This is a genomic window from Pseudomonas sp. DWP2-2 (assembly GCF_049897065.1).
Lineage (GTDB): Bacteria > Pseudomonadota > Gammaproteobacteria > Pseudomonadales > Pseudomonadaceae > Aquipseudomonas > Aquipseudomonas paracarnis.
On sequence record NZ_JAFCVN010000011.1, the window covers coordinates 1 to 180,035 of the forward strand.

148 protein-coding genes and 1 pseudogene are annotated in these 180,035 nt (G+C 60.2%); 68 read left to right on the forward strand and 81 right to left on the reverse strand.

The window, feature by feature from the left end:
- Nucleotides 1-154 precede the first annotated feature (154 nt).
- Together ACP7CZ_RS21035 and ACP7CZ_RS21040 are read right to left on the reverse strand one after the other, a co-directional pair.
- Entirely contained in the window at nucleotides 155-715 is a 561-nt protein-coding gene (locus ACP7CZ_RS21035) for a type 1 glutamine amidotransferase domain-containing protein (protein ID WP_003191729.1), read from the reverse strand.
- A 30-nt stretch (nucleotides 716-745) separates the two neighbouring features.
- Entirely contained in the window at nucleotides 746-1,249 is a 504-nt protein-coding gene (locus tag ACP7CZ_RS21040; protein WP_020303039.1) for a DUF4142 domain-containing protein, read from the reverse strand.
- Nucleotides 1,250-1,445: 196 nt separating this feature from the next.
- Here ACP7CZ_RS21040 and ACP7CZ_RS21045 point away from each other — a divergent pair, with 196 nt between their 5' ends.
- Both ACP7CZ_RS21045 and ACP7CZ_RS21050 read left to right on the forward strand, forming a co-directional pair.
- On the forward strand, nucleotides 1,446-1,655 hold the full coding sequence (locus ACP7CZ_RS21045; RefSeq protein WP_057977469.1) for a hypothetical protein: 210 nt from the start codon (nucleotides 1,446-1,448) through the stop codon (nucleotides 1,653-1,655).
- 177 nt (nucleotides 1,656-1,832) lie between these two features.
- Nucleotides 1,833-2,627 carry a class II aldolase/adducin family protein gene (locus ACP7CZ_RS21050; RefSeq protein ID WP_072447767.1) on the forward strand — a complete coding sequence of 265 codons (795 nt, stop codon included), beginning with the start codon at nucleotides 1,833-1,835 and terminating at the stop codon, nucleotides 2,625-2,627.
- A 124-nt stretch (nucleotides 2,628-2,751) separates the two neighbouring features.
- Here ACP7CZ_RS21050 and ACP7CZ_RS21055 read toward each other — a convergent pair whose 3' ends face one another.
- Complete coding sequence (locus ACP7CZ_RS21055) at nucleotides 2,752-3,597, reverse strand: AraC family transcriptional regulator (RefSeq protein ID WP_054897762.1); 846 nt, start codon at nucleotides 3,595-3,597, stop codon at nucleotides 2,752-2,754.
- 109 nt (nucleotides 3,598-3,706) lie between these two features.
- On the opposite strand from ACP7CZ_RS21055, the gene ACP7CZ_RS21060 reads away from it, so the two are divergent.
- The 3 genes from ACP7CZ_RS21060 (at nucleotide 3,707) to glsB (ending at nucleotide 5,499) form a co-directional block, all read left to right on the forward strand.
- Nucleotides 3,707-4,117, forward strand: a complete 411-nt coding sequence (locus ACP7CZ_RS21060) for a hypothetical protein (RefSeq protein ID WP_034125714.1) — start codon at nucleotides 3,707-3,709, stop codon at nucleotides 4,115-4,117.
- Between the two features lie 73 nt (nucleotides 4,118-4,190).
- A complete protein-coding gene (locus ACP7CZ_RS21065; protein ID WP_089042573.1) occupies nucleotides 4,191-4,535 on the forward strand; it encodes a hypothetical protein in 345 nt (114 codons plus the stop codon).
- A 55-nt stretch (nucleotides 4,536-4,590) separates the two neighbouring features.
- Nucleotides 4,591-5,499, forward strand: coding sequence for a glutaminase B (glsB, locus tag ACP7CZ_RS21070; protein ID WP_014718789.1), 909 nt, complete (start codon nucleotides 4,591-4,593; stop codon nucleotides 5,497-5,499).
- Between the two features lie 215 nt (nucleotides 5,500-5,714).
- Here the strand turns inward: glsB and ACP7CZ_RS21075 are convergent, their stop codons facing one another.
- The 5 genes from ACP7CZ_RS21075 to ACP7CZ_RS21095 all read right to left on the reverse strand — a co-directional run bounded on the left by ACP7CZ_RS21075 (nucleotide 5,715) and on the right by ACP7CZ_RS21095 (nucleotide 11,431).
- Entirely contained in the window at nucleotides 5,715-5,954 is a 240-nt protein-coding gene (locus ACP7CZ_RS21075) for a DUF6124 family protein (protein ID WP_054918539.1), read from the reverse strand.
- A gap of 675 nt (nucleotides 5,955-6,629) precedes the next feature.
- The gene (locus tag ACP7CZ_RS21080; protein ID WP_089042574.1) at nucleotides 6,630-7,439 is read right to left on the reverse strand and encodes a PDZ domain-containing protein; all 810 of its coding nucleotides are present in this window, start codon (nucleotides 7,437-7,439) and stop codon (nucleotides 6,630-6,632) included.
- A gap of 401 nt (nucleotides 7,440-7,840) precedes the next feature.
- On the reverse strand, nucleotides 7,841-8,608 hold the full coding sequence (mddA, locus tag ACP7CZ_RS21085; RefSeq protein WP_054918535.1) for a methanethiol S-methyltransferase: 768 nt from the start codon (nucleotides 8,606-8,608) through the stop codon (nucleotides 7,841-7,843).
- A 449-nt stretch (nucleotides 8,609-9,057) separates the two neighbouring features.
- A complete protein-coding gene (locus tag ACP7CZ_RS21090; RefSeq protein ID WP_294157022.1) occupies nucleotides 9,058-10,305 on the reverse strand; it encodes a saccharopine dehydrogenase family protein in 1,248 nt (415 codons plus the stop codon).
- Between the two features lie 28 nt (nucleotides 10,306-10,333).
- Nucleotides 10,334-11,431, reverse strand: a complete 1,098-nt coding sequence (locus ACP7CZ_RS21095) for a carboxynorspermidine decarboxylase (RefSeq protein WP_005787689.1) — start codon at nucleotides 11,429-11,431, stop codon at nucleotides 10,334-10,336.
- Nucleotides 11,432-11,775: 344 nt separating this feature from the next.
- Here ACP7CZ_RS21095 and metE point away from each other — a divergent pair, with 344 nt between their 5' ends.
- On the forward strand, nucleotides 11,776-14,118 hold the full coding sequence (metE, locus tag ACP7CZ_RS21100; RefSeq protein WP_089042575.1) for a 5-methyltetrahydropteroyltriglutamate--homocysteine S-methyltransferase: 2,343 nt from the start codon (nucleotides 11,776-11,778) through the stop codon (nucleotides 14,116-14,118).
- 77 nt (nucleotides 14,119-14,195) lie between these two features.
- Here the strand turns inward: metE and ACP7CZ_RS21105 are convergent, their stop codons facing one another.
- Nucleotides 14,196-15,350, reverse strand: a complete 1,155-nt coding sequence (locus ACP7CZ_RS21105) for a DUF1624 domain-containing protein (protein ID WP_072447773.1) — start codon at nucleotides 15,348-15,350, stop codon at nucleotides 14,196-14,198.
- A gap of 71 nt (nucleotides 15,351-15,421) precedes the next feature.
- Here ACP7CZ_RS21105 and ACP7CZ_RS21110 point away from each other — a divergent pair, with 71 nt between their 5' ends.
- A complete protein-coding gene (locus tag ACP7CZ_RS21110) occupies nucleotides 15,422-15,964 on the forward strand; it encodes a DUF924 family protein (RefSeq protein WP_054897772.1) in 543 nt (180 codons plus the stop codon).
- Here ACP7CZ_RS21110 and ACP7CZ_RS21115 read toward each other — a convergent pair.
- Nucleotides 15,961-17,400, reverse strand: a complete 1,440-nt coding sequence (locus ACP7CZ_RS21115; protein WP_034125709.1) for a hypothetical protein — start codon at nucleotides 17,398-17,400, stop codon at nucleotides 15,961-15,963. The two genes, ACP7CZ_RS21110 and ACP7CZ_RS21115, sit on opposite strands and share 4 nt — an antisense overlap.
- Before the next feature lie 146 nt (nucleotides 17,401-17,546).
- On the opposite strand from ACP7CZ_RS21115, the gene yfcF reads away from it, so the two are divergent.
- Complete coding sequence (gene yfcF, locus ACP7CZ_RS21120; protein ID WP_054918525.1) at nucleotides 17,547-18,179, forward strand: glutathione transferase; 633 nt, start codon at nucleotides 17,547-17,549, stop codon at nucleotides 18,177-18,179.
- Here the strand turns inward: yfcF and ACP7CZ_RS21125 are convergent.
- Complete coding sequence (locus tag ACP7CZ_RS21125; protein ID WP_034125707.1) at nucleotides 18,138-18,422, reverse strand: hypothetical protein; 285 nt, start codon at nucleotides 18,420-18,422, stop codon at nucleotides 18,138-18,140. The two genes, yfcF and ACP7CZ_RS21125, sit on opposite strands and share 42 nt — an antisense overlap.
- Nucleotides 18,423-18,559: 137 nt before the next feature.
- Here ACP7CZ_RS21125 and ACP7CZ_RS21130 point away from each other — a divergent pair, with 137 nt between their 5' ends.
- Both ACP7CZ_RS21130 and ACP7CZ_RS21135 read left to right on the forward strand, forming a co-directional pair.
- Nucleotides 18,560-19,204, forward strand: coding sequence for a hypothetical protein (locus ACP7CZ_RS21130; protein WP_054897774.1), 645 nt, complete (start codon nucleotides 18,560-18,562; stop codon nucleotides 19,202-19,204).
- Between the two features lie 46 nt (nucleotides 19,205-19,250).
- Entirely contained in the window at nucleotides 19,251-19,592 is a 342-nt protein-coding gene (locus ACP7CZ_RS21135) for a hypothetical protein (protein WP_034125705.1), read from the forward strand.
- A 171-nt stretch (nucleotides 19,593-19,763) separates the two neighbouring features.
- Here the strand turns inward: ACP7CZ_RS21135 and ACP7CZ_RS21140 are convergent, their stop codons facing one another.
- A complete protein-coding gene (locus tag ACP7CZ_RS21140; protein WP_020301789.1) occupies nucleotides 19,764-20,510 on the reverse strand; it encodes a creatininase family protein in 747 nt (248 codons plus the stop codon).
- 30 nt (nucleotides 20,511-20,540) lie between these two features.
- On the reverse strand, nucleotides 20,541-21,269 hold the full coding sequence (locus ACP7CZ_RS21145; protein ID WP_019817186.1) for a murein L,D-transpeptidase catalytic domain family protein: 729 nt from the start codon (nucleotides 21,267-21,269) through the stop codon (nucleotides 20,541-20,543).
- 39 nt (nucleotides 21,270-21,308) lie between these two features.
- Between ACP7CZ_RS21145 and ACP7CZ_RS21150 the strand changes: the two genes are divergently transcribed.
- Nucleotides 21,309-22,910 carry a L,D-transpeptidase family protein gene (locus tag ACP7CZ_RS21150; protein ID WP_294157060.1) on the forward strand — a complete coding sequence of 534 codons (1,602 nt, stop codon included), beginning with the start codon at nucleotides 21,309-21,311 and terminating at the stop codon, nucleotides 22,908-22,910.
- 123 nt (nucleotides 22,911-23,033) lie between these two features.
- Here the strand turns inward: ACP7CZ_RS21150 and ACP7CZ_RS21155 are convergent, their stop codons facing one another.
- Nucleotides 23,034-24,425, reverse strand: a complete 1,392-nt coding sequence (locus ACP7CZ_RS21155; protein WP_200649429.1) for a sensor histidine kinase — start codon at nucleotides 24,423-24,425, stop codon at nucleotides 23,034-23,036.
- Complete coding sequence (locus tag ACP7CZ_RS21160; protein WP_003191687.1) at nucleotides 24,403-25,086, reverse strand: response regulator transcription factor; 684 nt, start codon at nucleotides 25,084-25,086, stop codon at nucleotides 24,403-24,405. The genes ACP7CZ_RS21155 and ACP7CZ_RS21160 overlap by 23 nt, the downstream gene beginning before the upstream one ends.
- A gap of 375 nt (nucleotides 25,087-25,461) precedes the next feature.
- On the opposite strand from ACP7CZ_RS21160, the gene ACP7CZ_RS21165 reads away from it, so the two are divergent.
- On the forward strand, nucleotides 25,462-26,367 hold the full coding sequence (locus ACP7CZ_RS21165; RefSeq protein ID WP_054897777.1) for a hypothetical protein: 906 nt from the start codon (nucleotides 25,462-25,464) through the stop codon (nucleotides 26,365-26,367).
- 199 nt (nucleotides 26,368-26,566) lie between these two features.
- On the opposite strand, the gene ACP7CZ_RS21170 is transcribed toward ACP7CZ_RS21165, so the two are convergent.
- Entirely contained in the window at nucleotides 26,567-27,475 is a 909-nt protein-coding gene (locus tag ACP7CZ_RS21170) for a MurR/RpiR family transcriptional regulator (protein WP_005787722.1), read from the reverse strand.
- A gap of 284 nt (nucleotides 27,476-27,759) precedes the next feature.
- Between ACP7CZ_RS21170 and ACP7CZ_RS21175 the strand changes: the two genes are divergently transcribed.
- The 13 genes from ACP7CZ_RS21175 (at nucleotide 27,760) to ACP7CZ_RS21235 (ending at nucleotide 41,817) form a co-directional block, all read left to right on the forward strand.
- A complete protein-coding gene (locus tag ACP7CZ_RS21175; RefSeq protein WP_294157125.1) occupies nucleotides 27,760-29,697 on the forward strand; it encodes a bifunctional 5-dehydro-2-deoxygluconokinase/5-dehydro-2-deoxyphosphogluconate aldolase in 1,938 nt (645 codons plus the stop codon).
- 148 nt (nucleotides 29,698-29,845) lie between these two features.
- Nucleotides 29,846-30,733 carry a myo-inosose-2 dehydratase gene (iolE, locus tag ACP7CZ_RS21180; RefSeq protein WP_236454854.1) on the forward strand — a complete coding sequence of 296 codons (888 nt, stop codon included), beginning with the start codon at nucleotides 29,846-29,848 and terminating at the stop codon, nucleotides 30,731-30,733.
- A gap of 3 nt (nucleotides 30,734-30,736) precedes the next feature.
- Nucleotides 30,737-31,525: a 5-deoxy-glucuronate isomerase gene (iolB, locus tag ACP7CZ_RS21185; RefSeq protein WP_057977494.1), complete on the forward strand. Its 789-nt coding sequence runs from the start codon at nucleotides 30,737-30,739 to the stop codon at nucleotides 31,523-31,525.
- Nucleotides 31,526-31,551: 26 nt separating this feature from the next.
- A complete protein-coding gene (locus ACP7CZ_RS21190) occupies nucleotides 31,552-32,373 on the forward strand; it encodes a TIM barrel protein (RefSeq protein ID WP_294157138.1) in 822 nt (273 codons plus the stop codon).
- Between the two features lie 149 nt (nucleotides 32,374-32,522).
- Nucleotides 32,523-34,454, forward strand: a complete 1,932-nt coding sequence (gene iolD / locus ACP7CZ_RS21195) for a 3D-(3,5/4)-trihydroxycyclohexane-1,2-dione acylhydrolase (decyclizing) (protein WP_294157141.1) — start codon at nucleotides 32,523-32,525, stop codon at nucleotides 34,452-34,454.
- Nucleotides 34,455-34,473: 19 nt separating this feature from the next.
- Nucleotides 34,474-35,484, forward strand: a complete 1,011-nt coding sequence (locus ACP7CZ_RS21200; RefSeq protein ID WP_072447792.1) for a Gfo/Idh/MocA family protein — start codon at nucleotides 34,474-34,476, stop codon at nucleotides 35,482-35,484.
- A 150-nt stretch (nucleotides 35,485-35,634) separates the two neighbouring features.
- A complete protein-coding gene (locus ACP7CZ_RS21205) occupies nucleotides 35,635-36,663 on the forward strand; it encodes a Gfo/Idh/MocA family protein (RefSeq protein ID WP_054897784.1) in 1,029 nt (342 codons plus the stop codon).
- A 126-nt stretch (nucleotides 36,664-36,789) separates the two neighbouring features.
- Nucleotides 36,790-36,966, forward strand: coding sequence for a hypothetical protein (locus tag ACP7CZ_RS21210; protein WP_003191673.1), 177 nt, complete (start codon nucleotides 36,790-36,792; stop codon nucleotides 36,964-36,966).
- Between the two features lie 49 nt (nucleotides 36,967-37,015).
- Nucleotides 37,016-37,951: a sugar ABC transporter substrate-binding protein gene (locus ACP7CZ_RS21215; protein ID WP_294157148.1), complete on the forward strand. Its 936-nt coding sequence runs from the start codon at nucleotides 37,016-37,018 to the stop codon at nucleotides 37,949-37,951.
- Between the two features lie 64 nt (nucleotides 37,952-38,015).
- The gene (locus ACP7CZ_RS21220) at nucleotides 38,016-39,569 is read left to right on the forward strand and encodes a sugar ABC transporter ATP-binding protein (RefSeq protein ID WP_034125691.1); all 1,554 of its coding nucleotides are present in this window, start codon (nucleotides 38,016-38,018) and stop codon (nucleotides 39,567-39,569) included.
- A 26-nt stretch (nucleotides 39,570-39,595) separates the two neighbouring features.
- Complete coding sequence (locus ACP7CZ_RS21225) at nucleotides 39,596-40,618, forward strand: ABC transporter permease (RefSeq protein WP_003191668.1); 1,023 nt, start codon at nucleotides 39,596-39,598, stop codon at nucleotides 40,616-40,618.
- Nucleotides 40,619-41,051: 433 nt separating this feature from the next.
- Nucleotides 41,052-41,456: a TraR/DksA family transcriptional regulator gene (locus ACP7CZ_RS21230; protein WP_003191666.1), complete on the forward strand. Its 405-nt coding sequence runs from the start codon at nucleotides 41,052-41,054 to the stop codon at nucleotides 41,454-41,456.
- 157 nt (nucleotides 41,457-41,613) lie between these two features.
- Complete coding sequence (locus ACP7CZ_RS21235; RefSeq protein ID WP_034125690.1) at nucleotides 41,614-41,817, forward strand: hypothetical protein; 204 nt, start codon at nucleotides 41,614-41,616, stop codon at nucleotides 41,815-41,817.
- On the opposite strand, the gene ACP7CZ_RS21240 is transcribed toward ACP7CZ_RS21235, so the two are convergent.
- The 3 genes from ACP7CZ_RS21240 to ACP7CZ_RS21250 all read right to left on the reverse strand — a co-directional run bounded on the left by ACP7CZ_RS21240 (nucleotide 41,818) and on the right by ACP7CZ_RS21250 (nucleotide 42,745).
- The gene (locus tag ACP7CZ_RS21240; RefSeq protein WP_034125689.1) at nucleotides 41,818-42,060 is read right to left on the reverse strand and encodes a DUF2789 domain-containing protein; all 243 of its coding nucleotides are present in this window, start codon (nucleotides 42,058-42,060) and stop codon (nucleotides 41,818-41,820) included.
- A 68-nt stretch (nucleotides 42,061-42,128) separates the two neighbouring features.
- Complete coding sequence (locus ACP7CZ_RS21245) at nucleotides 42,129-42,359, reverse strand: hypothetical protein (RefSeq protein ID WP_034125688.1); 231 nt, start codon at nucleotides 42,357-42,359, stop codon at nucleotides 42,129-42,131.
- A gap of 110 nt (nucleotides 42,360-42,469) precedes the next feature.
- Nucleotides 42,470-42,745 (reverse strand): hypothetical protein, encoded by a 276-nt coding sequence (locus ACP7CZ_RS21250; RefSeq protein WP_032872432.1) that lies wholly within the window; start codon nucleotides 42,743-42,745, stop codon nucleotides 42,470-42,472.
- A gap of 394 nt (nucleotides 42,746-43,139) precedes the next feature.
- Between ACP7CZ_RS21250 and ACP7CZ_RS21255 the strand changes: the two genes are divergently transcribed.
- Both ACP7CZ_RS21255 and ACP7CZ_RS21260 read left to right on the forward strand, forming a co-directional pair.
- Nucleotides 43,140-43,589: a hypothetical protein gene (locus ACP7CZ_RS21255; RefSeq protein WP_052199932.1), complete on the forward strand. Its 450-nt coding sequence runs from the start codon at nucleotides 43,140-43,142 to the stop codon at nucleotides 43,587-43,589.
- 131 nt (nucleotides 43,590-43,720) lie between these two features.
- Entirely contained in the window at nucleotides 43,721-44,728 is a 1,008-nt protein-coding gene (locus ACP7CZ_RS21260; RefSeq protein ID WP_054918511.1) for an ABC transporter substrate-binding protein, read from the forward strand.
- 156 nt (nucleotides 44,729-44,884) lie between these two features.
- Here the strand turns inward: ACP7CZ_RS21260 and ACP7CZ_RS21265 are convergent, their stop codons facing one another.
- On the reverse strand, nucleotides 44,885-47,011 hold the full coding sequence (locus ACP7CZ_RS21265; RefSeq protein ID WP_294157420.1) for a TonB-dependent receptor: 2,127 nt from the start codon (nucleotides 47,009-47,011) through the stop codon (nucleotides 44,885-44,887).
- A 91-nt stretch (nucleotides 47,012-47,102) separates the two neighbouring features.
- Complete coding sequence (locus tag ACP7CZ_RS21270; protein WP_060763661.1) at nucleotides 47,103-47,492, reverse strand: DUF2946 domain-containing protein; 390 nt, start codon at nucleotides 47,490-47,492, stop codon at nucleotides 47,103-47,105.
- 93 nt (nucleotides 47,493-47,585) lie between these two features.
- Between ACP7CZ_RS21270 and ACP7CZ_RS21275 the strand changes: the two genes are divergently transcribed.
- The 6 genes from ACP7CZ_RS21275 (at nucleotide 47,586) to ACP7CZ_RS21300 (ending at nucleotide 56,474) form a co-directional block, all read left to right on the forward strand.
- Nucleotides 47,586-48,023: a DUF3995 domain-containing protein gene (locus ACP7CZ_RS21275; RefSeq protein ID WP_034125683.1), complete on the forward strand. Its 438-nt coding sequence runs from the start codon at nucleotides 47,586-47,588 to the stop codon at nucleotides 48,021-48,023.
- Between the two features lie 317 nt (nucleotides 48,024-48,340).
- Entirely contained in the window at nucleotides 48,341-49,507 is a 1,167-nt protein-coding gene (locus tag ACP7CZ_RS21280) for an efflux RND transporter periplasmic adaptor subunit (RefSeq protein WP_198791065.1), read from the forward strand.
- On the forward strand, nucleotides 49,504-52,680 hold the full coding sequence (locus ACP7CZ_RS21285; RefSeq protein WP_034125681.1) for an efflux RND transporter permease subunit: 3,177 nt from the start codon (nucleotides 49,504-49,506) through the stop codon (nucleotides 52,678-52,680). Before ACP7CZ_RS21280 ends, ACP7CZ_RS21285 begins: the two co-directional genes overlap by 4 nt.
- A complete protein-coding gene (locus ACP7CZ_RS21290; RefSeq protein ID WP_032901662.1) occupies nucleotides 52,677-54,128 on the forward strand; it encodes an efflux transporter outer membrane subunit in 1,452 nt (483 codons plus the stop codon). Before ACP7CZ_RS21285 ends, ACP7CZ_RS21290 begins: the two co-directional genes overlap by 4 nt.
- 582 nt (nucleotides 54,129-54,710) lie before the next feature.
- The gene (zapE, locus tag ACP7CZ_RS21295) at nucleotides 54,711-55,817 is read left to right on the forward strand and encodes a cell division protein ZapE (protein ID WP_054897794.1); all 1,107 of its coding nucleotides are present in this window, start codon (nucleotides 54,711-54,713) and stop codon (nucleotides 55,815-55,817) included.
- 165 nt (nucleotides 55,818-55,982) lie between these two features.
- Nucleotides 55,983-56,474, forward strand: a complete 492-nt coding sequence (locus tag ACP7CZ_RS21300) for a GNAT family N-acetyltransferase (protein ID WP_034127723.1) — start codon at nucleotides 55,983-55,985, stop codon at nucleotides 56,472-56,474.
- Nucleotides 56,475-56,575: 101 nt separating this feature from the next.
- Here the strand turns inward: ACP7CZ_RS21300 and ACP7CZ_RS21305 are convergent, their stop codons facing one another.
- From ACP7CZ_RS21305 to ACP7CZ_RS21320, 4 genes are all read right to left on the reverse strand, one after another.
- On the reverse strand, nucleotides 56,576-56,788 hold the full coding sequence (locus ACP7CZ_RS21305) for a hypothetical protein (protein WP_034127722.1): 213 nt from the start codon (nucleotides 56,786-56,788) through the stop codon (nucleotides 56,576-56,578).
- A 140-nt stretch (nucleotides 56,789-56,928) separates the two neighbouring features.
- Complete coding sequence (locus ACP7CZ_RS21310) at nucleotides 56,929-59,166, reverse strand: TonB-dependent siderophore receptor (protein WP_054897792.1); 2,238 nt, start codon at nucleotides 59,164-59,166, stop codon at nucleotides 56,929-56,931.
- Between the two features lie 128 nt (nucleotides 59,167-59,294).
- Entirely contained in the window at nucleotides 59,295-61,037 is a 1,743-nt protein-coding gene (locus ACP7CZ_RS21315; RefSeq protein ID WP_032892095.1) for a phosphoethanolamine transferase CptA, read from the reverse strand.
- Between the two features lie 157 nt (nucleotides 61,038-61,194).
- Nucleotides 61,195-61,371: a DUF6026 family protein gene (locus ACP7CZ_RS21320; protein ID WP_254914296.1), complete on the reverse strand. Its 177-nt coding sequence runs from the start codon at nucleotides 61,369-61,371 to the stop codon at nucleotides 61,195-61,197.
- A gap of 259 nt (nucleotides 61,372-61,630) precedes the next feature.
- On the opposite strand from ACP7CZ_RS21320, the gene gnd reads away from it, so the two are divergent.
- From gnd to ACP7CZ_RS21335, 3 genes are read left to right on the forward strand one after another with little or no spacing between them, the layout of a single operon-like run.
- Nucleotides 61,631-62,614 carry a phosphogluconate dehydrogenase (NAD(+)-dependent, decarboxylating) gene (gnd, locus tag ACP7CZ_RS21325; RefSeq protein WP_019817573.1) on the forward strand — a complete coding sequence of 328 codons (984 nt, stop codon included), beginning with the start codon at nucleotides 61,631-61,633 and terminating at the stop codon, nucleotides 62,612-62,614.
- Entirely contained in the window at nucleotides 62,611-64,134 is a 1,524-nt protein-coding gene (gene zwf / locus ACP7CZ_RS21330) for a glucose-6-phosphate dehydrogenase (RefSeq protein ID WP_034127720.1), read from the forward strand. Before gnd ends, zwf begins: the two co-directional genes overlap by 4 nt.
- Entirely contained in the window at nucleotides 64,131-64,955 is an 825-nt protein-coding gene (locus ACP7CZ_RS21335; RefSeq protein WP_034127719.1) for a Cof-type HAD-IIB family hydrolase, read from the forward strand. Before zwf ends, ACP7CZ_RS21335 begins: the two co-directional genes overlap by 4 nt.
- Before the next feature lie 66 nt (nucleotides 64,956-65,021).
- Here the strand turns inward: ACP7CZ_RS21335 and ACP7CZ_RS21340 are convergent, their stop codons facing one another.
- Complete coding sequence (locus tag ACP7CZ_RS21340; protein WP_034127718.1) at nucleotides 65,022-65,282, reverse strand: hypothetical protein; 261 nt, start codon at nucleotides 65,280-65,282, stop codon at nucleotides 65,022-65,024.
- A gap of 344 nt (nucleotides 65,283-65,626) precedes the next feature.
- Here ACP7CZ_RS21340 and ACP7CZ_RS21345 point away from each other — a divergent pair, with 344 nt between their 5' ends.
- Nucleotides 65,627-66,949, forward strand: a complete 1,323-nt coding sequence (locus tag ACP7CZ_RS21345; RefSeq protein WP_034127717.1) for a sigma-54 dependent transcriptional regulator — start codon at nucleotides 65,627-65,629, stop codon at nucleotides 66,947-66,949.
- An 898-nt stretch (nucleotides 66,950-67,847) separates the two neighbouring features.
- Here ACP7CZ_RS21345 and ACP7CZ_RS21350 read toward each other — a convergent pair.
- The 7 genes from ACP7CZ_RS21350 to ACP7CZ_RS21380 all read right to left on the reverse strand — a co-directional run bounded on the left by ACP7CZ_RS21350 (nucleotide 67,848) and on the right by ACP7CZ_RS21380 (nucleotide 73,852).
- Complete coding sequence (locus tag ACP7CZ_RS21350; RefSeq protein WP_034127716.1) at nucleotides 67,848-69,155, reverse strand: hypothetical protein; 1,308 nt, start codon at nucleotides 69,153-69,155, stop codon at nucleotides 67,848-67,850.
- A 49-nt stretch (nucleotides 69,156-69,204) separates the two neighbouring features.
- The gene (locus ACP7CZ_RS21355) at nucleotides 69,205-69,948 is read right to left on the reverse strand and encodes a hypothetical protein (RefSeq protein ID WP_034127715.1); all 744 of its coding nucleotides are present in this window, start codon (nucleotides 69,946-69,948) and stop codon (nucleotides 69,205-69,207) included.
- Between the two features lie 37 nt (nucleotides 69,949-69,985).
- The gene (locus ACP7CZ_RS21360; protein ID WP_019817800.1) at nucleotides 69,986-70,666 is read right to left on the reverse strand and encodes a C39 family peptidase; all 681 of its coding nucleotides are present in this window, start codon (nucleotides 70,664-70,666) and stop codon (nucleotides 69,986-69,988) included.
- Between the two features lie 60 nt (nucleotides 70,667-70,726).
- Complete coding sequence (locus ACP7CZ_RS21365; protein ID WP_003190893.1) at nucleotides 70,727-71,461, reverse strand: hypothetical protein; 735 nt, start codon at nucleotides 71,459-71,461, stop codon at nucleotides 70,727-70,729.
- Nucleotides 71,462-71,529: 68 nt separating this feature from the next.
- Complete coding sequence (locus tag ACP7CZ_RS21370) at nucleotides 71,530-72,081, reverse strand: hypothetical protein (RefSeq protein WP_054897483.1); 552 nt, start codon at nucleotides 72,079-72,081, stop codon at nucleotides 71,530-71,532.
- Nucleotides 72,081-72,539 carry a hypothetical protein gene (locus tag ACP7CZ_RS21375; protein ID WP_054897482.1) on the reverse strand — a complete coding sequence of 153 codons (459 nt, stop codon included), beginning with the start codon at nucleotides 72,537-72,539 and terminating at the stop codon, nucleotides 72,081-72,083. Before ACP7CZ_RS21375 ends, ACP7CZ_RS21370 begins: the two co-directional genes overlap by 1 nt.
- Before the next feature lie 314 nt (nucleotides 72,540-72,853).
- Entirely contained in the window at nucleotides 72,854-73,852 is a 999-nt protein-coding gene (locus ACP7CZ_RS21380) for a FecR family protein (protein ID WP_236455599.1), read from the reverse strand.
- A gap of 148 nt (nucleotides 73,853-74,000) precedes the next feature.
- On the opposite strand from ACP7CZ_RS21380, the gene ACP7CZ_RS21385 reads away from it, so the two are divergent.
- The gene (locus ACP7CZ_RS21385; protein ID WP_014718736.1) at nucleotides 74,001-74,270 is read left to right on the forward strand and encodes a PepSY domain-containing protein; all 270 of its coding nucleotides are present in this window, start codon (nucleotides 74,001-74,003) and stop codon (nucleotides 74,268-74,270) included.
- A 19-nt stretch (nucleotides 74,271-74,289) separates the two neighbouring features.
- Here ACP7CZ_RS21385 and ACP7CZ_RS21390 read toward each other — a convergent pair whose 3' ends face one another.
- A complete protein-coding gene (locus tag ACP7CZ_RS21390; RefSeq protein ID WP_365691831.1) occupies nucleotides 74,290-79,254 on the reverse strand; it encodes a dermonecrotic toxin domain-containing protein in 4,965 nt (1,654 codons plus the stop codon).
- Between the two features lie 352 nt (nucleotides 79,255-79,606).
- On the opposite strand from ACP7CZ_RS21390, the gene ACP7CZ_RS21395 reads away from it, so the two are divergent.
- Nucleotides 79,607-80,641, forward strand: coding sequence for an Ldh family oxidoreductase (locus ACP7CZ_RS21395; protein ID WP_054897479.1), 1,035 nt, complete (start codon nucleotides 79,607-79,609; stop codon nucleotides 80,639-80,641).
- A gap of 31 nt (nucleotides 80,642-80,672) precedes the next feature.
- Here ACP7CZ_RS21395 and ACP7CZ_RS21400 read toward each other — a convergent pair whose 3' ends face one another.
- Nucleotides 80,673-80,993 carry a DUF883 family protein gene (locus ACP7CZ_RS21400; protein ID WP_019817806.1) on the reverse strand — a complete coding sequence of 107 codons (321 nt, stop codon included), beginning with the start codon at nucleotides 80,991-80,993 and terminating at the stop codon, nucleotides 80,673-80,675.
- A gap of 164 nt (nucleotides 80,994-81,157) precedes the next feature.
- Between ACP7CZ_RS21400 and ACP7CZ_RS21405 the strand changes: the two genes are divergently transcribed.
- Nucleotides 81,158-81,412, forward strand: a complete 255-nt coding sequence (locus ACP7CZ_RS21405; RefSeq protein WP_003190904.1) for a hypothetical protein — start codon at nucleotides 81,158-81,160, stop codon at nucleotides 81,410-81,412.
- On the opposite strand, the gene ACP7CZ_RS21410 is transcribed toward ACP7CZ_RS21405, so the two are convergent.
- Nucleotides 81,384-82,304: a LysR family transcriptional regulator gene (locus tag ACP7CZ_RS21410; RefSeq protein ID WP_294157598.1), complete on the reverse strand. Its 921-nt coding sequence runs from the start codon at nucleotides 82,302-82,304 to the stop codon at nucleotides 81,384-81,386. The genes ACP7CZ_RS21405 and ACP7CZ_RS21410 overlap by 29 nt on opposite strands.
- Nucleotides 82,305-82,395: 91 nt before the next feature.
- On the opposite strand from ACP7CZ_RS21410, the gene ACP7CZ_RS21415 reads away from it, so the two are divergent.
- Nucleotides 82,396-83,322 (forward strand): carbon-nitrogen hydrolase family protein, encoded by a 927-nt coding sequence (locus tag ACP7CZ_RS21415; RefSeq protein ID WP_057977527.1) that lies wholly within the window; start codon nucleotides 82,396-82,398, stop codon nucleotides 83,320-83,322.
- Between the two features lie 117 nt (nucleotides 83,323-83,439).
- Here the strand turns inward: ACP7CZ_RS21415 and ACP7CZ_RS21420 are convergent, their stop codons facing one another.
- Together ACP7CZ_RS21420 and ACP7CZ_RS21425 are read right to left on the reverse strand one after the other, a co-directional pair.
- On the reverse strand, nucleotides 83,440-83,907 hold the full coding sequence (locus ACP7CZ_RS21420; RefSeq protein ID WP_294157607.1) for an LEA type 2 family protein: 468 nt from the start codon (nucleotides 83,905-83,907) through the stop codon (nucleotides 83,440-83,442).
- 12 nt (nucleotides 83,908-83,919) lie between these two features.
- Nucleotides 83,920-85,350: a nucleobase:cation symporter-2 family protein gene (locus ACP7CZ_RS21425; protein WP_032901653.1), complete on the reverse strand. Its 1,431-nt coding sequence runs from the start codon at nucleotides 85,348-85,350 to the stop codon at nucleotides 83,920-83,922.
- A 233-nt stretch (nucleotides 85,351-85,583) separates the two neighbouring features.
- Here ACP7CZ_RS21425 and ACP7CZ_RS21430 point away from each other — a divergent pair, with 233 nt between their 5' ends.
- Complete coding sequence (locus ACP7CZ_RS21430; RefSeq protein ID WP_034127704.1) at nucleotides 85,584-87,209, forward strand: methyl-accepting chemotaxis protein; 1,626 nt, start codon at nucleotides 85,584-85,586, stop codon at nucleotides 87,207-87,209.
- A 646-nt stretch (nucleotides 87,210-87,855) separates the two neighbouring features.
- Here ACP7CZ_RS21430 and ACP7CZ_RS21435 read toward each other — a convergent pair.
- The 5 genes from ACP7CZ_RS21435 to ACP7CZ_RS21455 all read right to left on the reverse strand — a co-directional run bounded on the left by ACP7CZ_RS21435 (nucleotide 87,856) and on the right by ACP7CZ_RS21455 (nucleotide 93,059).
- Complete coding sequence (locus ACP7CZ_RS21435) at nucleotides 87,856-88,833, reverse strand: 2-hydroxyacid dehydrogenase (protein WP_252950923.1); 978 nt, start codon at nucleotides 88,831-88,833, stop codon at nucleotides 87,856-87,858.
- Nucleotides 88,830-90,122: an MFS transporter gene (locus ACP7CZ_RS21440; RefSeq protein WP_054897474.1), complete on the reverse strand. Its 1,293-nt coding sequence runs from the start codon at nucleotides 90,120-90,122 to the stop codon at nucleotides 88,830-88,832. Before ACP7CZ_RS21440 ends, ACP7CZ_RS21435 begins: the two co-directional genes overlap by 4 nt.
- A gap of 45 nt (nucleotides 90,123-90,167) precedes the next feature.
- A complete protein-coding gene (locus ACP7CZ_RS21445) occupies nucleotides 90,168-91,109 on the reverse strand; it encodes a sugar kinase (protein ID WP_054897473.1) in 942 nt (313 codons plus the stop codon).
- Nucleotides 91,102-91,884, reverse strand: coding sequence for a sugar phosphate isomerase/epimerase family protein (locus tag ACP7CZ_RS21450; RefSeq protein ID WP_054897472.1), 783 nt, complete (start codon nucleotides 91,882-91,884; stop codon nucleotides 91,102-91,104). Before ACP7CZ_RS21450 ends, ACP7CZ_RS21445 begins: the two co-directional genes overlap by 8 nt.
- Nucleotides 91,885-91,979: 95 nt before the next feature.
- The gene (locus ACP7CZ_RS21455; RefSeq protein WP_275668964.1) at nucleotides 91,980-93,059 is read right to left on the reverse strand and encodes a LacI family DNA-binding transcriptional regulator; all 1,080 of its coding nucleotides are present in this window, start codon (nucleotides 93,057-93,059) and stop codon (nucleotides 91,980-91,982) included.
- A 248-nt stretch (nucleotides 93,060-93,307) separates the two neighbouring features.
- On the opposite strand from ACP7CZ_RS21455, the gene ACP7CZ_RS21460 reads away from it, so the two are divergent.
- The 3 genes from ACP7CZ_RS21460 (at nucleotide 93,308) to ACP7CZ_RS21470 (ending at nucleotide 99,884) form a co-directional block, all read left to right on the forward strand.
- A complete protein-coding gene (locus ACP7CZ_RS21460; RefSeq protein ID WP_054897471.1) occupies nucleotides 93,308-95,257 on the forward strand; it encodes a hypothetical protein in 1,950 nt (649 codons plus the stop codon).
- Between the two features lie 154 nt (nucleotides 95,258-95,411).
- On the forward strand, nucleotides 95,412-97,406 hold the full coding sequence (locus ACP7CZ_RS21465) for a hypothetical protein (RefSeq protein ID WP_200582857.1): 1,995 nt from the start codon (nucleotides 95,412-95,414) through the stop codon (nucleotides 97,404-97,406).
- Nucleotides 97,407-97,628: 222 nt separating this feature from the next.
- On the forward strand, nucleotides 97,629-99,884 hold the full coding sequence (locus ACP7CZ_RS21470) for an autotransporter outer membrane beta-barrel domain-containing protein (RefSeq protein WP_306664369.1): 2,256 nt from the start codon (nucleotides 97,629-97,631) through the stop codon (nucleotides 99,882-99,884).
- 75 nt (nucleotides 99,885-99,959) lie between these two features.
- Here ACP7CZ_RS21470 and ACP7CZ_RS21475 read toward each other — a convergent pair whose 3' ends face one another.
- The 4 genes from ACP7CZ_RS21475 to ACP7CZ_RS21490 all read right to left on the reverse strand — a co-directional run bounded on the left by ACP7CZ_RS21475 (nucleotide 99,960) and on the right by ACP7CZ_RS21490 (nucleotide 106,499).
- Nucleotides 99,960-101,303, reverse strand: coding sequence for a hypothetical protein (locus ACP7CZ_RS21475; protein ID WP_252950920.1), 1,344 nt, complete (start codon nucleotides 101,301-101,303; stop codon nucleotides 99,960-99,962).
- 138 nt (nucleotides 101,304-101,441) lie between these two features.
- Nucleotides 101,442-102,083, reverse strand: coding sequence for a DUF1345 domain-containing protein (locus ACP7CZ_RS21480; protein ID WP_054897468.1), 642 nt, complete (start codon nucleotides 102,081-102,083; stop codon nucleotides 101,442-101,444).
- 168 nt (nucleotides 102,084-102,251) lie between these two features.
- Nucleotides 102,252-105,350: an efflux RND transporter permease subunit gene (locus tag ACP7CZ_RS21485; RefSeq protein WP_252950919.1), complete on the reverse strand. Its 3,099-nt coding sequence runs from the start codon at nucleotides 105,348-105,350 to the stop codon at nucleotides 102,252-102,254.
- 6 nt (nucleotides 105,351-105,356) lie between these two features.
- Nucleotides 105,357-106,499, reverse strand: coding sequence for an efflux RND transporter periplasmic adaptor subunit (locus ACP7CZ_RS21490; protein WP_054897466.1), 1,143 nt, complete (start codon nucleotides 106,497-106,499; stop codon nucleotides 105,357-105,359).
- A 171-nt stretch (nucleotides 106,500-106,670) separates the two neighbouring features.
- Here ACP7CZ_RS21490 and ACP7CZ_RS21495 point away from each other — a divergent pair, with 171 nt between their 5' ends.
- Together ACP7CZ_RS21495 and ACP7CZ_RS21500 are read left to right on the forward strand one after the other, a co-directional pair.
- On the forward strand, nucleotides 106,671-107,372 hold the full coding sequence (locus ACP7CZ_RS21495) for a response regulator transcription factor (RefSeq protein WP_054897465.1): 702 nt from the start codon (nucleotides 106,671-106,673) through the stop codon (nucleotides 107,370-107,372).
- 3 nt (nucleotides 107,373-107,375) lie between these two features.
- Nucleotides 107,376-108,677 (forward strand): ATP-binding protein, encoded by a 1,302-nt coding sequence (locus ACP7CZ_RS21500; RefSeq protein ID WP_054921468.1) that lies wholly within the window; start codon nucleotides 107,376-107,378, stop codon nucleotides 108,675-108,677.
- On the opposite strand, the gene ACP7CZ_RS21505 is transcribed toward ACP7CZ_RS21500, so the two are convergent.
- The 3 genes from ACP7CZ_RS21505 to ACP7CZ_RS21515 form a co-directional block, all read right to left on the reverse strand.
- Nucleotides 108,678-109,352, reverse strand: a complete 675-nt coding sequence (locus tag ACP7CZ_RS21505) for an anti-sigma factor (protein ID WP_252950917.1) — start codon at nucleotides 109,350-109,352, stop codon at nucleotides 108,678-108,680.
- On the reverse strand, nucleotides 109,349-109,879 hold the full coding sequence (locus tag ACP7CZ_RS21510; RefSeq protein ID WP_034127671.1) for a sigma-70 family RNA polymerase sigma factor: 531 nt from the start codon (nucleotides 109,877-109,879) through the stop codon (nucleotides 109,349-109,351). The genes ACP7CZ_RS21505 and ACP7CZ_RS21510 overlap by 4 nt, the downstream gene beginning before the upstream one ends.
- Before the next feature lie 86 nt (nucleotides 109,880-109,965).
- A complete protein-coding gene (locus tag ACP7CZ_RS21515) occupies nucleotides 109,966-110,487 on the reverse strand; it encodes a DUF3455 domain-containing protein (protein WP_054921463.1) in 522 nt (173 codons plus the stop codon).
- A gap of 193 nt (nucleotides 110,488-110,680) precedes the next feature.
- Between ACP7CZ_RS21515 and ACP7CZ_RS21520 the strand changes: the two genes are divergently transcribed.
- Both ACP7CZ_RS21520 and sfnG read left to right on the forward strand, forming a co-directional pair.
- Nucleotides 110,681-111,466 (forward strand): sulfite exporter TauE/SafE family protein, encoded by a 786-nt coding sequence (locus ACP7CZ_RS21520; protein WP_054897461.1) that lies wholly within the window; start codon nucleotides 110,681-110,683, stop codon nucleotides 111,464-111,466.
- A gap of 600 nt (nucleotides 111,467-112,066) precedes the next feature.
- Nucleotides 112,067-113,191: a dimethylsulfone monooxygenase SfnG gene (sfnG, locus tag ACP7CZ_RS21525; protein ID WP_089042603.1), complete on the forward strand. Its 1,125-nt coding sequence runs from the start codon at nucleotides 112,067-112,069 to the stop codon at nucleotides 113,189-113,191.
- Between the two features lie 47 nt (nucleotides 113,192-113,238).
- Here sfnG and ACP7CZ_RS21530 read toward each other — a convergent pair.
- A pseudogene (locus tag ACP7CZ_RS21530) lies at nucleotides 113,239-113,682 on the reverse strand (GNAT family N-acetyltransferase); the annotation flags it as partial.
- A gap of 94 nt (nucleotides 113,683-113,776) precedes the next feature.
- Between ACP7CZ_RS21530 and ACP7CZ_RS21535 the strand changes: the two are divergent.
- A complete protein-coding gene (locus tag ACP7CZ_RS21535; protein WP_232241733.1) occupies nucleotides 113,777-115,363 on the forward strand; it encodes a RimK family protein in 1,587 nt (528 codons plus the stop codon).
- Between the two features lie 12 nt (nucleotides 115,364-115,375).
- Here the strand turns inward: ACP7CZ_RS21535 and map are convergent, their stop codons facing one another.
- Nucleotides 115,376-116,131 carry a type I methionyl aminopeptidase gene (gene map, locus ACP7CZ_RS21540; protein ID WP_089042606.1) on the reverse strand — a complete coding sequence of 252 codons (756 nt, stop codon included), beginning with the start codon at nucleotides 116,129-116,131 and terminating at the stop codon, nucleotides 115,376-115,378.
- Nucleotides 116,131-116,331: a ParD-like family protein gene (locus ACP7CZ_RS21545; RefSeq protein WP_003190946.1), complete on the reverse strand. Its 201-nt coding sequence runs from the start codon at nucleotides 116,329-116,331 to the stop codon at nucleotides 116,131-116,133. Before ACP7CZ_RS21545 ends, map begins: the two co-directional genes overlap by 1 nt.
- A gap of 369 nt (nucleotides 116,332-116,700) precedes the next feature.
- Between ACP7CZ_RS21545 and ACP7CZ_RS21550 the strand changes: the two genes are divergently transcribed.
- On the forward strand, nucleotides 116,701-116,970 hold the full coding sequence (locus ACP7CZ_RS21550) for a DUF1652 domain-containing protein (RefSeq protein ID WP_054897458.1): 270 nt from the start codon (nucleotides 116,701-116,703) through the stop codon (nucleotides 116,968-116,970).
- A gap of 70 nt (nucleotides 116,971-117,040) precedes the next feature.
- On the opposite strand, the gene ACP7CZ_RS21555 is transcribed toward ACP7CZ_RS21550, so the two are convergent.
- From ACP7CZ_RS21555 to ACP7CZ_RS21610, 12 genes are all read right to left on the reverse strand, one after another.
- On the reverse strand, nucleotides 117,041-119,641 hold the full coding sequence (locus ACP7CZ_RS21555; RefSeq protein ID WP_294157691.1) for an autotransporter outer membrane beta-barrel domain-containing protein: 2,601 nt from the start codon (nucleotides 119,639-119,641) through the stop codon (nucleotides 117,041-117,043).
- 143 nt (nucleotides 119,642-119,784) lie between these two features.
- Nucleotides 119,785-120,723: a carbohydrate kinase family protein gene (locus ACP7CZ_RS21560; protein ID WP_252950914.1), complete on the reverse strand. Its 939-nt coding sequence runs from the start codon at nucleotides 120,721-120,723 to the stop codon at nucleotides 119,785-119,787.
- 12 nt (nucleotides 120,724-120,735) lie between these two features.
- The gene (gene xylB / locus ACP7CZ_RS21565) at nucleotides 120,736-122,217 is read right to left on the reverse strand and encodes a xylulokinase (RefSeq protein ID WP_186526813.1); all 1,482 of its coding nucleotides are present in this window, start codon (nucleotides 122,215-122,217) and stop codon (nucleotides 120,736-120,738) included.
- 138 nt (nucleotides 122,218-122,355) lie between these two features.
- A complete protein-coding gene (locus ACP7CZ_RS21570) occupies nucleotides 122,356-123,837 on the reverse strand; it encodes a mannitol dehydrogenase family protein (protein WP_294157696.1) in 1,482 nt (493 codons plus the stop codon).
- Between the two features lie 18 nt (nucleotides 123,838-123,855).
- Nucleotides 123,856-124,959 carry an ABC transporter ATP-binding protein gene (locus ACP7CZ_RS21575; RefSeq protein ID WP_057977216.1) on the reverse strand — a complete coding sequence of 368 codons (1,104 nt, stop codon included), beginning with the start codon at nucleotides 124,957-124,959 and terminating at the stop codon, nucleotides 123,856-123,858.
- Between the two features lie 22 nt (nucleotides 124,960-124,981).
- Complete coding sequence (locus ACP7CZ_RS21580) at nucleotides 124,982-125,812, reverse strand: carbohydrate ABC transporter permease (RefSeq protein WP_005788583.1); 831 nt, start codon at nucleotides 125,810-125,812, stop codon at nucleotides 124,982-124,984.
- A 10-nt stretch (nucleotides 125,813-125,822) separates the two neighbouring features.
- Entirely contained in the window at nucleotides 125,823-126,713 is an 891-nt protein-coding gene (locus ACP7CZ_RS21585) for a carbohydrate ABC transporter permease (RefSeq protein ID WP_034127650.1), read from the reverse strand.
- Between the two features lie 176 nt (nucleotides 126,714-126,889).
- Nucleotides 126,890-128,212, reverse strand: coding sequence for an ABC transporter substrate-binding protein (locus ACP7CZ_RS21590; RefSeq protein ID WP_054897451.1), 1,323 nt, complete (start codon nucleotides 128,210-128,212; stop codon nucleotides 126,890-126,892).
- Nucleotides 128,213-128,646: 434 nt separating this feature from the next.
- The gene (locus ACP7CZ_RS21595; protein WP_294157741.1) at nucleotides 128,647-129,081 is read right to left on the reverse strand and encodes a hypothetical protein; all 435 of its coding nucleotides are present in this window, start codon (nucleotides 129,079-129,081) and stop codon (nucleotides 128,647-128,649) included.
- Between the two features lie 146 nt (nucleotides 129,082-129,227).
- On the reverse strand, nucleotides 129,228-133,406 hold the full coding sequence (locus ACP7CZ_RS21600; RefSeq protein ID WP_294157743.1) for a dermonecrotic toxin domain-containing protein: 4,179 nt from the start codon (nucleotides 133,404-133,406) through the stop codon (nucleotides 129,228-129,230).
- Between the two features lie 343 nt (nucleotides 133,407-133,749).
- Nucleotides 133,750-134,679, reverse strand: a complete 930-nt coding sequence (locus ACP7CZ_RS21605) for an AraC family transcriptional regulator (RefSeq protein ID WP_034127646.1) — start codon at nucleotides 134,677-134,679, stop codon at nucleotides 133,750-133,752.
- A 72-nt stretch (nucleotides 134,680-134,751) separates the two neighbouring features.
- On the reverse strand, nucleotides 134,752-136,041 hold the full coding sequence (locus tag ACP7CZ_RS21610; protein ID WP_181125110.1) for a glycosyltransferase: 1,290 nt from the start codon (nucleotides 136,039-136,041) through the stop codon (nucleotides 134,752-134,754).
- Between the two features lie 159 nt (nucleotides 136,042-136,200).
- Here ACP7CZ_RS21610 and tpx point away from each other — a divergent pair, with 159 nt between their 5' ends.
- The 7 genes from tpx (at nucleotide 136,201) to ACP7CZ_RS21645 (ending at nucleotide 149,276) form a co-directional block, all read left to right on the forward strand.
- Complete coding sequence (gene tpx / locus ACP7CZ_RS21615) at nucleotides 136,201-136,701, forward strand: thiol peroxidase (RefSeq protein ID WP_003190967.1); 501 nt, start codon at nucleotides 136,201-136,203, stop codon at nucleotides 136,699-136,701.
- Nucleotides 136,702-136,932: 231 nt separating this feature from the next.
- Nucleotides 136,933-138,231: an MdtA/MuxA family multidrug efflux RND transporter periplasmic adaptor subunit gene (locus ACP7CZ_RS21620; protein ID WP_106118030.1), complete on the forward strand. Its 1,299-nt coding sequence runs from the start codon at nucleotides 136,933-136,935 to the stop codon at nucleotides 138,229-138,231.
- A complete protein-coding gene (locus ACP7CZ_RS21625) occupies nucleotides 138,228-141,329 on the forward strand; it encodes an MdtB/MuxB family multidrug efflux RND transporter permease subunit (RefSeq protein WP_014718694.1) in 3,102 nt (1,033 codons plus the stop codon). Before ACP7CZ_RS21620 ends, ACP7CZ_RS21625 begins: the two co-directional genes overlap by 4 nt.
- Entirely contained in the window at nucleotides 141,326-144,433 is a 3,108-nt protein-coding gene (locus ACP7CZ_RS21630; protein ID WP_054921435.1) for an efflux RND transporter permease subunit, read from the forward strand. Before ACP7CZ_RS21625 ends, ACP7CZ_RS21630 begins: the two co-directional genes overlap by 4 nt.
- Before the next feature lie 152 nt (nucleotides 144,434-144,585).
- Complete coding sequence (locus ACP7CZ_RS21635; RefSeq protein ID WP_057977224.1) at nucleotides 144,586-146,013, forward strand: efflux transporter outer membrane subunit; 1,428 nt, start codon at nucleotides 144,586-144,588, stop codon at nucleotides 146,011-146,013.
- Between the two features lie 368 nt (nucleotides 146,014-146,381).
- On the forward strand, nucleotides 146,382-148,475 hold the full coding sequence (locus ACP7CZ_RS21640; protein WP_054898711.1) for a putative bifunctional diguanylate cyclase/phosphodiesterase: 2,094 nt from the start codon (nucleotides 146,382-146,384) through the stop codon (nucleotides 148,473-148,475).
- 54 nt (nucleotides 148,476-148,529) lie between these two features.
- Nucleotides 148,530-149,276, forward strand: coding sequence for an SDR family oxidoreductase (locus tag ACP7CZ_RS21645; RefSeq protein WP_034127640.1), 747 nt, complete (start codon nucleotides 148,530-148,532; stop codon nucleotides 149,274-149,276).
- On the opposite strand, the gene mapR is transcribed toward ACP7CZ_RS21645, so the two are convergent.
- From mapR to ACP7CZ_RS21660, 3 genes are all read right to left on the reverse strand, one after another.
- A complete protein-coding gene (gene mapR, locus ACP7CZ_RS21650; protein WP_054898710.1) occupies nucleotides 149,273-150,682 on the reverse strand; it encodes a GntR family transcriptional regulator MpaR in 1,410 nt (469 codons plus the stop codon). The two genes, ACP7CZ_RS21645 and mapR, sit on opposite strands and share 4 nt — an antisense overlap.
- A gap of 159 nt (nucleotides 150,683-150,841) precedes the next feature.
- Nucleotides 150,842-152,251 (reverse strand): cytochrome c oxidase accessory protein CcoG, encoded by a 1,410-nt coding sequence (ccoG, locus tag ACP7CZ_RS21655; protein ID WP_034127668.1) that lies wholly within the window; start codon nucleotides 152,249-152,251, stop codon nucleotides 150,842-150,844.
- A 184-nt stretch (nucleotides 152,252-152,435) separates the two neighbouring features.
- Nucleotides 152,436-152,675, reverse strand: a complete 240-nt coding sequence (locus ACP7CZ_RS21660) for a DUF3203 family protein (RefSeq protein WP_054898709.1) — start codon at nucleotides 152,673-152,675, stop codon at nucleotides 152,436-152,438.
- Nucleotides 152,676-152,798: 123 nt separating this feature from the next.
- Here ACP7CZ_RS21660 and ACP7CZ_RS21665 point away from each other — a divergent pair, with 123 nt between their 5' ends.
- The gene (locus ACP7CZ_RS21665) at nucleotides 152,799-153,296 is read left to right on the forward strand and encodes an MgtC/SapB family protein (protein WP_034127637.1); all 498 of its coding nucleotides are present in this window, start codon (nucleotides 152,799-152,801) and stop codon (nucleotides 153,294-153,296) included.
- A 6-nt stretch (nucleotides 153,297-153,302) separates the two neighbouring features.
- Here the strand turns inward: ACP7CZ_RS21665 and ACP7CZ_RS21670 are convergent, their stop codons facing one another.
- The gene (locus ACP7CZ_RS21670) at nucleotides 153,303-154,340 is read right to left on the reverse strand and encodes a M10 family metallopeptidase C-terminal domain-containing protein (RefSeq protein WP_252950909.1); all 1,038 of its coding nucleotides are present in this window, start codon (nucleotides 154,338-154,340) and stop codon (nucleotides 153,303-153,305) included.
- Nucleotides 154,341-154,888: 548 nt separating this feature from the next.
- On the opposite strand from ACP7CZ_RS21670, the gene ACP7CZ_RS21675 reads away from it, so the two are divergent.
- The 4 genes from ACP7CZ_RS21675 (at nucleotide 154,889) to ACP7CZ_RS21690 (ending at nucleotide 163,864) form a co-directional block, all read left to right on the forward strand.
- Nucleotides 154,889-156,877: an alpha-1,4-glucan--maltose-1-phosphate maltosyltransferase gene (locus ACP7CZ_RS21675; protein ID WP_127881362.1), complete on the forward strand. Its 1,989-nt coding sequence runs from the start codon at nucleotides 154,889-154,891 to the stop codon at nucleotides 156,875-156,877.
- Nucleotides 156,878-157,070: 193 nt separating this feature from the next.
- Complete coding sequence (gene treS, locus ACP7CZ_RS21680; RefSeq protein WP_236455824.1) at nucleotides 157,071-160,418, forward strand: maltose alpha-D-glucosyltransferase; 3,348 nt, start codon at nucleotides 157,071-157,073, stop codon at nucleotides 160,416-160,418.
- On the forward strand, nucleotides 160,415-162,661 hold the full coding sequence (gene glgB / locus ACP7CZ_RS21685) for a 1,4-alpha-glucan branching protein GlgB (protein ID WP_057977237.1): 2,247 nt from the start codon (nucleotides 160,415-160,417) through the stop codon (nucleotides 162,659-162,661). Before treS ends, glgB begins: the two co-directional genes overlap by 4 nt.
- A 42-nt stretch (nucleotides 162,662-162,703) precedes the next feature.
- The gene (locus ACP7CZ_RS21690; protein WP_057977238.1) at nucleotides 162,704-163,864 is read left to right on the forward strand and encodes a GGDEF domain-containing protein; all 1,161 of its coding nucleotides are present in this window, start codon (nucleotides 162,704-162,706) and stop codon (nucleotides 163,862-163,864) included.
- On the opposite strand, the gene ACP7CZ_RS21695 is transcribed toward ACP7CZ_RS21690, so the two are convergent.
- From ACP7CZ_RS21695 to ACP7CZ_RS21705, 3 genes are all read right to left on the reverse strand, one after another.
- Nucleotides 163,843-166,047, reverse strand: a complete 2,205-nt coding sequence (locus tag ACP7CZ_RS21695; protein ID WP_294157792.1) for an ATP-binding protein — start codon at nucleotides 166,045-166,047, stop codon at nucleotides 163,843-163,845. The genes ACP7CZ_RS21690 and ACP7CZ_RS21695 overlap by 22 nt on opposite strands.
- Before the next feature lie 172 nt (nucleotides 166,048-166,219).
- A complete protein-coding gene (locus ACP7CZ_RS21700) occupies nucleotides 166,220-167,071 on the reverse strand; it encodes a CAP domain-containing protein (protein ID WP_054921410.1) in 852 nt (283 codons plus the stop codon).
- A gap of 81 nt (nucleotides 167,072-167,152) precedes the next feature.
- Complete coding sequence (locus ACP7CZ_RS21705; protein WP_236455839.1) at nucleotides 167,153-168,373, reverse strand: MFS transporter; 1,221 nt, start codon at nucleotides 168,371-168,373, stop codon at nucleotides 167,153-167,155.
- Between the two features lie 113 nt (nucleotides 168,374-168,486).
- On the opposite strand from ACP7CZ_RS21705, the gene ACP7CZ_RS21710 reads away from it, so the two are divergent.
- Together ACP7CZ_RS21710 and ACP7CZ_RS21715 are read left to right on the forward strand one after the other, a co-directional pair.
- Nucleotides 168,487-169,371, forward strand: a complete 885-nt coding sequence (locus tag ACP7CZ_RS21710; protein ID WP_054898699.1) for a LysR family transcriptional regulator — start codon at nucleotides 168,487-168,489, stop codon at nucleotides 169,369-169,371.
- A 56-nt stretch (nucleotides 169,372-169,427) separates the two neighbouring features.
- On the forward strand, nucleotides 169,428-170,105 hold the full coding sequence (locus ACP7CZ_RS21715) for a GNAT family N-acetyltransferase (protein WP_054898698.1): 678 nt from the start codon (nucleotides 169,428-169,430) through the stop codon (nucleotides 170,103-170,105).
- Here ACP7CZ_RS21715 and ACP7CZ_RS21720 read toward each other — a convergent pair.
- Complete coding sequence (locus ACP7CZ_RS21720) at nucleotides 170,095-170,697, reverse strand: TetR/AcrR family transcriptional regulator (protein ID WP_054898697.1); 603 nt, start codon at nucleotides 170,695-170,697, stop codon at nucleotides 170,095-170,097. The genes ACP7CZ_RS21715 and ACP7CZ_RS21720 overlap by 11 nt on opposite strands.
- Nucleotides 170,698-170,769: 72 nt before the next feature.
- Here ACP7CZ_RS21720 and ACP7CZ_RS21725 point away from each other — a divergent pair, with 72 nt between their 5' ends.
- Nucleotides 170,770-171,369 (forward strand): NAD(P)H-dependent oxidoreductase, encoded by a 600-nt coding sequence (locus ACP7CZ_RS21725; protein WP_060764632.1) that lies wholly within the window; start codon nucleotides 170,770-170,772, stop codon nucleotides 171,367-171,369.
- A gap of 1 nt (nucleotide 171,370) precedes the next feature.
- Here ACP7CZ_RS21725 and ACP7CZ_RS21730 read toward each other — a convergent pair whose 3' ends face one another.
- The 3 genes from ACP7CZ_RS21730 to ACP7CZ_RS21740 all read right to left on the reverse strand — a co-directional run bounded on the left by ACP7CZ_RS21730 (nucleotide 171,371) and on the right by ACP7CZ_RS21740 (nucleotide 173,941).
- Complete coding sequence (locus ACP7CZ_RS21730) at nucleotides 171,371-171,760, reverse strand: hypothetical protein (protein WP_034127625.1); 390 nt, start codon at nucleotides 171,758-171,760, stop codon at nucleotides 171,371-171,373.
- A gap of 133 nt (nucleotides 171,761-171,893) precedes the next feature.
- A complete protein-coding gene (locus tag ACP7CZ_RS21735; RefSeq protein WP_197882264.1) occupies nucleotides 171,894-173,150 on the reverse strand; it encodes a 3-phosphoshikimate 1-carboxyvinyltransferase in 1,257 nt (418 codons plus the stop codon).
- A gap of 236 nt (nucleotides 173,151-173,386) precedes the next feature.
- Entirely contained in the window at nucleotides 173,387-173,941 is a 555-nt protein-coding gene (locus ACP7CZ_RS21740) for a UPF0149 family protein (protein WP_197882266.1), read from the reverse strand.
- 184 nt (nucleotides 173,942-174,125) lie between these two features.
- On the opposite strand from ACP7CZ_RS21740, the gene ACP7CZ_RS21745 reads away from it, so the two are divergent.
- Both ACP7CZ_RS21745 and nudC read left to right on the forward strand, forming a co-directional pair.
- Nucleotides 174,126-174,938 (forward strand): crotonase/enoyl-CoA hydratase family protein, encoded by an 813-nt coding sequence (locus ACP7CZ_RS21745; protein WP_200582833.1) that lies wholly within the window; start codon nucleotides 174,126-174,128, stop codon nucleotides 174,936-174,938.
- 5 nt (nucleotides 174,939-174,943) lie between these two features.
- Complete coding sequence (gene nudC / locus ACP7CZ_RS21750; RefSeq protein ID WP_019816887.1) at nucleotides 174,944-175,777, forward strand: NAD(+) diphosphatase; 834 nt, start codon at nucleotides 174,944-174,946, stop codon at nucleotides 175,775-175,777.
- Here nudC and ACP7CZ_RS21755 read toward each other — a convergent pair.
- The 5 genes from ACP7CZ_RS21755 to ACP7CZ_RS21775 form a co-directional block, all read right to left on the reverse strand.
- Complete coding sequence (locus ACP7CZ_RS21755; RefSeq protein WP_003191011.1) at nucleotides 175,745-176,524, reverse strand: TSUP family transporter; 780 nt, start codon at nucleotides 176,522-176,524, stop codon at nucleotides 175,745-175,747. The two genes, nudC and ACP7CZ_RS21755, sit on opposite strands and share 33 nt — an antisense overlap.
- Nucleotides 176,525-176,634: 110 nt before the next feature.
- Nucleotides 176,635-177,351 (reverse strand): phosphatidylcholine synthase, encoded by a 717-nt coding sequence (gene pcsA / locus ACP7CZ_RS21760; protein WP_003191017.1) that lies wholly within the window; start codon nucleotides 177,349-177,351, stop codon nucleotides 176,635-176,637.
- Nucleotides 177,352-177,499: 148 nt separating this feature from the next.
- Nucleotides 177,500-178,420: a class I SAM-dependent methyltransferase gene (locus ACP7CZ_RS21765; protein WP_057977259.1), complete on the reverse strand. Its 921-nt coding sequence runs from the start codon at nucleotides 178,418-178,420 to the stop codon at nucleotides 177,500-177,502.
- Between the two features lie 213 nt (nucleotides 178,421-178,633).
- Nucleotides 178,634-179,122, reverse strand: a complete 489-nt coding sequence (locus ACP7CZ_RS21770) for a DUF1289 domain-containing protein (protein WP_054895944.1) — start codon at nucleotides 179,120-179,122, stop codon at nucleotides 178,634-178,636.
- A 148-nt stretch (nucleotides 179,123-179,270) separates the two neighbouring features.
- The coding region (locus ACP7CZ_RS21775; protein ID WP_426175093.1) for a ribonucleotide-diphosphate reductase subunit beta at nucleotides 179,271-180,035 on the reverse strand (765 nt) is incomplete at its 5' end.

Consider the following 180,035-nt stretch of genomic DNA (forward strand, 5'->3'; position numbering starts at 1 on the left):
GCTCCCGCTGGGGCGCGAAGCGGCCCCAAAAATGGGACTGCTACGCAGTCCAGCGGGAGCAAGCTCCCTCGCCACAAGTCACTGGTTGTCTGCTCGAGCTCTTAACTGACTGGCATTAGCCCATGGGGCGCCTGTTTTCATTGCGGTCAACCGATCAGCCGCCGACGGCCTTGGCAATCGCCTCATTGAACGCCGGTAGATCGTCCGGCGTGCGCGAGGTGATCAAGGTCCAGCCATTGGCCTGGCACTCTTTAACCTCGGCATCCACCACGCCGGCAGCGCCGGCGTTTTCAAGGTCGATGCGCACGCTTTTATAGGCGGTCAGGGTTTTGCCCTTGACCACGCCAGCGTCGATCAGGGTCCATGGCCCGTGGCAGATCGCCGCGATGGTCTTGCCGGCCTGCACGAACTCATTGATCAAGCGCAGCGCGGCGGCATCCTGGCGCAGTGTATCGGCGTTCACTGTACCGCCCGGGATGACCAGCGCATCGAAGTCGGCGCTGACAACATCCGACAGTTGCACGTCTGATTCCACGGTCTGGTCTTTTTCCGTGTCGCCGACAAATGTCTGGGTTGTGCCGCCTTTGCTGGAGGCGTGCGTCACGGTCGCGCCGTAGCCACGCAGTGTCTCCAGAGGCTTGAGCAACTCGTCGCGCTCGATGCCGGTGTTGGAGGTGATGACGAGGATGTGCTTGCCGTTGAGTTGCGAGCTCATGGTCGAGTGTCTCCTTGGGTCATGGATGGATTAATGGGCGTATTTGGTTTGCAGTTCCTTGGCCATTTTCAGGTGGGCTTCAAGGGTGGGCAGGGTCTTGGTGGCGAAGGCTTTCAGCTCGGGATTGTCCGAGGAGGCCGCTTCTTTCTTGAACAGTTCGACGGTTTTTTCATGGGCCGCTACCTGGTTGTTGGCATAGGCCTTGTCGAAGGATTCATCGCGCATTTCCAGGATGGCTTTCTTCGCCTGGTCGGTGAGCGCAGCGTCATCGGGTACTTCGATATCGAGTTTTTTCGCCAGGGCCATCAGTTCCTGATTGGCCTTGGTGTGGTCTGTGACCATATGCTGGGCGAAGGTCTTTACGTCCGCCGAGCTGCTTTTTTCCAGGGCCAGTTTGCCCGCTTCCACCTCGGTGATACCGCCCTCGGCGGCGTTGTCGACAAAGTCGTTGGAGGTCGCCGCCATCGCGGTGGAAATCGAGCCTGCAATCAGCATGAAGGTAAGGCCCATCGGTTTCATCAGTCGAGTTTTCATGGTGTCTCTCCTTGGAAATGGCGGGATGCCGTTACCTGACTGTTGAATCGAGAGGCGGGTAAAAGGTTTAAATTTTTTTGCGCTTTTTTGCCCAGTGGTGTGGCGAGGCAATTGACTTGAACCAATCCGGATTCGCAGGGTTCTGCTGCATAGGGCCGCCATCTCAGGGGCCTGCCACTGCCAGGAGGATTGCACTGTGACTGATCGTAAAACCGCCGATAAAACCCCCGACCCCGTCAGCTCTGAAGATGCGCAAAAAGGTAATGCCCAGGCCACCAAAGGGCAGACGCTTGAACCTGCGAACCCCAAGACTGACACCATCGACAAAGTCGTGACGCCGACCTCGATCAAGGACATTGAACGGCAAACGGATGCAATCAACGAGAAACTCAACAACGGGCGTTGAACCTGCTGAGTTGATCGGTGGAAAAGGAACGAGATCCTGTGGCGGCCTGAAAGCTGCCACTGCTATTTTTTATAAAAAAATATAATAATTAGCTTAGATTAAAATGTGCTTTTTATTATTTATGACCATCCCCTAGTCTTGCCTGGAAGTCCCTTAGGTCATCCAGGAAGATTTGCCATGAGTAGCGTCACGCCGATTTCCAGTGTCTTGAGCAATGTGCGCCAGCGGGTCACACCGCAAGAGTGGGAGGTGCGGGTCAAGTTGGCCGCGGCCTACCGACTGGCGGCGTTGTACAAGTGGACCGATCATATCTACACGCATTTCTCAGCGCGGGTGCCAGGGGCCGAGGAGCATTTCCTGATCAATGCTTTCGGGCTGTTGTTCGACGAAATCAGCGCCTCCAACCTGGTCAAGGTCGATCTGGACGGCACCCTTGTCGATGACCCTACGGGCCTGGGGATCAACTACGCCGGCTATGTGATCCACAGCGCCATCCACGGCGCACGCCATGATTTGCAAGCGGTGCTGCACACCCACACCCGCGACGGTATTGCGGTGTCGGCGCAGAAGCAGGGGTTGTTGCCGATCTCCCAGCACGCTATAGCATTCTCGGGGCGTGTGGCTTACCACGGTTACGAAGGCGTGGCGCTGGACCTGGACGAGCGTGAACGGCTGGTGGCGGATTTGGGCGACAAGAGTGTGATGATCCTGCGTAACCACGGCTTGTTGACGGGCGGCGTCAGCGTCGAGCATGCCTTCCAGCAACTACAAAGCCTGGAGCGGGCCTGCAACATCCAGATTGCGGCACAGGCAGCGGGGAATGCCGAGTTGATCTTCCCACCGGCTGACGTGGTGGCCAAGGTCGAGCAGCAGGCCAAGGTGTTCAGCAATGGCGAAGGCCCGGGCGTGGCGCGGCATTGGAATGCGCTGGTGCGCCAGCTTGAGCGTACCGATACCGACTACAAGAACTGAGTCGGGTGGAGTGTTCCCACGCTCTGCGTGGGAACACAGCCCAGGACGCTCTGCGTCCCTAAGCGTGACGCGGAGCGGCACACGAGGCATTCCCACGCAGAGCGTGGGAACGATCATCAAAACCTCACGTCAAGGCGATAGTTGACACGTTGCTGTGCGGCCCGACGGTACTGGCTCGGTCTGCCAGGTAACGCGCCGGCGGTTGGCCCATGGCCTTGCGGAACATGGTGATAAACCCGCTGGCATTTTCATAACCCAGGTCCAGCGCCACGCTCTGCACACTCTCGCCGTTGGCCAGGCGCTGCAGTGAAAGGATTACATGCAACTGCCGGCGCCAGCGACCGAAGCTCAGGCCGATCTCTTCCAGCAGCAGGCGGGTCATGCTGCGTTCGCTCATGCCGATGCGCACGGCCCATTCGCCCAGGGTCGATTTGTCGCCGGGGTTGGCCAATAAGCTGGTGGCCAGCCGATGCAAGCGAGGGTCCTGGGGCATGGGCAAATGCAGGGCCTCGAGGGGGGCCAAGGCCAACTCGTCGAGTAACGTCGCCACCAGCCGGCCCGGGGCGCCGTCTTCGTCGTAGAGCTGCGGGAAGCTGACCGCCTTGCCGATCAATTCGTGCAGCAATGGCGACACCGACAGCGTGCAACATTGCCGGGGCAGGGCGCTGGCGGCGTCCGGGCTGATCAACAGGCAATATACATCTGCTTCGCCAGCGCCACGGGCCGCGTGGGTCACACCGCCGGGAATCCACAATGCGCATTGCGGCGGCACGATCCAGATACCCGCCTCGATCACACAATGCACCACGCCGCGCAAGGTGTAGATCAATTGCCCGTGTTGATGGTGGTGAGGGATATGTTCCCAGCGTTCGGACGTACTCGAGGCGCCCACTGCAACAATCGAGCGAGGGATCGCGGCGGCGTCCCGGACCCGGCAGGGGTCGTATTGGTCGAGGCGGTGATGAACCATGCTGATAACTGCCTTGGCTGGATTGCGAAATATTCTGGCTATTCTATGCAATGCTGTCCAGCGTCATGCGCCCTATGATGAGAACCAATCTCATCAAAGGAGCTTTGCCATGCGACTCGACAGTTCAACTTTCCCGGTGGTGAAAATCTTTTTCGACGCGCCTAGCGAGGGAGCGCCGGAAGACGCCTTCCTGACATTCGAACGTCTGCTGGCGCGTGAGCAGCCCTTCTTGCTGCTGCACGAAAAGGCCGTGGATGAGAACAATCACGAACACGCCCACGAAGAGCGCAAGCGCGCTTCTATCTGGATGAAGAAAAACAAGGCTGCCTTGCGCGCTTACGTCAAAGGCATGATCCAGGTGGAGCCCAGCGCTGCCAAGCGCCTGGCCCTCAAGCCCTTTGCCGTGACGTTCGGCAAGGCCTGGGGTTACCCGCTGCTGGTGGTGGAGTCCAAGGATCGCGCCTGGGCGTTGGCCCAGGATGTGCTGGATGCAGAAGTGTCGGATGTGGCGTATTTCTGAGCCTGGCCAAAGCTCGACAGCGTCCACAATTGAACTACCTTGATTGACGAGCCTTCCCACTCGGTACTCAAGCATGCGCACTTTATGGACGCGGTACCTGGCGTTGCTGGAAAACGACCTGAGCACGCAGATTTTCGACAATGTTAAAAACCTGTTGGTCTGCGCGTTGTTGTTTGCGGCGGGGACCAACGCGCTGGTGGGACCACGCGAGTTGCTGATCGGTATCTTCGCCTCCAGCGTCGCGGGCTGGGGCTTGATTGTGCTGTCCACGGTGCTGATGCTGTTGAACGTCAGCGACGGCATCCGCCGCCTGGCCAAGTTGCGTTATCACTTGGCGTTGCAACTGTGGTTGATCCTGATCTACGTGGTGATTGCCGAGCGGGTGGTAGAGATTGTGTGGGTGTTGCGCGCCCATTGACGTATCCTCCGCGCCTCGTTTACCACTGATTCGAACAAAGATGACAGGACAAGCTATGCAGGCGCTGCTGGAGTCGATCCTCGACGAAGTGCGCCCCTTGATCGGCCTCGGCAAAGTCGCCGATTACATTCCCGCGCTGGCCGACGTGCCCGCCAACCAACTCGGCATCGCGGTATACGGCAACGACGGCACGGCCTACTGCGCTGGAGATGCAGACACGCTGTTTTCGGTGCAAAGCATTTCCAAGGTCTTCAGCCTGGTGCAGGCCATCGACCATGGCGGCGAATCCATCTGGGAGCGCTTGGGCCACGAGCCCTCGGGGCAGCCGTTCAACTCCATGGTGCAGCTGGAATTCGAGCGTGGCCGCCCGCGCAACCCCTTTATCAACGCTGGCGCGCTGGTGATCTGCGACATCAACCAGTCACGCTTCGCCGTGCCGATTCTGTCGATGCGCGACTTTGTACGGCGCCTGTCGGGCAATCCGCAGATCCTGGTCAACAGCGTCGTGGCCGAATCTGAAGCCCAGCATGGTGCGCGCAATGCGGCCATGGCCTACCTGATGAAGTCGTTCGGCAACTTTCATAACGATGTGGACGCGGTGCTGCACAGCTACTTCAACTATTGCGCGTTGCAGATGAGCTGCCTGGACCTGGCCCGAGCGTTCAGCTTCCTGGCCAATGAAGGCGTGAGTGCCCACAGTGGCGAGCAGGTGCTGACGGCGCGCCAGACCAAGCAAGTGAACTCGATCATGGCCACCAGCGGGCTGTATGACGAGGCGGGCAATTTTGCATACCGCGTGGGCCTGCCGGGCAAGAGCGGGGTCGGCGGCGGGATCGTCGCGGTGGTGCCGGGGCAGTTTACGGTGTGCGTATGGTCGCCGGAGTTGAACGCAGCGGGCAACTCGCTGGCGGGGATGAAGGCGTTGGAATTGTTGAGTGAGCGGATTGGGTGGTCGGTGTTTTGAACTCGGTCCCCCTGTGGGAGCTGGCTTGCCTGCGATAGCGGTTTTTCAGTGCTGGATGTGCTGGCTGACACAGCGCCATCGATCACTGTAGGAGCGAGCTTGCTCGCGAAAAACGCCCAGGCTCTGCGGTCATCCAGGTTGCCCGCGTCATCGTTGACGATCTTCGCGAGCAAGCTCGCTCCTACAGTGGTTAAGGGCGCGGCGCGAGCATCAGGTCAAGTGGCTGGGTGGGTGTCATCCCGAGCCTTGTCCACGAGCAACTGCACACCTTCGAGCATGCGGCAGATGCCCAGCGCTACGTTGCGTTGGGTACCGTCGATTTCAAAGGCAAGATGAGTAGCGATGTCATTGATGGAGGCTAGATCCTGGGAGGCGTTGATCAGCAGGGTTTCGGTGCCTAGGCCGGGGCGCACGTTGAAGAGTTGTTCTGGTGGGTTGGGGCTGTCTTTGATCATGGTGAAACTCCAAGGGATATGGAGCTGCCACGGTTCGCGGTCAAACGAATTAGGGTGGCAGCTATACGCGGGTTGACCGACCGGTCCCAAGGAGCCCGGCATACCCGGAGGTATCCCGCGTACAGCTGCCGCGACACGATACAGCAGGCGTAAAGAAAACGCCTGATTCGATGTGGCACAGATGCAGTTGGGAGTCGGACGGTCAAATCCGGCCGCTGAATTGGCAGCGACGGCCCAGAGGTTAGTCAGTGAAGTTCCGAGCGACAACCTGAAACAGCTGTGGGAAATATCCTAACGCCGCAAATCCTCTGTGGGGGCTGGCTTGCCGGCGATAGCGGTTTTTCAGCGCCGCATATGCTGGCTGACACAGCGCCATCGCAGGCAAGCGAGCTCCCACATTTGATCTCTATTGTTCGTTGAACTGTAGGAGCGAGCTTGCTCGCGAAAAAAGCCCAGGCCCTGCGGTCATCCAGGTTATCTGCGTTATCGTTGATGATCTTAACGAACAAGCTAAGGTTGGCTATGGGCTTGTTCAGCCGCGGCACAGTCGTTCTACCGATAGCGTTCACCATAGCGCCACGCCTTGCGGGGCGCACTTTCTGGTGCCAATGCAGAGCTTGGAAGTGATCACTGCCTAGGCCGATGGGTAGGCGCTATCTGACTGGTGATCAAGCGTCAATTGTTGAGTTGGATTGATTTCTCGAAAGCCTTACCTTTGCGGGTTAGGGACAAATTGATGACTTGACCTTTCTTCGCATTAATCAAGCTCGATAGATGAGCCGCACTGCTGATGCGCTGGCCATCAAGCTTCTCTATAGTATCTCCGATCAGTAAGTCGGCTTTGAAAGCGGGTGAGTCATCGGAAACCATCGTGATTTTCACGCCATAGTTCGTCTGACGAGACTGACGTTCTGCTTCATCCAGTTCAATAGTGGCTGCGCCAAGGATGATATGTGCTTTGACAAAGTAGAGTGCGCCATAGGCTACTTGCTTCTGGGTAATCGGCACGTAATCCGTTGTAGTACCGTATGTCGAGGTGGTTGCCGAACCGTTCAGTTTGCCTGCCGTGACTGACGTAACAGAAGTGCTGGATGTAGGTCTGGATACTTTCGTCGTGGTAGTCGTGGTGCCTTGGTATTGCGGTTCGATAATGATTACTAGATCAGCCTTAATGGCCTTTGCCTGATCAATAGCTTGTTGTTCAGGAATCGGCATGGACGAATTGAATTCGGATTTACCAACAGCTGCGTATCCACGACGGAACCAAGTTCTTGCGACGTTTTCGTAGGTGCTTAGTGTGGCATGGTCGATTATCGGCACAGTGGGGGGCGGCCCTGAGCGCTCTGCCGCGATGATTTCTGGCGTGAATCCATTTGCCGACTGGTAATACTGCGTATAGCCATTAAGAGGTGGCGCCATTTTACAGCCTGCTAAACCTATAAAAAGAGCAGCAAGCGCCAGGGGCTTGAATGGGCGAGGAGTCATTTATCAACATCCTTGTTTATGTGGTGGGTTGATGGCGAATATCCGATGATACCAAAATAGTATCTCGGATTATCAAATCGCTTTTTTTACCTTCGTTGATTTCGAGGTCGATGCTCGCCCAAACTAAAAGTGTGCCCCTTCAGATGCATTTTTTGCTCTGTCAGCTATCGCTTGTAGGCGATTGCATCCTAAGCCCGATCGCCATTTCTGTTTCTACTTCGAGTCAGCAAGCCCGTCACATCCAGCGTTGGGAGGAGTGGCTCGGCCAGCAGCTCCTTGACGTTGGACATGTACTTCGTGTTCCACTCGTTACACGCAACCAGCAGCGCAGCAGCTACCGATGAAATATATGCCCTGGATTTGAGTGCATTCCCACGCAGAGCGTGCGACACACTCGAGCGCTAACGACGGGGCCTGTTGAGGCGTGGCACGATCATGCCCACCTCACGCTGATAGCGCCGATACCGCTCACCAAACAGCGCCACCAAATCCCGTTCTTCGAAACGGGCGCCGATGAAGAGATACACCGACATCCCCAGGGCAAACAGCAGATGCCCTACGGTCATATGCGGCGTTGCCCAAAAGGCGATCAGGAAGCCCAGGTACAGCGGATGACGCACGACTTTGTAGAGCAGCGGCGTCCTGAATGTCAGGCCTGAGGGTGGGGCGTTGCGCCAACGATCAATGGCCTGCTTCAGCCCGAACAACTCGAAGTGACTGATCAAACAGGTTGCCAGCACCACAATGCCCCAGCCCAGCCAGAACAGGCCGCTCAGCAATGCCTTGGCCCAGGCGGCGTCAACTTCCCAAACGGTGTGCGTAATAGGCCGCCACTGCCAGAACAGCAGCGCGAGCATCAGGCTGGAGAGCAACACATAGGTGGAACGCTCCACCGCTGCCAGGGCGAAGACTGCCAGCCAGCGCTTGAAGCGTTTACGCGCCATGGTGCTGTGCCGGACGCCAAACACAATGATCAGTGACGCATTGATCATGAGTGCCAGCGCCCAGTCGATGCGTGCGCCGGACTCGATGTGTTTGGGTACGACCACAGCCCCCACGAAGCCCATCATGTACAGCAGGGTGAATAAGAACACCAGGTAGCAGCAGGTGCTATAGACCAGGCCAGCCAAGCGTGCCGTGAGGGTGTTTGAAGAGGTTTGCCGTTTCATGGACGATTCCTTTCGCACATGGTGAATGGGTGAGCCAATCTATGACGGGCTCGCTCAGACTAACGGCATTCCCCTAGGCGGTAACCTGTTGGAATTGACAGTTGCAAGAGCGATTGGCGATCTAACGGACCTTCAACCTATCCAACAAGCTATACCAGGCCACGCCTGCGCCAATATGAGCCCCCGTGCTGTGGCAGTGCTCAAGGGCGCGGAATAATTCGGCGCGGAACCTGGAGTGAGCCGAAGCCCCGGATACACCGGCGACTCATTGTGGGAGCTGGCTTGCCTGCGATGGCGGTGGTTCAGTGGAAAAATCATTGACTGACAAACCGCCTTCGCAGGCAAGCCCGCTCCCACATTTTGAATCTGTATTGTTCTTTGAGCTGTGGGTGAGCCCAAACAAAAAATGCGCCCCTTGGGGCGCATTCTTTTGCTCGGTCAGCTATGGCCTATGAGGCCGTCGCATCCCAGGCCCGATCACCGTTTTCGTCTTTGATCCGAGTCGGTAAGCCCATCACATCCAGCGCCTTGAGGAACGGCTCGGCCGGTAGTTCCTCGACGTTGGCCATATGCTTCACATCCCACTCGCCACGCGCCACCAGCAGCGCAGCGGCTACCGGTGGTACGCCTGCGGTGTAGGAGATGCCCTGGCTGTCGGTCTCGGCATAGGCCTCTTCGTGATCAGCCACGTTGTAGATGAACATCTCACGCGGTTGGCCATCCTTGGTGCCTTTGACCAGGTCACCGATGCAGGTCTTGCCGGTGTAGCCCGGGGCGAGCGAAGACGGGTCGGGCAGCACGGCCTTGACCACTTTCAACGGCACCACTTCCAGGCCTTCGGCGGTCTTGACCGGCTGTTCGGAAAGCAGGCCGAGGTTTTTCAGCACGGTGAACACGTTGATGTAGTGTTCGCCGAAGCTCATCCAGAAACGCACGTTGGGCACGTCGAGGTTTTTCGACAGCGAGTGCACTTCATCGTGGCCGGTGAGGTAGAGGTTCTGCGAACCGACTACCGGCAGGTCGTCGGTGCGTTTGACTTCGAACATGGTGTTGCTGGTCCACTGGCTGTTCTGCCAGCTCCACACCTGCCCGGTGAATTCGCGGAAGTTGATTTCCGGATCGAAATTGGTGGCGAAGTATTTGCCATGGGAGCCGGCATTGACGTCGAGAATGTCGATCGAATCAATGCGGTCGAAATGCTGTTGCTGCGCCAGCGCGGCATACGCGTTGACGACACCTGGGTCGAAGCCCACGCCAAGGATGGCGGTGATGTTCTTCTGTTTGCACTCTTGCAGGTGGTTCCACTCGTAGTTGCCGTACCACGGCGGGGTCTCGCAGACCTTGCCCGGCTCTTCGTGGATGGCGGTGTCGAGGTAAGCCACGCCCGTGTCGATGCAGGCACGCAGTACCGACATGTTGAGGAAGGCGGAGCCGACGTTGATGACGATCTGCGAATCAGTCTCGCGGATCAGGGTCTTGGTCGCTTCCACGTCCAGGGCGTTCAGCGCGAAGGCTTGGATATCGGCGGGAACCTTGAGGCTACCCTTGGCCTTGACGCTGTCGATGATGGCCTGGCATTTGGAGATGTTGCGCGACGCGATAGCAATACGACCGAGTTCGTCGTTGTGCTGCGCGCACTTGTGGGCCACCACCTTGGCGACACCTCCTGCACCAATGATAAGAACGTTCTTTTTCAATTGCTTTATCTCTCCTTTATCCGCCAGCTCAGGACAGGCTGGACAGGTAGTCGTCGTAACCAAATTCACGAACCACCTCGACTGTACCGTCGAGTTGTTTCACTACGATGGACGGCATTTTCAGGCCGTTGAACCAGTTTTTCTTGACCATGGTGTAGCCTGCGGTGTCGATGAACGACAGCCGATCGCCGATGGCCAGCGGACGATCAAATTGATACTCGCCGAAGATGTCCCCGGCCAGGCAGGATTTGCCGCACACCATGTAGGTGTGTTCACCCTCGCTCGGCGCCAGTTTGGCGTTGAGGCGGTAGATCAGCAGGTCCAGCAGGTGGGCTTCGATGGAGCTGTCGACCACGGCGAGATTCTTGCCGTTGTAGAGAGTGTCGAGCACGGTGACTTCCAGGGAGGCGCTGTTGGTGATCGCCGCTTCGCCGGGTTCCAGGTAGACCTGCACGCCGTACTTCTCGGAGAACGCTTTGAGCCGTGCGCAGAATGCATCCAGTGCATAGCCTTCGCCGGTGAAATGGATGCCGCCGCCGAGGCTGACCCACTTGACCTTGTGCAGCAGTTCACCGAAGCGTTCCTCGATGGTGCCGAGCATCTTGTCGAACAGGCTGAAGTCACCGTTCTCGCAGTTGTTGTGGAACATGAAACCGGAGATCTGATCGATCACGCCATCGATCTTCACCGGGTCCCACTCGCCCAGGCGGCTGAACGGGCGCGCCGGGTCGGCCAGCAGGTAGTCAGAGCTGCTCACCTGCGGGTTCACACGCAGGCCGCGGGTCTTGCCTTCGCTGCGTTCGGCAAAACGCTGCAGCTGGCTGATGGAGTTGAAGATGATCTTGTCGCAGTTCTCCAGCATCTCTTCGATTTCATCGTCGGCCCAGGCCACGCTGTAGGCGTGCGCTTCGCCTTCGAACTTCTGGCGACCGAGCTTGAGCTCATACAGCGACGACGAGGTGGTGCCGTCCATGTATTGCTGCATCAAGTCGAATACCGACCAGGTGGCAAAGCACTTGAGCGCCAGCAGAGCCTTGGCGCCGGACTGTTCGCGCACGTAGGCAATCTTCTGCATGTTGACCAGAAGCTTCTGTTTATCGATGAGGTAGTACGGCGTTTTGATCATTTTTGAGAGCCTGCGGCGGTGCCTGCCAAAAAAGGACACGCATTGTGCCCGCACTTGGAACAGATCGAAAGGTTAGCCGGCGGATTTTGCGCGCCACGTTAAGCATAGGGCGTAAGTATGACCGTTCATAAGAATCATGCCGCCTCCTGTGGGAGCGCTCGAGCCTCAGCGAGGCCGCGATGACGGCCGTCCTGGCACCCCACACATCAACAATAGCGCCGCGAATATCCTGCTTACCTGAACATGAGTAAATCTTGTGATGATCTAGAACAGAATGAGTTTGTCTCAAGACACCCCTCTGTCGACAATGACCGCCATCAATCACACCATCGGAGTTGTAAGTCATGGCAGTCGCTCATTCCCTCGGGTTTCCACGCATTGGACGCGATCGTGAACTGAAAAAAGCGCAGGAAGCGTTCTGGAAGGGTGAGCTCGACGAAGCCGGCCTGCGCGCCGTTGGCCGTGATTTGCGCAGCACCCACTGGGCGCTGCAACAGCAAGCCGGTATCGACCTGTTGCCGGTCGGTGATTTCGCCTGGTACGACCAGGTGCTGACCCATTCGTTGATGTTCGGTGTGGTCCCTGAGCGGTTCCGCCCGGCGGATGGCCAGGCCACGTTGCATACCTTGTTCGCCATGGCCCGTGGCGTCAGTGACAGCTGCTGCGGCGGTGCCCATGCCCAGGAGATGACCAAGTGGTTCGACACCAACTATCACTACCTGGTGCCGGAGTTCAGCGTCGATCAGCAATTCCACCTGGCGTGGGACCAACTCTTCGAAGAGGTCCAGGAAGCCCTCGACCTGGGGCACAGCGTCAAGCCCGTGGTGATCGGCCCGCTGACCTATTTGTGGCTGGGCAAGGCCAAGGGCGCTGACTTCGACAAGCTCGACCTGCTCGAGCGACTGCTGCCGCTGTATGGCCAGATATTCCAGCGCCTGGCCGAATTGGGCGTTGAGTGGGTGCAGATCGACGAGCCAATCCTGGCGCTCGATCTGCCTCAGGATTGGAAGAACGCTTTCGAGCGCGCCTATAACCTGATCCAGCGCGACCCGCTGAAAAAATTGGTGGCCACTTACTTCGGCGGCCTGGAAGAAAACCTTGGCCTGGCTGCCAACCTTCCGGTGGATGGCCTGCATATCGACCTGGTGCGTGCGCCGGACCAGTACCCGACCATTCTCGACCGCCTGCCAGCGTACAAGGTGCTGTCCCTGGGCGTGGTCAACAGCCGAAACGTGTGGCGTTGCGACCTGGAAAAAGCCCTGGCCACCTTGCAGCATGCCCATGAGAAGTTGGGCGATCGCCTGTGGGTCGCGCCGTCCTGCTCGCTGCTGCACAGCCCGGTGGACCTGGAGCGGGAAGATCAGTTGGGTGCCGAACTGAAAAGCTGGCTGGCCTTCGCCGTGCAGAAGTGCGCGGAAGTGGCGCTACTGGCCAAGGCCGTCGATCAGCCCGAAGCCCCTGGCGTACTCACCGCCCTGGCTGCGAGCCGCGCGGTGCAGGCAGCTCGTGCTGCATCGCCACGCATTCACAAGCCTGCCGTTCAAGCTCGTGTAGCGGCCATCACTGCACGGGACAGCCAGCGCCAGTCGCCGTTTGCCCAGCGCATCGAAAAGCAACGGGCCGGCCTTAACTTGCCGCTGTTCCCGACCACCACCATCGGCTCGTTCCCACAGACTGCGTCGATCCGCCTGGCGCGTCAGTCGTACAGGGCGGGCAAGTTGAGCCACGCCGAATACGTCGAAGCCATGCACAGTGAGATCAAGCACGCTGTCGAGGTGCAGGAAAATCTCGGCCTGGATGTGTTGGTGCACGGTGAAGCCGAGCGTAACGACATGGTCGAGTACTTCGCCGAACAACTGGATGGCTACGCGTTCACCCGGTTCGGCTGGGTGCAGAGCTATGGTTCGCGCTGTGTGAAACCCGCAGTGATTGTCGGTGACCTGAGCCGCCCGAACGCCATGACCGTGGAGTGGATTCGCTATGCCCAAGGCCTCACCGACAAGGTGATGAAGGGCATGCTCACAGGCCCGGTGACCATGTTGATGTGGTCGTTCCCACGGGAAGACCTGAGCCGCGAAGTGCAGGCCCGGCAACTGGCCCTGGCGATTCGTGACGAAGTGGTGGACCTGGAAGCGGCCGGCATCAAGATCGTGCAGATCGACGAAGCGGCTTTTCGTGAGGGCTTGCCGTTGCGCCAGGCGCAGTGGCAGCACTACCTGGACTGGGCGACTGAGGTGTTTCGTTTGTGCGCGAGTGGCGTGGGCGATGAAACCCAGATCCACACCCACATGTGCTACAGCGAGTTCAACGATGTGATCGAGTCCATCGCCGCCATGGATGCCGACGTGATCACCATCGAAACCTCCCGCTCGGACATGGAGCTGCTCGACGCGTTCGAAGCCTTCGCCTACCCGAATGAGATCGGCCCGGGGGTCTACGACATTCACTCGCCGCGGGTGCCGGATGCCTCGGAAATGGCCAATTTGCTGCGCAAGGCCGCCAAGCGGATTCCGGCAGAGCGCTTATGGGTGAACCCCGATTGCGGCTTGAAGACGCGGGGCTGGCCGGAGACCGAGGCGGCGCTCATTCATATGGTCACCGCCGCTCGGCAACTGCGTGCTGAGTCAAACTGTAGGAGCGAGCTTGCTCGCGAAAAACGCCAACGATTACGCGTAGCTTCTGAATGAACGTGGCGCCTGTGAGTTTTTCGCGAGCAAGCTCGCTCCTACAAGGGGAGGGGGCAATATTCGCCCCCTGCATCAGGTCAGAGGTATTTGAGCCACGCCAGGTCCCGCCGCCGTGCTTTCAGGCCGGCGAACCAACGCACGGGCAAGTACAGGGCAATCGGCAACAGCAGCGCTGCCAGCCACACCGCACCGATATCGTCGAAGCCAAAGTAAGTGCCATGGTTGAGGCCAAACAGCGCAACGCAGGCCACATAGAGGATTTTCAATACATAGAGGTGCAACAGATAAAAGAACATCGGCGCCGCGCCGAACACTGCCAGCACGCCGATCCAGCGCTTATGCCCGGCGCGTTCAAACGCCAGCAGCAACAGCAAGCCAATCCCCAGAGTCAACGCCAGGAACAACAGCGAAGGCGGGTACTTGGTGATATTGAAAAAGCTCATCAGCGTCAGCACGCTGCTGTCATACGCCTGCCAAGGCTGCTCGCCATAGCCGTTGAGCGCTCGCAACAACCCAAAGCCCACCAACGCGCCCACCCCCGCGACCAGTAAATAACGCTGACGCACAGCCGGCAGCGTGGCATTGGCAAACCATGGCCCGAGGCCGTAACCCAGGGCAATCACACCGATCCATGGCAGCACCGGGTAGGTGGTGCGCAGGCGCAGGTTTTCAGAGACTTCAATCCAGTTGCGTTCATGCAGGATCGTCCACGGCACATGCAACATCGAACCCGGTGCGAAGTGCAGCCCATCGAGCAGGTTGTGCCCGGCGATAATCACCAGCGCCAAGCCGATCAGCCAGGCACGCGGTAGCCAGACCAACGCGGCGAGGGCGATCATGCTGATGCCGATGGCCCAGATCACTTGCATGTAGATCACGCTGGGCGGCAGTTGGAAGGTCCACGCGAAGTTGACCAGGGTGAATTCCAGCACCACCAGGAACAGCCCGCGCTTGAACAAGAATGCCGACACGTCGCGACGACCCTGATATTTCTGACCGTACAGCCAAGCCGACAATCCGGTGAGCAGCACAAACACCGGCGCACACAAGTGAGCCAGGGTGCGGCTGAAAAACAACGCAGGCTCGGTGCTGTCTATGCTCATGGGGTCGCTGACCTGGCGGTGCAGCAGGAAGGTTTCACGCACGTGGTCCAGCAACATGAACAGGATCACCAGGCCGCGCAGGGCGTCGATGGATAGCAGGCGTTTGCGTAAAGTCATAGCGTCAGTCATAAGTTAAGGATCACACGCAGGCAAAATATTGACGTTATTCTATAACATTAAGCGAGGCGCTGATGACAAGCATGACCCCACACTCGGCCGAAGCTGTAATCGCGTTCTGGAAACAGGCGGGGCCCAAGCGTTGGTTCGCCAAGGACGAGGGGTTCGATAGGGACTTTCGCGATAGATTCAACGCGGCTCATATGCAGGCTGCACGGCGTGAACTCGAAGGTTGGTTGACCACGGCGGATGGCGCGCTGGCGTTATTGATTCTGCTGGATCAGTACCCGCGCAACGCCTTTCGCGGCACGGCGCATATGTTCGCCACCGACCCGCTGGCGCGGTTTTATGCGCGAAAGATGGTGGACGCGGGATTGGATCAACAGGTTGAACCTCAGTTGCGCGCGTTCTGCTATTTGCCTTTTGAACATTCGGAAGACCCGCAGGACCAGCAACGCTCCCTGGCCCTGAACCAGCAGTTGGATGCCAGCACCTACCACTGGGCCAAGGAGCATGCCGACATCATCGAGCGGTTCGGGCGGTTTCCCCATCGTAATGGGGTGTTGGGCAGGGCGAGCACCGATGAAGAACTCGCCTTCCTCAAGGCCGGTGGCTTCGCCGGTTAGGCGTGTTCTGGCGCCAGGCTCTGCTGGGTGGCGACACGGCGAAACCGCCGCACGCCCTTGAGGTCTATCGCCCACCGCAACGCTTCAGTGGCTGAAGGACGCGGGCCTTGGGTGATCGCCTGTTCATCCTGGCCCAGTGCGTCGAGGTAACCCTGGGCACCGCCGCGTTCGCTCCAATAGTGAGTATGGCTGAGCCAGGACTTGGCCAGCCAGCCTTTGCCGTTGCCCACGGTCACCGGCAAGTCCAGCACGCCGCCGCCCATCACGGGCTTGACCGGGCCGCTGACGATGTCGCCGAACAGGCCGAAGGGGGCAGGGAAGTACAGGTTGGTCCAGCGCGTGACGGCAAAGGCTGCGGCGTGGTGCAGGTAGTGCGGGGTGAAGGGCTTTTGGCCGAGCATCAGCGGTTGGCGGGCGTTGTAGCCGTAGCCTTGGGTGTCTTCGGTCGGCGGGCAGGCCGGGGCTTCGCGGCGTCCCATGCGCTGTTTGAAGTCACTGACGCTGCGGCCCAGCAACAGGCTGGCGTGGGCCATCGGGCTGCCGACCGTGACTAGGTCGGTGATGCGCCAGGGGTTGCCCAGGCCGCGCTGTTCGGCAAAAGCTTCGGTCTGTTGCTGACGAAAATTCAACAGGCTGCTTAGGCTGCCGTCCAGCAAGGCGCCGGCTGCGGGCAGGGCCTCCTTGACCACCGGTTGCAGCGGTTCGCGGTTGGCATAACGGGCTGCCAGCTCACGGTTGCTGGGGGTCAGTTGGGTCAGTTTGTCGTGGTACTCATGCCAGAGGTAGCCGACGATGTCATAGGCAATCACGCTGCCCAAACTGTGGCCCACGACGATGATGCGCTCGTAGTCACCCTGATTGTGCAGAGCGCGCAGCAGGTCGACACCATCAGCACGGATCTGCTCGCGCACCATCACGTTTTGCGGGTTGGGGCTGAGGTAGCGTGCGGCGTCTCCCAGGTAGGCCAGCGCCGAATAGCGCAGCGCCAGTCCCATGGCCGCGAGCAGCAGGGGGATCAGCGCGAAGGGGTTGTCGCTGGGGGGCAATTGGCCCCAGGCCGTGGCCAATGTACCGCTGGCAACCAGCAGCAATAACACCAGCACCGTCCAGCGCGTGCTGCGCCAGATCGGCACGATGGCCTCGGGAATGTCGCGACGCGGGCGCTTGAAGATGTCCCACAGCCAGCCCAGCAGATGGCCGAACTTGGTGCCCTGCATCTTGTGGGCCCAGTAGTACTCATAGAAATCCGTCGAGGTACGGCCCGAGGCCTTCAGTACGCGCAGGTCGAAGTTGCGCGACAGCCGATCCGGCTTGCTCCAGTACAGAGGTGTGCCATCGGGGGTGTCCGTGGGGATCATCGCCTCGACAAAGCCGCGCAAGGTGTCCATTGGGCGCTGTTCGCCGATGCCGTGGATAACCACAACTGCTTGTTTCATGTGCTGTTCCTTCCTTGAAAATCAGCGTGAGCCATAATATTGCCACTAGCCGCGCTATTCCTGCCAGGAATGCCCCCATAAAAACCCTGCATTGTCTTTATCGGCCCTGATCTCGTAGCGTGATGCCTCACACCAGGAGATTGTCCATGAGCCAAGGCCCGCTGCACCTCTACGTTGATTCGCTGTTCACCAGCCCCTATGCCATGTCGGTGTTTGTCGCCTTGCGCGAAAAAGGCCTGGCGTTCGAGACCCTCACCCTGGACCTCGATGCCGGGCAGAACCAGGCGGCAGATTACGTCCAACGCTCCCTGACCCAGCGAGTGCCGACCCTGGTAGACGGTGATTTTGCGCTGTCGGAGTCTTCGGCCATCACCGAGTACCTGGACCAGGCCTACCCTGAGACCCGCGTGTACCCGGCGGATGTGCAGCAGCGGGCGAGGGCGCGACAGGTTCAAGCGTGGTTGCGCAGCGACCTGCTGCCGATTCGCCAGGAGCGCTCGACGCTGGTGGTGTTCTGCGGGCAGAAGAGGCCGCCGTTGTCAGCAGAGGCTCAAGCCGCCGCGACCAAGTTGATCACCGCGGCGCAAGCCTTGCTGGCGGATAACCGCGAGTACCTGTGCGGCCAGTGGTCGATTGCCGATGTGGACCTGGCGGTGATGCTCAATCGTCTGATCCTCAACGGTGACGCCATGCCAGCGCAGCTGGTGGCCTACGCGCAACGCCAGTGGCAGCGGCCGTCAGTGCGCGAGTGGGTCGAGCTGCGACGGCCCGCGCTCTAGCTCTGCCTGCTGGGCAACGCGCCGGTCGAGGTCTTCCCAATCGGCCATGCCCAACACGCGCATGGTGTTCAAACCACGCAAGTAGCCGCGCAGTTGCTCGGCGCTGGCGCTGCCTTTTGCGGCGTCGGCGTGTGAGTCCAGCAGCACGGTTTCGTACTCGACCAGGTAGTCGGCGACTCGCTCGCGAAACTCTGGCAGGACTGCCTCGCGAATACGATCGAAGATTTTCTGGTAGGGCTTCATGGCGGGTCCTTATAGATTTTATGGGCGGCCTGACACTATCGGTTCAAATGATAGTCACCATCAAGGATCACAAGTTCTGTTTTTTCGCCAAACGCGCAGAATCTGCACATCGAGACGCAGCTCAAGGAAAATGCGCGATGAGGACGATTATCCAGTTGGCTTTGATGGCCCTGATGCTGGGCACCGCGGTCATGACCACCCCGGCGATGGCCGATGACGTGCGTACAGGCCATTTGCTGCCACTGGTGGGTAGCGTAGACTCTCTGCAGCGTGCCCAGTCGGTGGGGGTGTTGTTCAGCGAAAACACCCGCGACAACCTCAGCTACCTTGAACGCTACCACGCCATGGCGCTGAACGGCGCCAAGGATGCCTTGGATGGGCGGATTCGCGAGGCGTTCGTCAACAGCTCCGACCCGGAACTGGCGATCGACTGGTTGATGCACTCGTTGCAGGGCACTTTTTTCTCGGTGACGGTTTATAGCAGCCTGGATGCCCTGGTGCAGGCGCACCCGGATGTGGTGGTGGTGCTCGATACCCATAACCAATTGCTGACCCAGCGTAATGACCGGGTCGAAGCACGCTTTGTCGCACGCTTCTACGACGCGAACCTGCAGTTTATCGCCAAGGCCGAAGGCTCGGTGGACAAGCACGTGCCGTCAGTGTGGGTGCACGACAAGGCGGCGCCGGAGATTGCTGCACTGATCGAGCAACAACGCGATGTACAGCAAGATGCCCTGAAGCAGTTCGATGCGTCGCTCAAGGCCCTGGTTCGCGCAGGTTGACCCGCGAATGGTTGTGAACCCTATTTGGTTATTTTCAGGAATGTTTATGCGCTCTTTCTTCGCCCCGGCCCTGGCTTGTGCTTCGTTATTGTTGACCGGCTGTATCACGGCGCCAAATGCCCCATCACTGACCCTGCAAACCAACAAGACCCCCGACGGCTATGTGCAATGCGTGTTGCCCAAGCTGGAAAAGCACGGCATCACCTCGACCGTCACCCAGAACTCGCGCCACGCCAAGGTGCTGTTGACCAGCAAGATTGCCGCCGATGATGTGCTGGAGGCCTACAAGTCCCAGGACGGCACCAAGGTCTTCCTGTACGAGCGCAAGCCGCTGGCTTCGGCGATCAAGCCATCGCGGCTGGAGCAGGCCGCACAGGATTGCAGATAAACCCAGGCACAACGCAAATCCAAAGGTGGGCGGGGGCAACCTTTGACACCCTGTAGGAGCGAGCTTGCTCGCGAAAGACGTCAACGGTAACGCGCGCTCCCTGAATAAACGCGGCGCCTATGATTTTTTCGCGAGCAAGCTCGCTCCTACAGGGTATTGGCCCCATTTGGATCAGGGCTTGGCTTCGTTGCTGAAGCTGTCGACAGTCTTGACCAATCCCTGCGCCGCCAACGCCACCAACTCACCGCCTTTCTCCACAGTAGCCAACGCCGGGTCCGAGCCCATGCGGCCGTCAGGGAAGCGCGCCCGGAAGTCCAGGGCCTCGCGGATCGGGCCGGTGTTGGCGATTCGTGGTGAGTAGTCGGCAGACTTGATCGCGTCCGGATACGCCCACTGCGTCACGGCAATTTCCGACGGCGTGGCGTGGCTGCCATGCCCGACCGGGAATTGACGCTGGGCCAGGTCAGTGACGCCTTCCAGGTCCCACCAGTTCACCAGCTTCAGCGCGAACCCGGCCGGGCGGCGGGCGAAGCTGGCTTCGGCGTACAGCTCGGAGAACGCCGCTTCAATCGTGGCGATGTTGCCGCCGTGGCCGTTCAGGAACAGGATCTTTTCGAAACCATGCCCGGCCAACGAGCGCACCCAGTCGCCAATTGCGGCGATAAAGGTGGAAGGGCGCAGGGAGATGGTGCCGGGAAAGCCCAGGTGGTGTTGGGCCATACCGATATTGAAGGTCGGGCCGACCAGGATATCGGCGTGCTTCTGGGCGTGGTGGGCGATGATTTCCGGGCACATCCAGTCCGTGCCCAGCAGGCCGGTGGGACCATGTTGCTCGTTGGAACCGATGGGAATCACCACCGTGCGGCTGCGTTCCAGGAACTGCCCGATTTCGATCCAGGTGGAGGTGTGTAGAAGCATGCGACGCTCTCTTTTATCTATGGGGACAGGCTATCCGCCACGGATTGTACGACTACTCGCCACCTGTTGGGGTTTGCAATTGAGGTAGGTCGACGACTTCAGCCAGCGCTGGTCGGGGTACCACGAAAACATGAACTGCCCGTCCTTGAGCTTGTCCACAACTTGACGGGCAACTTGCGGGCGCACGGCCGGGCAACCCTGGCTGCGGCCGATGCGGCCTTCGCGCTTGCTCCATAAGGGGCTGACGTAGTCGGCGGCATGAATCACGATGGCGCGGTCGCGGGCCTGGTCATTGAAACCGGGTTCCAGACCGTCCATGCGCAGCGAGTAGCCATGGGCGCCCAGGTAGCTTTCCTGGGTGCGGAACAACCCCAGGCTCGACTGGTGGCTGCCCTCGAGGTTGGAGAACTGGGTAGCGAAGTTTTCCCCGGACTTGGCGCCGTGGGCCACCAGGTCGCGCAATACCAGGGTCTTTTTGCGCAGGTCGAAGATCCACAGGCGACGGGCGGTCGAGGGCTGTGAGTAGTCAATAACCGCTAGGCGATCGGAACGTTCCTCGCCGTTATTGACCGCGCACTGTACGGCGCTCAGGGCGCTTTTCAGCACGGTGGGATTGAGTTCTGGAGCCGAGCGCGCCAGGCTGCTATACAGGGAAGGAGAGGTGCCATTGGCGGCGAGCGCAACATTGCTCAATAAAGCCAGGCACCCAGTGATCAAGCCCAGGCTGGTTAGCCTGAGCAGGCGTATAAAAGTCAGCATCTACAGTCGAGTCCCCGCTGTGGAGTGGAGCTAAGTCAATTGTTCAAAAAACACGCATGTTACTTGAGCATTTGCCTGCTCGTTGCACCATTGGTCGCTACAGCCGAAACGCTGCCGGTGGAGCCATTGCCCGTCACCACCCCTGCACCGGTCGCGCTGGCGCCACTGCAACAGGCGTTGGCCCAGTTGACCAGTGTCTGCCCGCACCTTGCGCCGCGTATCGATGCCGCCGCGTTGGTGCGCCTGCAAGCCTTTTACCTGCAGCAGGGCGATGCCCCGCTATGGTCGGCTGACGAACGCCGGCAAGCCTTGCACAGCCAGTTGCTGATGCTTGCCGACGATGGCCTGGACCCCACCCACTATAGCTTGCCTGCGGCGGATGCCACGGCCAACGTGCTGTGCAGCGATATCGCCAACAGCCAGCAGTACCTGCAAGCCCTGCAGGATTTGCATTACGGGCGCCTGCAGCAATCGCGCTTTGAGCCTCTATGGCATTCACAGCCGCCCAGTGGCGATCCTAATGCCGAGGTACTGGCGTTCGCCGCCACCGGCCTGCAAGACATGGCCCAAGCCTTCGATCAGGCGCGGCCCAGCGCTGATTTGTATCGCAGCCTGCGCAATGCCTACGCCGGCGTGCGTCAGCAACCGCTGCCCCATTGGGACCCGGTCGCCGAGGGCGCGTTGTTGCGCCCGGGCATGAACGACCCCCGCGTGCCGGAACTGGCGCGGCGCCTGCACAGCGGTGGCTACCTGGCCCAGTTGCCCAGCGGCAACGGCAAGCAATACCAGGGCGAACTGGTCAAAGCGGTGAAAGCCTTCCAGCTCAGCCACTCGTTGCAGGCCGACGGTGTGATCGGCGCCGGCACCGTGGCCGAACTCAATATCAGCCCGGCGGTGCGTCGTGAACAGCTGCGCATCAACCTGGAGCGCTTCCGCTGGCTGGCCCAGGACCTGGAGCCTGAAGGCGTCGTGGTCAATGTGGCCGCCGCGCAGCTGAGCGTGTATCAGAGCGGCATCCCGGTGTGGCAAACCCGCCTTCAAGTGGGCCGGGCCGAACGCCAGACGCCATTGCTCAAGTCGCGCATCACCCGGCTGACCCTCAACCCCACCTGGACTATCCCGCCGACCATCATGCGCGAGGACAAACTGCCCGCCATCCGCCTCAACCCTGAATACCTGCGCCAGCAAAACCTGCAAGTGCTCGACGCCGAAGGTCACCCATTGACCCCCGACCAAGTCGACTGGGCACGCCCCGGCAATATCCTGCTGCGCCAGCAGGCCGGCCCGCGTAACCCGCTGGGCAAGATTGTGATGCGCTTTCCCAATCCGTATTCGGTGTACCTGCATGACACCCCCAGCCAGCCCTTGTTCACCAAGGGCCCACGGGCGTTCAGTTCGGGGTGCGTGCGGGTCGAGCAACCGTTGTTATTGCGCGATCTGCTCGTAACACCCGCCGAACGCACCCGCACCGATGAGCTGCTGGCGACCGGTGAAACCCATGAATTCAGGCTGGCTACGCCGGTACCGGTGCTGTTGGGGTATTGGACGGTAGAAGTGGATCGCCAGGGCGAGTTGGTGTACGCGCCGGATATTTATGCGCGTGACCCGGTGTTGATCAAGGCCATGGGCAGCGTGTTATAGCGTCAGATGGCTTGATATGAATGTAGGAGCGAGCTTGCTCGCGAAAAACGCCAACGATAACGCGTGCTTCCTGAATGAACGCGGTGTCTGTGAGTTTTTCGCGAGCAAGCTCGCTCCTACGTTCTATTCCGGCATCAGTTGCTGGCGGCATTCCAGCACCAGGCGGGCGCCGCCCAACTCACTGGTGCCGACCTCCAGCTTGAAGCCATGCAAGTTGATGATCGCCGCCACAATCGACAGGCCCAGCCCAAAGCCGCCTTGCTGATCACTCTCATCGACCCGATAGAAACGTTGGAACACCGACGCGCGCTCGGCAGCTGGAATGCCTGGCCCGGAGTCGAGCACTTCGATGCGCGTACTCCCAAGGTCGTTGACTGCTCGCAGGATCACCTTGCCATTGGGCGGGGTGAACTTGATCGAGTTACTCAGCAGATTGGCCAGGGCTTCAAACAACAGCGCACGGTCACCGGTAACCCACGGCAGTGAATCAGGCGCCTGCAGCACCAACTCCAGTTCGCCTTCTTCGGCCAGGGGCAGGTAGAAATCATGCAGTTCGCGCAGCAACGGCAGCGGGTCCAGCACCAGGAAGCCTGAGCGACGCTGGTGGTCTTCCAGTTCCGAGATGCGCAGCAGCCCGCGAAAACGCGCCATCAGCGTGTCGGTTTCGGCGATGGCGTCATCGAGTTTTACCGCGTGGGCCGAGTCTTCCTCGGCTTGTTGCTTGATGCGGTAAAGCTGGGCGCGCAAGCGGGTGAGCGGGGTGCGCAGGTCGTGGGCGATGTTGTCGCACACGCCCTTGACCTCGTTCATCAGTTTTTCGATGCGGTCGAGCATGGCATTGACGATGGCGGCAAGCATGTCCAGCTCGTCGCGCCGGTTGGACAGCGGCAACCGGTGCGTGAGGTCGCCGGCGACGATGGCCTCGGCGCTGGCCTGGATCCCGCGAATACGCCGCAACGGGCGACGGCGCAGCAGGTGCCAGCCGGCAGCGCCAGGAATGATGGTCAAGGACAGCGCCCACAGCAGGGCGTGCCAGATAATCCGCGTTACCCCGAACAACGAGCCGTTGGCGCGTACCAACACCAGCCAGCGGCCGTCTTCGGTGTGGGTGGCCACGGCATCGCAGCTGTCCTTGGGCAGTTTGGGGTCATCGGATTGCACGCAATTGGTCAGGGCGTAGATCTTGCCATCCAGCGGCAGGTCCGGTGGCACGGCACGGATCGGCCCGCTCAAGGGGCGAAATTGCTCATCGAACAGGCCGTAGGCGTCCACGCCCTTCATGTCGAAGGTCATGCTGGTGGTCAGCGCTTCCACCAGTTCTTCGCCGTCGAAACGCTGGAAAAGATGCTGGCGCTGCAACAGGGAATGGCGCGACAAGTCGCTGAGGTAGCCTGAGACCTCGTAGTACAGCACCCCCATGAGGATGCAACTCCACGCCACGAACAACGAACTGTACAGCGCCAGCAAGCGGCTGCTGGAAGAGCGCCAGCCTTTAGAGGGGTTCAGCAATGACATAGCCCGAGCCTCGTACCGTGCGGATCAGCGGCGTGAGGCCCGGTGGGTCGATTTTCTTGCGCAGACGGCCGATGTGCACGTCGATCAGGTTGGTGCCGGGGTCGAAGTGATAGCCCCAGACTTCCTCGAAAATCATCATCCGCGACAGGATCTGCCCGGTGTTGCGCATCAGGAATTCCAGCAGTTTGTATTCAGTGGGCAGCAGCGTCAGCGGCTGGTCGGCCCGGCTGGCTTCGCGGCTGATCAGGTTCAGTTCCAGGTCGGCCACGCGCAGAGCGGTTTCGAATTCCTGAACGGTGCTTTTACGCCGCAGCAGCACCTCGACACGGGCGGCCATTTCATCCGAGGCGAACGGCTTGGTCAGGTAGTCATCACCGCCGGCACGCAGGCCGCGCACGCGCTCGTCGACATCGGAGAGGGCGCTGATCATCAGGATCGGCGTAGACACCCCAATGGTGCGCAACGTGGTGACGATGGCCAGGCCATCCAGCTCGGGCAGCATGCGGTCGAGGGTGATCAGGTCGTAATCCCCACTCACGGCACGGACCAGGCCCTCGCGGCCGTTGTCCACCCAATCTACGTCCAGTCCATGGCTACTCAGCTCGGCGACAATCTCGCGGGCCGTTACGGCGTCATCCTCGATGGTCAAAATGCGGGTCATAGGATTACCTGGTGAGCGTTCACACTAGAAGTGACGACATTTTGCCAAGAAGTTGCTGAATGTTTCCTAAATAAAACTTCATCTTCTTCAAACCGACATCGCCCTGTGGGAGCTGGCTTGCCTGCGATGGCGGCTTACCTGCTGGCATATTCGTTGGCGGTCATGCCGCTATCGCAGGCAAGCCAGCTCCCACAGGGGAGTGCATTACGCCCGCCTAATATCGCCGTTTATTGCAACCTGCATGATCTGGCTAAGTTCAATTTAAATAAATCATTGAAATTAAAGGAATTTAATTTTAATCGCCGCTGGCACGCTGCCTGCACTGTCCGTTTTGAGACTTGTAACATCATTTTTCGTGCCTGGAGCAAAACAACAATGATCACATCCTCAACCACGCTGCAAGAGTCAAGCACGCTCTCCGGGGTTTCCTGGGGGGCGATTTTCGCCGGTGCCGCTGCGGCGGCTGCACTGTCATTGATCTTGGTATTGCTGGGCTTCGGCCTGGGCTTTTCGGCGGTGTCGCCTTGGGCTGACAGCGGTATCAGCGCCAAGGGCCTTGGCATTTCCACAATTGTCTGGCTAGCGTTCACCCAGATCGTTGCTTCGGGCCTGGGCGGTTACATCGCCGGTCGTTTGCGGGTGAAGTGGGCCAATATGCACGGGGACGAGGTGTACTTTCGCGACACCGCCCATGGCTTCCTGGCGTGGGCAGTGGCCACATTGATCACGGCGATGCTGGTGGTCGGCTCGGTCAGCAGTGTGGTCAGCGGCGGCGTGAAAGCTGGCGCCAGCGTGGCATCGGGCGCCGCCAGCGGCCTCACCCAAGCTGCTGGCAGCGCGGCAAAAGGTGCCGACAGTGGTGACTTCGGTTATTACGTCGACAGCCTGTTCCGCGATGATCGCCCAGCGGCGGTCAGCGATGATGCAGCCCACGCCGTGGTCGGTCGTATCCTGACGCGTACGTTGAGCAACGACGGCCAACTGGCAGCGGAAGATCGCGCCTACCTGGCCCAACTGATCAGCCAGCGCACCAACCTTAGCCAGGCCGATGCCGAAGCCCGTATCGACAAGGTCTATGGCGACGCGCGCAAGGCCGTTGAAGACGCCAAGCTCAAAGCCAAACAAGCCGCTGACACCGCTGCGAAAGTAGCGGCCTACACCTCGCTGTGGACCTTCGTGGCCCTGCTCATCGGTGCGTTCTTCGCCAGCTTCGCCGCCACCTTCGGCGGTCGCCGCCGGGATGCCGTGGTGTATGTCGAAACCGAAAACTACGTTCGTTAATTCAAGGAGAACATGATGCGCTCATTACTGCTGTGGTTCCTCGGCGTGCCGATTCCGGTGATCATCCTGATCGCGATTTTCATGCACTAATTGTAGGAGCGAGCTTGCTCGCGAAGAACTGCTGGGCGCCGCGTTCATTCAAAATGGCCGCGGCGTTCTTGCGTTTTTCGCGAGCAAGCTCGCTCCTACAGTTGGAGGTTCAGTCGTCGAACCCGACCTGTTCGTGAATCTCATCCACCTTGAGTTCCAACCGATACGCCACCGCAATAAACAGCGCCTGGCACAGGCACAGCGTGGCGCTCAGCGAGCGGAAAGCAAACGAGGAACCTTCATTGACCAACAACACCGCATTCGCCCGCTTGGCCAGGGGCGACAGGTTGCTGTCGGTGATGATCAGGGTCTTGGCCTGGTGATGCTGCGCGATGCGCAGGCAGTGCTGGGTCTCTTTGCCGTAGGGCGTGAAGCTGATGGCTATCACCAGGTCATTGGCGCGCACGCTGCGCATCTGCTCGCGATAACTGCCGCCTAGCCCCGAGATCAGGTGGATGCGCTTGTTGGTGTGCTGCAGGTTGTAGACCAGGTAGTCGGCCACCGCAAAGGAGCGGCGCACGCCGACCACGTAGATGTTGTCGGCATTGACTACCAGGTCCACGGCTTTCTCGAAGGCAGCGTCGTCCAACTCCAGCCCCAAGCGTTCGATGCCCGACAGGGTGGCGTTGACGCACTCGCGCGCCAGGTCGCCGCCGCTGGCCTTCTGGGACTTGTTGGCGATCATGCTGCGAATGCGCTGCTGGTAGTTTTGCACCGGCGTAGTCTTGTGCGTATACGCCTCGCGAAACAGCGCCTGCATCTCACTGAACCCGCTGAAACCGAAGCGCTGGGAAAACCGCACGATGGCCGAAGGGTGCACTTCGCATTCCCGGGCGATGTCGCTGATCCGGTCGACCATGATCCGGTCACTCTGCTGACTCATGTAGCTGGCGATACGCTTGAGCTGGCGCGGCAGGCTCTCGTATTCGTCGGTGATCAGCTGCAACAGGCGTTCGGCATTGATCGGAGGGCTGGCGACAGTTTCTTCCAGGGTGGTCTCGGGATCGGTGCGGGACATGGGCAATCCTTCTGGCGTGTTCGTCTGATGCGCTGATAGGTGGCGCAAGTCTACAGGGTAGGCGCAAAAAAATACCCCGGCATCACGGCCCGCGTGGCCTGCTGAAACGATGCATGGGCGCTGGAGTGCCGCTATCCTGAGGTATTGGAAAAAATATTCCACTAAAAATAATTATGGAATAAATATTGATTGCTGCCAGCGGACGTTCTAGTCTGCTCCCACCAAGAGCGTTTGCCGTCGCCACGGCGGCACAACGCAGGCTGATAAAAATAACAGGAGCCAGCATGGGCCAGACTCGTTTTGCCAGTGGGCGTCAATTGGATCTGATTTGCCTCGGGCGCCTGGGCGTCGATCTCTATGCGCAGCAAGTCGGTGCGCGGCTTGAGGATGTGTCCAGCTTCGCCAAGTATCTGGGCGGATCTTCCGCCAACATCGCTTTCGGCACCGCCAGGCTGGGGCTGAAGTCGGCGATGCTGAGCCGGGTCGGCGATGACCACATGGGCCGTTTCCTGGTGGAATCCCTGGCCCGCGAAGGCTGTGATGTCAGTGGCATCAAGGTCGACCCTGAGCGCCTCACCGCCCTGGTCCTGCTGGGCCTCAAGGACCGCGAAACCTTCCCCCTGGTGTTCTACCGCGAAAACTGCGCCGACATGGCCTTGCGCGCCGAAGACATCAGCGAAGCCTTTATCGCCTCCAGCAAAGCGTTGTTGATCACCGGTACGCATTTCTCCACCGACGGCGTGTACAAGGCCAGCCTCCAGGCCCTGGATTACGCCGCCAGGCACAACGTCAAGCGCGTGCTGGACATCGACTACCGCCCCGTGTTGTGGGGCCTGGCCGGCAAGGCCGATGGCGAAACCCGTTTCGTCGCCGACCAGAATGTCAGCCAGCATGTGCAGAAGATCCTGCCGCGTTTCGACCTGATCGTCGGCACCGAAGAGGAATTCCTGATTGCCGGCGGCGGTGAAGACCTGCTCACCGCCCTGCGCACCGTGCGTGAACTGACCCCGGCCACCCTGGTGGTCAAGCTCGGCCCCCAGGGCTGCACGGTGATCCACGGCGCAATCCCGGCGCGCCTGGAAGACGGGGCCATCTATCCTGGCGTGCGGGTTGAAGTGCTCAACGTGCTGGGCGCAGGCGATGCTTTTATGTCGGGCTTTCTCAGCGGCTGGATCAATGACGCCAGCGATGAGCGTTGCAGCCAGTTGGCCAATGCCTGTGGCGGCCTGGTGGTATCGCGCCACGCCTGTGCGCCAGCGATGCCGACCCCCGCCGAACTCGATTACCTGTTCAACAGCCCCGTGCCCATCACCCGGCCGGACCAGGACGTGACCCTGCAACGCCTGCACCGTGTCACGGTGCCGCGCAAGGCCTGGAAGCAACTGTTCGTCTTTGCCTTCGACCACCGCTGGCAATTGGTGGAGCTGGCGCAAAAAGGTGGCCAGGCCCCTGAGCGTATCAGCGACATCAAGCAGTTGTTTATCCAGGCCATCGAACGCGTGGAGCGCAACCTCAGCGAGCAGGGCGTCGAGGCGGATGTGGGCCTGCTCGCCGACCAACGCTTTGGCCAGGATGCACTCAACGCCGCCAGCGGTCGCGGCTGGTGGATCGCTCGCCCGGTGGAAGTGCAGAACTCGCGGCCCCTGGCGTTCGAGCACGGGCGTTCGATCGGCAGCAACCTGATTGCCTGGCCCCAGGAACACATCATCAAGTGCCTGGTGCAGTTTCACCCCGATGACGAGCCGATGCTGCGCCTGGAACAGGAAGCGCAACTCAAGGCGGTGTACGAGGCGTCGCTGGTCAGTGGCCACGAACTGCTGCTGGAAGTCATCCCACCCAAGGATCACCCGTCCACCTACCCGGACGTGCTCTACCGCAGCCTTAAACGCCTGTACAACCTTGGCATTTACCCGGCCTGGTGGAAGATCGAAACCCAATCGGCCGAAGACTGGAAAAAGCTCGACGAACTGATCCAGGAACGCGACCCCTACTGCCGTGGCGTGGTGTTGCTGGGCCTGAATGCTTCCCCCGAGTTTCTCGCCGATGGCTTCAAGCAAGCCAGCCAGAGCAGCACCTGCCGTGGGTTTGCCGTGGGCCGCACGATCTTCCACGAGCCGAGCCGGGCGTGGATGGCGGGGGAGATTGATGATGAAACGCTGATCCAGCAGGTGCAGGCGACCTTCGAACAGCTCATCAATGCCTGGCTCAGCGCCCGACAGTAAATACGATCAAATGTGGGAGCTGGCTTGCCTGCGATAGCAATCTATCCGTTGCAAATGTATTGCCTGACACACTGCTATCGCAGGCAAGCCAGCTCCCACACAAAGCAGATCCCAGTGAATTCTGAAGATAAAAACAAAAGGTGCAGCCATGCCCGCAATCCGAATTGGCATCAACCCGATCTCCTGGAGCAACGACGACCTCCCGGCCCTCGGCGGTGAGACCCCGCTGAGCACGGCCCTGAGCGAAGGCAAGGACATCGGCTACGAAGGTTTTGAACTCAACGGCAAATTCCCCAAGGATGCCAAGGGCGTCGCTGACGTGCTGCGTCCTTATGACCTGGCGCTGGTGTCCGGTTGGTACTCCAGCCGTCTGGCCCACCGTTCGGTGGCTGAAGAAATCGAGGCGATTGCCGCCCATGTCGAACTGCTCAAACACAACGGCGCCTCGGTACTGGTATACGGCGAAGTGGCTGACTCGATCCAGGGCTCGCGCATTCGCCTGATCGAGCGCCCGCGTTTTCACAGTGAACAGGCCTGGCAGGCTTACGCCGACAAGCTTACCGAGCTGGCGCGCTTCACCTTGTCCCAGGGCGTGCGCCTGGCCTATCACCACCATATGGGCGCGTACGTCGAATCCCCCGAGGACATCGACCAGTTGATGAAACGCACGGGCCCGGAAGTCGGCTTGCTGTTCGATTCGGGCCACTGCTACATGGGCGGCGGCGAACCCATCGAGGTGCTGCGCAAGCATATCGAGCGCGTCTGCCATGTGCATTTCAAGGATGTACGCAAACCCGTGGTGCAACTGGCGCGTAACCAGATGTGGAGCTTCCCGGACTGCATCGTCAACGGCACCTTTACCGTGCCCGGCGATGGTGATATCGACTTCGCACCGTTGCTGGATGTGTTGCTCGCGGCGAACTACAAGGGCTGGCTGGTGGTGGAAGCCGAGCAGGACCCGGCCGTGGCGCCCAGCTATATCTACGCGAAGAAGGGTTACGACACCCTGCGTGCGCTTCTCAACCAGAGGACTTGAGTGATGAGCTTGTTGGTCAAAAGCAGCAAACGCGGGCAAACCATGGTTGCCCTGGAGGCGGGTCGCCTGGAGTACGTAGGCTTTGCCGCGTACCGCCTGAGTCTGGGTGAAACCCTGCCGGTCAGTGCGGGCGATCAGGAACTGTGCCTGGTGCTGCTCAGCGGTCGGGTGAATATTGAAGGCGAAGGCTTCAATTGGCAGAACCTGGGGGATCGCCAGTCGGTGTTCGAAGACAAGTCACCGTTCGCCGCCTATTTGCCGCCGGGCACTGGCGCCCGAGTCACGGCCCTGAGCGATGTGCAAATTGCCGTCTGTGCAGCGCCGGGTGCTACGGGTTTTGCCCCGCGCTTGATCCGCCCCGAGCAGTGCAAGCGCAGTGTGCGCGGCAAAGGCGCCAACACTCGCTACGTCTGCGACATCCTGCCTGACAGCGAGCCGGCCCATTCGCTGCTGGTGGTGGAAGTGCGCACGCCGTCGGGGCATTCCTCCAGCTACCCGCCGCACAAGCACGACACCGACGACCTGCCGCACCAGAGCTTTCTGGAAGAGACCTACTACCACCAGGTCAACCCGCCCCAGGGCTTCGTGTTCCAGCGCGTGTACACCGATGATCGCAGCATCGACCAGGCCATGGCCGTGGAAAACAGTGACCTGGTGGTGGTGCCCAAGGGCTATCACCCGGTCAGCGTGCCGTATGGCTACGAGTCTTATTACCTGAACGTGATGGCCGGCCCCAAGCGCGCCTGGCATTTCCATAACGACCCGCAGCACAGCTGGCTGCTGGACCTGTAAACGGTGTTGGACGGAGAACAAAAACAATGAAGTCGCCGCTACGTTTTGCCCTCAACCGCATGGTCGCCCCCAACCTGTCCCTGCCGGATTTCATCCAGTTGGCGGCGGCTCTCAACTGCGAGGCCATTGAGATCCGCAACGACCTCAAAAACCGTGAAATCGAATACGGCACACCCGCCAGCCGCGTGCGTGAATTGTGCGCAGCGCAGGGCATCAAGGTGCTGTCGATCAACGCGCTGTACCCCTTTGATGTGTGGAATGACCAACGCCGTGCCCAGGCAATCGAACTGGCCACCTACGCCCGTGAGTGCGGGGCCGAAGGCTTGGTGATGTGCCCGTTCAATCAGCCTGGCGATACGCGCAACGACGCGCAGCGCGCGGCTGGTTTGCGCACGGCGTTGAGCGAGCTGGCGTTGATCCTGCGCGAGTACGGGATTCTGGGGTTCATCGAGCCCCTGGGCTTCACCGTATCCGCCCTGCGCCGCAAGCGCGTGGCAGTGGATGCAATCAAGGCCATCGGCGGCCTGGATGTATTCCGGGTGGTGCACGACACCTTTCACCATCACCTGGCCGGCGAGCATGAGTTCTTCCCGGAACTGACCGGGCTGGTGCACATCTCCGGGGTGGAAGACCGCGAGGCGCCGCTGGAGTCGATCCGCGACGGCCACCGCGTGCTGGTGGGCGAGGACGATATCCTCGGGAATGCGGCGCAGATCGACACCTTGCTGAGCACCGGCTACAGCGGCTATCTGTCGTTCGAACCGTTTGCCGAAAGCGTGCACGGGTTGGCGAATATCCGGCAGGCGTTGGGCAGCAGCATGGCGTATTTGCAAAAGCCCTTGCCATAACGCGATCAAAAATGTGGGAGCTGGCTTGCCTGCGATAGCGGTGTGTCAGGCAATACCTGTGCAACTGATAGACCGCTATCGCAGGCAAGCCAGCTCCCACAGTGGATCGGTGTTGAACATTCCAATTGCATTCATACAAGGTGCAAGTGATGACCACAACAAGATTGACCATGGCCCAGGCCCTGGTGAAGTTCCTGGACAACCAATACATCGAAGTCGATGGCGTACAGAGCAAGTTTGTCGCCGGGGTGTTCACTATTTTCGGGCATGGCAATGTGTTGGGCCTTGGCCAGGCCTTGGAGCAGGGCAGCGGCGACCTGGTGGTGCATCAGGGCCGCAATGAGCAAGGCATGGCCCACGCCGCCATCGGGTTCGCCAAGCAGCACCTGCGCCGCAAGATCTATGCGTGCACGGCCTCGGTCGGGCCGGGCGCGGCCAATATGCTCACCGCCGCAGCGACTGCCACCGCCAACCGCATCCCGTTGCTGCTCTTGCCCGGCGATGTCTATGCCAGCCGTCAGCCCGACCCGGTTTTGCAGCAGATCGAGCAGTTCCACGACCTGAGCATCAGCACCAACGATGCCTTCCGCTCCGTGAGCAAATACTGGGACCGCATCAACCGCCCCGAGCAACTGATGACCGCGGCGATCCATGCCATGCGCGTGCTGACCGACCCGGCTGAAACCGGCGCGGTGACCCTGGCCTTGCCCCAGGATGTACAAGCCGAAGCCTGGGACTACCCCGACTATTTTCTGCAAAAACGCGTGCACCGCATCGACCGACGCCCGGCCACCAGCGCCATGATCGGTGACGCGCTGGCTGCGTTTCGCGGCAAGCGCAAGCCGCTGATCATTTGCGGCGGCGGGGTCAAATACTCCGGCGCCAACCAGGCACTGCAAGCCTTTGCCGAGCGTTTCGATATTCCTTTCGCGGAAACCCAGGCGGGCAAGAGCGCCGTGGTGTCCAGCCATCCGCTGAACGTCGGCGGCATCGGCGAAACCGGCTGCCTGGCGGCTAACCTGCTGGCGCCTGAGGCGGACTTGATCATCGGTGTCGGCACCCGTTATACCGACTTCACCACCTCCTCAAAATCGCTGTTCAAGCACCCCGAGGTGAAGTTTCTCAACCTCAATATAAGCCCCTGCGATGCGTTGAAGCTGGACGGCGTGCAAGTGCTGGCCGATGCAAAAGTCGCCCTTGAAGCACTGGCCGATGCCCTGGGCGATTACCGTTCGGGCTGGGGCGAGCAGATCGCCGACGCCAAGGCGCAACTCGACGCTGAAGTGGACCGCGTGCATCAGGTGCACTACCAGGGCGATGAGTTTGTCCCCGAAGTCGACGACCACCTGGACCGTGCCGTGCTGCGGGAATTCATCGAGCTGACCGGTTCGTGCCTGACCCAGAGCGCTGTGCTCGGCGTGCTCAATGCACGCCTGGCCGATGACGCAATCATCGTGGCCGCCGCTGGCAGCCTGCCCGGCGATTTGCAGCGTGCCTGGCGCAGCAAGGGCGTCAACACCTACCACGTCGAGTATGGCTATTCATGCATGGGCTACGAGATCAATGCCGCCCTGGGCGTGAAGCTGGCCGAGCCGAGCAAGGAGGTGTACGCCCTGGTCGGCGATGGCTCCTACATGATGCTGCACTCGGAGCTGGCCACTTCGATCCAGGAGCGCCGCAAGATCAACGTGGTGCTGTTGGACAACATGGCGTTCGGTTGCATCAACAACCTGCAGATTGGCAATGGCATGGACAGCTTCGGCACCGAGTTCCGCTACCGCAACCCCGAGAGCGGCAAGCTCGACGGTGGCCTGGTGCCAGTGGACTTCGCCATGAGCGCAGCGGCCTACGGTTGCAAGACCTACAAGGTCAGCACGCTGGAACAGCTGGAAGCGGCGTTGGCGGATGCCCGCACGCAAAGCGTCTCCACGTTGATCGATATCAAGGTGCTGCCCAAGACCATGATCCACGGCTACCTGTCGTGGTGGCGGGTGGGTGTGGCGCAAGTGTCCACCAGTGAACGTACGAATGCAGCGGCAAAAAAACTCAATGAACACCTGGCCCAGGCCCGGCAGTACTAACAACAAGAGGAGTGTTTGCATGTCTTTGAAACTTGGAGTGATTGGTACGGGCGCCATTGGCCGGGACCATATTCGTCGTTGCAGCCAGGCCTTGCTCAACAGCCAGGTGGTGGCCGTCACCGATATCAACCTTGAGCAGGCGGCCCAGGTGGTGGCGGACTTGAAGCTGGACGCCGAGGTGTACCCGGACGGCCATGCATTGATCAACGCGCCAGAGGTCGAAGCGGTACTGGTGACGTCCTGGGGGCCGAGCCACGAAGAGTTTGTGCTGGCCGCGATTGCTGCCGGCAAACCGGTGTTCTGTGAAAAACCGCTGGCGGTGACGGCCGAGGGCTGCCGCAACATTGTCGAGGCCGAAGTGGCACACGGTAAGCGCCTGGTCCAGGTGGGTTTCATGCGCCCGTACGACCAAGGCTATCGTGCCCTCAAGTCGGTGATCGACAGCGGCCAGATTGGCGAGCCGTTAATGCTGCACTGCGCGCACCGTAACCCCACGGTGGGCGAGAACTACAACACCGGCATGGCGATCACCGACACCCTGATCCATGAGTTGGACGTGCTGCGTTGGCTGCTCAACGACGACTACGTGTCCGTGCAGGTGGTGTTCCCGCGCAAGACCAGCAAGGCGCTGGCGCACCTGCGCGACCCGCAGATCGTGCTGCTGGAAACTGCCAAAGGCACGCGTATCGACGTGGAAGTGTTTGTGAACTGCCAATACGGCTACGACATCCAGTGCGAAGTGGTAGGGGAGAGCGGCATCGCCAGGTTGCCGGAACCATCTCAGGTGCAACTGCGCAGCGACGCGAAGCTGTCCAACGCAATCCTGATGGATTGGAAGGATAGGTTTATCGGTGCCTATGACGTGGAGTTGCAGGCGTTTATCGACAGCGTGCTGGCCGGGCAGGTCGGCGGGCCGTCGGCCTGGGATGGGTTTGCGGCGGCGGTGGCGGCGGATGCGTGTATTGAAGCCCAGGGCAGTGGGCAGATTGTGAAAGTCAGCCTGCCGGATCGCCCGCGCTTCTACGGCTAACTCACTGCAGAAAAGTGGTTGACACTGTGGGAGCTGGCTTGCCTGCGATAGCGGTCTATCAGTGACAGATTGATTGCCTGACTCACTGCTATCGCAGGCAAGCCAGCTCCCACAGTTGATTGGGTTTCCAAATCAATTCTGGAGTTGAACATGCGAATCGGACTAGTGGGCTACGGCCACGGCGGACGCTTTTTTCATGCGCCGTTGATCGCCACCCTGCCTGGCGCCACCTTTGTCGGCGTGGTGACGCGTTCACCCGAACGTCGCAAGCAACTGAGTACTGACCTTCCGGGTGTCAAAGCCTTCGACTCCATCGGCCAGATCGTCGAAGCCGGCGTCGATGCCCTGGTGATTTCCACCACCCTCAAAGGTCGCCCGGCCCTGGTGCTGGAAGCCATCGAGCACGGGGTGGCGGTGGTCAGCGATAAACCCTTTGCCGCCAACGCCGAACAAGCCCAGGCCCTGATTACCGCTGCCGAACGTCAGGGCTCGTTGCTCAGTGTTTATCAGAATCGGCGCTGGGATTCGGATTACCTGACCCTGCGCAAACTGATCGACGCTGGCGCCCTGGGCACCATCACCCGCTTTGAATCCCGTGTGGAACGTTACAGTCCGCAGGCCGTGGGCAATGCCAGCGGTGGAGGATGGCTGCGTGACCTGGGCAGCCATCTGGTGGACCAGGCGTTGCAACTGTTCGGCCCGGTGGAGCGGGTGTTCGCTCAATTGCACTACACACCAGAACATCCCACGGTGGACCACGGCTTCTTTGTCTCCCTCACCCATGCCAATGGCGTGATTTCGCACCTGTGGGGCAACGCGTTGCAGAACAGCCAGGCGCCGCGATTTCGCGTCAGTGGCAGCCTGGGCTGCTACACCGTCGACGGATTGGATGGCCAGGAAGAAGCGCTGCTGGCCGGCAAGTCACCGAAAACCGAAGGTGAACACTGGGGCGCCGAGGAGCATCGGCGCTGGGGCTGGTTTGAGCAAGGGCCGGAGCGTGAGCGGGTGCCGTCGGAGAAGGGCTGCTGGCCCCAATTCTATCGGCAGTTGCAAGCGGCCGTGGTGGGGCAGGGACCGCTGCCGGTCAATGCCTATGACGCCCTGGAAACCACCCGTATATTGGACGCCGCGCGCCTGAGTGCCGAGCGTCAGCAGGTGGTTTCGACGAAAATAGAATAAAATTCTAAAACAGGTTGATATGGAAATTATTTTCTAATACAGTCTTTTCCAGGTTGCATAAAGTACGTCCCGGAACCTACGGGCGACTCAACAAAAACAAGATCAAAAACAACCAGGTACCGTCAGATGAAAATCTTCAACGCTGTACTGCGAGTTTTACGCCCCCTCCAAGCGCCACGCGGACTGCCCCGCGCCCGGCCGTTCTACTTCTCCTTCCTGAATGTGCTGTGCGTCGAAAACCAGGGCGCGCTGGTGTGCTGCATTCCAGGCGCGCCGGTGGTGCGACTGACAGCCGAGTCCTGATCAACGCAACGTCGAAAAAAACCAACAAGAAAGTGGAGACAGACCGTTCATGAAGACCCCGATTCGTTTTACCGCCCTGGCCTTGTCCATGCTGCTGGCCAGCGGTGTGGCCTGCGCCGCCGATCTCAAGGTGGGCGTGACGATGTCCGCGTTCGATGACACCTTCCTCACCTACCTGCGCGAGGACATGGACAAGCAAGCCAAGTCCTATCCAAAAGGTGATGGCGTGCAACTGCAATTCGAAGATGCCCGCGCCGATGTGGTCAAGCAATTGAGCCAGGTCGAGAACTTCATCAGCCAGAAGGTCGACGCGATTATCGTCAACCCGGTCGATACCGCGTCGACCAAGAACATCATCAGTGCCGCCACCAAGGCGGGTATACCGCTGGTGTTCGTCAACCGCCGCCCCGACCAGAAAGACTTGCCCAAGGACGTGGTGGCCGTGACCTCCGATGACGTCGAGGCCGGCCGCCTGCAAATGCAATACATCGCCGAAAAACTCGGCGGGAAGGGCAAGATCGTGATCCTTTTGGGTGACCTGGCGAACAACTCCACCACCAATCGCACCAAGGGCGTGAAGGAAGTGCTGGCCAAGTACCCGGACATCAAGATCGAGCAGGAACAGACCGGCATTTGGTTGCGTGACAGGGGCATGACCCTGGTCAACGACTGGCTGACCCAGGGCCGGGAGTTCAATGCGGTGCTGGCCAACAACGATGAGATGGCGATCGGGGCGTCCATGGCCCTGAGATCGGCCGGCAAGGAAAAAGGCAGCGTGTTGATTGCCGGTGTCGACGGCACGCCCGATGGCTTGAACGCGATCACCAAGGGCGACATGACCGTGTCGGCCTTCCAGGACGCCAAGGGCCAGGCGGTAGGTTCGGTGGAGGCAGCGCGCAAGATGGCCAAGAAGGAGCCGGTCGAGCAGAACGTGGTGATCCCGTTCCAGTTGATCACCCCGGACAACGTCAAAGACTTCAAGTAGCCCCAACACAACAACAAAAGCTGGCAGGGCGGTCACGGCCGCCCTGCAGATGGAGTACCTCCCTATGCTTGCTCAAGCCGCCACGTCTCAGCCCGCCGCCCACCCGGCGCTGGCGCTGGACGAACCCTACCTGCTGGAAATCCTCAACATCAGCAAAGGCTTTCCCGGTGTCGTGGCCCTGGACGATGTGCAGCTGCGGGTGCGCCCCGGCACGGTGCTGGCGTTGATGGGCGAGAACGGTGCGGGCAAGTCGACGCTGATGAAGATCATCGCCGGCATCTACCAGCCCGACGCCGGCGAAATTCGCCTGCGTGGCAAGCCGATCACCTTTGAAACGCCGCTGGCCGCGCAAAAGGCCGGGATCGCGATGATCCACCAGGAACTCAACCTGATGCCCCATATGAGCATCGCCGAGAACATCTGGATAGGCCGCGAACAGCTCAACAGCCTGCACATGGTCAACCACCGCGAAATGCACCGCTGCACCGCCGAGTTGCTGGCGCGCCTGCGCATCAACCTCGACCCCGAAGAACAGGTCGGCAACCTGAGCATTGCCGAACGGCAGATGGTCGAGATTGCCAAGGCAGTGTCCTACGACTCCGACATCCTGATCATGGATGAACCCACCTCGGCCATTACCGACAAGGAAGTGGCCCACCTGTTTTCGATCATTGCCGACCTCAAGTCCCAGGGCAAAGGCATCGTCTATATCACCCACAAGATGAACGAAGTGTTCGCCATCGCCGATGAAGTGGCGGTGTTCCGCGACGGCCAATACATCGGCTTGCAACGGGCCGACAGCATGAACAGCGACAGCCTCATCTCGATGATGGTCGGGCGTGAATTGAGCCAGCTGTTCCCGGTGCGCGAAACGCCTATTGGTGAGCTGTTACTGTCGGTGCGCGACCTGAGCCTGGACGGCGTATTCAAGGATGTATCGTTCGACCTGCACGCCGGCGAGATCCTCGGTATCGCCGGGCTGATGGGCTCCGGGCGCACCAACGTGGCGGAAACCATTTTTGGTATCACCCCAAGTTCCAGCGGGCAAATCACCCTGGACGGCAAGGCGGTGCGCATTACCGACCCGCATATGGCCATTGAGAAAGGCTTTGCGCTGTTGACCGAGGACCGCAAGCTCAGCGGCCTGTTCCCGTGCCTGTCGGTGCTGGAGAACATGGAGATGGCGGTGTTGCCGCACTATTCGGGCAACGGTTTTATCCAGCAGAAAGCCTTGCGTGCCCTGTGTGAAGACATGTGCAAGAAGCTGCGGGTGAAAACCCCGTCACTGGAGCAATGCATCGACACCTTGTCCGGCGGTAATCAGCAAAAGGCCTTGCTGGCGCGCTGGCTGATGACCAACCCACGCTTGCTGATCCTGGATGAGCCGACGCGTGGTATCGATGTGGGCGCCAAGGCTGAGATCTATCGCTTGATCGCCTTCCTCGCCAGCGAGGGCATGGCGGTGATCATGATTTCTTCCGAACTGCCCGAAGTGCTCGGCATGAGCGACCGGGTGATGGTGATGCACGAAGGTGAACTGATGGGCACCCTGGATCGCGCCGAGGCGACCCAGGAAAAAGTCATGCAGTTGGCTTCCGGGATGACCGCAGTCCACTGATCTATAGAATAAGAAGGTGATGGGTTATGAACGCAATAACAGACAACAAGCCGGCAACCGCGCCGGTCAAGAACCGTCGACGCATGCCCACCGAGCTGAGTATCTTCCTGGTGCTGATCGGTATCGGCCTGGTGTTTGAATTGTTCGGTTGGATCGTGCGAGACCAGAGCTTTCTGATGAACTCCCAGCGCCTGGTGCTGATGATCCTGCAGGTGTCGATCATCGGCCTGCTGGCCATCGGTGTGACCCAGGTGATCATCACCACGGGCATCGACTTGTCGTCCGGCTCGGTGCTGGCCTTGTCAGCGATGATCGCCGCCAGCCTGGCACAGACCTCCGACTTTTCCCGGGCGGTGTTTCCGTCCCTCACCGACTTGCCGGTGTGGATCCCGGTGGCGATGGGTTTGGGCGTAGGGCTTTTAGCGGGGGCAATCAACGGCAGCATTATCGCGGTCACCGGCATCCCGCCGTTTATCGCAACCCTGGGCATGATGGTCTCGGCCCGTGGCCTGGCACGCTATTACACCGAAGGCCAGCCGGTGAGCATGCTCTCGGACTCCTACACAGCGATCGGCCATGGCGCGATGCCGGTGATTATCTTCCTGGTGGTGGCGGTAATCTTCCACATTGCCCTGCGTTACACCAAGTATGGCAAGTACACCTATGCCATCGGCGGCAATATGCAGGCGGCGCGTACTTCGGGGATTAACGTCAAGCGTCACCTGATCATCGTCTATAGCATCGCCGGTCTCCTGGCGGGCCTGGCCGGCGTGGTGGCCTCGGCACGTGCAGCGACGGGGCAGGCCGGCATGGGTATGTCCTACGAGCTGGACGCGATTGCCGCCGCAGTGATCGGCGGTACCAGCCTGGCCGGTGGAGTAGGGCGCATCACCGGCACGGTGATCGGCGCGCTGATCCTTGGCGTCATGGCCAGCGGGTTTACCTTTGTCGGGGTGGATGCGTATATCCAGGACATCATCAAGGGCCTGATCATCGTGGTGGCGGTGGTGATCGATCAATACCGCAACAAGCGCAAGCTCAAGCGCTGAGTACCTGCCCTTGTAGGAGCGAGCTTGTGTGGCGAGCAAGCTTGCTTGCGGCGGGCGAAGCCCCCCCAAAAAGCCGGAGACTGCTGCGCAGTCGGCGGGAGCAAGCTCCCTCGCCACAGCAAGCTCGCGCCTACAGGGGATCAGGCACTTTCAACCGTTTGTCTTCTATATAGCTCCACAACACTGAATTTCTTGCTATAAACGCACTCCGATGACCGTTCGCCAAGCCCGTCCTGGTGCTTTTGGGGGTTGATCGGGAAAAAATGCCTGTCTTTTCAGTTGCTGCGCCCTCAAGTCGGCCTTAGACTGCCGCCCCTCGTAAATTGAGTGCCGGGTGGCGCTTGGAATGGATGGCGCCCTTCCGAGACCTGCACAGGTCGGCCGGAACGCTCCCTAATTCGCCTTAATGCACGTATTTTTTATAGAGAAATCAATGACAAAGGAAAAGTTGCTGGCCATGCCGGCGGATGACTACATGAATGCCGAACAGCACGCTTTTTTCGAGAAGTTGCTGCAAGACATGAAGGTGGAGCACCACGAGCGCATTGAGCAGAACCGTATCGCCATTGAGAGCCTGGACACCCCGGCCGACCCGGCTGACGCGGCTTCTGTCGAAGAAGAGCGCACCTGGCTGGTAAACGCCATTGACCGCGACCAGCGCATGCTGCCGCAACTTGAGCGTGCTCTGGAACGCATCAAGGAAGATTCCTTTGGCTGGTGTGACGACAGCGGCGAGCCTATCGGCCTCAAGCGCCTGCTGATCAGTCCTACCACCAAGTACTGCATCGAAGCGCAAGAGCGCCACGAGCAGATCGACAAGCACCAGCGTCAAGCCTGATGCGGTGAAGGGGGCGGCTCTCTAGCTGGCCGCCCTGGATCGGCATTGTTGCTGTTTATGCAATGAAGCTATTCCGTGGATAGCTTTTTCCAACTGGAATAAAGCCGTAGCATGGCCAACATTGTTAGCCAGCTAACTAATGCTGCGGAGAAGCTCCATGCAAAACAAAGTCGATGTGGCCGTAATGATCGGCAGTGGCGTACCCCAAACCCTGCGAGCCCTGGGCCAGCGAGCTTGCTGGGTGGTGTTGCTCAACGGTGAGCAGCGCGGCACTGCATTCGCCAGCCGGGACGAGGCGCAGGAATGCCAGGCTGCCTGGCAAGCGCTATTGCGCAGGGAAGCGTCAGACAGCCTGCATTGATCAAGCGCGGGGAGGCTCATGCAGCAACGCATTGAGGTCATCCACTGCGGGAGCCCATTCTGCGTCGACCTGCAATTGTTCCCTGAGGAAGTTCGCCTGCTGTTCGCTCCAGAATGGCGCGTCGATGAGTTTTACATCATCGGGCAGTCGATGTTCGGCGGTAAAACGTTCGATGGCTTCCTGGCTGGAATCCAGCCCCAGTTGTTCGAACAGGGTTTCAAGGGTTGGGGTGGTGGTGTCCATAGCGTTCTCCATGCGGGCTTATCGTCATGCATGTGAGGGGCAGGGCACGCCAGAGTTCTATCGGATTGTCAGGTATTGAGCGCGCCGCAATCCACGGCGGTTTTCAGTGCCTTGGCCGCCTCTTTGCCAGCCACGGCCGCTGCGTCGGCGGTTTTGAACCAGCGGTCTTTCTCCACCTGGTGCGCGGTGACCTTGTTCAGCGGTGGTTTTGCTCGCATGATGATGACCGCTTGAAACTCACCGTCTACTTCCCTCGCATCGCCGTGGATAATAAATTCGCCAATATCAAATTCCGTCACGTATGGCTTTCCCTTCAAGGTAACTGCGTTGATGAAACCTGACCCGCGGGGGGCAAACTTCCATGGACAGGCCAGTATGGCAGTTGTTGAGGGGCAGTGGCGCGGTAAAGTCATCCAGGCGACGAAACGATCCCGCCGCCTGAGGCGTATAGCTTGGCTTCAAGGGACTTGGCCAGTTCGCAGGCTTTGATGTGATCGCTGCGAAACCCCTTGATCTTGCCGCTGGGCACTTCAAGAATATGAAAAAAGTTCTTTCCTGCGGGTACAACTTGGTAAAGCACCGAATTGGAGTACCCATTCAGGTTCAGCAGGCAGTAGTATTGCTGTTCGTCGGGACATGGTGAACGAGTGTGGAAAGACGTAGCGTCGTGTTGACGTCGTTGCATGCTCAGCTCCTGTCGATCGATCCTGATAGCTTGTCTGCGTTGTTTCGGGTGGTTTTCACCCTGGTTGCTGTTCTAGTATTGTCGTCGGTAGTTCGTGACTGGTTCCATGCCCAGATGTTTTTTTGTGTTGGGGTGTCGGAAAACTGCATTTTTAATTGGGTTATTCTCTGAAGTCGGCAGACCCGTATTCTCGGGTCGTTGAACCTGTGATTTGCTGTATCGCGGTTGACTTCCCATGAGGTCCGCCGTTGAGGTTTGTACTAGCCTTACGAGTTCTCTTCAGTTTTTTAATGACTCTGTATCGTGTCGTAACGGCCATTTTTTGTGCTGTTCGCTTTGGCGGTCAGTGCTTTTTTGATGTGGGGGCGTTTCCTTGGCAGTCAGTAATCTGGATATGCACGCGTTATTCGTGCTGGGTGATTTGCGCGCAAAGTTGGTCAAGCAGTTTCAATCTCGGTTTGTCTACGTCACTGAACAGACGCCGGAAGGTATTTATATCGCCGAAATCGATACCGAAACGGCGCTGGTCGTGGACGACAAGCCACGTCTGGAACTCAAAGTAGGTGACCATTTTCGCGCAGCGGTATTACCCAGCCGCGAAGGTGGCAAGTTCGAATTGAGGTTTCGCGATATCAAGTTGACCGTCTACGGCCTCGGCGACTATGCCTTTGTGTCGTCGAACGAAGGCCAGGGTATTGTGTTCAAGGAAGGCCACAGCGTGATGCTGGTATTCGCCGCCCATGAGCAATTGCAGGAAGGGTTGACCAAGACCCTGAAGGCCGTGACTGGCAAAGCCGCCAAATGGCGCAAGGGTGAACTGGTGACCTTCAAGGCCAGCGAGTAGGCGATAAATACGCTGTGCATCTTTGTCTTTTGGAACCTCTACTACAGTTGAGTTGACTTAACTATTCAGAGGCTTCGCGCATTCGCAGCAAAGCCGTTCGCCATGACTGCGAAAACGCGAGGTGCACAGGCATGAAAGGATTGAAGTCACTGCTGGCGGCGGGCCTGACGACCCTGAGTCTGTCATTGCCGGTATCGGCTGCCCAGGCACCGGTGCATTTTGCCGACCTGAACTGGGAAAGCGGCAGCCTGATCACTGAAGTACTGCGTTTTATCGTCGAGAAGGGCTATGACCTGCCCACTGACACCTTGCCTGGTACCACCATTACCCTGGAAACCGCCCTGGCCAAGAATGACATCCAGGTGATCGGCGAGGAATGGGCAGGCCGCAGCCCGGTATGGGTCAAGGCTGAAGCCGAAGGCAAGGTGGCGGGCCTTGGCGATACCGTCAAAGGCGCGACCGAAGGCTGGTGGGTGCCGGAATACGTGGTCAAGGGTGACCCCTCCAAAGGGCTAAAACCCCTGGCTCCAGATCTGAAAAGCGTGCAGGACCTGGCGCGCTACAAGGACGTGTTCAAGGACCCTGAATCTCCGGGCAAGGGGCGTTTTCTGAACAGCCCCATTGGCTGGACCTCCGAAGTGGTCAACAAACAGAAGCTCAAGGCTTATGGCCTGGACGACAGCTATGTGAACTTCCGCAGCGGTTCGGGGGCGGCGCTGGATGCGGAGATTGCCTCGTCGATTCGCCGGGGCAAGCCCGTGCTGTTCTATTACTGGTCGCCGACCCCGTTGATGGGGCGCTATAAATTGATCCAGCTGGAAGAACCGCCATTTGATGCAGATGCGTGGAAGACCCTGACTGACGCAGACAATCCGAACCCGAAGCCGACACGCTCATTGGCTTCCAAGCTGAGCATTGGCGTGTCGACGCCGTTCCAGCAGGAACATCCACAGATTGCCCAGTTCTTCGAGAAGGTCGAGTTTCCCATCGAGCCGCTTAACAAAGCCTTGGCGACGATGAGCGAGCACCACACGCCGCCTCGGGAGGTGGCCCAGGCGTTTCTCAAGGAACATCCGCAGGTGTGGAAGGCATGGTTGACGGAAGATGTGGTGCAGAAGGTCGAGGCGAGCCTCAAGTAACCGGGGTCTTTGTATCGAGTGAAGATCAAGATGTGGGAGCTGGCTTGCCTGCGATGACTGAGTGTCAGACAACATATTTTTATGCTGACCCACCGCTATCGCAGGCAAGCCAGCTCCCACATTCAATTGCATTTCAAGTCAACGGTCGTTGCAGCGTTAGAACTTGGTCTGTACGGCCAGCTCAAAGGTCCTCGGTGATCCCAGATAATACGCCGGCGACACATGGGCAAACTCGGCATACACCTCGTTAGTCAGGTTGCGTACGCGCCCGGTTATCGAGGTATGCGCATCCACCTTATAGCGCAGGAAGGTGCCGAACAGCGTATAGGCCGGTACGGTCTGGGTGTTGGCATTGTCTGCATACACCTGGGCGACATAGCGCGCATCCACCCCACCTTGCCAATTCTCGGCAAAGTCATAGGTCAACCACAGGTTGCCCACGCGCTTGGGCACGTTGGTTGGCGTATTGCCCTTGCGCGACACCACGGCGCCGCTGGCGATTTTCTCGTTGAACTCATCGTACTGCGCGTCCACCCAGGCGAAGTTGCCTTCGGCCAATAGCCTCGGCGTGATGCGCAACGAACTGGCCAGTTCGATGCCCTTGGACGACTGCGCGCCCACCGGGATGCTGCTGGTCGGGTCCAGCGGGTCGGTGACGGCGAAGTCCTTGCGTTCGATCCTGTACGCGGCGACCGTGGCGGAACCGCGGCCCTCCAGGTAATCGAACTTGCTGCCGATTTCCCATTGCTTGCCGGTGGACACGTCGAACACCTGGGTAGTGGTGTTGGGCTGTTCGACGGCGGTGCTGTATTGCACATAGACGTTGGCGGAGGGGATGAACTGATAGGTCAGGCCCACCCGGCCCGTTACCGGCTCCCAACTGCGCTTGAAGTGTCGCGGGTTGGTGGCGGTGATCGTACGATGGTTGGTCACGTCCAGATCGATGGCGTCATAGCGCAGGCCAGTCAGCAGCGAGAGCTTATCCGTCAGTCCCAGACGGTTTTCCACGAACAGTGCCTTGGTCGTCACCTGGTTGGTCTTGTCCTTGACGAAACCTGGCCGGGTACCGGGAATATCATAGAAGTGCCCCGGGTCGTAGTGGTTCGGGTCTACGATACTTTTGCCCGGCACGTTCAACGGGCTGTTAGTGGTGCTGTTGATCTTGTACTCAAAACCGCCGGACCAAGTGGTGGCGAGGCCGAAGACGCTCGTGTCATGGCGCAGTTCGAACTGGTTGCCGTTCTGCTCGCCCTGATGCCGCACCTGATAGGCCGTCGAGCGGTTCACCGCGCTGTTGTCGGCGTTGTATTGGTAGGTCTCCAGGTTGCGGTAGTCGCGCTGGCTGTCGAGGTGGTAGAGGGTATTTTTCAGTGTGGTGCTGTCGTTGATCCGGTAGTCGATGATCGAGCGTGCCCAGATCGTGCGTTGCTCATAACGGCCGTCGGCTACGTTGTAGTTATTGAAGCGGTTGTGCTTGTCGATCTTCAGCTCACCGGCCTTGGGGTTGAGCACCGGCGTGCCCCAGTACGGGCTGTCTTCATGTTCGTCCTGATACTCCAGGGCCAGGGTGTGGGACAGGTTCGGGGTGAGGTCGCTGAGCAGGGAAAACGCCACGCTCCAGGCATCGCGCTGGTCGCGGTCGATGTAGCTGTGATTGGTGTTGCGGCTCACATCCAGCCGGGCGTAGTGCTGCACCTCGGCGCCGGGTTCGGTCAGCGCATGGTTGAGGCCGAACGCCATACCGGCGGTGTCGTAACTGCCATAGCTCAGTTGGCCCTCGATGGCCTGTTCCTCGCGGCTTGCCAGCTTGGTCACGTAGTTCAGCGAGCCACCCACTGAGCCTGCGCCGTTGATCAGGGAGGAGGGGCCGCCTACCAGTTCGACGCGGTCATAGATCCACGCATCCACCGGTCGCGCCAGGCCCGAGGCGACATTGATGCCGTTGAACATCTGGGTGATCTGGCTGCTGGTAAACCCTCGGTAGGAGACAAACCCGCCAAACCCAGGCGGCGCGCTGGCGTTGACGCCGGGCAGGGTATTGGCCGCATCACGGAAGGTCTTGGCGCCGTGGCGCTCGATATCGTTGCGGTTAGCAATGGCCACCGACGCCGGCGTTTCCCGCACGCTCAGGCCCAGGCGCGAGGCCATGCCGCTGGATTGGTCCAGGGCCAGCCCAGGCTCGGCACTTTGCTCGCCGTCAATGGTGGTTGGCGCCAACTCAAGGGCCGAGGCGCAAACAGGCAGGCAGCCGAACAGGCCCGCCAACAGGGGTAAATGTTTCATGGTTGAATCCTGAAAACTTGGCTCGAAAACAACGCACTGCTCCCCGTACTCCTTACGGAAACGAAGCGGTGCAGATCAGAACGCGCAGGGATCAGGCGAAGGCAGGTGGCGCGCGCGGATTAGCCGCAGGCCAGGTGAAGCGGGCGGGAATGTCGGCGGCGAGCACCACCGCTGCGGGCGGCGCATGGGGTTGCGGCAGGACTGCCACATTCAGGTGGGAGTTGAGCGCCGGGCCCATGCCGCCGGTAGAGCAAAGCGGGCAACCAAACGCCTTCGACAGCGTTGGCAGGCTCTCATCCGTAGAATTGCTGGGCAGGGGCGCCTGGGTACGTGGGTCCACCGTACAGAACTGGCCGCTGATGCCGTTGAGCTGCATCCCCACGATTTGCCCATGACCAATGCTGCAGGCGAACACATTGAACAGGACGCAGCAGTAGAGCGTCCAGGCAATGAGTGAGCGGTCGGCACGGGCGAGTTTCATGGGGCGGCACTTTATCATCAGCGACCGACGAAATGCCTGCAAAAAAACTCAGGGCGGCTATCCTCATGCGCACATTTTTGTGGAGCGCCGACCATGAGCTTTGTGATTGCGCGGTGGATCGTCGGGGTATTTACCTTCATCAGCATGGTGCACCTGTATTGGGCTGCGGGTGGCAAGCTCGGCAGCCTGGCCGCTATCCCGCAACTGCCCGGAGAGTTTGCCAGCGGGCCGCGACCGGCGTTCAAGCCGTCGGCTCTGGGTACTTTTCTGGTGGCGATGGGGCTGGTGGCGATTGCCTTGCTCGTGTGTCTGCGCGCCGGGCTGTATTTCTCGCCGGTGTCCCACGGGGCGTTGCAGTGGGGTATCAGCGCGATTGCCGTGCTGATGTTTGCCCGGGCGATTGGGGATTCGGAGCTGGTGGGGTTTTTCAAGAAGGTCGGCGGGTCGAGGTTTGCTCGCCTGGATACCTATTTCTATTCGCCGTTGTGCCTGGTGTTGGGCGCCGGCTTGCTGGTGGTGGCGTGGAGCTGAGCCTGAGCCCACAGATACCTGGCTGACACCGCGCAATCCAAATGTGGGGGCTGGCTTGCCTGCGATGCAGACACCTCGGTCTACCAGCCAAACCGGGTTGATCCCTTCGCAGGCAAGCCAGCTCCCACCTTCAACCACGCTCGACAGGTAAGCCCGAGCGCCACCAAGCCCCTGTGGCCGCCATTTGATTCACCTCCAAGTATTTCCCAGACAAAAACACACCCCCCGGTTTTATAGCGCTTGACCTTCCCAGTATGGCAAGCCGGATAAAAACCCCACGTGTCGGTTTGTCTTGAAAATTCCAAGGAGGGTGAACGATGTGCACCAAACCAGTAAGCCTCATTACCGGGGCGTTGGCCGTAGCATTGATGCTCGGCGGATGCTCGGACAATGCGCCGCCAGCTGCAGCAGCCAAGCCACCCGGCGTGCCGGTCGCCCAGGTGGTGGCGCGTGCGGTGACGCCGTTTGTGGAGTACACCGGTTCGTTGACCGCCATCGACCAGGTTCAATTGCGCCCGCGAGTCAGTGGCTATCTGCAAAGTGTCAGCGTGCCCGAAGGGCAGTTCGTGGCCAAGGGCAGTCCACTGTTTGTGATCGATCCGCGCATGTTCCAGGCGGCAGTGAACGCAGCCAAGGCACGTCTGCGCGAGGCCGAAGCCAATGCGTTGCTGGCCCAGGCCGAGCATGGCCGTGCCGAGCAGTTATATGCCAAGAAGGTGGTGGCACGTGATCGTCTCGACACCGCCGTTGCTTCGTTGAACGCCGGCAGAGCGCAGGTGGAGGCCGCCAGGGCTGCGTTGGATACGGCCCAACTGGACCTGAGTTACACCCGCGTCACCGCGCCTATCAGCGGGCGCATCGACCGCGCATTGGTGACGGAAGGCAACTATGTGACCCGCGGGGAAACACCCCTGACCACGATTGTCTCCATCGACCCCTTGCATGTGTATTTCGATGTGGATGAACGCACCTACCTGCATTCGCTGGCGGCGACGCGGCAGCACGCAGGGTCCAAGGGCGAGCAAGCTGCCAAGGTCATGGTGGCGATGCTCAATGACACCACCTATGCACGGGCAGGGCGCGTGGACTTCCTGGCCAACTCGGCCGACCGCAAGACCGGCACGGTGCGCGTGCGTGCGGTGGTGGAGAACCCGGATGGGCGCTTGACGCCGGGGCTGTTCGCCAAGGTCAAGCTGGATACCGGCTCGGCGCAACCCCGGGTGTTGATTGCCGACCATTCCATCGGCACCGACCAGGGCCGCCGTTATGTGCTGGTTGTCGGTGAGGGCGACAAGACCGAGTACCGCCCGGTGGAACTGGGCCCGGTGGTCGACGGCCTGCGGGTCATCGAACAGGGCCTGCAACCGGGCGAGCGCATTGTCGTCAAAGGCCTGGTGCGCCCCGGCATGCAGGTAACACCACTGGCTGCCAGCATCGAGGGCAAGCCGCTTGAAGCACCGCTGGCGGTGGGGGGCGTGCAATGAGCTTCCCACGCTTTTTCATTGACCGACCGATCTTCGCCATTGTCCTGTCGGTGTTGATGATGATCGGCGGCATCGTGGCCTTCTTCCACCTGCCGTTGAGCGAATACCCGGCCGTCACGCCGCCCACCGTGCAAGTGACTGCGTCGTATCCGGGGGCCAACCCGCAGGTGATTGCCGAGACGGTGGCCGCGCCGCTGGAACAGGTGATCACCGGGGTTGAGGGCATGCTTTACATGACCTCGCAGTCGGCCACCGATGGCCGCATGATCCTGACCGCAACGTTCGCCCAGGGCACCAATGCGGACATGGCGCAAATCCAGGTGCAGAACCGTGTTTCGCGGGCTTTGCCGCGCTTGCCCGAAGAGGTGCAGCGCCTGGGCGTGGTCACGCAGAAAACCTCGCCGGACATCCTCATGGTGGTCCACCTGCTGTCCCCCGACCAACGTTATGACCCGCTCTATATCTCCAACTATGCCTACCTGCAGGTGCGCGATGAGTTGTCGCGCCTGCCGGGGATCAACGATGTGCTGGTGTGGGGCGCGGGTGAATACAGCATGCGCCTGTGGCTCGACCCGGACCTGATCGCCGCCCGTGGCTTGACCGCCGGCGATGTCATCACCGCCGTGCGCGAGCAGAACGTGCAAGTGGCGGCCGGCTCGGTCGGCCAGGCACCGGATTCCACTGCGGCGTTCCAAGTCACGGTCAATACCCTCGGGCGCCTGACGGATGAAGAGCAGTTCGGCGATATCATTATTCGCACCGGCGATAACGGCCAGGTCACGCGCTTGCGCGATGTGGCACGTATCGAGATGGGGGCCGATGCCTACGCGCTGCGCAGCCTGTTGGACGGCGAGCCTGCGGTGGCCTTGCAAATCATCCAGAGCCCGGGGGCAAACGCGCTGGATGTGGCGCAGTCGGTGCGCGATACCATGCAGCGTCTGCAAACCAACTTCCCCGAGGGGTTGGTGTCGCGGATTGCCTATGACCCCACCGTGTTTGTGCGCGCTTCGCTGGAGTCGGTGGCCATCACGCTGATGGAAGCGATCCTGCTGGTGGTGATCGTGGTGGTGGTGTTCCTGCGCAACTGGCGCGCGTCGCTGATTCCCTTGATGGCCGTGCCGGTATCGATCATCGGCACCTTTGCGGTCATGCACCTGATGGGCTTCTCCCTCAATACGTTGTCGCTGTTCGGCCTGGTGTTGTCGATCGGCATCGTGGTCGACGATGCAATCGTGGTGGTGGAGAACGTCGAGCGGCATATCGAGAACGGCGAGGAGCCGATGCAGGCTGCGCGACGGGCGATGAGCGAGGTCACCGGCCCTATCATTGCGATCACCTCGGTGCTGGCGGCCGTGTTCATTCCCACCGCGTTTCTCAGTGGCCTGCAAGGCGAGTTCTATCGGCAGTTTGCGCTGACCATCGCGATTTCCACCATCCTCTCGGCGGTCAACTCGTTGACCCTCAGCCCGGCGCTGGCCGGCCTGTTGCTGCGGCCACGGCATGCCGCTGTGGTGCATGACCCGCGCAGCCTGCGTGGTCGTGCCGCACGGCTGTTGGAGGTACTGGGCCGGCCGTTCCAGCGTGCGCCGCAAGCCTATGGCAACACTGTGCGCAAGGTCGTCGGCCGTCGTGGCGTGGCGCTGTTGGCTTACGGCGGCTTGCTCGCATTGACCTGGTTCGGCTTCAACGCGGTACCGGCCGGCTTCGTGCCGATGCAAGACAAGTACTACCTGGTCGGTATCGCCCAGCTGCCGAACGCGGCCTCGTTGGAGCGTACCGATGCGGTGGTGCGGCAAATGTCGAAAATCGCCCTGGATGAGCCGGGGGTCGAGAGTGTCGTGGCGTTCCCGGGACTGTCGGTCAACGGCTTCGTCAACGTTCCGAATGCGGCGGTGATGTTCGTCATGCTTGATCCGTTCAAAGAGCGCACCTCGCCGGATATGGCGGCGGTCGCCATCGCCGGGCGTCTGCAGGCCAAGTTTGCGAGCATCCCCGACGGCTTCCTCGGCGTGTTCCCGCCGCCACCGGTGCCGGGGCTCGGGGTAACCGGGGGCTTCAAGCTGCAGGTCGAGGACCGTGGCGGCGTCGGGCTGGAGGCGCTGGTGCAGCAGACCCAGGTACTGATGACCAAAGCCACTGAGTCAGGCCAGGTAGCCGGGCTGATGACCAGCCTGGACGTCAATGCGCCGCAACTGAATGTCGACATCGACCGCACCCAGGTCAAGAGCCAGGGCGTGCGCCTGGCGGATGTGTTCGAGTCGCTGCAGGTCTATCTGGGGTCGCTGTACGTCAACGACTTCAACCGGTTTGGCCGCACCTACAAAGTCACGGCCCAGGCCGACGCGGACCATCGCATGCAGGCCGAAGCCATTGGCCGCCTGCAGGTGCGCAATGCCGCCGGGGACATGCTGCCGTTATCAGCGTTTGTCACGGTCACGCCGAGCTCCGGGCCTGACCGGGTGATTCACTACAACGGCTATCCCTCGGCGGATATCTCTGGCGGCGCGATGCCAGGGGTCAGCTCCGGGCAGGCGGTTGCGCTCATGGAGCGCCTGGCCCAGGAGGTACTGCCCGAGGGCGTGACCTATGAATGGACAGATTTGACCTACCAGCAAAAGCTCGCCGGGTCATCGGCCCTGTTTATTTTCCCGCTGTGTGTGCTGCTGGCTTATCTGATCCTTGCCGCGCAGTACAACAGTTGGCTGCTGCCGTTGGCGGTGTTGCTGATCGTGCCCATGTGCCTGCTCAGCGCAATCCTCGGCGTGTGGCTGGTGGAGGGCGACAACAACGTGTTCGTGCAGATCGGGTTGGTGGTGCTGGTGGGCCTGGCTGCGAAGAACGCCATCCTGATCGTCGAGTTTGCCCGCAGCCTTGAAGCCGAAGGCGCCAGCCCATTGGAAGCGGTGATCCACGCCTGCCAATTGCGCCTGCGCCCTATTTTGATGACGTCCCTGGCGTTTATCGCCGGCGTAGTCCCGTTGGTGTTTGCCAGTGGCGCCGGGGCCGAGATGCGCCATGCCATGGGGGTTGCGGTGTTTGCCGGGATGTTGGGCGTGACGCTGTTCGGTCTGTTCCTGACGCCCGTTTTCTATGTGGTGATGCGCAGCCTGGCGCTGCGCGTGCAGCGTCAGGGGGCGAGTCCGACGGTGCAGCTAAAGGAGAGCGCATCATGAAACAGGCGTATCCAGCTTTTCTGTTGTCGTTGACCCTGTTGGCCGGTTGCGGCTCGGTGGGGCCGGATTATTCCGCGCCAGTGCTGCCCGCTGCGCAGCGGGCGACGAGCTTCGGCGCGCCCATCGCCGGGCTTGGTCCGGGCGAGGTCGAAGTGCAGTGGTGGCAAGTGTTTGACGAGCCGGCATTGAGCCAATTGATCCAACAGGCACTGGCGGCCAACCACGACATCGGCATCGCCGCCGCACGCCTGGACGAAGCCAAGGCGCTGTTGCGCGAAAGCCGTCAAGGCTTCCTGCCCAGCGGCGGCGCCGCCCTGGGCTACGAGCACCGCCAGCGCAGCGAGGTCGAGACTCCCTTCGGCGAGCAGCGCTCTATTGAAACCACCCGTGCGGCGGTGGATGCAGCCTGGGAAATCGACTTGTTTGGGCGCGTGCGTCGCTCGGTGGAGGCGGCCCAGGCCCAGGCGGGGTCGCGTCAGGCGTTGCTGCGCAGCGTGCAAGCGAGCGTCGCGGCGACGGTCGCGGCAACCTGGTTCGAGCTACAAGGGATCGAAGCCGAACAGGCGGTGGTCGCGGATATCAGCCAGAGCCAGCGCGACAGCCTGGGCCTGGTGGGGCAGATGGTCAGCGTCGGCGCCGCCACCGAATTCGACCGGCTGCGTGCCGAGGCCTTGTTGCGCAATGTCGAGGCGGTAGCGCCTGACCTGGAGCGACGTCGCGCCAAGTCAACCAACGCGCTGGCGGTGCTGCTGGGGCAAGCGCCCCAGGGGTTCAAGCCACCGCTGGCCCGGCCTGGGCGTGAAACCTTGAACCTGCGCACGTTGCAGGTGGGAGACCCGGCCGGCTTGCTGGCGCGCCGTGCCGATATTGCCGCGGCCGAACGCACGCTGGCGGCTGCGACCGCGCAGATTGGCGTGGAAACCGCTGGCTTGTATCCGGATATCCAGGTGCAGGGTTCCATCGGTTTGCTGGCCGGAAGTCTCAGCGCCCTGGGCGATGCGGGCATGCAGTCGAACTTTATCGCGCCGGTGATTCGCTGGTCGTTGCTGGACACCGGGCGCGTACGAGCGCGGATTGCCGCCAGCGAGGCACGCACCCAGGCGGCATTGATCGCTTATGACCAGACCGTGTTGCGGGCCCTGCAGGAAACCGATGATGCGTTCCAGGCCAACCGTACGGCCGGCAACGCCCTGGGCTTGCGGCTGTTGGAGGCGGCCGCCAACCGTGAGGCAGCCAGCTTTGCGCGCGAGCGGTTTGCGCAAGGCGAGGGTGTGTACCTGGATGTGCTTGAGGCCGAGCGCGCGGACTTCACCAGCCGCCGGGCATTGACGGCGGCGCGCACGGAACAGCGCTTGGCGGTGGTGGGGATCTATAAGGCGCTGGGTGGTGGGTGGGAGATCTGTGAGAGGGCGGGGCAGGCGTGCAAGGGGGCTACGGTGTTGCGCTAATGTGGACCTGTGGGAGCTGGCTTGAACTGCGAAGGCGGCCCGCCAGCCGACGCCTATCTACCCGACACCCCAACGATCCAAATGTGGGAGCTGGCTTGCCTGCGATAGCGGCCTGACAGCCGACACAGGTGTCAGACCGAGTACATATCCATTCCTGCGGTAACGGCCACTTAGGGTTCCGCTCTTACAGCGGGTCACTTTTGGAAAAGAGCCCGGAATGCCGGCCCAGCCAAAAGTAACCAAAAGGGCTCTTGCCCCACCACTCGGCACCTCGCCCAGGCTCGGTGTGCCCGTAATCCGCCAGTGATTTGGGGGGCCGCCGCCACGCGCCATCCATGGCGCGGGGCGGCTAAACCGGCATCCCTGCCGGTTTACCCCCCAAATCCCTGTCGAATTCCGGCCAGCGTGGTTTAACGGGGCGCTTAAGATCAAAAGCAGATCAAGAGCAAGATCAAGAGCGGCTCGCTTCGCATCGTGGTTACCGTCTACCGCTATAGCGTTGTGCAAATACTCATCCTCGCCTCAGGCAAACAGGCCAAGATTTCGCGCCTGGACAGCTCTGCGTCCGTCATACTGGCAAGCATGACTTTCGACTCGCCTCTCGCCGCTTACCAACATGCCATCGCCCAGCCAGGTTTCGTCGCCGACGACGCCCAGCGCCGGGCGGTACAAGCCTTGCAAGCCTGTCACGAGGCCTTGCATCAAGGGCGTTCGTCGATTGCCGGCGTTTACCTGTGGGGCCCGGTGGGGCGTGGCAAGACCTGGTTGATGGACCAGTTCTACCAAAGCTTGCGCGTGCCTGCGCGGCGCCAGCATTTTCACCACTTCATGGCGTGGGTGCACCAGCGCTTATTCCAGCTCACGGGCACCCAGGACCCCTTGCAGGCGTTGGCCAGGGAGCTGAGCCAGGCGGTGCGCGTGCTGTGCTTCGATGAATTGTTTGTGAATGATATCGGTGACGCGATCATTCTCGGCCGCCTGTTCCAAGTGATGTTCGAAGAGGGTGTGGTGATGGTGTGCACGTCCAACCAGCCGCCCGACCAGTTGTATGCCGGTGGCTTCAACCGTGAGCGTTTCCTGCCGGGTATCGACGCGCTCAAGCAGCATATGCAGGTGGTGGCCGTGGACGGTGGCGAAGATCATCGCTTGCATCCCGGCGTGGGCATGCAGCGCTATTGGGTGAATCAGCCCGAGGCACTGGCGGCGGTGTTCCGACAGTTGAGCCAAGGCCAAACCGTGACCAGCGGGGTGGTAAGCGTAGGGTACCGCACCATCATGACGGTGCAGGCCAGTGACACCGTGCTTTGGTGTCGCTATGCCGACCTGTGTGAGCAGCCCCTGGCCGCGATGGATTTCATGCTGTTATGTGATCGCTTCCACGCCATCCTGCTAGGAAACGTCCCCAACCTCAGTGCACAGAAACGCCCGGGCCGGATTGCGCGTGGCACTGAGGACAGCGCCGAGCGCGTAGTAGCCGGGGATCGAGAGTTGCCACAGTTGTCGGTGCATGACGACAGCGTACGGCGTTTTATCGCGTTAGTGGACGAATGCTACGACCGCAAAGTGCCACTCTTTATCGACGCCGAGGTGCCGTTGCACAGCCTGTACACCGAAGGCTACCTGGAGTTTCCTTTCCGCCGCACCCTGAGCCGTCTGCAAGAGATGCAGTTGGAACGCTTCGCCACCTAGGAAAAATCGCCGCTCCAAAGCTCTTTGCACGCTTTGATGCGCGCAACCTTCGCATTTTCTGTCAGCGATTTGTCGCTTATCTCCTTCATCTACTGCCGACTCCACGCTTACAATCGCAGCTCTCAAAGGGAAACGATTCCCTGGTTGTCGCTATCGAGGAAGGAAATGGACACCCCAGACATCCTGGTGCTGCAAGCCAGCTATACCAACGCCGTGCACGCCGACGCCATTGGCCTGTTGCTCAACCATTACGCTGAAGATCCGATGGGCGGCGGCCACAGCCTGCCAGCCGATCTCTTGCAGCAGTTGCCAGCCGAACTGGCCAAGCGCCCACACGCGTTCAGTGTGCTGGCGTTCGTCGGGGGGGAGCCAGCGGGATTGGTCAATTGTTTCGAGGGCTTTTCGACCTTCGCCTGCCGGCCCTTGGTCAATGTCCATGATGTGGTGGTGAAAGAGCAGTTTCGGGGGTTGGGGTTGAGCCAGAAGATGCTGCAAAAGGTCGAGGAAATCGCCCGGCAGCGCGGTTGCTGCAAGATTACCCTCGAAGTGCTGGAAGGCAATACTCTGGCGCAGGCGGCGTACCGCAAGTTTGGTTTTGACGACTCAGTGTTTGATCCGGCCCATGGGCGGATGTTGTTCTGGAATAAACCGTTGTAATAAATAACCGGCAAAAAAAAGGCGCCATTAAATGGCGCCCAATAAACCTTTGCCAACGGAGCAGAATGGCGCAGGGTGCTACGGATTAAGTAAGCATTAACTCAGCTGTTCGGTTGCGCCTGTTCAACCGTGTCGGCCTTGACCGACTTGCCATCGGCGCTGGCAACTTGTTGCTCAGCCTTGCCGTGGGTTTTTTCCTGAATGAAGCTGAAGTTGTTGTAGAACTCCTTGGAGCGCTCTGCGCCGCCCTCTGCAAAGGCAGCGGCAGAGGTCAGGGTCATCAGGCTGGCCAGCATCAAGGTCGAGAGTTTCATAGTGGTATCCCCATTAAAGTGATAGGTGTCTGGTCGCTTCGTGATCAGATCATGGGGCGACTATGGCGTTATCTTATTAAGTGGGAATTAACGGGAGATGCCGTTGAAGTTAACAGTTTTGTTAACTTCAACGTGCGAGGCTATAACTTCCAATCCAACGCCAGCGTGACGGAACGCGGCTCGCCCCAATACACCCCGTTATAAAAACCCACGCGCTCGTAATATTTCTTATCAAAGAGATTATTCACGTTGACCGACGCCGAAACCTGTTCGTCGAACTGGTAGCGCGACATCAGGTTGACCACGGTGTAGCCCTGTTGCGTGATTTTCGCCCGGGTGGTTATTGGCCGGCCTTCGCTGTTGCGCTGCCCGGTCGGGCGGTTGCTGAAGTCGTAGGTTTCGCTCTGCCAGTTCACGGCGCCGCCCACCGTCAGTTTGCGCCAGGCGCCCGGCAGGCGATAGGCGCTGGAGATCTTCACCAGGTTCAAGGGTTGGCTGGTGTTGTTGCGTTTGTCAGAGCCATTGACCGAATGGGTGTAGGTGTAGCCGGCGGACAGGTTCCAGTCCGGCGTGATTTCACCGGCGGCTTCCAGCTCGAAGCCGTTGACCTTGTTACCTTTGCCGCCGGATTTGTAGTACTCCTCTCCCGTGACTGGGTTGGGCGGGACTGAGTCATCCCGCTCGGCGACGTTGTCCTGAGTACTCCAGAAGTACGCGGCGGCCAGGTTCAAACGCTCGTTCAGCACACTGCCCTTGAGGCCCACTTCGTAGTTACTGCCGACCACGGGCTCCAGGTACTTCTTGTTGGCATCACGGTAGTCCTGGGGTTTGAAGATGTCGGTATAGCTGGCGTAGACGGTGTACTGCGGCGTGATGTCGTAGAGCAGGCCGGCGTAGGGCGTCCACATATCATTGTGGGTCTGGCTGGTTTTGCCCGAAGCGGTCAGTTGGTCGTTGGCATCGTATTTGGGCTCTGCGCTTTCCAGCTCCCAACTGCCGTAACGGCTGCCCAGTACGGCGTGCAAGCGGTCCGTGAGGCTCAGCCTTGTGGCCAGGTAACCGGCTTTCTGTTGTTTCTTGCTGTGCTCGCCCTTCAGGTCGGTCACCTGGTCGGTGAACTTGCTGATGCCGCCCATGTGCTTCCAGTCCTGAATGGGGTAGTAGCTGGCTGGCAGGTCGCTGCGCATGAAGGGCGAGACATCCCGTTGTGCGGCTTCGCCATAGCCCATCATCAGCGCGTGTTCGCGGCCCAGCAGCGTGTAGCTGCCGGCCAGGTTGAGGTCGATGGCCTCCATGCGCGAAGTGCCGCGCATATGGCTGGCCCAAGCCGTCATGCCGCTGCGGTCGGGGTTGGGGAAACCGGCGCCGCCGTAATACACCTTGCCATCGGTGTCGCTCTGGCGATGGGTATAGGCGGCCTTCAGGTGCCAGTCGCCGCCGAGCCGATGGTCGAGGGTGGCGAAGGTGGTCTTGTCGGTCAGCGGCCAGGAACTCCAGTGCGCCGCCATGTTGGTGGAGCGGGGTAGCCTGGCCTTGCCGCCCTGGCTGTTCCAGTAGGGCACGGTGCCCCAAGACGTGCCTTGCACCTGTTTGTCCTGGTAATCAAAGCCTGCGGCCAGCACGGTATCGTCGGAAAGGTCAGCCTCGAGAATGCCGTAGCCCACCGCCCGCTGCAGCCCATAGTTGTCACGAAAAGACTTGCTGTCGCGGTAAGCCAGCACGCTACGCCCGCGCAGTTTGCCGTCGAACGCCAGCGGGCCGCCCACGTCAACGTAGCTGTAGTAGTTGTCATGGCTGGCGCCACTGATGCCGGTCTTGGCCTGCCACTGGGCGGTAGGGCGCTTGCGCACCATGTTGACGGTGGCCGAAGGGTCGCCTGCGCCCGTGGTCAGGCCCGTCGCGCCGCGCACTACTTCGATGCGGTCGTAGATGATGGTGTCGGCGTCGGTCTTCATGTAGCCGAAAGTGTTGAGCATCCCGTCAACCTGGAAGTTGCTGATGCCATAGCCTCGGGCGGAGTAGTAGACACGATCGGAGTCGTAATGCTGAACGTTGACGCCCGTGGTCTGGCGCAACACATCCGTCAGGGTATTGAGATTGAAGTCGTCCATCTGCTGGCGTGTGATCACCGAGATCGATTGCGGGGTTTCCTTGACGGAGAGGTTCAGCCGCGTGGCGGTGCTCATCGAGCCAGTAGTGTAGGCGCCGGTGTGCTCGGTGGTGGCGCCCAGGCCGTCGGCGCTGATGGTGGTCGCGCCCAGTTCCAGGGCTTTGGCGGGGGCTGTATCGGGGGCGGGGTCGGCCCGCGAATCCGGGCTCAGCGCCAGGCTGAACAGGCCGAGGGTGAAGGTCATGGAACGGGTGAAGGGCGCAAACATCGCTGCAGACTCCTTGTCGTCTTTGATACCTCCCCAGGCGGGGAGGGCTTGGTTCAAAGACGAAAGGAACTGCGGAACTTTAGGCTCAAACGAGAATGATTGTTATCTTTCTGTTACAAGGCCCTGGCTTACTTGGCCACCACTTCGGCGCCGTCGGCCTTCTTGGGCTTGATCAGGCTGAAGTCGATCAGTGCCTTCTGCTTGGTCTCGTAAGGGTTGCCGATCAACAGGGGGCGTGGCTTGAAGCTGTCGCTCACCAGGCTCTTGCTGTGGTCCAGCTCATCGAAACTCAAGCCTGCCATGTCGGCCCAGGTGTGGATCAACTGCGAACTGCTGTAAGGCCGCTGCAAGTCGCCGGCAAAGCTCCAGTCGTGACTTTCGCGCCATTTTGGCGAGGCGTAGGCCATGAACGGGATGGTGTACATCGGCGCGGTCGGCTTGCCTTCGTTACGGCCCAAAGTGTCGTGGCCGGCCGAGTCGAACACGTCTTCGCCGTGGTCCGAGAGGTACAGCAAAAAGCCGTTGGGGTCGGTCTTTGCGTAGTCCTTGATCAGGCTGGAGACTACGAAGTCGTTGTACAGCACCGCGTTGTCATAGCTGTTATAGGTCGGCAACTGCGCATCGCTGACACCCGCCGGCACGCCCTGGCGGTCGGTGAACTTGTCGAAGGTCTGCGGGTAGCGGTACTGGTAGCTCATGTGGGTGCCCAGCAGGTGCACCACGATGAACTTGCGTTCGGCGGTATCGGCCAGGGCCTTGGAAAACGGCGCCAGTACATCGCCGTCGTACTGACGGGCGTTCTGGTTGCGGTTGTTGTTCAGGTACACCTGCTCGTCGGCCTGTTCGGAAAAGGTCGTGAGCATGGTGTTGCGTTTGGTCATGGTCTGCTGGTTGGTGATCCAGAAGGTCTTGTAGCCAGCCTGTTTCATCACGCTGACAATCGACGGTGTCTTGAGGTACAGGTCCGGGTTTTCTTCGTCAGCGAAGGTCAGCACCTGTTGCAGCGCTTCAATGGTGTAGGGGCGCGGGGTGATGACGTTATCGAACACGGCCAGTTGGTCGCGCAGCTTGTCCAGCTCCGGCGTGGTGTTGCGCGGGTAGCCGTAGAGGCTCATGCGCTGGCGGTTGGTCGACTCGCCGATGACCAAGACAAGTGTGGACGGCTGGCCGGCCATGCTGTCCTTGAGGTTGTTCAAGGGCGGGATCTTGCTTGCACTGGTGAGCATGCCTTGCATGTTGTCCAACTGCTCGGTGTAGCGACGATAGGCGACGATCATCTGCCAAGGCACGGCAGGCTCGATGCGGGTTTCGAAACGATCGATGGCCAATTCCATGGTTTCGCTGGTGGCGATCTGCTTGACCAGTGGGTAGCCCACCACCGCCAGGACGATGGCAATGGCTGCCACGATGGACTGGCCGCGAGGCAGATACACCGGGCGCAAGCGCGTCCACAGGAAGATGGCGAAGGCGGTGTGGGCAATGAACGCCAGCACGATCCACCAGGCAAAGTATTGGGTGGCGTATTCGCCGGCTTCAGAGATGTTCGACTCGAACATGATGAAGATGACGCTCTGGGAGAATTCCTGCTGGTAAATGAAGAAATAACCCAGGCTCGCCATGGAGCAAGCCCACAGCACCACGCCGATCAAGGCGGCGAGCAGGCGCGTACGACGCGGGAACAGCAGCATCGGCGCCAGCCACAGCGCACTCATGAAGAAGGCCTGGCGGAAGCCACTGAAGCCGGAGGTGCCGGTCAGCTGGATAAGAAGTTGGGTAATACCCGAGAAATACCAGAAAAACAGGAATAACCAGCCAAGGCCGGCCCAATCAAAGCCTTTCGCAGTCGTCGTGCTGCGTTTGAACATCGCCATCCAGCGCCCCATCAGAAAAAGATTGTCGCGCGCAGGCGCGCAACATCGGGCCGCCCAGGAAGTGAGCGGCATCGCGGAACGGGAGTATCAAGAGGGGAATGTGAAAACTTTGTGAGTTTTCTGTAGGTATTGCCTTACAACGCGTTCGGCACGGGCATCAGCACAGGGCTGGCTTGGCATCCGACGGCTGATCGAGATGGGCTTGAAGGTGCAAGCGCAGGCGCAGGACTTCCTGTTGCAACTGATCGCGCTCGTCTTTCAACTGGCGCAGTTCATCGCGACGGAGGGTGACGTAGAGGGTCTGTGGCGGACGGGTCATCTGTGCTGTGCTCATTGCTTACCTCGCAAATAGCCGGTAGATCGCGGTGCCAAAACAGGTTTCTGGCAACAGTCGGAAGCAAGTTTGAATTCTTTTTCGCAGCAAGGGAACTTTTTTATTTTTGGTGGTCGTGTGACTTTTGCCGGGGTGATGGTGAAACGATGGCAACTTTTTTGCCATGAAACTACACGGATCCGCTCTGGACTAACCCTCATTAGCCTCATTGCGCTATAAACTATGTCACACATTTTTTAGAAGTTAGGAGCATCAGCACATGCAACTGGGGATTATCGGACTAGGCCGCATGGGCGGTAACATTGCGCGGCGCCTGATGCTCAATGGGCATACCACCGTTGTATACGACCGTAACGAAGCCTTCGTCAAAGCCTTGAGCGAGGAGGGCGCCACCGGCGTCGCCGACTTGAAAGCGCTGGTGGCCGGCCTGCAAAAGCCCCGTGCTGTCTGGGTCATGTTGCCGGCGGGCGCGCCCACTGAAGACACCATCAACGCACTGAGCGAACTGCTGGAAGACGGCGATGTGATCATCGACGGCGGCAACACCAACTACAAGGACGACGTGCGTCGCGGCAAGGCCCTGGCTGAAAAGGGCCTGCACTATGTGGACGTGGGCACCTCGGGCGGCGTCTGGGGCCTGGAGCGTGGCTATTGCATGATGATCGGTGGCGACACCGAGACCGTGAATCGCCTCGACCCGATCTTCAAAAGCCTCGCGCCGGGCCTGGGTAACATTCCGCGCACCAAGGACCGTTCGGCCTCTGCCGACCCACGTGCCGAGCAGGGCTACATTCACGCCGGCCCAGCGGGTTCCGGGCACTTCGTCAAGATGATCCACAACGGCATCGAGTACGGGATGATGCAGGCGTTTGCCGAAGGTTTTGACATCCTCAAGACCAAGAACTCGGAAAACCTGCCGGAAGACCAGCGCTTTGACCTCAACGTTGGCGACATCGCCGAAGTCTGGCGTCGTGGCAGCGTGGTGTCGTCCTGGCTGTTGGACCTGACCGCCGACGCCCTGGCCACCGACCCGAAACTCGACGGCTACTCGGGCTCCGTGGCCGACAGCGGTGAAGGCCGTTGGACCATCGAAGCAGCCATGGAGCAAGCCGTACCGGTTCCGGTGTTGTCGACCTCGCTGTTCGCGCGTTTCCGTTCCCGCCAGCAGAGCACCTACGGTGACAAAATGCTGTCTGCCATGCGCTTCGGCTTTGGCGGCCATGTGGAGACTTCCAAAAAATGACCGCCAACGGCAAGAAACCCAAGGCCGAACCTGCTCCACCCACCACATTGTTTCTGTTTGGCGCCCATGGCGACCTGGTCAAGCGCTTGCTCATGCCGGCGCTGTACAACCTCAGCCGTGACGGGTTGCTCGGTGATGGCCTGCGTATCGTCGGCGTTGATCACAACGCCATCAGCGATGCGGACTTTGCCAAGAAACTCGAGGACTTCATTCGTACCGAAGCCTCCAGCAAAGTCAGGGGCAATGCCGAGAACGCCCTCGACCCCGCGTTGTGGGCGCAACTGGCCAAGGGCATCAGCTACGTCGAGGGCGATTTCCTCGACGACAGCACCTATGCCGATATCGCCAGCAAGATCGCTGACAGCGGCACCGGCAATGCGGTGTTCTATCTCGCCACTGCACCGCGCTTCTTCAGTGAAGTGGTGCAGCGCCTGGGCAGTGCCGGTTTGTTGAATGAAACGGACGAGGGCTTTCGGCGCGTGGTTATCGAGAAGCCGTTCGGCTCCGACCTGGCCACCGCCGAGGCGCTCAACGCCTGCCTGCTCAAAGTGATGAGCGAGAAGCAGATCTACCGCATTGACCATTACCTGGGCAAGGAGACGGTGCAGAACATCCTGGTCAGCCGTTTCTCCAACGTGCTGTTCGAAGCGTTCTGGAACAACCACTACATCGATCACGTGCAAATTACTGCCGCTGAAACCGTCGGCGTTGAAACCCGGGGTAATTTTTTCGAAAAAACCGGCACCTTGCGCGACATGGTGCCCAACCATCTGTTCCAGCTGCTGGCAATGGTCGCCATGGAGCCGCCGGCAGCCTTTGGTGCCGACGCGGTGAGGGGTGAGAAGGCCAAAGTGGTCGGTGCGATCCGCCCCTGGTCGCTGGAGGATGCGCGGGCCAACTCGGTGCGCGGCCAATACACCGCTGGCGAAATCGCTGGCAAGCCATTGCCCGGGTATCGCGAAGAAGCCAACGTCGCGCCGGACAGCAGCACCGAGACGTTCGTCGCGCTCAAAGTGATGATTGATAACTGGCGTTGGGTCGGTGTGCCGTTTTACTTGCGTACCGGCAAGCGCATGAGCATCCGCGACACCGAGATCGTGATCTGCTTCAAGCAGGCGCCTTATGCACAATTTCGCGATACCGAAGTCGATGAACTCAAGCCCACTTACCTGAAAATCCAGATCCAGCCTAACGAAGGCATGTGGTTCGACCTGTTGGCCAAGCAGCCTGGGCCGACCCTGGAGATGGCCAATATCGAATTGGGCTTTGACTACAAGGACTTCTTCGAGATGCAGCCGTCGACGGGTTACGAAACCCTGATCTACGACTGCATGACCGGCGATCAGACCCTGTTCCAGCGCGCCGACAACATCGAGAACGGTTGGCGTGCGGTTCAGCCGTTCCTGGATGCGTGGAAGGAAGATGATGGTATCCAGGCCTACAAGGCCGGTGAAGATGGCCCAGCGGCGGCCGATGCCTTGCTGGCCCGCGATGGCCGCGCCTGGCATAGCCTCGGATGAGTGACGTGACGATTCATCCCATCCGGTTTGTCCTCAGTGATGTGGACGGGACGCTATTGCATCCCGACCACAGCCTCAGCCAACGCACCGCCGATGCCATTCGCGCTATGCGTGAGGCTGGAGTGATTTTCAGCCTGGCCAGCGGGCGTCCGCCCAAGGCCATGCGGCATTTGATCGAGACCTTTGGCATCGATGTGCCGGTGGCTGGCTTTAATGGCGGTACGTTGGTCAACCCGGATGGCAGCATCCTGGTTGCTCATCATCTGCCGGCGGAAGCTGCACTCATCACCCTGGCGCTGTTTTCCGCCGAGCCGGACGTGGAAGTCTGGGTGTTTGCCGATGGCGACTGGCTGCGCCGTGATCCGCCCGGGCCCATGGTGCAGCGCGAAGCCGATGGCTTGGGCTATGGGCCGGTAGTGGTGGAGAGTTTCGAGCCTTACCTGGACAGGGTCGACAAGATCGTCGCCGCCAGCAACAACACCCAGTTATTGGTGGAGCTGGAAGCGCAATTGCAGCCGAAAGTGCAGGGGTTGGCCCAGGTGTCGCGTTCGCAGCCGGTGTATCTGGACGTGACCGCGATGCTGGCCAACAAAGGCGAAGCCTTGAAAACCCTGGCTGAACACCTGGGCGTACCGCTTGCACAAACGGCTGCGATTGGAGACGGTGGCAATGACCCGGCGATGTTTCATGTGGCGGGGTTGTCGATCGCCATGGGCCAGGCCGAAGAAACCGTCAAGCGCCAGGCCAATGTGGTGACCGGCAGCAATGTCGAGGACGGCGCTGCCGAGGCGTTCGAACGCTTTATTCTCGCCGCACGTTAAGCGTGCAAGTATGACTGTACAACTTCCAGCTCAAGTTTTACTTGGGCTGGAAGTTGCTGCATTGCATTACTTTGGCATCGCCCAGTGTTGCAACTGGTGGCCATCTTTATCGAGCTCGGCACGGGCCTGCAATAGCAGGTTTTCAAGTTGGGCCGGGTCGGTATAGGCAGTCGACGGCAACTGTTTGCTGCCGATGCGGGTGTTGGTGCGGTCGATGACGCTCAGGCTGAGGGCGCCAACGCCATCGTGCCAGGCCACGCATTGAAAAGGCTGGAAGGCACGGTCTGCAATCAAAAGAGCTTCGTTGATGCGCAGCGGAGCGTTCATTTGGGTCTTCTCTCTGTATGCCCATTCAAGTGAGTACCGGCGGTTGGGCGGACCGTGCGGTGGGTTACTTGTACTGATGCACGATGGTGGGGTGCGGGTCACATGCTAGGGCAAGAAATTTTAACGTTCCCTGATTGACGTCATGTAAGCGGCTGTTTTGAAAGCGCAATAAACCTTTGACTGGCGAGCAACTTCTGGCGCGCTACGAAACAGGCATGGCTTTTTGCCCACGCTTATAGCGAAAGGGTACAAGGTAAGCGTCAAGATCTTGCTAGGGTTACCAACAGTCGACACAAACTGTTGTTTCTAAATAACTTTAACAATATTGGCGCCAAGGAACAGTCATGGTTGCGACACCCGCCCAACGCCGCTTACTGGTGGTCGACCCCTGTGACGATTGCCACGGGTTATTACCCGGCTTACGCACCGCCGGCTGGGAAGTGGACAGCTGTGCCTTGGAGGCGGTAGGTGAGCGCTCCTGCGATGTGGGCCTGCTGCGTTTGCAACGCGATCACTTGGAACGCCCTGAAGCGGTCAAGGAGTTGATTGGTCGCAGCGGCACCGAGTGGATCGCCGTGCTCAGCCAGGATGTACTGCGTTTGCAGAACGTCGGCGATTTTGTCTGCGAATGGTTTTTCGACTTTCACACCTTGCCCTTCGATGTATCCCGGGTGCAGGTGACCCTGGGCCGTGCGTTCGGCATGGCGCGCCTGCGTGGCAAGGGCTACGCCCCGGTGGATGAGCCCCATGAATTGCTGGGCGAAAGCCGTCCCATCCGAGAGTTGCGCAAATTGTTGTCCAAGTTGGCGCCTACTGAGTCCCCGGTGTTGATCCGCGGTGACAGCGGTACGGGCAAAGAGTTAGTGGCCAAGACTTTGCACCGCCAATCCCAGCGGCACGCCAAGCCGTTTGTCGCGATCAATTGCGGCGCCATCCCTGAACACCTGATCCAGTCCGAGTTGTTCGGCCACGAAAAAGGCGCGTTCACCGGCGCCCACCAGCGCAAGATCGGACGTATTGAAGCGGCCAACGGCGGCACCCTGTTCCTCGATGAAATTGGCGATCTGCCGATGGAGCTGCAAGCCAACCTGTTGCGCTTTCTTCAGGAAAAACACATCGAACGCGTTGGCGGCAGCCAGCCGATCCCGGTGGATGTACGCGTGTTGGCTGCCACCCACGTCAACCTCGAGGCCGCGGTGGAGAAGGGCGCTTTTCGCGAAGACCTGTATTACCGCCTGAATGTGCTGCAAGTGGTCACCGCGCCGTTGCGCGAACGCCATGGCGACGTGGCGATGCTGGCCAACCACTTTTCACGTTTCTACAGCCAGGAAACCGGACGGCGCCCGCGCAGTTTCAGCGAAGAGGCTTTGGTGGCGATGGGGCAACACCCGTGGCCGGGCAATGTGCGTGAACTGGCCAACCGCGTGCGGCGCGGCCTGGTGCTGGCCGAAGGGCGGCAGATCGAAGCGGTTGACCTGGGGCTGCAAGGCCAGCAAGTCATTTCGGCGCCGATGGCGACATTGGAAGACTACAAGCACCGTGCCGAACGTCAGGCGCTGTGCGATGTGCTCAACCGGCACAGCGACAACCTCAGTGTCGCGGCCCGCGTGCTGGGGATTTCCCGGCCGACGTTCTACCGGTTGCTGCACAAACACCAGATCCGCTAGGGCGGGTAAACCTAATGTGGGAACTGGCTTGCCTACGAAAGCGGTGGTTCAGTTAAAGCTTCAGTGACTGACACACCGCTTTCGCGGGCAAGCCCGCTCCCACAGGTGATCTGTGCCAGGCGCTGATTCTGTGGGCAATGCATGGCCAATGTGGGAACTGGCTTGCCTGCGAAAGCGGTGGTTCAGTTAGAGATTCAGTGACTGACACACCGCTTTCGCGGGCAAGCCCGCTCCCACAGGTGATCTGTGCCAGGCGCTGATTCTGTGGGCAATGCATGGCCAATGTGGGAGCTCGCTTGCCTGCGAAAGCGGTGGTTCAGTTAGAGATTCGGTGACTGACACTCTGCCTTCTCGGGCAAGCCCGCTCCCACAGGTGATCTGTGCCAGGCGCTGATTCTGTGGGCAATGCATGGCCAATGTGGGAGCTGGCTTGCCTGCGATAGCGGTGGTTCAGTTAGAGATTCAGTGACTGACACTCCGCCTTCGCGGGCAAGCCCGCTCCCACAGGGGATTTGTGTCAGGCGCTGATTCTGTGGGCAATACAGGGCCAATGTGGGAGCTGGCTTCCCTGCGAAAGCGGTGGTTCAGTTAAAGATTCAGTGACTGACACACCGCTTTCGCGGGCAAGCCCGCTCCCACAGGTGATCTGTGCCAGGCGCTGATTCTGTGGGCAATACAGGGCCAATGTGGGAGCTGGCTTGCCTGCGATAGCGGTGGTTCAGTTAGAGATTCAGTGACTGACACTCCGCCTTCTCGGGCAAGTCCGCTCCCACAGGGGATCTGTGCCAGGCGCTGATTCTGTGGGCAATACAGGGCCAATGTGGGAGCTGGCTTGCCTGCGAAGGCGGTAGTGCAGTCACCGATGCAGCAACTGACACACCGCCCGCAGGCAAACCAATCAGAAGTAATACGGGAATTTCAGGCTGAACGTAAAGTCCGGTGCATCATCGGTCATCCCAATCGCCAGGTTCGGCACGATGGTCAGGTTATCCGAGGCGGCAATCGTCATACCCACGTTGAAGTAGCCCGCGTTGGCATCGCTGGACACCACCGATTGCCAGTCGCCGCCATCCGGCTTGAGCTTGCTCTTGCGCTGCACCAGGTCGGAAACCGAGAACGACATGCTCATCTTCTCGTTCAGGGCAAAGGCGACGCCGACCCCGAATTGGAAGCTGTCGCCCAGGCGCACCTTGCCTCCCACCTTCTGATTGACTTGACTGCTGATGTCATCGAACGAGTCTTCAAAGTTGTGGGTGTACGACAACGAACCGAACAGCACGGCCGGGTCGAAGGTCTTGACCAGGGAAATGCCCGGTGTGACCGACCAGACCCCGTTGCCCGTGGGCAGGCTTTCGGGCACGTAGAGGTTGTCGTTGTTCGGTTGCTGGACCAGTTTGATACCAAAAGGCTCCTTGCCCGTCGGTGCCTTGACGCGCACGGATACCACCGCGTCCGGCAAGGTCGAGGTTTCGTCGAGGAACTTGTACGCCACGCCAAAGTTGACATCGCCGATGGTCGGGTCACGGGTCACGGAACCTTCGGAGGTGGCGGTGGCGTCGTTGCCGGCGCCGCCCGACTGGTAGGTGGACTCGCGGTACACCACCGGCACGTTCAGGTCGAACTGCCAGCGGTTGTCGACGTTGTAGCGCCCGGTAAGGTCCAGGGTCCAGCTGTCGGATTTGATCCGGTCCAGGTTGATGTTGCCGAGGAAAATCGAGTCCAGCGCCAGGAAACCATTGAGCGTCAACTGGCGCGCGTCATAACGGGCATAGGTGATGCCGGTTTCCACGCTGAACTTGCCATTGCCGAAAAAGCCGCTGGCTTCGTTGTACAGGTTGCTCACACTTTGCGCAGGGGCCGAGTCGTCCTTGAGGGACTGGCCGTAGGAGCTGCCACCCCCGCCAGCGCCACCGGATGCCGCGGCTGCGCCCGTACCACTAGCCGCGACAGTGTTAGCGCCGTTCTTGAAGTCAGCCGGTGATTTGGCCAGGCGCCTGGGGGCGGGCGTTGCCGGTTGGTCCTCGACCTGACGCACACGTTGTTCCAGCACAGCCAAGGCTTTTTGCTGCACGTCGTAGCGTTGCTTGAGTTCCAGGAGTTCCTTCTTCAGGGTTTCGATGTCAGCGTCTGGCGCGGCATACAGCACGGATGCGGGCAAGAGCGTACTCAAACAAACCACCGCACGTAGCGATAACGATCGATGCATGAAATAAGCCGTCCTTTTCTAATGCGTAAGTGTCGAGGGTCAGCGTAGTTCAATAACCGAGCGTGCGTAGGCCTTTGAGTTGATCCAGGTTGCAGTTCAACGCGGCGTTGTTCAGCCCGTTATTGTTCATCACCACGTTGATCTGGGTGATGTTTCTGACAAGGTTGCTATCGCCGGTCAATACCGTGCCCTGCAGCACGTTCCCCGCGCCGATCTGCTGCAGGCTGTTGCCCTGGTTGTGATTGGCCTGGATGGCCATCTGCACGCCGCCACTGTTGGCCGATACGCTGACACGGCCCGCGGCGCTGTCCCCGGTCACTGTGCCGCCCGCCACCAGCACCTGGCCGGACTGCAGGTTATTGGCGGGGCTAACCCCATTTTCGACGTTGATGCCCACATTGTTGTAGGCGGCGTTGCCATCGCCGGCGGCGCGTACACTTTGGGTCACGCCCTGGCCGCTGCCGAGGCCGGCACCACCGACCACATTTCCGGTGCCCGTGTTGGGGCGCGTGCCTGTACCGGTCGAGCCGGTGGTTTGCACGTAGAACTGTGGGGTAATGGTGGTCTTGTCGATGTGCATGTTGGCCGTGCCCGTGATGTTGTCACCGACGGCATTGGTCCAGGTGCTGCTCATGACAATGCCAAAGCTGATGATGCGCCCCGGCATCACGTAACGGCCACGCAGCTCGGCCATTTCGGCGTCCTTGAGTTCGATGGGCTTGAACCCCGAGGACGCATAAGCAGGCATTGAGGCGGCCAGACACAAGACCGTCAGCCAACGGGAAGTGTTCATCTGCTGCTCCTGGGGCGTCCTGCCCCTTATTGCGCTTCTAGAAGAAGTCGCTCTGGATAAAACCGAAATCCATCAGCTCGGCATCGCCCACAGGCCGGAACTCATTCATCTGGCTCTTGGCGGTCAGCGGCAGGGGCGGGTCGAGCAAGACGTTGGCCTTGTCGTAACCCTCGCCCAGTACGGCGAAGACAATGCCATTCCAGCCTTTGACGAAATCGTCATGGGAATAGCGCTTGTGGCCCAATACGGGGTCACCGATGTACACCCAGTCCTTGTCGGCCCGTTGCAACACCACGAAGTGCTTGTAGCCGCGGATTTCCAGCAGCACCACCACGGGGATTTTCACGGTCAACAGGGTCTCGGGCGCGATCTTGTAGCCCCGGGCACGCATGCCGATGCTTTCGAGGTAGCGCTTCATATCCAGCATGGAAAAGCCCTGGGTTCGTACCAGGTCCTGGTCGGCAGTGACCAGCATGCCTTTGATGATGTGTGCTTCGTCGACGTCCAGCCAATAGGCCTGGCGCAGGATGGTGGCAAGTGCCGCGGCACCGCAGCTGAAATCGGTTTTCTGTTCCACCAGATTGGCGAACCGGCGCTCGCGAATGCTCTCCACCTTCTTGAAAATCACCGCACCGCCGGGCATGGCGGAGATTGCCATGGTGCCTGCCCAGGTCGTGCCGGTGAGTAACATCAGGAGGGTGAGGGTCGCGATACGCATGATCGAATGACCTGTTGGACACTGGAATAAAAAGGGCCTTGTCGCCAAGGCCCCGTTGGATCAGAAGCGCACGCCGCTGGCGCAGACGCTGCAACCTTGGCCGATCGACAGGCTGTTGCTGCCTTGGTTGCCCGCACCGGATTGCAGGTTGACACCTACGTTGCCGGAGTTGCGGTTAACCGAGTTGTCGAGGCTTGCGTTGTTGGACACGTACTGAGGCTTGCCATAACCATGGCTGCTGGCGGCCGTGTTCAGGTAGCTGTTGTTGAGCGAGTTCTGCTCGGTGTTGGAAGCCGCTGCGATGTTCTTGCCGTCAGCGGTGGTGATGGCCAGGTTGTTTTTACCCTGGTTGCCCTGGCCGGCCTGGCCGTTGTAACCCACGTTGCCGGAGTTGCCGGTGATGGAGCCGTCCAGAGAGGCGTTGTTTTGCGTGCCTTTGTTGACGAAGTTGTTATGCGAGCTGCCTTGGTCGACATCAATCACGGCAAACACGGTGGCGAAGTCGCCTTTGGCACTGGAGATGGCGCCGGCGTTGTCAGCCTGGTTTCCGGAACCTGATTGTGCGTTGACCCCGACATTACCGCTGTTGCTATTTACCGAGTTGTCGGCTGATGCATTGTTCTCGGTGTTGGTGTCATCGAATTTGTTGTGTTCGCTTTTTTGCACATCGGTGACGACAGCGGCCACGGTACCGGTGGGTTGTGGGGTTGGATGCCAGCCACCCGCTTGAGCAGCAGCAGCCATGAGTGCGGCGAGAGCGAAAACCATTGGTTTCAGAGCCATTTGAGGTTTCATGGTGTTTCTCCTTGCTTCTAATTAGTTGGTTAAGTGTTGGTACGGTCTAACGAACGTCTACCAAGCGGTTACTTGATAGTGATGCCCAGGGTGTTAGCCACTCGGTTCCCCACCCCGGCACTCTGGTTCACCTGTGTCACTCCTCGGCTGCCGGTGAAGGCCTGGTCGCTGGTCACGACCTGGCGGCTGCCAGTGGTGGGGGTGAGCCCTGAGTCGGTTGCCAGCGTCGTCGTGTTCTGTTGCAACAGGACGCTGTCATCGATGCTCTGCGGGCCAGGGTTGAGGCTGATCCGCACAGCGTTGATGGATTGGTTATTGGCCCCGGCAGACTGGTTGATGCCCAGCACACCGTTGCCACTGCTGAATGAGTTGCCCTGGATCGCGGCCTTGGCGTTCAGGGACGGGTCGACCTTGCCGTCGACGCGCTGGATGTCGAGGTTGGTGGCCTGGCCACCGAGCGCGATGGCGCGGCTGTTGGACATCTGCTGCCCCGTGCCGGCGGCCTGGTTGATCGACAGCACACCGTCGTACTGCTGGCCGCTGTGGTTGATCACCGCGCTGTTGTCGGCCATTGCCGAGGCGCTGCCCAGCAGGGCGAATATCAACAGGGCGCGCTTCATCACTTGCCCCCCATCATGCTGCCGAGGTTGTTGAGCGGCGCCATGCCACGCTGGACCGAGTCGCTGATCTGCCCGCCCATGCTGCCGCCGCTGCCCGCACCGTGGCCGGCCGCTGCGCCAGCGCCAAGTGTCGACATGCTGTTTTGGGTGGCGCCCAGGCCCGACAAGCTGCCATTGGGCTGAAGGGAGCGGGCGAGGCTGGAACCACTGCTGATGCCGCCGATGTCCCTGTCACTGAGTTCGCCGGTCAGGGCGCTGTTGATCTCTTTGCTGGGGTTGGCGTTGGCGGTATTGGGGTAGGGGTCGGGCAGGGAGGTGCGCCCGTACATGTGGCCCTGCACCGTACGCCCGGTCACGATCACACCGTCACCCGCCTGGCTCGTCAGGCTGACACCTGCACTGAGCACGCAACCGATCAGCAGTACGTTTATCGACGAGGTGTGTGTGAGTGTGTTCACGGCGGCAGTCCTTATTCTTAACGCTGACCCTAAACAGCGTTGTCAGGGAAAGAGCAGAAGGCGTGCCGCTTTTTATTAGATGTTGATATTCAAGGGGTTGGGATTAAGTCGGGGCAAAGTGATGGCAACTCTGTTTCAGCGTTGAAACAGTCCTGAGCGCTTGAGATATGCCTGTGCTCGCCTCACGCCGTCTCAGCCATGTAACACTGCCTGTGACAGAACCATGAATCCGCATACGGCGGGCGATGCAGGTGAGGGAGGTGTTTCAAAAATGGACACCCGCGGCCCAAACGTACCGCTTGGCGCGAGCGGGCTCAGCCCTTGGGGGTTTTACGCGGAATGGAATTGAGCACGGGGTTGCCGTCCTGGTTTTGGGTCAGGTAGACCGGCAACACCTTGGGCAGGGAGGGCACGAGGTTGTTGACCTCGTTGATGTTATAGATACCGCCGACGCGAATCGCACCGGTACTGGCGTCTGCAAGCATCACCGGCTTTTTCAGGTAGCGGTTGATCAGGGGCAAGGCGTCCGTGAGGGTCAGGTTGTCGAGCACCAGCTTGCCCTGGCGCCATGCCAGCGCGGTGTCATCGGGATTGATAGCGGCGACCTGTGGGGTGGCGTCACCCTGGCGGAAACTGGCTTGCATGCCTGGGCTAAGCGGCACACTGGCATGCTCGCCGTCGCTGGAGATCTGCACCGAGCCCTCCAGTAACATCACCCGCACCTGATCTTCATATTCCCAGACATTGAACTGCGTGCCGGTCACTCGCACCTGGCCTTCGCCGGCCCGCACGATAAACGGGTGGTTGCTGTCGTGCGTGACGTTGAAGAACGCTTCGCCCTTTTTCAGGGTGACACGGCGCTGGTCCTTGTAATGGCTGTAGACCAACTCGGTGCCCAGGTTCAACTCTACTTGGCTGCCATCGCCCAGGGTGACTTTCTTCAAGCCATTGGCTGCTTCGAACCGTTCATATGAGCTGGGCAACCAGCCCGCTTCCCAGCCGGTGAAGGCGGCAAGCGGCAATGCCGCCAGGCACACCGCTGCGGCCACCGCGTAGGTGCGCAAGCGGCTGGGCGGCTTCTTGATTGGGACCACCACCGCCTCAGGCTTGTCGCGGGGCAGATGGTCGGCCACGTCCCAGATCTCGAGCATGGCTGCATATTCGAAGGCGTGCAGCGGATGGGCATCGTGCCATTGGGTAAAAGCCTGACGTTCACCCGCCGTGCAATCTGCAGCATGCAGGCGCATGCACCAATGCGCGGCGGCGTCGGTGATGGCGTCATATTCGGTTTCTGAAAGGGGCTTTTCGCTCATTAACTCATCCTGATTTCCCACATTCTAACCTCCCAAGGTGGACGGCGAGAACCGCATCATGGCGATTGCACATCAATTGGAACTTATTCTTGTTTGTGTGCGCCTAAAAAATCAGGAATTAACCTGTCGTCCACTATGGAGTACGAAAATGTTGAAGAAAACCTTGATCGCCCTGTGTGCTACTTCCGCGCTGTTGAGCGCTGGCGCCGCCATGGCCGACAAGCCGGGTGCAGGCTGGATCACCATTGAGAAAGCCATCGAGGTGGCGAAAACCAAGGCCGGCTACATTGAGGTCTACGCCGCTGAAGCGGATGACAATGGCTATTGGGAAGTCAAAGGTCGCAAGTCCGATGGCATCGTGTATGAGGCGCGCATCGACGGCGCTTCCGGTAACGTGCTGCGTGACCAGAAAGACTGATGCACTCGCCGGGGGCCGTTCAGGCCCCCGGCTCCAGCTGGCGGCCAAGATGGGTGATCAGGTACGTCACCGAGTCGGCGTTGGCCAGGATGGTGTCAATACGCTTATCAGGGACTGACATGAAAATGATCCTCGCGTCCTGCAGGGTCTTGGCGCCAGTAGCCTTGAAAATTTTCTTTTCAATTGCAGAACCAGGCTTAAAGTCTTCCCACAATTCGGTGAGGCTGTCTTGAGTCTTGAACAACATCGTTGCAGGCGTCATCGTCGATAACGCGGTGCTGCGCAAATCTTCCAGGGTGGTTTTAAGCACTTCGGCGCCGGGCCTTGCGACATTGATCAAGTCTGGGAAGGGTCGCATGCTGTCCAGGTAGGCAATGTCCACGGTGTCGAGCTTCAAGTGCGATAATTCGTGAATCAGCGTGCTGGCCCTGGCGTGCGTCGATATGTTGAACGCCACATTCTCCAGCAGACGGTTCTGGTAGACGTCCAGATTGGGGTCGAAGAATCGGCTCAGCAGATACAGCTTGCGTTCTCTGTCGGCGGGAATCATGAATGCATAATCCGACGCCGGATCCTGTCGGCTGGTGCCCGCGACAAAGCGCATGGAGTTCGGACCGGTCAAGCTGGGGTCGGTGAGTTCATCGATGATCTCGCCGATTATTTTTGTGACTCTCAAGACCTGGTCCGGGGTCAGTGTGACGACACCAAACATTTCCCCTAAAAATCGCCCAACCCGGCTGTCGGGGTCGCGTTGTACAGCAAATTGCGCAACGTTGCGGCGGCAGTTCAGCGCGTAATAAGTCGCAAAGTTCAACGCTTCAGTGATGGCTTGGGCTTTCCAATAGGTCAACGCGCCAATATCGCGGATACCGACCGCTTCAATGTTGATATCCCGTACTTCATTGCGCCACGTCTTGAGGTACGACTGAGCCCTGCCGAAGCGCGGCTCCTGGCCGCCCAGCTCCAGTACCCATATGCCCTGCGCATTACGGCCGATGTACGGCCCCACCTGCTCGTCGTTGGCGAGGCGCCAGTGTTGTGCGGCTTTCTTGACGCTATACACCTTGCCGGCCAGCGGAACATAGTATTTCGAGTTTTCCTGGTCTTCATACACCTGGCTGAGCGTGCTCTTTTTCAGGTCTTGCAACGCCACATCCTGTGCCTCGAACGGCTGCAGCCGGGTGCGCGAAGGGCAGGTGATATGCCAGGTGGCGAGGGTGGTGGCTGCGGGCAGTGACTCATCTGTCAGCTCGGCCAGCGAGCGCTCCTTTTCAGTGGGTGGGGCAATGGCGGTGCCGTCCAGCGCACTGCGCAGGGCGGCCATTTGCGCCACGCCCCTGACGAAATCCTTGAATGCAGCCTTCCACTGGTGTAGCTGCAAGGCTTCGGCCGAGCGCTTGAACAAGGTGTAGCTGCGCCATACCGCCAGCGGGTAGGCGAGTTTGCCGGCCATGAACTGCACCGCCGTCGGGATGTCCTTGCCGAACAGACGCGTTGCGTGATCCCACAGGGTCTTGGCGCCTTCTTCGAATTGGCTGCCCAGCACCTTGAGCAACATCAATGTGTTTTCACTGAACAGGTAATGCAGCACATTGCCCGTCACTGCCGAAGCGGCCAGGCGGATATCGGGCGGGCTATGCTGGTTGTTTTTCAGCAAGTGGCGGTAAGTGGCCTGATGCGGATCTTCCAGGTGCATAAGCACCCAGTCCTGCAGGGCGCCTGGCCCTTGTATCTCATCCAGTAAGCCCGTTTCATCCGCGTATTCCTTGAACACATGCTGTTCGCTGTACGGCGCGTAGAGCACCCATGGACCCTCGCCGGGAAACTGCGGGCCGATCAGGTACACACCCAGCACCTTGGCGGTACTGGCGCCTTCGGTGGCGATCAGTTCCAGCGGTCGAATCGTCGCCGTGGACCCGCTGAGTGAAGCTCGGGCCACGGCGTCCGGCATATCGAAAATCTGCTGGACCAGGCTCAAGGCTCGCGTGGAAAGCTGCTCCTGCAACCTTTGCTCGTGGGCGTGTTGCAGCGCTTGCCACGGCAACTGACGGCAAAACAGACGCCTGCGTTGGCGTGCATCATCGGTTTGCGCCTCAAGGTGGCTTCGCACCTGTTGCTGATAAGCGCTTTTGAGATCCAGCTGGCGCACCATTTGTATCACGGCACTTGCGTCCAGGGCTTGCGGTAATGGCTTTGCCGTGCGTGAACGCGGGCGGATGTGTTGAACGGTCAGATCTGGCCAGTGCCGCAACGCAAAGTCGGTCAGGTTGTCGACATTCACATCGAGCACTGCATCGGTGGGGATCAGGATGTGATCGGGGTTGAGCGCCTGGCCGGGAAAGCGCGCCTCAAGCAGCGCCATCAGCGTGGTGAAGGCATAAGCACGCAGGGGTTGGATGTCATGCAGGTAGTCGTGTTCATCGTCGGCGTTGTTGCAGTATTGCTCCAGAAGCTCGGCCTGATGGATTTGGTCCTGGACCGGCGCCATCCCCAGCCACAGTGGCAGTGCCTGCTGGTTGACCATGGCATCGGCCAATGTGATTGCCCTGCCAAGGTTAGTGGGCGGAGGCTGTTCGATGACGGCGTCCAACCGGTCCTGCAAGGCACGGGCGCGCAGGCCCATGGATTGCAGGTGATCCACGCCTTCCATGACCGCGTCGTTGTAGCTGTCTACTCGGTCATTCAACAGGTCCTGATCAATACGTTGCAGCGGGCCCTGGCTAAATGCCTGATGGGGCTCGCGCAAGCAGAACGGCAGATTCTCCAGCAGGCTCAAGCTGTTGAGTGGGTGCGCCAGGCGCTGGGTGATTTCATCGCGCAGGGCGTTGATCGAGGCAAAGACTTCGTAGCCCAGGCGCGGGGTCCAGAGCAGCGCCTGGCCCGAGCGCTGCGGGTCGATACCGCCGCGCTCAGTGATCACGAACGTATTGGCCAGCGGTTGTGGCGTATCGACGGCGTTCAAGTCCAACGTCAAGCCATAGGCATCCGGCAAAAATCCGTTAAGGCCATGGCGTGTCAAGCGCGACAGACTGTCGGGCTGAAATAGCGTGTCGAGAATGGCCTGGCTTGTGGGCGCCAGGGTTTTATCCAGCGACCTCAGCTCGGCTTCGCTGCGTAACCCTACCAGCATCGAGTGGGCGTGTTTGGCGTGAGTCTTGACGAGAAACTCATGGGGTTGCTGGCGCATGGCGTGCTTGGAAAACAGCAGCAGGACGCGCTCGATGACGGTGTTGAACGTCTTGAGCGTCATGCTTGGCAATTGCATGAAGACATTGCCTTCGCCCCGTGTATAGAACTTCGTCCTGGACGAGAAGGGCACCGCAGGCGCCTCTTGGGCCAGGCGTTCAATGAAGTGCTCAAGCATGCTCAATGACTGCACTGCCGGACGCTCTTCACGCTCCTGGGCACGCGTGGCGTAGGTATTGATATACACCTCCTCGGCTTTGACTGGCTGTTGCTGCAGTTGCAGTTCAGCGTTGAGCGTGTCAGCGACGATGCTACGTAAGGTCGGGTGATGCGCGCGCTCCATCGCCAGCGCACGCTCAATCGCCCGCAGGTTCTGAAGCTGCAGCCGGGCGCGCTCGGCCTTGACGGTCGAAGGGCGGCCATTACCGCGGGTGACCGGATGCAAGGTCCAGCGCCCGTTGGTCTCCAGTGTGGCCAGTTGATTGTCCAGCAAGGCACGTACGTCCAGGGCACTGTCGAGCAGGGCTGCGAGGTCCACTTGGCCATCGCTGCGCCGGTAGATTTCCAGGGCGTGGTTAAGGTTCTCCGTTTGCTTGCGCGCAATGTCTTGTACCAAGGTCACGAACACATTGCCGGGTATCGGCCTTGCCGCGACGGCGATCGGGTCCAGGCCGAGCAGCGTGTCGCGCTCATCCAATGAGAGGAAGTTGAGCCATTCGTCCTCGTAGCCTTCGGCCTTGAGCATGCTCAATAACAGGTCTTTGAGGTCGTCGAGGTTTTCCAGCACCTGTAACCCGCGCGATTGGGTGTAGAGGTACGCGTGGTGCTCGGTGATCATCAAGGTGCTCGCCGGTTCAACGTAATGTTGATGGGGGGCATAAAGGCGCACCTTTTCCACGCTGAGGTTTTCGGCATGGGCGCTGCGGGCGCTTTGGTCGCTGAGGAGCAGGGCCTGAAATGCGTGGCTTTCCTCGGCGGTAATAATCTCGCCCTGGCGCTTGAGCAACACATCGAGGCGAAACTTCTGCGCCACGACCTGGGCAAAAAAATCCACGCGCGAGGTGCCGCTGTCGATATCTTCATTCCAGTAGGTCTGCAGCAGGCTTTCCAACAGCTTCGAGAAAGTACTGGAGCTTTGTTCGATCAAGGCTTCCCAACGCTGGTGATCTTCTTCCCGTTCGGAGGCAGTGAAGCCAGTGGTGTCATGTTTTGGGTTCGAGTATTCGCGTGTCTGCCCTTTGGGCCACCCATGGCGCACATAAAATTGCAGCAGCGCTTCGCTCAAGGTCAGCGAGTTGACCCAACGTGGCGTTGCTTGCTCAGCTTCGCGGGTGAAGACATTGACCCGTGTGTCCCGTTGATCCAGGTGTTTGAAATGGGGGCGGGCCATGACGCTCAGCAGCGTGTCGAGCATGTCAGGCAAGGTCGGGGTTTTTTGCAGGTGGTCGAGCATGGCCTTGACGTTATCCAGCTGGCAGGCCTGGAGCATGCGTGCTTGCTCCGGCATGACTTCACCCTCGATGAGCTGAGTGGTCAACACCATGGGCGTGTCAGCGCCCAGCGCATTGCGTTGGTCCATCGACAGGTAGCTCAGCAAAGGGGCGCTCTGCAGTGGGTCTTCCAATTGCTCGATCAACTCGCTCAGCAGGGCGGCGTGGCTGTCATAGACCTGTATGCCGTTATCCGGGGTGTAGAGCAACGCCTTGGCGGCGTCGGGTGTCGGGCTGATCGCGAACGCGCCGGCAAGGGGGATGGGGGGCTTGCCGGAAATGTTGATCAGGACCTTTTCAACGCGCATGGGGTGATCGTGCCGGCTTGTGTCCTGCCGAGACGAGACTCGTCGGTAGCCAGGTAAAGGTTGTACAGCCAGTCAAGGTCTTTGGCGGTGAGCCCTAGCGTGCGTTCACGAGCGGTGGGCGAGGCTTTGCCTTGGGGTTTGAGAAACTCAGGGAAGAAATACGGGGGGGTTAAGCGAACCACAGCCTGTCTCCGGCGTGCCAGGAAAAGCACAGGGTAGGCAGGCGCCCGTGGTGCAAGGCGGTAAATATTCAGCGCTGCGCACGTTGACAACGCAGAGCGTGCGTGGTGTTTAATCGAGGGTCTGGATGTCCCATTCGTTGCCCCTTCCAATCATAAAAACGGAGCTTCAAATGTCTGCGCAGTCGACAGTTGCCACCGCTTGTGCCTCGATCCGCTTTGCTGAACTGGTGGAGTTACTTCAACAGGTCTTCGTCCGGCACGGCACATCGCCGCAGGTTGCTGCGATTCTTGCGCACAACTGCGCAAGTGCCGAGCGTGACGGTGCCCACAGTCACGGTATTTTTCGCATCCCCGGTTACCTTTCGACGCTGGCCAGTGGATGGGTCAACGGCACCGCCGTCCCCAGCGTGACCGATGTGGCCTCAGGCTTTGTGCGCGTCGACGCGGGCAATGGTTTTGCCCAGCCGGCCCTGGCAGCGGCGCGCCCGTTGCTGGTGGAGAAGGCACGCAGCGCCGGCATCGCGTTGCTGGCGATCCATAACTCCCATCACTTTGCAGCCCTGTGGCCGGACGTCGAGCCGTTTGCCGAGGACGGGCTGGTGGCACTCAGCGTGGTCAACAGCATGACCTGTGTGGTGCCCCACGGCGCGGATCGCCCGTTGTTCGGCACCAACCCTATCGCGTTTGCGGCACCACGGGCCGACGGTGCGCCGATTGTGTTTGACCTGGCCACCAGCGCCATGGCCCATGGCGACGTGCAAATCGCCGCACGCAAAGGCGAGCGGTTGCCACCGGGCATGGGCGTCGATAGCCTCGGTCAGCCGACCCAGGACCCTAAAGCCATTCTGGAAGGCGGCGCACTGTTGCCATTTGGCGGGCACAAGGGTTCGGCACTGTCGATGATGGTCGAGTTGCTGGCGGCAGCGTTGACGGGCGGCAACTTCTCTTTTGAATTCGATTGGACGGACCACCCAGGCGCGCGTACGCCATGGACAGGCCAGCTTCTGATCGTGATCGACCCGAGTAAAACCGCAGGGCAAAGCTTCGCCCAACGCAGCCAGGAGCTGGTGCGGCAGATGCATGCGGCGGGGTTGCGTCGATTGCCGGGGGACCGACGCCATCGTACGCGGGCGAAGTCGCAGGAAACCGGGATCGAACTGGACGCGCAGGCGTTGCGCGAGTTGAGGGCGTTGGCGACGGGGTGAAACAGGCTGCGCGATGCGCAGCCTAAATGGATCAGTTACGGCGACCCAGCAACAGGCCGACCACCAGGCCAAAGCCTGCGGAAATGGCCACGGTCTGCCATGGGTGCCCACCGATGTAAGTCTCGGTGGCATCCACAACCGGCTTGCTGCGTTCACGCACGTTGGACACCGATTCCAGGGCTTGCTTGAGTTTGATGGCAACCTGCTCGCGCAGGGTTTCACCTTCCTCGCCCACCAGGGATGCGCTGCTTTTAAGCAGTTTGTCCGACTCTTCGATCAATGCGCTCAGTTCGCTGAACGCTTGGTCCTTGATTTGATCTTCGACAGCTTGGGCGGCGGTTTTGCGGGCCATTGAGTGACTCCTTGCAGGTGGATGTGGCAGTGAACAATGGAGTATCGGGCGGTGGCAAAAGTTGCAGTTTTTTTGCCGGCGCGCTCATCCGAGGCAAAATCCGGATCGGGAACTTTGGGCCTACAGTGTAAGATGTCACCTATTTGTGCAGCAGGTAATTCAACATGAGCTTCAATCTCGCCAACAAGACCCTCGCCGAACGCGCCGAGCTGGAAGATGAAAAGTCGCGCCTCTACGACCTGTGGCAAACCAACCTGGGCAAGGCCAAAGGCGAAGCCGCGCGCTTGTTCGGTGAGCGCGCCAAACGCAAGGGCAAGTGGGCCGAATGGGTACGTGCCGAACTCGATGGCATGTCGCCGCCGGAGTTTTCCAACATGGTGCGCAGTGAAGTCAACAAGCTGATGGCGGCGGCAAAGTAAAGCACGCCACAATCGCTTCGCGCACCTTGAGCAGCAACGGGTCCAACTGAGCCTGGGTGCGCCAGCCCAACTCCACCGGGTAATGCGGTAGCGCCAGCGGGCAGGGCAGCACGCGCAGGCCGGTCATTTGCGCAATGGCGTGGGCCGCATGCCCGGGAATGGTTGCTACTGCGGTGCTGCCTTTGAGCAGATACGGCAACGCGGCAAAGTGGCTGGTGGACGCGCACACGTGGCGGCGCAGCCCGTGCGCCGCCAAGCCTTCATCGGTAATGCCGATAAACCCGCCTGACGACACCAATACATGTTCCCGTGTGACAAACCCTTGCAGGTCGATAGTCTCCTCGCCCGGCGCCAGGCTATGGGGGTCTACCAGGCAACGATAGTCACCTTCCCCCAGCACCTGTCGGCTCAGCCTGCGCTCGGTAAAACCGCCGGCGGTAATGGCCAGGTCCAGCGTGCGGTCGAGCAGGGCGGCGGCGACGATCTGGCTGTAGGTCTGGCGAAAGATCACCCGTAGCTTGGGCAGGCGCAGTGCGATGGCCTCCATCAGGCTTCGGCCATAGGCAATCTCGAAGTCATCTGACAGCCCCAGCACCACCGAGCGGCCCTCGTAGTGCAGGTTTTGCGGGCTGATCATCGCCAGGCTCTGGCGGCAGCGATCCAATGCCTCACTGATCACCGGTTTCAACTGGTTGGCACGCAATGTGGGCGCCAGGCCGCGTCCGGTGCGCACGAACAAAGGGTCACCATACAGCTCGCGCAAACGCCGCAAGCCCGCGCTGATCGCCGACTGCGTCACGCTCAAACGCAGCGCCGCACGGCTGGCACTGGACTCGTCGTGCAGGGCTTCGAAGGTTTTGAGCAGGTTCAGGTCAACCTGGGCGATATTCATTTGGCTCATATCATTTAGCACTGAGGTGGGCTTTATTCATGATCGAGTCTGGCCGGAGAATGGGCAACCCCTATCTATCGGAGTGAGCCTGATGCCCGTATCGACTGTCGCAGCCCTGCAAATCGGCGCCTTGCCTGGCGGCAAGGCTGAAACCCTGGCGCAGATCCTGGCCTATGAGGATCAAATCCAGCGCAGTGGCGCGCACTTGGTGGTCATGCCCGAGGCGTTGCTGGGCGGCTATCCCAAGGGCGAAAGCTTTGGCACGCAATTGGGTTATCGCCTGCCCGAGGGCCGGGAAGCCTTTGCACGGTATTTTGCCAATGCCATTGACGTGCCGGGGCCAGAAACCGAGGCGCTGGCCGGGATGTCGGCGCGTACCGGTGCCAGCCTGGTGCTGGGCGTGATCGAACGCAGTGGCAGCACGCTGTACTGCACGGTGTTGTATTTCGAACCCTCGGGCGGCCTGGTGGCCAAGCACCGCAAGCTGATGCCGACCGGCACCGAGCGGCTTATCTGGGGCAAGGGCGACGGCTCGACCCTGCCGGTGATCGACACCGCGGTGGGGCGTATCGGCGGCGCGGTGTGCTGGGAAAACATGATGCCGTTGCTGCGCACCGCGATGTATGCCAAGGGCGTTCAGGTGTGGTGTGCACCCACCGTGGACGAGCGCGACATGTGGCAGGTGAGCATGCGCCATATTGCCCATGAAGGGCGTTGCTTTGTGGTCAGCGCCTGCCAGGTGCAGGCATCGCCCGAGGCCTTGGGTGTGGAGGTTGCCAACTGGCCGGTGGACCGTCCGTTGATTGCCGGCGGCAGCGTGATCGTCGGGCCCATGGGCGATATTTTGGCGGGGCCGTTAGTGGGCGAGGCGGGGTTGTTGACGGCGCAGATCGATACTGACCAGTTGGTGCGGGCCCGCTACGACTACGACGTAGTGGGGCATTACGCCCGGCCGGATATTTTTGAATTAGTGGTGGACGAGCGCGCCAAGCCAGGCGTTCGCTGTATCACTGACTAAACGCAATCAACCTGTGGGAGCTGACTTGCCTGCGATAGCGGTGTGTCATTCAATTCATCAGTTACTGACGCACCGCCATCGCAGGCAAGCCAGCTCCCACATTTGGTTTTCAGCCACTTACCAGGTGGCGGTGTTCGGCAAGTCCAGGGTGCCACGCTCTACAAAGCGCATGGTGCCAAACAGTCCGCCCGCCAGTTTGCCGCGCAGCACGTAGGGCAGGTTGTTCAGGCTTTGGGTCTGGCTCAGGCCCAGGCCCAGGGTCTGGCGCAACACCGAAAACGCCGAAACGCTGACCGGCACCATCAGTACGGTTTCAGAAAAGCGTGGGATGCTGCCAGCCTGATCGCTGACGCCAGAAGCGAGTGGCCGGCCATTGACCTCCAGGTCCAAGGCCACGCCGTTGTAGTCGATTGCCGCTTCATTGGGGTTTTGCACCCGCAGTTTCACGGCAAAGCGCACTTCCAGGTCCTGGCTTTGCAGCGGCTCGATGCCCACCACATTGATGTTCACCGGGTCGCGGTTGGGAAACAGTGCACAGGCGCTCAAGGTCAGCAGCAACAGCGATAGAACCATGAGCTTGCGCATAAAGAAATGCTCCTACTTTTGGGTGACGTCCGGGTCCTGCATGACCTTGAGGGTAGAGGACTCCGGCTCGAATTCATCTTCTTCCAGCTCTATGAACTCTTCGGGCAGGAAAATGTTCAGCAGGATTGCACAGAATGCACCCACGGTGATCGGCGATTCGAAGATGTTGTGCAGCGCCTTGGGCAGCTCGCGCAGCACTTCCGGCACCGCGGCGACGCCCAGGCCCATGCCTAGGGAAATCGCCACGATCAGCACATTGCGCCGGTGCAGGCCCGCTTCAGCGAGGATCTTGATGCCGGCCACGGCCACGGTGCCGAACATGATCAGGGTCGCGCCACCCAATACGGGCTTGGGCATCAGTTGCAGTACCGCGCCGATCATCGGGAACAGCCCCAGCAGCACCAGCAGGCCAGCAATGAAGTACGCCACGTAGCGGCTGGCTACGCCGGTCAATTGGATCACGCCGTTGTTCTGGGCAAAGGTCACCATCGGCAGGCTGTTGAAGGTGGCGGCCATCGCGGAGTTGAGACCGTCGGCCAGCAGGCCGGACTTGATGCGCTTGATGTACAGCGGGCCCTTGACCGGTTGCTGGGAAATCATCGAGTTGGCGGTCAGGTCACCAGCGGCTTCCAGGGGCGAAATCAGGAAAATCACCGCCACCGGGATAAACGCCACCCAGTCGAACGAGAAACCGTACTTGAACGGCACCGGCACGCTGATCAGCGGCACCTGGGGCAGGGCGGCCATGTCGACGCGGCCCAGCAGCCACGCCACTACGAAGCCCAAGGTCAGGCCGATCACGATCGAACCCAGGCGCAGGAACGGGTTGTTGAAGCGGTTGAGTACCACGATGGTCAGCAGCACCAAGGCCGCCAGGCCCATGTTGCCTGCGGCGCCCAGGTCGCTGGCGCCATAGCCGCCAGCCATGTCGGTGACGGCCACCTTGATCAGCGACAAGCCCATCAAGGTAATGATGGTGCCGGTGACCACCGGGGTGATGAGTTTGCGCAGTTTGCCGATGAACTGGCTGAGCACCACTTCGATAAACGCCGCGAAAAAGCAGATGCCAAAGATCGTCGAGAGGATTTCATCGGTGCCGCCGCCCCGGGCCTTGACCATGAACCCAGCGCTCAAAATCACGCTGATAAAGGAAAAACTGGTGCCTTGCAGGCACAACAGCCCTGAACCCACCGGCCCGAAAGTGCGCGCCTGCACAAAGGTGCCAAGCCCCGAGACAAACAGCGCCATGCTCACCAGGTACGGCACTTCGCTTTCCAGCCCCAATACGCCGCCGACGATCAGGGTGGGCGTGATGATGCCGACAAAACTCGCCAACACATGCTGCAACGCGGCAAAAATCGCGGCGGTGAAGTGCGGGCGGTCTTCGAGGCCGTACATGAGGTCAGATTTATAGCGCGGGCGGGGGGCTTGAGCGTCAGACAAAATGATGGCTCGGGTCAGAAAATGGAGGCGCAGGATGCCAGAAAGTGCCAGGCGTCTGAAGTGTAAAAAAATATTTATAAAAACCCTGCGCTAAAGCCGTGGCCCAGCCGATATCAAGCATAGGCCCACACTACAACGACAACAGTGGTGACCAAGGTCTGGGCAGCGCGTTGACGCTGACGGATCGTTTCGCGGCAAGGATGCACGCAAACACTACTTCTGAGAGCAGCCCTATGTCCCTCCGTCACCTGAATATTGCCCCTCGCGCGTTTATCGGTTTTGCCTTCATTGCGGTTCTAGTGGTGCTGTTGGGCGTGTTTGCGGTCAACCGTATGACGCAGATGCGCCAATCCTCCCAGGACATGAGCGCGAACCAGCTGCCCAGCATGACTCACCTGGGTACCATCACCGAAAACGTGCTGCGCATGCGCATCCTGTCGTTTCGCGTGCTGGTCAACCGCGAGCCTGCCGCCCTGCAGGAAGCCGAGACGCGCATTGGCGTGCTGGCTGACAAGGTCAAGACCGCCCAGGCCAAATACGCCACGCTGCCTGCAGGCGCGGAGGAGGCTGCGCTGTACAAAGCCTTCGGCGTCACCCTGGACAACTACCTCAAAGCCCAGGCCGAGATGGTGGCATTGTCCAAGCAGGGCAAGGTCGATGAGATGCGCGCCCTGATCAACAGCCGTATCAAGGACGGCACTGACCAGATGGGCGAGCAACTGAACAAGCTGATCGCCATCAATGCGGCCGACGCCAAGCAGGCCGACGAGGATGCCGGGCAAAGCTACGAGGGCGCGATCACCGGCGTGGTGGCGGTCTCCGTGGTGGCGGCATTGCTCACCGTGCTGCTGGCCTGGTTGTTGACCCGCAGCATCGTGACCCCGCTGCGCAAGGCCGTGGAAGTAGCCGAGACCATCGCCGCCGGCAACCTCAGCAAAACCATCGAGGACGATGGCAAGGACGAACCGGCGCGGTTGCTCAGTGCGCTGTCGACCATGCAAGCCAGCCTGCGCCAGACTATCCAGCACATCGCCGGTTCGGCCACGCAACTGGCTTCGGCGGCGGAAGAGTTGAGCGCGGTCACCGAGGAGGCCTCCCGTGGCCTGCAACAGCAGAACAATGAAATCGACCAGGCCGCCACGGCCGTCAATGAGATGACGGCAGCAGTGGAGGAGGTGGCGCGTAACGCGGTTTCCACCTCCGAGGCGTCCGGGCAGTCCAACCAGGCGGCGCGGGAAGGCCGTGATCGGGTGATGGAAACCGTCGGCGCGATCCAGACCATGACTCAGGACGTGCAGAACACCTCCGCGATGATCGAGGGCCTGGCCGCTCAGGGCCGGGATATCGGCAAGGTGCTGGATGTGATCCGCGCGATTGCCGAGCAAACCAACCTGCTGGCGCTCAACGCAGCGATTGAAGCCGCCCGTGCCGGCGAGGCCGGAAGGGGCTTTGCGGTGGTCGCCGATGAAGTGCGCGCCCTGGCCCATCGCACCGCGCAGTCGACCCAGGAAATCGAGAAAATGGTCGCCGGCATCCAGAACGGTACCGGGGAGGCGGTGCAGTCCATGCAACAGAGCAACCAGCGCAGCCAGAGCACCCTGGAAATGGCACGTGCAGCCGGCGCATCACTGGAGCAGATCACTGCATCCATCAGCCTGATCAACGAACGCAACCTGGTGATTGCCAGCGCTTCGGAAGAACAGGCCCAGGTCTCCCGCGAGGTGGACCGCAACCTGGTCAACATCCGCGACCTGGCCACCCAGTCGGCGGCGGGCGCCAACCAGACCAGCGCGGCCAGCCATGAACTGTCGAGGCTGGCGGTGGATTTGAATGGGATGGTGGCCAGGTTCGTCGTCTAACTGCTGCCACAACACCCTGTGGGAGCTGGCTTGCCTGCGATAGCAATCTTACAGTCGGCACATCATGGGTTGGCTTACCGCTATCGCAGCATAGGGATCTACACAACTTGGGCCGGTGCTGGACCTGTGGCGAGGGCGCTTGCTCCCGTGACGGACTGACAGCCGACGCTGATCTAACTGACGCGCCGCAATCCAAATGTGGGAGCTGGCTTGCCTGCGATGGCGGCCTTACAGCCGACCAGGATGTTGGAACTGACCGCGTACATATCCGTTCCTGCGGTAACGGCCACCGATGGTTCCGCTCTTACAGCGGGGCACTTTTGGAAAGGCCCAAAAGTAACCAAAAGGCCTTCGCCCCACCACTCGGCACCTCGCCTAGGCTCGGTGTGCCCGAACGCAGGCTTGAAGTCGTGGGCCGCCGCCACGCGCCATCCATGGCGCGGGGCGGCTAACCCGGCGTCCTGCCGGGTTGCCCACGACTTCAAGCCTGCGTTCGGCCAGCGTGGTTTGACGGGGCGCTTCAGATCAAAAGCCAGATCAAGAGCGGCTCGCTTCGCATCGTGGTTACCGTCGATCGCTTCAGAGTTGTGTAGATACCTATGGCTATCGCAGGCAAGCCAGCTCCCACCTTTGCTCTTGTGTTGTGTCAGTGCCGCCATGCCCCTGGATTCACCAGGTTTACCGGCTTTTCGCCAGCCAATGCCGCCAGGAGATTCTCCACCGCACACTTGGCCATCGCCTCCCGCGTCTCATGAGTGGCGGAGCCGATATGCGGCGTGGCTACCACATTGTTCAACCGCAACAACGGCGACGCGTGATCCAGCGGCTCCTTCTCAAACACATCCAATCCCGCCGCGCGGATGGTGCGTTGCTGCAACGCCTGCACCAGCGCCGCCTCGTCCACCACCTTGCCTCGGGAGATATTGATAAAAATCGTCTCCGGCCCCATCAGCGCGAATTCTACGGCGCCAATCAACTTCTCGGTCTCAGCGGTCAATGGCAGGGTCAGGCAGACAAAATCAGCCTCTTTGAGCAAGTCCTGCAAGCTGCGGTACTGCGCGCCAAAGCGCGCTTCAACCGCCGGCTTGGGTGAGTGGCTGTGGTAGATCACTGGCATGCCGAAGCCACAATGCCCGCGTTGGGCCAGGGCTTCGCCGATGCGGCCCATGCCGATAATGCCCAGGGTCTTGCCATGTACATCGCTGCCAAAATGCGCCGGGCCGATATTTTTGTTCCATTGGCCGGCGCGCACCATGTCGGCCAGCTCGACCACGCGCCGGGCGGTGGCCAGGATCAGCGCAAAGCCGGTGTCGGCGGTGGTTTCGGTGAGCACGTCTGGAGTGTTGCTGAGCAGGATGCCGCGTTGGGTCAGGTAATCGATATCGTAGTTGTCGACGCCCACCGAGACGCTGGCCACTGCTTCCAGCTTGGGTGCCAGGTCGAGCAACTGGGCATCCAGGCGCAGGCTTGCCCCCAGCAGGCCGTGGGCGTTAGGGAGGGCATCGCGCAGGTTGGCCAGGCCGGTTTCATCCAGAGCGTCAATCAGCGTGACATCGACCTGCTCGTGCAGGCGAGCCATGAGCGGCGTGGACAGTTTTTTGTACAGCACGACAGATTTTTTCATGAGGTTTTTACCTTCAACTCCAGGGTTGGCGTCGGCGAGCGGTCACTGGCGCCGGGCTTGAGGAAAATCGTCAGCACCACGGAAAGCAGCAGCGCTCCGCTCATCAGCAGGTACGAAGCGCCGGGCGAGCCGGTGCTGCTGTTGAGGTAGCCCACCAGGTACGAACCACCGAACGAGCCCAGGGCGCCCATGCTGTTGATCAGCGCCATGGCGCCACCGGCGACGTTGGCCGGGAGGATTTCCGGGACGATGGCGAAAAACGGGCCGTAGGGTGCATACATGCAGGCCCCGGCGATCACCAGCAGGGTGTAGGACCACCAGAAGTGTTCGGCGCCCAGCACGTAGGACGCGTAGAAGGCAATCGACGCAATCAATAGCGGCGGCCAGACAAAACGCTTACGTTTCTGCAGCTTGTCCGAACCCCAGGACACCACGAGCATGCCAATCACCGCCGCCAGATAGGGCAGGGCCGAGAGCCAGCCGGCTTCGACCATGTCCATCTGCAAACCGGCCTTGAGGATTGATGGCAACCACAGCACGAAGCCGTACACGCCAATGCTCCAGCAGAAAAACTGCAACGCGAGAATGATCACCTTGGGCGAACGGAACGCCTCGGCGTAGTTTTTCACGGCCTTGATCCCCACCTGCTCGGCGGCGAGGGCGGTTTCCAGGCTGTGCTTTTCGGCGTCGCTCAGCCACTTGGCATCCTTGGGGCGCTCATCGGCCAGCTTCCACCAGATAAACGCCCACAACACCGCCGGCAGGCCCTCGATGATGAACATCCAGCGCCAGCTGAAATGCTGCACCAGGTAGCCCGACACCACCGACATCCACAGCATGGTGACCGGGTTGCCGAGGATCAGGAACGTGTTGGCCCGTGAGCGTTCGGCACGGGTGAACCAGTGGCACAGGTACACCAGCATGGCCGGCATCACGGCGGCCTCGACCACCCCGAGCATGAAGCGGATGACGATCAGCATGTAGGCGTTGGACACCACGCCAGTCAGCGTCGCCAAGCCGCCCCAGAGGATCAGGCTGACGAAGATCAGTTTCTTGACGCTGCGCTTTTGCGCGTAGATCGCCCCCGGCACCTGGAAGAAAAAGTAGCCAAGGAAAAACAGCGCACCGAGCAGCGAAGACATGCCTGGCGTGATCATCAGGTCTGCGGCCATGCCGGACGCGGCGGCGAAGCCGTAGTTGGCGCGGTCGAGGTAGGCCAGGCTGTAGGTGATAAACACGATAGGCATGATGTACCACCAGCGACGGGTGGCGAGTTTCACGGTTTCCATGGGGTTGCTCCTGAGCTTGTTGTAGTTGTGGCAACAGGTAATGGGTCACGCAACGGATCGGGTGGGTAATTCAGCGCGGGTCGGCAAACCTTCCATATCGCCACGGCTCTGCACGGCGCGGCTGCCGATCCAGTTACCGCGCTGTACGGCCTCGGGGAAGCTCAAGTTTTCCAGCAGGGCGCTGATCATGCCCACGGCAAAGCCATCGCCGGCGCCCACGGTATCCACGACCTTGGCCACCGGTACGGCGGCGACAAAACCCTGGTCCATATGGGTGCGGTAATAGGCGCCCTCGGCGCCGAGCTTGATCGCCACGGCTTCGGCGCCCTGGTCGAGATAGAACGCGGCGATGTCTTCCGGGTCGTCAAAACCGGTCAGCAGGCGACCTTCGCCCAGGCCCGGCAGGACCCAGTCGGCCAAAGCAGCCAGCGCATTGATTTCGCGGATCATCTGCGCCTGGCTGGCCCACAGGGACGGGCGCAGGTTCGGGTCGAACGACACACTGCGTCCGGCCTTGCGCATTTGGGTCATCAGCTCGAACGACAGTGCGCGAGTGGCATCGGACAGCGCTGGCGGAATGCCGGTGGCGTGCAGATGGCGGGCTTGCAGCAGCGTCGGATGGATGGCATCGATGGACAAGTGGCTGGCCGCCGAGCCTCTGCGAAAGTACTCCACTTGAGGGTCGGCGCCGGCCTCTTCCCGGGATTTGAGTTGAAAGCCGGTGGGGTTCAGCGGGTCGACGGCCACATGGTGGCAATCGAGTCCTTCTTTTGTCAGGGTATCGACCACAAAACGCCCGAGGGAGTCGTTACCCACGCGGCTCAGCCAGGCCACGTTGAACCCCAGGCGCGACAGGCCGATGGCGACGTTGCTGTCGGCGCCGGCAATGCGTTTGTGAAACTGCCCGACCTGCGCCAGGTCGCCGGTCTGTTCGGCGACAAACATCGCCATGGTTTCGCCAAACGACAGGATATCGAGCTCAGACATGGGCGTTCTCCACATGGGGTTGGCCAAGGCGGGCCAGGGTCGCGACCTGTTGCGCGGTGACTTCGGTCAGGTCATCGCCCTGCAACGGAAATTCCACTGCCCGGGTAATACCTTGAGTCATGTGTTTAAGCAGTTGTTCCCACAGATGCAGGTCGGTGGCGCCCGGCGGCAAGGCGACGAGCTTGCCATCGGCGCGACGGGCCACGGCCTTGCAGTGCAGGTAATCCACATGCCGGCCCAGCAACCGCGCAGCAGTGAGCGCGGACTGGTCTTGCCACTGCCAGTTACCGATGTCGAAGGTCATTTTCACCGGCAGGCCGAGACGTTCGACTTCAGTGAAAAACCGTTGCATCGGTTCAATGCGCCCGCCGTGCAGGGTCTGGTCGTTTTCCACCAGCAGCTTGACCGGGTGGCGGTTGAGCAGGGCGTGCAGGCTTTCCAAGTCGTTTGTGTCGGTGAAGTAACCGAGGGACACCTTCAGCCAACCCGAGCCAAAGGCCTGGGCGCGGTCCAGGGTAGCGGCCAGCTCGGCATTGGGCTGGGCACGGCCGGCGACCCAGAGTTCCAGGGGCGAGGAAAACACGCTGTCCAGGCCTTGCGCGGCAGCGGCCTGGGCCAGGGTGGCGGGGTGTTCGTCGGTCAGCAGCTCCTCACGCCATTCAATGCGCTGGGCACCGGCAGCGCTAAGCAATGCGACAAAACTCAATTGGCCCTGCTGGCGAACCAGGTCGGCGCCGTAGCTGGAAAGGCTGATGGAGACGGGGTATTTATGCATTGTTGTTTACCTCTGAAACCGGTTTCATTTTTATCGACAAGAACACACTGACTGCTTGTGGCGAGGGAGCTTGCTCCCGTTTGACTGCGCAGCAGTCACCGGCTCTTGGCGGCGCTTCGCACCGCAGCGGGAGCAAGCTCCCTCGCCACAGTAAAGCCAGGGTCATAAGGGGGCGTCGAGCCGCGGATAATCAGCTCGGGTAAAAAATCCAGGGTGCGGGTGGGGGCGGTATCGCCGCGCAGGCGCTTGAGCAAACAGTCGAAGGCGCTGGCGCCAATCGCTTGCGTCGGTTGGGCGAGGGCGGTGATGCCGTTGCCCACCAGCGGGTACCAGTCCAGGTCATCCAGGGCGATCAAGCCCACCTCGCCGAACAGGTCGCAGCCCAGCGCCTTGAGCACCCGGGTGCAGGCCAGTGCGGCCACGCCGTTGGCGCAAAACAGTGCCTTGGGGCCGGGTTTGGCGAGAAAGGCTTGCAGACGCTTTTCCAGGTTGCCATCCAGTTCAACCACGGCGCCTGTCAACGCCGGGCGCTTGGCAATTTCGTGATTGAAACTCTCCAGGCGCTCCAAACGTGAACTGGTGCCGTCGGTGGTCTCGCTTACGAGCAGCACGTCGCGGTAACCCTGCAGCTCCAGGTGTCCCACCGCCATGCGCACCGCCGCCGGGTTATCCAGGCCCACCAGGTCGCTGTGCAGCGGCGCGACCTTGCGGTCCACCAGCACCAGGGGCATTTCCTGTTGCAGCTCCAGCAGTTGGTCGAGGTGATGGCCCAGGGTGTTCACGATCAAGCCTTCGATGTTGTACGAGCGCAGCGCCGCCAGGTGTTGGCGCTCCTGCTCGTCATCACGGTCGGTGTTGCACACCACCAGGCTGTAGCCATGCTGACGGCAGGCGGTTTCGACGCCGTGCATCACGGCGATGGAATAGGGGTTGCGGATATCGGCCACCAGCATGCCGATCAGGCGCGTGCGGCCACGTTTCAAACCACGGGCCATCTGATTGGGGCGGTAGCCAAGCTGTTCGATGGCTTGCTCGATGCGCAGCGCGATCGCGTCGGAGAGCAGGGCGCGGTCATCGCCGATAAAACGCGACACGCTGGCTTTGGACACGCCGGCGCGTTGAGCGACGTCGAGCATGGTGACACGGGTGCGCTGGGCGGCGGAAAAAGGAGTCACGGTCGCGGGCCTTTCTTATTGGAGTTTTCTGGGCCTCAGTCGGGAATACCCAGGCTGAAACCGGTTTCAGGAAACCTCAAGTCAACCGTTTCGTCAAGCATCCGATGTGGGTGGAATCAGCTACCAAGCGACGAATGGCAGTGCCTACCTGTTAGTTCTGACAGTATTCGATACCGCAGATTGCGCGTTTAATTGGTCGCAGGCACGCCTTTGGGGTGTAGGTACAAGCGGTCTGACGGGAGAGTCTGATGAGCGCTCAAAAAACCACTGGAAGTAGACTTTCACGCAACGGCATTTTCCGATTGGTCGATATAGAGGTGCCCATCCTGGATGATGCTAATCCGCCGATTCCTGAGGGTTATATACCTCATCAATATCTTGATACCGATCTTGTTGTGCGCATTCCGCAACTGTGGGATGACGCTGCGCAGGCCGGTGAATTCAATATTGTCGAAATCGTTTGGTCACGCAGCGGAGGCGAAGGTGTCCCTCCTTTCAAGGAGCGGTGGGATGGCCCCATTACCAAGCCTTTCCCTTTTTCCGTCACCGTGCCGCGCGACTATCTGGAAAATGACGGTACCGTCCGGCTGGCTTATCGGATCACCGACGAAACCGGTATACCCACAACCTCGGACTTCCGTACCCTGGTAATTGACCGGACGCCGCCAAACAATAACGTTACGCCGCCAACGCCGGCCTTCCCGGTGGGTACGATAGATGAGGACTACGCGGCCCGGCATCGCACAGTCGATTTGGTATTGTCTGCTTACCTCGGCCGGCGGGCTTATGACAGGGTTTATTATTATATTTCGGACCAAAGTCCTCCACCTGATAGTGCACCGAGTGGCTATGTAGAGTTTCCCGACGAAAATAGCCCACTTGTTATTCCCATTCTTGTGGATTTGTTTCGCCTGTACCGCAACGGAACTCAATACGTTCACCTGCGCCTTCAAGATCGCTCCGGTAATCGAGGCCCCAGGTCCGACCAGTCGCCCGTTGAAGTCCGATTAAAGGAAGCGCCCTCAGACCTCAAACCTCTTGTCATCCCTGCCATGGCAAGTGGCTTGATCAATCGGCACGATGCACGGATTGGTGTGGTGGCCAACGTTCAGTATGACAACTGGAATGCTCGCGATCTTGTCACCATTCGGTGGGGCAGTACCCTGCTTGATGCGCAGGAGGTTACCGAGATGCCGTTCGGCGCCGGTATCCCGTGGTCGAAGTTGATAGCGATGGGCATGGGGTTTGCAGAAGGTTCGGCCACCTACACCATTACACGGTACGGCAGCAATACGCCGACGTTGCCCAGCCCCCCTACGTTAATCCGTTGGGACTTCAGGGTGGCAGGGCAAGACCATATCAACGCCCCCGCGTTGCTTAACCTCGACTTGCCAACAGTGACTGTGTTTGGCGAGGGCTCGAAGACGGACAACCATATTGATATACGTGATAAGGATCAGCGCGTATATGCCAGCGTCCTGCTTTATCACCAGCCTCGTGATGGTGAGGTGTTGGAGTTGTTCTGGGGGGGCTTCCCCAGTATGGATAAGCCGGTGGCAAGTTATATTGTGGATACCGGTAGTGGCGATGCTGAAGGCGTACGCGTGACGTTCAGTGATATTCCCTGGCAGGTGATTGTCGATGCAGGGAATGATGAAAAACTACGAGTGTACTACTCGACATTCAACGGCGTTAATGAGCAGCTTTCCAATTTTACTGAAGTCATGGTCGATGTTGTACCTCCACAGGTATTAAGGCGTGTTGAGTTTCCAAGTGCCAATAGCAATATGTTTATAGGCTGTGACGCTAACCCGGCTATGTGGGATCACATACCTGTCCAGATTCTTCCGGAAACGGTCTTTCGCAAAGATGACGATCTTGTCGTGGAGTGGCAGGGCTATGAAGAGTTTGCGGGAGGGGGACAGGCGATTACATCAACTGCGGATACCCTGACGCATCGGCTGACTGAAGAAGAGGCGAAAAAAGGTTATACCTTCGAACAACGCAACTATGACGAGAAGATTAAACCCATCAAGTCACCAGATCCCCAGAGCCCGGGAAGTTCGGTGTCGGTTATCTATACGTTGTGGCGCAAAAACAGAGTGATAGGTTCCTCAAGATTACGCTATGCAAAAATTGATCGTAAAAGAGTGGGCAATATCTATTGCGGGCCGAATGGTGATGGCCCTGAAGACTAGAGGTATAAGCCGACTTGAGTAGTTGGTCGTCGATGTAAGTTGCAGCGTTTGGCAGTGGCAGCGCAACAGTTGTTCTATTTGAAACGTGTCTTTTTTCGAAGGCATGTGTTTGTTCGATTGTCTTGGTGTTACTCAGTGCAAAAGGAGAATACAGATGGCAACGTTGAGTAAGAAACAAAAGGCCGCCATTGCATCGCGCAAGGCCAATAAAGAACTGCTGTGCCAGCGCAGGGCGGGTGTGCTGGCGATGCCCCTGCCCACGTTTGATGCGTTGAATAATGATGGGTTGATTACCAAGGAGGCGTCGAAGAAACCGCTTACTGTAACCTTCGATATTGGGCAGTTTGCAGATGACGAAGGCATTGACCCGGCAATCACCAGACTCGCAGTGCATATGCGCGGTAAAGGCGCAACGAACTGGGGTGCGCCGATGCACATGGTAGACTTCAATACAGCTTCTCCTGTCCACGAGCCTATTGATCAACCGTTCACCCGTGATATTCCGGCGGCCCGTTTGGTGGAAGGGGAGCATGAGGTCGGCTATGTCATTCATGAAGGTAACTCGCAGACGGGATTGTTAAGAGGTGCTCCCCTGGAGGTCGACCTTACCCCGCCAGAAGACCCCAGGCACCCGGCAGCGCCCTTGTTCCCTGCTTATTTGGAGTCGAAAGGTGAAATTACTGAGCAGGATGTGGAGGATCACCCAGCCGGGATGGAATGTACATTTCGCGACTATCCCATCTCTCGGCGCGCCGGTGATGATATCGAAGTCTTTTTTTCATCGGAATTTTCTTCACAGCTGTCTGAGCCTATTGACACCTTTCCTGTGGACGACTCGTTGAGTTTTACGCTGCCGTGGAACCTGATTACTGGTAATAAAGGAGGGCAGAACTACTTGTTCTACCGCCTGTGGGATCTTGCAGGGAATGTCAGCAAAGACTCGGTACCTGCGCGAATTGAGTTGAACCTGACACCAGCCCCTGATCCGCAGGAAGCCTATGTGCCGTTGGCGCTTCTTCCTGGTGACGGGCTGCTTGATTTACAAGACCTTTATGAGCCGAACGGGGTTTTCATTGCTATTCCAGAATATGAAAATAATTTAACCGACATTGACGTGATCGAATTGACCATCGGCACGCAGGCTCCGGAACGTTTTGACGTTAAGCTTTATCTGCCTTTTCCGTTAATGCTGCCTGTCGGCAGTGATACTCTTTTGGCCCATTATGGTGGAGGTGCTGGCGAGATTCCCATGACCATCGACTATTTTGTTGATCGCAATGGGACATCAACCGATGCGCCTACTCACACTATTGATGTCGATTTTTCTGCGCCTGGCCCTGCTCCGGGTGAAGATCCGGAAAACAGTTTGCTCGCGCGCGTGCGGGTCTTCGGCGTTGACCCGACTAAGGAAAATGAGCTCACAGACGCTGACTTCAATAGGGACGCGACTATCGAGACCGTGCTTTGGAGCACCCCTCTTCCCGCGCCGGGTACGATAATCAAATGGTATTGGGGGGATCTGGCCCACAAGTTTGATGAGTTGACACTGACGAACGAAGGGGGCGGTGACACTCTTACGCGAACGGTGCCTTGGTCAATCATTCGTGAAGTCGGCAATAGAACGCTCCCAGTGTTCTATACGCTGGGATGGCCGACTAATGACAATACCCAGCGCTCACTTGCGCAGAATGTAGTTGTGGCGGCCAACAAAGTCGTATTGGAAGAGCCAAGGTTCGTCAAGGCGACCGCATTTTTGGCGTGTACCGACCTCAATCGAGCGACTCGCGAGGCGACGGTCAGGGTTCCTGGTAATACAGTGTATTTCCAAGAGCACATGGTCGTTCGATGCGAATTCCGCGTATTCAGTGACATTACCGGAGACACTCAGTTGGGCAATACACTGGCCCTAAGCTCGTTGCCGCTGACGCCCGATATGGTTTCCAACGGTTTCGACATAAAGATCCCCTATACGGCCCTTCGGCCAGCGGCGCGCAATTCGGTGGACTTTCACTATTTTGTGCCGATCCCGGGAGAAGGAGAGCAGCCTTCGGTAAGAGCCTGGACCCGTACACGGTTCACCGACTTGAACGGGTTTTTTTGCGAGGAGCAACCACCCACTGCATTGGAAGACGGCCTGGTAGAACAATAGACTGCGGACTGCGGGGTGCTTCGGCACCCTTCGGTTGCACTGCACGCGCTTTGCACTTTCACACAGCTAATCTCCCCATCTCTACCCTTATGTTCGGATTAATCCTACATATTAGGGTAAGCCTGATCTGTAACTTTGCGGCCTTGAATGGCCTGGCTCCACCCCTCTGGAAATAGGCCGAACAGTTCCGTTCTGGAATGCCTGTTAAATGAGTGGTGTCTTGTGAAGATCAATTCGTACTTTAAATTAAAACCCTTGGTTGCAATGATGCAGGTGCCATCTGTTGTGACCTTGTTGCTTCTGGCGCCAAATGCTCATGCTCGGTTGATCGAAAATGGCACCGAAACCATCCGGCACGATGATTATATCGATACCTTTGAATTGCAAAATGCCACGCTTAACGTCATACGGGGCTGGACGCAGGCCATTTATGCTAATGCCTCGAACCTGAATGTCAGCGCGGACAGTACGATCCTGGGGACGGTTGTCGCTCAGAACGGCTCTAATGTGGCTGTCGATAACAGTCGTATCACTGCTTCCGGGGCTTACGAAACTGGCGTAACGCTGCTCAGCAGCGCTGCGCAGATCAACGACAGTATGATTTCCAGTGCCGATTACCATGGTTTACTGGTGAGCAAATTTACAAACTCAACCGATATATCCACCGCGACGGTCAATGGCAGTGTCCTGGTGGGAGCAACCGGTGGTGCAGTTGTTACTGGTGGCAGTGCGTTGGAGTTGGTGCGCAGTCAGTCAATCGGCACGGGCGCCGACAGCTTTGGGTTGAGGTTGGAGAGCTCGGCGGCACGGGCGTCTGGGAGCAATATTTCAGGCGGACGTAACGGTATTGAAATGTCGTTTGACCGGCATGCGCCCGGGCCTAATACCCTTATCCTGGACGATTCTCATGTCACCGGTACCACAGGTGCTGCGTTGCTCGTAGACGGTGCTCGGGGCCAGGGTGCGGTGGCGAATATCGAGGTACGCAACGGTTCGACGCTCACCGGTGGTAATGGCAACTTGCTGGAAGTCAAAGGCGGCTCGACGGCGAATATGAATATCGCCAATAGCCAGCTCAAGGGCGATGTCGTTGTCAGCAGTGGTAGCCAGGCTCACCTTCAGCTCACTGATCTCGCCTCATTGACTGGCCGCCTGGAAAACGTTTCGTCGTTGAGTCTTGGCGAGCAATCCATGTGGGTCATGACCGGCAATAGCCAGGTGGGTGATTTGCGCCTTGCCGATAGCACGGTCAAGTTTGGGGATAGCGATGCGTTCTATCAACTTGACCTCAAGAGCTTGTCGGGCCAAGGCACTTTTGTCATGGGCACTGATTTCGCTCAGGGCCTGACGGACTTCCTGAATATTACGGGTGACGCAACCGGCCATCACGACCTGTTGCTTACCAGCAGCGGTACAGAACCGGTAAACCCAGGTGATGTGCATATCGTTCACACGGGTGGCGGTGACGCACAGTTTGCACTGGTAGGCGGTAATGTGGATGTTGGGGCCTGGTCCTATGGCCTCCGGCAAGACGGTAATGATTGGTTCCTTGACCCGAATAATCGCACTGTCAGCCCAGGCACCCGGTCGGTATTGGCCTTGTTCAACACTGCACCAACCGTGTGGTATGGCGAGATGACATCTTTGCGTAGCCGCATGGGAGAGATTCGGCATAACGGCGCCGCAGCCGGTGGTTGGTTGCGTGCCTATGGCAATAAATATGAGGTCAGTGGTGGTGATGCGGGTGCCTATGAACAAAGCCAGCGCGGGTTCTCCTTGGGGGCGGATACCCCCTTGGGAGAAGGCCAATGGCTGCTGGGGGTAATGGCGGGCCATAGTACTTCTGATCTGGATCTCAGTCGGGGTACTTCGGGTAGTGTGCAGAGTTACTACGCAGGTCTGTATGCCACTTGGTTGGATGAGGAGAGTGGTTACTATTTTGACGGCGTCATCAAAGCCAACCGCTTGAACAATGATTCCACTGTCGGTTTGAGCGACGGCAGGCAAGCGAAGGGCAAATACAGTACAAATGCCTTGGGTGCGTCTGTGGAAGCGGGCCGTCATATCAAGCTGGATAATGATTTCTTTATCGAGCCTTTCGCCCAAGCGTCCGTGGTTACAGTACAAGGCAAGAGCTATAGCCTGGACAATGGTCTCAAAGCCAAGGGTAGCCACACCGACTCCGTGCAGGGCAAGTTGGGGGTGACAGTAGGCCGCGACTTTATGTTGGATGACGGCAGTATGCTTCAGCCTTACTTGCGTGGTGGCGTTGCCCACGAATTTGCCAAGAGCAACAAGGTGTCGGTCAATAACCAGACATTTGACAATAATCTGTCGGGGTCTCGTGTCGAGGTCGGCGTGGGTGTCGCCCTGACACTGTCCCAAAATATGCAATTGCATGCAGACTTTGACTACGGCCAAGGCAAGCACGTGGATCAGCCATGGGGGGCAAATTTCGGCGTGCGATATAGCTGGTAATCAGGCAGTGCCACTGGATTTCAACGATGCTTGAAAACGCCCCGAGGTTCGGGGCGTTGACTTTCATGCCGGGGTTTATCGAGGTTGAACGGTATTGACACGGGTAGGTCTGCGCCGCGTGGTTCTATCGAGGCTGAACAGCATTTGCACACGCAGTTCTTGGTTGTTGACGTCCATAAGATAGACGTCGAGTGCGCCTGTGACCGTATGGTCGTCGGAATTATGAAAGAATTCGACGGTGCCTCGATGTGCTTGATAAGCCGGGAGGGGCGTTTCATTAATGGTCATCAGGATGACGGCTAACTGATGTTCGTCACTGTCTTTCTCCAACTGATAACGGCCGGAGTCCGTGGTAGTGGGGTACTTGAAAATGACCACCTGTCTTGACGTTTCTGTGGGCGGTATCTTCATGGCGCCTTCCGCCAGCCAGAAGTTGTTTTTCAATTCATGTTTGCGAAAGTCCGCCTTGAAGTTTTCGCTTCCGATCGAACCTTGAAAAAAACGTTCTGCGGATTTCTGGCGGGCAGCTTTTCGGGCATTGGCATTGCTCATGGTACGGTTCTCCTGCGATGGGCGGTACGTGTGTGTGCGATGAGGGCGGTTTTGATTAATCGTTGGCACGGGGGCTGATTTCAGGGACAGGTTGTCAACCACGAGGAAGGTGGTGCCTATCACTTCTAAGGTGATTTCAGTCACGCCTGCAGGGATGGTCAGCGACGACGTGTAATTATCCCAGTCGCCACCCCCCCGAAGTTCTATCTGTGGCGTGTTACCGGGTGCAATATGGAACATCGCGAAACCGTGCCCTCCGGTTGGCGTCATGGCATCGATGGAAAAATCATAGGTCTGGCCGGGTGTGACCGCGATCTTTTGTTCGATGGATCCCCCCTGGTTTGCCTGGCACTCGTTGTCGGAAAATGTCACGGAGGAGCCCACTGGCCGGTTGGCTATCCAATGATCGCTGTTGTCGGCGAAATCACCGTTACGGATCAACTCGACAGGGATGACCACGCCGCCGTCTTCCACCAGTTGGAGGCTATCGAACCAGACGTCGCCAGCATCACCCATCAGTTGTAGCGTCAGCCCGGTGGTGCCGGTAGGTGGGCGAAAGGTGCTCACATGATGGGTCCAGCCATGGTTCCCTGTTAGCGTGATTGTTTCAGTCGCCCCCGAGGGCTGCCATACCAGTCGGGCTGACCCGGCGCCGTTATAGGTAATCAACGTGTACAGGCTGAAGGAGTAGGAGGCGGTATCGGAAACCGATATGTCTTGTTCCGCCCGGCCTCGCCCCGTGATCACGCAATGCTGGCGGGAAAAATCAACTCGGCCTGGAGCGGTGGCAGTAACGTTCCAATAGCGTTCACGATGGGCGAAGTTGCCATTGAGCACCAAGTTACTGTTCATTGGTTGTGTTGACATGGATCAGCCCCGTGCCCTTGGATGGGTTGGTTGTGAGCGATTCAATTCAGCGCCATAAGCACGCGCTGCACAACTGTCAGAACTAACAGGTTTGCCGGTCCATTCGTCGGTTTTCTTTACCCATACGCTTAGCCAGGCCTAGCCAAACAACCCTGCCGCAATATTGATTGAGAACCCCAGGATCGCGGTATTGAACAGAAACCCGATCAACGATTGCCCCAGCACCACTTTACGCAAGCTACGGGTGGCAACACCCACGTCCGATGTCTGCACGGCCACGCCGATGGTGAAGGAGAAATACAGGAAGTCCCAATAATTGGGGGTGAGCAAGCCCTCGGCAAAGCGCAGCGCCGGCTCCTTGCCTTGCCAGGTGTAATAGAGCCTGGCGTAGTGCACGCTGAAAATCACCCCGATCAGCAGCCAGGAGCCGATCACTGTCAGCCCGGTAAAAGCGTAATGCAGCAGACGTTCGGAAGTGGCCAGGTCCTTGCTGCCCACCAGTTCGAAGGTGATGGTGGCCAGGCTGGCGATGGCGGCGATGCACACCATGAACAGCACCAGGCCGGCGTTCTCGTCTTCGACTTCGGCGATGCGCTTGACGTCTTCGGCCTTGGCGCGAATGGTCAACCAGAGCATCAGTATCAGGTAGGTCCAGACCCCGGCGTTCCAGCCGATCAGGATTTTGCTGGCAAGGGTGTCGGCCGGCACCAGGAGGCCGACCGCAAGGCCCAGTACGGCGGCGGATGAGAGGCGAGGGTGGGTGCGGGCGAGGAAGGGCATGGTGGCTCACAGATAACTATTTGTGAGCACCATAGCTTATTCGGGTGTACCTGATCATGAATGCAATCAATAACCCTGTGGGAGCTGGCTTGCCTGCGATAACGTTGGTTCAGGCAACACTTATGTCGCCTGTGCCGCGGTCATGGCAGGCAAGCCAGCTCCCACTGATCAGTCTGGTTTATGGCGCTTGCGCACCAGCTTCATCACCACCACGAAGAACACCGGTACAAACACCACCGCCAATGTCGCCGTGATCATTCCGCCAATCACACCGGTGCCAATCGCCTGCTGGCTGGCCGAGCTAGCCCCCGTAGCAATCGCCAATGGCACCACGCCGAGGATGAATGCCAGGGACGTCATGATGATCGGGCGCAGTCGCAACCGTGCCGCTTTCAAGGTGGCGTCGATCAAATCCTCGCCCTGGTCATACAGGTCCTTGGCGAACTCGATGATCAGGATCGCGTTCTTCGCCGACAGGCCGATGATGGTGATCAAGCCGACTTTGAAAAATACGTCGTTGGGCATCCCGCGTAGCGACACGGCCAACACCGCACCCAGTACCCCCAGCGGCACCACCAGCAACACTGAGGTGGGAATCGACCAGCTTTCATACAGCGCGGCCAGACACAGGAACACGATCAGCAGCGACAGGCCCAACAGCAGCGGGGCCTGGGAACCGGACAAGCGCTCCTGCAACGACAAGCCCGTCCATTCCTGGCCCAGCCCGGCGGGCAGTTGGCTGACCAGACGCTGGATTTCGTTCATGGCCTCGCCAGTGCTGTGCCCCGGCGCCGCTTCGCCGCTGATGGCGATGGCCGGGTAGCCGTTGTAACGGGTCAACTGCGTGGGGCCCTGGGTCCACTTGGCTTCGACGAAGGCTGAGAGCGGCACCATCTTCCCGGCGTTGTTGCGCACGTGGATTTTCATCAGGTCGGCCACCTGGCTGCGCTGGTCGCCTTCGGCTTGCACCACCACGCGCTGCATACGGCCCTGGTTGGGGAAGTCGTTGATATACGCCGAACCTATCGCCGACGACAGCACGTTGCCTACGTCGGCAAACGACACACCCAGGGCGTTGGCCTGCTTGCGGTCCACTTCCAGCTGCACTTGTGGTGCTTCAGCCAAGGCGCTTTCACGCACGTTGGCCAGGATCGGGCTTTTCGCTGCAGCGTCCAGCAATTCGGTACGTGCGGCCATCAACCCGGCGTGGCCGACGCCACCGCGGTCCTGCAAACGGAACTCGAAACCACTGGAAGTGCCCAGGCCGTCTACCGGTGGCGGCAGGATTGCATAGGCAATCGCGTCCTTGAGCTCGCTGAAGGCTATGTTCGCGCGATCGGCAATCGAGGAAGCGGAGTCATCGCTGCCACGTTCTGACCAGTCCTTTAGCGTGGTAAACGCCAGCGCGGCGTTTTGCCCGGAACCGGAGAAGCTGAAGCCCATGATCATGGTGGTATCACCCACCCCAGGCTCGCCGGCGTTATGCGCCTCGATCTGTTCGGCCACCTGCACCGTACGGTTCTTGCTGGCGCCCGGCGGCAACTGGATATCAGTGATGGTGTAGCCCTGGTCTTCCACCGGCAGGAACGAGGAGGGCAGGCGGCTGAACAACAGGCCCATGCCCACCAGTAATACCAGGTAGATCAGCAGGTAGCGGCCGCTGCGCTTGAGGGCATAGGCCACCCAACCTTCGTAACGGTTGGTGAGTTGGTCAAAGCGCTGGTTGAACCAGCCGAAGAAACCACCCTTGGCATGGTGCTCGCCCTTGGCAATCGGCTTGAGCAAGGTGGCGCACAGTGCCGGGGTCAAGGTCAGGGCCAGGAAAGCGGAGAACAGGATCGAGGTGGCCATCGACAGTGAGAACTGCTGGTAGATCACGCCCACCGAACCCGGCATGAAGGCCATCGGCAGGAACACCGCCACCAGCACCAGGGTAATACCGATGATGGCCCCGGTGATCTGGCCCATGGCTTTCTTCGTCGCCTCTTTGGGCGACAGGCCTTCGGTGGCCATGATGCGCTCGACGTTTTCCACCACCACGATGGCATCGTCCACCAGGATGCCGATAGCCAATACCATGCCGAACATGGTCAGCACGTTGATCGAGAAGCCCAGCAGCAACATGGTGGCGAAGGTGCCCATCAGCGCGATCGGCACCACCAGCGTGGGAATCAAGGTGTAGCGCACGTTCTGCAGGAACAGGAACATCACCGCGAACACCAGCGCCATCGCCTCCAGCAAGGTGTAGATCACCTTGGTGATCGAGACTTTGACAAAGGGCGAAGTGTCGTAGGGAATCTTGTATTCCACATTGGCAGGGAAGTAGCGCGACAACTCGTCCATTTTCGCCCGCACCAGCGTTGCGGTACTCAATGCATTAGCGCCGGGCGACAATTGCACGCTGACGGCGGTAGACGGCTTGCCGTTCAGGCGGGTGGAGAACTGGTATTCCTGGCTGCCGACTTCCACCCGTGCCACATCGCCGATGCGCACGGTGGAGCCGTCGGGGTTGGCCTTGAGCACGATGTCGGCAAACTCCGCCGGAGTGGACAGTTGCCCCTTGACCAGCACCGCCGCGGTGATCTCCTGGGTGTGGGTGCCCGGCAAGTCACCGATGCTGCCCGCTGAGACCTGGGCGTTCTGGGCGCTGATCGCGGCGTTGACGTCGGCCGGCGTGAGGTTGAAACCGATCAGCTTCTGCGGGTCGATCCAGATACGCATCGCTCGCTCGGCGCCATACAACTGGGCCTTGCCGACCCCGTCCAGGCGCTTGAGCTCGTTCATCACGTTGCGCGCCAGGTAATCACTGAGCGCCACGTCGTCAAGCTTGCCGTCGTTGGACGTCAATGTGACCAACAGCAGGAAACCGGCGGAGACTTTTTCCACCTGCAAGCCTTGCTGAGTCACGGCCTGGGGCAGGCGCGGCTCGACGACCTTGAGGCGGTTCTGCACATCCACCTGGGCCATTTCCGGGTCTGTGCCCGGCTGGAACGTGGCGGTAATGGTCGCCGAGCCCAGGCTGCTCTGGGATTCGAAATACAGCAGGTGGTCGGCGCCGTTGAGCTCTTGCTCGATCAGGCTGACCACGCTCTCATCCAGGGTCTGGGCCGAGGCGCCGGGATACACCGCGTAGATTTCCACCTTGGGTGGCGCGACGTTGGGGTATTGCGCCACCGGCAATTGCGGGATCGCCAGGAAGCCCGCCAGCAGGATAAACAGGGCCACCACCCAGGCGAAGATCGGGCGGTCAATAAAGAACTGCGGCATGACGGGTTATTCCTTTACGAGCGGGCTGTCGTCCACTTCAACTTTTTCACCGGGGCGTGCGTGTTGCAGGCCCTCGACGATGATGCGGTCGCCGGGCTTGAGGCCGCTGGTGACGATCCAGCGGTTGTCGATCACCGCACCCAACTCCACCGGTTGCTGGCTGACGGTCTGTTCGGCGTCCAGCAGCAACACCATCGGGATACCGGCGCTGTCACGGGTGATGGCGCGTTGCGGCACGCTGATACCTTGTTTGTCCACGGCCTGTTCCACGCGCACCCGCACAAAGCTGCCGGGCAACAGGTCGAGGTCCGGGTTGGGGAACTCGCTGCGCAGGATGATCTGCCCGGTGCCCGGGTCGACGCTGATGTCAGCGAAGAGCAATTTGCCTGGCAACGGGTACAGGCTGCCGTCGTCCTGGATCAAGGTGGCCTTGGCCTGGTCCTGGCCGACCTGCTTCAAGCTGCCGGCACGAAAGGCGCGGCGCAGGTCGTTCAGCTCACGGGTGGACTGGGTGAGGTCGGCGTGGATCGGGTCCAGTTGCTGGATAATCGCCAGCGGCGTGGCTTCGTTCTGGCCGACCAGCGCGCCTTCGGTCACCAGGGCGCGGCCAATGCGCCCGGAAATCGGTGCGGTCACGGTGGCATAGCCCAGGTTCAGCCTGGCACGCTCGACGGCGGCCTTGTTGGCGGCCACTTCGGCGTTGGTCTGGCGCAGGGCGGCGCGGGCGTTGTCGTACTCCTGGCCGCTGATGGCGTTGCCTTCGACCAGTTGGCTGTAGCGCTGTTCTTGCAGGCGCGCCTGGAACGCATTGGCCTCGGCCTTGCTCAGGTTGGCCTGGGCACTGTCCAGGTCGGCCTTGAACGGCGCCGGGTCAATACGGAACAACACGTCGCCTTGCTTGACGTCGTGGCCTTCGTTGAACACCCGCTGCATGACCACCCCGGCGACCCGGGCGCGTACTTCGGCGATACGCGGTGCGGCGATGCGCCCGCTCAGTTCGCTGGTAATTGAGAGGGGCTTGGCCTGCAGGGTTTCGATCCGCACTTTGGCCAGGGGCATTTGTGGCGCCTCGTCTGCCGACTGACCACACGCGCTCAGCGCCAGTGTGAGGGCCAACAGGCAAAACGGCGCAAACAGATTCTTCGACATGCTCTTATCCCAATATTGACTGGCGCATCCTAGGGGCACCTGCGCCGTGGTGCTGTGAAGCTGTGTAGCGGGTCTGTGAAGAAGTGTAAGGTACGGCGCGCAGGGCGTCGGGGGCGTATATCCTTGCACAATCCTGCAACACACCAACAAACAGCATTATTTGGAAACACCATGCCCAACATCCTCCTGGTGGAAGACGACGCCGCACTCTCCGAGCTGATTGCCAGCTACCTGGAACGCAATGGCTACCACGTCAGCGTGCTCAGCCGCGGCGATCATGTACGCGAACGTGCACGCCTTAGCCCGCCGGACCTGGTGATCCTCGACCTGATGCTGCCGGGCCTCGACGGCCTGCAGGTATGCCGTTTGCTGCGCGCCGACTCGGCGGGGCTGCCGATCCTGATGCTGACCGCCCGCGATGACAGCCACGATCAGGTTCTGGGGCTTGAGATGGGCGCCGACGACTACGTGACCAAACCCTGCGAGCCGCGCGTATTACTGGCCCGGGTGCGCACATTGCTGCGTCGCAGCAGCCTGTCCGAACCCCAGGTGGCCAGCGACCAGATCGTCATGGGCAACCTCTGCATTGATCTGTCCGAACGCACCGTGACCTGGCGCGAACAGGCGGTCGAGCTGTCCAGTGGTGAATACAACCTGCTGGTGGTGCTGGCCCGGCATGCCGGCGAAGTGCTCAGCCGCGATCAGATCCTGCAACGCCTGCGCGGTATCGAGTTCAACGGTACCGACCGTTCGGTGGACGTGGCTATCTCCAAGCTGCGACGCAAGTTCGACGACCATGCGGGCGAGGCGCGCAAGATCAAGACGGTGTGGGGCAAGGGGTATCTGTTCAGCCGTTCCGAGTGGGAATGCTGAACCATGTTTCGCGTACTGCTGCGCCTCTACCTGATCACCATCGTCACCTACAGTGCGGCGATTTACCTGATTCCCAAGCTGGTGATCCAGCTGTTCGAACACCGCTACATGGACTACAACATCGAACAGTCCCGCGGCCTGCAAAAACTCATGGTCAAGCAGTACCAGCGCGCACCGGTGGAGCGCTGGTCCCAGGTGACCGACCAGTTGAGCCACGATTTTGCACCCTTGAAAGTGCAACTGTTGCTGCGCCAGGACGCCCGCTACACCCCTGAGGAAGAACAGCTGCTGGAGCAAGGCAAGCCAGTGATCCGCCTGGGCGAATGGGGCTGGATGGAGGAAATCAGTTCGCCGATCAACCAGCAGTTCGCGGTCAAGCTGACCGTACCACCAGACCCGTTGGACATGAACCTGCTGTACTGGTCGATGAACGTGCTGGTCGGTGCCGCCTTGCTGGCGTGCCTGCTGGTGTGGCTGCGTCCGCACTGGCGTGACCTGGAGCGTTTGAAAAGTACCGCCGCGTTATTGGGCAAGGGCCATCTGGAGGCGCGTACGGGGCTCGCACCCAGCTCCAGCATCGGCGGCCTGGCGGCGGTATTCGACACCATGGCCGACGATATCGAGCGCCTCTTGAACCAGCAGCGCGATTTGCTCAATGCGGTCTCCCATGAACTGCGCACACCGCTCACCCGCCTGGATTTCGGGCTGGCCCTGGCGCTTTCCGAAGACTTGCCCCCGGCCAGCCGCGAGCGCCTGCAAAGCCTGGTGGCGCATATTCGGGAGCTGGATGAGCTGGTGCTGGAATTGCTGTCTTACAGCCGCCTGCAAAACCCGGCGCAATTGCCCGAGCGGGTAGAGGTGGCGCTCGACGAGTTTATCGACAGCGTGTTGGGCAGCGTCGACGATGAGCTGGAGAACCCCGATATCGTCATCGATGTGGTCCTCGATTGTGCCGTGGAGCGCTTCAGCCTCGACCCGCGCCTGACTGCCAGGGCCTTGCAGAACCTGCTGCGCAATGCGACGCGCTACTGCGACAAACGCATCCAGGTGGGCGTGCGGGTATGCCCCAAAGGCTGTGAAATCTGGGTGGACGACGATGGCATCGGCATACCGGCGGAGCAGCGCGAGCGCATCTTCGAGCCGTTCTACCGCCTGGACCGTAGCCGCGATCGCGCAACCGGTGGCTTTGGCCTGGGCCTGGCGATCAGCCGGCGCGCCCTGGAGGCCCAGGGCGGCACTTTGACGGCCTTGGCGTCTCCCTTGGGCGGGGCGCGGTTTCGTGTGTGGCTACCTAACCTTTCGTGATCAAAGCACTTTGACTGCGCGGCCGATCCCGTGAATCGGCCCGGTGGGTTTGCCGGTGGGCGAGCCATTGGGCCCTTCCAGCGTCAGTTCAAACAACTGGTTCGGCGCCAGTGGCGGCAGCTTGTCCAGCGGCACCGACAAGCTCTGCCCCGGTTTGACCAGCCCCAGGGATACGGGCCCCTGCCAGCCATCGCCCTTGGTCCAGAACTCCAGGGCTTTGTCGGCAGGAATCTCGATCACCCCCAGTGGAATCAACTGGATCTGCTGATTATCACTGGCCTGCACCACCCAGCCCGGTGCCTGGCTTTGTGGCGCCATCAACACCACCACGAAGCTGGGTGCGGGCATGGGCGGGCGCGTCAGTAATAAAGCCGCCAGCACCACGCTTGCCATCAGGCCCGCGGCAGAAAGCCCGCGCCAGAACGCCAGCAGGTTCCACCACGCCACGCTCGTTTCGGGGGCTTTGATTCCGCGTTCAATGCGCCGCCACAGCTGTGCCGAAGGCGGCACCGGTTGTGCCAGCGCGACCAGAGGCAACAGACGCTGCTCCCAGGCATCCACCGCTGCACGCAGTGCCGCATCATGGGCCAGGCGTTGTTGCACCTCTGCGCGCTGTTCGGCGGGCAGTGTCCCCAGCACGTATTCACTGGCCAGTTCATCCAGGCTGTCGTTCATGCCATGCACTCCCGCAAGGCGGCGAGGCTGCGTTTGATCCAGGCTTTGACGGTACCCAGAGGGGTACTGAGTTTTTGCGCAATTTCGCTGTGGGAGTAACCGTCTACATAGGCGTGCAGGATGCAGGTGCGGCGTGTCGGGTCGAGCTGCTCCAGGCACTGGTGGATCTGCCCGGAGCGTGCCGCAAACTCAACGGTCTGGGCAGGCTCTGCCATCGGTTCATACTGGTCGTCCAGTGGCACGTCACGCCCGGCGCTGCGTACAACGTCCAGGGCCAGGTGGCGAGTCACGCTGAACACCCAACCCCGTGCGGAACCTCGCAAGGGGTCGAAACTGCGCGCGCCGTGCCAGATCTTGATAAAGGCGTCATGCACGATGTCCTCGGCCAGTGCCTTGTTGCGGGTAATGCGCAGCGCCACACCGAGCAAGCGGCTGCTGTCCTGCTCATAGAGTTGGTGCAGGGCGCGATGATCGCCGCGGGCGCAGGCTAACAGGCACACTTCATAATCAAAGATGATTTCAGCCAAACCAGAATTCCTGCCACTGAGGAGACGTCTACGCGTGGTAGGCGCGAGGTTGCTCGCGCCTACCTGGCCAGCGTAGCTGAGTTTGCTCAGTTGGCGGCCCAGAAGATGTAGTCCGCCTGGTATTTCACCCCTTCCTTGGCGCCTTTGTTCGCCGTGGTGCATGGCGTAGCGGGAGCGACTCCGCCCTTGAGGGCAACCCGCTGGATATACGCCACGCCACTCATCGCACCTTTGCCCTCGGCCGGGTTGGCCTTGACCAGTTGATAGGGCAGGTTACCGGGGCTCGACGGCGCCACGGCCAATTGCGTGCCGGTGATGGTCGAGCCGTCCTTGGCCTGCCACGTGGCAGGTGGGCCGAAGTAGGTGCCGACCTGCTGGCCATTACGGTCGTTCAACACGGCTTTGGGGCCGACGAAGGTCCACTCGGTCTGGCCGGCAGCGCTGGCCTTGTCGCGGCATTCATAGGTGATTTCGCCGACCCCGGTGGTTTGCATCGCCACCTTGTGGCCATCCGGCACCTTGATGCTGTCCGGCAGGCCCGCCTGGGCAAACGCCGACGGTGCGGCGAGGAGCAAGCTGGACAGGCACAGCAGTGTTTTAGCGTTCATGGTGTTTCTCCATTGGGTAGAACAGCAGGGTTACGTTGATGACTACGGCCCAGGCCCGCCCATTGGATGCAGGGCTTTGCGAAAAAAGTGAAGATTTCCAAAAAAGCATAAACTCAGATCGCATCGGTATAAGTGGTTATAAGAAAAATCGCTATCCTGCGGCCAGAAATTTATAAGGCCTCGGGTAGCTGGAATGGATGTAGGTAATATTGGTTTCGTGGTTGCCGGCCTGATCGTGGGTTTTATCGTGGGCATGACGGGGGTGGGCGGCGGTTCGCTGATGACCCCGATCCTGCTGTGGTTTGGCATCAACCCAGCCACTGCGGTGGGCACCGACCTGCTGTACGCCGCGATCACCAAGTCCGGTGGTGTGCTGGTACACAGCAAGAACAAGAACATCGACTGGACCATCACCGGCTGGCTCACTCTGGGCAGCGTGCCGGCGGTGTTGCTGACGTTATGGTTCCTGGCCAGCCTGCACACCGACCCCAGCGCGATGAACGCGGTGATCAAGCAGGCCCTTGGCGTGGTATTGCTGCTGACGGCCCTGGCGATCCTGTTCAAGAAAAGCCTGTTGGCCTTTGCCCAGCGTCATGCTGGCGACTCCTACCATCTGCGCCCGCGCAATCTGAATGCGCTCACTGTTGTGACAGGTGCGATCCTTGGCACCATGGTGGCCCTGACCTCGATCGGCGCCGGCGCCCTCGGCACGGTGGCGCTGTTTATCCTGTACCCGTTCCTGGCCACGCGGCGCCTGGTTGGCACCGAGATCGCCCATGCCGTGCCCCTGACCTTGGTGGCGGGCCTGGGCCATGCCAGCATGGGGAACATGGACTGGCATCTGCTGGGCTTTTTGCTGATGGGGTCGCTGCCGGGGATCTATGTGGGCAGCCACATGACTGGCAAGATTCCCGACGGGGTACTGCGGCCGTGCCTGGCGGTGATGTTGATGGCGGTGGGTTATAAGTTGGCGTTCTGAGCACGTGGCCTGACACCCCACGCTCCAAATGTGGGAGCTGGCTTGCCTGCGATAGCGGCCTGACAGCCGACACAGGTGTCAGACCGAGTACATATCCATTCCTGCGGTAACGGCCACTTAGGGTTCCGCTCTTACAGCGGGTCACTTTTGGAAAAGAGCCCCAAAAGTAACCAAAAGGGCTCTTGCCCCACCACTCGGCACCTCGCTCAGGCTCGGTGTGCCCGTAATCCGCCAGTGATTTGGGGGGCCGCCGCCACGCGCCATCCATGGCGCGGGGCAGCTAAACCGGCATCCCTGCCGGTTTACCCCCCAAATCCCTGTCGAATTCCGGCCAGCGTGGTTTAACGGGGCGCTTAAGATCAAAAGCAGATCAAGAGCAAGATCAAGAGCGACTCGCTTCGCATCGTGGTTACGCTTGGTGCTGGTCGCAACTGTTGCTCCAGCAACAGCAGATCCACAAACTGCTGCGATCCCAGACACTGGCAAGCCATCGCTTCAATCCCCCTTTTTTTCCGCAACCCCCAGGCTACGGGCATTTGCCTGCCCCTGGCACGCTTGCTGCGTAAGCCCTTGTAAATCCCCTGTACGAGGTACCGTCCGATGAGTCAGCAAGCCGTGAAATTTGCCTATTGGGTGCCCAACGTCAGCGGTGGGTTGGTCGTCAGCAAGATTGAACAACGCACCCACTGGGGTATTGATTACAACCGCAAACTGGCGCAACTGGCGGAGGCGGCGGGCTTTGAATATGGCTTGACGCAAATTCGCTTCACCGCAGGCTACGGCGCCGAGAACCAGCATGAGTCTGTGGCGTTCAGCCATGCGTTGCTGGCGGCGACCACCACCCTCAAGGTCATCGCGGCGATCCTGCCCGGGCCGTGGCAACCGGCGTTGGCGGCCAAGCAATTGGCGACCATCGACCAACTGACCAATGGCCGTATTGCGGTGAATATCGTCAGTGGCTGGTTCAAGGGCGAGTTCCAGGCCATTGGCGAACATTGGTTGGAGCATGATGAGCGCTATCGGCGTTCCGAAGAGTTTATCCGTGCTCTCAAAGGCATCTGGACCCAGGACGATTTCACCTTCAAGGGCGATTTCTATCGGTTCAACCAATACACCCTCAAGCCCAAACCCCTGGGCCAGCCGGAAATCTTCCAGGGTGGCAGTTCGCGGGCGGCTCGGGACATGGCGGCGCGGGTGTCGGATTGGTATTTCACCAATGGCAACACGCCTGAAGGGGTCAAGGCCCAGGTCGATGATATCCGTGCCAAGGCCGCTGCCAACCAGCATTCGGTGAAGGTGGGCGTGAACGCCTTCGTGATCGCCCGCGACACGGAGGAGGAGGCACGTGCGGTGCTGGCGCAGATCATTGACGAAGCCGACCCGGAGGCGGTCAACGCCTTTGGTGACGCGGCCAGGCAAGCGGGCAAGGCGTCACCGGAGGGCGAGGGGAACTGGGCCAAGTCCAGCTTTGAGGACCTGGTGCAATACAACGATGGTTTCAAGACCAACCTGATCGGCACGCCGCAGCAGATCGCCGAGCGCATCGTGGCACTCAAGGCCGTGGGTGTGGACTTGGTGCTGGCAGGCTTTCTGCACTTCCAGGAAGAAGTGGAGTATTTCGGCAAACGTGTATTGCCGCTGGTGCGTGAGTTGGAAGCCAAGGCTGATGTCGGCGTGGGCTTGCGCGTAAATAATCTCAACGAGAAAGTGGGTAGCCTGGTTTAACGCTGTGCCTGGGCATTCTTCGCGAGCAAGCTCGCTCCCGCAGGGGGCAGGGTTTTTTCCAGGCGCAGGGCGTCACTGTGGTCTTGGTAGTAATCGTCGACTACGGCAAAGCGTCGATAGCCGTTGCGCTCATACAGGGCGAGGGCGCCGGGGTTGTCGGTGCGCACTTCCAGGCGCAGGTACGCGCAACCTTTCTCCAGCGCGCGGGTTTCGATATGCGCCAGCAACTGTTTGCCCAGGCCAAGGCCGCGGGCGTGTTCGGCAATGGCCAGGGAATACAAGCGCGCAAACCGGGTGCCGCGTCGAAACAGCACCAGCGCGTAGCCAAGCAGTTGGCCATGCTGTTGCGCCACCCACAATTGGCCGTTGGCCCGGCTGATCATCCAGCGCACACTGCGCGGTGACAGCCGGTCGCTGCTGAAACATTGCTGCTCCAACGCCACCAACTCGGAAATATCGTCAAGGGTTGCAACGCGAAAGAAAAGAGCCATAAGACCGCCGTAAAAGTTGCGTAATGAAACGGGACTTCTCTAAATGATCGTGCTTAATAGAAAAGGTCGAGTTCTCTAAAGCGGATCAATTATTATGTCGGCGGTACAAAGTCATTGGCGTCAAGTATCCGAGCAAACCGTTGCGGCGACAATAACATCCAACGGTTATTTTTCTGCTGCGGCCCAACGTTCGAGCCACGTTGTCATTATTGTCGAACGCAAGGAAGATTGGGCCTCTTACTTTCCCTGTGAACACGTCGTCACCGCCCAGGAGTACTTGGAGCACACGCGGGATAGCGACACGGGCAAGCGTGTCCAGATGATCAACCTGTGCCGCAGCTACAAGTACCTGGGGCACGGCTACTATTGCTCCTTGCTGGCCGAGGCACGCGGGCACAAGGTGATTCCCTCGGTACGCACCATCAGCGAGCTGACCAAAAAAGCCCTGTATGGGTTGGCCCTGGATGACTTGGATAAAACCCTGGAAAAAGCCCTGAACCATCAACTCTATTGCAGTACCGAAGGCTTTACTCTGACACTTTATTTCGGTCGAACGGATATAGAACTCTTGCAGGAATTGGCTCGGCAGTTGTTTGAAACCTTTCCCAGTCCGATCTTGTTAGTTGAGTTTCGTCACCATAACGGCTGGCATATCGGCGGGGTCAAGTGTGGTGTATTGCACAAGTTGCGCGACGATCAGGAAGATCAATTCGCCCACGCCCTCGATAACTTCAGCCGCAAGATCTGGCGTCAGCCACGCTTGCGCCGTCTGGCCCGTTATGACTTGGCGATCCTGCACGATCCTCACGAACAATTACCGCCCTCCAATCCTCGCGCACTGGAAAATTTCGTGCGGGTCGGCAAGGGCCTGGGTATTGATGTGGACTTGATCGAACGCAAGGATTATGCCCGTCTGGCCGAATATGACGCCTTGTTGATCCGCGAAACCACCAGCCTCGACAACCATACCTATCGCTTTGCCAAGAAAGCCGAAAGCGAAGGATTGGTGGTGATGGACGACCCGGCATCGATCCTGCGCTGTACCAACAAGGTATACCTCACCGATCTGCTCAACAGCCACCAATTGGGCATGCCGGCCACCGAGATTCTCTACAAGGAACGACCGCAAGACTTTGAACGCATCGGCGAACGCCTGGGCTTCCCGCTGGTGTTGAAGATCCCCGACGGCTGTTTCTCCCGTGGGGTGATCAAGGTCGAAAGCCAGGCGGCGTTGCTCAAGGCCACGGCTGAGTTGTTCGAGCACTCGGTGCTGTTGCTGGCCCAGGAATTCCTCTACACCGACTACGACTGGCGCATCGGCGTGCTCAATCGCAAGCCGATTTTTGCCTGCCAGTACTTCATGTCCAAGGGCCATTGGCAGATCTACAACCACAAGGCCATCGGTCAGGCTATCAATGGCGAATGCCGCACCCTGGCAGTCCATGAGGCACCCAAGGCGGTGGTGGAGCTGGCGGTGAAAACCGCCAACCTGATCGGCGATGGGCTTTATGGCGTGGACCTCAAACAGTCGGGCGACAGGGTTGTGGTGATCGAGGTCAACGACAACCCCAACCTGGATGCTGGGATCGAAGATGCCTACTTGCAGGACGACCTGTATGGCCTGGTGCTGGAGGAGTTCGTGCGGCGCCTGGAGCTCAAGCGCCGGGGTCAGGTGTGGTAGAGCGTTCTGCCATTAAGCAGTGGCTTGCAAGGTCAACACCTCAAACCCATCCGCCGTCACCGCCACGGTATGTTCCCATTGCGCCGAGAGGCTGTTGTCCTTGGTGACCACCGTCCAGCCGTCTTTCAGGCTACGGGTTTTGGCGCTGCCCTGGTTAAGCATCGGTTCGATGGTAAACACCATGCCTTCGCGCAGTTCCAGGCCGGTGCCAGGCCGGCCGAAGTGCAGAATTTGCGGTTCTTCGTGCATTTGTCGGCCGATGCCGTGGCCGCAGTATTCGCGCACCACGCTGTAGCCGTTGGCTTGCGCATGGCTCTGGATAGCATGGCCGATATCGCCCAGGCGCGCCCCGGGCTTGACCTGGCGTATACCGGCCCACATCGCCTCGAAGGTCATGTCCACCAGGCGCCTGGCCTTGGGCGTCACGTTGCCGATCATGTACATCTTGCTGGAGTCGGCAATGAAGCCGCCTTTTTCCAGGGTGATGTCGATGTTGATGATGTCGCCGTCCTTGAGCAATTGCTTGGCGCTGGGCATGCCGTGGCACACCACTTCGTTGATCGAAGTGTTGATGCAGAAGGGGTAGTCGTACTGCCCAAGGCTGGCAGGGCGGGCCTTGAGGTCATTGCGGATGAAGGCTTCGACGGCGCTGTCCAGCTCCAGGGTAGAGCGGCCGGCGGCGACGAAGCCGTCGAGCATGTCGAAGACTTGCGCCAACAGGCGCCCGGCTTCACGCATTACGACCAACTGTGCGGGAGTCTTGATCATCAGCTGCGCCCTCGGATCAGGTCGGGTTTGTCCAGCAACAGCTTGTTGATCAGCTCGTTGTAGGGCAGGTGCGGGTTGAGTTCGGCGAGCAGGCCGATCTTGATCCAGAACTCGGCCTGGGCGTTGATGGAGCGGTCCATGGCGGCGCTGGCCAGGCGCAGTTGTTCGTGCAGCTGATCGGTGATCTTGACGATGCCCATAAGGTTCACTGTGTTTAATTGATATACGAATCGTATATGTTTCGTATGTTTATCGCAAACCGCCTTCGGCTGAACGGTGATGGGTTGATTGGTTGCGATATGTTGCCGAAAAAAGGATTTCCACATAAACGCCGGTCCCCACGCTGCGGGTTAAACGTTTAATCGATGTAGTTCGACGATGATGCCAAACAGGTTGTCTTCTTTAATATGAGCAAGCGGTTTGCTTATGAGGAAAGGTTACAACCACCACAGTTTTTGCCGAGTAGGCTTACTGATTGAAAGCGTCTTCCAGGGTTGGCAAGACGTGGCAGGCAAGTGCCTGTCGGATACATATAACTGTTGGCAGTCTCAAAAAAGGAGAGGTTAGCCATGCTTTCAGAACTAGAGCTTCGCAGCATCATTGAAGGAAGTTTCCTGCCTAAACGGTGCGAATGCACCAAAGCCGAAGATGCCTCGTTGACGATCAAGGTCTACGACGACCGCGACCGGGACCGGGTGGATTTGGAAGTCAAAGGTATACACCCTGACAAGCTCGACAGCAGTCGAGCGATTTGCAACCTGATCACCGGGTTGCGTGAGGACCTCAAGCAAAGCCACGCACCGGTACTGCAACGAGCCGGCGCGCGCGGTTATTACTAGCGGATGCTTGAGTGTAAGTTGACCCCATGGGCCTGGTAGTTGCCAGGCCCAATGTTGACGTCCTTCCTGTTTACCAGCGCACTCTTACGCCGAGATTGCCACTGACACCCTCAAAGTTGTTGTCGTCCAGTTGGGTGCCATAGTTACCCTCCATATAAACGCTGAACGCGGATGACAATTGAGCTACAACACCGACACCAATATCAGCCGTGGAGGACTTGTGATCGCTCTTGATCCGGTCCACCTTGTCGAACGTCACCGTGTCGCTACCGCCGAAGGTGTGCCAGACATTCGCCCGTAGGTACGGCTCCACGGGTGTGTTGCTGACCAGATAGCGGCCCTTGAGGCGTGCGCCGATGCGGCCGGTCCAATACTCCTGGGAGTCGAAAGAGACCTTGGAAATGCCATCGTGCTGACTGTCCAGATCGATCTTCTGGCCGATGACTTGGGCCTGAGGTTCCATCTCCCAATGCTCGGACAGCCTGAACGGGTAGCCGGCCTCGGCGGATAACGCCAAGGCGTGGCCCTTGGTATCCATCTTCACCCCTCGGTCGGACTTGTTGTCGCCATCCAGGCGGGTACCCATGGCCACCAGGTCGACGTACCAGCCGGTCGGATCGGTGAGTGTCCAGTAAGCGCCGAAGTTGTCGCCGTCGAGTTTGACCCGCCCGGAGCGATGGTTCTGCCAGCCCATTGCAAAGCCCTTCACGTCGCCGCGCAGGCGGCTCTGGCCGATAAAGAGGCCAAGGCGTTGCGTCTGCCCGCCGCTGGTTTCGGCGGCGTAAAGGTCATGGCCAACCTGATAGCCCTTGACCGTGCCGTCAAAATTCGGCGCCACGGTGCCCGACCAGCTTTTGTTGAAATCACTGCCATAGGCGCGGCCCCAACCTGCCGGCACTGCACCGGTCTCGGTCAGCAGGCTTTGCTCGCCCTGGCGTTCATGGAAGGTGCCCAGAGCCTGCAACGTCATCAGTTGCGCAGCGGGGATGTCTACGGAGTAGACCGGAACTTCCAGGCGATACAGTGGAATCGGCGCGGCACCTGCCACGGCGGTAGGAAGCACAGGGTTACTCGCCGCCGATTGCGGCGACGTGGCCGCGGCGACTTGGCTGGGCGGTGGCGCGGCAGGCTCGATCGGGGGCTGCGGTTGCGCAGTGGGCGGCTCCACGGAGGGTTCATCCGAATCCACTACAGGGGGAGTGGCGGGTATCGGCGGCACCGGCACCACCACGGGCGGTGTCGGCGGTACGGGTGGGACCGCAGGCGGTTGTACGGCCACCACCGAGGAACGAAGGAACCAGCTGTTTTCTGTATTGGCGGTGGTGCCGCCCTTGAACAGCAGGTATTCATAAGCTCCGGCGGAGACCGAGCCCTTCAAGGCGAACGCATCGTTGGTGCTGACGGCGCCGTTGATTGCCTGGACCACTTCGACACCGTTGTTCTGGGTCAGCCCGCCGATACCGCCGAGGTTGCTGACGCTCAATTGGGTGTGACCGCTGATGTTGCCGTCGGACACTACCAGCTTGTCGGTGGCAGAGTTTTCGTCGCCCAGTACGGTCTGCAGGTGCAACTGGCCGTTGTTGCCCACGTAGTTGCCATGCACCGTCAATACGCTGGTCGCGCTGTTGTCGGTGGTCATGTCGACAGTGCCGGCGTTGTTGAGCGTCGCCAGTTGTCCGGCGGTGTAGGGGCGGATGCTGCCTTGGGTCACGGCCAGGGCACTGCTGCCGTCGATGTTGAACGTGCCGGTATTGCTGCCACTGTCACCGAGGAAAAAATCCCCGGCCAGGTCCAGGCGTGAGTCGTTGGTGAGGTTGACGGTCTCCCAGCCGATATAGCGGGCCGCAGTGCTGGATGTCGTTGTGTCGAAGGTCAATTGGTCGTTGCCCAGGCCACCATCGACGGAGGGTGTGGTGGCCAGCAGGCTTTCATTCAAGCCGCGCAGCAGGGCGGTGTCGTCACCATCGCCCATCAACACCGAGGACTTGATCTGCCCACCGTCAAGCCACCGGAAAGTGTCGTTGCCGACGCTGGCACGGATCTCACCACTGATCACGCCGCCACTCACGGTAATGCTATCGTCACCACCGCTGGTGCTGATATTGCCGCCGATGCTGCCAGCGGAAATGATGATGGTGTCAGTATCAAAACCGGTGACCAGGTTGCCCAGGATGGCGCCTCCGGACATGTCATAAAGGTTCTTGTCCAGCTTCATATTCACTCGGCCAATGGTGCCACCGCTCTGGTAGGCCACATCGCCGTCCTCAAAGGCATCGACGATGGTGCCTCCCTCCATCCTGAAGGTGTCGAGCCCATCGCCCTGGAACAGCGCCTGTATTTGCCCTCCGAGCATGACGAAGTCATCGATGCCAGCCCCTTGTTGCACCGCGCCGGTGATCTGCCCGGACTCTATGCGCACCGTATCCACGCCAGGGCCAAAGGTGACATTACCGTTGATGGTGCCGGTGCCGCCTGCGGGGAGGGTCAGATGGTTATCCCCGGAAAGGTCGGTAAGGCCGGGACTGCTGCCGCTGTCGCACGTATAGGTATCGTTACCGGTTCCCGGGGTGAGAACGCAGGCGGCATGAGAGGGTTGAGGGATCATGTATTGCAGTGAGATGAGGCCGACAGCTAAAACGGCCCGGGTCGAGAAACCACTGGGCTTTTGCATGGGTGTGTCCTGGGTTTGTTGTAATAACTGCTCCTGTTTTTGGGTTTAGCACAGTTTTCCAGTAGCGCAATTTTTTATGCATGGCGCGCAGGCCACGGAATACGTGGCCTGCGTGATGGCACTTTGAGTTTTGGCCGCTCAGCTCAAGCCAGTTGTTGACGATAGGGCAGGTCTGGGCCGGTCTTGCCGCAGGTCAGTGCGGCAGCCCGAATCGCGAAGCCCAGCATGGCGTCGATCTGCTCGCGACTGAGCCTTTGCAGCCCGTCAACCGAATCCAACTGCTGTTCCGTGAGCCACGCAATCAGCGCCGCCTGGAAGGTATCACCAGCGCCCACCGTATCGGCCATCACCACCTTGACCGCAGGTTGCGACCAGGTGCCATGTTGGCGGCTGAACACCGATGCACCATCGCCACCACGGGTGAGGAACACCAGTTGGCAGCGGTGGTGTAGCCAACCTTGCAGCACGCTTTCCGGTGTCTGGTCGGGGTAGAGCAGGTGCAGGTCTTCGTCGCTGACCTTGATCAGGTCGGCGTGTTGCACCAGCTCTGCGACGCGTGCGCGCCACAGGTGAATATCGGGCTGCGGGTTAAGGCGCACGTTGGGGTCGAGGCTGATCAAGCGCTTGCCGCTTTCACGCTTGACCAGGCTGAGCAGTGTGTCACCAATCGGTTGCACCACCAGCGAAAACGAGCCCACATGCAGCCCGCGGATCTCGTCGCCCAAAGGTGGCAAGTGGGTCAGTTGCAATTGCCGGTCGGCGCACCCTTCGCCGCGAAAGCTGTACTGCGGCGAGCCATTGGCGCCCACGGCTACCATCGCCAGGGTGGTCGGCGCGTCGAACTCAACCAGAAAGCGTTCGCTGATACCTTCGTCTTTCAGTACTTGCTGCAAGCGCCGTCCAAGGTAATCGGTGGACAGGCCGGCGAAGAACCCCGACTCGATCCCCAGGCGGCGCAAACCCACCGCGACGTTGAACGGCGAGCCACCGGCAATCGCCTTGTAATTGAGCTTGGCGGCCTGCCCGCTGGCATCCTCCTCGCTGAAGAAATCAAACAGCGCTTCACCACACACCAGATACATAGTTGCTCGCTCTTAAAGGGTTGCCACGTGCTGTTGATAACGCTGATACGCTTGTTGATAGGCACTGACATTGGCGGCCACGGGTAAGGTGCGGCTGGCCGGGTCAATGCTCACGCATTTGTCGCACAGGCTGGCCAGCGGTTCGCCGCTCTGGCACCACGCCGCCTGGATCGCCGCGCCCAGGGCGGCGGCCTCGCTCTGTTCGGTACACACCACTTCGGTGTGCATGATATCGGCGACCATCTGCCGCCACAGCGGGCTTTTCGAGCCGCCACCGATCAGGCGGATGCTCTGGCTTTGCAGGCCGGTCTGGCGCAGCAGGTCCAGGCCATAACGCAGGCCGAAGGTGGTGCCTTCGACCACCGCGCGGCACAGGTTGGCGCGGGTCAGGTTGGTCATGGTCAGGCCCTGCAGGCTGCCGGTGGCGTGGGGCAGGGCGGGTACGCGTTCGCCGTTGAGAAACGGCAGCATGCTCACGCCATCGGCGCCGATGGGTGCCTGTTCGACCAGGGCGTTGAAGGTGTCGAGGTCCAGTTCGAACAGCTCGCGAATCACCCCGGTGGCGTTAGTCAGGTTCATGGTGCAGATCAGCGGCAGCCAACCGCCGCTGGAGGAGCAGAAGGTCGCCACCGAGGCTTGGGGGCTGATGTTTGGCTGGTCGGCAAAGGCATACACGGTGCCCGACGAGCCCAGGCTCATGGTGATCACGCCGGGGGCGATATTGCCGGTGCCAATGGCGCCCATCATATTGTCGCCGCCACCACTGGACACCACCGCGTCGGGGTTGATGCCCAGGCGCTCGGCAATGGCCGGCAGGATCGTGCCCACCGCTTGGTCGGCCTCGATCAGTGTCGGCAAAGCGGCTTGCAGGCGGCCACTGGGGTCGATGTGCTGGAGCAACGCCACATCCCATTCCCGGCGGCGCACGTTGAAGTAACCGGTACCCGACGCATCGCCATACTCGGCGCAGGCGCGGCCGGTGAGCCAGTAGTTGAGGTAGTCGTGGGGCAGCAGGATATGGGCAATGCGCGCGAAGACTTCCGGGTGCTGTTCACGGGTCCAGAGCAGCTTGGACACCGTGTAGCCTGGTGCGATGGCCACGCCCAGGCGCTCCAGAGAGCCGCGTTCGCCGCCCAGATGGTGCAGCAGCCGGTCGTTCTCTGGCGTGGTTTCGGTGTCGCACCACAGCTTGGCCGGGCGCAGCACTTGGCCTTGATCATCCAGCAACACCAGGCCGTGTTGCTGGCCGGATACGCCGATGCCGAGGATGTCCTGGCCATCCACGCCGGCCTGTTGCAGGGCGCGATGGGTGGCCGCGGTGAAGGCGTCCAGCCATTCCTGGGTGTGTTGTTCACGACGGCCATTGGCGCCGCTGATCAAGGTGTGCGCCGCGGCGCCCAGGCCCAGCACCTTGCCGCTGGACGCATCGAGGACGATGGCCTTGGTGCCCTGGGTGCCGCAGTCGATGCCGAGGTAAAGGTTTTGCTGGGTCATGATGGAGTGCTCAGCAGTCTTATTGTTGGATTGAAAATACGGTCAATGTGGGAGCTGGCTTGCCTGCGATAGCGGTCTGGCAGTCACCGCAGGGTTGACTGGACCACCGCTATCGCAGGCAAGCCAGCTCCCACATGTTTAATCCGGTTTGTTCAGGAGGTTTTGCAGTGTGGCGGTGACGCCTTTGTCGCGCAGGCTTTCGTAGCAACGCTGGAACGCTGCCACAAACGCCGCCGACTTGGGAATAGCCGTGCCAAAAATCTCTTCCACCCCCAGCAACCGCTGGCTGATCAGCGCGTCATCGCTCACCAGCTCCTGGCAGAACGCTGCCCGTGGGTCCGGGATGCTGTAGTGCGCGCCGTTTTCATCCACGCCTTTCAAATACAGCGCCCAGGCCGCCACCACCAGGGCGGCACGGTCCGTGTCGCGGCCGTCGGCAATCAGGCGGTTGATGGTCGGCACGGTGAACTTGGGAAACTTCGATGAACCATCGGAGCATACGCGCTCCAACTGGTCGGCAATCGCCTGGTTGGAAAAGCGATCCACCAGGGTCTGCTTGTATTCGGTCAGGTCGATACCAGGTACCGGCGCCAGGTTCGGCGTGACGTCCAGGTCCATGTAGGCGCGCATATACGCCACGAACAGGGGGTCGTTCATGGTCTCGTGAACGAACCGGTAGCCCTTGAGGAACCCCAGGTACGTGAGGGCCAGGTGGCTGCCGTTGAGCAGGCCGATCTTCATTTCTTCATAAGGCGTGACGTCATCGGTGAACTGCACGCCGACCTTTTCCCAGGCCGGGCGGCCGTTGACGAATTTGTCTTCCAGCACCCACTGCACAAACGGCTCGCACACCACCGGCCAGGCATCGTCGATCCCGTGCTGGTCGTGCAGTTGCAGGCGGTGGGCGGTGCTGGTCATTGGCGTGATGCGGTCAACCATGGCATTCGGGAAGCTCACGTTGGCCTTGATCCAGTCATGCAGGCCCGCGTCGTGCAGGGCGGCGAAGGCCAGCAAGGCCTTGCGGGTGACGGCGCCGTTGTGAGGCAGGTTATCGCAGGACATCACCGTAAAGGCCGGGGTGCAAGCTGCGCGGCGCTGGGTGAGCGCAGCGCAGATAAAGCCGAACACGGTTTTCGGTGCCCTCGGGTGCGCCAGGTCATGCTGGATCTGCGGCAGGTGGGCCATGAACTCGCCGTTGCTGTCATCGATGCAGTAGCCGCCTTCGGTGATGGTCAGCGAGACGATGCGGATCTGGGGGCTGGCAAGTTTATCGATGAGCGCCTGGGCGCCGTCTTCGGCCAGCAGCATGTCGCTGATCGAGCCGATCACGCGCACTTGCGTGTCGTCGGTGTCGCCCAGTTCATACAAGGTGAACAAATAATCCTGGCCGGCCAGGTCATCGCGGGCCTTGCGGTCTTCACTGCGCAGGCCGACGCCGCAGATGCCCCAGCCCAGGCCCTCGCCGGTGTTCATCAGGGCATCGGTGTAGAACGCCTGGTGCGCACGGTGGAAACCGCCGACGCCGATGTGCGCGATGCCCTGGCGGGTGTCGGCAAGCGCGTAGGTCGGCACCTGCACTTCGGGCGCCAGTTGGGTAAGGTTGGTTTTATTCAATTTCATCTGGAAATACTCACGGAATCAGGCGGCAGCGCGCAGTGGACGGGCCACGGCTACGCCATCGGTGTCGAACAGATGGCAGTGCGCCGGGTCCAGGTGCAACTGCAGCGTTTCGCCGTATTGGCTGGCCATGTCGCCACGGATACGCATGGTCAGCGGTTCGCCGTTGCGGGTGATGACATGGCAGAAGGTGTCGCTGCCCAGGCGCTCGCCAACGTCAGCGGTCACGGTCAGGGTGGTTTGCCCTGGCGCGGCGATTTCCAGATGTTCCGGGCGAATGCCCAGGGTTACCGCGCTGCCCACGCTCAGGGTGGCGCCGCTCAACGGCAGGCTGATCAGGGTGCCGGCGTCCAGTTGCACCTCGCAGCCTTGGCTGTCGACGCGGGTGACCTGGCCCTTGAGGAAACCCATCTTCGGCGTGCCGAGAAAACCGGCCACAAACAGGTTGGCTGGCTGGTGGTACAGCTCCAGCGGCGAGCCGACCTGTTCGATGCGCCCACTGTTGAGCACCACCACCTTGTCGGCCAGGGTCATGGCTTCGACCTGGTCGTGGGTCACGTAGATCATGGTCGCTTGCAGTTCTTTATGCAGGCGCGCCAGCTCCAGGCGCATCTGCACGCGCAGCGCCGCGTCGAGGTTGGACAGCGGTTCGTCGAACAGGAAAATCTTCGGATTACGCACAATCGCTCGGCCAATCGCCACGCGCTGGCGCTGGCCACCCGAGAGTTGCTTGGGCTTGCGCTCCAGCAAAGGCCCCAGCTCAAGGATGCGTGCCGCTTCGCTGACTTTGCTCTCGACCAGCTTCTTGTCGACACCCGCCAGGTCCAGGGCAAACGACATGTTCTTGCGCACGCTCATGTGCGGGTACAGCGCGTAGGTCTGGAACACCATGGCCAGGTCGCGCTTGGCCGGGGTGACTTCGGTGATGTCGCGGCCATCGAGTTCGATGGTGCCGTCGCTGACCTCTTCCAGGCCGGCGATCAGGCGCAGCAGGGTGGATTTGCCACAGCCCGACGGGCCGACGAACACCACGAATTCCTTGTCGTTCACTTCCAGGTCGATGCCCTTGATGATGGAAAAACCTTCGAAGCCTTTTTGCAGATTCTTGATTTTCAGGTTGGCCATGATGGGCCTCCTTTTCGAATTATTATTTGACGGCGCCAAAGGACAAACCGCGTACCAACTGCTTCTGGCTGATCCAGCCAAAGATCAGGATCGGCGCGCAGGCCAGGGTCGAGACGGCGGACAGCTTGGCCCAGAACAAGCCTTCGGGGCTGGAGTAGGAGGCGATCAAGGCGGTCAACGGCGCGGCGCTGGAGGAGGTCAGGTTCAGCGACCAGAACGCCTCGTTCCAGCACAGGATCAACGACAGCAGTACCGTGGACGCCAGGCCACCCTTGGCGATTGGCAGCAGCACGCGCACCATTTCCTGCCACAGGGTGGCGCCGTCCAGGCGGGCGGCTTCGAGGATGTCCTTGGGGATGTCCTTGAAGTAGGTGTACACCATCCACACCACAATCGGCAGGTTGATCAGGGTGTAGATGATGATCAGCGCAATGCGCGTATCCAACAGGCCAAAGCTCTTGGCCAGCAGGTAGATCGGCATCAGTACGCCCACCGGCGGCAGCATCTTGGTGGACAGCATCCACAGCAGCGTGCCCTTGGTGCGCTGGGTTTCGTAGAACGCCATGGAGTAGGCGGCCGGTACCGAAATCAGAAGGCACAGGGCGGTGGCGCTGAACGAAATCACCACCGAGTTCCAGGCGTAGGCAAAGTAGTTGCTGCGCTCGTTGATGTGCAGGTAGTTCTCCAGCGTCGGCGTGAAGATGAACTGCGGCGGCGTGGCGAACGCGTCGATTTCGGTCTTGAAACTGGTCAGCACCATCCAGAAGATCGGGAAGAAAATCAGGATCGCAATGGCCCAGGCCAGCGTGCCGAGCAACAGGCTTTGCAGGCGGCGGGATTGTTGAAGCGTCATGGCGCGGCCCTCAAGGCTTGTCAGTCAGGTTTTTGCCGATCATCCGCACCAGGATGATCGCCGCGATATTGGCGATGACCACGGCAATCAAGCCGCCGGCCGAGGCCATGCCCACGTCGAACTGCACCAGCGCCTGGTTGTAGATCAGGTAGGCGAGGTTGGTCGAGGCGTAGCCGGGGCCACCGTTGGTGGTGGTGAAGATTTCGGCGAACACCGAGAGCAGGAAGATGGTTTCGATCATCACCACCACGGCAATCGGGCGGGCCAGGTGGGGCAGGGTCAGGTGCCAGAAAATCGCAATGGCGCCGGCACCGTCCAGGCGTGCCGCTTCCTTTTGCTCTTGGTCTAGCGACTGCATCGCGGTCATCAGCAGCAGGATCGCAAAGGGCAGCCATTGCCACGACACAATGATGATGATCGACAGCAGCGGGTAATGCGCCAGCCAGTCCACCGGTTCGGCGCCGAAGAACTTCCACACGGCGGCGAGAATCCCCGACACCGGGTGGAAAATCAGGTTCTTCCAGATCAACGCGCCGACGGTGGGCATGATGAAGAACGGCGAAATCAGCATCACCCTCACGATGCCGCGCCCCAGGAACTCACTGGCCTCCAGCAACGCACTGATCAACACGCCGAACACCACGCTGATCAGCAATACGCTGCCTACCAGCAATAGGGTATTGGTGGCGCCAGGCAGGAACCCCGAGTCGGTGATGAAGTAGCTGAAGTTTTCCAGCCCCACGAACTGGTTTTCGCCGGGGTAGAGCAGGTTGTAGCGGATCAGCGAAAAGTACAGGGTCATGCCCAGCGGCACGATCATCCACAGCAGCAGCAAGGCCACCGAGGGGCTGACGAGAAACCAGCCGGGGTTGGCCAGGCGGTTTTTTGGAGGTGTATTCATGGTGATCAGAACCAGTCGGATGCCTACAGAATCTGCGTCGGAGCGCGGTCACTGTGGGAGCTGGCTTGCCTGCGATGGCGTTACCTCGGTGTTACGGATAGACCGAGTTGTTTGCATCGCAGGCAAGCCAGCGCCCACAAAAGCCCTGCTCCTGTATTTGCGGGGGTGAAGCTGGGTTACTTGGGGTAACCAGCCCGCTTCATTTCCCGCTCGGTGGTGGTCTGCGCGGCGGTCAATGCAGCCTCGACGGTCTGCTGACCGGTCAGCGCACCCGAGAAGAACTTGCCCACCTGGGTACCAATCGCCTGGAATTCCGGAATGGTCACCAACTGGATACCGATATACGGCACCGGTTTCTCGGTCGGCTTGGTGGGGTCGGCCACTTTCAGCGATTCCAGCGTCACCTTGGCGAACGGCGCGGCCTTCATGTACTCCTCGCTGTAGGTCGAGGTGCGTGTGCCCGGTGGTACGTTGGCGATGCCATCGGTCTTGGCCACAAGTTGGCCGTATTCCTTGGAGGTGGCCCAACTGGTGAATACCTTGGCGGCATCCTTGGCTTTGGAGCTGGTCGGGATCGCCAGGCTCCAGGAATACAGCCATGACGTGCCCTTGTCGGTCTTCTCGTGGGGCGCAAACGTGAAGCCGACATGCTCGGCGACCTTGCTCTGGCTCTTGTCGGTAACAAACGAGCCCGCCACGCTGGCATCCACCCAGATCGCGCACTTGCCGCTGTTGAACAGTGCCAGGTTCTCGTTGAAGCCGTTGCTGGAAGCACCCGGCGGGCCGGATTTCTTCATGTTGTCGACGTAGAAGTTCAGCGCGTTCTTCCACTCGGGGCCGTTGAATTCCGGCTGCCACTTCTCATCGAACCAGCGCGCGCCGAAGCCGTTGGCCAGTGTGGTGATCAGCGCCATGTTCTCACCCCAACCGGCTTTGCCGCGCAGGCACAGGCCATATTGTTCTTTGGACTTGTCGGTGAGCTTGGCGGCGAATTCGCCGATCTGGCTCCAGGTCGGGTGCTCAGGCATGCTCAGCCCGGCGTCCTTGAACAGGTCGGTGCGGTAATAGGTGATCGAGCTTTCGGCGTAGAACGGCAGGGCATACAAGGAGCCTTTGACGGACAAACCGTCACGCACCGAAGGGAACACGTCATCAAGGTCATAGGAAGCCGGCAGGTCTTTCATCGGCTCCAGCCAACCCTTGGCGCCCCACAGTGCGGCTTCGTACATGCCGATGGTCAATACATCGAACTGCCCGCCCTGGGTAGCGATGTCGGTAGTCAGCCGTTGGCGCAACACGTTTTCTTCGAGCACCACCCAGTTCAGCTTGATCTCCGGGTGCTCGGCCTCGAAGGTTTTCGAGAGCTTCTGCATGCGGATCATGTCGCTGTTGTTGACGGTGGCAATGGTCAGGGTTTGCGCGCCAAGGCTGACGGCGCTGAGGGTCATGCATGCAGTCATGCAAGAACAGGCAAGCAGGGTTTTTACTGTGAACTTCATCGCGCACTCCATTTCCGCGCCCAGGGGGCTACAGAAGGACGGTTATTGTTGTTGTGTCTTCCTACAAGGAGTCAGGAAGAGTGTGCGTTGATTACAGCCTTCAAAAGCGGCGGTGACAAATCCTTGGGAGCACTGGGACTGATACTTTTTTGCACTGAGAATCTTCGAGCGCGGATCAGGCACCCGAAGAGGGGTAATGCCTATTTGCTATTTATAGGCACTCCCCAGCCAAACGGCTGACGATGTATCCGATACAAAGCCTTCCAGCACAGGCCCATAACCTGCCTGTGCTTTCGCGTCATAGGCATACCAGCTACCGTTCTGGCATACCGCATTGAGTTCGACCGGCTCGTTGGCTACGGAGCGCAGAATGCCTTGCGCCATATTGGCCTGCTGAGCAAATTGCTCGCCCAGTTTGCGTGGTGAACAGACCGTCAGGGGTGTATGGGTGCTTTAGTGGTTTTTTTTCGAACGGGCCCCAGCACGCTGATGCTCTCGATCACCATTTTCCGGTTGGAGTCAAATTTGAAGCTTACCCACACCTCGCCAGTCGCCGTGGACCTGATGTAGAACCGATAAAGGCTTGGCTTTTCGACTGATATGTCGTTGAGCCGTCCTGTTCCTTCCGGATGAGCGGCGATGAGTATTTCACCGGCTTGTTCGCCGCGCAGCCTGATGACCACTTCAACGTCGGCGGCCCCGGTCAGCGCTTTGCCCCAGTCTCTATTGACCGATGTCGAGAACCAGCGACTTTGTTTGTCGTAATTGTCGATATGTATCTGGCCTTCGCCGGTCCAGCCGAAGGTCTCTCCGGGTATTTCAAAGCGGCTGAACTCATTGATTGCACGAGGGGTGGCTGTTTTCTTCATGACGGGGCTCCAATGGACTATTCACAGAGCCAGAGTTCACAATCGCCGTGATCCAGGGAACTGTCACATCTACCAGTTCAGACGGGTGGGCGCTTGCTCAAGCCAGGCTCTGCTCAGTCAACGGGTGCGCCGCCCTGCGCGCGGGCTCATAACCTCAAAGCTCGCGAGCTGGCGGAGGCGGGGGGAGTAAAGATTTTCCACTCATGGTCATGGGGTCGACGTGGGTTGGGGAGCTTTTCCAAAATCCAATACCTGTCCTTCATGACTTCGAACTGTGTGACAGTACCGACGGGGGCCTTCACGGGAACGTTCAAGCGTTTGGATAACTCTTCAGCGAAACCTGTACTGCCGGATTTACTACTGATCATTCTGATTTGGGTAGCGCTGGTTTTTTCCAGCATGGGCGCGATCAGTCCAACGAACGCTTCGGGTGAATAAGACTGCGCATTTTTCAATTCGCTTTTGAAGGTCACTCCACCTTTGTCGCCATGCCCAATGATGTTTAATCGGATTTCATTACTGCCCGCTGGTCGATCCAGGAAGTACTCATACTGGCCGTCTTCAGAGGGGGTAAAGGCAATACTGTTTTTAATTTTTTCAGGCTCGGGTAGATCCTTGAAATCCTTGTACTCACCCAGGGCGTTGAGTTCTTTCGAGGGGCTTTGAATTTCGGCAGGGGCCGCACTTGTTCGTTTCTTGGACGAGCCGAAGCGCTTGGGCCGGTAATCGACTTCGATCTCCTCCCAAAGAGGTTTTTTAATAGTGCCCCAGTTAACATTTACTTTTTTGCCACTCTGTTTTTCCACGTGGGTAAATATATCAACGTCTTTCAGTTGTTTGTTTAACTCCATCTCTGCCAATTCGATAATGTCGGCTTTAGAAAATCTTGGGTACTTTGCCTTGTATTTTGCAAGGGCAGTTTTGTAGATATCCTCAGGGTCTATGCCCGTACCAGATGTGTAACTCACGTCCACTGGGCCTTCATAACCTTTGACCGGCACGCCAGTCAGCGCGTGCAGTTGTGATGCCAGCGAGTTATCACCGCCCTTGGCGGAGTAACAGACCAGCAAACGCACTTCCGGGTAATTCCTGATGTCAATGCCACGGGCGAAAAGCTCATTATTGATGTCTTCAGCCGTAAAGACTTTGTCATTCTCCCCGACAATCAGCGCTCCTTGCTCACCTTCAGGCTTGGCCGCGTGACCGATGATATTCAAGCGTTTAACTTCCTCACCTTTACGATTGTAAGTATCTACATTGGTCTGGATCTCACCGTCCACAGGTGTGATCTTTTCCAGCGGGCCTCCCATTCGAAAGCGTTGTGGCGGCGGGGTAAGGCGTGCATCGCCGTCGATCAATACGCTGGTGTTGGTTGCCGACCTGTTTGAGGTGACGGCTGAAGGCTCCGACAATGAGCGCTCCTTGAACTGGGCGAGCAACGTCGTCAGGTTGACCAGCAGGTCCGTCAGGGCCGCCTCTTTATTTTGCGCGTCATCATCGAGCAGGACGCCCAGGTCATTGATTATGCCCTGGGACTGCATCATCAAGCCGAGCATGGCACCGGGCCCGCGCAATACTGGCAGGACAGAATTGAGCAACAGGAAACCGCCTTCCTTGAGGCTCGCCCAGCGGCTTTGTGCGTCGGATGTCGATTGCTGTCCGGCCAAGGTGATCAAGCTGCGGGCGTTGGCTTCGTACAGGTGGTTTATCAATGTTCCCGCCTGCAGCGTCTGTTGCAGGCGGGTATCCATGGCCAAGGGAATAGTTTTGTTCATCGGGACAGAGCCCAGGTTTAAACCGAATATCACCAGGTTTGGATGTTTGAAACCGTTGCCACTGTAGGTGTTGCGGGTCTGTTCGTCAGGCAACCAGGCGAGGATGTCGTTTTGCAGCTTGCCTTTGTTCTGTATGGCTTCCAGCAGCGCCTGGCGGGTTGGAAACTGCATCAACGACGCATCGCCCATCAGGGGGCGGTACAGGATGTGCGGGCCGTTCGTGCTGTCCTTGGGTTCGATCAGATAGGCGCCTTCGACCACATCGGTTTTCCCATTGGCCCGGTTATCGAACGCCAGCGGTCGGATCACGATTTCTTGGCCATCAACGATCCTGGGGCCAGGGCCTGGCTTGAATAGCTCCTGGACGTAGCGAAAACCTGTGGTGTTGAAACCGGACTCTGCCTTGATGCTCAGTTCCAGCGCCTTGAACTGCAGCTCCAGCGGTACCTGCTGAGCGAACAGTGCCTGGCGCCGGGCTTTTTCGGTTGGGTCGTCAAGCAGTTTTTTCCTCAGCAAGTCAGGGTAGGTTTTGCCGATATCAAGGTCGTCGACCAACTGCTTGAGTACGCCTTCTTTCTCTAGCTCCGGCACCCTGACTTTGAAGTCAGAGCCTTTATACTTGAGCCCTGTATTGTAAAAGACCTCAATCTGGCCGCTGGGTAATCCTGACAAGTTATTGAGGAGCATGTCTGTCAGGCTCATGGTTTGGCGGACGATTTCCCCGGCGGTACCCTGTGCCCCATAAGCGACTTTGAAGACCACCTCGAGTTTAGCCGCGGGGTGCGCCGTGAGTTTTTTGCTTCTGGGCAAAAAGTCGAATTGCTGCTGGGCGAACGTGTGGATGTCCTTGATATCGCTGTTGTAGCTGCGGCCTTCGTTCAGTTGGTTGAAGCTGGCCAGTCCCAGGCTGAGTTCATGCATGATGAAACGCTCGGCCTCGCCTGCGTTGCTCATCCAGTCGGGCAGTGTGGGCGGCTCCTGCACCGAACTGTCCGGGCCACGTGGGGAGGCAGGGGAAATCAGACTGCTGCCGAGATGCCGATTGATGAGGACGTCGGCTTGGCCATCGAACAGGTTGCCGGTCATCTCTTCCTTTGGACCGCCGAGGCTTTCGAGCTCATCCCAACTGTTGAATGGAGTGATTTTGCCGCTGGGCTCCACCAGCAGCAGGATGTCGCGATTGGCTTGCGCCAGGTAGCGATGAACCACCATGTTCGGTGTGGCGTCGGCCAGGCTGTAGACGGTGGCGCCCGATGAGTTGGGGTCAAGTGGGGCGGGGCGCGTGGCGCCTTCGGGATGCCTCACGACCATGTCGATGGTCTTGCGCTGTTCATCATCCAGGCCGGATTGTTTAAGGCTGGCCAGTTGCAGGTTGCTTTTCAGAATGCGGCTGACCAACGTCCGGTGACTGCCGCTGAAAACGGCACCGGTATCAATGCCCGTGTTGAACGCAGGTTTGGCCCAGTACTCACGCAAATTTGCCTCATAGGCCTGGTTCAGTCGGTCTGGCAGCGCACCCATGACGCCGCTCAGAGCTGAAAAGTCGAGGTCTAGCGGAGTGTCGGCAGCGGTGCCTGTGCGTGCCAGTCGATCGGGACGCGTGTCAAACGCCCTGGCGGAATCGAGGAAGTCTGGGGCGTCACCGCCAGTCAGGTAGTCGAAGGCAAGTGCCATCAATTGTGTGCGCTTGGGTTTGGAGGGATTGTCCGGATCGGGCGTTTCAATGGCAATCTGGTTGATGTCGAAATCCAGCCCTGGAGAGGCTTCCTTCAGCCTGTCGCTGAGCACTCGAGCGACCACCGAGTAAACGTTGGGCTCACCGGCAAACTGGCGACGGGCAATATCTGCGACGGGGTCAGTGGTGGCGCTCGAGGTTCCGATCGGTGTGGTGGCCGGTTCTGCGCTGCCGGGCGGCGCCGGCGGCTGCACGACGTCCGGGCGTTGTGCCTGGGGGAACTTGCCAGGCTCAAGCATGACCTGCAGCGCAAGGTTCTGTATGGCTTCATCCCGCATATGCCTGACGTGCTGAACGTCCTGTCGGTGGGGCCGCGCAGCATTGCCTTCAGGAGCAAGTAGCGATGGGAATGTCTTGATATCCTGCAACACCCGGATTTGCTCGAGTGCCTCGGCCTTCGTCGTCGGAACCCTCATGGCGTAAAAAGCACCGACGGCATGGGTGGTGGCGGTGTGTTCGCCGATATACACAATCGGGACGTTGTTCGTAGAGAGTTTGCGCACAACCTCGAAGACGTTGACAGCGGCTTCCTCGAAGCCATCGTCGTATTTGGAAAAACTGCTGCGTTTGCCGTTAATGGTGCCATCCAGAAATCCGGAAGGCGTTAGTTTCAGGTTTGAAAGGTTGATGTTGTTATTCTTCGCAAACGTCGCGAATGGCTCGTTTTTGAGTGCGTGCGTCAGCTGTGACCAAAGCTGCCCGAATGTTGAGTGAGTTGGAATGTCATGGACTGTGCCGAAGGAAGACGGCATGTAACGGCTGGTAGCGTGTACATTGACCTCCTCCATCAAAGCGGTGGCGAGTTTATCTGCCATGTCCGCGTCAGCCTGACTCACCAACGGCTCGGCTGTTTTTCGGCCGTCCAGGGTCACTACACCGGCCGATGGGCTGCGTGGGGTCCGAATCAGGCTGGTTTGTGCGTCCACTGTTGCAGGGGATGGAGGCAAATTTCGGGGCGGGGTGGGTAAGGGCGAGTGCGTTGCAATAATGCTCATGGGGGCCTCATGGGTACGATAAGAAAGCGCGTGGTCGAGTTGTCTGGCAGCAACTGACTTGTAGCTTTTTGGTCATACACAGGGAGGCGTTCCGCCCCAGCTATTACGGGATGTGATCGGGACAGGCGTGAGAGCGTTCGCCAGATGGCCAGCTTGCGGTTTTTTAACTGAAGTGCGAGGTGTCTACAGGCATCAGGTTCTGCTCCGTCAACCGCTGCATCGCCAACCGCCGATAGTGGGAAGGGGTCATGCCCTTGAGTTGCTGAAAGCGCCGGTTGAAGTTGGAGATATTGTTGAAGCCGGACTCAAAGCACACATCCGTGACGGCCTTGTCACCGTCCGCGAGTAATTCGCAGGACTTGCTGATGCGCAGCCGGTTGACGAATTCGATAAAGGTGCGACCGGTCGCCTGCTTGAACACCCGCGAGAAGTAGGTCGGCTTCATCCCCAGGTATTGCGCCACTTCTTCCAGCGGCAGCTCGCGGGCGTAATGTGCAAAGATGTAATCCACTGCCCGGTTGGTGCGGTCTATGCTGTGCTCGTCGGCCAATTGCGGCGTGGTTACGCCGGACAGCAATTGGTAGTCCTCGCACACGCTCAACACGTCCAGCAAGATAAAAAACTGCCCCAGGCGCGCCATGCCCTTGGCGTCCTCGATGTGTTGCATCAAGGTCATGGCCTGGGTGATGGTTTTTTTGCAGCGAAATTCGATGCCGTACTGCGCGCGCTCCAGCAGCGGTGCGAGGTTCTTGAGTTCAGCAAAAATATGGCTGCCGCTCTCGAACAGGTCATCGGTGAAGTTCACCAGCATGTCACGCTTGGGCACCACTTCGTCTTCTTCCACCTGGCTGATCCAGTTATGGGGCAGGTTGGGGCCGGTGAGGAACAGGCTTTCGGGGTAGAAGTTGCCGATGTAGTCACCGATAAACACCTTGCCGGAGCTGGCGACGATCAGGTGCAGCTCGTATTCCTTGTGGAAGTGCCAGCGCACCAGCGGGCAGGGGAAGCCGTGTTGGCGATAGATGATGGACAGGCCGTTGTGGTCGTCCATCAACTCGTATGAAGGGTCGGTGATGCGCGTTGCTCGGGTCATGCTGCCGTCGCTTTATTGTGATCGCTGCGTAGGATAATGCCCCGTCACGCACGTCCTCGCCAGCAGCAGTGTTTACAGGGTGCGGTTTTTCGCCTCGATCCACTGGGACATGTATTGGGTACTTTTATGCGCGTGGTGGCGCAGCATGCTGCCGGTGAAGTTGTCCCGGCGATGGGCAGCGAGGTCGCGGCGACAGCGTTCCAGGCATTCCACCAAGGCGGCCCCGTGGATGTTCTGGTCATAGCGCCGGGCCAGCAGTTGGCGCCCGTGTTCCTGGGCCCGGGTCCAGCGCTCACGGTCCTGATAAAGGGCCACGGCAGCGGCAGCCAGGGCCGGCGCATCCTGTGCAATCACGCCGGGCCAGGGCTGGTCATCGCCCATGGCCTCGGCGCCGATTGGGGTCGTGACACTGGGCGTGCCGCACAGCATGGCGTCGACCAACTTGCCCTTGATGCCCGCGCCAAAGCGCAACGGTGCCAGGCAGATGCGCGCGGCGGTCATGACTTGCAGCGCATCTTCGGCCCAGTTCATTACATGGAAACCCTGGGCCTGATTGTGCAGGGCGGTGGCCTTGGGCGGGGTGTAGGCGCCGTAGATATGCAATTGGGCGCCTGGCAGTTGTTGGCGGATCAGTGGCCACAGGCGGTGCTTCATCCACAGCACCGCATCCCAATTGGGCGCGTGGCGGAAGTTACCGATGCTGAGGAAATGCGCACGGTCGTCAAAGGGCGCAAATGCGTCGGTGGGCGGTTGCAGCATCAAGGGGCACCAGTGGAGCAGGGCGGCAGGCACCTTGAACTGTTCGGTGAGCAGGCGGATTTCCACGTCGGAGATCATCAAGCTGATGTCACAGCGGTAAATGGCGGCGATTTCGCGTTTGGCCAGGTCGGTGTCGGCCATGCGTTGGAACTCGTCTTCCAGCGCCGGCGCGAACAGGGCGCTGAAGTCGTCGCTGTCGGGTTGGGCTTTCACCTGCTCTTTGAGCCGCTGGTGACGGGCGTCGCGCAGGCTTTGCAGGTCGGAGGTTTCCAGCACGCGAAGGGCGTCGGGGCAGCATTGTTCTACGCGCCAGCCGAATTGCTCCTCCATCATGAAACGGTCGAACAGCACGATATCCGGGGCCAGTTCGCGAATAAAGTCGTCGAAACTGCTGTTATTCAGTTCGATGGTGCGTTCGGCGATCCCTAGTGCCGGCAAGTCGGCCTTGTGCTCGCCAATGGTGGCCGGGCTGCTGAAGGTAATGTCCCAACCTTGCGTAAGAAAACTCTCAAGAATTTGCATCATATGCCCGCCCGCGGCCGAGGAGCGGGGCTCCGGCCAGACGTAACCAATGACCAGGACTTTGGTGACAGGCTGATTCATCGGCAAAGGTTTCCTTGAAGGGCGGGCGAAAAGCGCGCAATTAAACCACAACCTGACGACATGACAATTTGTGTCTGGCGGTAGGTAGCGTCGGCACTTTGTGGTTAACTTCCGCCTCTCGAATTTGTTTAACCAAAAACCAGCATAAGGATTCCGTTCATGGCTCAAGTCACCCTTAAAGGCAACCCGGTCCAGGTTGAAGGCGAACTGCCGAAAGTCGGCGCCAAAGCTGCAGACTTCACCCTGACCGCCGGCGACCTGTCCAACGCCACCCTGGCTACCTTTGCCGGCAAGCGCAAAGTGCTGAACATCTTCCCAAGCGTTGATACCCCAACCTGCGCCACTTCCGTGCGCAAGTTCAATGCCCAGGCCAACGATGTGGCCAACACCGTGGTCCTGTGCATCTCCTCCGACCTGCCATTCGCCCAAGCGCGTTTCTGTGGCTCCGAAGGCCTGGAAAACGTTAAGAACCTGTCGGATTTCCGCAATGCCGACTTCGCCGTTGACTATGGTGTTTCCATCGCTGACGGCCCGCTGCAGGGCCTGACCGCTCGCGCTGTCGTGGTGCTGGATGAAAACGACAACGTGCTGCACAGCGAGTTGGTCAAGGAAATTGCTGAAGAGCCAAACTACGACGCCGCCCTGGCTGTGTTGAAGTAACTGTTTCTACGTATGACTGTCGTTTGGCAGTAACACGTATGATGCATGATTGCGGCCTGGCCTAGTCCAGGCCGTTTTTATTTGAGCGTCAGCGGTTTAGCGAAATAGCCGGTGGACTAAGATCAGAAGTTAAACGTTGTAAGCCCAAAGTAAATAGCCGGTAAAGGTGCTTTTCTTAAGGCCCCCCAGTGCTTATCTTTCAGCCTCCCAAAGTAGAAGCTCTCGCGCCCAATGGTTGATCACTCCATGCAATCCTCCCCCCGCAACTCCCGCCGCTGGCTGTTTGGCCTGCTCGTGCTGCTGGTTATCGCCGGCCTGTGCTGGAAATTCTGGCCCAGCGGCGCGGCCCATAAAGACGCTCCGGCCGGGCACACGGGTAAAACCGGCATGGCGCGCCCGGGCTTCGGCGGGTCCACTGGCCCAGTGCCGGTGCGCGTGGCCCCTGCAGTGCTGGGTGAGTTCCCGGTGTACTACAAGGCGCTGGGCACGGTCACGGCGCTGAACACCATTAATGTGCGCAGCCGGGTGGGCGGCGAGTTGGTCAAGATCGCCTTCGAGGAAGGGCAAATGGTCAAGGCCGGCGACCTGCTGGCAGAAATCGACCCGCGCAGCTACCAGAACGCCTTGCTCCAGGCCCAGGGCACCTTGCTGCAGAACCAGGCCCAGTTGAAGAACGCCCAGGTCGATGTACAGCGTTATCGCGACCTGTACGCCCAGGACAGTATCGCCAAGCAAACCCTGGACACCGCCGAAGCGCTGGTGTTGCAGTACCAGGGCACGGTCAAGACCAACCAGGGCGCGGTGGACGACGCAAAGCTCAACCTGGAATTCACCAAAATCCGCGCGCCCATCAGCGGCCGGGTCGGTTTGCGCCAGCTTGACGTCGGCAACCTCGTCGCCGCCAACGACACCACCGCCCTGGCGGTAATCACCCAGACCCAGCCAATCAGCGTGGCCTTCACCCTGCCGGAAAATACCTTGGAAACCGTGCTGGCTCGTTACCACGCCGGTAACAAGTTGCCCGTGGAAGCCTGGGACCGTGGCGACGTGAAAAAGCAGGCAGTCGGTGTACTGCAAAGCCTGGACAACCAGATTGACGTCACCACCGGCACACTGAAATTCAAGGCGCGTTTCGATAACAAGGACCAGGCGCTGTTCCCCAACCAGTTCGTCAATGTGCACCTGCTGGCTGATACCTTGAAGAACGTGGTGCTGGCGCCATCTGCGGCGATCCAGTTCGGCAACAATGGCACCTTTGTCTACAAGCTCGACGGCGACAAGAAGGTCAAGGTCCAGCCCTTGGTGGTAGGTGACACCGATGGCGAAAACACCGTGATCAAGGACGGCCTGGTCGCTGGCGACCGCGTGGTGCTGGAAGGCACCGACCGCCTCAAGGACGGCAGCGAGATCGAAGTGGTCAACGCCAGCAGCGAGGTGCCGACCACGCCGACCGAGCACCTGCAAGGCAAGCCCGCAGCGAAAGGGGAGACCGGGGCTGACGCCGGCAAGGCGCAAAAGGTCGGTTCATGAACCTGTCGCGCCTGTTCATCCTTCGCCCGGTCGCCACCACGCTGAGCATGCTGGCCATTGTCCTGGCCGGCATCATTTCGTACCGCCTGCTGCCGGTGTCGGCGTTGCCCCAGGTGGATTACCCGACTATCCGGGTGATGACCCTGTACCCCGGCGCCAGCCCCGATGTGATGACCAGCGCGGTCACCGCACCGCTGGAGCGCCAGTTCGGGCAGATGCCCGGGCTGACCCAGATGGCCTCTACCAGCTCCGGCGGCGCCTCGGTGCTGACCCTGCGTTTCAACCTCGACATCAATATGGATGTGGCCGAGCAACAGGTGCAGGCCGCGATCAACGCCGCCACCAACCTGTTGCCCAAGGATCTGCCGGCGCCGCCGGTGTACAACAAGGTCAACCCGGCGGATACCCCGGTGCTGACCCTGGCAATCACCTCCAAGACCATGTTGCTGCCCAAGCTCAATGATTTGGTCGACACACGCATGGCGCAGAAAATCGCGCAGATCAGCGGTGTCGGCATGGTCAGCATCGCCGGTGGCCAGCGCCAGGCCGTGCGTATCAAGGTCAACCCCGAGGCCCTGGCGGCCAATGGCTTGAACCTCTCGGACGTACGCGCCCTGATCGCCGCCTCCAACGTCAACCAGCCCAAAGGTAACTTTGACGGCCCCACCCGCGTTTCGATGCTCGACGCCAACGACCAACTGGTCTCGCCCGAGCAATACGCCGAACTGATCCTGGCCTACAACAATGGCGCTCCGCTGCGGCTCAAGGATGTCGCGCAGATCGTCGACGGCGCCGAAAACGAGCGCCTTGCCGCCTGGGCCAACGAGAACCAGGCCGTGTTGCTCAATATCCAGCGCCAGCCGGGCGCCAACGTGATCGAGGTGGTAGACCGTATCAAGGCCCTGCTGCCGAGCATCACCGACAACCTGCCGGCCGGCCTGGACGTGACGGTGCTCACCGACCGCACCCAGACCATCCGCGCTTCGGTCAAAGACGTGCAACACGAGCTTCTGATCGCCATTGCTCTGGTGGTCATGGTGACGTTCCTGTTCCTGCGCCGGGTCAGCGCCACGATCATTCCGTCCATCGCCGTGCCGCTGTCCCTGGTGGGCACCTTTGGTGTGATGTACCTGGCCGGATTCTCCATCAATAACCTGACGCTGATGGCCCTGACCATCGCCACCGGGTTTGTGGTGGACGACGCCATCGTGATGCTGGAGAACATTTCGCGCTATATCGAGGAAGGCGAGACGCCGATGGCGGCCGCGCTCAAGGGCGCCAAGCAGATCGGTTTCACCCTGGTGTCCCTCACGCTGTCGTTGATCGCGGTATTGATCCCGTTGCTGTTCATGGCCGACGTGGTCGGGCGGCTGTTCCGTGAGTTTGCCATCACCCTGGCAGTGGCGATCTTGATTTCCCTGGTAGTGTCCCTGACCCTCACGCCCATGATGTGCGCGCGCCTGCTCAAGCGCGAACCCAAGGAAGAAGAGCAGGGCCGCTTCTACAAAGCCAGCGGCGCCTGGATTGATTGGCTGATCGAAGCCTACGGCCGCAAGTTGCAGTGGGTGCTCAAGCACCAGCCGCTGACGTTGCTGGTGGCGATCGCCACCCTGGGGCTTACGGTGGTGCTGTACCTGGTGGTGCCCAAGGGTTTTTTTCCGGTGCAGGACACCGGGGTGATCCAGGGTATTTCCGAGGCGCCGCAGTCGATTTCCTTTGCGGCCATGAGCCAGCGCCAGCAGGAACTGGCGAAGATCATTCTCGCCGACCCTGCGGTCGAGAGCCTGTCGTCCTACATTGGCGTGGATGGCGATAACGCCACCCTCAACAGCGGCCGCTTGCTCATCAACCTCAAGGCTCACGGCCAGCGCGACTTGAGCGCAGCCGAGGTCATCACCCGCCTGCAACCGCAGATCGACAAGCTGGTGGGTATCCGCCTGTTCATGCAACCGGTGCAGGACCTCACCATCGAGGACAGGGTCAGCCGTACCCAGTACCAGTTCAGCATGTCCTCCCCGGACGCCGAGTTGTTGGCGTTATGGAGCGGCAAGCTGGTACACGCCCTCAGCCAGTTGCCGGAACTCACCGACGTGGCCAGTGACCTGCAGGACAAAGGCTTGCAGGTGTACCTGGTGATCGACCGCGACGCGGCCTCGCGCCTGGGCGTAAGTGTCTCGACCATCACCGATGCGCTGTATGACGCCTTCGGCCAGCGCCAGATCTCCACCATCTACACCCAGGCCAGCCAGTATCGAGTGGTGTTGCAGGCCCAGTCCGGCGAAACCCTCGGCCCGGCGGCCCTCAACCAGATCCATGTGAAAACCACTGACGGTGGTCAGGTACGGCTGTCGAGCCTGGCCCATGTGGAACAGCGCCAGGCGCAATTGGCAATTGCCCATATCGGCCAGTTCCCAGCGGTGATGATGTCGTTCAACCTGGCGCCCGGCGTAGCGCTGGGCAAAGGCGTGGAACTGATCAACCAGACCCAGAAGGACATCGGCATGCCGGTGGGCGTGCAAACCCAGTTCCAGGGCGCGGCCCAGGCGTTCGAAGCCTCGTTGTCGAGCACCTTGCTGTTGATCCTGGCGGCGGTGGTCACCATGTACATCGTGCTCGGTGTGCTCTATGAGAGCTACATCCACCCGATCACTATCCTATCGACCTTGCCGTCGGCGGCGGTGGGGGCCTTGCTGGCGTTGCTGCTCAGTGGCAATGACCTGGGCATGATCGCGATCATTGGCATCATCCTGCTGATCGGTATCGTGAAAAAGAACGCGATCATGATGATCGACTTCGCCCTCGACGCCGAACGCAACCAGGGCCTGGACCCGCAGACCGCGATCTACCAGGCCGCGCTGTTGCGCTTCCGGCCCATCCTGATGACGACCCTGGCTGCCTTGTTCGGCGCGGTGCCTTTGATGCTAGCGAGCGGCTCCGGCGCCGAACTGCGCCAGCCCCTGGGCCTGGTGATGGTCGGCGGGTTGCTGGTGAGCCAGGTGTTGACGCTGTTCACCACACCGGTGATCTACCTGTACTTCGATCGTCTTGGCCGGCGCTGGCGCAAAGAGCCACAACGCCTGGAGCCGGTTGAGCCATGAACCTGTCCGGACCTTTCATCCGCCGGCCGGTCGCGACCATGCTGCTGAGCCTGGCGATCATGTTGCTCGGTGGCGTCAGCTTCAATTTGTTGCCGGTGTCGCCATTGCCGCAGATCGACTTTCCGGTGATCGTGGTGTCGGCCAGCTTGCCCGGCGCCAGCCCCGAGGTGATGGCGTCTACGGTGGCCACGCCGCTGGAGCGTTCATTCGGCGCGATTGCCGGTATCACCACCATGAGCAGCTCGTCGAGCCAGGGCTCTACCCGGGTGATTCTGGCGTTCGATTCCGACCGCGATATCAACGGGGCGGCGCGGGAAGTGCAGGCGGCCATCAACGCGTCGCGCAACCTGCTGCCCAGTGGCATGCGCAGCATGCCCACCTACAAGAAGATCAACCCGTCCCAGGCGCCGATCATGGTGCTGTCGCTGACCTCCGACGTGTTGCAGAAGGGTCAGTTGTACGACCTGGCCTCGACCATTCTGTCCCAGAGCCTGTCCCAGGTGCCGGGTGTGGGCGAAGTGCAGATCGGCGGCAGTTCGCTGCCGGCGGTGCGCATCGAACTGGAACCCAAGGCCCTCGATCAGTACGGCGTCGCCCTGGACGATGTGCGCAACACCATCGCCAATGCCAACCAGCGCCGGCCCAAAGGCTCACTGGAAGACAGCGAGCGCAACTGGCAGATCCAGGCCAACGACCAGTTGGAGAAAGCCAAGGACTATGAGCCCCTGCTGATTCGCTACCAGGACGGCGCCGCCCTGCGCCTCAAGGACGTGGCGAAGATCACTGATGGCGTGGAAGACCGCTACAATAGCGGCTTCTTCAACAATGATTCGGCGGTGTTGCTGGTGATCAACCGCCAGTCCGGCGCCAACATCATCGAAACCGTGCGGCAGATCAAGGCCCAGTTGCCGGCGTTGCAGGCGGTGTTGCCGTCCAGCGTCAAGCTCAGCCTGGCCATGGACCGCTCGCCAGTGATCACTGCCACCCTGCATGAGGCGGAAATGACCCTGCTGATTGCCGTGGGGCTGGTGATCCTGGTGGTGTACCTGTTCTTGGGTAACTTCCGTGCTTCGCTGATCCCGACCCTGGCGGTGCCGGTATCGCTGGTGGGCACCTTCGCGGTGATGTACCTGTACGGGTTTTCTCTGAACAACTTCTCGCTGATGGCGCTGATCCTCGCCACCGGTTTGGTCGTGGACGATGCCATCGTGGTGCTGGAGAACATTTCCCGGCACATCGACGACGGCGTGCCACCGATGAAAGCCGCCTACCTGGGCGCCCAGGAAGTGGGCTTTACCTTGCTGTCGATGAACGTGTCGCTGGTGGCGGTGTTCCTGTCGATCCTGTTCATGGGCGGCATTGTTACCAACCTGTTCCGCGAGTTTTCCATCACCTTGTCGGCGGCGATCATCGTCTCGCTGATTGTCTCGCTGACCTTGACACCCATGCTGTGCGCTCGCTGGTTGAAGCCGCATGTGAAGGACCGGCAGACCGGTTTGCAGCGCTGGAGCCAGAAGATCAACGAGCGCATGGTCGCCGGCTACGCCACCAGCCTGGATTGGGTGCTGCGCCATCGGCGCCTGACCTTGCTCAGCCTGTTCGTCACCGTGGGCGTGAATATCGCGCTGTACGTGGTGGTGCCCAAAACCTTCATGCCCCAGCAGGACACCGGCCAGTTGATCGGCTTCGTGCGCGGTGACGATGGCCTGTCGTTCAGCGTCATGCAGCCGAAGATGGAGATCTTTCGCCAGGCGGTGCTCAAGGACCCGGCGGTGCTCAGTGTGGCCGGCTTTATCGGTGGCAACCAAGGCACTAACAACGCAGTGATGCTGGTGCGCCTCAAGCCGCTTGGCGAACGCAAGATCTCCGCCCAGGCGGTGATCGAGCGCCTGCGCAAGGAGGTGCCGCTGGTGCCGGGCGGGCGCTTGTTCCTTATGGCCGACCAGGACCTGCAGTTCGGGGGCGGCCGCGACCAGACCAGCGCGCAATATTCCTACATCCTGCAAAGCGGCGACCTGGCCGCGTTGCGCCTGTGGTACCCGAAAGTCGTGGCGGCGATGCGTGAGTTGCCGGAGCTGACCGCCATCGACGCCCGCGAAGGCCGCGGCGCGGCCCAGGTGACGTTGATTGTCGACCGCGACCAGGCCAAGCGCCTGGGCATCGACATGGACATGGTCACGGCGGTGCTCAACAACGCCTACAGCCAACGGCAGATTTCCACCATTTACGACAGCCTCAACCAGTACCAGGTGGTGATGGAGGTCAACCCCAAATACGCCCAGGACCCGATCACCCTCAACCAGGTGCAGGTGATCACGGCCGACGGCGCACGGGTGCCGTTGTCGACCATTGCCCACTATGAGAACAGCCTGGCCGACGACCGCGTCAGCCATGAAGGCCAGTTCGCTTCGGAGAATATCGCCTTCGACATGGCGCCCGGGGTCACGGTGGAGCAGGGCACGGCGGCTATCGAGCGTGCGATTGCCAAAGTCGGGTTGCCCGAGGATGTGATCGCCAAGATGGCCGGCACTGCCGATGCGTTCGCCGCGACCCAGAAAGGCCAGCCGTTCATGATTCTCGGCGCGCTGGTGGCGGTGTACCTGGTGCTGGGTATCTTGTATGAAAGCTACATCCACCCGCTGACCATCCTGTCTACGCTGCCGTCGGCCGGTGTCGGTGCGTTGTTGGCGATCTACCTGCTCGGGGGCGAGTTCAGCCTGATCTCGCTGCTGGGTTTGTTCCTGTTGATCGGCGTGGTGAAGAAGAACGCGATCCTGATGATCGACCTGGCGCTGCAATTGGAGCGCAACGATGGCATGAGCCCGCTGGAGTCGATCCGCAGCGCCTGCCTGTTGCGCCTGCGGCCGATCCTGATGACCACCCTGGCCGCGATCCTCGGTGCCTTGCCGTTGCTGCTCGGCAGTGGTGATGGTGCGGAAATGCGCCACCCGTTGGGCCTGACCATTATTGGCGGCCTGGTGTTCAGCCAGGTCCTGACCCTTTACACCACCCCGGTGGTTTACCTTTACCTGGACCGCGCGCGCCATCGCTTCAACGCCTGGCGCGGCGTGCGTACCGATGCTGCCCTGGACACTGCGCTATGACCGACTCAACCCAATCCCTCGTAGCTGCGGGCCTGCTGTGGCGAGGTAGCTTGCTTCCGCTGGGCTGCGAAGCGGCCCCCAAAAAGCCTGGGAGTGCTTCGCCCTCCAGCGCAAGCAATCTCCCTCGCCACAATAAAGCTGGCGGCAATGGCATGAAGTTATTGGCCGTGATGATGTGTGGTGTGTTGCTCAGCGCCTGCGCCATCGGCCCTGACTACAAACGCCCGGACGTCATCGAGCCGGTGCAGTTCAAGGAGGCCCAAGGCTGGCGCCAGGCTAACCCGAGCGACTCCCTGGCGCGTGGCGCCTGGTGGGAGCTGTACGGTGACCGACAACTCAATGACCTGGTGGTGCGCCTTAACACGTCCAACCAGACCGTCGCCCAGGCCGAGGCGCGTTTTCGCCAGGCACAGGCGCTGGTACGCAGCTCACGGGGGGCCTTTTACCCCAGCGTTGACCTGAGCGTCGGCAAGACCCGCGCCAGCCAGGGCACCGGCAGCAGCAGTGCCAGCCTCAGCAGTTCCAGCAGCGGTATCCGCGACACCCTCAACGCCCAGTTGGGCGTGAGTTGGGAAGCCGATATCTGGGGCAAGTTGCGCCGAGGCCTGGAGGCCAACGAAGCCAGCGCCGAGGCGAGCTCGGCCGACTTGGCCGCGATGCGCCTGAGCCAACAGTCCGAACTGGTGCAAAGCTACCTGCAACTGCGGGTCATGGACGAGCAGACGCGTTTGCTGCAAGCCACGCTGGACACCTACCAGCGCTCATTGAAAATGACCGAAAACCAATACCGTGCCGGTGTGGCTGGCAAGGATGCCATCGCCCAGGCGCAAACCCAGCTCAAGACCACTCAGGCCAGCCTGATCGATCTGATCTGGCAGCGTGCCCAATTGGAAAACGCCATCGCCGTACTGATCGGTGAGGCGCCAGCCAACTTCAACTTGGCGGTGAGTAAAGACATCCCGGCCCTGCCGCAGATACCGGTGAGCCTGCCGTCCCAGTTGCTGGAGCGTCGCCCCGATATCGCCTCGGCCGAGCGCTCGGTCATCGCCGCCAACGCCAATATTGGCGTGGCCAAGGCTGCCTATTACCCCGACCTGACCTTGAGCTTGGCGGGGGGCTACTCCAGCAGCACCTATGAAGATTGGATCAGCCTGCCAAACCGCTTCTGGTCGGTAGGGCCGAAACTGGCGATGACCCTGTTCGATGGCGGCCAGCGCTCGGCGGAAGTCGACCGCACCGTGGCCAGCTATGACGAGACCGTGGCCAAATACCGCCAGACCGTACTGGACGGTTTCCGTGAGGTGGAAAACTACATGGTCCAGCTCAAGGTGCTCGCCGATGAGGCGGTGGTTAGCAATGAAGCACTGGAAGCCGCGCGTGAATCCTTGCGCTTGACCGAAAACCAGTACAAGGCCGGGTTGATTGCCTATCTGGATGTGGTCACGGTGCAGGCGACGGCATTGAGCAACGAGCGCACGGTATTGACCTTGCTGCAGTCGCGGCTGGTGGCCAGTGTGCAGTTGATCGCAGCATTGGGCGGAGGCTGGGATGGCCAGACCTCCCTGGCCGAAAAGGAGTAACCGGATACGCCGCGCATCCTGTGGGTGCAAGATCAAATGTGTGGGCTTGCCCCAATGCCAGTCAGTCAAGCACAGCACCCTGGGGGGAGCTGGCTTGCCTGCGAAAGCGTTAGTGCAGTAGCAGATGCGGTGACTGACACACCGCCTTCGCGGGCAAGCCCGCTCCCACAGGAAATCTGCGCAAGCCCCGCACATTTTGATGTCCATGATGTGGTTGAAAACAGCCAGATAAAGCCAGCCGATTGACGCCAGAAATTGCGTGATGGCCAATGGATTAATTAATCACCTGTCCTGTATTCATACTCGCTACAATCGCCCGATTTGCCACCCGGCACGGGCTTTTGCGTCGGTCGCCTGCGAGACGTCCCATGCTGATCGGTAGCTATTCAACCTCCCTTGTCGTGATTTCCCTGTGCGTGGCCATCCTGGCGTCCTACACCGCCTTGGACCTGGCCGGGCGTATCGCGACCGCCAAGGGGCGTGCCGTTTACCTGTGGATCACGGGTGGCGCAGTGGCGATGGGCGTCGGCATCTGGTCCATGCACTTTATCGGGATGTTGGCCCTGCGCCTGCCGTTTGCCCTTGGGTTTGAGGTAGGCATTACCCTGTTGTCGCTGTTGATCGCCGTGCTATCCAGTGGCTTCGCGTTATGGCTGGTCAGCCAGCCACGCTTGCCGGCCTGGCAACTGGCGTTTGGCGCACTGGTGATGGGGGCCGGTATCGCCAGCATGCATTACACCGGCATGGCCGCGATGCGCATGACGCCGGGCATCGACTACGACCCGGCCTTGTTCGGCGCTTCGTTGTTGATCGCGGTGGTGGCTTCCGGCGCCGCGCTGTGGATCGCCTTCAACCTGCGGCGCAACACACCTTATGTGCGTCTGGCTCGGGGCGGCGCAGCCGTGGTGATGGGCGTGGCCATCGTTGGGATGCACTACACCGGGATGGCTGCGGCGCGCTTTGCCGATGACAGCTTCTGCGGTGCCGCACTGACGGGCCTGAGCGGCAAGGGCCTGGATAACCTGGTCTTGGTCACTTCGCTGGCGGTATTGGTCATTGCGCTGTTGACGTCGGTGCTGGATGCGCGCCTGGAAGCGCGCACCGCCGTACTCGCCGATTCCCTGACCCTGGCCAACCAGGAACTCACCCACCTGGCCCTGCATGACATGCTCACCGGCCTGCCCAATCGCACCTTGCTGGCAGATCGCATACAACAAGGCATCCAGGCGGTGCACGAGCGGGGCGGTTGCTTTGCCTTGATGTTTATCGACCTGGATGGTTTCAAACCGGTCAACGATGCCTTTGGTCATCACCTGGGCGACCAGTTGCTGCGCGAAGTTGGCTTGCGCCTGCGCGAGGACTTGCGCAGCCAGGATACCTTGGCCCGCATCGGCGGCGATGAGTTCGTGTTGCTGGTGCAACTCACCCAGCCCGATGATGCGATGGGCTTGGCCGAGCGCCAGGTGGGCCTGATCAACCGCACGTTCACGGTGGCCGAGCATGAGTTGCAGATCTCGGCCAGCATCGGCATCGCCATGTTCCCGGGCAACGGTAGCAACCCCCAGGAACTGCTGATGAACGCCGACGCGGCGATGTATCACGCCAAGGGCATGGGCAAGAATGGCTACAGCTTCTTCGATGTGTCGATGAACACCAATGCGCGCAAACAACTGCAATTGCTGCAGGACCTGCGCATTGCCCTTGAGCAGGGGCAATTTCGTTTGCATTACCAACCCAAGTTCGACGCCGTCAGTGGTCTTGCCGTGGGGGCCGAGGCGCTGTTGCGCTGGGAGCATCCGCATCAGGGCTTGCTGATGCCCGCTACGTTTATTGCACTGGCGGAGAAAACCGGGCTGATCATTCCCATCGGCGAATGGGTGCTCGATGAAGCTTGTCGCCAGATGAGTCAGTGGTACGCACAGGGTTATGAGCACTGGCGCATTGCCGTGAACCTCTCGGCGTTGCAGTTCTGCCACGCCGGGTTGGTCAACAGCGTAGCGGCTGCACTGGAACGGTACCAATTGCCGGCCAACAGCCTCACGCTGGAAATCACCGAGACCACCGCCATGAGCGATGCCGATGCGAGCATGACGGTATTGCAGCAACTGTCGGACATGGGGGTTGACCTGTCCATCGATGACTTTGGCACCGGTTACTCCAGCCTGATGTACCTCAAGCGCCTGCCGGCCAACGAGCTGAAGATCGATCGCGGTTTTGTGCGTGACCTGGAACACGACAGCGATGACGCGGCCATCGTCTCGGCCATCGTGGCCCTCGGCCAGGCCCTGGGCCTGCGGATCGTCGCCGAGGGGGTGGAAACCGATGTGCAGCAGCACTTCCTCACCCGCCTGGGGTGTGACTCCTTGCAAGGCTACTTATTGGGGCATCCATTGCCGGCCGATAGCTTCATGGCGAATATCCGGGGCGCCGAACAGCCGGCGCCTGACAAAAGCAGTCAGTGACGGGTATTCTTGGATCCAACCCTGAACATCCGGTTGAATCGGGAGGCCGCAGCCATGGACAAAGTCGTCATCATCACGGGGGGCAGTCGTGGCATTGGCGCCCAAACGGCATTGCTCGCCGCTCGCCAAGGCTATCGCATCTGCATCAACTACCAGTCTGATGAAGACGCTGCCCTGCGTGTACTGGATCAGGTTCGCGCGCTGGGTGCCCAGGCGATTGCCGTGCGGGCCGATGTCAGCAGCGAGGATGAAGTGATCGCTCTGTTCAATCGCGTTGATACGGAACTGGGCCGGGTCACCGCGCTGGTGAATAACGCCGGCACCGTGGGGCATAAGTCGCGGGTCGATGAGATGTCCGAGTTTCGTATCCTCAAAATCCTCAAGACCAATGTGCTGGGCCCGATCCTGTGTGCCAAACACGCGGTATTGCGCATGTCGCCCCGGCATGGAGGGCAGGGAGGCAGTATCGTCAACGTGTCGTCGGTGGCGGCGCGGCTGGGCTCGCCGGGAGAGTATGTCGACTACGCGGCCTCCAAGGGGGCGCTGGACACCTTTACCCTGGGGCTGTCCAAGGAGGTGGCGGGCGAGGGCATTCGCGTCAACGCCGTGCGCCCTGGCTATATCTTTACCGATTTCCATGCCCTGAGCGGCGACCCGGACCGGGTCAGCAAGCTGGAATCCGGTATCCCGATGGCGCGTGGCGGGCGCCCGGATGAAGTGGCAGAGGCGATTATCTGGTTACTGTCGGACAAGGCATCGTATTCCACCGGAACGTTTATCGACTTGGGCGGCGGCCGTTAAAACGAGCGCACGATCCGCCCTAGTGTCTCCATGGCCTTTTCCGACGCCTCGTTCCAAGGGCTTCCGTAATTCAGGCGAATGCAGTTTCTGAACCGCTGAGTGGCGGAAAAGATCGGCCCCGGCGCAATGCTGATGCCCTGGGCCAGAGCCATCTGGAACAATTTCAGCGAGTCGGTCTGCTCCGGCAGTTCCAACCACAGAAAATAGCCTCCCGCCGGCTGGCTGACCCGTGTTTGCGCCGGAAAATAACGCGCGATGGCCGCCAGCATGGCGCTTTGCTGTTCTTCCAGGGCGTAGCGCAGTTTGCGCAGGTGCCGGTCATAGCCGCCGTGTTGCAGGTAGTCGGCAATCGCCGCCTGGGCCGGCATTGACGGGCACAGTGAGGTCATCAGTTTCAGCCGCTCGACCTTCTGTGCGAAGCGCCCGGCGGCGACCCAGCCCACGCGGTAACCCGGTGCCAGGCTCTTGGCAAAGGAGCCACAGTGCATCACCAGCCCTTCGGTGTCGAAGGCCTTGGCCGGTTTCGGGGCCTGTTGCCCGTAATACAATTCGGCGTAGACGTCATCTTCGATCAGAGGCACTTGATGGCTGCGCAGCAGTTCCACCAGCGCCTGTTTTTTCTCTTCAGGCAACGTGGCGCCCATGGGGTTCTGGAAGCTGGTCATGGTCCAGCAGGCCTTGATCGGATAGCGCTCAAGGCTTTGGGCCAGGGCGTTCAGGTCAATACCGTCGCGCGGGTGCACCGGGATCTCCACAGCCTTGAGCTTCAGGCGTTCAAGCACTTGCAAGCAGGCGTAGAACGCCGGCGCTTCGATGGCCACCAGGTCGCCCGGTTCGGTCACGGCCTGCAGGCACAGGTTGAGTGCTTCGAGGGCGCCGTTGGTGATCAGCAACTCCTCCATCGGCAGCATCAGGCCGCCGACCATATAGCGCAGGGCAATCTGGCGGCGCAGTTGTGGGTTGCCTGGCGACATGTCGGTGACCACCAGGCGGGGGTCCATGTCGCGGCTGGCACTGGCCAGGGAGCGGGCCAGGCGCGGCAGCGGGAACAGCATGGGGCTGGGGAAGGCCGAGCCGAAGGGCACGGTGTTGGGGTCTTTGATCGAGTCCAGTACCGAGAACACCAGCTCACTGACACCCACATCGGTGGACTCATGCACCTGCTCACTCACCACCGGCTCGGAAAACGGGCTCGGCGCGTGGGTGTTGACGAAGTAGCCAGAACGCGGGCGCGCCCTGATCAGGCCACGACGCTCCAGCAAGTAATAGGCCTGGAATACCGTGGACGGGCTGACGCCGTAGGCCTGGCTGGCATAGCGTACCGATGGTACGCGCTGGCCGGGGCCGAGGACGCCGGAGCGGATCAGTTCTGCGATGTCGTCGGCAAATTTTTCGTAGCGTTTCATGGCGGCCTGATTAGCTTTTTGAATGTGTATGCAGGGCGAACTGTAGGAGCGAGCTTGCTCGCGAAAAACGTCAACGATAACGTGTGTTTCCTGAATGAACGCGGCGACGGTGAGTTTTTCGCGAGCAAGCTCGCTCCTACAGTTGATCTCTATCGTTGTTCAGCGATTCAAGGGCGCAACGAAGCGGCTGTCAGCAGCGGTATAAATCCAAGGCTCATCCACATCAGTGACTTTAAAACGCAGGGTTTGAGAGCTGCTGGCCGGTGTGTCCGCCAGCAACGCTACCGACACCGGTATATCGACAATTTCCCCGGCAGCCAGACTGACCTGGGTCTTGCCTTGCAGCTGGAACCCCTCGGCATCCACCAGTTCCAGGCGGTAGTCCTGGCGCTGCTGGGTCTTGTTGATCACCTTGAGGCTGTAGATGTTTTCGATCAACCCCTGGCTGTTTTCACGGAACATACCTCGGTCTTTGGTCACATCCAGCGACACCATCGGCCGTTCAATCAGCGCCACCACCAACGCCGCGATCATCACCAGCAGCACGGCACTGTAGCCGATCAGGCGCGGCCTGAGCAGGTGGGTCTTGCCACCTTGCAATTGATGCTCACTGGTGTAACTGACCAAGCCACGGGCATAGCCCATTTTGTCCATGATCGAATCACAGGCGTCGATGCAGGCCGCACAACCAATGCATTCCATTTGCAGGCCGTCGCGGATGTCGATGCCCGTGGGGCAAACCTGAACGCACAGCTGGCAATCGATGCAATCGCCAAGGCCAACCTCGGCTGGCTGCACGTCACGTTTACGCGGGCCCCGATGCTCGCCGCGGGTGGTGTCGTAGGAAATGGTCAGGGTGTCCTTATCAAACATTACGCTCTGGAAGCGTGCATAGGGGCACATGTGCATGCACACCGCTTCGCGTAGCCAGCCGGCATTGATGTAGGTAGCGCCCGTGAAAAACAGCACCCAGAACAGGCTCACCCCACCGATCTGCCACGTTAACAGTTCGGCGGCCAAGGGGCGGATCGGGGTGAAGTAGCCCACAAACGTCAGCCCGGTCAACACACTGATACCCAGCCACAATGTGTGCTTGGCCGAGCGCCTCGCCAGCTTATTCAGGCTCCAGGGGGCGGCCTGAAGTTTGATGCGCTGGTTGCGCTCACCTTCGGTCACCTTCTCGCACCACATGAACAGCCAGGTGAACGAGCTTTGCGGGCAGGTGTAGCCGCACCATACGCGGCCGGCAAACACCGTGATCGCGAAGAGGCCGAAGGCGCAGATGATCAACAGCGCCGAGAGCAGGATGAAGTCCTGGGGCCAGAACGTCGCACCAAAAATGTGGAACTTGCTCTCGGCCAGGTCCCACAGTACGGCTTGGCGCCCACCCCAGTTCAGCCACACGGTGCCGAAAAAAGCCAGGAACAGCAGGCCGGCACCGCCCACTCGCAGGGTGCGAAACAAGCCGGTAAAGCTGCGGGTATGGATCAGGTTGTCGCTGGATTTGGCCTTCACTTTCTTGGGGTGAATGGGCTCAAAGGTTTCCACGGTTGGGATTCGTTCGCTCATGGTCATTCGCTCATCAGCCTCCATCAGGCCGACGAACTATGGGCGACAGACTGTTTGCATAACAGACTCAGGTGGCGTGATAAAAAGCGGATCAGATCAGCTTGAAGCGTTCTTGTGCGTCAATCTGCTGCACCCCATGGGCATAGGGGTGCAGGGGTTGAGCGGGTCTGATGATGCAGATCAATCAAATCACCGAACCAGGTTGGTCCGCCTTTACATGCTCACGGCCATCGGTTGCGCCTTCAACCGTCAGCGCGTCCGCCTCGGCTTCGGTGATGTAGATGCGCGAACCTGCCAGTTCCAGATAAGACATGGCTTTGGCGTGATCGGTCAGGATGGTCACCCGGGTGGCTGGCAGGCTTTGTTCCTGGCCATTGTCGTCGAGTGTGAAGTAGCACAGATGATTTTCGATGCGTACGGTCATGACAATCTCCGTTTTGTGGGCTATGCAGCGTTAGGCGGCCGCCATGCGCACGGGTTCCAGGCAACTGACTGGCGGTCTGCGCTGTCCATCCTTTATCTATCCATAATGAAAAGGAGCGCATCCATGGAGGCCTGGTGGCATCTGGCGTGGCAAACCCTGCAAGCCGAATTCGCAGACATTGGCGATGCCCGGCAACTCACCCAAGTGACCGTGCGCCTGCTGATCGCGGCGATCCTCGGCGGCATCCTGGGGTTTGAGCGTGAACACAAGGGCAAGGCGGCCGGAGTGCGCACCCATATGCTGGTGGCGCTGGGCGCCGCGCTATTTGTGCTGGTGCCGCAGATGTCCGGCAGCCAGGCGGATGCCATGAGCCGTGTGGTTCAAGGGGTCATCGCGGGCATTGGCTTCCTCGGCGCTGGCACCATCCTCAAGGGCAAGGAAGACGAAGAGGGCCAGCATGTAAAGGGCCTGACCACCGCGGCCGGGTTGTGGATGACCGCCGCCATTGGGGTTGCGGCGGGAATGGGGCGTGAATCGACGGCGGTGCTCAGTACGCTGCTGGCCCTGGCGGTATTCAGCGTGATGCCACGGATCGTCAAGCTGCTGGAGAAGGATGAGTGAAGGAGGTCAAGTGATGAGGTTGCCGTATCTCACCTCACCTAAGGCTTTCACCACAAAGGGCGACTCTCCCGGGTTGCCGGAGATCATCACCACGCTCGTATTGTGAGCCGGGCTATAGTGAATCTGTACCTCGCTACTGGCTCCCGAGAAGTTTCCTACCAATTTCAATGGCGTGTTGCCGAGTTGATTTCTAATTGCCGATACATCGAGTTTGTCTCTGTGGTGGTCAAAATCCATCACTTGCTCAGGTGCGTCGAAACTTGATTCACGGGTATTACGGAAGGTGAAGGTCTGACCATTGTCATTCCTGACATTGTTGTTGTGTGTGAGGCTTTCTGCCGGGGGCGGTGGATTATCCGGTTGAGGGGGCGGGTTGCCGAGGTCCGCCTCTTTGCCGATATTGAAGAGGGCTGAAGCCAGAGGCGTACTTTGCCGCATTCGCTGTATGGCAGAAAGCTTCTCAATGCGTAGATCACGCTCGATTTGCATAGCGCAGTTGAAACCTGCCTCGGGATCAAGAGTGGAGGTGCGCTCGCGAATTTCTTCAAGGCTCAAGCCCGGGTCCTCGATATGTGAGGATCGGTCATGAATCATCTGCAGGCTTGATTGACCTAAACGCTCCTTCACATCGGTAATCAGTTTGCGCGCTTCGTCTGCATCCGGGCCGTGCAGCAAGGATTTGACGTTTTCCCTGCTTAACAGGCTTCGAATCGTGGTCACCTGCCCGGAGGTCTCGTGTGAGTTGGGCGCGCGCAGCATATTGGTAATGTTCTGCTGGCTGGTCAGCGCACGAAGTTGGGCAAGCTGGGTGGCGTCGGCACCGGCCGTCTTCGGCTCTACGTTCGCAGAGGGGGCAGGGTTGGGCAAGGTAAAGGTTTGCGGCGCCCTGGAAGGGGCGGAGGCGGGCGTGTCAGGCTCTTTCCTGCGCATGATTGCGCTTGGGCCGGCCCTGAACAGATCGTTCAGTTTTTCCCGATGATCGTTGACTGGCGGTTGTTGGATGCCGTGAACAGCCGAGAACGGGGGCAGTAGTGAGGTGCGCATAGAAGGTACTCGCTTAACGGACAAGATAGTCTGCGGCCGGCAAGGGGGCGAGGCAGCGTACGGGTGACTGAATCTATCTTGTTCATCAAGAGCGGGATCTCGGTATTGTCGGTGATTGAAGTAGGAAAGCTCAGTAGCGCTTGCCCGCGATATTTTTTCACGGGCAAGTGCTTGGGTGTCTGTGAGTCAGGCAATAACCGGCGGCATCGTCGTGGGCGGTTCCTGCACCGGTGGCGGCTGGTTTTCAGGCGGCTCCTGTTCAGGGTCGCGTTCCGGTTCGGGCGGGGGCAGTGGGGGGGCGTCGATATTCGGATCTTCGGGTTCAGGAGGTGTCGGGATGCTCATGGGTATGGCCTCGTTTGTGCTTTGCTCTGTTGGTGGACCATTGCCTGCTGGAAATGATTCCCGCCCAGGGGCGGTATATCCACCTGAACTTTTGGGCAGCGCCCAGGCTCGGACTTTAAACGGCCCAGCTCAAGGATAGCGTCGCCGTACCTGAATTCGTATCAAGCAAAGAGCGTCCAAAGGGCGTAAGGGGAAGCTGCTCGATGACTGCCGAAACACTGGTTCCAGAAGACTCCGTGCTGCCGTTGTCGCAGGCGCTGCTGCTACCCAGGATCGCGATCGAAAGCACCATGCCGGTCATCGACAACGGGGAGTTTGCCGTCAAGGCGGTGGTGGGCCAGCGGGTTCATGTCACCAGCAAAGTGTTCGCCGATGGCCACGATAAACTGGCGGTGTTGATCCGCTGGCGCGCCCTGGGAGACGAAAGCTGGCACAGCGTAGTCATGCTTGATATCGGCAACAACGGTTGGGAGGGCGCGTTTACCGTGGCCCACCAAGGCCGTCATGAGTACTGCATCGAAGCCTGGATCGATACCTTTGCCAGCTTCTGTTACGAACTGCGCAAGAAGCATGAAGCTGGCGTGCCCGTCAGCCTGGAGTTGCAGGAGGGCCGTAGCCTGGTGCTGCAGGCCGCCGAACGCAGTGACAACGAACTGCGTGACCGCTTGATGCTGTTGCACCATGAGCTTTCCGGCCTGTTGGAAACTGAGCAGGTGGCGTTGTTCCTGCACGAAGACAGTGCACACCTGATGACCCAGGCCGACCATCGCGCCTATTTGAGCGTCAGCCCCGCGTACCCGATTGACGTGGAACGTGAAGCCGCACAATTTGCCAGCTGGTACGAGCTGTTTCCCCGCTCGATCACCGACGATCCGGCGCGGCACGGCACCTTTAACGACGTGCACGCACGCTTGCCGATGATTCACGACATGGGCTTCGACGTGCTGTATTTCCCGCCGATCCACCCCATCGGCCGTAGCCACCGCAAGGGCAAGAACAACTCACTCACCGCCGGCCCTGATGATCCTGGCAGCCCCTACGCCATTGGCAGTGAGGAGGGCGGTCACGAGGCTATTCACCCTCAGTTGGGCACTCGCGATGATTTCCGCCGGTTGGTCAAGGCTGCTGCCGACCACGGCCTGGAAATCGCCCTGGATTTCGCCATCCAGTGCTCCCAGGACCACCCGTGGCTCAAACAGCATCCGGGTTGGTTCAACTGGCGCCCGGACGGCACGATCAAATACGCGGAAAATCCGCCGAAAAAGTACCAGGACATCGTCAACGTCGATTTCTATGCGGCCGATGCCATCCCCAGCCTGTGGACCGAGCTGCGTGACATCGTGGTGGGCTGGGTGGAAGAGGGCGTGAAGACCTTTCGCGTCGACAACCCGCACACCAAGCCGCTGCCGTTCTGGCAATGGCTGATCAGCGACGTGCGTGCCAAGTACCCGGAGGTGATCTTCCTCGCCGAAGCTTTCACCACACCGGCGATGATGGCGCGCCTGGGCAAGGTCGGCTATTCCCAGAGCTATACCTACTTCACCTGGCGCAACACCAAGGCTGAGCTGAGCGAGTACCTTGCCCAACTGAACCAGTCGCCCTGGCGTGAGTGCTACCGCCCGAACTTCTTCGTCAATACGCCGGACATCAATCCGGGTTTCCTGCATGAGTCCGGTCGCGCAGGCTTCCTGATCCGCGCTGCGCTGGCCACGATGGGCTCGGGCCTGTGGGGAATGTATTCGGGTTTCGAGTTATGCGAAGCCGCGCCGGTGCCGGGCAAAGAGGAATACCTGGACTCGGAGAAGTACGAAATCCGACCTCGGGACTTCACCGCGCCGGGCAACATCATCGCCGAGATCGCCCAGCTCAACCGCATCCGCCGCCAGAACCCGGCGTTGCACACGCACCTGGGGCTCAAGCTCTACAACGCCTGGAACGACAACATTCTGTATTTCGGCAAGCGCAGCGAAGACGGCAGCAATTTCATTCTGGTCGCCGTCAATCTCGACCCGCACAACGTCCAGGAAGCCCACTTTGAATTGCCGCTGTGGGAGATGGGCTTGCCCGACGATGCCCAGACCCAGGGCGAAGACTTGATGAACGGCCACCGCTGGACCTGGTACGGCAAGACCCAATGGACCCGGCTGGAGCCGCAGATGCCGTTCGGGATCTGGCGCATCAGTACATCCTGAGTGCTCGTTCCCACGCTCTGCGTGGGAACGTCTCACTTGACGCTCTGCGTGGGAACGTCTCACTTGACGCTCTGCGTGGGAATGCCTCGCTTGACGCTCTGCGTCGCGCTTGGGACGCGGAGCGTCCGGGGCTGCGTTCCTACGCGGAGCGTGGGAACGATCCTCGAGAACTTTGTATTTTCAGGAGTTTGCAATGGCCAAGAAACCCAAGGCAGCCACCTTTATCAAAGACCCGCTCTGGTACAAAGACGCGGTGATCTACCAGGTTCACGTCAAATCCTATTTCGACTCCAACAACGACGGCATTGGTGACTTTGCCGGGCTGATCGCCAAGCTCGACTACATCGCCGACCTCGGCGTGAACACCATCTGGCTGCTGCCGTTCTACCCGTCTCCCCGGCGTGATGACGGCTACGACATTGCCGAATACCGCGGCGTGCACAGCGACTACGGGACGATGGCCGACGCCAAGCGCTTTATTGCCCAAGCCCACCAACGCGGGTTGCGCGTGATCACTGAACTGGTGATCAACCACACCTCCGACCAGCACCCCTGGTTCCAGCGCGCGCGCAAGGCCAAGCCAGGCTCGGCCGCACGGGACTTCTACGTGTGGTCGGATGATGACCAGAAATACGACGGCACACGCATTATTTTCCTCGACACCGAAAAGTCCAACTGGACCTGGGACCCGGTGGCCGGCCAGTACTTCTGGCACCGCTTTTACTCGCACCAACCCGACCTCAACTTTGATAACCCGCAGGTCATGAAAGCGGTGCTGTCGGTGATGCGCTATTGGCTCGACCTGGGCATCGACGGCCTGCGCCTGGACGCCATTCCCTACCTGATCGAACGGGACGGCACCAACAACGAAAACCTGGCGGAAACCCACGACGTCCTCAAGCAGATCCGCGCCGAGATCGACGCCCATTACCCCGACCGCATGCTGCTGGCCGAAGCCAACCAGTGGCCCGAAGACACGCAGCTGTACTTTGGCGACAGAAAGGGTGATGACGGCGATGAATGCCACATGGCGTTCCACTTTCCACTGATGCCGCGCATGTACATGGCGTTGGCCCAGGAAGATCGCTTCCCCATCACGGACATTCTGCGCCAGACCCCGGAGATTCCCGCCAACTGCCAGTGGGCAATTTTCCTGCGCAACCATGATGAGCTGACCCTGGAAATGGTCACCGACAAAGAGCGCGACTACCTGTGGAACTACTACGCCGCAGACCGCCGCGCCCGTATCAACCTGGGTATTCGGCGACGCCTGGCGCCGCTGGTGGAGCGGGATCGTCGGCGGGTGGAATTGCTCAACAGCCTGTTGCTGTCGATGCCGGGCACGCCGACCCTGTACTACGGCGATGAAATCGGCATGGGCGACAACATCTACCTGGGCGACCGTGACGGCGTGCGCACGCCCATGCAATGGTCCATCGACCGCAATGGCGGGTTTTCCCGTGCCGACCCGGCCAGCCTGGTGTTGCCGCCGATCATGGACCCGCAATACGGTTACCAGTCGGTCAACGTCGAGACCCAAGCCCAGGACCCGCACTCATTGCTCAACTGGACCCGGCGCATGCTCGCAGTGCGCAAGCAGTCCAAGGCGTTTGGCCGTGGCAGCCTGAAGATGCTCTCGCCGACTAACAGGCGCATCCTGGCTTACACCCGTGAATACACCGGCGAAGACGGCCACACCGAGATCATCCTGTGCGTAGCCAATGTGTCGCGCAGCGCCCAGGCGGCGGAGCTGGACCTGTCGGCCTTTGCCGGCATGGTGCCGGTAGAGATGCTCGGCGGTAATGCCTTCCCGCCGATCGGCCAGCTGAATTTCCTGCTGACCCTGGCGCCCTATGGTTTCTATTGGTTCGTGCTGGCAGCGGAAAACCAGATGCCCAGCTGGCATGTGGAACCGGCGCAAAGCATGCCCGACTTCACCACTTTGGTACTGAAAAAACGCATGGAAGAGTTACTGGAAGAACCTTGCCGCACCAGCCTGGAACAGACTTCACTGCCCGCCTGGCTGCCCAAGCGTCGCTGGTTTGCCGGCAAAGATACGGCAATCGACACGGTGCACATCGCTTATGGCGTGCGTTTTGGCGACCCGCAGCATCCGGTGTTGCTCAGCGAGATCGAAGTGACCAGTGCTGGCCAGGTCAGCCGCTACCAACTGCCCTTGGGCTTCCTTGGCGAAGACCAGTTCACCAGCGCCTTGCCCCAGCAATTGGCGTTGGCCCGAGTACGACGCACCCGCCAGGTAGGTTTGGTGACCGATGCCTTCAGCCTTGAGCATTTTATCCTTGAGGTGATCCAGGCCATGCAGGCCGGCACCGTGCTCAATACCCCTGACGGCGATCTGCGGTTCGAGGCGACTGAGCACTTGGCTGCACTGCAACTGACCCGTGAATCGCCGGTGCGTTATTTGTCTGCCGAGCAGTCCAACAGCTCGGTGGTGGTCGGTGACAGCCTGGTGCTCAAGCTGATTCGTAAAGTCAGCGCCGGTGTGCACCCGGAGCTGGAAATGAGTGCCTACCTGACCGCCGCCGGCTACCCGAATATCTCGCCGCTGTTGGGCTTTATGAGCCGCCGCGACGGGCAGGGGCAGGACAACCTGCTGATGATTGCCCAGGGTTACCTGAGCAATCAGGGCGATGCCTGGAGCTGGACCCAGAACAACCTGGAGCGGGCGATCCGCGATGAGCTGGCCGACGCGATCTCTGAACAGGAACAGCATTACAACGCCCTCGGCGAACTGGCGGATTTTGCCGGTTTGCTCGGTCAGCGCCTGGGTGAAATGCACCTGGTGTTGGGTGCGCCAACCGCCGACAAGGCTTTCAAACCCGAACCCACCACAGCCAAAGACACCCAAGCCTGGGCCCAGGATGTCGGCGCCCAGATCGACCGCGCCTTGCAGTTGCTCAAGCTTAATCAAAGCCAGTTGAACCCCGCCGACCAGGCGTTGGTCAGTGAATTACTGGCGCAGAAAAAAGCCATCGCGGCGCATGTTCAGGCGTTGGCCAAAGCCACGGTGGGCGGGTTGCGCATTCGCGTCCACGGTGACTTGCACCTGGGCCAGGTATTGGTGGTCAAGGGCGATGCCTACTTGATCGACTTCGAGGGCGAACCGGCGCGACCGCTGCATGAGCGGCGCGGCAAACACAGCCCTTATAAAGATGTGAGCGGTGTGCTGCGTTCCTTCGATTATGCCGCGGCGATGGCGCTGAATGTGCAGGGGGTGGATCACACGCCAGAAGCGAACGCTGCGCGTAAACGCGTGACCGACCGCTACCTGAATGAAGCCCGCGTAGCATTTACCCAGGCTTACCAGGCCGCTGCGTCTACACTGGCGCATGACTGGCAGGATGCCAACGGCCAAGACGCAGCGCTGACCTTGTTCAGCCTGGAAAAGGCCGCGTACGAAGTGGCCTACGAAGCAGAAAACCGCCCGACCTGGCTGCCGGTGCCCCTGCAAGGGCTGCACGGCTTGCTGAGCGGGCTGACACCTATATCTAAACCTGTACGCGGTGGGGAGACGTCATGAGTTTTACACAGAGAGAACCGCTGCAGCCCAAGTTGACTGCAATGCCGGCGTCCAAGGACGTCGATGCGCTGGTGCGCGCCGAGCACCCCGATCCTTTTTCGATCCTGGGGCCCCATGATGACGAGCAGGGCGGCCAGTTTATCCGTGCGTTCCTGCCCGAGGCCCTGAGTGTCCAGGTACTGGCGCGTGACACAGGTGAGCCGTTTGGCAGCCTCGATGCCACCCAGGTGCCAGGCCTGTTTATTGGGCACTTCAGCACTCGCCAGCCCTACCTGCTGAAAATCCAGTGGGCCGGCGGTGAGCAGATCACCGAAGATCCCTACAGCTTCAGCCAATTGCTGCTGGGGGAAATGGACCTGTACCTGTTTGCCGAAGGCAATCACCGTGACCTGGGCAACTGCCTGGGGGCTCAGGTGGTCAGCGTCGACGGCGTGCAAGGCGTGCGCTTTGCCGTCTGGGCGCCGAACGCACGGCGGGTTTCGGTGGTGGGCGACTTCAATATCTGGGACGGGCGCCGCCACCCGATGCGCCTGCGCCATCCATCGGGCGTGTGGGAAATCTTCATCCCACGCTTGCAGCCGGGCGCGGCCTACAAGTATGAAATTCTCGGTGCCCACGGCATTTTGCCGCTCAAGGCCGACCCTGTGGCGTTGGCCACCCAACTGCCGCCGGACACCGCCTCGAAGGTCGCCGCACCTTTGCAAGTGGATTGGCAGGACCATGAGTGGATGCAATCGCGGGGAGACAAGCAGAAAACCACTGCGCCGTTGTCGATCTACGAGCTGCATGTGGGGTCCTGGCAGTGCGAGCTGGACGAGGCCGGTGAAGTTGCCCGTCAATATGGCTGGCGCGAACTGGCTGAGCGGCTGATTCCTTACGTTCAACAATTGGGCTTCACCCATATCGAGCTGATGCCGATCATGGAACACCCCTTTGGTGGCTCCTGGGGCTATCAGGCGTTATCCCAGTTTGCCCCCAGTGCTCGCTTTGGCTCGCCGGAAGACTTTGCCTGGTTCGTCAATGCCTGCCATCAGGCCGATATCGGCGTGATCCTTGATTGGGTACCCGCGCATTTCCCCACCGATACCCACGGCCTGGCGCAATTTGACGGTACCGCTCTGTACGAATACGCCAACCCCCTGGAAGGCTTTCACCAGGACTGGGACACGCTGATCTACAACCTGGGCCGCACCGAGGTCCACGGTTTCATGCTCGCGTCGGCCTTGCACTGGCTCAAGCATTTCCACGTCGATGGCCTGCGCGTGGACGCAGTGGCCTCCATGCTGTATCGCGATTATTCGCGCAAGGCCGGTGAATGGGTGCCCAACCGCCATGGCGGTCGCGAGAACCTGGAAGCCATCGACTTCTTGCGGCACCTGAACGACGTGGTTGCCCTTGAAGCCCCGGGCGCCTTGGTGATTGCCGAAGAGTCCACGGCCTGGCCTGGCGTCAGCCAGCCTACCCAACAGGGTGGCCTGGGGTTCAATTACAAATGGAACATGGGCTGGATGCACGACTCCCTGCATTACATCCAGCAAGACCCGGTGTACCGCGCCCATCATCACAACGAGCTGAGTTTCGGGCTGGTGTACGCCTGGTCGGAGCGCTTTATCCTGCCGATTTCCCATGATGAGGTGGTGCACGGCAAGCACTCGCTGATCGACAAGATGCCCGGCGACCGCTGGCAGAAATTTGCCAACCTGCGCGCCTACCTCAGTTTCATGTGGATGCACCCCGGCAAGAAGTTGCTGTTCATGGGCTGCGAATTTGGCCAATGGCGCGAGTGGAACCACGATCAGCAACTGGATTGGTATTTGCTGCAGTACCCCGAGCACCGTGGGGTGCAGAAGCTGGTAGGCGATTTGAACCGCCTGTACCGCGAAGAGCCGGCGCTGCACGAACAGGACGATGCGCCCCAGGGCTTCCAATGGCTGATCGGTGATGACGCGATCAATAGCGTCTACGCCTGGCTGCGCTGGAGCAAGGATGGCAAGCCGGTGTTGGTGGTTGCCAACTTCACCCCGGTGCCCCGTGAAGGCTACGCAGTCGGTGTGCCGTTTGGCGGGCGGTGGAGTGAGGTGATCAACAGTGATGCCGATACCTACGCGGGCTCCAACTACGGGAATGGCGGGGCCGTGTTTACCCAGGATGAGCCGCGCCATGGGCAACCGGTGTCGCTGTCGTTGAACCTGCCGCCCCTGGGCGTGCTCATTTTGCGACCTCAAGAGCCTGAAACGCTCTAGCGCAGCGTATGCCGCTGTTCGGCTTGCTGGCAAGGTGCCACAATGGCGCCTTTGCCGTCGCCGGTCAAACAGGCCAACCCCATGCATAGCCTCGGGCAAGATCAGGGTCACTCCATCGAAGAGCAGGTGCGAACCGACCGTTTGCACCAGCTCTTTCGTCAATCATTCTCGGCGATCTTCGGCAGCTACCTGGGCGCCGTCATGCTCTGCTGGCTGTGCTGGGATCGATTCGATCAGCAGGTCATCCTGGTGTGGTTGGTACTGCTGGCGGGCTCGTCATTGGTGCGCCTGCATCTGTTTGTGCAATGGTTTCGCTGCCCTGACGCGGGGCGCACACCCGCACGTTGGGAGCGCCACTACTGGGTCACGCTGATGCTGTCGGCGGGTATCTGGGGCGGCGGGGCGCTGGCAGTGATGCCGGTCGATGACCGCTTGTCCCAGGTGCTGGTGATGCTGTTTACCGTGGGCATGTCGGTCAGCGCGGTGTCCTGTTATTCAGCCTATCGCTACATGACGCTGGGCTCGATGGCGCTGGTGTTGCTTCCCTGTACGGTATGGATGCTGTTTCAGCCTTCGCCGATGCAGGTTGGCGTGGCGCTGGCGGTGCTGGTGTTTGCTTCGTTTGTGGTCGGTGCGACGCGCAAGCTGTCCGATGCCCTGGAAAAAGCCTTCCGTCTGACGAGGCAAATGGAGCGCGCTCATCATATTTCCACCCGTGCCGCCCAGACCGATGAGTTAACCGGGCTGATGAACCGCCGGGCGTTCTATGAACAGGCCCAATTGCTGTATGCCCAGTGCCTTCGCGAGCAGCAGCCGCTGTGTGCATTGATGATGGACATGGACCATTTCAAAGCCATTAATGACACCTACGGCCACCAGGCCGGCGACCAGGTGTTGCGCCAGATTGGCGCGGTGATCAGTGCGTCCTTTCGCCAGACCGATATCTACGGTCGCCTGGGGGGTGAAGAGTTTGCGGTATTGCTGCCCAATACCTCGTTGGAGACCGCACGCAGCATCGCCGAGGAGTTGATCCAGACGATTCATGATTTGCCCGCCGACCCGGTACAAGGGGTGAGCGCAAGCCTGGGCGTAGCATCGACCTGCACTCAGCCTCTGGATTTGAACGCCTTGATGAACAGCGCCGACAAGGCCCTGTACCAGGCCAAGGCATCGGGTCGCAATCAGGTAGCGGTCGTCGACTGATCCTTGCACATCGCCTTTGCCAGCACCCGCGCAACTTGGTCGGCGGAGTAGGGCTTGGCGAGGAACTCAAAGCCTTCGTAGCCGCTGTCTGCCAGTTCCTCACTGTAGCCAGAGACGAGTACCACGGGCAGGTCGGGGCTGCGCTGGCGCAGCAACCTGGCCATGGCCACGCCGGTCATGCCGGGCATCACCACGTCGGAGAAAATCGCGTCGAACCCCTGAACGTCATTGCCAGCGAGGTTCAGCGCCTGTTCGGCATTGGTCGCCCAGGTGGTCTGGTAACCGAGGTCCTTGAGGATCTGGCTGGCGAAGCGTCCCACCTCGAGGTTGTCCTCGACGATCAGCACATGCTGATGAGCCGCCTCTAGCGGCCCTGGCAGATCTGCACGGGTGTCTTGATCCGGCGCCGCTTCGCCTTCGACTTGCGGCAGATACAAGGTAAACACCGTGCCCTGGCCGAGGGTGCTGGCCACATCGATATTGCCGCCTGACTGCTTGGCGAAGCCGAATACCTGCGACAGGCCAAGGCCCGTGCCTTTGCCCACGGCCTTGGTGGTGAAGAACGGCTCGAAGATGCGTTCGAAGGTGTCGCTGGGAATCCCGCTGCCGGTGTCAGCCAGGGAGATGGCGATGTAGGGCATACACGACTCGGCATCCCCGCGAATCCGTGGCAGCGCTTGCTGCCCTGTGACCTTGAGGGTCAGGGTACCCTGGCCTTCCATCGCATCGCGGGCGTTGAGGGCGATGTTGATCAGTGCGGTTTCGAACTGGCTGGGGTCGATGCGCGCATAGCAGGGCTGATCGGGCAATTTAACCTGCACATGAATGCGGGCACCGGTAACGCTCTCGAGCATCTCGCCGATATTCTGCACGCGCTGGCCGACATCGAACACCTGCGGGTTCAACGGTTGGCGACGGGCAAAGGCGAGCAGTTGGCTGGTGAGTTTGCTGGCCCGCTCTACGGTGTCGGACACCGCGCACATGTAGCGTTGCCGACGCTCCTCGGACAGGCCCGGCTGGCGCAGGAAGTCCACCGACGAGCGAATAATGGTCAGCAGGTTGTTGAAGTCATGGGCGACGCCGCCGGTCAATTGGCCGATGGCCTCCAGCTTCTGTGACTGGCGCAGTGCGGCTTCGGCCTCGGCCAGTGCATGGGTACGCTCATTCACGCGCTGTTCCAGGCTGGCATTGAGTTCTGTATAGGCGGCCAGGCCCTCGCGCACGGCGGCATCGGCGCGTACGCGCTCGATATGCGCCCAGGAACGCTCGGTGACTTCGCCCACCAGCGCCATGTCATAGGAAGACCAAAAGCGCGGCAGTTTGTCGTGCACGGCCATCAGCGCCGTAAGCCGCCCGTCTTTGATCAACGGCATGCAAATAGTGGCTGTCACCCCCAGTGCCTGGAAGCTCGCGGCGTCATGGGGCGGCAACTCGATCAGATTATTGCGTATCACCAGTGGCTCGCCGGCACGCAGGCAGTTGACCGCGCATTCCCCGAACGCCGCGAGGCTGTAATGCCCGATGATGCTCGGCGAGCCATGCGCCGACCAGTCGCCCCGAATGGTAAAGCCATCTTCATCCTCGTCCATGTCGGCGTAGGCACAGATGGACACCTGCAGATGTTCGGCCAGCAGGCGAGTCGTAGACGTCAGGATGGTTTCGGCGTCGGTAGCATTGACCACGCTGTTGCCGATGGCGTCCAGCACTGCCAGGCGACGGGCGAGGAATACCGTGGCGGTTGTTTCGGTCACCGTGTCGAGCAAACCGACCACCACGCCTTGGGCATTGCGAATCGGGCTGTAGCAAAAGGTGAAATAGGCTTGTTCCGGCGCTTCGTTGCGTTGGATCAACAGCGGGAAGTTTTCGATATAGGTGGCGTGCCCATCGAACGCGGCGTCGGCGATAGGGCTGATATCGTCCCACACCTCGTGCCAGATCTCGTTGAACGGGCGGCCCAAGGCGTCGGGTTTGCTACCCAGGATCGGCGTGAACGCGTCGTTGTAGAGAGTAATCAACTGAGGCCCCCAGACGATGGCCTGGGGGAAACTCGACGCGAAGCACAGCGCAACGGTTGTCTTCAACACATCGGGCCAGTGTTCAAGTGGCCCCAGGGGCGTATTGGCCCAATCGTGCTGACGAACCCGCTCAGCCATTTCGCTGCTGCCTTGCAGCCAATTCATCATGGGGTTCACACCTTGCTTGCTACGTATTGTTTAGCTTTGAAGAGTCAGGCCGACTAGCAACAGACCGGAATGACCGCATTCAGTTCAGCGCAATTATCTCCCTGATAGCACTTTGATTTCATTGTCTATTTGCACGCCGTCATTATTGGCCGGGTTGGGCCGGCGCTCAACCTTATTGCGTGCCGAATAAGCCCGTCCAATAGATGCCCGCGTCACTCTTGGGGTCCATGGCGTAGGCGGCACCCAATTCGCGAAATTGCGGGTTCATCAGGTTGGCGCAGTGGCCGGGGCTGGCGAGCCAACCGTCTACGACCTTGCGCGGCGTGTCGAGGCCGGCGGCGATGTTTTCACCAATATTCTTCGCGATATACCCCGCCAACTCGGCGCGGTCGCCGGGCGTACGGCCGTCGGGGTCCAGGTGGTCGAAGAAATTGCCGTTGGCCATGTTGCGGGTATGGCTGTTGGCTGCGCCGGCCAGGGTGTCGTTCCACGACAGGGGCGCCGTGGCGGTGAACGCCTGGGTGCCACACTGGCGCGGCTCGGCACGGGCGGTGTTGATCAGGTCGAGCAGTTTTCTGCCTTCGGTCTGCCAATCGCCCAGGCCGCTGGTCACCAATGGGCGAGCCAGCACGATGCGCCAGTCCTGGCCGCTGTTGCTGACCCCGATGTCGACAAATTGCGGATCGAGCACTACGCGGCAAAAGCTCTCGCGCACCGCTTTCATCGCAGCCTCGGCATCCTTGGGACCGGACAGACTGATGGCCTGCACGTTCACCATCGGGTACGCAGCCCGCGCCAGCGACTGCTGCAAATCGCCGACATTGGAGGCCGGCAACACCAGCCGTGTATCGCTGGTCAGCGGCGGCAGCTCCTGGGAACCCTGGTCACCGCAGCGTTGCACCTGGCTGCGGTATTGGTTGATCTGTTGGACTAACTGACTTTCTTCATTCGCCATCGCGCTGGCGCAGAACACCGTAGTGGCGGCCAGCGTCGCAAGACCCATCATCAATGACAGAACGCGCATGGACGTTACCCTTGAGCTTGAAAGTGCCCATGATGCGCGATCCAGGTGCATCCATGCACCCGTTGGTCCGAACTTTTTTGCTCAGTTCTTGAATGCCGAGTGTTTCGCGCCCTGATCGCGCCAGACCAAGACCTTCACCAAAATGGCCAGCAGTATCAAACCTACCGCCATGGCGAAGGTCGCGTGCAGGCCGGCTGCCACCGCCTGGGGCGCGGCATGGCTGACATCCGGGGTGGCGCGGGCGAACACCGCGCCGAGGGCTGAGGCGCCGAAAATCAGGCCCAGGTTGCGCGACAGATTCAGCAGGCCGGACACTGTGCCTCGGCGTGTCGCCTGTATATCGCTCATTACCGCCGTGTTGTTGGCCGCCTGGAACAGGCTGTAGCCGGCTGTCAACACGATCAGCGCCGCGAGATAAACACCAAGCCCGGACGCCTGCGACAGCAACAGGGCCCCGCACAGCATCACGCTCAGCCCCACGAGGGTCAGGCGTTGGTTGCCGAGGTGATCGGTCAGGTAACCCGCCGGTACACCGGTAACCGCCGCGACCGTTGGCCCGACGGCCATGGCCAAGCCCATCCAGGCGGGATCGAGGCCCAGGCCACGGGACAGGTAGAACGGGCCCACCACAAACGTGGCCATGATCACCGCCGACACCAGAACGCTCATGACCAGGCCGGCGCGCAACGGCGCATCGCGCAGGGGCGCCCAGAGTGTATCGCCTGGCGAAGCTTCGCGGGCGTTAGCATCCGCCGGCAAATAACGGTAGGCGAGGGCGGCAGCCACACCCGCCAAGGGCAGGCCGATCAGAAACAGTGCGCGCCAGCTCCACAGGCTGAGCAATACTCCGCCGACACTCGGCCCCATGGCCGTGCCGAGTGCCGACATAGTGCCGAGCAGGCCCATGACTCGGCCGGTATTCGCTTTCGTGACGGTGTCACCGACCATGCCCAGGGTCATCGCCATCATGATCGCCGCGCCCAGGCCCTGGAATGCCCGTGCGCCGATCAGCCAGGACAGGGTTGGCGCGGCGGCACACCCGGCGCAGGCCAGGGCAAACACCAGCAACCCGGCCAGCAGCAAGCGCCGGCGCCCCAGACGGTCGCCCAGGCGCCCGGCGCTGACAATCACGGCGGTGATGGCCAGCAGGTAGGCGAGCACCACCCACTGCACGGCCTGAAACGAGGCACCGAAGGCGTGCGCCAGGCTGGGCAGGCCGACATTCGCGATGCTGGTGCCCAGGGCGGCCAGCAACATGGACAGCGACAAGGCCACCAGGCCGCCGCGTGTGGAGGTTTGCATGCGCGTTTCCTTGAGTGAATGCACCTGTCGCAAATCTACGGCGTCGCCTAAGATGGCGGAAGACGCAGGGGTTGCAGGTTATAGCTGCATCCAACGCCTGATAAGGAGACCCCATGCCCGACCTCAATTTACTCATCACCCTGGACGTGTTGCTTGCCGAAGGCAGCGTCGCTCGCGCCGCCCAGCGCCTGCGCCTGAGCCCTTCGGCCATGAGCCGGGCCCTGGCGCGTTTGCGTGCAGCCACTGGCGATCCGCTGCTGGTACGTGCCGGGCGCGGCCTGGTACCGACGCCCCGGGCGTTGCAATTGCGTGAACAGGTCAGCCAATTGGTGCAGGACGCCCATGCGGTATTGCGCCCGGCAAACACCCTGGACTTGGGTGAGGTGGTGCGCACCTTCACCCTGCGCACTAGCGAGGAGTTCGTCGAACGCTTCGGCCCCGCCTTGCTGGCGCGTATCGCCCAGGACGCCCCAGGGGTGCGATTGCGTTTCGTGCACAAGAGCGACAAGCACAGTACGTTGCTGCGCGACGGTGTCGTCGACCTGGAAACCGGTGTGGTCGATGCCGGCGCCAGCCCGGAGGTGCTGACCCAGGCGCTGTTCCGTGACCGCCTGGTGGGCGTGGTGCGCGAGGGCCATGCTCTGAGCCGCGGCCCTCTTAGCGCAGCGCGTTTCGCCCAGGGACAACATGTCTACGTGTCGCGGCGTGGGCAGGACCGTGGCCAGATCGACGAGGCCCTTGAGGCGCAAGGTCTGGTTCGGCAGGTCGGCATCGTGGTCGCCGGTTTCAACACGGCCATCGCCCTGGCGCGTGATACCGACCTGATCGCCAGCGTGCCTGAGCGCTATATCACAGTGCCGCCTCGAGGCTTGTACTGCTTTGAGCTGCCGGTGACATTGCCGCCATTTACCGTGGCGATGCTGTGGCACCCGCGGCAGGACGCCGACCTGGCCCATCGCTGGCTGCGCGCATGTTTGCGCGAGGTGTGCGGGCCATGATCGGCGCGCAACAGGTACAATCGCCGCTGCCTTGACGCGAAACCCCAGGAATTTGCATGTTCAGTCTTACCCGCTACACCACGCCGTGCCCCGAACCGGTCAACAGCCAGATCCTGCAGATGGTGGTGGACAACCTCACCGATATCAGCAGCGTAGCGCTGGCACCGAGCAATCTGCTCTACAACATCTACCAGTACGCCATCGGGTTTGAGGTGCACCTGTACCTTGAGGCGTTGAATGGCGAAAAGGGCATCGCCGTCGAGTTGGTCGTGGCGATGGAAGACGAGACGGTGGTGGGTTTTTGCCTGTATCTGCCGGTGAAGGATGATCCGCACGCGTGTGGCATCGCGTTTATGGCGGTGCAGGCGGGCTTTCGTCGCCAGGGTGTGGCACGCAGCATGATGGACGAAGTGTTGGCGCGTTATCCCCACGCCGAACTGGCCTGTGCGGTAGAGAAGGTTGCGGTGTTCGAAGCCATGGGTTTCCAGGTACGCGGTGCGCGTGGCCCCCAGGTCGTGATGAACACCCGCAACTACGGCACCGATGGGTTGATGGGCGTGTTGGATGTGGCCTCAATCTACAGCTCGCTGGAAGTGCGGCAGATCCACACCTACCTGCTGCAAAAACACGGCAAGCGCGCCATGGTCGACGCAGAGAAACAGCGTGATCGGCACCTGGACCAGTTGACGCGCAAGGCGCAACTGTTCGTCCAGGGCCGTCTGCCTACGGCCTGACGCGCATGACCATCGCGAGGATAGTCTCCAGCAGCTCCTGCTGAGCTTCCTCGCGGCTGATCTCGCCATTGGCCGCCGCATGGGACAGGGCTTCCGCCGCGCCGAGCATGGCGCGCAACCCGGCCTGAGAGATGCTGCCGCCGTGGGTGAAGGGCGACAGCGCGTCTCGGCATTTATCGAGAAAGATCGCCTCGTATTCGCGCTTGGATGCTTCCAACTCCGGCGAACCGCTCAAGGCGGCAATCACCCCGGGTATTTCCCGACCTTGCAACAACACACAATCGACATACGACGACGCGATAACCCACGCGCGGTCCTCAAGGGTCGCCTTGCTGGTGGCGATGGCATCGGCAAATACCTGGTCCTGGCGCGCGTCGAAGTCTGCATACAGCGCGGCCAGCAACCCTGCGCGTGTAGCGAAGTGGTCGTAAACCACTGGTTTGGTGACGCCCGCCAGCTCGGCCAGGCGGCCCAGAGTCAGGGCGTCGGTGCCTTCGTCACGCACTAATTGCCAGGCCACGTCGAGTAACTGGCGCAGGCGATCTTCACGGGACAAACGACGACGTGGGGCAGGGGATTCACTGCTTGACATGCTTATATACCAAAAGTAACTTATTCGACGTAACTTACTAAAAGTAGATTAATCCGAAATGGAGTCAAAGTCATGCACGCACTGATCGTAGTTGCTCATCACGACCCGCAATCCCTCACCCACAGTGTGGCCGCCGAGGTGGGCGCGGGCTTGAGCGCCTCTGGCCACACCTTTGAAATAGCCGACCTTGCCGCTGAAGGGTTCGATCCACGCTACACCGTCGCCGACCATCGGGTGCACCGTACTCGGGCGACGCCGCCAGCCGACGTGCAGGCCGAACAGGCCCGCATAGACCGCGCCGACGCGCTGGTGCTGGCGTTCCCCATCTACTGGTGGTCGATGCCGGCGTTGCTCAAGGGTTGGGTCGACCGCGTATTCGTCAATGGCTGGGCGATTGATTACGGCCCCGATACACCGGTGCAGAAGAAACTCAGGCATTTGCACGTGCATGTGCTGGCCCTGGGGGCGGCTGACGAAAGCGCCTTCGATCGACACGGTTATGCCAAGGCCATGAATACCCAGATCGACTACGGCATCTTTGATTATTGCGGGGCGCGGGTACTCACTTCCGAGTTGTTGTTGGACTCGGAAAGTGGCACGGCCCAGGCGCATTTGCACAAGGCCCGGACCGTGGGGCAGGGGTTGTTTGAGCGTGAGGCCGTCGCGGGATAATTCAAGCGTCGCGAAACAGGTCGTGGGCGTCGAGCAAGCGGTAGGCAATCTCTGGGTTTTTCTCCAGGCCACGGCGAATGGAGGCGGGGATCGACTGGCGGGTCTTGCGGCACATGCCCGGCAGTTCGTCGATGACGATCTGGATCCCGCGCATGCTTTTGACCTCGGTATGCCCGGGCGCGATGTGGACGCGGATGCCGAGTTGGTCGTACATCCGCTGTTGCAAGTGTTCGAGGTCTTGCAGGCTCTTGAGGTTTTCCAGGCGCTCCAGCAGGATTTTTTCCTGCTGTCGCGTCAGTTGCAGAATGCGCAGATCAGCGCCGGGAGCTTCCAGCAGTTGTTCACGGTTGCAGACACAGGCGCCGGGTGGGCAGGGTTGGCGAAGGGTCATTGACGCTCCCGGCAAGGTTCAGTTGTAGGAGCGAGCTTGCTCGCGAAAAACTCACAGGCGCCGCATTCATTCAGCAAACACGCGTTTTGGTTAACGTTTTTCGCGAGCAAGCTCGCTCCTACAGGTTTGTGTGTCAGTAGCTCAAGTGAACGCCCAGGCTGGCCAGCGCTTTCCAGTAGTCAGGGTAGGTCTTGGCTACGCAATCAGGGTCTTGGATGCGAATGCCCGAGACTTTCAGCCCGGCCAGGGCAAAGCACATGGCGATGCGATGGTCGGCGTGGGTATCGATCAGTGCGGTGCAGGCGGTGCCAGCCAAAGCGGGGTCGCTGGCAACCAGCAGGTCATCACCTTCGATGGTCGCCAGGCCCGGGCGAATTTCGTTGAGGCCATCGTGCAGCGCCTGCACGCGGTCACATTCCTTGACGCGCAGGTTCGCCAGTTCAGTGAAGCGCACCGGGGTATTGTTGAATGCGGCGAGCACCGCCAGGGTCGGGATCGCATCCTGCATTTGTGAACCCACCACCGTGGCCTGCATGTTCGGGAATTGCGCGATCACGGCCTGTGCCTTGGCGTCGGGCTGGGTGAAATCCTGCGCGGCTACACCAATATCGATACGGCCACCGGTCAGTACTTCTGCGGCCCACAGGTAAGTGGCGGCGGAAGCGTCGGGTTCGATCAGGTAATCATGGGCGGTATAGCCCGTGGGGGCCACGCGCCAGGTGGTGTCGTCCACGGCGTCGACCTGGGCACCGAACGCACGCATGCAATCGAGGGTCAGGTCCACATAGCCACGGGCGCCGATGTCCTTGCCGGTCAGCGCCACTTCAATCGGTGCTTCGCCGCACGCCGCCAGCATCAGCAGGGCCGATACGTACTGGCTGGACAAGCCTCCGTCAATCTCAAAACGCCTGGCCTGGACCTTGCCCGCGCCATGCACCGTTACCGGTGGGCAACCGGTGGGGCTGTCGACCTGGATGCCGTTCTGGCCCAGGGTGGCCAGCAGCGGGCCGATCGGGCGTTTTTGCATGTACTCGTCACCGTCCAGTACCACGGTGCCTTGCACGGTGGCGACGGCAGCCGTGAGAAAGCGCATGGCGGTGCCGGCGTTGCCGAGGAACAACGGCTGGGCCGGCAATTGCAGCGAGCCTTGGCTGGTGACGACAAAGGTGGTGTCGTCCGGCTCGTCGATGGTGACGCCCATCTGCCGCAGGGCGACCGACATATGGCGTGTGTCATCGCTTTTGAGCGCGCCGCTCAAACGGCTGGTGCCCTTGGCCAGTGCCGCGAGCAACAGAACACGGTTGGTAATGGATTTGGAGCCGGGGGGCGCGACCTTGCCAGTGAGGGGGAAGTTGGGCGGTGTAACGGTCACGGTTTTCTGCGAACTCAAGGTACAAGGCTCCTGGTCAAGGCGAGGTGGCGTGGAGTGGCCGACGTGCGGACCCGAATCATCAGGCAAACACGCCATGCTTGTCGAGTGAGTGGGTGATCTGCGTATTTTATTGGCATGCGCTGCGGCCCGAATGTAGGAGCGAGCTTGCTCGCGAAAAACGTCAACGATAAGCGTGCTTCCTGAATGAACGCGGCGCCTGTAAGTTTTTCGCGAGCTAGCTCGCTCCTACTGCCTTAGCGCTGGCTCAACCAGTAGTCATGCAGCGCCCGTGCAGCCGGTTCGATTTCGCTGATCTGCAGTTGATGGGCGTTTACATCCAGGTCTGCCGGCAGTTCGAAATTGTCCTGTTCGGCGCAGCAGGAAATCCGCTCCAGTTGCCCGGCTTGTACAGCGGGCAATGGCGGCCAGTTGGCGATTGTCACGCCGCGCACATAACCAAAGCACCATTCCTCGGCAAGGGTCACCGCCTGGTCTTGATGTTCGGTTTCATCGAAACGGGCTTTGAATGCCTGGGAGTCAGTGGCCAATTGTGCGGCCAGGGTATTCATATGGCGTACACACAGCTCAAGAAAAGCCTGGGCCTCGTCCATGTTGTCCCATTCAGGGTTTTGCCCGCCCCAGATCGCCGGGAACCACTCGGCCACATCCACCTTGGCCGGGCTGGAAACCAGGGCGGTGAAATAACCGTCGAGTTCGGCCATGTTCAGCACCGAGTGGTCTTCGCCGTATTTGAGCAAGGTGGCGTCAATGAATTCGAAATCGGCGGGAGCGAGGGGTTGGGCGTGCATGGCATTTCCTTAAAACGTCGAGCGCCGCGCACAACGCGGCTTAAAGCGCAAAGGATGGCCTGTGCATCGGGTTTTATCCAGCGTCTTTTCCCTCACCGTGGTCAGTCCCGTTTTTGGCCGATGCGCCGTGGCGCACCCTTGATATAGTCTGGCCTTTCTCAATCGCCAGTCAGGGATCACTGCCATGTCCGAATACCAAGCCTTCGTTGTCGAACTCAGCGGCAACGTTGCCCATGTGCAGATCAATCGCCCGGAAAAGATCAACGCCATGAACGCGGCGTTCTGGACCGAAATCATCGACATCTTCCAATGGGTCGACGAGACCGACGCCGTGCGTGCCGTGGTGCTCAGCGGCGCGGGCAAGCATTTTTCCTCGGGCATCGACCTGATGATGCTGGCCTCGATCGCCAATGATTTTGGCAAGGACGTGGGTCGCAATGCGCGCCTGCTGCGCCGCAAGATTCTCGAGCTGCAAGCCTCGTTCAACGCCGTGGACACTTGCCGCAAGCCCGTGCTGGCGGCGATCCAGGGCTACTGCATTGGCGGCGCCATCGACCTGATCAGCGCGTGCGACATGCGCTACGCAACCGAAGACGCGCAATTCTCGATCAAGGAAATCGACATCGGCATGGCCGCCGACGTCGGCACCTTGCAACGCCTGCCGCGCATCATCGGCGACGGGATGCTGCGTGAACTGGCCTATACCGGTCGTCAATTCGGCGCCGAAGAAGCGCGCAGCATCGGCCTGGTCAATCGCGTGTTTGGCGATCATGAAAGCCTGCTGGCGGGTGTCATGGACCTGGCCCATCAAATCGCCGCCAAGTCGCCGATTGCCGTGACCGGCACCAAGGCCATGATCAGCTACATGCGTGACCACACAGTCAATGACGGCCTGGAATACGTTGCCACCTGGAACTCGGCTATGTTGCAATCCAACGACCTGCGCGTGGCCATTGCGGCCCATATGAGTAAGCAGAAACCCGAATTCGTGGATTGACTGACATGACCCCAGGCTGGATTACCACAACGCTGCTGGACAACGACGCCCCCGGCGGCTGGGCCGTCGCCCGCAGCCGCGAAGGCTTCTTACACGACACCAACGGCCCGCTGTTCCCGCGCGAATGGCTCAAGCGCCAGGACCTGTCGGTGTTTGCCGAACACGGCATCGGCCACCTCGACGGCGAGCCGGTGTACCTGTTGGAACTCGACTCGCCGGCTGATGTGCCAGGGTGCAGTTGGCAGGGCTTGCGTGGCTTTATGCTGCAAGGTGATCACACCCTGTACAAGGTGCTGGGCTACGCCGCGCAGATCGGTACCTGGGCGCGGGAACACCGTTTTTGTGGCAGTTGTGGCCAGGCGATGGTACAGGTGCCGAGGGAGCGGGCGATGTATTGCCAGGCCTGCGACCTGCGCAGCTACCCACGGATCTCACCGAGCATGATCGTGCTGGTGACCCGTGGCGATGACATCCTGCTGGCGCGTTCGCCGCGTTTCGTCACCGGGGTCTACAGCACCCTGGCCGGTTTTGCCGAGCCGGGGGAGTCCGCCGAAGACTGCCTGATCCGTGAAGTGCGTGAAGAGGTGCAGCTGGAGGTCAAGAACATCCAGTACATGGGCAGCCAATGCTGGCCGTTCCCTCACTCGATGATGCTGGGCTTTCACGCCGAATACGCCGGTGGCGATATCGTGCCCCAGGCCGACGAGATCGAGGACGCGCAGTGGTTCAATATCCACGAGCTGCCGCCGTTGCCGGCGTCACGCTCGATTGCGCGTTACCTCATCGACCTCTACGTGGCCCGCCGTTTAGGCCACGCTGAACCAGTGCTGCCAGGCTAGGCGCACGGTCAGGCCCAGGACCACGGTGATAAACACCGGGCGAATGAATTTGGCGCCGCCGCTGATCGCGCTGCGTGCGCCAAAGAACGCGCCACACATCACCGATACCCCCATCGCCAGGCCGACAATCCAGTCCACCGAACCATTGATGATAAACACCGTCAGCGCCGCCGCGTTGCTGACGAAGTTCATGCTGCGCGCTACGCCGCTGGCCTTCACCAGGTCGATGGGGTGCAGCAGCATCGTGCTGACCGTCCAGAACGCCCCCGTGCCGGGCCCGGCCACGCCGTCGTAGAAACCCAGGCCAAAGCCCTGGGTGGCTTGCCATTTCTTTTTGATCGGTGCCTCCGCGTCCAGTGGCGCCTTGGGCGTGCCACCGAACAGCAGGTACACACCGCAGGCGAAGACGATCACCGGGAGCATCTTGTTCAGGGTTTCGGCGGGCAAGTAATGGGCGACGACTGCGCCGGTCAGCGCACCGATCAAGGTACCGACGATGGCGTGCACCCATTGGCGTGGGTGGAACAGCTTGCGCCGGTAGAAGGTAAAACTGGCGGTGGCCGAGCCGAAGGTGGAGCTGAGCTTGTTGGTGCCCAGCACCAGGTGCGGCGGCATACCAGCGGTGAGCAGGGCGGGCGTGGTCAACAAACCGCCACCGCCGGCGATGGCGTCGATAAAACCGGCGATAAAGGCGACAACGGCCAGGATGGCCAGGGTGGTGAGGTCTACGCTGAGTTCGAAGGGCATGGGCAGGGCTTATTGTTGGAGGGCCGCAGAAGGCCAGCATCTTACTGCGATGTGACTCAAATGTGGGAGGGGGCAGGCCCCCTCCCACATTTTTTACCGGGCCCGCCTGGTTATTTGTGCGCGCCCAGCCATTCCACGGCCGTGCGCCAGATGCAGATACCCAGGAAGTACGCCGACATCAGCGACCATAAGCCAAATGTCCAAGGGTTGGTGTTCGGGTAATCCACCACCATCAGGAAGCTGCACAGCAGCCAGATGGTGGTCACCGCGATGTTGATCGGCATGAAGCGCTTGACCCGGAACGGGTGCAGGAACTTCATCGGCGTGACGGTCAACAGCGCCAGGCCGATCACGGTCAGCAAGGTGACCCACGCATCCGGCTGGATGATATAGACGCACAGGGCAACGACGTTCCAGGCGGCAGGGAAGCCGACGAAGTAGTTGTCCTTGCTCTTCATGTTCACATTGCAAAAGCAGAACAGCGACGACACCAGAATCACCGACACCGCAAACAGGTGGGTGAAATCAGGCAGGTCGATGTAGCGGTAGATAAACAGTGCAGGAATGAACACGTAGGTGAGGTAGTCGATCACCAGGTCCAGCACCGAGCCGTCAAAGCTGGGCAGCACCGTGCTGACATTCACCCGTCGCGCCAGCGAGCCGTCGACGCCATCCACCACCAGTGCCAGGCCCAGCCACAACAGGCACGCCTTGGGGGAGTTTTCCAGCAGCGCCAGGGTGGCCAAAAAGGCCAGTACCACACCGGTGGCGGTAAAGCCGTGGGCGCCCCAGGCTTTGAGTCTGGCTACATGCAGGGTCGATATCACGGGCGGTTCTCCAAAAGGTCAAACGGGGCAGCCGACGACTTAGCGCCGTCGAGTCTGGCCAGGGAATGCAGGTATCGACCGGGAAGGGGAGGATAAGGTTCACCGCCCGGCGTATCCGTTAGCGTAGCAAGCGTAGGATGTTTCGGCATCAGCCCTGACGGAACACCAGGGCCTTTAGCCCACTCTGTGGGTCAATGTCAGGGAATTCCGGTGGGTTTTCCAGCCGCTGTACAAACCGCAGGCCCGGTGCTTCGCGGGTCACGCCGTCGATCAGGAAGTCCTCGCCGAAGGCCGGATCGTTCATGCATGCCAGCACGGTGCCGTGGGCACTGAGCAAGTCCGGCAGGCGACGCAGCACGCGCTGGTAATCCTTGGTCAGCAGGAAACTGCCTTTCTGGAAGGAGGGCGGGTCGATGATCACCAGGTCGTAAGGGCCGTTGTTCGTCACCTTGGCCCAGGACTTGAACAGATCGTGGCCCAGGAAGCTCACCCGGCTCAGGTCGTGCCCATTCAGGCGATGGTTGTCGCGGCCACGGCTTAGGGCCCCACGGGCCATGTCCAGGTTCACCACATGGTCGGCGCCGCCTTCGATGGCGGCCACGGAAAAACCGCAGGTATAGGCAAACAAATTCAGCACACGCTGGCCCTGGGCTTGTTCGCGCACCCAGTTGCGCCCGTAACGCATGTCGAGAAACAGCCCGCTGTTCTGTTTTTTACCCAGGTCGATCAGGTAGCGCAGGCCGCCCTCGGTGATGGTCAGCTCGTCGATGGCGTCGCCCACCAGCCATTCGGTGGTGCTTTGCGGCAGGTAGCGGTGTTGCAGGGCCACGGTGTGCACGCCGAAACGGCTCCACTCGATCTGCAACAGCGTGTGCTTCAGGGCATCCAGGTGCTCGGTTTCTTTGAACAAAGCAACCAGCACCACCCCTTGCAGCCAGTCCACCGTCAGTTGTTCCAAGCCCGGCCAGCAACGGCCACGGCCATGGAACAGGCGCCGGGTTTCCGCAGGCGGGTCAGCCAGGGCAGTGAGCAAGTGGGCGTGCAGGGTAGCGAGTGCGTCTGGGTTCATCGTTAAGCGTCAGTCATCGGGCGGGCGGCATTTTAAACACAATTGGGTGGGAACTGGCTTGCCTGCGATGACGGCCTGATGGTCGACGCTTATCTACCTTGGATCGCGGAGCGTGAGTTGGATCATCGTCGGCTGTCAGGGCCGTCACGGGAGCAAGCTCCCTCGCCACAGGTCCAGCGTTGTACCGCGTTCCCGCAGTGTTTGCGATTTGGGTCAGCGCGTGGCAATCAGCGCCGGCCCGAATGACTCTTTCAAAAAAACCGGGGCGATATAGCGTTCGTAATGTGCCTCGGACAGCAAAAAGAACTCTCGATCTATCGCATCGCGCAAATCCGCCAGGTGGCGTTCACGAAACTCCGGTAACAGCGTCAAACCATAGGCATCCAGCCTGGAAATCACCCGCGCACCCCGTGCAATCAACTGGTATGCCCAGCAATACGGCGACTGGTGCGGCATAAAACGAATCTTGCGCGCTTCCAACTGCTGTCGCAGGCAGTGCGGGTCGAACACTTCCAGCTTGCTGGCCATTACCTGTACCAGCAGTTGTTCCAGACGCAGCCACACCGCCTGTTTTTCCTCGGCGTTATAGCCATTCCACTGGATCACCTCGTGGTGATAGCGCTTGCAGCCCCGACAGACCAAGTCACCGTAGACGGTGGAGCACAGGCCGACGCAAGGGGTTTTGATGGTTTGGTTGGGCATAAAGGCTTGCTTGCAAAGTCTATGGATCATCAATAGCCAATGTGGGAGCGGGCTTGCCCGCGATAGCTGTGTGTCAGTGGGTACATCCGTGACTGATACAGCGCTATCGCGGGCAAGCCCGCTCCCACATTTATTGGTTCGTGTTGATTCAGTCCCAGCTCAACGCGCCGCCGGTCTGATACTCGATCACACGGGTCTCGAAGAAGTTCTTCTCTTTCTTCAAGTCCATGATCTCGCTCATCCACGGGAACGGGTTAGTCGTGCCTGGGTACTCTTCCTTCAAGCCGATCTGCGACAGGCGACGGTTTGCGATGAACTTCAGATAGTCTTCCATCATCGCCGCATTCATGCCCAACACCCCACGCGGCATGGTATCCCGCGCATATTCGATCTCCAGCTGCGTCCCTTGCAGGATCATCTGGGTCGCTTCTTCTTTCATCTCGGCATCCCACAAGTGTGGGTTTTCGATTTTGATCTGGTTGATCACGTCGATACCGAAGTTCAGGTGCATCGACTCATCGCGCAGGATGTACTGGAACTGCTCGGCCACGCCGGTCATTTTGTTGCGGCGGCCCATGGACAGGATCTGGGTGAAGCCGCAGTAGAAGAAGATGCCTTCCAGCACGCAGTAGTAGGCGACCAGGTTGCGCAGCAGCTCTTTGTCGGTGTCGACGGTGCCGGTTTCGAACTTCGGATCGGAGATCGAGCGGGTGTACTTCAGGCCCCAGGCGGCCTTTTTGGCCACCGATGGAATCTCGTGGTACATGTTGAAGATCTCGCCTTCATCCATGGCCAGCGATTCGATGCAGTACTGGTAGGCGTGGGTGTGGATCGCTTCTTCGAAGGCCTGGCGCAGGATGTACTGGCGGCACTCCGGGTTGGTGATCAGGCGGTACACGGCCAGCACCAGGTT

Coding starts and splice junctions, on each gene's coding strand:
- ACP7CZ_RS21620 (WP_106118030.1), top strand. CDS start 136,933: ATGGTTGATCACTCCATGCAATCCTCCCCCCGCAACTCCCGCCGCTGG.
- ACP7CZ_RS21355 (WP_034127715.1), bottom strand. CDS start 69,948: ATGAACACTTCCCGTTGGCTGACGGTCTTGTGTCTGGCCGCCTCAATG.
- ACP7CZ_RS21365 (WP_003190893.1), bottom strand. CDS start 71,461: ATGAAACCTCAAATGGCTCTGAAACCAATGGTTTTCGCTCTCGCCGCA.
- ACP7CZ_RS21135 (WP_034125705.1), top strand. CDS start 19,251: ATGCGCTCTTTCTTCGCCCCGGCCCTGGCTTGTGCTTCGTTATTGTTG.
- ACP7CZ_RS21125 (WP_034125707.1), bottom strand. CDS start 18,422: ATGAAGCCCTACCAGAAAATCTTCGATCGTATTCGCGAGGCAGTCCTG.
- ACP7CZ_RS21475 (WP_252950920.1), bottom strand. CDS start 101,303: ATGTCAACACAACCAATGAACAGTAACTTGGTGCTCAATGGCAACTTC.
- ACP7CZ_RS21640 (WP_054898711.1), top strand. CDS start 146,382: ATGCTGATCGGTAGCTATTCAACCTCCCTTGTCGTGATTTCCCTGTGC.
- ACP7CZ_RS21115 (WP_034125709.1), bottom strand. CDS start 17,400: ATGAAACAAGCAGTTGTGGTTATCCACGGCATCGGCGAACAGCGCCCA.
- ACP7CZ_RS21535 (WP_232241733.1), top strand. CDS start 113,777: ATGTCGGCGGTACAAAGTCATTGGCGTCAAGTATCCGAGCAAACCGTT.
- ACP7CZ_RS21730 (WP_034127625.1), bottom strand. CDS start 171,760: ATGACCCTTCGCCAACCCTGCCCACCCGGCGCCTGTGTCTGCAACCGT.
- ACP7CZ_RS21765 (WP_057977259.1), bottom strand. CDS start 178,420: ATGAACCCAGACGCACTCGCTACCCTGCACGCCCACTTGCTCACTGCC.
- ACP7CZ_RS21635 (WP_057977224.1), top strand. CDS start 144,586: ATGAAGTTATTGGCCGTGATGATGTGTGGTGTGTTGCTCAGCGCCTGC.
- ACP7CZ_RS21450 (WP_054897472.1), bottom strand. CDS start 91,884: ATGCATAAATACCCCGTCTCCATCAGCCTTTCCAGCTACGGCGCCGAC.
- ACP7CZ_RS21255 (WP_052199932.1), top strand. CDS start 43,140: ATGCACGCGTTATTCGTGCTGGGTGATTTGCGCGCAAAGTTGGTCAAG.
- yfcF (WP_054918525.1), top strand. CDS start 17,547: ATGAGCCAAGGCCCGCTGCACCTCTACGTTGATTCGCTGTTCACCAGC.
- ACP7CZ_RS21675 (WP_127881362.1), top strand. CDS start 154,889: ATGACTGCCGAAACACTGGTTCCAGAAGACTCCGTGCTGCCGTTGTCG.
- ACP7CZ_RS21500 (WP_054921468.1), top strand. CDS start 107,376: ATGTTTCGCGTACTGCTGCGCCTCTACCTGATCACCATCGTCACCTAC.
- ACP7CZ_RS21225 (WP_003191668.1), top strand. CDS start 39,596: ATGAACGCAATAACAGACAACAAGCCGGCAACCGCGCCGGTCAAGAAC.
- ACP7CZ_RS21575 (WP_057977216.1), bottom strand. CDS start 124,959: ATGGCCAACCTGAAAATCAAGAATCTGCAAAAAGGCTTCGAAGGTTTT.
- ACP7CZ_RS21060 (WP_034125714.1), top strand. CDS start 3,707: ATGCGACTCGACAGTTCAACTTTCCCGGTGGTGAAAATCTTTTTCGAC.
- glsB (WP_014718789.1), top strand. CDS start 4,591: ATGCAGGCGCTGCTGGAGTCGATCCTCGACGAAGTGCGCCCCTTGATC.
- ACP7CZ_RS21755 (WP_003191011.1), bottom strand. CDS start 176,524: ATGCCCTTCGAACTCAGCGTAGACCTCACCACCCTGGCCATCCTGGCC.
- ACP7CZ_RS21625 (WP_014718694.1), top strand. CDS start 138,228: ATGAACCTGTCGCGCCTGTTCATCCTTCGCCCGGTCGCCACCACGCTG.
- ACP7CZ_RS21145 (WP_019817186.1), bottom strand. CDS start 21,269: ATGCTGACTTTTATACGCCTGCTCAGGCTAACCAGCCTGGGCTTGATC.
- ACP7CZ_RS21495 (WP_054897465.1), top strand. CDS start 106,671: ATGCCCAACATCCTCCTGGTGGAAGACGACGCCGCACTCTCCGAGCTG.
- ACP7CZ_RS21370 (WP_054897483.1), bottom strand. CDS start 72,081: ATGAAGCGCGCCCTGTTGATATTCGCCCTGCTGGGCAGCGCCTCGGCA.
- ACP7CZ_RS21480 (WP_054897468.1), bottom strand. CDS start 102,083: ATGCCCTTCCTCGCCCGCACCCACCCTCGCCTCTCATCCGCCGCCGTA.
- ACP7CZ_RS21170 (WP_005787722.1), bottom strand. CDS start 27,475: ATGTCCCGCACCGATCCCGAGACCACCCTGGAAGAAACTGTCGCCAGC.
- ACP7CZ_RS21725 (WP_060764632.1), top strand. CDS start 170,770: ATGCACGCACTGATCGTAGTTGCTCATCACGACCCGCAATCCCTCACC.
- ACP7CZ_RS21095 (WP_005787689.1), bottom strand. CDS start 11,431: ATGATCAAAACGCCGTACTACCTCATCGATAAACAGAAGCTTCTGGTC.
- ACP7CZ_RS21395 (WP_054897479.1), top strand. CDS start 79,607: ATGTCTGCGCAGTCGACAGTTGCCACCGCTTGTGCCTCGATCCGCTTT.
- ACP7CZ_RS21160 (WP_003191687.1), bottom strand. CDS start 25,086: ATGACCCGCATTTTGACCATCGAGGATGACGCCGTAACGGCCCGCGAG.
- ACP7CZ_RS21445 (WP_054897473.1), bottom strand. CDS start 91,109: ATGTCTGAGCTCGATATCCTGTCGTTTGGCGAAACCATGGCGATGTTT.
- ACP7CZ_RS21350 (WP_034127716.1), bottom strand. CDS start 69,155: ATGCATCGATCGTTATCGCTACGTGCGGTGGTTTGTTTGAGTACGCTC.
- ACP7CZ_RS21075 (WP_054918539.1), bottom strand. CDS start 5,954: ATGATCAAAGACAGCCCCAACCCACCAGAACAACTCTTCAACGTGCGC.
- ACP7CZ_RS21300 (WP_034127723.1), top strand. CDS start 55,983: ATGGACACCCCAGACATCCTGGTGCTGCAAGCCAGCTATACCAACGCC.
- ACP7CZ_RS21335 (WP_034127719.1), top strand. CDS start 64,131: ATGAGTGACGTGACGATTCATCCCATCCGGTTTGTCCTCAGTGATGTG.
- ACP7CZ_RS21465 (WP_200582857.1), top strand. CDS start 95,412: ATGGCAACGTTGAGTAAGAAACAAAAGGCCGCCATTGCATCGCGCAAG.
- ACP7CZ_RS21280 (WP_198791065.1), top strand. CDS start 48,341: ATGTGCACCAAACCAGTAAGCCTCATTACCGGGGCGTTGGCCGTAGCA.
- ACP7CZ_RS21285 (WP_034125681.1), top strand. CDS start 49,504: ATGAGCTTCCCACGCTTTTTCATTGACCGACCGATCTTCGCCATTGTC.
- ACP7CZ_RS21520 (WP_054897461.1), top strand. CDS start 110,681: ATGGATGTAGGTAATATTGGTTTCGTGGTTGCCGGCCTGATCGTGGGT.
- ACP7CZ_RS21345 (WP_034127717.1), top strand. CDS start 65,627: ATGGTTGCGACACCCGCCCAACGCCGCTTACTGGTGGTCGACCCCTGT.
- ccoG (WP_034127668.1), bottom strand. CDS start 152,251: ATGAGCGAACGAATCCCAACCGTGGAAACCTTTGAGCCCATTCACCCC.
- iolE (WP_236454854.1), top strand. CDS start 29,846: ATGCCCGCAATCCGAATTGGCATCAACCCGATCTCCTGGAGCAACGAC.
- map (WP_089042606.1), bottom strand. CDS start 116,131: ATGATCAAGACTCCCGCACAGTTGGTCGTAATGCGTGAAGCCGGGCGC.
- ACP7CZ_RS21770 (WP_054895944.1), bottom strand. CDS start 179,122: ATGCCCAACCAAACCATCAAAACCCCTTGCGTCGGCCTGTGCTCCACC.
- ACP7CZ_RS21110 (WP_054897772.1), top strand. CDS start 15,422: ATGACCCCACACTCGGCCGAAGCTGTAATCGCGTTCTGGAAACAGGCG.
- ACP7CZ_RS21175 (WP_294157125.1), top strand. CDS start 27,760: ATGGGCCAGACTCGTTTTGCCAGTGGGCGTCAATTGGATCTGATTTGC.
- ACP7CZ_RS21290 (WP_032901662.1), top strand. CDS start 52,677: ATGAAACAGGCGTATCCAGCTTTTCTGTTGTCGTTGACCCTGTTGGCC.
- tpx (WP_003190967.1), top strand. CDS start 136,201: ATGGCTCAAGTCACCCTTAAAGGCAACCCGGTCCAGGTTGAAGGCGAA.
- mddA (WP_054918535.1), bottom strand. CDS start 8,608: ATGAAACGGCAAACCTCTTCAAACACCCTCACGGCACGCTTGGCTGGC.
- ACP7CZ_RS21560 (WP_252950914.1), bottom strand. CDS start 120,723: ATGTATCTGGTGTGTGGTGAAGCGCTGTTTGATTTCTTCAGCGAGGAG.
- ACP7CZ_RS21705 (WP_236455839.1), bottom strand. CDS start 168,373: ATGCAAACCTCCACACGCGGCGGCCTGGTGGCCTTGTCGCTGTCCATG.
- ACP7CZ_RS21550 (WP_054897458.1), top strand. CDS start 116,701: ATGCTTTCAGAACTAGAGCTTCGCAGCATCATTGAAGGAAGTTTCCTG.
- ACP7CZ_RS21605 (WP_034127646.1), bottom strand. CDS start 134,679: ATGACCCGAGCAACGCGCATCACCGACCCTTCATACGAGTTGATGGAC.
- ACP7CZ_RS21340 (WP_034127718.1), bottom strand. CDS start 65,282: ATGAACGCTCCGCTGCGCATCAACGAAGCTCTTTTGATTGCAGACCGT.
- glgB (WP_057977237.1), top strand. CDS start 160,415: ATGAGTTTTACACAGAGAGAACCGCTGCAGCCCAAGTTGACTGCAATG.
- ACP7CZ_RS21065 (WP_089042573.1), top strand. CDS start 4,191: ATGCGCACTTTATGGACGCGGTACCTGGCGTTGCTGGAAAACGACCTG.
- ACP7CZ_RS21220 (WP_034125691.1), top strand. CDS start 38,016: ATGCTTGCTCAAGCCGCCACGTCTCAGCCCGCCGCCCACCCGGCGCTG.
- ACP7CZ_RS21035 (WP_003191729.1), bottom strand. CDS start 715: ATGAGCTCGCAACTCAACGGCAAGCACATCCTCGTCATCACCTCCAAC.
- ACP7CZ_RS21165 (WP_054897777.1), top strand. CDS start 25,462: ATGATCACATCCTCAACCACGCTGCAAGAGTCAAGCACGCTCTCCGGG.
- ACP7CZ_RS21400 (WP_019817806.1), bottom strand. CDS start 80,993: ATGGCCCGCAAAACCGCCGCCCAAGCTGTCGAAGATCAAATCAAGGAC.
- nudC (WP_019816887.1), top strand. CDS start 174,944: ATGACCCCAGGCTGGATTACCACAACGCTGCTGGACAACGACGCCCCC.
- ACP7CZ_RS21670 (WP_252950909.1), bottom strand. CDS start 154,340: ATGCGCACCTCACTACTGCCCCCGTTCTCGGCTGTTCACGGCATCCAA.
- ACP7CZ_RS21205 (WP_054897784.1), top strand. CDS start 35,635: ATGCGAATCGGACTAGTGGGCTACGGCCACGGCGGACGCTTTTTTCAT.
- ACP7CZ_RS21710 (WP_054898699.1), top strand. CDS start 168,487: ATGCCCGACCTCAATTTACTCATCACCCTGGACGTGTTGCTTGCCGAA.
- ACP7CZ_RS21190 (WP_294157138.1), top strand. CDS start 31,552: ATGAAGTCGCCGCTACGTTTTGCCCTCAACCGCATGGTCGCCCCCAAC.
- ACP7CZ_RS21130 (WP_054897774.1), top strand. CDS start 18,560: ATGAGGACGATTATCCAGTTGGCTTTGATGGCCCTGATGCTGGGCACC.
- ACP7CZ_RS21420 (WP_294157607.1), bottom strand. CDS start 83,907: ATGCGCAAGCTCATGGTTCTATCGCTGTTGCTGCTGACCTTGAGCGCC.
- ACP7CZ_RS21305 (WP_034127722.1), bottom strand. CDS start 56,788: ATGAAACTCTCGACCTTGATGCTGGCCAGCCTGATGACCCTGACCTCT.
- ACP7CZ_RS21415 (WP_057977527.1), top strand. CDS start 82,396: ATGCCCGTATCGACTGTCGCAGCCCTGCAAATCGGCGCCTTGCCTGGC.
- iolB (WP_057977494.1), top strand. CDS start 30,737: ATGAGCTTGTTGGTCAAAAGCAGCAAACGCGGGCAAACCATGGTTGCC.
- ACP7CZ_RS21580 (WP_005788583.1), bottom strand. CDS start 125,812: ATGACGCTTCAACAATCCCGCCGCCTGCAAAGCCTGTTGCTCGGCACG.
- ACP7CZ_RS21715 (WP_054898698.1), top strand. CDS start 169,428: ATGTTCAGTCTTACCCGCTACACCACGCCGTGCCCCGAACCGGTCAAC.
- ACP7CZ_RS21080 (WP_089042574.1), bottom strand. CDS start 7,439: ATGACTCCTCGCCCATTCAAGCCCCTGGCGCTTGCTGCTCTTTTTATA.
- ACP7CZ_RS21695 (WP_294157792.1), bottom strand. CDS start 166,047: ATGATGAATTGGCTGCAAGGCAGCAGCGAAATGGCTGAGCGGGTTCGT.
- treS (WP_236455824.1), top strand. CDS start 157,071: ATGGCCAAGAAACCCAAGGCAGCCACCTTTATCAAAGACCCGCTCTGG.
- metE (WP_089042575.1), top strand. CDS start 11,776: ATGGCAGTCGCTCATTCCCTCGGGTTTCCACGCATTGGACGCGATCGT.
- ACP7CZ_RS21380 (WP_236455599.1), bottom strand. CDS start 73,852: ATGAGCGAAAAGCCCCTTTCAGAAACCGAATATGACGCCATCACCGAC.
- ACP7CZ_RS21315 (WP_032892095.1), bottom strand. CDS start 61,037: ATGGCGATGTTCAAACGCAGCACGACGACTGCGAAAGGCTTTGATTGG.
- ACP7CZ_RS21745 (WP_200582833.1), top strand. CDS start 174,126: ATGTCCGAATACCAAGCCTTCGTTGTCGAACTCAGCGGCAACGTTGCC.
- ACP7CZ_RS21270 (WP_060763661.1), bottom strand. CDS start 47,492: ATGAAACTCGCCCGTGCCGACCGCTCACTCATTGCCTGGACGCTCTAC.
- ACP7CZ_RS21430 (WP_034127704.1), top strand. CDS start 85,584: ATGTCCCTCCGTCACCTGAATATTGCCCCTCGCGCGTTTATCGGTTTT.
- ACP7CZ_RS21660 (WP_054898709.1), bottom strand. CDS start 152,675: ATGACCGTACGCATCGAAAATCATCTGTGCTACTTCACACTCGACGAC.
- ACP7CZ_RS21140 (WP_020301789.1), bottom strand. CDS start 20,510: ATGCTTCTACACACCTCCACCTGGATCGAAATCGGGCAGTTCCTGGAA.
- ACP7CZ_RS21700 (WP_054921410.1), bottom strand. CDS start 167,071: ATGCGCGTTCTGTCATTGATGATGGGTCTTGCGACGCTGGCCGCCACT.
- zwf (WP_034127720.1), top strand. CDS start 62,611: ATGACCGCCAACGGCAAGAAACCCAAGGCCGAACCTGCTCCACCCACC.
- ACP7CZ_RS21390 (WP_365691831.1), bottom strand. CDS start 79,254: ATGCGCGTTGAAAAGGTCCTGATCAACATTTCCGGCAAGCCCCCCATC.
- ACP7CZ_RS21385 (WP_014718736.1), top strand. CDS start 74,001: ATGTTGAAGAAAACCTTGATCGCCCTGTGTGCTACTTCCGCGCTGTTG.
- ACP7CZ_RS21485 (WP_252950919.1), bottom strand. CDS start 105,350: ATGCCGCAGTTCTTTATTGACCGCCCGATCTTCGCCTGGGTGGTGGCC.
- ACP7CZ_RS21055 (WP_054897762.1), bottom strand. CDS start 3,597: ATGGTTCATCACCGCCTCGACCAATACGACCCCTGCCGGGTCCGGGAC.
- ACP7CZ_RS21590 (WP_054897451.1), bottom strand. CDS start 128,212: ATGAAGTTCACAGTAAAAACCCTGCTTGCCTGTTCTTGCATGACTGCA.
- ACP7CZ_RS21490 (WP_054897466.1), bottom strand. CDS start 106,499: ATGTCGAAGAATCTGTTTGCGCCGTTTTGCCTGTTGGCCCTCACACTG.
- ACP7CZ_RS21310 (WP_054897792.1), bottom strand. CDS start 59,166: ATGTTTGCGCCCTTCACCCGTTCCATGACCTTCACCCTCGGCCTGTTC.
- ACP7CZ_RS21720 (WP_054898697.1), bottom strand. CDS start 170,697: ATGTCAAGCAGTGAATCCCCTGCCCCACGTCGTCGTTTGTCCCGTGAA.
- ACP7CZ_RS21505 (WP_252950917.1), bottom strand. CDS start 109,352: ATGAACGACAGCCTGGATGAACTGGCCAGTGAATACGTGCTGGGGACA.
- ACP7CZ_RS21240 (WP_034125689.1), bottom strand. CDS start 42,060: ATGGACACCACCACCCCAACCCTTGAAACCCTGTTCGAACAACTGGGG.
- sfnG (WP_089042603.1), top strand. CDS start 112,067: ATGAGTCAGCAAGCCGTGAAATTTGCCTATTGGGTGCCCAACGTCAGC.
- ACP7CZ_RS21595 (WP_294157741.1), bottom strand. CDS start 129,081: ATGAAGAAAACAGCCACCCCTCGTGCAATCAATGAGTTCAGCCGCTTT.
- ACP7CZ_RS21105 (WP_072447773.1), bottom strand. CDS start 15,350: ATGACTGACGCTATGACTTTACGCAAACGCCTGCTATCCATCGACGCC.
- ACP7CZ_RS21690 (WP_057977238.1), top strand. CDS start 162,704: ATGGCGCCTTTGCCGTCGCCGGTCAAACAGGCCAACCCCATGCATAGC.
- ACP7CZ_RS21210 (WP_003191673.1), top strand. CDS start 36,790: ATGAAAATCTTCAACGCTGTACTGCGAGTTTTACGCCCCCTCCAAGCG.
- xylB (WP_186526813.1), bottom strand. CDS start 122,217: ATGACCCAGCAAAACCTTTACCTCGGCATCGACTGCGGCACCCAGGGC.
- ACP7CZ_RS21585 (WP_034127650.1), bottom strand. CDS start 126,713: ATGAATACACCTCCAAAAAACCGCCTGGCCAACCCCGGCTGGTTTCTC.
- ACP7CZ_RS21200 (WP_072447792.1), top strand. CDS start 34,474: ATGTCTTTGAAACTTGGAGTGATTGGTACGGGCGCCATTGGCCGGGAC.
- ACP7CZ_RS21610 (WP_181125110.1), bottom strand. CDS start 136,041: ATGAATCAGCCTGTCACCAAAGTCCTGGTCATTGGTTACGTCTGGCCG.
- ACP7CZ_RS21555 (WP_294157691.1), bottom strand. CDS start 119,641: ATGCAAAAGCCCAGTGGTTTCTCGACCCGGGCCGTTTTAGCTGTCGGC.
- ACP7CZ_RS21040 (WP_020303039.1), bottom strand. CDS start 1,249: ATGAAAACTCGACTGATGAAACCGATGGGCCTTACCTTCATGCTGATT.
- ACP7CZ_RS21665 (WP_034127637.1), top strand. CDS start 152,799: ATGGAGGCCTGGTGGCATCTGGCGTGGCAAACCCTGCAAGCCGAATTC.
- ACP7CZ_RS21410 (WP_294157598.1), bottom strand. CDS start 82,304: ATGAATATCGCCCAGGTTGACCTGAACCTGCTCAAAACCTTCGAAGCC.
- ACP7CZ_RS21230 (WP_003191666.1), top strand. CDS start 41,052: ATGACAAAGGAAAAGTTGCTGGCCATGCCGGCGGATGACTACATGAAT.
- zapE (WP_054897794.1), top strand. CDS start 54,711: ATGACTTTCGACTCGCCTCTCGCCGCTTACCAACATGCCATCGCCCAG.
- ACP7CZ_RS21265 (WP_294157420.1), bottom strand. CDS start 47,011: ATGAAACATTTACCCCTGTTGGCGGGCCTGTTCGGCTGCCTGCCTGTT.
- mapR (WP_054898710.1), bottom strand. CDS start 150,682: ATGAAACGCTACGAAAAATTTGCCGACGACATCGCAGAACTGATCCGC.
- ACP7CZ_RS21050 (WP_072447767.1), top strand. CDS start 1,833: ATGAGTAGCGTCACGCCGATTTCCAGTGTCTTGAGCAATGTGCGCCAG.
- ACP7CZ_RS21275 (WP_034125683.1), top strand. CDS start 47,586: ATGAGCTTTGTGATTGCGCGGTGGATCGTCGGGGTATTTACCTTCATC.
- ACP7CZ_RS21360 (WP_019817800.1), bottom strand. CDS start 70,666: ATGCGTATCGCGACCCTCACCCTCCTGATGTTACTCACCGGCACGACC.
- ACP7CZ_RS21435 (WP_252950923.1), bottom strand. CDS start 88,833: ATGAAAAAATCTGTCGTGCTGTACAAAAAACTGTCCACGCCGCTCATG.
- ACP7CZ_RS21215 (WP_294157148.1), top strand. CDS start 37,016: ATGAAGACCCCGATTCGTTTTACCGCCCTGGCCTTGTCCATGCTGCTG.
- gnd (WP_019817573.1), top strand. CDS start 61,631: ATGCAACTGGGGATTATCGGACTAGGCCGCATGGGCGGTAACATTGCG.
- ACP7CZ_RS21630 (WP_054921435.1), top strand. CDS start 141,326: ATGAACCTGTCCGGACCTTTCATCCGCCGGCCGGTCGCGACCATGCTG.
- ACP7CZ_RS21320 (WP_254914296.1), bottom strand. CDS start 61,371: ATGAGCACAGCACAGATGACCCGTCCGCCACAGACCCTCTACGTCACC.
- ACP7CZ_RS21250 (WP_032872432.1), bottom strand. CDS start 42,745: ATGCAACGACGTCAACACGACGCTACGTCTTTCCACACTCGTTCACCA.
- ACP7CZ_RS21740 (WP_197882266.1), bottom strand. CDS start 173,941: ATGCACGCCCAACCCCTCGCTCCCGCCGATTTCGAATTCATTGACGCC.
- ACP7CZ_RS21405 (WP_003190904.1), top strand. CDS start 81,158: ATGAGCTTCAATCTCGCCAACAAGACCCTCGCCGAACGCGCCGAGCTG.
- ACP7CZ_RS21260 (WP_054918511.1), top strand. CDS start 43,721: ATGAAAGGATTGAAGTCACTGCTGGCGGCGGGCCTGACGACCCTGAGT.
- ACP7CZ_RS21645 (WP_034127640.1), top strand. CDS start 148,530: ATGGACAAAGTCGTCATCATCACGGGGGGCAGTCGTGGCATTGGCGCC.
- ACP7CZ_RS21600 (WP_294157743.1), bottom strand. CDS start 133,406: ATGGCAGATAAACTCGCCACCGCTTTGATGGAGGAGGTCAATGTACAC.
- ACP7CZ_RS21235 (WP_034125690.1), top strand. CDS start 41,614: ATGCAAAACAAAGTCGATGTGGCCGTAATGATCGGCAGTGGCGTACCC.
- ACP7CZ_RS21570 (WP_294157696.1), bottom strand. CDS start 123,837: ATGAAATTGAATAAAACCAACCTTACCCAACTGGCGCCCGAAGTGCAG.
- ACP7CZ_RS21515 (WP_054921463.1), bottom strand. CDS start 110,487: ATGAACGCTAAAACACTGCTGTGCCTGTCCAGCTTGCTCCTCGCCGCA.
- ACP7CZ_RS21155 (WP_200649429.1), bottom strand. CDS start 24,425: ATGTCATTGCTGAACCCCTCTAAAGGCTGGCGCTCTTCCAGCAGCCGC.
- ACP7CZ_RS21545 (WP_003190946.1), bottom strand. CDS start 116,331: ATGGGCATCGTCAAGATCACCGATCAGCTGCACGAACAACTGCGCCTG.
- ACP7CZ_RS21460 (WP_054897471.1), top strand. CDS start 93,308: ATGAGCGCTCAAAAAACCACTGGAAGTAGACTTTCACGCAACGGCATT.
- ACP7CZ_RS21440 (WP_054897474.1), bottom strand. CDS start 90,122: ATGGAAACCGTGAAACTCGCCACCCGTCGCTGGTGGTACATCATGCCT.
- iolD (WP_294157141.1), top strand. CDS start 32,523: ATGACCACAACAAGATTGACCATGGCCCAGGCCCTGGTGAAGTTCCTG.